This is a genomic window from Demequina sp., assembly GCF_016278775.1.
Taxonomy (GTDB): Bacteria; Actinomycetota; Actinomycetes; order Actinomycetales; family Demequinaceae; genus Demequina.
On the sequence record NZ_JADQBF010000013.1, the window covers coordinates 1 to 166,401 of the forward strand.

At 65.4% G+C, this 166,401-nt stretch carries 149 protein-coding genes and 2 tRNA genes; 64 read left to right on the plus strand and 87 right to left on the minus strand.

The window, feature by feature from the left end:
• Nucleotides 1-26: 26 nt before the first annotated feature.
• The 33 genes from carB to QZZ33_RS02245 all read left to right on the plus strand — a co-directional run bounded on the left by carB (nt 27) and on the right by QZZ33_RS02245 (nt 37,352).
• The gene (carB, locus tag QZZ33_RS02085) at nt 27-3,347 is read left to right on the plus strand and encodes a carbamoyl-phosphate synthase large subunit (RefSeq protein ID WP_291377818.1); all 3,321 of its coding nucleotides are present in this window, start codon (nt 27-29) and stop codon (nt 3,345-3,347) included.
• A gap of 51 nt (nt 3,348-3,398) precedes the next feature.
• A complete protein-coding gene (gene pyrF, locus QZZ33_RS02090) occupies nt 3,399-4,256 on the plus strand; it encodes an orotidine-5'-phosphate decarboxylase (RefSeq protein ID WP_291377819.1) in 858 nt (285 codons plus the stop codon).
• A 37-nt stretch (nt 4,257-4,293) separates the two neighbouring features.
• Nucleotides 4,294-4,608, plus strand: a complete 315-nt coding sequence (gene mihF / locus QZZ33_RS02095; protein WP_291377820.1) for an integration host factor, actinobacterial type — start codon at nt 4,294-4,296, stop codon at nt 4,606-4,608.
• Nucleotides 4,605-5,159, plus strand: coding sequence for a guanylate kinase (gmk, locus tag QZZ33_RS02100; protein WP_291377821.1), 555 nt, complete (start codon nt 4,605-4,607; stop codon nt 5,157-5,159). The genes mihF and gmk overlap by 4 nt, the downstream gene beginning before the upstream one ends.
• Before the next feature lie 53 nt (nt 5,160-5,212).
• Nucleotides 5,213-5,479 (plus strand): DNA-directed RNA polymerase subunit omega, encoded by a 267-nt coding sequence (gene rpoZ / locus QZZ33_RS02105; protein ID WP_291377822.1) that lies wholly within the window; start codon nt 5,213-5,215, stop codon nt 5,477-5,479.
• 6 nt (nt 5,480-5,485) lie between these two features.
• Entirely contained in the window at nt 5,486-6,718 is a 1,233-nt protein-coding gene (gene coaBC, locus QZZ33_RS02110) for a bifunctional phosphopantothenoylcysteine decarboxylase/phosphopantothenate--cysteine ligase CoaBC (protein WP_291377823.1), read from the plus strand.
• A gap of 48 nt (nt 6,719-6,766) precedes the next feature.
• Nucleotides 6,767-7,942, plus strand: coding sequence for a methionine adenosyltransferase (gene metK, locus QZZ33_RS02115; protein ID WP_291377824.1), 1,176 nt, complete (start codon nt 6,767-6,769; stop codon nt 7,940-7,942).
• Nucleotides 7,942-9,843 carry a hypothetical protein gene (locus tag QZZ33_RS02120; protein ID WP_291377825.1) on the plus strand — a complete coding sequence of 634 codons (1,902 nt, stop codon included), beginning with the start codon at nt 7,942-7,944 and terminating at the stop codon, nt 9,841-9,843. The genes metK and QZZ33_RS02120 overlap by 1 nt, the downstream gene beginning before the upstream one ends.
• A gap of 21 nt (nt 9,844-9,864) precedes the next feature.
• Nucleotides 9,865-10,797: a methionyl-tRNA formyltransferase gene (gene fmt / locus QZZ33_RS02125; RefSeq protein ID WP_291377826.1), complete on the plus strand. Its 933-nt coding sequence runs from the start codon at nt 9,865-9,867 to the stop codon at nt 10,795-10,797.
• Nucleotides 10,794-12,140, plus strand: a complete 1,347-nt coding sequence (locus QZZ33_RS02130; RefSeq protein WP_291377827.1) for a transcription antitermination factor NusB — start codon at nt 10,794-10,796, stop codon at nt 12,138-12,140. Before fmt ends, QZZ33_RS02130 begins: the two co-directional genes overlap by 4 nt.
• 187 nt (nt 12,141-12,327) lie before the next feature.
• On the plus strand, nt 12,328-13,365 hold the full coding sequence (locus QZZ33_RS02135) for a LacI family DNA-binding transcriptional regulator (protein WP_291377828.1): 1,038 nt from the start codon (nt 12,328-12,330) through the stop codon (nt 13,363-13,365).
• Nucleotides 13,366-13,524: 159 nt separating this feature from the next.
• A complete protein-coding gene (locus QZZ33_RS02140) occupies nt 13,525-14,847 on the plus strand; it encodes an ABC transporter substrate-binding protein (RefSeq protein WP_291377829.1) in 1,323 nt (440 codons plus the stop codon).
• A 94-nt stretch (nt 14,848-14,941) separates the two neighbouring features.
• Nucleotides 14,942-15,856, plus strand: coding sequence for a sugar ABC transporter permease (locus QZZ33_RS02145; RefSeq protein ID WP_291377830.1), 915 nt, complete (start codon nt 14,942-14,944; stop codon nt 15,854-15,856).
• Nucleotides 15,856-16,674 (plus strand): carbohydrate ABC transporter permease, encoded by an 819-nt coding sequence (locus tag QZZ33_RS02150; RefSeq protein WP_291377831.1) that lies wholly within the window; start codon nt 15,856-15,858, stop codon nt 16,672-16,674. The genes QZZ33_RS02145 and QZZ33_RS02150 overlap by 1 nt, the downstream gene beginning before the upstream one ends.
• Nucleotides 16,671-19,181, plus strand: coding sequence for a hypothetical protein (locus tag QZZ33_RS02155; RefSeq protein WP_291377832.1), 2,511 nt, complete (start codon nt 16,671-16,673; stop codon nt 19,179-19,181). Before QZZ33_RS02150 ends, QZZ33_RS02155 begins: the two co-directional genes overlap by 4 nt.
• A complete protein-coding gene (locus QZZ33_RS02160) occupies nt 19,181-20,170 on the plus strand; it encodes an acetylxylan esterase (protein WP_291377833.1) in 990 nt (329 codons plus the stop codon). The genes QZZ33_RS02155 and QZZ33_RS02160 overlap by 1 nt, the downstream gene beginning before the upstream one ends.
• Nucleotides 20,124-21,404: an AGE family epimerase/isomerase gene (locus QZZ33_RS02165; protein WP_291377834.1), complete on the plus strand. Its 1,281-nt coding sequence runs from the start codon at nt 20,124-20,126 to the stop codon at nt 21,402-21,404. Before QZZ33_RS02160 ends, QZZ33_RS02165 begins: the two co-directional genes overlap by 47 nt.
• A 57-nt stretch (nt 21,405-21,461) precedes the next feature.
• Entirely contained in the window at nt 21,462-23,237 is a 1,776-nt protein-coding gene (locus QZZ33_RS02170; RefSeq protein ID WP_291377835.1) for an ABC transporter ATP-binding protein, read from the plus strand.
• A 36-nt stretch (nt 23,238-23,273) separates the two neighbouring features.
• Nucleotides 23,274-23,927 (plus strand): ribulose-phosphate 3-epimerase, encoded by a 654-nt coding sequence (gene rpe / locus QZZ33_RS02175; RefSeq protein ID WP_291377836.1) that lies wholly within the window; start codon nt 23,274-23,276, stop codon nt 23,925-23,927.
• 2 nt (nt 23,928-23,929) lie between these two features.
• Nucleotides 23,930-24,949: a bifunctional diaminohydroxyphosphoribosylaminopyrimidine deaminase/5-amino-6-(5-phosphoribosylamino)uracil reductase RibD gene (ribD, locus tag QZZ33_RS02180; protein WP_291377837.1), complete on the plus strand. Its 1,020-nt coding sequence runs from the start codon at nt 23,930-23,932 to the stop codon at nt 24,947-24,949.
• A complete protein-coding gene (locus QZZ33_RS02185; protein ID WP_291377838.1) occupies nt 24,949-25,542 on the plus strand; it encodes a riboflavin synthase in 594 nt (197 codons plus the stop codon). The genes ribD and QZZ33_RS02185 overlap by 1 nt, the downstream gene beginning before the upstream one ends.
• Nucleotides 25,539-26,780, plus strand: a complete 1,242-nt coding sequence (gene ribA / locus QZZ33_RS02190) for a GTP cyclohydrolase II (RefSeq protein WP_291377839.1) — start codon at nt 25,539-25,541, stop codon at nt 26,778-26,780. The genes QZZ33_RS02185 and ribA overlap by 4 nt, the downstream gene beginning before the upstream one ends.
• Complete coding sequence (ribH, locus tag QZZ33_RS02195) at nt 26,777-27,247, plus strand: 6,7-dimethyl-8-ribityllumazine synthase (protein ID WP_291377840.1); 471 nt, start codon at nt 26,777-26,779, stop codon at nt 27,245-27,247. The genes ribA and ribH overlap by 4 nt, the downstream gene beginning before the upstream one ends.
• Before the next feature lie 76 nt (nt 27,248-27,323).
• The gene (locus QZZ33_RS02200; RefSeq protein WP_291377841.1) at nt 27,324-27,587 is read left to right on the plus strand and encodes a phosphoribosyl-ATP diphosphatase; all 264 of its coding nucleotides are present in this window, start codon (nt 27,324-27,326) and stop codon (nt 27,585-27,587) included.
• Nucleotides 27,588-27,596: 9 nt separating this feature from the next.
• Nucleotides 27,597-28,439 carry an ATP phosphoribosyltransferase gene (gene hisG / locus QZZ33_RS02205; RefSeq protein WP_291377842.1) on the plus strand — a complete coding sequence of 281 codons (843 nt, stop codon included), beginning with the start codon at nt 27,597-27,599 and terminating at the stop codon, nt 28,437-28,439.
• Nucleotides 28,440-29,450: a WYL domain-containing protein gene (locus QZZ33_RS02210; RefSeq protein ID WP_291377843.1), complete on the plus strand. Its 1,011-nt coding sequence runs from the start codon at nt 28,440-28,442 to the stop codon at nt 29,448-29,450. It abuts the gene before it with no gap.
• Nucleotides 29,443-30,360, plus strand: a complete 918-nt coding sequence (locus QZZ33_RS02215; RefSeq protein ID WP_291377844.1) for a WYL domain-containing protein — start codon at nt 29,443-29,445, stop codon at nt 30,358-30,360. Before QZZ33_RS02210 ends, QZZ33_RS02215 begins: the two co-directional genes overlap by 8 nt.
• Nucleotides 30,361-30,395: 35 nt before the next feature.
• Nucleotides 30,396-30,620, plus strand: a complete 225-nt coding sequence (tatA, locus tag QZZ33_RS02220; RefSeq protein ID WP_291377845.1) for a Sec-independent protein translocase subunit TatA — start codon at nt 30,396-30,398, stop codon at nt 30,618-30,620.
• Nucleotides 30,621-30,648: 28 nt separating this feature from the next.
• Nucleotides 30,649-31,377 carry a twin-arginine translocase subunit TatC gene (gene tatC / locus QZZ33_RS02225; protein WP_291377846.1) on the plus strand — a complete coding sequence of 243 codons (729 nt, stop codon included), beginning with the start codon at nt 30,649-30,651 and terminating at the stop codon, nt 31,375-31,377.
• Nucleotides 31,374-32,303, plus strand: a complete 930-nt coding sequence (locus QZZ33_RS02230) for a diacylglycerol kinase family protein (protein ID WP_291377847.1) — start codon at nt 31,374-31,376, stop codon at nt 32,301-32,303. The genes tatC and QZZ33_RS02230 overlap by 4 nt, the downstream gene beginning before the upstream one ends.
• A 9-nt stretch (nt 32,304-32,312) precedes the next feature.
• The gene (locus tag QZZ33_RS02235) at nt 32,313-35,057 is read left to right on the plus strand and encodes a DEAD/DEAH box helicase (RefSeq protein ID WP_291377848.1); all 2,745 of its coding nucleotides are present in this window, start codon (nt 32,313-32,315) and stop codon (nt 35,055-35,057) included.
• 22 nt (nt 35,058-35,079) lie between these two features.
• Nucleotides 35,080-36,618, plus strand: coding sequence for an apolipoprotein N-acyltransferase (lnt, locus tag QZZ33_RS02240; RefSeq protein ID WP_291377849.1), 1,539 nt, complete (start codon nt 35,080-35,082; stop codon nt 36,616-36,618).
• Nucleotides 36,615-37,352, plus strand: coding sequence for a polyprenol monophosphomannose synthase (locus tag QZZ33_RS02245; RefSeq protein WP_291377850.1), 738 nt, complete (start codon nt 36,615-36,617; stop codon nt 37,350-37,352). The genes lnt and QZZ33_RS02245 overlap by 4 nt, the downstream gene beginning before the upstream one ends.
• Here QZZ33_RS02245 and QZZ33_RS02250 read toward each other — a convergent pair.
• From QZZ33_RS02250 to QZZ33_RS02295, 10 genes are all read right to left on the minus strand, one after another.
• Nucleotides 37,349-37,684 carry an RNA polymerase-binding protein RbpA gene (locus QZZ33_RS02250; RefSeq protein ID WP_291377851.1) on the minus strand — a complete coding sequence of 112 codons (336 nt, stop codon included), beginning with the start codon at nt 37,682-37,684 and terminating at the stop codon, nt 37,349-37,351. The genes QZZ33_RS02245 and QZZ33_RS02250 overlap by 4 nt on opposite strands.
• 305 nt (nt 37,685-37,989) lie before the next feature.
• Nucleotides 37,990-38,487 (minus strand): flavodoxin domain-containing protein, encoded by a 498-nt coding sequence (locus QZZ33_RS02255; protein WP_291377852.1) that lies wholly within the window; start codon nt 38,485-38,487, stop codon nt 37,990-37,992.
• A 99-nt stretch (nt 38,488-38,586) separates the two neighbouring features.
• On the minus strand, nt 38,587-42,015 hold the full coding sequence (locus QZZ33_RS02260) for a pyruvate carboxylase (protein ID WP_291377853.1): 3,429 nt from the start codon (nt 42,013-42,015) through the stop codon (nt 38,587-38,589).
• 188 nt (nt 42,016-42,203) lie between these two features.
• Entirely contained in the window at nt 42,204-42,767 is a 564-nt protein-coding gene (locus tag QZZ33_RS02265; RefSeq protein ID WP_291377854.1) for a MerR family transcriptional regulator, read from the minus strand.
• A 101-nt stretch (nt 42,768-42,868) separates the two neighbouring features.
• Entirely contained in the window at nt 42,869-43,591 is a 723-nt protein-coding gene (locus QZZ33_RS02270) for a MerR family transcriptional regulator (protein WP_291377855.1), read from the minus strand.
• A gap of 8 nt (nt 43,592-43,599) precedes the next feature.
• Entirely contained in the window at nt 43,600-43,989 is a 390-nt protein-coding gene (locus QZZ33_RS02275; protein ID WP_291377992.1) for an FHA domain-containing protein, read from the minus strand.
• A 57-nt stretch (nt 43,990-44,046) separates the two neighbouring features.
• Nucleotides 44,047-44,631 (minus strand): CDP-alcohol phosphatidyltransferase family protein, encoded by a 585-nt coding sequence (locus tag QZZ33_RS02280; protein WP_291377856.1) that lies wholly within the window; start codon nt 44,629-44,631, stop codon nt 44,047-44,049.
• Nucleotides 44,632-44,667: 36 nt separating this feature from the next.
• Entirely contained in the window at nt 44,668-44,814 is a 147-nt protein-coding gene (locus QZZ33_RS02285; RefSeq protein WP_291377857.1) for a hypothetical protein, read from the minus strand.
• Between the two features lie 112 nt (nt 44,815-44,926).
• On the minus strand, nt 44,927-45,526 hold the full coding sequence (locus QZZ33_RS02290; RefSeq protein ID WP_291377858.1) for a class I SAM-dependent methyltransferase: 600 nt from the start codon (nt 45,524-45,526) through the stop codon (nt 44,927-44,929).
• Nucleotides 45,523-46,944 carry an RNB domain-containing ribonuclease gene (locus QZZ33_RS02295; protein WP_291377859.1) on the minus strand — a complete coding sequence of 474 codons (1,422 nt, stop codon included), beginning with the start codon at nt 46,942-46,944 and terminating at the stop codon, nt 45,523-45,525. The genes QZZ33_RS02290 and QZZ33_RS02295 overlap by 4 nt, the downstream gene beginning before the upstream one ends.
• Nucleotides 46,945-47,022: 78 nt before the next feature.
• Here QZZ33_RS02295 and QZZ33_RS02300 point away from each other — a divergent pair, with 78 nt between their 5' ends.
• Entirely contained in the window at nt 47,023-47,532 is a 510-nt protein-coding gene (locus QZZ33_RS02300) for a MarR family winged helix-turn-helix transcriptional regulator (RefSeq protein ID WP_291377860.1), read from the plus strand.
• Here the strand turns inward: QZZ33_RS02300 and QZZ33_RS02305 are convergent.
• The 4 genes from QZZ33_RS02305 to QZZ33_RS02320 all read right to left on the minus strand — a co-directional run bounded on the left by QZZ33_RS02305 (nt 47,529) and on the right by QZZ33_RS02320 (nt 50,742).
• The gene (locus QZZ33_RS02305) at nt 47,529-48,299 is read right to left on the minus strand and encodes an EI24 domain-containing protein (RefSeq protein WP_291377861.1); all 771 of its coding nucleotides are present in this window, start codon (nt 48,297-48,299) and stop codon (nt 47,529-47,531) included. The genes QZZ33_RS02300 and QZZ33_RS02305 overlap by 4 nt on opposite strands.
• 27 nt (nt 48,300-48,326) lie before the next feature.
• Nucleotides 48,327-48,809, minus strand: a complete 483-nt coding sequence (locus QZZ33_RS02310) for a hypothetical protein (RefSeq protein WP_291377862.1) — start codon at nt 48,807-48,809, stop codon at nt 48,327-48,329.
• Between the two features lie 32 nt (nt 48,810-48,841).
• Nucleotides 48,842-49,270, minus strand: coding sequence for an OsmC family peroxiredoxin (locus tag QZZ33_RS02315; protein ID WP_291377863.1), 429 nt, complete (start codon nt 49,268-49,270; stop codon nt 48,842-48,844).
• Between the two features lie 71 nt (nt 49,271-49,341).
• Nucleotides 49,342-50,742 carry an MFS transporter gene (locus tag QZZ33_RS02320; protein ID WP_291377864.1) on the minus strand — a complete coding sequence of 467 codons (1,401 nt, stop codon included), beginning with the start codon at nt 50,740-50,742 and terminating at the stop codon, nt 49,342-49,344.
• A gap of 81 nt (nt 50,743-50,823) precedes the next feature.
• Here QZZ33_RS02320 and QZZ33_RS02325 point away from each other — a divergent pair, with 81 nt between their 5' ends.
• Both QZZ33_RS02325 and QZZ33_RS02330 read left to right on the plus strand, forming a co-directional pair.
• A complete protein-coding gene (locus QZZ33_RS02325) occupies nt 50,824-51,753 on the plus strand; it encodes an alpha/beta hydrolase (protein ID WP_291377865.1) in 930 nt (309 codons plus the stop codon).
• Nucleotides 51,750-52,517 (plus strand): glycerophosphodiester phosphodiesterase, encoded by a 768-nt coding sequence (locus QZZ33_RS02330; protein WP_291377866.1) that lies wholly within the window; start codon nt 51,750-51,752, stop codon nt 52,515-52,517. The genes QZZ33_RS02325 and QZZ33_RS02330 overlap by 4 nt, the downstream gene beginning before the upstream one ends.
• A gap of 14 nt (nt 52,518-52,531) precedes the next feature.
• Here the strand turns inward: QZZ33_RS02330 and QZZ33_RS02335 are convergent, their stop codons facing one another.
• Nucleotides 52,532-55,942, minus strand: a complete 3,411-nt coding sequence (locus QZZ33_RS02335) for a bifunctional proline dehydrogenase/L-glutamate gamma-semialdehyde dehydrogenase (RefSeq protein WP_291377867.1) — start codon at nt 55,940-55,942, stop codon at nt 52,532-52,534.
• A 101-nt stretch (nt 55,943-56,043) separates the two neighbouring features.
• On the opposite strand from QZZ33_RS02335, the gene QZZ33_RS02340 reads away from it, so the two are divergent.
• Complete coding sequence (locus QZZ33_RS02340; RefSeq protein WP_291377868.1) at nt 56,044-56,973, plus strand: LysR family transcriptional regulator; 930 nt, start codon at nt 56,044-56,046, stop codon at nt 56,971-56,973.
• A 63-nt stretch (nt 56,974-57,036) separates the two neighbouring features.
• Nucleotides 57,037-58,602: an SDR family NAD(P)-dependent oxidoreductase gene (locus QZZ33_RS02345; protein ID WP_291377869.1), complete on the plus strand. Its 1,566-nt coding sequence runs from the start codon at nt 57,037-57,039 to the stop codon at nt 58,600-58,602.
• On the opposite strand, the gene QZZ33_RS02350 is transcribed toward QZZ33_RS02345, so the two are convergent.
• Nucleotides 58,581-60,554, minus strand: coding sequence for an acyl-CoA dehydrogenase (locus QZZ33_RS02350; RefSeq protein WP_291377870.1), 1,974 nt, complete (start codon nt 60,552-60,554; stop codon nt 58,581-58,583). The genes QZZ33_RS02345 and QZZ33_RS02350 overlap by 22 nt on opposite strands.
• Before the next feature lie 36 nt (nt 60,555-60,590).
• Nucleotides 60,591-61,217 carry a TetR/AcrR family transcriptional regulator gene (locus tag QZZ33_RS02355; protein ID WP_291377871.1) on the minus strand — a complete coding sequence of 209 codons (627 nt, stop codon included), beginning with the start codon at nt 61,215-61,217 and terminating at the stop codon, nt 60,591-60,593.
• A gap of 74 nt (nt 61,218-61,291) precedes the next feature.
• Here QZZ33_RS02355 and QZZ33_RS02360 point away from each other — a divergent pair, with 74 nt between their 5' ends.
• The 4 genes from QZZ33_RS02360 (at nt 61,292) to QZZ33_RS02375 (ending at nt 66,565) form a co-directional block, all read left to right on the plus strand.
• On the plus strand, nt 61,292-62,560 hold the full coding sequence (locus QZZ33_RS02360) for an acetyl-CoA C-acetyltransferase (RefSeq protein WP_291377872.1): 1,269 nt from the start codon (nt 61,292-61,294) through the stop codon (nt 62,558-62,560).
• Nucleotides 62,560-63,906: a 3-oxoacyl-ACP reductase gene (locus tag QZZ33_RS02365; protein ID WP_291377873.1), complete on the plus strand. Its 1,347-nt coding sequence runs from the start codon at nt 62,560-62,562 to the stop codon at nt 63,904-63,906. Before QZZ33_RS02360 ends, QZZ33_RS02365 begins: the two co-directional genes overlap by 1 nt.
• Nucleotides 63,906-64,775 carry a MaoC/PaaZ C-terminal domain-containing protein gene (locus tag QZZ33_RS02370; RefSeq protein WP_291377993.1) on the plus strand — a complete coding sequence of 290 codons (870 nt, stop codon included), beginning with the start codon at nt 63,906-63,908 and terminating at the stop codon, nt 64,773-64,775. Before QZZ33_RS02365 ends, QZZ33_RS02370 begins: the two co-directional genes overlap by 1 nt.
• 62 nt (nt 64,776-64,837) lie before the next feature.
• On the plus strand, nt 64,838-66,565 hold the full coding sequence (locus QZZ33_RS02375; protein ID WP_291377874.1) for an AMP-binding protein: 1,728 nt from the start codon (nt 64,838-64,840) through the stop codon (nt 66,563-66,565).
• A 29-nt stretch (nt 66,566-66,594) separates the two neighbouring features.
• Here QZZ33_RS02375 and nrdG read toward each other — a convergent pair whose 3' ends face one another.
• From nrdG to QZZ33_RS02395, 4 genes are all read right to left on the minus strand, one after another.
• Nucleotides 66,595-67,146 (minus strand): anaerobic ribonucleoside-triphosphate reductase activating protein, encoded by a 552-nt coding sequence (gene nrdG / locus QZZ33_RS02380; RefSeq protein WP_291377875.1) that lies wholly within the window; start codon nt 67,144-67,146, stop codon nt 66,595-66,597.
• Between the two features lie 11 nt (nt 67,147-67,157).
• Nucleotides 67,158-69,386 carry an anaerobic ribonucleoside-triphosphate reductase gene (nrdD, locus tag QZZ33_RS02385; protein ID WP_291377876.1) on the minus strand — a complete coding sequence of 743 codons (2,229 nt, stop codon included), beginning with the start codon at nt 69,384-69,386 and terminating at the stop codon, nt 67,158-67,160.
• A gap of 154 nt (nt 69,387-69,540) precedes the next feature.
• Complete coding sequence (locus QZZ33_RS02390; protein ID WP_291377877.1) at nt 69,541-70,629, minus strand: hypothetical protein; 1,089 nt, start codon at nt 70,627-70,629, stop codon at nt 69,541-69,543.
• A gap of 11 nt (nt 70,630-70,640) precedes the next feature.
• On the minus strand, nt 70,641-71,888 hold the full coding sequence (locus tag QZZ33_RS02395; protein WP_291377878.1) for a GGDEF domain-containing protein: 1,248 nt from the start codon (nt 71,886-71,888) through the stop codon (nt 70,641-70,643).
• A gap of 127 nt (nt 71,889-72,015) precedes the next feature.
• Here QZZ33_RS02395 and QZZ33_RS02400 point away from each other — a divergent pair, with 127 nt between their 5' ends.
• Complete coding sequence (locus QZZ33_RS02400; protein ID WP_291377879.1) at nt 72,016-73,755, plus strand: DEAD/DEAH box helicase; 1,740 nt, start codon at nt 72,016-72,018, stop codon at nt 73,753-73,755.
• A 37-nt stretch (nt 73,756-73,792) separates the two neighbouring features.
• Here the strand turns inward: QZZ33_RS02400 and QZZ33_RS02405 are convergent, their stop codons facing one another.
• The 3 genes from QZZ33_RS02405 to QZZ33_RS02415 are packed head-to-tail and all read right to left on the minus strand — an operon-like array spanning nt 73,793 to nt 76,519.
• Complete coding sequence (locus tag QZZ33_RS02405; protein WP_291377880.1) at nt 73,793-75,028, minus strand: MFS transporter; 1,236 nt, start codon at nt 75,026-75,028, stop codon at nt 73,793-73,795.
• A gap of 51 nt (nt 75,029-75,079) precedes the next feature.
• A complete protein-coding gene (locus QZZ33_RS02410; RefSeq protein WP_291377881.1) occupies nt 75,080-75,316 on the minus strand; it encodes a hypothetical protein in 237 nt (78 codons plus the stop codon).
• Between the two features lie 6 nt (nt 75,317-75,322).
• Complete coding sequence (locus QZZ33_RS02415; protein WP_291377882.1) at nt 75,323-76,519, minus strand: inorganic phosphate transporter; 1,197 nt, start codon at nt 76,517-76,519, stop codon at nt 75,323-75,325.
• A gap of 247 nt (nt 76,520-76,766) precedes the next feature.
• Between QZZ33_RS02415 and QZZ33_RS02420 the strand changes: the two genes are divergently transcribed.
• Nucleotides 76,767-77,516, plus strand: coding sequence for a hypothetical protein (locus QZZ33_RS02420; protein ID WP_291377883.1), 750 nt, complete (start codon nt 76,767-76,769; stop codon nt 77,514-77,516).
• A 10-nt stretch (nt 77,517-77,526) separates the two neighbouring features.
• Nucleotides 77,527-78,324 (plus strand): DUF1295 domain-containing protein, encoded by a 798-nt coding sequence (locus tag QZZ33_RS02425; RefSeq protein WP_291377884.1) that lies wholly within the window; start codon nt 77,527-77,529, stop codon nt 78,322-78,324.
• On the opposite strand, the gene arr is transcribed toward QZZ33_RS02425, so the two are convergent.
• The 4 genes from arr to QZZ33_RS02445 all read right to left on the minus strand — a co-directional run bounded on the left by arr (nt 78,321) and on the right by QZZ33_RS02445 (nt 83,298).
• On the minus strand, nt 78,321-78,749 hold the full coding sequence (arr, locus tag QZZ33_RS02430) for an NAD(+)--rifampin ADP-ribosyltransferase (protein WP_291377885.1): 429 nt from the start codon (nt 78,747-78,749) through the stop codon (nt 78,321-78,323). The two genes, QZZ33_RS02425 and arr, sit on opposite strands and share 4 nt — an antisense overlap.
• Before the next feature lie 20 nt (nt 78,750-78,769).
• Nucleotides 78,770-79,564 (minus strand): transglutaminase family protein, encoded by a 795-nt coding sequence (locus QZZ33_RS02435; protein WP_291377886.1) that lies wholly within the window; start codon nt 79,562-79,564, stop codon nt 78,770-78,772.
• An 87-nt stretch (nt 79,565-79,651) separates the two neighbouring features.
• Nucleotides 79,652-82,303 (minus strand): pyruvate, phosphate dikinase, encoded by a 2,652-nt coding sequence (gene ppdK / locus QZZ33_RS02440; protein ID WP_291377887.1) that lies wholly within the window; start codon nt 82,301-82,303, stop codon nt 79,652-79,654.
• A 119-nt stretch (nt 82,304-82,422) separates the two neighbouring features.
• Nucleotides 82,423-83,298, minus strand: a complete 876-nt coding sequence (locus QZZ33_RS02445) for a pyruvate, water dikinase regulatory protein (protein ID WP_291377888.1) — start codon at nt 83,296-83,298, stop codon at nt 82,423-82,425.
• A 163-nt stretch (nt 83,299-83,461) separates the two neighbouring features.
• Here QZZ33_RS02445 and QZZ33_RS02450 point away from each other — a divergent pair, with 163 nt between their 5' ends.
• The 4 genes from QZZ33_RS02450 to QZZ33_RS02465 all read left to right on the plus strand — a co-directional run bounded on the left by QZZ33_RS02450 (nt 83,462) and on the right by QZZ33_RS02465 (nt 87,508).
• Nucleotides 83,462-84,406: an aldo/keto reductase gene (locus tag QZZ33_RS02450; protein ID WP_291377889.1), complete on the plus strand. Its 945-nt coding sequence runs from the start codon at nt 83,462-83,464 to the stop codon at nt 84,404-84,406.
• A 45-nt stretch (nt 84,407-84,451) separates the two neighbouring features.
• Nucleotides 84,452-85,285 (plus strand): UbiA family prenyltransferase, encoded by an 834-nt coding sequence (locus QZZ33_RS02455; RefSeq protein ID WP_291377890.1) that lies wholly within the window; start codon nt 84,452-84,454, stop codon nt 85,283-85,285.
• A 114-nt stretch (nt 85,286-85,399) separates the two neighbouring features.
• A complete protein-coding gene (locus QZZ33_RS02460; protein ID WP_291377891.1) occupies nt 85,400-86,188 on the plus strand; it encodes a 2-oxo acid dehydrogenase subunit E2 in 789 nt (262 codons plus the stop codon).
• A 141-nt stretch (nt 86,189-86,329) separates the two neighbouring features.
• On the plus strand, nt 86,330-87,508 hold the full coding sequence (locus tag QZZ33_RS02465; RefSeq protein ID WP_291377893.1) for a hypothetical protein: 1,179 nt from the start codon (nt 86,330-86,332) through the stop codon (nt 87,506-87,508).
• 128 nt (nt 87,509-87,636) lie between these two features.
• Here the strand turns inward: QZZ33_RS02465 and QZZ33_RS02470 are convergent.
• From QZZ33_RS02470 to QZZ33_RS02525, 12 genes are all read right to left on the minus strand, one after another.
• Nucleotides 87,637-87,713, minus strand: a tRNA-Pro gene (locus tag QZZ33_RS02470).
• 119 nt (nt 87,714-87,832) lie between these two features.
• Entirely contained in the window at nt 87,833-88,051 is a 219-nt protein-coding gene (locus QZZ33_RS02475) for a YgaP-like transmembrane domain (protein WP_291377895.1), read from the minus strand.
• Nucleotides 88,052-88,118: 67 nt separating this feature from the next.
• The gene (gene der, locus QZZ33_RS02480) at nt 88,119-89,597 is read right to left on the minus strand and encodes a ribosome biogenesis GTPase Der (RefSeq protein WP_291377897.1); all 1,479 of its coding nucleotides are present in this window, start codon (nt 89,595-89,597) and stop codon (nt 88,119-88,121) included.
• Nucleotides 89,594-90,253: a (d)CMP kinase gene (gene cmk, locus QZZ33_RS02485; protein WP_291377899.1), complete on the minus strand. Its 660-nt coding sequence runs from the start codon at nt 90,251-90,253 to the stop codon at nt 89,594-89,596. The genes der and cmk overlap by 4 nt, the downstream gene beginning before the upstream one ends.
• Complete coding sequence (locus QZZ33_RS02490; RefSeq protein WP_291377900.1) at nt 90,250-91,302, minus strand: prephenate dehydrogenase; 1,053 nt, start codon at nt 91,300-91,302, stop codon at nt 90,250-90,252. Before QZZ33_RS02490 ends, cmk begins: the two co-directional genes overlap by 4 nt.
• Nucleotides 91,302-91,664: a chorismate mutase gene (gene aroH / locus QZZ33_RS02495; RefSeq protein ID WP_291377901.1), complete on the minus strand. Its 363-nt coding sequence runs from the start codon at nt 91,662-91,664 to the stop codon at nt 91,302-91,304. Before aroH ends, QZZ33_RS02490 begins: the two co-directional genes overlap by 1 nt.
• A gap of 50 nt (nt 91,665-91,714) precedes the next feature.
• The gene (locus tag QZZ33_RS02500; protein ID WP_291377902.1) at nt 91,715-92,464 is read right to left on the minus strand and encodes a pseudouridine synthase; all 750 of its coding nucleotides are present in this window, start codon (nt 92,462-92,464) and stop codon (nt 91,715-91,717) included.
• Nucleotides 92,464-93,003, minus strand: coding sequence for an SMC-Scp complex subunit ScpB (gene scpB, locus QZZ33_RS02505; RefSeq protein WP_291377903.1), 540 nt, complete (start codon nt 93,001-93,003; stop codon nt 92,464-92,466). Before scpB ends, QZZ33_RS02500 begins: the two co-directional genes overlap by 1 nt.
• Nucleotides 93,000-93,815, minus strand: a complete 816-nt coding sequence (locus QZZ33_RS02510) for a ScpA family protein (protein WP_291377904.1) — start codon at nt 93,813-93,815, stop codon at nt 93,000-93,002. The genes scpB and QZZ33_RS02510 overlap by 4 nt, the downstream gene beginning before the upstream one ends.
• Before the next feature lies 1 nt (nt 93,816).
• Nucleotides 93,817-94,632 (minus strand): AAA family ATPase, encoded by an 816-nt coding sequence (locus QZZ33_RS02515; protein ID WP_291377905.1) that lies wholly within the window; start codon nt 94,630-94,632, stop codon nt 93,817-93,819.
• Nucleotides 94,633-94,642: 10 nt separating this feature from the next.
• Nucleotides 94,643-95,596: a site-specific tyrosine recombinase XerD gene (locus QZZ33_RS02520; protein WP_291377906.1), complete on the minus strand. Its 954-nt coding sequence runs from the start codon at nt 95,594-95,596 to the stop codon at nt 94,643-94,645.
• Nucleotides 95,584-96,546, minus strand: a complete 963-nt coding sequence (locus QZZ33_RS02525) for a heme o synthase (protein WP_291377907.1) — start codon at nt 96,544-96,546, stop codon at nt 95,584-95,586. The genes QZZ33_RS02520 and QZZ33_RS02525 overlap by 13 nt, the downstream gene beginning before the upstream one ends.
• Nucleotides 96,547-96,656: 110 nt before the next feature.
• On the opposite strand from QZZ33_RS02525, the gene tkt reads away from it, so the two are divergent.
• Genes tkt through pgl form a run of 5 tightly spaced genes read left to right on the plus strand, consistent with a single transcriptional unit; the run spans nt 96,657 to nt 103,479 of the window.
• A complete protein-coding gene (gene tkt / locus QZZ33_RS02530) occupies nt 96,657-98,717 on the plus strand; it encodes a transketolase (protein WP_291377908.1) in 2,061 nt (686 codons plus the stop codon).
• Nucleotides 98,714-100,342, plus strand: coding sequence for a glucose-6-phosphate isomerase (locus QZZ33_RS02535; RefSeq protein ID WP_291377909.1), 1,629 nt, complete (start codon nt 98,714-98,716; stop codon nt 100,340-100,342). The genes tkt and QZZ33_RS02535 overlap by 4 nt, the downstream gene beginning before the upstream one ends.
• Before the next feature lie 4 nt (nt 100,343-100,346).
• Nucleotides 100,347-101,864 (plus strand): glucose-6-phosphate dehydrogenase, encoded by a 1,518-nt coding sequence (gene zwf / locus QZZ33_RS02540; protein WP_291377910.1) that lies wholly within the window; start codon nt 100,347-100,349, stop codon nt 101,862-101,864.
• Entirely contained in the window at nt 101,861-102,763 is a 903-nt protein-coding gene (locus QZZ33_RS02545) for a glucose-6-phosphate dehydrogenase assembly protein OpcA (protein ID WP_291377911.1), read from the plus strand. The genes zwf and QZZ33_RS02545 overlap by 4 nt, the downstream gene beginning before the upstream one ends.
• Nucleotides 102,763-103,479, plus strand: coding sequence for a 6-phosphogluconolactonase (gene pgl, locus QZZ33_RS02550; RefSeq protein ID WP_291377912.1), 717 nt, complete (start codon nt 102,763-102,765; stop codon nt 103,477-103,479). Before QZZ33_RS02545 ends, pgl begins: the two co-directional genes overlap by 1 nt.
• Nucleotides 103,480-103,498: 19 nt before the next feature.
• On the opposite strand, the gene QZZ33_RS02555 is transcribed toward pgl, so the two are convergent.
• The 11 genes from QZZ33_RS02555 to uvrA all read right to left on the minus strand — a co-directional run bounded on the left by QZZ33_RS02555 (nt 103,499) and on the right by uvrA (nt 115,444).
• Complete coding sequence (locus QZZ33_RS02555) at nt 103,499-103,780, minus strand: Rdx family protein (RefSeq protein ID WP_291377913.1); 282 nt, start codon at nt 103,778-103,780, stop codon at nt 103,499-103,501.
• Between the two features lie 81 nt (nt 103,781-103,861).
• Complete coding sequence (locus QZZ33_RS02560; protein ID WP_291377914.1) at nt 103,862-104,221, minus strand: RNA polymerase-binding protein RbpA; 360 nt, start codon at nt 104,219-104,221, stop codon at nt 103,862-103,864.
• A gap of 29 nt (nt 104,222-104,250) precedes the next feature.
• Nucleotides 104,251-104,496 carry a preprotein translocase subunit SecG gene (gene secG / locus QZZ33_RS02565; RefSeq protein WP_291377915.1) on the minus strand — a complete coding sequence of 82 codons (246 nt, stop codon included), beginning with the start codon at nt 104,494-104,496 and terminating at the stop codon, nt 104,251-104,253.
• 115 nt (nt 104,497-104,611) lie between these two features.
• A complete protein-coding gene (gene tpiA, locus QZZ33_RS02570; protein WP_291377916.1) occupies nt 104,612-105,400 on the minus strand; it encodes a triose-phosphate isomerase in 789 nt (262 codons plus the stop codon).
• Between the two features lie 3 nt (nt 105,401-105,403).
• Nucleotides 105,404-106,594, minus strand: a complete 1,191-nt coding sequence (locus tag QZZ33_RS02575; protein ID WP_291377994.1) for a phosphoglycerate kinase — start codon at nt 106,592-106,594, stop codon at nt 105,404-105,406.
• Between the two features lie 76 nt (nt 106,595-106,670).
• On the minus strand, nt 106,671-107,675 hold the full coding sequence (gene gap / locus QZZ33_RS02580) for a type I glyceraldehyde-3-phosphate dehydrogenase (protein WP_291377917.1): 1,005 nt from the start codon (nt 107,673-107,675) through the stop codon (nt 106,671-106,673).
• 167 nt (nt 107,676-107,842) lie between these two features.
• On the minus strand, nt 107,843-108,826 hold the full coding sequence (gene whiA / locus QZZ33_RS02585; RefSeq protein ID WP_291377918.1) for a DNA-binding protein WhiA: 984 nt from the start codon (nt 108,824-108,826) through the stop codon (nt 107,843-107,845).
• A gap of 32 nt (nt 108,827-108,858) precedes the next feature.
• A complete protein-coding gene (gene yvcK, locus QZZ33_RS02590; RefSeq protein WP_291377919.1) occupies nt 108,859-109,791 on the minus strand; it encodes a uridine diphosphate-N-acetylglucosamine-binding protein YvcK in 933 nt (310 codons plus the stop codon).
• Entirely contained in the window at nt 109,788-110,708 is a 921-nt protein-coding gene (rapZ, locus tag QZZ33_RS02595; RefSeq protein ID WP_291377921.1) for an RNase adapter RapZ, read from the minus strand. The genes yvcK and rapZ overlap by 4 nt, the downstream gene beginning before the upstream one ends.
• On the minus strand, nt 110,705-112,582 hold the full coding sequence (gene uvrC / locus QZZ33_RS02600) for an excinuclease ABC subunit UvrC (RefSeq protein WP_291377923.1): 1,878 nt from the start codon (nt 112,580-112,582) through the stop codon (nt 110,705-110,707). Before uvrC ends, rapZ begins: the two co-directional genes overlap by 4 nt.
• Nucleotides 112,583-112,591: 9 nt before the next feature.
• Nucleotides 112,592-115,444 carry an excinuclease ABC subunit UvrA gene (gene uvrA / locus QZZ33_RS02605; RefSeq protein WP_291377925.1) on the minus strand — a complete coding sequence of 951 codons (2,853 nt, stop codon included), beginning with the start codon at nt 115,442-115,444 and terminating at the stop codon, nt 112,592-112,594.
• A 110-nt stretch (nt 115,445-115,554) separates the two neighbouring features.
• Here uvrA and QZZ33_RS02610 point away from each other — a divergent pair, with 110 nt between their 5' ends.
• Complete coding sequence (locus QZZ33_RS02610) at nt 115,555-115,917, plus strand: YciI family protein (RefSeq protein WP_291377927.1); 363 nt, start codon at nt 115,555-115,557, stop codon at nt 115,915-115,917.
• On the opposite strand, the gene uvrB is transcribed toward QZZ33_RS02610, so the two are convergent.
• The 5 genes from uvrB to polA form a co-directional block, all read right to left on the minus strand.
• Complete coding sequence (uvrB, locus tag QZZ33_RS02615) at nt 115,914-117,974, minus strand: excinuclease ABC subunit UvrB (protein ID WP_291377928.1); 2,061 nt, start codon at nt 117,972-117,974, stop codon at nt 115,914-115,916. The genes QZZ33_RS02610 and uvrB overlap by 4 nt on opposite strands.
• 38 nt (nt 117,975-118,012) lie before the next feature.
• Nucleotides 118,013-118,603, minus strand: coding sequence for a dephospho-CoA kinase (gene coaE / locus QZZ33_RS02620; RefSeq protein ID WP_291377930.1), 591 nt, complete (start codon nt 118,601-118,603; stop codon nt 118,013-118,015).
• Between the two features lie 116 nt (nt 118,604-118,719).
• Nucleotides 118,720-120,213, minus strand: coding sequence for a 30S ribosomal protein S1 (gene rpsA / locus QZZ33_RS02625; protein ID WP_291377932.1), 1,494 nt, complete (start codon nt 120,211-120,213; stop codon nt 118,720-118,722).
• A 159-nt stretch (nt 120,214-120,372) separates the two neighbouring features.
• Complete coding sequence (locus tag QZZ33_RS02630; RefSeq protein ID WP_291377933.1) at nt 120,373-121,395, minus strand: ATP-dependent 6-phosphofructokinase; 1,023 nt, start codon at nt 121,393-121,395, stop codon at nt 120,373-120,375.
• 19 nt (nt 121,396-121,414) lie between these two features.
• Nucleotides 121,415-124,063 (minus strand): DNA polymerase I, encoded by a 2,649-nt coding sequence (gene polA / locus QZZ33_RS02635; RefSeq protein ID WP_291377934.1) that lies wholly within the window; start codon nt 124,061-124,063, stop codon nt 121,415-121,417.
• A 19-nt stretch (nt 124,064-124,082) separates the two neighbouring features.
• On the opposite strand from polA, the gene QZZ33_RS02640 reads away from it, so the two are divergent.
• From QZZ33_RS02640 to QZZ33_RS02660, 5 genes are read left to right on the plus strand one after another with little or no spacing between them, the layout of a single operon-like run.
• Nucleotides 124,083-124,490: a hotdog fold thioesterase gene (locus QZZ33_RS02640; RefSeq protein WP_291377936.1), complete on the plus strand. Its 408-nt coding sequence runs from the start codon at nt 124,083-124,085 to the stop codon at nt 124,488-124,490.
• A gap of 50 nt (nt 124,491-124,540) precedes the next feature.
• Nucleotides 124,541-125,704 carry a branched-chain amino acid ABC transporter permease gene (locus QZZ33_RS02645; protein WP_291377937.1) on the plus strand — a complete coding sequence of 388 codons (1,164 nt, stop codon included), beginning with the start codon at nt 124,541-124,543 and terminating at the stop codon, nt 125,702-125,704.
• Nucleotides 125,705-125,707: 3 nt separating this feature from the next.
• A complete protein-coding gene (locus QZZ33_RS02650; protein ID WP_291377940.1) occupies nt 125,708-126,685 on the plus strand; it encodes a branched-chain amino acid ABC transporter permease in 978 nt (325 codons plus the stop codon).
• On the plus strand, nt 126,678-127,523 hold the full coding sequence (locus QZZ33_RS02655; protein ID WP_291377941.1) for an ABC transporter ATP-binding protein: 846 nt from the start codon (nt 126,678-126,680) through the stop codon (nt 127,521-127,523). The genes QZZ33_RS02650 and QZZ33_RS02655 overlap by 8 nt, the downstream gene beginning before the upstream one ends.
• Entirely contained in the window at nt 127,520-128,248 is a 729-nt protein-coding gene (locus QZZ33_RS02660; protein ID WP_291377942.1) for an ABC transporter ATP-binding protein, read from the plus strand. Before QZZ33_RS02655 ends, QZZ33_RS02660 begins: the two co-directional genes overlap by 4 nt.
• A gap of 183 nt (nt 128,249-128,431) precedes the next feature.
• Here QZZ33_RS02660 and QZZ33_RS02665 read toward each other — a convergent pair whose 3' ends face one another.
• Nucleotides 128,432-129,706 (minus strand): ABC transporter substrate-binding protein, encoded by a 1,275-nt coding sequence (locus QZZ33_RS02665; protein ID WP_291377943.1) that lies wholly within the window; start codon nt 129,704-129,706, stop codon nt 128,432-128,434.
• Between the two features lie 187 nt (nt 129,707-129,893).
• Complete coding sequence (locus QZZ33_RS02670; RefSeq protein ID WP_291377946.1) at nt 129,894-130,505, minus strand: response regulator; 612 nt, start codon at nt 130,503-130,505, stop codon at nt 129,894-129,896.
• A gap of 21 nt (nt 130,506-130,526) precedes the next feature.
• Between QZZ33_RS02670 and QZZ33_RS02675 the strand changes: the two genes are divergently transcribed.
• Nucleotides 130,527-130,600 (plus strand) — tRNA-Leu (locus QZZ33_RS02675).
• Between the two features lie 62 nt (nt 130,601-130,662).
• On the opposite strand, the gene QZZ33_RS02680 is transcribed toward QZZ33_RS02675, so the two are convergent.
• The 5 genes from QZZ33_RS02680 to QZZ33_RS02700 all read right to left on the minus strand — a co-directional run bounded on the left by QZZ33_RS02680 (nt 130,663) and on the right by QZZ33_RS02700 (nt 135,017).
• On the minus strand, nt 130,663-131,055 hold the full coding sequence (locus tag QZZ33_RS02680) for a DUF302 domain-containing protein (protein ID WP_291377948.1): 393 nt from the start codon (nt 131,053-131,055) through the stop codon (nt 130,663-130,665).
• Nucleotides 131,056-131,261: 206 nt separating this feature from the next.
• Complete coding sequence (locus tag QZZ33_RS02685) at nt 131,262-131,936, minus strand: response regulator transcription factor (protein ID WP_291377950.1); 675 nt, start codon at nt 131,934-131,936, stop codon at nt 131,262-131,264.
• Nucleotides 131,933-133,177, minus strand: a complete 1,245-nt coding sequence (locus tag QZZ33_RS02690; protein ID WP_291377951.1) for a histidine kinase — start codon at nt 133,175-133,177, stop codon at nt 131,933-131,935. The genes QZZ33_RS02685 and QZZ33_RS02690 overlap by 4 nt, the downstream gene beginning before the upstream one ends.
• A 35-nt stretch (nt 133,178-133,212) precedes the next feature.
• Nucleotides 133,213-133,932, minus strand: a complete 720-nt coding sequence (locus QZZ33_RS02695) for an ABC transporter permease subunit (RefSeq protein ID WP_291377953.1) — start codon at nt 133,930-133,932, stop codon at nt 133,213-133,215.
• Nucleotides 133,933-134,057: 125 nt separating this feature from the next.
• The gene (locus tag QZZ33_RS02700; protein ID WP_291377955.1) at nt 134,058-135,017 is read right to left on the minus strand and encodes an ATP-binding cassette domain-containing protein; all 960 of its coding nucleotides are present in this window, start codon (nt 135,015-135,017) and stop codon (nt 134,058-134,060) included.
• 215 nt (nt 135,018-135,232) lie between these two features.
• Here QZZ33_RS02700 and QZZ33_RS02705 point away from each other — a divergent pair, with 215 nt between their 5' ends.
• A complete protein-coding gene (locus QZZ33_RS02705; RefSeq protein ID WP_291377957.1) occupies nt 135,233-135,706 on the plus strand; it encodes a methylglyoxal synthase in 474 nt (157 codons plus the stop codon).
• Between the two features lie 41 nt (nt 135,707-135,747).
• On the opposite strand, the gene gtfA is transcribed toward QZZ33_RS02705, so the two are convergent.
• From gtfA to QZZ33_RS02800, 19 genes are all read right to left on the minus strand, one after another.
• Nucleotides 135,748-137,244 carry a sucrose phosphorylase gene (gene gtfA / locus QZZ33_RS02710; protein ID WP_291377959.1) on the minus strand — a complete coding sequence of 499 codons (1,497 nt, stop codon included), beginning with the start codon at nt 137,242-137,244 and terminating at the stop codon, nt 135,748-135,750.
• Nucleotides 137,245-137,397: 153 nt separating this feature from the next.
• A complete protein-coding gene (pyk, locus tag QZZ33_RS02715; protein ID WP_291377960.1) occupies nt 137,398-138,816 on the minus strand; it encodes a pyruvate kinase in 1,419 nt (472 codons plus the stop codon).
• Between the two features lie 21 nt (nt 138,817-138,837).
• Nucleotides 138,838-140,307, minus strand: a complete 1,470-nt coding sequence (locus tag QZZ33_RS02720; protein ID WP_291377961.1) for a glutamate synthase subunit beta — start codon at nt 140,305-140,307, stop codon at nt 138,838-138,840.
• Complete coding sequence (gene gltB / locus QZZ33_RS02725) at nt 140,300-144,832, minus strand: glutamate synthase large subunit (RefSeq protein ID WP_291377962.1); 4,533 nt, start codon at nt 144,830-144,832, stop codon at nt 140,300-140,302. The genes QZZ33_RS02720 and gltB overlap by 8 nt, the downstream gene beginning before the upstream one ends.
• Nucleotides 144,833-144,950: 118 nt before the next feature.
• Entirely contained in the window at nt 144,951-145,817 is an 867-nt protein-coding gene (gene lgt, locus QZZ33_RS02730) for a prolipoprotein diacylglyceryl transferase (RefSeq protein WP_291377964.1), read from the minus strand.
• On the minus strand, nt 145,814-146,614 hold the full coding sequence (gene trpA / locus QZZ33_RS02735) for a tryptophan synthase subunit alpha (protein WP_291377965.1): 801 nt from the start codon (nt 146,612-146,614) through the stop codon (nt 145,814-145,816). Before trpA ends, lgt begins: the two co-directional genes overlap by 4 nt.
• A complete protein-coding gene (gene trpB, locus QZZ33_RS02740) occupies nt 146,611-147,822 on the minus strand; it encodes a tryptophan synthase subunit beta (protein ID WP_291377966.1) in 1,212 nt (403 codons plus the stop codon). Before trpB ends, trpA begins: the two co-directional genes overlap by 4 nt.
• Complete coding sequence (gene trpC, locus QZZ33_RS02745; RefSeq protein WP_291377967.1) at nt 147,819-148,628, minus strand: indole-3-glycerol phosphate synthase TrpC; 810 nt, start codon at nt 148,626-148,628, stop codon at nt 147,819-147,821. The genes trpB and trpC overlap by 4 nt, the downstream gene beginning before the upstream one ends.
• Nucleotides 148,629-148,706: 78 nt before the next feature.
• Complete coding sequence (locus QZZ33_RS02750; RefSeq protein ID WP_291377968.1) at nt 148,707-149,093, minus strand: DUF2752 domain-containing protein; 387 nt, start codon at nt 149,091-149,093, stop codon at nt 148,707-148,709.
• 68 nt (nt 149,094-149,161) lie between these two features.
• Entirely contained in the window at nt 149,162-149,512 is a 351-nt protein-coding gene (locus QZZ33_RS02755) for a DUF4190 domain-containing protein (RefSeq protein WP_291377969.1), read from the minus strand.
• 44 nt (nt 149,513-149,556) lie between these two features.
• A complete protein-coding gene (locus QZZ33_RS02760; protein WP_291377970.1) occupies nt 149,557-149,790 on the minus strand; it encodes an HGxxPAAW family protein in 234 nt (77 codons plus the stop codon).
• 33 nt (nt 149,791-149,823) lie between these two features.
• Nucleotides 149,824-151,383, minus strand: a complete 1,560-nt coding sequence (locus QZZ33_RS02765; protein WP_291377971.1) for an anthranilate synthase component I — start codon at nt 151,381-151,383, stop codon at nt 149,824-149,826.
• Nucleotides 151,380-151,739, minus strand: a complete 360-nt coding sequence (gene hisI / locus QZZ33_RS02770) for a phosphoribosyl-AMP cyclohydrolase (RefSeq protein WP_291377973.1) — start codon at nt 151,737-151,739, stop codon at nt 151,380-151,382. The genes QZZ33_RS02765 and hisI overlap by 4 nt, the downstream gene beginning before the upstream one ends.
• 36 nt (nt 151,740-151,775) lie before the next feature.
• On the minus strand, nt 151,776-153,587 hold the full coding sequence (locus QZZ33_RS02775) for an ABC transporter ATP-binding protein (RefSeq protein WP_291377975.1): 1,812 nt from the start codon (nt 153,585-153,587) through the stop codon (nt 151,776-151,778).
• Nucleotides 153,584-155,446, minus strand: a complete 1,863-nt coding sequence (locus tag QZZ33_RS02780; RefSeq protein WP_291377978.1) for an ABC transporter ATP-binding protein — start codon at nt 155,444-155,446, stop codon at nt 153,584-153,586. The genes QZZ33_RS02775 and QZZ33_RS02780 overlap by 4 nt, the downstream gene beginning before the upstream one ends.
• Nucleotides 155,443-156,213: an imidazole glycerol phosphate synthase subunit HisF gene (gene hisF / locus QZZ33_RS02785; protein WP_291377996.1), complete on the minus strand. Its 771-nt coding sequence runs from the start codon at nt 156,211-156,213 to the stop codon at nt 155,443-155,445. The genes QZZ33_RS02780 and hisF overlap by 4 nt, the downstream gene beginning before the upstream one ends.
• Entirely contained in the window at nt 156,213-157,127 is a 915-nt protein-coding gene (locus tag QZZ33_RS02790; RefSeq protein WP_291377979.1) for a hypothetical protein, read from the minus strand. The genes hisF and QZZ33_RS02790 overlap by 1 nt, the downstream gene beginning before the upstream one ends.
• A 40-nt stretch (nt 157,128-157,167) precedes the next feature.
• Nucleotides 157,168-158,574: a Pup--protein ligase gene (gene pafA / locus QZZ33_RS02795; protein WP_291377981.1), complete on the minus strand. Its 1,407-nt coding sequence runs from the start codon at nt 158,572-158,574 to the stop codon at nt 157,168-157,170.
• Between the two features lie 6 nt (nt 158,575-158,580).
• Nucleotides 158,581-158,766 (minus strand): ubiquitin-like protein Pup, encoded by a 186-nt coding sequence (locus tag QZZ33_RS02800; protein WP_291377982.1) that lies wholly within the window; start codon nt 158,764-158,766, stop codon nt 158,581-158,583.
• A 154-nt stretch (nt 158,767-158,920) separates the two neighbouring features.
• On the opposite strand from QZZ33_RS02800, the gene QZZ33_RS02805 reads away from it, so the two are divergent.
• A complete protein-coding gene (locus QZZ33_RS02805; protein ID WP_291377983.1) occupies nt 158,921-159,616 on the plus strand; it encodes a DUF4332 domain-containing protein in 696 nt (231 codons plus the stop codon).
• Here the strand turns inward: QZZ33_RS02805 and dop are convergent.
• Genes dop through QZZ33_RS02825 form a run of 4 tightly spaced genes read right to left on the minus strand, consistent with a single transcriptional unit; the run spans nt 159,597 to nt 164,655 of the window.
• Nucleotides 159,597-161,135: a depupylase/deamidase Dop gene (gene dop, locus QZZ33_RS02810; protein ID WP_291377984.1), complete on the minus strand. Its 1,539-nt coding sequence runs from the start codon at nt 161,133-161,135 to the stop codon at nt 159,597-159,599. The two genes, QZZ33_RS02805 and dop, sit on opposite strands and share 20 nt — an antisense overlap.
• Complete coding sequence (gene arc, locus QZZ33_RS02815; RefSeq protein WP_291377986.1) at nt 161,135-162,547, minus strand: proteasome ATPase; 1,413 nt, start codon at nt 162,545-162,547, stop codon at nt 161,135-161,137. The genes dop and arc overlap by 1 nt, the downstream gene beginning before the upstream one ends.
• Nucleotides 162,544-163,533 carry a tRNA (adenine-N1)-methyltransferase gene (locus tag QZZ33_RS02820; protein ID WP_291377988.1) on the minus strand — a complete coding sequence of 330 codons (990 nt, stop codon included), beginning with the start codon at nt 163,531-163,533 and terminating at the stop codon, nt 162,544-162,546. Before QZZ33_RS02820 ends, arc begins: the two co-directional genes overlap by 4 nt.
• Nucleotides 163,534-163,551: 18 nt before the next feature.
• Nucleotides 163,552-164,655 carry a site-2 protease family protein gene (locus QZZ33_RS02825; RefSeq protein WP_291377989.1) on the minus strand — a complete coding sequence of 368 codons (1,104 nt, stop codon included), beginning with the start codon at nt 164,653-164,655 and terminating at the stop codon, nt 163,552-163,554.
• 54 nt (nt 164,656-164,709) lie between these two features.
• On the opposite strand from QZZ33_RS02825, the gene QZZ33_RS02830 reads away from it, so the two are divergent.
• Nucleotides 164,710-165,549, plus strand: a complete 840-nt coding sequence (locus tag QZZ33_RS02830) for a PD-(D/E)XK nuclease family protein (RefSeq protein ID WP_291377990.1) — start codon at nt 164,710-164,712, stop codon at nt 165,547-165,549.
• Between the two features lie 10 nt (nt 165,550-165,559).
• On the opposite strand, the gene QZZ33_RS02835 is transcribed toward QZZ33_RS02830, so the two are convergent.
• Nucleotides 165,560-166,243 (minus strand): HAD family phosphatase, encoded by a 684-nt coding sequence (locus QZZ33_RS02835; protein ID WP_291377991.1) that lies wholly within the window; start codon nt 166,241-166,243, stop codon nt 165,560-165,562.
• Nucleotides 166,244-166,401 lie beyond the last annotated feature (158 nt).

Here is a 166,401-nt window from a genome sequence, read left to right on the forward strand (position 1 = left end):
CGACGCACCTTGGAAGGGACCCGCTAGTGCCCCGCCGCGACGATATCCACACCGTGATGGTGATCGGCTCCGGCCCGATCGTCATCGGCCAAGCCTGCGAGTTTGACTACTCGGGGACTCAGGCGTGCCGGGTGCTGAAGGCGGAGGGGCTGCGCGTCGTGTTGCTCAACTCGAACCCCGCCACGATCATGACGGACCCTGAGTTCGCCGACGCCACGTACGTCGAGCCGATCACCACAGAGGTCATCGAGCGGATCATCGAAAAGGAACGCCCCGACGCGCTACTGCCGACGCTTGGCGGCCAGACGGCGCTCAACGCGGCCATTTCGGCCGCGGAGGCGGGGATCCTCGACCGCTACAACGTCGAACTCATTGGCGCCAACCTCGAGGCCATCAACCTTGGGGAGAACCGCGAACTCTTCAAGGGAGTGGTGGAGCGTTGCGGTGCGGAGAGCGCCCGCTCGCACATCTGTCACACGATGGACGAGCTGATCGCGGCTGCGGAGGACCTCAAGTACCCCGTCGTGGTGCGCCCCTCCTTCACGATGGGCGGCCTGGGCTCGGGCTTCGCCTACGACGAGGAGGACCTGCGTCGCATCGGGGGCGCTGGCCTGCACTACTCACCGTCGACAGAGGTGTTGCTCGAGGAGTCGATCCTCGGGTGGAAGGAATACGAGCTCGAGCTCATGCGCGACAAGCACGACAACGTCGTGGTGGTCTGTTCGATCGAGAATGTCGATCCCGTTGGCGTGCACACAGGAGACTCGGTGACGGTGGCCCCCGCGCTCACCCTCACGGACCGCGAGTACCAGAAGCTCCGCGACGTGGGCATTGCTGTGATCCGCGAAGTCGGCGTCGACACCGGCGGCTGCAACATCCAGTTCGCGGTGCAGCCGGACACGGGGCGCATCATCGTGATCGAGATGAACCCGCGCGTGTCGCGTTCATCGGCGCTCGCTTCGAAGGCGACAGGCTTCCCGATCGCGAAGATTGCCGCCCGGTTGGCCATCGGGTACACGCTCGACGAGATCCCCAATGACATCACGGGTTCCACGCCCGCAAGCTTCGAGCCGACCCTCGACTACGTCGTCGTGAAGGTGCCGCGCTTTGCCTTCGAGAAGTTCCCTGCGGCGGACCCGGTGCTCACGACCACCATGAAGTCGGTGGGGGAGGCCATGAGCATCGGCCGCAACTTCACAGAGGCGCTCGGCAAGGCGATGCGGTCGATCGACAAGAAGGGACTGGTGTTTCACTGGGAAGGCGAGCCTCCCACTGGCGACACCCTCGACGCGTTGCTCGCGCAGTGCGCTATCCCCACGGAGCAACGGCTGATTCAGGTGCAACAGGCCCTGCGGGCGGCGATCGACGACCCAGCGGTGCTCGACCGCGTGTTCGAGGCGACGGGAATCGACCCGTGGTTCCTCGATCAGATTTTGCTCATGAATGAGATTGCGCTCGAGGTGACGGGCGCTCCGCGTCTCGACGGCGAGATACTGCGCCGCGCCAAGAGCCACGGCTTCTCTGACGTCCAACTGGCGAAACTGCGGCACATCGACGAGTCCGCCGTCGCCGCGGCAAGGGTCTCTGCCGGGGTGCTGCCCGTGTTCAAGACGGTAGATACGTGTGCCGCAGAGTTCGAGGCGCACACGCCATACCACTACAGCTCATACGACGACGAGAACGAGGTGCAGCCCCGCGAGCGCGAGGCCGTCCTCATCCTTGGATCCGGCCCCAACCGCATCGGCCAGGGAATCGAGTTCGACTACTCGTGCGTGCACGCGGCGCTCACGCTCAAGGACACGTACGAGACCATCATGATCAATTGCAACCCTGAGACGGTGTCGACGGACTATGACACGTCCGATCGCCTCTATTTCGAGCCACTCACGTTCGAGGACGTGATGGCGGTGTACGAGGCGGAGAGGGCCGCAGGTCCCATCAAGGGCATGCTGGTGCAATTGGGCGGCCAAACCCCGCTCAGCCTCGCTCAGCGGCTCGCAGACGCTGGTGTACCCATCCTGGGGACCTCGCCCGAAGCGATCGACAAGGCGGAGGACCGCCGCGAGTTTGGCGTCGTGCTCGAAACGGCAGGACTGCCAGCGCCCCAGTACGGCACGGCGCACGGCATCGACGAGGCCGTTGAAATTGCGGAGCGGATCGGATTCCCTGTGCTCGTGAGGCCGTCCTACGTCTTGGGCGGGCGCGGCATGGAGATCGTCTACTCGCGCGAGCAACTTTTGGACTACGGCACCCGCATGGCTGACGTGGGCGACCACGTCACGGACGCGCCGCTGCTCATTGACAAGTTTCTCGATGACGCCATTGAGATTGACGTGGACGCCCTGTTCGACGGCGAGCAGATGTTCTTGGGTGGAGTCATGGAGCACATCGAGGAGGCGGGGATCCACTCGGGTGACTCTGCGTGCGTGCTTCCTCCCGTCACCCTGTCGTCGGCGGACCTGGACCGCATTCGGGTGTCAACGGAAGCCCTCGCGCGAGGCATCGGCGTCCGCGGACTCATGAACGTGCAGTTCGCCCTCGCCAGCGACGTCCTGTACGTGCTCGAAGCGAACCCCAGGGCCTCGCGCACCGTCCCGTTCGTTGCCAAAGCCACCGGCGTCCCGATCGCCAAGGCGGCCGCACGCGTCATGTTGGGCGCCACCATCGCCGAACTGAAGGCGGAGGGACTGCTGCCTGAACTCGATGCGAGCGTCTACAACGACCACGCACGGATTGCCGTGAAGGAGGCGGTGCTGCCCTTCAAGCGCTTCCGTACACACGAGGGCTTGGCCGTCGACTCCGTGCTCGGGCCGGAGATGCGGTCGACCGGCGAAGTGATGGGCTTTGACAAGACCTTCCCGCTTGCTTTTGCGAAGTCCCAGGCTGGCGCGATTGGTGGTCTGCCCATGTCCGGCACCGTCTTCGTCTCGATGGCCGACCGCGACAAGCGCGCGATCACCTTTCCTGTGGCGCGCCTGCACCAACTGGGCTTCACGATTCTTGCCACAGAGGGAACGCGCCGGGTGCTGTTGCGCCACGGCATCCCCTCAGAAGTGGTGCGCAAGAAGTCTCAAGGCAGGGGACCTCACGGCGAGCCGACCATTGTCGACCTGATCAACGACGGGAAGATTGCGATGGTGGTCAACACCCCGTCTGGCGAGGGAGCTCGCGCGGACGGATACGAGATCCGGGCGGCTGCTACGGCCGGTGACGTGGCGATCATCACCACCACCCAGCAACTGGCGGCCGCAGTGCAGGCCATCGAGGCCCTTCAAGGAGGCCGATTCGAAGTGATGAGTTTGCAGGATGTGGCGCGCTCCTTAGCGCCGACGAGAACGCCCAGGTAGAGTGGCTCGTATTACATGACCAAGGACGGCGATGCAAGGAACGGAGGTCCCATGGCATTCGGCGCCAGGCTCGATGCGGCCATTCAGCAGTGGGGACCCCTGTGCGTGGGGATTGACCCCCACCCGGAGCTCCTTGCGCGATGGGGACTGACCGACACCGCAGAGTCGCTCGTGGCCTTCTCTGATGCGGTGCTCGAGGCGTCGGTGAGGTCCGTCGCCGCCGTGAAGCCAAATGCTGCGTTCTTTGAGCGCCACGGAGCCAGGGGAGTAGCCGCACTGGAGCACACTCTGGGGCGCGCCAAGGAACTGGACATTCTGACGATTCTTGACGTGAAGCGCGGAGACATCGGGTCGACGATGGAGGGCTACGCCGACGCGTATCTCGCCGCAGGCGTCCCGCTCGAAGCCGACGCCATCACGGTGTCCCCCTACCTGGGCTTCGGTTCTCTTCGGCCCGCCTTCGACCTAGCGGAACACACGGGGAAAGGCATCTTCGTGCTGGCGCTCACCTCAAACCCGGAGGGCGCATCCGTGCAACACGCGACGGACGCGAACGGAATCTCCGTGGCGCGGGCGATCGCAGAAGGTGCCGCCGAAATGAACGCAGGCGCCACCCCGATGGGTTCCATCGGTTTGGTGGTGGGAGCCACCGTTGGCGACGCCGTGCGCAGACTCGGCATCGATCTTGCCGCTGTCAACGGACCGCTTTTGTCCCCTGGGGTTGGTGCGCAAGGCGCCAGTCCCGCTGAGGTGGCCGACGTGTTCGGGCCAGTCCGATCGCGTGTGCTCGTCAGTCAATCACGGGGAATTTTGATGGCTGGACCATTTGTGGAAAAGCTAAGAGGCGCCATTCAGGCCGCCGCCGGTGCAGCCCAGTACGCTCTGGGCACGGTGGAGGCAGGCGAGTAACGCCGCGAGTCCCACGGCGTTTCAATAAGGAGGTCGCATGGCTACACCGGAACTCAGTGACGAGCAACGCGCACAGGCGCTCGTCAAGGCTACGGCGGTGCGCAGCGCGCGCCGCGTCTTCAAGGAGAACCTGTCCCAAGGTCAGATGACACTCAGCGTCGCGATTGCCCGCGCGAAGGCAGATGAAGCCCTCGCCGGCATTCGAGTGCACGACCTGTTGCAGTGCCTTCCCGGCATCGGCCCCAAACGAGCCTCCGGCGTGATGGAGGACATCGGTATCTCGCCTGCTCGCCGCGTGCGCGGGCTGGGGAGCCACCAAGTCGACGCCCTGGTGGCGCGCGAGCGCGGATGAGCCGACTCGTCGTCGTGGCCGGTCCCTCTGCAGTGGGCAAGGGCACCTTGGTCACAGCGCTCAAAGAGCGGATGCCGGACGTATGGGTATCGGTCTCGGCGACGACGCGGCCAGCGCGGCCAACGGAACGCGACGGCGTGCACTACTTCTTTGTGACGCCGGACGAGTTCAGCAGAATGGCCGAGCGCGGCCAGCTACTGGAGTGGGCGGTGGTTCACGGCACCCACCGTTACGGAACCCCAAGGGCCGCAGTGGAGGAGCGGCTGGCGCGCGACATCCCGGTGGTGTTGGAGATCGATTTGCAAGGCGCGAGGCAGGTCAAGGAGGCCATGCCGGAGGCACTCTTCGTGTTCGTGGCGCCGCCATCGTTCGAGGCGCTCGTCGAACGCCTCGAGATTCGCGGCACCGAGGACAATGAGGAAAGGGAGCGGCGTTTGGCCACTGCCCGCGAGGAGTTGGCGGCCGCAAGCGAGTTCGATGTGACGCTCGTGAACGACCGGTTGGACTACGCCGTGGCTGAGCTGCAGTCGATCGTGGCCGGGGCAGGCTAGGATAGATAGCGCTGTCTGCCTTCAGGCAGGCGCGAGCGAGGAGAGGATTGACGTTGTCTGGAACCGTTGCACACCCCGAGGGCATCACGAACCCGCCCATCGACGAGTTGCTTGCAAAGGTCGACTCGAAGTACGCGCTCGTGATCTACAGCTCCAAGCGTGCCCGCCAGATCAATGCGTACTACGAGGCGCTTGGCGAGGGCCACTTTGAGAACGTTGGCCCGCTGGTTGAGGCCGACTCCACCGACAAGCCGCTCTCGGTCGCTCTGCGTGAGATCAACAACGGCAGCCTTCTCGTGCTCGGCGAGACCGAGGTCTAGCCCGCGATGCGGGTGCTGCTGGGCGTTACCGGCGGCATTGCGGCGTACAAGGTTGCCTTGGTGGCACGCCGCCTCAAGGAGGACGGCCACTCCGTTCGGGTGGTGCCCACAGAGGCCTCCCTCAAATTTGTGGGCCGCGCCACGTGGGAGGCGCTGACGGGCGAGCCCGCCCGGTCGGACACCTTCGAGAACGTGCCCTCTGTCGAACACATCTCGCTCGGGCAACGCGCCGACATCGTCCTGGTGGCCCCTGCCACTGCCGATTTCCTGGCGTCGATGGTGTCTGGCGAGGCTCGCGACTTGCTCGGCAACGCCCTGCTGGCCACCCATGCCCCCGTTGTCGTGGCTCCGGCGATGCACACCGAGATGTGGCGCCACCCCGCCACCACGGCAAACGTCGCCACTCTGCTGGCGCGCGGTGTTCACGTGATCGAGCCAGCATCGGGCCGCCTCACCGGTTCCGACTCCGGCCCTGGCAGGCTTCCCGAGCCAGAGGACCTGGTGGCAGCGCTGTACGCCATCGCACAGAGCTCTCAACTCGATGTCGGCGCCTCCAACCCGGCGGAACACGGCTGGGGAGACCTTGGTGGTTGCCGCATCGTGATCTCGGCAGGCGGAACAAGGGAACCGGTTGACGCCGTCCGCTTCCTCGGCAATCGATCTTCCGGCCATCAGGGCTTTGCGTTGGCGGAGGCCGCCAGGGAGCGCGGCGCGGACGTCACCGTGGTGGCCGCCAACGTCGTGCTGCCGTTGGGGGAGGGCATCGCACGCATCGATGTGGAGACCTCCGCGCAGTTAGCCGATGCCATGGGTGGCATCGCTGGCGACGCCGACGTGGTCATCATGGCCGCCGCGGTGGCGGACTACCGTCCCGCCTCGGCCAGTACCACCAAGATCAAGAAGGACGGCAAGGCGCTCACACTCGAGTTGGTGGAGACGGAAGACATCCTCGCGTCACTCGTCACCTCGAAGAGGCCCGGCCAGGTGGTCGTCGGGTTCGCCGCAGAGACGGGCGACGACGCGGGCAGCGTCTTGGAGTACGGCCGTGCCAAGGCGCTGCAAAAGGGTGCTGACCTGCTGGTACTGAACGCCGTGGGCGAGACAGTCGGATTCGGCAATGTCCCCAACTCCGTCACGATTCTGGACGGGGCCGGTGACGTTGTTGCCACGGGCTCGGGGTCCAAGTTGGCGGTCGCCCACCTGGTGCTCGATCAGGCGGTGGCGCGCCTGAAGCGCTAGCAGTCGACGGCGTCTCGCAGCACGGCCCGAATGTCGGATGTGACAAGTATGCTGAACGCCATGTCGCTGCGCCTGTTTACGTCCGAGTCCGTGACCGAGGGACACCCGGACAAGGTGTGTGACCAGGTCTCAGACGCCATCCTGGACGAGATGCTGCGCCAGGACCCCAAGTCGCGAGTCGCGGTAGAGACGATGGTGACCACTGGTCTCGTCCACGTCGCAGGCGAGGTGACGACGGAGGCGTACGTGGATATCCCCTCGACGATCCGTCGGGTGGTCAGGGATATCGGCTACACCTCCTCGCGCGTGGGTTTCGACGCCGACTCTTGCGGCGTGTCCGTGTCCATTGGCGAGCAGAGTCCCGACATCTGGCTAGGCGTAGGGAACGCGACCGACACCGACCGCACTGAGTTGGGCGCGGGCGACCAAGGCCTCATGTTCGGCTATGCCTGCAAGGACACCGCAGAGTTGATGCCGCTGCCCATCGCGATCGCTCACGCGCTCACCGCGCGGCTGGCGAAGGTGCGTAAGGAAGAGATCATCGAGGGCCTGCGCCCAGACGGCAAGGCTCAGGTCACCATCGGATACGACGGCGACGTTCCCGTCTCTGTCGACACCGTCGTGGTGTCCACACAGCACCGAGAGGGAGCCCAAATTGACGCCCTCAGGGAGGCAGTCGAGGCTGAAGTCATCGGCCCCGTGCTCGCCCGGTATCAACTGGATGCCTCCGGACATCGCTCGCTCATCAACCCCACTGGTCGGTTCGAAATCGGCGGCCCCATGGGCGACGCGGGACTGACCGGGCGCAAAATCATCGTCGACACGTACGGCGGAATGGCGCGCCACGGGGGTGGCGCATTCTCAGGCAAGGATCCCTCGAAGGTGGATCGCTCGGCCGCGTACGCCATGAGATGGGTGGCCAAGAACATCGTTGCCGCCGGTCTCGCGGAGCGTTGCGAACTGCAGGTCGCCTATGCGATTGGTACAGCCTCGCCCGTTGGCTTGTATGTCGAGACCTTCGACACCCACACGGTCGACCCCGACCGCATCGTGAGGGCGGTGCGCGAGGTGTTCGACTTGCGCCCCTCGGCCCTCATCGCACAGCTTGACTTGCGCCGGCCGATCTTCCGCGCCACCGCAAGCTACGGCCACTTTGGGCGAGAGTTGCCAGACTTCACGTGGGAGCGCACGGACCGCGCCGACGCTCTCGCCGCGGCGGTCTAGTGTTAGCGCGGGTCGTCGTCGACAGCCCGCTGCCGCACCTGGACAGGCCCTTCGACTACGCGATCGGCGAGTCGCTCGAGGGCAGGGTGGGCGTGGGGAGCCGGGTGCGCGTTCCTTTTGCGGGCCGTCTGAGTTCCGCCGTGGTGGTCGGCATGTCCGAGGAGGAGTCTCCTCACGCTCTCAAGTCGATCAAGTCGGCGAGCGCCATACCTTCGTTCACCCAAGAGGCGCTTGATCTTGCCGGGGCGATTGCGCGTCGCTACGGGGGGTCGTTGTGGGACGTGTTGCGGCTCATGGCACCCGCGCGTGTGGCCTCCGTGGAGAAACTCGACTGGGAAGGCATGACCGTCTCAGGCCTGGACCTGGGGTTGGTTGCGGTGCTGGCGGAGCGCGCGGCTGCCGAAGGACTGCCAAAGGTGGCCGGGAGCCGAGCCGTCTGGGTCGCGCCGCCCGCTCTGTCTGCACCGATACCGGTGGAGACGGTCCTGGGTTGGGCGCTCGCCGCGATCGCGGATGGCGGCTCGGCCGTCGTCGTCGTTCCTGACGCCCGCGCAGCTCACGCTGTGGCGGAAGGTGCCGTCGCGTCGGGCTTACGCCGCTGGACCGCGCGGTCGGGAGGGGACTTCGCACTGCTGGACGCCGACGAGGGACCCTCGGTTCGGTTTGGCTCGTATGTCGCGGCGATGCGAGGGGTCGCCAGGCTCGTCATCGGCACCAGGTCCTCCGCTTGGCAACCCGTGCCCAGTCTCAAGGCCATGTGCGTGTGGGACGAGGGGTCGACCACCTTTGCCGAGCCCCGAGCGCCCTATCCGCATGCCCGGACAGTGGCCGCCATGCGAGCGCAAGAGACGGGGGCATCGCTCCTAGTGGGGGGTTACGCCTTGTCGGCCGATGCGGTCGCGTTGGTGGAGCACGGCTTTGCCAAGCGAGTGGGCACCGTGCAAGAACGGGACGCGCTGCCGCGCGTGGACGTGGTGGGGCCAGAACGCAGGGAACGCGAGGGGGGCCAGGGTCGTCACTGGATGCCCGGCTCGGTGTGGGGATCGCTCGTTGACTCGGCTCGCGAACGCGTCGCCGCCATCTTGGTGCCGCAGACCGGCTACGCAAGCGGACTCAGGTGTGCACGGTGCGCACAGTGGGCGGAGTGCGCCGAATGCGGCGGAGACCTGCAGCGCGCCTCTGGTGAAGGAGTGCCACGGTGTCGAGAGTGCGAAAGGGAGGCGCCGCAGTGGCACTGCCCCGAGTGCAGCGGCTACCGGCTGACGCCCGCTGGTCTTGGGGTGGAGCGGCTCGCGGCCCAGGTGGGACGCATGGCTGCCGACACGACCGTAGTGGTGTCTTCCTCCGGAACGGGCACCGTCGCTGACGGGACCGTCAGCTCAGGGTTCGTGGTCGCGACGCCCGCGGCGCTGCCAGCGGTGGCGGGAGGCTACGGACACCTTGCCATCGTGGGAGCACGGATCAACGTGGGCGAGGGTCTCGGCGCAGAGCACGCGACCGTGAGGCGATGGATGAACGCGGCTGCGCTCGTGGCGCCCCGCTCCGCAGGCGGCGTCGTCAGCGTGGTGGGCGATCTCCCAGAGTCGGTGCGGCGAGCCCTGGTGACGTGGGACGGCTGGGACATTGGCGCTGGGGACCTGGCACAACGCCAGCAACTCGGCCTACCGCCGCACCGCAGGGCCGCGCGTCTGGAAGGACCCCCTGAGGCGATCGACGCTTTCGCTGCGGCGGCAGAAAACCTGACCTTCGACCTCTCTCGCGATGCCGAGGGCGCCTGGGTGCTCGCCAGTAGGGGGGCGATGCCGGGCGTGGTCTCGGTCGCGCGGGCCATCGCCGTCGAACGCTCCGCAGTCTCCGCGGCGCCCCTGTTCGTGCGAGTAGATGCGGTGCCTGGTAGCTAGCGGGCACCTACGATGGAGCCCATGCGCCTCATCTTTGCCGGAACGCCAGACGTCGCGCTGCCCTCCCTTCAAGCGCTCGTGGACGCGGGCCACCAGATCGTGCTCGTCGTGACTCAGCCAGACGCGCGCGGCAAGCGGGGACGTGCACTCCACCCCAGCCCAGTGAAGGTGAGGGCTCAAGAACTGGGTCTCGCGGTGGCGACGCCAGAGAAGGCCTCCGACCCTGCGTTTGTTGACCATGTGCGCTCGCTCGAAGCCGACGCCGCAGCCGTCGTTGCCTACGGGCAGATCCTGCGCCCTGCGCTGCTCGAGGCGACGCGGCTCGGCTGGGTGAATCTCCACTTCTCGGTGTTGCCCGCATGGCGCGGCGCGGCGCCAGTGCAGAGGGCCATTCAGGCCGGAGACGATGTCACGGGCGCCTCGACGTTCCTGATCGAGGCGGGCCTGGACACGGGCCCCGTGATTGGCCAAGCGACCGAACGCATCCGCCCCACGGATACCGCTGGTGACCTCCTGGCGCGGCTGGCCGAGGTGGGCGCACCGCTTCTCAAGGACTCTCTCGAGGCGCTCGACGGGGGGTACGCGGCGCCGATGCCACAGACGGAAGACGGCGTAAGCCATGCGGCCAAACTCACCCGCGAGGACGCCTCAATCAGGTGGGACTTGCCCGCCCTCGTTGTCGACCGCGCCATCAGGGCGTGCACACCGGCTCCTGGCGCATGGACGACGCTTCCCGACGGGTCCACGGCCAAGGTGGGTCCGGTGACGCTCGAAGACGGGCCGGGGACGACCCCTGGCCTACTGCGAGGCGACGGCGACGGCGTCACCGTAGGCACCGGAACCTCTCCAGTGAGGCTGAGTTGGATCCAGCCAGCAGGCAAGAGCGCGATGGACGCGAGCGATTGGTGGCGAGGAGCCCGGTGGGGCGAATCGGCGCAATTGGGCGAGGCATGAACGACCCTGCGCGGCGCGCCGCTCTCGACTGCGTGCTCGCCGTCGAGGTCGACGGCGCCTACGCAAACTTGGTGATGCCCGCAATCCTCCGCCAGGCGCGGCTAGGCGGACGGGAGGCGGCGTTTGCGACGGAGTTGGCATATGGCACGCTCCGGATGAGCGGACTCTATGACGCGGTCATCGCCCACGCCGCGAACCGCAGGCCAGACTCGCTTGAGGTGCCCGTGCGGGCGATCCTGTGGCTCGGGGCCCACCAGGCCCTGTCGATGAGCACCGCACCGCACGCGGCGGTATCAGAGACGGTCGACCTTGCGAAGGATTCCGGGGCCGGCCGAGCCAGCGGGCTCGTCAACGCGGTCATGCGCAGGATCGTGGAGAGGGACCGTGAGGCGTGGCTCGCTGTGGTGGCATCGGGAAATGGCCGGGCTGCGGTGGCCACGAGGCACTCTCATCCGGAGTGGATCGTCGCTGAGCTGGAACGATCACTTGCCGCGAGGGGCCGTTCAGGCGAGATCGAGTCGCTCCTGGCGGCCCACAACGTGCCGGCCGCCGTCACACTCGCGGCGCGGCCAGGGCTGACCGACCGCGATGCATTGGCTCAAGCGACAGGGGGAGATCGGACCACTCTGTCGCCGTATGGGGTCGCCCTCCACGGTGGCTCACCGCGTGGGATCGCCGACGTCGAGGCCGGACTTGCGGGAGTGCAGGACGAGGGCAGCCAGGTGGTCGCTGCCGCGCTGGCTTCGGAGCGTGCCAGGGCCTTCACGGCGGGGGAGCGCTGGCTCGACGCGTGTGCTGGCCCTGGTGGCAAGACGGCGCTGCTTGGCGCGCTGGCGGCGGGTCGCGGCGCACATCTCGACGCGGTCGAGCTACACGAGCATCGCGTGCGCCTGGTGGAGCAGAACGTGCGCGCCCTGCCCGGCGGCACTGTGGATGTCTTCACCGGCGACTCGACCACGTGGAACGGCGGACCGTACGACCGCATCCTGATCGATGCCCCCTGCACCGGAATCGGCGCCTTGAGACGGCGCCCGGAATCGCGGTGGCGGCGTTCAGCCGAGGTTCTCGGCGAGCTCACCTCGCTCCAGGCCGCGCTGGTGGGCCACGCGGCAGAGATCCTCGCACCTGGTGGCGTCATCGCGTACGTCACGTGTTCGCCAGTGGTGGCAGAGACCACGGACATCGTCGCCGCGTCCGGACTGCAGCTGCTTGACGCTCGCGCGGCGGTCGCGGAGGTGACCGGCACCGAGAACGACGCGTGGGGCACCGGACCAGATGTACAGATGTGGACGCACGTCCACGGCACTGACTCGATGTATCTGGCGCTATTGGTTCATGCCTAGACCCCGGGGAGCGGGGGCGTGGGGAGGGGTTCCGCAAACTCGAGGGGCGGGGCGTGGGTGGAAAGTCGCGTGGCCCGACCAAAGCGTTTGAGTTTGCGGTCGCAAACGCCCAAGAGTGGACCGCCGGGCCGCTAGGGTGGTGGAGATGGAACGGGGGAGATTCTTACCGAGTAGTGGAGGAACCACGGTGACAGCGCCCGCAAGACATGGGCGGCGTCCAACGATTGCCGAGATCGCGTCGAGGTCAGGAGTCTCGTCTGGCGCGGTCTCGTACGCTCTCAATGGCCGTCCAGGCGTTTCGGATGAGACGCGAGCGCGCATCATCGCTATTGCAGAAGAGATTGGCTGGGTTCCGAGCAACGCCGCTCGTGCGTTGCGGGGTGGGGCGGCGTCGGCCATTGGCTTGGTGATTGCCAGGGAACCGTCGGATCTTGGCGTGGAACCGTTCTTCATGGCGTTCATCGCCGGAATCGAGCAAGTGCTATCAGAGCACGGCTTCGCGCTCATGCTTCAGGTGACTGCTCGTAAGGAGCAGGAGTTGGCCACCTACCGCAACTGGTGGTCAGCACGTCGGGTCGACGGGATCATTCTGACCGACCTGAAGGTCGATGACGAGCGTCTTGCCTTGCTTGCCGGCATTGGCCTTCCTGCAGTGGTCGTGGGGGATCCCGCCTATGCGAATGGTGCCACTACGGTGTGGAGCGACGACGCCCACGCCGCGCAGGCGGCTGTCGAAAGACTGTCTCGATTGGGTCATACACGCATCGCGCACGTCGCCGGGCCCGCGCAGTTTGCGCATACCCGTGTGCGTAGCGAGGCGATGAGGCGAGAGTGCCATGAGCGCGGAATGGCGATGCTGGGCGAAATCAACACGGACTACAGCCTCGCCGCAGGAACGCAAGCGTGCGAAGATCTGCTCTCTCTCCCTGAACCTCCCACCGCGATCGTGTTCGACAATGACGTAACGGCGCTCGCCGGCTTGCGGGTGGCGCGGTCCGCTGGCCTGAGGGTGCCCGACGATCTTTCGATCCTGGCGTGGGACGACTCTCCCTTGTGTGAGATTTCGGAGCCGCCGCTGAGCGCGTTGAGACGGGATGTGCCGTCGTACGGCGCAAGTGCCGCCACCGTGCTTCTTCATCTGATTCAGCACGGCGAGGCGGTGTCGGTGCGCGCCGACTCCGCACAGCTGGTGGAGCGCGGCAGTCTCGCGCAAGCACGCCCGTAGGAAGCGCCTCCCGCTCGCAAGTCACAATTCGGCAACGATCAACCTCCCAAGACTTAATCGATTGACCAGGACCGTCTTAATCGTTAAAGTCCTGAGTGTCGCACTCGCGACCCGCCGCAGCGTCGCTGCGGGCGTCGAGCACGTAACAGAGGAAGATCAATGAGGATTCGCACAGTCACCGCCATGGCGGCAATGACCGGACTCACTCTCGCGATCGCTGGCTGCAGTGGCAGCGACGACGGGACCAACACCCCAGCGCCCGACTCCACGGGCGGCCAAGCGTCGGAAATCACCGGTGACATCACCGTGCTGACCCAACGCACCGACATCGTCGACACGATATTCGCCGACTACAAGACGCAGTTCGAAGAGCTCTATCCAGGCGTCAACGTCACGTTTGAAGCGATCACCGACTACGAGGGTGAAGTGACCACCCGCATGAGCACGGACGACTACGGCGACGTCCTGCTGATCCCCAACTCCGTCAAGGCGAGCGACCTTCCCGACTTCTTTGAGCCGCTGGGAACAGTGGAGGAACTGTCACAGACCTACCGGTTCATTACGACCGAACAGAACTACGACGGTCTGTCGTACGGAATCGCCATCACCGGCAACGCGAGCGGGCTCGTTTACAACAAGAGGGTGTGGGACGAAGCCGGTGTGTCCGAACTGCCGACCACGCCAGAAGAGTTCATCGCGGCATTGCAAATGATCAAGGACAACACCGATGCAATTCCGCTATACACCAACTACGCCGACGGGTGGCCGCTCACGCAGTGGGAATCCAACCGGTGTGAGATCACTGCGAACCCCAACTGCGTCAACGAGCTCGCCGAGACCGACGCCCCATGGACAGAGGGCAGCGATCACTACGTGATCGATTCGCTCATCTACGACGCGGTCGCTGCCGGACTCACCGAGCCGGACCCGACCACCACCAACTGGGAACAGTCAAAGGGTGACCTCGGCGACGGCACCATCGCGACGATGGCGCTTGGCTCGTGGGCAATCGTGCAGATGCAGGACGCTGCGACGGACGCCGCCGACATTGGGTACTTGCCGTTTCCCGTCCAGGTCGATGGCGCTTTCCACTCCGTCATCTCGGGAGACTACAAGAACGCGATCAATGTGAACTCGGACAATAAGGCCGCTGCGAGGGCATGGATTGACTGGTTCGCGGACGAGTCCGGCTATGCCACCGACCAGGGAGGAATCGCTCCTCGTATCGACGGTCCAACGCCTGATACGTTGGCCGACTTTGCAGCCGCCGACGTCCAGTACATCGAACTCACTCCCGCTCCCGAAGGCAAAGAAAGCCTCGTGAACGACATCGATCAGGCGGGCGAGATCGGCCTGTGGGCCCCCGACTACCGCCAACGCATCGTGGACGCTGCGCGCGGCGCCAGGGACGAGTCCAAACAGGACATCTTCGATGACCTGAACTCGCGTTGGGCCTCGGCCCGAGCTCAGGTAGCCGGCTAGTTCGACCAGGGCCGTCCCGCTCCTCCTTACATCGGAGGAGCGGGACGGCTCCGACCGCTCGAGACAACGTCCACCGGCCCACCTCGGAGTCGCCATGCCCACTTCACTGAAGACCGCACCGCGCTCGGCGAAGCGCCGCATCAGCGTGCCGCGGTCCATCGTTCCTTGGCTGTTTCTCGCCGTGCCCCTTGCCCTGCTCATCACGTTCACCTTCATCCCGGTGGCGAACATGTTCTGGTACTCGTTCACATCGTGGAACGGCATCAGCAAAGACAAAGACGTCGTGGGCCTCAGCAACTACATCGATCTCTTCACGCGACCGGAACTGTTCAGGGTCTTCTTCGTCAGCCTCTACTACTTCGCTGCGTCATTTGTACAGATGGCATTGGCGCTGTACTTCGCGACCATCCTGTCGTTCAGCACCAGGTTCAGGAACCTCTTCAAAGGCATTCTGTTTTTCCCGTACCTCATCAATGGTGTCGCCATCGGCTTCACCTTTCTCTACTTCTTCCGTCCGGGGGGAACCCTTGACGCTGGTTTGGAGCTGCTCGGCTTGGGAGACCACCAACAGTTCTGGCTGGGCAATCCCGACATCATCAACTTCTCGCTGGCAGGCACGTCCGTATGGCGCTACATGGGCCTCAACTTCGTGCTGTTTCTTGGTGCCATCCAGTCCGTGAGCCCTTCGCTGTACGAAGCGGCGGAGCTTGACGGAGCGGGGAGGTGGGCCCAATTCCGCTACATCATCTTGCCGAGCATCAAGCCCATCGTGAGCCTGTCCTTCATCCTGGCGATCTCCGGCAGCCTTGCGGTCTTTGAGATCCCGTACATCATGACGGGCGGCGCCAATGGCTCCAAGACCTTCGTGATTCAGACCATTGACATGGCCTTCGAGTATCGCAAGGTGGGGCTCGCGTCTGCCATGGCCGTGGTGCTGCTCTTCATCGTCCTGCTCATCACCTGGATCCAACGCCGCATCGTGCCCGACGAGAAAGTGAACCTGACCTGATGCGCTACGTCTACGACACCGCAAAGTACGTCACGCTCGTCGTTGCCTCGATCGTGACCCTGATGCCGTTGGTCACGATTGTCATGGCGTCCTTCAAGACGGCGCGAGAGTTTCAGACGACCGGCCCGTTCACCCTTCCTGAGAACTTCGACTTCGAAAACTACGTGACCGCGTTCACCAGTGGCCGGATGGCCCAGGGGTTCATGAACACGATGATCATCCTGCTGGTCTCCATCACGGGCACGGTGATCATTGGCGCCATGACCGCCTACGCGCTTGATCGCTTCGATTTTCGACTGAAGAAGGTCGTCGTCGGAGCGTTCCTCCTCGCCGTGCTGGTGCCGGCTGTGACCACGCAGGTGGCGACGTTCCAAGTAGTCAACTACCTCGGCTTGTACAACTCCCGGTGGGCGGCGATCGTGCTATTCCTGGGCACAGACATCGTGTCGATCTACATCTTCCTCCAGTTCATCCGAGCCATTCCGCGGGAACTGGACGAGGCGGCCACGCTGGAGGGAGCGGGACATCTGCGGATCTTCTGGCAGATCATCTTTCCGCTGCTCAAGCCGGCGATAGCCACCGTCGTCATTATCAAGGGGTTCGCCGCCTACAACGAGTTCTACATTCCGTTTCTGTACATGCCGTCCAGTGACCTGGGGGTCATCTCCACGTCGCTATTCAGGTTCACGGGTCCGTTTGGTGCGCACTGGGAGGTGATCGCAGCCGGCGTCATGATCGTGATTGTGCCGACGCTCCTGATCTTCCTGCTGCTACAGCGGTACATCTACAACGGCTTTACCCAAGGAGCAGCGAAGTGACCCACAGCCCCGTCCTGTCCACGCGTGCAGAGAACTCCGGCACCCGCACTCCACTCTCGGCCTGGACGCTGTCTCTTGGCGCTCAGAGGGACGCCGCTCCCCCCGCCGTCCTCTCTGCGCTAGCCGACGGCATCGTCGTCGTCGTGCCAGGCAGTGTGCTTGGCGCGCTCGTGGAGCGCTCACTGGTGCGGGACGTCACCCTCGATGGGACCGAAGAAGAGTTGGCGTGGCATTCCGAGTGCTCGTGGCACTACACCGCGTCAGTTCCGAGACAGCGAGACGGGACGCACGTGCGACTGGTGTTCGACGGCGTCGACACTGTGGCCACGATTCGCGTGGACGGTCAGGTGCGCGCGAAGACCGATGACATGTTCCATCGGTGGGTGATTGACCTCGGTGCGGATGACAGGGACGGTGCGTGGGAAGTTGACGTCGAGTTCATCCCCGCCCTTGCCGTGGCGCAACAGGCCGAGGCCGCACATCCGCTTCCGCGCGCAGACATGTATGAGCTGCCGTACAACCAGGTACGCAAGATGGCCTGTTCCTTCGGATGGGATTGGGGACCCACCACCATCACGTGCGGACTGTGGCGCGACGTCGTCGTCGAGCGTCACGGCGCCGCGCGGATCGACAAGTGCTTCCTCGATGGAGGCTGGTCCGAAACCGGAATGCTCCACGGGTCGGTTCAGATCGACGGTCCCGCTTCGTACCTGACCGTCACCGTTGCCGACAATCACGGCGCCACCGTCGCAGAGGCGCGGGTCGACGTGGCGGGGAGCAGCGCCGACTTCGTGCTCTCCGTGCCCCAAGCTGTCCCGTGGAATGTCAGGGGAAGGGGCGATCAGCCGCTCTACAGCGTCGGCGTCGTGTTGGTTGATGGCTCGGGGGGCGTCGTGGATCGTCTTGAGCGTCGCGTCGGTTTTCGCGACATCACGGTTGCGCAAGCAGCTGATCCACATGGCAACGAATTTGCGGTGCGGGTCAATGGCCAGCGTGTGTGGGCGCGCGGCTTCAACTGGATTCCTGCCGATGTGTTGCCGGAGCGAGTCACTCGCGAGCGTGTGAGGTCGCTGCTTGCGGACGTCGTAGCCACGGGAGCAAACATGCTGAGGGTCTGGGGAGGCGGAGTGGTGGAGTCCGACGACTTCTACGACGCTTGCGATGAGTTCGGCCTGCTGGTGTGGCAAGACTTCTCCTTCGCGTGTGCTGCCTATGCGGAAGACGACGCCCAAGCCGCGCGGGTCACGCGCGAGGTAGAAGACGCCGTGCGCCGCGTCGGGCATCATCCGGCGCTTGCCCTTTGGTGCGGTTGCAACGAGAACCTGTGGGGCTACGAAGACTGGGGCTGGAAGGAGAAGCTTGGCGAAGGCGGCGCTTGGGGCGCCCGTCTCTACCACGACGTGATTCCTGCGGCGCTGGCGGCCATCGACCCGCGTCGGCCCTATATTCCAGGGTCCCCTTTTTCGCCAGATATGGCAGACCATCCCAACGACCCACGATCGGGCACCACTCACCACTGGGACATGTGGAACGAGCTTGACTACGGCGAGTTCGAAAAGAAGAAATCACGCTTTGCTTCAGAATTCGGCTGGCAGGCTCCTTGTGCGTGGCCGACGCTTCTCGAGGCGTTGGGCGGCCCGCCGACGGGAGGAGACGACCCCCGAATCGTGCGTCTCCAGAAGGCGTTCCAGGGGACGGAAAGCCTCCAGCGAGGAGTCGAGGCGCATCTGGGTCACTTGCCTACTCATGGGCCGCACTGGCACGCCGCGGCGCAGATCGTGCAAGCGCGCGCCTTGCGCACCTCGATCGGGCACTTCAGGAGCATGCATGACAGTTGTTCTGGTGCGCTGTGGTGGCAGTTCGATGACTGTTGGCCCGCCCTGTCTTGGTCCGTTGTCGACGTCGCCGGACGTCGCAAGCTCGCGTGGTACGCGGCTGCCGAGGTCATGGCGGACAGAGTGATTCTCCCTACGGCGGTGGGGTCGCCAGAAGGGTTCACGCTCGTCAATGACACCGCACACCCGTGGGAAACCGAGATTGTCTGGCGCGCAGTCGATGAGTCCGGGATCGTGCTAAGTGAGTTGCACAGCAATGCCCGCGTTCCAGCGGACGGCCACCTCGTTCTTGACGGCCCGACGCCGGAGGCTGCGATTGCCGTCGTCGCCGACGCGGCTGGTTTGCGTGCCGTCAAGTGGCTTCGCGACGATGCGGAGTTGCCGGTGGCACCCACGCGCGTTGACGTCAGCGTGGACGCAACGCAATCCCCAGAAGGCCGCGTCGTCGTCAAGGTCGAAGCAGGCGACATGGTCAGGGATCTCTCGCTCCTCGCGGAGAGGCTGCCTGCTCTCACGGATGCCGTGGTGGACCGGCAACTGCGAACGCTGCTACCGGGTGAGGTCGCGGCTTTCTGCGTTTCTGGTAGCGGGGTCGCAGATATCTCGGCGCTTGAGTGGAGTTCAGTGCTTGCCGCATCCACGGTGCTGAACAGCACGGTGGAAGACTGCTGATGCCGTATTGGGACATGAACCTCGAGCACCTCGAGTCGTTCAGGCCCGGTCTCGAAGCCCCTTCGGACTTCGATGAGCGCTGGTACCAGACGCTCACGGAAGCGCGACAGCACGATCCAGACGTGCAACTGCACCGCAGTCCCGCACCGATGACCTTGATTGACGTCTACGACGTCACGTTCAGTGGATTTGGCGGAGACCCGGTGCGGGCTTGGTTATTGCGACCTCACGGCGTCACCGCCGATCTTCCGCTCGTCATCGAATACAACGGTTACGGCGGCGGTCGCGGTCTCGCTCACGAGCGGCTCCTCTGGGCGGCCGCCGGATACGCGTACCTCCTAATGGATTCACGAGGACAGGGTTCTGCATGGGGCAGTGGGGGAGACACGGCTGACGCTTCGGGTGGAGGCGATGCAGGAGCGCCTGCTCTGCCCGGATTCATGACCCGCGGCATTCTCGACTTCGACACCTACTATTTCCGGCGCCTGATTACCGATGCGGTTCGGGCGATTGATGCCGCAGCCCACATCCCTGGCATCGATCAGAGCCGGATCGCGGTGACTGGCGCTAGCCAAGGAGGTGGTCTTGCCATCGCCGCTGCGGGACTCGCTCCCGGAGTATCCGCCGCGTTGGTAGACGTGCCGTTCCTCTGTCACATCGAACGAGGTATCGCCATCGCCGACCAGGACCCCTATCAGGAGGTCGCCCGCTACCTGGCGGTGCACCGCCTGCACCACGCTGCCATCATGCGCACCCTGTCCTATGTCGATGGAGTCCACCATGCGAAGCGGGCGCACATGCCCGCGCTGTTTTCCGCCGGGCTGCGCGACGACGTATGCCCTCCTTCGACGGTCTACGCCGCATATCACTCGTGGATTGGACCCGCCCGCATGGTGCCCTACCCCTACAATTCCCATGAGGGGGGCCAGGCCTATCAGCAACGTGAGCAGGCCAGTTTTCTACGAGAGGTTTGGGGTGGACGTGAATAGGCCAGGCAACGCAGAGTTTCGTGCCCACCAACGTGCGGATCTCTTGCGTTTCGCCGCCGCGTCGGCCGTACCAGACGGCTTCGGCTGGCTTGACAACGGGGGTCGCGTCGACCCGAAACGTCCCACCCACCTGTGGATTACTTGCCGCATGACTCACGTGGCCGCCTTGGGCGCCCTCGCTAACGAGAACCCGCTCCCTGACGGCCCGGAAGTGGCCCGGTTGGCGGAGTTGGCCGCACATGGCGTGGAGTCCCTGCGATCAGGAGCCTTGCACGACACGTTGCACGGAGGATGGCGGGCCGCCGTCAAGGACGGAACGGTGGTGGATGGCACCAAGCAGGCGTACGGTCACGCGTTCGTCATTCTCGCAGCCTCCTCCGCGGTGGCGGCAGGCGTTGCCGGCGCAGGGGAGTTGCTAGAAGAGGCACTTGCCGTATCGGGTGCTCGGTTCTGGGATGAGGTCCAAGGACTCTCGGTCGACGTGTGGGACGAGTCGTGGGCACAGTGCGACGTCTACCGCGGAATCAACGCAAACATGCACACCGTCGAGGCGTACTTGGCGGCGGGTGACATCACGGGCGACGCGCTTTGGCACGCCAGGGCCGGTCGCATCGCGGGGCGAGTTGCCGCGTGGGCCAGCCAACACGACTGGCGCATCCCGGAACACTTCACACGCACATGGGTTCCTATGCTCGAACACAACGTCGATCGCCCAGCAGATCCCTTCCAGCCATACGGCGCCACCGTCGGTCACGGGCTTGAGTGGGCACGCCTACTGATTGCCACAGAAGCGACCCTTGGTAGTTCAGGCGCTTCGGGGCTCCGCGAAGCTGCTGTCGCCTTGTACGAACGTGCGGTGTCCGACGGCTGGGAGGCGGATGGCGCCGAGGGTTTCGTGTACACGACCGACTGGCATGGGGCGCCCGTCGTCACCGAAAGAATGCACTGGGTACTTGCCGAGGCCATCAACACATCCGTGGCGTTGGGCCGGGTGACGGGAGAGGACCGGTATACACGCGATCTCGAGCGCTGGTGGGCCTACGCCAACGCTTACCTAATCGATTCTGTCGGCGGCTCGTGGCGTCACGAACTCGACTCAAGCAATCTGCCGAGCGCCACTGTGTGGCACGGCAAACCGGATGTCTACCACGCGTACCAAGCGGCGCTCATGGAGGACGTGCCGCTCACGCCCTCATTCGCACGCGCTCTTGCCGACAAGGGTGGCGTCGTGTGACCGCCTTTGCCTTCCTGAGCGACCAGGCAACCCGCGCGGGCGGCCACCGATTGCGCTGTGAGTAACGCTCGCCAAGACGCCGCAGGCCCTGACGGTGCGATCACCGAGATCAACCCGCAGCGGCCCCTGAAGTCGCTCCTGCGTCTGTATCGAGGAGAGCGCACCAACCTAGGTATCGCCACGGTTGCCTTTGCGGTCAAGCATTCGCCCGTCTGGATTACGCCGTTCATGACAGCGATCATCATTGATGCCGTCGTCACTCATGACACGCTGTTCAACCTGCTGTGGCCCGCAGGAGTGATGGTTCTCGCGATCGGTCAGAATTATCCGGCATCGCTGGTCTACGTGAAGCGACAAAGTGTGGCGGTGCGCAACGTCGAAGCGGCGCTCAGGAGGTCTCTCACCAGAAGGTTGCAGGAACTGTCGATTGGCTTTCATCGGCGCACCAGCGCTGGCGTCCTCCAGGCCAAGGTCATCCGCGACGTCGAAACCACCGTGGAGGCGTCGCGGCAGTCGCTCGATACCGGACTCGGTGCCGCGACAACGTTGGTGGGAGCCGTCGTCTTGACCGCCGTCAGGGTGCCGGAGTTTCTGCCCGTCTATGCGCTTGCCGTGCCCGCGGCCGCGGCGCTATTGGCGCTGAGCAGGAAACGCATGCAACAGCGCAACGCGGATTTCCGATCGCACATGGAGCACATGTCCGTCCGAGTCGCCGAGATGGCGCACCTGATACCTATCACGAGGGCGCACGCGTCTGAGGACATCCAGACGGCCAGGGTGGATGACGCCGTGGTGGGAGTCCGCTCGGCTGGCATGAGGCTCGACATGGTGAACGGTCGCTTCGGTGCGCTGTCATGGGTTGGCTTTCAGTCACTCACGATCGGCTGCCTCATCGGCGCCGCATGGCTGTCATGGAGTGGCATGTGGGGCGTGACGGCAGGAGACGTCGTCATGCTCTCCAGCTACTTCGTGCAGTTGACGGGGTCGGTCACGGCCCTCCTGCTCATCGCGCCAATCTTGGCCCGCGGAATCGAATCCGTGCGATCTATCGGCGAGGTGCTGGTTGCCGACGATATCGAGCGCAATGCGGGCAAGCCGGTCGTTCAGTCGATCACGGGTCAAATCGACCTTGAGGGCCTCAGGATCGAGTATCCCGACGCGGACGACGAAGTGGCTCTCGACCACGTGAGTCTCAGTATTGCCCCTGGCCAAACCGTCGCATTTGTGGGTCCATCAGGTTCGGGGAAATCCACCCTGTTGAACGCCGTGATCGGTTTTGTGACGCCTGCCAGTGGTCGGGTGTTGGTGGATCACCACGATCTGCAGTCTGTGGACATGCGTTCCATTCGCAAGCACGTGGCCGTGGTGCCTCAAGAGGCCCTGCTGTTCGAAGGGAGCGTTCGGGACAACGTGACCTACGGGAGTTCCGCACTCACTGACAGCGACGTGGTTGACGCCCTCAAGGGAGCCCAGGCATGGGAATTTGTCTCTTCGATAGGCGGGCTTGACGCGACGATTGGCGAGAGAGGCGCACGACTTTCAGGGGGGCAGCGGCAGAGAATCACGATTGCACGCGCCCTCGTGCGGGACCCCAAGATCCTTCTGCTCGACGAGGCGACATCCGCCCTCGATAGTGAGTCTGAGCGGCTCGTTCAATTGGCGTTGCAGCGTCTGATGGAGGGCCGCACAACGCTTGTTGTCGCCCATCGACTGTCGACCATCCGCGCCGCGCATCGCATTGTGGTGCTCGATAAGGGGCGGATCCTCGAAACCGGTACTCACACAGAACTCCTCGACGCGAACGGTTGGTACGCGGCAATGCACCGAGCCTAGCCACGCCAACAAGCCCCGCCGCGATAGTGTCGAGGTATGAGCGTTCGGATTGCGCCGTCGATTCTGGCAGCAGACTTTGCCAACTTGGAGCGCGACATCCGCGAGGTTGTCAGCGCAGACCTGCTCCACGTCGATGTCATGGACGGGCATTTTGTGCCTAACCTGACCATCGGCGTGCCCGTGGTGAGGCGCCTTGCCGAGGTGTCCCCACTCCCGCTCGACGTCCACCTGATGATCGAGGATCCCGACCACTGGGCGCCGCGCTACGCCGAGTTGGGTGCCACGTCTGTGACGTTCCACAGCGAGGCCGCCAAGAAGCCGCGCCAGATCGCGACCGACATCAAGTCGAGCGGCGCGAGGGCATCTGTGGCAATCAAGCCGGACACCCCGGCCGAAGCTGTGATGGAGTTGCTCGGCGTGGTGGACATGGTGCTGGTCATGACTGTCGAGCCTGGGTTTGGCGGCCAGTCCTTCATGCCGGAGACGCTGGCGAAACTCACGGCGTTGAGGGCCGCGGCAGTCGAAGCAGGCACCGAACTGTGGCTCCAGGTCGACGGGGGAATCACCACCGACACCGCTCCTGCGGCTGTGGCTGCCGGCGCCGATACCCTTGTGGCTGGCTCCGCAGTCTTTGGCGCCTCGGATCGGGCACGCGCGGTGCAAGCTCTACGCGACGTGTGTCAGCTGTAACGATGACTGGACCTGTGGACGATGCGCAGGCGATGGACCTCGCGGTCTCGCTCGCGTCATTGGGGCCCGCCCACGGGCCCAACCCCAGAGTCGGCGCGGTGATCACCCGTCCAGACGGTCGCATCATCGGCGAGGGTTTTCACCGCGGCGCAGGCACCGCACATGCGGAGGTTGCCGCGATGGAGACCGCCAGGGGAGCGGGGGAGGACCTCACCGGGGCCACGGCGTACGTCACGCTCGAGCCGTGCAACCATACGGGCCGCACTGGGCCCTGTGCCGATGCGTTGACCAATGCTGGAGTGGCGAGGGTGGTGTACGCCGTCGCGGATCCGAATCCAGAGGCTGGTGGCGGGGCGACCACGCTGCGCCAGCGGGGCATCGACGTAGAGCTCGTGCCGCACCAGGGGGCGACAGACCTCAACGCTCGCTGGTTTGCTTCGATACACCTGGGCAGGCCCTACGTGATCGCCAAGTGGGCGCAAACGCTCGATGGCAGGATCGCCGCGGCCGATGGCTCAAGCCTCTGGATCACCGGTGAGGAGGCGCGCGACCATGCCCACCACACCCGTGCCGACGTCGACGCGGTGCTTGTCGGCACCGGAACTGTCATCGCCGATAACCCGAGACTGTCGGCACGGCCCGCTGGGGTGCCGACGGCCCACCAGCCCCTTCGCGCGGTCATGGGGCTCACCGAAACCCCTCACGCGAAGGTGTGGCGCGACGACAATGCCATTCACCTTGCGACGCGGAGCCCTCAAGAGGCGTTGGATGCGCTGGCCTCTCGCGAGGTGCGCACCGTCGTGGTCGAGGGTGGTGCACAAGTGTTGACCGCGTTCTTGCGCGCCGGGTTGGTAGACGAACTGAACGTGTACATCGCACCAGCCTTGCTCGGTTCAGGAGCGGCCGCTATCGGCGACGTGGGAATCGGGACCATGGCCGACGCGTTGAGGGGTGAGGACGTGACCGTCACCGGTCTCGGTGTAGATTGCCTGGTCACGGCCAAGGTCACGAAGGGAATGTGATGTTCACCGGCATCGTTGAGTCGGTCGGCACCGTCACCTCGGTCGAGGATGGCGGCGCGACAGCGCGACTCACCATCGTCTCACCAGGTCTCGGCAACGACCTTGTCCATGGCGAGTCCATCGCGGTCAATGGCGTGTGCCTCACGGTCGCCCACGTCGATGACGGCGGGTGGACAGCCGACATGATGCGGATCACCTTGGAGACCTCCGGTTTGGGCAGCCTCACCGCAGGTGCCCGGGTCAATCTCGAGCGCGCCATGCAGGCCACCGGGCGCCTGGGCGGTCACATCATGCAGGGGCATGTGGACGGCGTAGCGACCTTGGTAGCGCGCGACTCGCAACCTCAGTGGGATGACCTCACCTTCGCCATGCCGCAGGAACTGCTCCGTTACGTCGTTCGCAAGGGGTCGATCGCGCTGAACGGTGTCTCGCTGACTGTCGCTGAATTGGTCGATGACCGGGTCACCGTGTCGCTCATCCCCACGACTCTCACGGATACCACGTTTGGTGAATTTGCAGTGGGCGACGTTGCCAATGTCGAGGTCGACGTCATCGCGAAGTATGTGGAGCGGATGATGGGCGTTCAGCCGTGACGGACGCCGCGATCGACCTGGTGGAAAGGGCGCTCGCCGACCTCAAGCTGGGAAAGCCAGTGCTCGTCTGCGACTCGCATGATCGTGAGGACGAGGCGGACTTCATCATGTCGGCGCAGCGCGTGACAGCCGAGTGGGTTGCCTGGGGGATCAGGCACTCGAGCGGGTACCTGTGCGCTCCCATGCCGAGTTCCAAGGCAGACGATCTCAACCTGCCGTTGATGGTTCCCAACAGCCAAGACCCCCGTCGTACGGCCTACACCGTTTCTGTTGACGCCGCGTCGGGCGTCAGTACTGGTATCTCTGCCGTCGACAGGCACCACACTCTGCAGGTGTTGGCCAGCGCGAACGCCAGCCCGGAAGACTTCATTCGCCCCGGGCATGTCTTGCCCCTACGCGCCGTGGCAGGCGGAGTCCTGCATCGCCCCGGGCACACAGAGGCTGCCGTGGACCTCTGCCGTCTCGCCGGTCTCGAGCCCGTCGCGGCGATCGCGGAACTTGTCAACGACGACGGCACGATGATGCGTCAGGGAGATGCTTCCGCCCTCGCCTCCAAAGAGGGGCTCACCCTCATGACCATCGCCGACCTCATCCACTATCGGCGTACCAAGAAGGACCTCCCCCTCACGATCGAGCCGCAACCGCATCGCGTGCTCTTCGAAGGCGAGGCCCGGCTCCCCACCGCTCACGGCGAGTTCACTGTGAAGGCCTACCGTGATGCCCGCACGGGTCACGAGCACGTGGCGCTGTACAAAGAGCCGACCGGCGCGGAGCTGCCCATTGTGCGTGTTCACTCCGAATGTCTGACGGGCGACGCCTTCTCCTCGCACCGCTGCGATTGTGGACCTCAACTCGATGCTGCACTTGACCGCGTGGGTGCGGAGGGCGGCGCTGTGGTGTACCTCACCGGCCACGAGGGCCGGGGCATCGGCATCGTCTCCAAGATCCAGGCCTATGCGCTTCAAGACGCGGGCCGGGACACGGTCGACGCGAATGTCGAACTGGGCCTGCCCGTCGACCGGCGCGAGTACGGGGCGGCGGCAGCCATCCTCACGGACCTGGGGCTGCATCAGGTGCGGCTGCTGACGAACAATCCCGCGAAGGTCGAGGGCCTGCGGGCCTCCGGCATCGACGTCGCCGAGCGCGTACCTCACCAGGTGGGCGAGCACCCGGAGAACGAGAAGTACCGGCGCACTAAGGTGGAGCGCATGGGACACCTGACAGGAGAGACCGCGTGAGCGGTCACGGTGCACCGATCATCGACGTGGACGGAGCCGGCAAGACCGTCGACATCGTGGCGTCTTTGTGGCACACCGAGGTCATGGACGGCCTCGTCGGGGGCGCACTTCGCGCTGTCGAGGCCGCGGGAGCAACGGCGCGCGTCGTGCGAGTTCCCGGCGCCTTTGAGCTGCCTGTCGTTGCCGAGAAGCTGGCGCGCTCCGGCTCCGACGTGATTGTCTGTCTTGGCGTGGTCGTGCGTGGCGACACTCCGCACTTTGACTACGTGTGCGACGCGGTGACCAGGGGTCTGACGGATGTGGCGCGCACTCACGCAGTCGCCGTCGGGTTCGGTGTGTTGACCACGGACGACGACGCACAGGCGCTTGCCCGCGCAGGCCTGGAGGGCTCTCGCGAGGACAAGGGAGGCGAGGCGGTCGAGGCCGCGCTTGCGACCGCGGCGGTCCTGGCTTCGATTGAGGGGTAGCGGGAACCCGCCATGTGAGCGGAGTCCTCGCCGTGTTCAGCAGCGTGCGTCGCGCCAGTCCTACTAGGCTTGCCGCGTGACTTCCTTCAACGAACTCTTCGACACCCTTTCAGCACGTGCGATCCAACGCCCAGACGGCTCAGGGACCGTCGCCCTGCTCGACAAGGGAGTGCACGCCATCGGAAAGAAGCTGGTTGAGGAGGCGGCGGAATCCTGGATGGCCGCCGAGTTCCAGTCCGATGCCGAGACGGCAGAGGAAATCTCGCAGTTGCTGTATCACGCACAAGTCATGATGATCGCCAAGGGTCTGACCCTTGCCGACATTGAGAAGTATCTGTAGGGGGCGGCCATGCTACGTATCGCGGTTCCCAACAAGGGCTCCTTGTCAGAACCGGCAGTGTCGCTCCTGGTCGAGGCCGGCTACAAGCAGCGGCGTGACCCTCGTGAGCTGGTGCTGACCGACGCGCGCAACGACGTCGAATTCTTCTTCCTCAGGCCAAGGGACGTGGCCGTGTACGTCGGTTCTGGCACGGTCGAGGCTGGAATCACCGGCAGGGACCTGCTCCTGGACTCAGGTGCGGCGGCCACCGAGATCCTTGAGTTGGGCTTCGGCGCGTCCACCTTCCGCTATGCCGCGCCCTCCGGTGAGATCACGAACATCTCGCAACTGGCGGGCAAGCGTGTCGCCACGTCATACGAGCACTTGGTCGATACCCACTTGCGGTCCTTTGGCGTCGAGGCGGACGTGGTACGCCTCGACGGAGCGGTCGAATCGTCAGTGCGCTTGGGAGTGGCCGATGCCGTTGCTGACGTGGTGTCGACAGGCACCACGCTCAAGGCCGCAGGGCTTGAGGTCTTTGGCGAGCCGCTGCTGAAGTCAGAGGCGATCCTGGTGCGCGCCAACTCGGTCCCTGACGCCGACGTCGCGGTCTTGGCCGCGCGACTGCGGGGCGTCCTCATGGCACGCCAGTACGTCTTGATGGACTACGACGTGCCTGCCGACAAGCTCGAAGAGGCCGTGAAGATCACACCCGGCTTCGAGGCTCCCACCGTCACGCCGTTGCACGGTTCCGATTGGCTGGCGGTGCGCGTCATGGTGCCCCGCACGGAGATGAACCACGTGATGGACGCCCTCTACGCCGCGGGCGCGAGGGCGATTCTCACCACGGAACTGTTGGCGGTCAGGGTGTAGATGGCGATCGATCCGGCCGAGCGGCTGCTCAACCTGATCATCGCCCTGACACACGCCAGGGTGCGTATGACGCGCGCCCAGATTCGCGCGACCGTGGTGGGCTACGAGGCCTCAGACGCTCACCTCGCACCGGACGAGGCGCGACGCCGCGAGGCGGCCTTCGAGCGGATGTTCGAGCGCGACAAGGACGAGCTCAGGCGCATGGGCATCCCCTTGCGCACCGTTGTCGATCCCACCCACGGCGACGAGATTGGGTACAAGATCGACGCGTCAGACGCGGCAATGCCGGGGATCGACTTCACCTCGGCGGAGGCCGCCGCCCTCGCCCTCGCTGCCGAGTACTGGCAAGGCGCGACGCTGGGACCAGATGCAAACCAGGGCCTCACCAAGATCGCGTCGGCGACCTCGGCCGCGCCGCGCACGCCTCTTACGCTCGGGGCGCGCGCGTCGTCAACGTCAGACGCCACCGCCACCATCGTGGAGGCCCGCGCCCGGCGCCTTGCCGTCACCTTTGACTACACGTCAGCGAGCGCTGGGCTCAGCACCAGGACAGTGGAGCCTTGGCAGATCATCCTGCGTGCAGGGGCGGAGTATCTGTATGCGTACGACCGCGACAGAGCGCAGCCGCGCACCTTTCGCCTGGGCCGCATTCACGGCAAGGTCACCACGGTGGGCAAGGAGGGGGACTACACGATCCCTCAGCCGCTACCCGAGCCGTCGTGGGGTGACACCGGTACAGCCCAGACCGCCGTCGTCGGGCTGCGCCCCGAGGCCGGCCACACCATCAGGCGCAGGGGCAACGTCGTGGGAACGGAGGGCGACTGGGACCTCGTCGAGGTGCAATACCGACACGCAGACGCCATCAAGGACGAGGTGCTCGCGCTGGCCGGTCGGGCGCGCGTCGTGGAGCCTCGACCTCTTGCACAGTCCGTCTCTCAGGAGGCCGAGGCGGCGCTTCGCGTCGCGGAACTGTCCAGTACCGAGACGGGCGGGGGAGGGGATCGTGGCTGAACGCACTGCGCCCCGCGTGACGCGACTGCTCGGCATCGTGACGTATCTCGAGCGCCAAGGCGAGGCGACCGTAGAAGAACTGGCCGAGCACTTCGGTGTGACGCCCACCCAAGTGCGCCGCGACATCGAACTTCTCTGGGTCTCCGGGGTGCCCGGTCACGCGCCTCAAGACCTCATCGACTTTGACGGCTGGGCGTTCGACGAGGGCGTGATCAGGCTGACCAATTCCCAGGGCGTCGGTCAGGTGCGGCTGTCGCCCCGTGAGGGAGTCGCGCTCATTGGCGCACTGTCGGCAGTAGTGGCAGGGGGCGTGGCTCCAGAGGCTGCTCACACGGCGCTGTCCAAGCTCGTGGAGGCCGTGGGCGACAAGGACGCCGTGCGCTCGGTGACCACAGGGAGTGTTGACCCTGACGTTGCCTCCACGCTCCGCGACGCCATCGACGCGCACGTCGTGGTCGAACTGGGATACGCCGATGCCAACGACAACCGCACGTCTCGTGTGATCGAACCGCACCGGATCGTGGTCATCGACGGCACTCCGTACGTCGAGTGCTACTGCAGAAGAGCGGAGGACTACCGCACGTTGCGGGTGGACCGGATCATCTCCGCCGCGATAGGCACTGACCCTGTCAGCGCCCCAGCGAGCGAAACATCCGGCTTCTCGCTCGTTCCTCACTTTGAGGCCGTGGTCGTTGCCGACGCGCACGCCCGCTGGCTGCTTGAGTCGTTCCCAGGGGTTGCAATTGAAGAGGCGGCCGGAGCCGTGACGGCTCGGTTTGGAGTGGCGGACGTGGCGGCGATCGCTGGCCGGTTGTTGACGATCGGCTCGGCGCTCACCTCCGTCGACCCGCAACCCCTGGCAAGCGAACTCGCGCGGCAAGCGAGGGCCGTGCTGGCGGCGCAGGGATAGACTGGTCCTCACCCGAGTCTGAAGAGGTACTTTTCATGGGCGCATTGCGCGGATGGCACATCGTCGTCCTGTTGATTGTGGTGTTGTTGCTGTTTGGCGCGCCGCGGCTTCCTGAACTGGCACGCAGCATCGGCAAGTCGCTGCGCATCCTGAAGGACGAGACGAAGGCGTTGACGTCAGACGACGATCCCAAGGACGCCACAGCGGCGGACGGGGACGCGGACGAGCCCCCCGCCAAGGATGAGTCGAACGACAAGTAGGAGGGCGCGCCGCACCCCCGATGCGCGCATGCCCCTACGAGACCACTTGGTTGAGCTCCGCAACCGCATCATCTATTCGGTCATCGGCGTCGCCGTGGCGGCAATCGGCGGCTGGTTCCTCTTCGATCCCGCCTTCGAGGCGCTTCAGCGGCCACTCATCGAGGCCGCGTCCGACGCAGACGCGATCGTCTCCGTCAACTTCGCCGGACTCGCAACGGCGCTCGACATGCACTTCAAGGTTGCCTTCTTTCTGGGGCTCATCCTGAGCTCTCCGTGGTGGCTGTACCAAGTGTGGGCGTATGTGGCGCCGGGGCTGACGGGCAAGGAGCGGCGCTACACCGTCGGCTTCCTTGCGGCCGCCGTGCCGCTGTTTCTTACCGGCGTCGTCGCCGCATGGTTCGTTTTCCCGCACGCCGTGACAATCCTCACCGACTTCCGCCCGGACGGCACTCAGCAACTGCTCGACGCCGAGCTCTATCTCACGTTCGCCATGCGCCTCCTCATCGCCTTTGGGCTCGCCTTCGTCTTTCCCGTCGTGATGGTGGCGCTCACATGGGTAGGTATCGTTCCGTGGAGGGTGTGGCTCAAGGGGTGGCGATGGGCAGTCCTCCTCATCTTCACGTTCGCCGCCGCGATGACGCCCACGCCGGACGCCATCACGATGATCGCTATGGCAATTCCGATGGTTGGCCTGTACTTTGGCGCCATCGGCATCGGCGCCCTCAGGGCTCGACAACGCGCAAAGGAGCGTGAGTGAGCAAGGTAGGAGTCATCACGAATCCGACCTCCGGATCCGGCAGGGGGCGGGCCTGGGGCCAAGAGACACTCGCGTTGCTCGCGGCCAAGGGCCATCAGGTCAACGATCTGTCGCGAGGGTCCTGGCCTGCGTCCTATGAGGCCGCCATGAGGGCCAGGCGACACCTTGACGCCCTCGTGGTGGTCGGCGGCGACGGCATGGTCCACCTGGGTCTCCAGGTCTGCGCCGAGAGGAAACTTCCCCTCGGCATCGTGGCGGCTGGCTCGGGCAACGACGCCGCGATCACCCTTGACCTGCCCATCCACCACATTCCTGAAGCGGTGGAGCGCATCGAGCGAGGTCTCCAAGGTGAGGTCGCCACGATCGACTTGGGAAAGCTCTCCGGCGGCCGTGTTGAACTGCCAGCCTCACCACGCTACTTCGTTGCAGTGCTGTCTGCTGGCATCGATGCGGCCATCGCGGGTTACGCACGCCGGATCACGTTCCCGCGTGGCCCGGCCAAGTACAAGCTGGCAACGTTGCGCGAACTGCCCCGCTACAGCCCTTACGGCGTGACGGTCACGGTGGACGGCACCACGTGGACTCAGCCGTGCACGCTCGTGGCGGTCGCAAACTCGCCCGTCTTTGGGGGAGGGCTGAAGATCTCGCCCATGTCATCAGTGACGGACGGCATGCTCGAGTTCGTGATCACCGAAGCCCTCAGCAGGCGGGACATCCTGCGCATGTTCCCGCAGCTCTACGACGGATCGCACATTCACGATCCGCGCGTGCGCGTCATGCAGGCGCGCAAGGTCACCATCTCTCAAGCGGTCGATGGAGCGCCGATGCCGCCCGCCTTCGCCGACGGTGAACTGGTCGGCGGCGAGCCGCTCACGATCGAGGTGGCGCCCAAGGCGCTGCACGTCCTTGGAGCGCGTCCGCGTTAGATTGGCGAGGTGACAAGCCCAGCCGAACGCTACGCAGCCTCACGGCGCAAGCGACGCACCCCCGAGGTTCTTGCCTTTGAGGAGTCCTTGCCGTTCCCGCTCGACGACTTTCAGCGGGAGGGTTGCGAGGCGGTGGCGGAGGGCCACTCGGTGCTGGTGGCAGCACCCACCGGCGCTGGCAAGACGGTGGTGGGGGAGTTCGCTGTCGCGCACGCCCAGCAGCGGGGGCTCAAGGCCTACTACACGACGCCGATCAAGGCGCTCAGCAACCAGAAGTTCGGCGATCTGCGCGCTGCCTACGGCCCCGACAAGGTGGGACTACTCACGGGCGACACCTCGATCAACCCCCACGCCGACATCGTCGTGATGACCACCGAGGTGCTCCGCAACATGATCTACGCGGACTCCCGTGACCTCGACAACCTCGGCGTGGTGGTGCTCGACGAGGTGCACTACCTCGCGGACCGCTTTCGCGGCTCCGTGTGGGAAGAGGTGATCGTCCATGCGGGCGCCGCCACCGCCCTGGTGGCGCTGTCTGCCACCGTGTCAAACGCAGAGGAGTTTGGGGCTTGGCTGACAGAGGTGAGAGGCGACACCAGGGTCATCGTCTCCGAGACGCGACCCGTGCCCCTGTGGCCTCACGTCCTGTTGCGCGAGGGCATGTTCGATCTGTACGCGCCAGGGACTGACCCCACGGACCCCGCCACTGCGGCCCAACTCAATCCGGAGATCGACGCCATCGTCAAGAGATCTCGCCAACTTGAACACTTCGGGACGCCCGGCAGGAGCGGTTACCGCGGCAGGGGAAGGCCCGGCGGCAAACCGCGCCGTAGCCCGCCCCGCTTCGCCGTGGTCGATCAACTGGATGCCCAGGGGCTGTTGCCCGCGATCGTCTTCGTGTTCTCGAGGGCCGGTTGCGAGGACGCCGTTGAGCAGGTGCGCCATGGCGGCATCGTGCTCACCACGGAGGAGCAACGCGAGCGCATCCGCCAGATTGTTGACACGCGTTGCGCAGGGCTCGCCCCTGAGGATCTTGGCGCGCTCGGCTTTGCGGCGTGGCGCGACCATCTCGAGGCTGGGCTCGCGGCGCACCACGCGGGACTCATCCCACTGTTCAAGGAAGTGGTGGAGGAGCTCTTCGCCGCCGGTCTCATCAAGGTGGTGTATGCCACCGAGACGCTCGCGCTTGGCATCAACATGCCAGCCCGGTCTGTGGTGCTCGAGAAGCTCGTGAAGTGGGACGGCCAGGGCCATAAGGACCTGACGGCGGGGGAGTACACCCAACTCACGGGACGTGCTGGACGACGGGGAATCGATATTGAGGGGCACGCCGTCGTGATCGAGCACCCCGGCTTCGATGCCCACCAGTTGGGACGGTTGGCTTCCCGGCGTACGTACCCGCTGATCTCCTCCTTCCAGCCCAACTACAACATGACCATCAACCTGGTGGCCACCTCAGGCGTTGAGCGAGCCCGCCAGGTGCTCGAGATGTCCTTCGCCCAATTCCAGGCGGATCAGTCGGTAGTGGGTTCCGCAAGACGAGTTCGCGAACTCGATGCGTCGTTGCAGGGCTTCCGGGAGGCCATGGAGTGCGACAAGGGCGACTTCCACGAGTACGCGGCCTTGCGCGAACGCCTCAATAGGGCGGAGAAGAAGACGGCGAAGGCGGCTAGCGCCGCCCGAAAGCAGGCGACCGCCGCCCAGCTGAGTTCGCTGGCTCGAGGGGACCTGGTGCGCATCGGCGGGGGCCGGCGCAGCGGATACGGCGTGGTGGTCCAGACCGATGATGACGTGCGCGCGCCACGACCGAGCGTGGTAAGCGACGGGGGCAGGCTCCTGAGGCTGTCCCTGGCCGATCTCCACGCCGGGCTCGACGTCGTCGGCAAGATGTCGCTGCCACGCAACTTCCAGCCGAAAGACCCTCGCGCCCGCAAGGAGCTCGGTTTCCGCGTGGCCGACGAGGGTCGCAGCATGCACAAGGCCGCACGGGCAGCGCGCGCCCCTGCGGAGCAGCCCCGCACGGAGCTCGACGGCGTCCGCCATGCGATGCGCTCGCACCCGTGCCATCACTGCCAGGATCGGGAGGACCACGCTCGCTGGGCCGAGCGCTACTTTCGTACGTTGCGAGACAAGGATCGCCTGACAGGCGAGATTTCGCGGGCAACAGGCTCCATCGCCGCAGTCTTTGACCGCCGTTGCGACGTGCTCAAGGAGTTGGGGTACCTCGAGGGCGGGGGAGAGGACCTCAGCGTGAGCCCCGCAGGGGGGATGCTGCGCACCCTGTACGCCGAGAACGACCTGGTGATCGCCGAGTGCCTGCGCCTTGGCGCGTGGGACGCGCTGCACCCCCCGGCACTTGCCGCCGCCGTGTCTACGCTGCTGTACTCGGCTCGCCGTGACGATGGCGAGTACACCCCACGCATTCCAGGCGGGTCCCAAGGGGTGCTCGGGCAGGCGTTGCGCGAGACCCAGCGCATCTGGACCCGGTTGGACGACATGCATACCGACCACCGTTTGCCCGCTCTGCCGCCACCGCATTGGGGGCTCGTGCGTTCGATACACGGATGGGCTCAAGGCAAGGGGCTGGATGCGGTACTCGACGGCACCGCGATAGCGCCAGGTGACATGGTGCGGTGGTGCAAGCAGGTCATCGACGCGCTCGATCAGATAGCGCAAGTCGCACCGTCATCGACCACAAGCGAGCGGGCCGCCACCGCCATCCGGGCCATGCGTCGGGGTGTCGTGGCGTACTGAGGCGAACACGTACGATAGTTCGGTGTCCACAGCGCGCCGAGTGACTCTTGCAGGTGCTGGTGGCGTGGCTCTCTTTCTGGCCTTCCCCGACGTTGGTTTGTGGATCCTCGCTCCCGTTGCCATGGGCATGCTCTACGTGGCGCTGCGAGATGCCCCCACGCGCGTCGGCTTTGGCGTGGGATGGGTCTTCGGCATGGCGTTCTTCTTGCCGCACCTGTGGTGGGCGTTCGTGGCCGTCTCCTGGATACCTTGGGTGGCACTTGCCGCAGCCCAAGCGCTGGCGAGCGCTCTGGTCGGCGCCCTCACGGCGCGCATGACGCGCAATCGCATCTGGGAACGTTTCCTGTGGATCGAGCCCATCGCCTTCGCACTGCTGTGGGTCGGGGCAGAGCAGTTGCGCTCTTCTCAGCCTTTTGGGGGGTTTCCATGGGGTCGGCTGGCGTTTGGCGTGGCCGATTCTCCCTTGGCTCGGGTGGCCTGGCTTGGGGGAGCGCCGCTGGTCTCTCTGGCGGTGGCGCTCCTGGGCGCCATCCTCGGCGTGGGATTCTTCGCGCTCAGGGAACGACGCATCGTCCAGGGCCTTGCCGCGCCCGTCGCGGTGATTGCCCTCACACTGCTGCCCTTCGGCTTGCCGCTCGACGGTCGCGCGCAGACCGGCGAGCTCACCGTGGCGTGGGCCCAGGGAAACCTTGCGAACGAGGGCCTTGACTCGTTTGCGCGTGCGCGCGAGGTCGCCACGAATCACCGCGATGCAACCCTCGCGCTAGCGGGCGAGTACCCCGACGCCGCTGTCGACCTCATCATCTGGCCCGAGAGCGCCTCAGACATTGACCCTCGCTTCGACGCGCAGACCGGCGCCGCTGTTACGGAGGCAGCCAGGGCGTTCGACGCGCCATTGCTGCTCGGCACCAACGACTACAGCCCGGACGATGGGCGATACAACACGTCGCTCGTGTGGCTTCCCAGCGGCGAGGCTCTCCCTGGAGCCGAGTATCACAAGCAACGGCCGGCCGCGTTCGCCGAATACATCCCCTTGAGGTCCTTCGCCAGGATGGTCTCCAAGGAGGTCGACCGCGTACAAACTGAGGTCATCCCGGGGGAGGGCCCCGCGAGGATCGACGTGCCCATCGAGTCCCTTGACCGCGATGTGATTGTCGGCCCCATCATTTGTTTCGAGGTCGCGTACGACTGGCTCCCGCGACAGGCCGTGCGGGAAGGCGCAGAGTTTCTCGCGGTGCAGACGAACAACGCGACCTTCGGCGTCACGGCCGAGAGCACCCAGCAGCTCGCCATGTCACGCTTGAGGGCGATCGAGATGGGGCGTTCCACGTTCCAGGTATCGACGGTCGGCGTGAGCGCCGTCATCTCGCCGACGGGCCGCGTGATCGACAGGGCCGAACTCTTCACGAGGGATGCGGGCATCGCCACTGTCCCGCTGAGAACAAGTCTGACCCCAGCGGCGCACTGGGGTGGCCCCATCGCCCTAGCGCTCGAGCTTCTCGCGGGAGTGGTCGCCTTGGGGGCGCTCTTGACAGGATCTGCCAGGAGGGACGATAGATGAGGACCGTTATCATCATTCCCACCTACAATGAGATCGAGTCATTGCCGCGCCAGGTGGATGGCGTTCGCGCGATCGCGCCCGACGTCGACATCGTCGTGGTCGACGACGGCTCTCCCGACGGAACGGGGGAGTGGGCAGACGCGCGCGCCGCCACGGACGATCGCGTCTTTGTCATCCATCGCACGGCGAAACAGGGCCTGGGTGCCGCTTACCTCGCCGCCTTTTCATGGGCACTGGAGCGCGGCTACGACGTGGTAGTCGAGATGGACGCCGACGGCTCCCACCGGCCGGAAGACCTGCCAGGCATTCTTGAGCGGTCCGACGCGTACGACCTGGTCATTGGCTCACGATGGGTACCGGGCGGCAGGGTCGTGAATTGGCCGTCGCATCGCAAGCTCCTGTCCACGAGCGCGAACCGTTATGTCAGGTTGGCGCTTGGCGTGCCCATCCAGGACGCGACGGCTGGCTTTCGCAGCTACCGCACCGCGTTGCTCCGGCAACTGGCGCTCGACCAGGTCGAGTCGCAAGGGTATTGCTTCCAGGTGGACATGGCGTGGCGCGTGCTGCGTGCGGGCGGAACCGTCAATGAGGTCCCCATCACGTTCGTCGAACGCGATGCAGGCGCGTCGAAAATGAGCGGCGCCATCGTGCGCGAAGCGCTCGTCAAGGTGACGTGGTGGGGCATTCAAAGGCTGTGGGGCGGTCGACGGACCGCCCACCACGACGGAGACTAGCCCCGGCGGCTTGCCCGCAGGACGTCAAGGCGCTCCTGGAGGAGTTCTTCAAGCTCTGCGATGGTGCGGCGCTCAAGAAGCATGTCCCAGTGGGTGCGCTGGTGACGCACCTCTCGCGGCTCGGGACTTTCGCCGTCACGAAGCAACGCGAGGGAACCGCAATGGCATTCCCAGGACAATGGCACGTCCGCCTCTGCGGCGAAGGGAAAGACAAGCACGTGCCCTTGAGGACAGTCGTAGTGGACCTCGTGGCGTTCCGCGAGATCCATGCCGGTGGTGCGTTCCATGCTCTGGGTTCCCAGACGCATGCCGCGCAATGCACGATCGGCCATGTTGAGCCTCCTTCAGGCGGGTTTGTGACCCGTACCTCAAGGAACGTCCGATGTGGCTCGAATGTTCCATGCCAATCCGGTGCGCCTGACGGACAGCGCCGGGTCGCGACGACGAGGAGGTGCACCGGCAGTTTTCGGCCTCTTCCAGGTCACAGGGTCAAACGCCGATAATGTACATTATGTCAGATACGGTTCTGAGGGTCTGAGACGGGCGCTCCCCCTCTGCGGAGTTGCGTGTGCGGCCGCGTCTATCAATCTGTCGACAGATTTGCCATGGCGACAGTGTCGGACAGCAGCGAGACCGTCTAGCTGACTGCGGCCTCGCGCAGCAACGCGCCGACGCTCTCCGCCCACATGCGCACATCGTCAAAGTCCCGAAAGTCACCCAACGGCGGGTCGAGCGCGCGGATGAGCGCGCGTTCACCAATGTTGAGTTTTTCTTGGTCGAGCGCCCCGGTGAACCGGCGGTGTTCGTGCGCGCCGATCGCCTCTGCGATACCGTACGCCTCATCCTTCGGCTGCCCTTCAACCACCACGGTTTCGATGCCCACGGAGAAGGTCCACACGTCGCGCGCCTTGAGCGCGTCGCGGTGCTCCTTGGCCATCGCGGACGCGTCGCGCCTCCACAGTCCCCCATAGACGGCCGAGCCTAGGATGACGGCGTCGTAGGGAGTGACGGTGCGAACATCGGCCGCATCCGAAAACTCCGCGTCGAAGCCTTGGTTCTCCAGGGTGCCGCAAATGGCCCTGGCAACCTCTCGCGAGGATCCATATTTGGACCCCACTGCAACGAGAACCTTCATGACGCACCTCCTGCCTGACATGGTCTCTCGTGTGTCTCGCACAGGCACATGCCAAAGGTCCTGTGGTCCCAGATCAACGTGGTCTACCAGGGATGATGATCAAGAAAGTCCCTGGTCCTGCACCCCATCAATGACGACGACGAGATCGCCTCCCTGGAGGGGCTCCGTGCCGTCCACCACCACGCGGGTCACCTTGCCGCCCACCGGTGTGGTGATCGATGCCTCCATCTTCATTGCCTCAATGGTGGCTACTGAGCCGCCTGCCTCCACGGTATCGCCAACTTCCACCGAGGGCGTGACGGAACCTGCGAAAGGCGCCGCCACCTGGCCGGGAACAGAGGAATCGGCCTTCTCACGTGCATGCACGCTGACCTCGGCCGACAGATCAAGCACCTGCACCGGACGGATGGAGCCGTTGTAGTTGAACATGACCCAACGCAGCCCGTGATCGTCAGGCTCGCCAATTGCCTCCAGCGTCACCAACATCGTGACGCCCTTCTCCATGTGGATGTTGACCTCTTCCCCACTGCCGGGCGACATTCCGTACAGGTAGTGGTAGGTGTCGATAACGGAGATGTCACCGTACAGTTCCACCGCCTTGTCGAAGTCGTCGGCAGGCGTGGGAAACAGCAAGTGGTTGAGACGACGCTGGCGAGGTACGCCTGCTTCAGCAAGCAACGCCTTGTCATCGTCACTGAGCGCGACCTTGGCCTTGGTCTCTCCCCTACCCGTGAGTGCCTTCTCGCGGAAAGGCTCCGGCCATCCCCCTGGCGGGTCCCCTAGTTCGCCGCGAAGGAAGCCGATGACGGAGTCGGGAACATCGTAGGACCCAGGGTTCTGGGCGAAGTCCTTCGGGTCAGCACCCAGTCCTACCAGGTGCAATGCCAAGTCTCCGACTACCTTGGATGACGGCGTCACCTTGACCAGTCGGCCCAGAATGCGGTCTGCAGCGGCGTACATGTTCTCGATGTCCTCGAAACGCTCCCCCAGTCCCAACGACAGCGCTTGCTGGCGCAGATTTGACAGCTGCCCGCCGGGAATCTCGTGACGATAGACACGCCCTGTCGGCCCTGGCAGGCCGGACTCGAACGGCGCGTATAGGCGCCGCACAGCCTCCCAGTAGGGCTCGAAGTCCGTCACCGCCTCCAAAGACAATCCCGTATCGCGCTCCGTGTGCTCAAGCGCGGCGACGAGCGCCGACATTGAGGGCTGCGAGGTGGTTCCGGCCATCGCGGCGTTTGCGACGTCGACGGCATCCACTCCGGCCTCCGAGGCGGCCAAGAGTGTAGCGAGTTGTCCACCTGCTGTGTCATGGGTATGCAGGTGAACAGGCAAATCGAAGTTCTTCCGTAGAGCCGTCACGAGCGTGCGCGCCGCTGGGGGCCTCAGCAAACCTGCCATGTCCTTGATGGCGAGCATGTGGACGCCGGCGTCCACGAGCTTCTCCGCCAGGCCCAGGTAGTAATCAAGCGTGTAGAGCTTCTCGCCTGGATTGGTGAGGTCGGCCGTGTAGCACAACGTGCCTTCCGCAACGGCAGTCCCAGTCTCGAGCACGGCGTCAATCGCGGGGCGCATCTGCTCGATGTCGTTCAACGCATCAAAGATCCGGAAGATGTCGACGCCTGTCGCTGCGGCTTCGTGCACAAAGGCATGTGCCACCTCGTCAGGGTAGGGCGTGTAGCCGACGGTGTTGCGGCCGCGTAGCAGCATCTGGATCGGAAGGTTGGGCATGGCCTCTCTGAGGGCCGCCAGTCGCTTCCACGGGTCCTCGCTGAGGAACCGCATGGCTACGTCATACGTCGCGCCACCCCACGCCTCGACCGAGAGCAACTGCGGCGTGAGGCGTGCGACGTGCTCGGCCGACTGCAGCATGTCGAACGTCCGAAGACGAGTGGCCAGCAGGCTCTGGTGGGCGTCTCGCAGCGTGGTTTCCGTCACGGCGAGCGCGGTTTGGGCCCGCAGGTCGGCGCTGAATTGCGCGGGGCCCACCCTGCGCAGGTGCTGTAACGCTCCGTCGGGCATCTCGGCGTCGGTATCCAGCACGGGAAGCTTGGTGGCCGTGCGAATCATCTTAGGTGGCTCGCCTTGAGGCCTGTTGATGGACACATGGCCCAGGTACGCGAGCAGTTTGGTGGAGCGCTCCTGTGACTGCGATACCGCGACGAGGTCTGGACGCTCCTCGATGAAGCGCGTGGAGAAGTCCCCCGCCAAGAACTCTGGGTCCTCCAGCACGGCCCGCAAGAACGGCACGTTGTTGGCGACTCCCCTGATGCGGAACTCAGCCAGCGCCCGCCGGGCTCGGCTCACCGCCGTCGGGAAGTCTCTGCCGCGGCACGTGAGCTTCACCAGCATCGAGTCGAAGTGACCCGTGATGCGACCGCCAGCGAGGCCCGTCGCACCGTCAAGTCGCACGCCAGCGCCGCCAGGGCTGCGATAGGCGACGATTCGCCCCGTGTCCGGCTGGAAGCCATTGGCGGGGTCTTCCGTGGTGATGCGCGTCTGAATGGCGAACCCGTTGGTGCGGATCTCTTCCTGGCGAATGCCAATCTGCTCCAGGGTTTCGCCAGACGCGATGCGCAACTGGGCGCTTACCAAGTCGATGTCGGTGACCTCTTCCGTCACGGTGTGTTCGACCTGAATGCGCGGGTTCATCTCGATGAACACATGCTGACCTGCGCGCTCCCCCTCGGTGTCCAACAGGAACTCGACGGTTCCGGCGTTGACATAACCGATCGACTTCGCAAACGCCACGGCGTCGCGGCACAGCGCCTCCCTCACCTTCGGGTCAAGGTTCGGCGCTGGTGCGATCTCGACGACCTTCTGGTGCCGACGTTGCAACGAGCAGTCGCGCTCGTACAGGTGAACGACGTTGCCTTCAGCGTCTGCCAGAATCTGCACCTCAATGTGGCGCGGCCGAATGACGGCCTGCTCAAGGAATACGGTGGCATCGCCAAAGGCTGCCTCCGCCTCGCGCATGGCTGCTTTGAGCGCGTCCTTGAGATCCTCTTTGCGTTCGACGCGACGCATGCCGCGGCCGCCACCGCCAGCCACGGCTTTCACAAAGATCGGAAAGCCCACCTCGTCTGCCTCGGCCATCAGAGCCTTGATGTCAGTGCTTGGATCGGTTGACGCGAGCACGGGGATGCCTGCGTTCTTGGCCGAGTCGATGGCGGTCTTCTTGTTGCCAGCCATCTCAAGAACCTTGGCGGGCGGCCCCACAAACGTGATGCCGTTGTCGGCGCACGCACGCGCCAGTTCGGGGTTCTCACTCAGGAATCCATAGCCGGGATACACCGCGTCAGCACCTGACAACTTCGCCACACGGATCATCTCATTGACGTCGAGATATGCCCTCACGGGATGGTCGATCTCACCGATCTGGTACGCCTCGTCGGCCTTCAGGCGGTGCTCCGACATGCGGTCCTCATAAGGGAAGACCGCGACCGTCTTCGCTCCGTTCTCGAAGGAGGCACGGAAGGCACGGACGGCGATCTCGGCGCGGTTGGCAACGAGGACCTTAGAAAACATTGGTATCCCTTCGACGTTGGCCTTATCTTGCCAGTTTTCTGAAGGCCACGCCTTCACCCGTGTCGACAGACCTTGGGCCTACGACGACGCTGCGCGGGGGTGCAGATCGAACCGTCTGATGACGACGCCGTGGGGCAGCGCAGCGCGGGCGATTTCCACGCGCCGCGGCGGTTCGGCTCTACCGTTCCTCAGCTAGCCGTCGCCTTGCGAGCCCTGCGCTGCGCCAACTCGTCCACCATCTCCGCGGCGGCGTGGTGTGCATGACCGAGGTCGGCAGGGAGGCTCGCGAGGGAGCCCTCGAGTTCCCTCCATACCTTGCCCAACGCGATGCCAAATACGCCTTGACCGCCCTGTACCAGGTCAATCACCTGGTCGTCAGATGTGCATTCGTATACCGAGGCGCCGTCCGACATGAGCGTGATCCGCGACAGGTCATCAACGCCCCGCTCGCGCAGGTGCTCTACGGCGCTGCGGATTTGCTGGAGCGACACTCCCGAGTCAAGCAGCCGCTTGACTACGCGCAGAACCAGGATGTCGGTGAAACCATAGAGGCGTTGTGTGCCTGAGCCTGTTGCCGGTCGCACGGTGGGTTCGACGAGACCCGTGCGCGCCCAGTAGTCGAGCTGACGGTACGTGATGCCTGCCGCCTTGCACGCGGCTGGCCCGCGATATCCCGCGTGTTCATCGAAGGAGGACAGGCCGTCGTCAAAGAGCACGCCTTGGTCCCGTGCGGGGATATCAGCGTCTGCCATGACCCCTCCTTCACCTTCGACCTCAACGTTAGGGTTTCGAGCCCTCCGATACAACGACCTCGGCACTTCACGCTACCGCGTGTCGCGTCTGAAAGGGCGCGCTAATCGCCGTCAGCGTCAGATTGGTGCAGCAAAGCCGCGAAGAGCGCGCCAGCGGCCTCCACCCTGACGGCGCTAGCGGCGCGCTCAGAGCCGCGATCGTCGCGCCGACGCAGCGGCGCTGCGGCCGCCGTTGCCGCATCCACCTCACGTCGAGCAGCGCGCGCGAGCGAACGCAACTCGCGTACGTCGGCGCCTGCCTCGAGATAGCGCACACTCGCCGCGAGGAGCGGGAGCATGTCTCGCGCGAACACTCCGGGTGAGACCGGTTCCACGAGTCCCTCTGCTACCAACGTAAGGACGATCTCCGGTTGCGTATCGGTCAGGCGCGCGGCTTCGGCGATGGATACCAGGCCGTCGGAGCCGTCGCCGGCCGCCGCCAACGACAGCGGTTCATGGGCCAGGCCGGAATCGAGCGCCTCGAGCCGGTCCTTGATGACGCTCAGCGGGGCGTATGCGTCCCGCTGTTGGCGAAGAACGTACCGAACACGCTCCACATCGGCATTCGAGTATTGCCGGTAGCCGGACGGCGCGCGTCCGGGCGCGACCAGTCCCTGAGCGTCGAGGAAACGGAGCTTGGACGTGCTGAGTGAGGGGAACTCCATGCGGAGCGCGGCAAGCACGTCGCCCACGCGCAAGATGCGGTCGTGTGACAACTGGTGGGGCCACGTGGTGCGCGGCGGCTCCACCCTCGCCGACGGTAGCGGGGACGCCGGTTCACTCATGACGGTGCCTAGTGCCGGTGTCCTGGATAGAACGTCAAGCGATACTTGCCGATCTGGACCTCATCGCCCTCGTGCAACTCCGCCTCCGCTACCCGTTCTCGGTTCACGTAGGTGCCGTTCAGAGAGCCAGCGTCGCGCACCAAGAACTCGTTGCCCGCGCGCACAAAGTGGGCGTGCTCCCTGCTGACGGTGACGTCGTCGAGGAAGATATCGCACGATACCGACCTGCCCGCGGACGTCAGATCGACGTCCAGGAGGAATCGCGCACCCGCGTTCGGGCCGTGATGAACAACCAGCAGGGCGTGGTCTTCCGACAGCGCATCCACTGCAACCTGGTCTTGGTTGCTGAGGCGCGCGGGAGTTGCCTCATCAGCTGGCAAATGCGAGCCGAGCGACATCGTCCTCTCGACCGGCGACTCGTCGTATGTCATGGCGCCTCCCTTCCGTGAACCATTCTAGGGTGTTGAGGCGGTTACTGAACCAGCGCGGCGTGCCTGTGACAGGTATTGCACGGCGGAGCCCCAGTAGACGACGGCGGCCACGGTCGCACCGACGAGCGCCACAGTGTGCACCGTATCCCAGCGCCCGAATGCCAGGTAAGACAGGGGCAGGAACACATAGAGCGCCGCGGTCGCCGACTTGCCCAGAAAGGTCACGGTGGGTGTTTGCAGGCGCCGCCGCGCTAGCCACAGCAACGCCACCACCATCACTGCGTCCCTGGCAAGCAGTGCCACCACCAGCCACCACGGGATAATCTCGCGCCACGCGAGTCCGACCACCACGGCGACCGTGAGTAGCCGATCTGCGGCCGGGTCGAGCATGCGTCCCAGGTCGGAAACCTGGCCAAGACGCCTCGCAAGGTACCCGTCGACGAAGTCGCTCAATCCGGCCACGGCAAGAGCGGTGATGGCCCACGCGTCTTGGTGGCGCACCAACAACACGACAAAGACGCCAATGAGCACGATGCGCACCACCGTGATGGCGTTGGGCAAAGTGGCGTTCAGCCGCCACCACGATTCTGAAGGCTGGGCTGGCGGCATGCAGTCATCGTATAGATGTCGGTCAGCCCCGCGTCGCTACTCGGCCTTCTTGATCTCCATCACCTGGTCGACCTTCTCGGCGGCGACGCGGGCCGCATCGTCCTCTGAAGCACCTCGCGCTAGCTCACTAGCGCGGATCTGCTCGAAAACTTCGTGCCGACTGAGAGTGGTGTCCTCGGCCATGACGCCTCCTTTCGTGGGTACTTCGAACCTACCCCGCGAGGGCCCCGGCCGCTACACCTAGCGGCCACGTTCGCGCATCGCGAGATTGCTTGCAGCATCGACCGTCAGCCCGCTAGCGGGTCAAGGACATCACCACGTCGGTCACCGCGTGGCCAGCGTGGTGACCTGTTCCTACTCTGCGCACCTCACGCACCTCTGCGCGCCAGGGCTCACCGAGGACTGCAAGCACCTCATCCACCGTGAAGCGGGTGTCAGTTGGGGGCCCCGGCGCTCCATCGACGTCGGGCGCGTGGCCGGTCACGAGAAGCGTCCCCGGGTCAGCGACGGCCCGCGCTGCGGCACGCCAGACAGCGGCGCGTATGTGCTCAGGCTCGTGCACAAACGAGACCGTCACCAGATCCGCTCGATGATGGGGAGCCCACTCGGTGAGATCTGCCACCACCCACGTGACGTCGAGTCCTTTGGCACGCGCCGCAACGCGGGCGCGGTCGATCGCGGCTTGTGCAAAATCCACGCCGGTGACCCGCCAGCCAAGCGACGCCAGCCAGATGGCGTCGCCGCCCTCCCCGCAGCCCAGGTCGATGGCGGTGCCCGGTCTCACCTGTGGGGGGCCTCCAAGCCAATCGGTGAGGTGCGCGTTGACTTTGCCGGTCCACACCGTCGACGCCCGGTAGCGCTCTTCCCAGACGTCGCGGGGCTTTGTGTCGCTCACGCCTTCACCACAAATCTCACGCCCTCGCGGATGTCAGCCTCCACCAACGTGGCCTGGAGCCGCTCCCCTACGGGAATCTCGCCGGAGCAGCGTGCCACCACGGCGGGGTGCGCCAGTTGAACGGTGTCGTGGTCAAGCCCTACCGCGTCGAAGTCTTCGCCCAGGTGTGCGTCGAGCACGGCCGCCTCCACGGCGTCGATGCAGGCCCTGTCTACCGTGCCGCCCCGCCTGACCCCCGCAAGCATCGTCTGTCCCAGTTGCGGAAGGGCCGTCGTCACCCATGACGGAATGGGCACGCCAGCCGCGTGCGCGAGGCACACCTCCGTGCCGTAGCGGTCCACAAGACGGCGCAACGGAGCCGTGACGTGTGCATACGGGGCGGCGAGGGCTCCGTGGGTCGCGGTGTCTGGCACTGGCATCCTCCCGTGGGTGTCGAACGGTTCCCAGGAGGCGCCCCTGAAGAGGGTGACCGCCGCGGTGAGGAATGCGGCTCCGGTGGCTGATGCCGGGTCAATGGTGTCGAGCACGTCCGCATAGGTGGCAGTTCTAGGCCAGTCGACGCCCAAGGCGAGCGCCTGGCGCCTGAGCCGCCGGACAGCGTCGTCCGTTGCCGGGGGCATCGTCCGCAGTATCCCCACCCCGGCGTCGAGCATGAGGTGCGCCGCCGCCATGCCCGTCAGCAGAGACACTTGAGCGTTGTCGTCCTCGATGCCGCGCGCCGCACGAAACTCAAGGTGGAGGCCGTCCTGGTCGCGCGCCACCTCTTGGCTCGGCTTGGGAAGCGAAACCGCGCCCGCCTCGCGCAAGACGCTCCGCCGCGCCGCACCCAACTCGGCCATGAGCGCCACCAACTCGACGGCCTCGGTCGGCGGGGAGTCCACCAACTCCGTGTACGAATACTGCCGCACGGAGGTAACCCACGCGCGCCCCACCTCGGTGGAACTCAAGGTGCCATCTCGCGAGACGACCAGGTCCCACACCACGGCCTTGGTGCGTTGGCCCGCGAGGAGCGAGGCAAAGCCCTCGGACATGCTCGGGGGATGGAGCCCCACGCGCATGTCAGGGCAGTACACCGTCTCGACGCGATCCCACGTATCCGCGTCCAGCGCGCCCGATGGTGTCACGTGCGCGGCGACATCCGCGATTGCGTAGCGCACGCGCCAGCCGTCTCCCGCGCGCTCCACGTGAATAGCCTGATCGAGGTCCCGAGAGCCTTCGGGATCGATCGTCACGAAGGGCACGTCGGTCATGTCGGCACGTCCGCCGACGATGTGGTCGGGATCCTCGTCTCGTTCCACCGCCTCCGATGCCACGGCGTCGCTACGCGTGACCCGAACGCCCGCTTCTTGGCGGATCTCGGTGAAGCGGGGCACCAGTTCGTCGAGCGGCACGCGGGCTATCAGGCGGGGCTTTGGCATGGCAACACCCTATGCGGGCCCGTCGTGTGCGACCTCGCCACCCTTTGACGCGGCACCCTCCCCCGCTAATCTTGCAGGGTGAGCGCGACGCCCGGTATCGACGTGACGCTCTTTCGCGCCCTCCACCTGGCGACCAGGCAGGTCACGGCAGGAGTGGAGCAGCGGCTACAGGATGCCGCAGGGGTGTCTCTGCCCGAGTATGAGATCCTCAGCGCGCTTGCGACCTCCCCATTGCAGCGCGCAAGGCCCCGAGAGATCGGCGAGATGCTCGCCTGGGAGAAGTCTCGTACCTCCCACCAGATCACGCGGATGGAGAAGCGCGGGTTGCTCAAGCGCGTCGATTGCGATGCCGACATGCGTGGCACGTGGGTGACGTTGACCACGGTGGGCGCTCGGGCCGTGCGCGCCGCGCAGCCCGCCTACGTCTCAGCAGTTGCCGCGCAGTTGAGTCACATGGTGTCCGTCGATGAGCGCACATCGTTGGCGCAACAACTGGTGGCGATCGGCCGCGCGGCGGGCCCGGCCACTTGTCTGAATGAGGTTGCGGCTCTGGAGGCCTCGCTCGACTCCTCACCGGCCGCTCTCTAGGCTCGCGGCCGAGCCGCCGCGGACTCGTCGATCGCTAGCCTTGCCAAGATCGTCCCGCCAGCGACGGCCGATGGCATCGTGAGAACGGCGACCGGCGGCACCGCCGACATGATGAAGGCCATCGCGCCGAAGCCGAGGGTTCGCGCTCGTCGCACCGCTAGCAGGCGTCTGCGATCGCGCAACACCATGCCCCTGCGCTCGAAAGGGATGGCCGTGAATTCGAGGGCCACGAACCAGCCACCGACGAGCGCTCCAAGAATCCATGATGCGGCCGTGCCCGCCACGGGTACCAGGCCCAGCAGCAGCAAGGACAGCGAGAGTGGAACCGTGAGCAGCAACAGGCGCGCCCCCTCCCCCACTCCGCGCCACGCGTTGCGCCACCATGGCCACTCAGGCGCCTCAGGAACGGGGCCAAGGCGCGCGTCGACGCGGTGGGAAATGTGCTCGAAGAAGGGCTGGCCGACTACCGAGGTCACGGTCACGAAGGCGTAGACGAACAGAAGCAACCCGACGCCGATAAGCGCGAGGGCCGCCGCCAACTGGACGATGCCGTGGAGGCCGCTCTCGCCGCCCACGATGCTGTCGGCAATCCAGTCCGTCGCGCCGTCAAGGCCCCAGCCCAGACCCAGAAACCCCGCAATGAAGAGCGCCATCGTGATCAGACCGGGCAGCAACCCGATGGCCATCAGCGCGGGGTCTGCACTCCACGTACGCACGCCTCGCCAATACAGGCCGACCCCTTGGGCGAAATCGCGTAGTGCGCGCATGGACTGCACGCTACCGGCACCCGCCGGCTACGCGTCGGCAGACTCCATGGTCCGATTCGGGATCCGACAGGAGTTCTCCCGGCGCACCCTCGCCACGAAGGCCCATCCGAGCAGCGCGATTGCTCCGATTGCCAGGTAGGGCTGGATGGGCGCAAAGTACTGAATCGCTCCCGTGTAGCCGAGCGCGACGAGCACAAGCTTGTTGCACACGGGGCATCCCACCGCAAAGAACGTCACGAGGCCGCCAGCCCAGCCGAGCCGCCCCTCGCGCTTTCTGGGCGCCGTATCGGGGCCCGCCACGTAGGTGGCAGCGACCAGCCCCGCGAGGATGGAACTCACCACGAGCGCGCCGCCAGCCCACCACGTCGGCTCTATCTCCCGGCCAAAGATCGGGTTGTCAATGAGCGCGGTGGGCAAGGCGATGAAGAGGTAGGTCGCGACTGCCGTGGCAAGGGCGAACCACCATCGCTTCGCGGTCCAACGGCTGAGCTCGGTGAGGAAGAGACGCATCCGAGCACTATACCCCGGGTGGTATGCGCTCTCTACGCGAGCGAGACCTCTTCCAACTCGATCGTCGTGCCAGCAAGCGCCTGTGACACGGGGCAGGCACCCTTGACCTCTTCTGCCAGGGTCGCGAACTCTGAGGCATCAAGGCCTGGGATGTCTGCGGACACGCTCAAGCGGATGAGCGTGATGCCCTCGCCAGGCACGAACGTCACCTTCGCGTGCACGTAGATCGAGTGTGCGACCAAGTCCTTGTCGCCGAGTGCGTGCGACATCGCCATCGAGTAGCAGGTCGACAGTGCCGCGCCGATGAGTTCCTCCGGCGTGGTCGTGGAGCCGGAGCCCTCGGACCGTGCCTTCCACGAGGTGCCGAAGGTGCCGAGGCCAGACGACACCAGCGTGGTGGTGCCCGAGCCCTCAGGCAGTGTTCCGGACCAGTGTGCCTTTGCTGTGCTGACGACGCTCATGGTGCTCCTCACTCTGGGACGAACCCCCTCGAGTGGTGCAACGCGCGCTGGCTCGGCTCGCTTCCCCGGCGTCAGGCGTGAGTAGACGCACCCTTGTCTGCCGGGGTGTGCACCTGGGTGAGCAGCACGAGGCCAACGAGCACCACAAAGATGACGCCAAGGGTGCCCCAGATGGTGGCGCCGGTGATGTCAATGGTCAGGGCCCACATCGCGGGGGCGAGGAACGACGCCGCGCGGCCAGTAGTGGCGTACAGGCCAAAGATCTCGGCCTCCCTTCCCTTGGGACTGACACGAGCGAGCAGGGACCGGGATGCTGCCTGGGCCGGGCCTACGCATGCGCTGAGCACGAGGCCAAGCACCCAGAAGGCCACTGCGCCGACCGCCTGCAGCGCCACCACGAGCACGCCGGACGCGACAATCACCGTCAGTGCCGCAAGGATGACTGTGCGCGGCCCCACCCTGTCATCGAATCTTCCAGCGATCACGGTCGATGCGCCCGCGATGAGGTTTGCGGCAATCCCGAACATCATCACCTGCTCGTTCGAGAAGCCAAACGACTTCGCCGCAATGATCGCACCGAAGGTGAAGACTCCCGCCAAACCGTCCCGGTACACCGCCGACGCGAGCAGGAACCATAGCGTTGATCGCGCGTGGCGCCACAGGTCCTTGAGATCGTTCCACAGCACCACGTACCCCTGAAACAGCCCGACCGTGGGGCGGTCCGCGCGGGGAGCTTCGGGGACGAACACGAACACGGCCCAGCCGAAGAGGATCGTCCAGATGGCACAACCGACGGCGATCACACGGAATGCCATGCCGTTGGAGGTATCCATGCCCCACCAGTCGGCGCCCGTAGCCACCACCACAATGATCAGCGCCACGATGCCACCCATGTAGCCGAGACCCCACCCGAGCCCGGAGACCCGGCCGACGGTCTTTGGCGTCGACACCTGGACCAGCATCGCGTTGTAGTTGACGCCCGCGATCTCGCTCATCACGCTACCGGCGGCGATGAGGCCAACCCCAAGCCAGAAGTACGAAGGCGCTGCCTGTACAAAGAACAGTCCGAACATGCTGGCCACCAGGAGTGCCGTGCTGACGCCGAGCCACGCCTTGCGCCGACCAGAAGCGTCGGCTCGCTGCCCCAAGACGGGAGCGAGGAGTGCGACGAACACGCCCGCAGCGGTGATGCCCCACCCCAGGCTGCTGGTCAGGTGCGCGATCGCGGCATCATAATCCTCGTTGCCCTCCCCCAGGGGCACCAGCTCCGGATCAATGAAGCTGTCAGACGTCAAATAGAGGGCTGTGAAGACGAAGGTGATGATGACGGAGTTGAACGGTTGCGTGGCCCAGTCCCACATCGCCCACGCGACCACCCTGGACCGCGGAATCGGTGCCGAGGCATCGTCCCCTTCGAGAGGCATCGCGTCGCGGACGGAGGGCAGGTCTGAAGGATCGGCGCCTTTGCTCATGCACACAGTGTGCCCGTTTCTCGTGAACAAACGGTTGCGAAGCGTCGGCATGTGGCCACTCGGGCCCGATAGCCTGCCGCTATGGGCGATTTCCTTCACAACTGGGCGGCGGACATCTTGCCTGGTTATGAGCAGTCGGCGATCGACCCCATCACCTTGGTGCGCCCCGTTGACCAATCCCCTGCACCTCGCAGCGTGGTGCTTCATGTGCACGGCTACAACGACTACTTCTTCCAAGCCCACCTGGCGAGGGCATTCGCCGATGCGGGCCACGCGTTCTACGCCGCAGACCTGGCGCGGGCCGGGCGGTCGCTCAAGACGGGTGACGTGCCGCATTACATGGATGACATCTCCGAGCAGGGGGACGACATCGCGCTCGCCACCCAGGCCGTCGCGGCCGCACACCCCGGCCTGCCGCTCGTCGTTCATGCCCACTCGACCGGCGGACTCGCGGCCGCCATCTGGGCCGCGGAGCGTCCCCATCCAGCGCTCGCCGGGCTCATCCTCGACTCACCCTTGTTCGGAACGCTGCTCACGCGTTGGCAGCGCACTCGCGCACTCGCACTCCCAGTGGTCGCCGCGAGAAGCCCCTTAGCCATCGTGTCCTCAGGGCCGTCGTTGTACGCCCAACGTCAACACGTTTCCGGCGGCGGCCGCTGGCAGTTCGACTTCGAGCTCAAGCGCCCGGAAGGGGTGCCGATCCGGGCGGCGTGGCTCGCGGCCGCGCGCCGCGCACGCGCGCGGGTCGCTCGGGGTTTGCACGTACAGGTGCCCGTACTGGTCGCCAGGTCCGACTCGTGCGGCCCCGACACTCCTGACAACCCGCTCCTTGACCACCAAGACACCGTGATCGACGTCGGCCAGATTGCTCGGCTGGCGCCTCGCATCGGGGACCGGGTGCAAGAACTCGTCATCCCCGGCGGGGTGCACGAGCTCTCCCTATCAAGGGACGAGCCTCGCGAACTCTATCTCGGGTCAGTGATGCGCTGGATGGATAGTGTGGTCGTATGACTGCGCATCCCTACTTTGACAAGAGTGGCTCCTTCGCCGCGCTCGCCCACAGGGGATTCTCGCTCGACGGGCTCGAGAACTCGATGCTCGCGTTCCAGGCGGCGGTGGACATGGGCTACCGCTACGTCGAGACGGACGCTCACGGCACCGCCGACGGAGTAGCCGTCGCTCTGCACGACGAGTCCCTCGACCGCACGACGGACGGCAAGGGCTTCGTGGCCGACCTGCCGTGGGCGCGGGTGAAGTTGGCACGGATTGGCGGCAAGGAGCCGGTGCCGATGCTCGAGGACATCCTCGGCACCTGGCCGACGCTACGCGTCAACATCGATGTGAAGGCGGAGTCTGGCATCGTCCCCATCGCCGACGCTATCGAGAAGACCGGCGCCCACGATCGGGTGTGCATCGCCTCGTTTTCCACCGCCAGGCGGGCGGCGACTGTCGCGCGGCTCAGCCGCCCTGTGGCAACCTCGGCTGGCACGAGGGAGGCCGCGGCATTCTTTGTCGGGGGTCTTGCGGGCGCCAACGTTGCGGGGGCGCTGCGTTCCGTCGACGCCCTGCAGATACCCACCTCCGCTGGACCGGTGGCCCTGCTCACGGAGCGGCACCTGAGCGCAGCACACGCGGCCGGCAAGCTCGTGCACGTGTGGACGATCAACGATCCTGAACAGATGGCTCGGCTGCTCGACCTCGGCGTCGACGGCATGGTGACCGACCGCGCGGACCTGCTCAAGGAGCTGCTCGTATCCCGCGGAAAGTGGGAGTGACGGCTGCGCGTCAGCTACAACGTCCGCGCCACCTCGCGCGCCGCCTCGAACGGCGTTCCAAAGCGGTGCGTCGTGATTGACACGGCTTGCTCCCTCAGGAACGGCATCAACTCAAGCGTCGGATTGCCGGTCGCGCGGTGAGCGAAAACGGCGGCCCTGGCCGTGCCATTTGACGCGCCGTCGCCCTCAGCCACGAGCCTGATGCGTCCGCCAAGGTGCTGCTCTGCGCGGCGAAGGCACGCGTCCCACGGCTCGACGCGCATCGTCACGCCCTCTGCGTCCAACGCTTCGGCCAGCCCCGCCGGTAGCGGCCCAGGAGCTGACACCACGCCACGGCCTCCCGCCCGAACCCTGGCGGCACACACCCTGACGAGCGCGTCTGCGGAGGCGGAGCCGTCCCACCGAATGTCCGTGTCGGCTGGCGCGTAGCGCAGGGCGTTGACCTCCGACGTCAGCCCGGTGCGATCGATGGCCGTGCCGTACTGCCTGATCCATTCCTGGGCGTCGTCCACGGCAGCAGCGTGAACCCACGCGGGGGCTTCTACTCGCGCGAGGAACGATGTCAGGCGGTCTCCCACGGGCAGTTCGCGACTCGTAGCCGTTTCCTGCGGCTCCCAGTCGGTGAGCGCCTGAAGATAGTGCGGCCCCCCAGCCTTGTGCGTGGGACCGACCACAGACCGCTTCCAGCCACCAAAGGGCTGGCGTTGCACGATGGCCCCGGTGATGCCCCGATTGACGTAGGCATTGCCCGCCTCGACGGCGGCAAGCCACGCCTCGATCTCCGCCTTATCGAGCGAGTGGATCCCGGCGGTCAGGCCGTAGTCCACGGCGTTCTGCAGGGCGATCGCCTCCTCGAGGTTTGCCGCCACCATCATGCCGAGCACGGGGCCGAAGCACTCTGTGGTGTGGAAGAAGGACCCTGGCGCGACGCCCTTCTTGAGCCCTGGCGTCCACGCGGTTCCCGTGCTGTCGAGGGCGCGCGGCTCGACCATCCAGCTTTCGCCGGGCTCGAGGGTTGTCAAGGCACGCTCCAACTTGCCGTGCACCGGCTCGATCACGGGTCCCATTTGGGTGGTGGGATCGTGAGCCGGCCCCGCCACGAGCGACGTCACGGCGTCCTCGAGTTGGGTCAAGAAGCGTCGCGACGTCGCGACGGATCCCACCGCGATCACGAGCGATGCGGCGGAACACTTCTGCCCGGCATGTCCGAAGGCGGAGGCAACGACGTCCCTCACGGCCAGGTCGACGTCGGCCGAAGGCGTCACAATGATGGAGTTCTTGCCGCTCGTCTCCGCGAACAGCCGCAGACCTGGGCGCAGGCTCAAGAAGCGCTCGGCGGTCTCATAGGCGCCGGTCAGGATCACCTGATCGATGCGCTCGTCAGTGATGAGCGGCTCGCCCATCACCTCTGCATCGATGTCGATGAGCCGGAGCGCGTCGTGGGGAATTCCCGCGGCCCACAGCACCTCGGCAAGAACGGCGCCGCACCGCGCCGACTGCCCGGCGGGCTTGAGCACTACCGCCGACCCTGCCGCGAGGGCGGCCAACGTGGACCCTGCCGGAATCGCGACGGGGAAGTTCCACGGCGGCGTGACAAGTGTGACCCGGCGGGGTAACGGCGCGGCGCCAGGCATCGTCCATAGTTCGAGCGACCGCTCCGCGTAGTAGTGAGCGAAGTCGATCGCCTCCGAGACCTCCGGGTCCGCTTGGTCGATCGTCTTGCCAGCCTCGGACATCATCACCTCGATGAGTTCGGCCCGGCAGGACTCCAGGACGTCGCCGACGCGGTGAAGCAGTGCCGCGCGAGCGTGCGGTGTCAGCGCCTGCCACGCTCCGGCGCCGGCATACGCTGCGGACACCTCCTCGTCGAGTCTGTCCGCGGTGTCGACCCGCGCGGCGTCGAGCGTCGCCTTGCCGGCCTGCGAAGACGACGCTTTCGCGAAGATGTCCGTTGCCCATGCCCGGTTCGCGGCGACGGAAGGGTCCGCGTCAGACGCGTTGGCGAACTCCTCCACCTTGTCCCGGGTGTCAGGGCGCGTTGCCGCGCGATGGGTGGGCGCCGCGGGATGGTCGACCACGTTCCAGGACTCGACGAATCGGCCTCGCTCGAGCTCGAATGCCTCTGGGTCGGCGGCCATGTCGTACAGCGATGACATGAAATTCTGCTTGCTTGCCACCTCCTCGAGGCGGCGCACGAGGTAAGCGAGAGCCACATCGAACTCGCGAGGGTGCACTACGGGCGTATAGAGGCGCAACGGCCCCACGTCGTCCGCGACCGCTCGCGCCACATGCTCGCCCATGCCCAGCAGCATCTCGAAATCGACGGCTTCACTCACGCCCCGCTCGGCAGCGGTGAGATGCGCGTGGGCGATGTCAAAGAGATTGTGCCCTGCGATCCCGATGTGCACGGCACGCGTGCGCTCTGGAGTGAGCGCGTAGTCGACGAGGCGCTTGTAGTGGGCGTCTGACTCGACCTTCGAGTGCCACGTGGCGAGCGGCCAGCCGTGAAGCTCCGCATCGACCCTTTCCATCGACAGGTTGGCCCCCTTGACCAACCGCACCTTGATGGGGGCTCCCCCACGGCCGACGCGCGCGGCGGCCCACTCCTGCAGGCGCACCATCGCGCCCATGGAGTCCGGCAGGTAGGCCTGCAGCACGATCCCAGCGGTCAGAGACGCGAACTCGTCCTCATCAAGCAAGGCCGTGAACACGGCCACGGTGAGATCGAGATCCCTGTACTCCTCCATGTCGAGGTTGATGAAGGCGCCGGTCGCCTCCACTGCCGTGCGGAACAGCGGCCTCAACGTATCGACGATCTGCGCCACGTTCTGCTCGAAGGCCCACGGGTTGTGCGGCGCCACGGCGGCCGACACTTTGAGGGACATGTAGTCAACGTCCGGCCTCTTGAGCAGCGCGGCGGTGCGCTCGAGACGCCGCGCGGCTTCTGCCTGGCCCAGCACTGCCTCACCCAACAGGTTGATGTTGAGGCGGTGTCCGTCTGCCCGCAATCGTCCAAGGGCGGGGCCGAGTCGCTTGGGAGTGGCATCGACCACCAGGTGAGACACCATGAGCCGCACGGTGCGTCTGGCCACCGCCACGACCACGGTGGGCACGACGCGGGACGCCCATGATCCCAGTCGGAGTAACACGCGCTGGTAGGCGGGGAGGAACCCGGCGTCGCGATCGGCCATCGCACGGAAGCTCCTAGCGGCCACGCGCGTGTCCTCCGGACGAATCACCCCGTCAACGAACTGTGTGAGAAACGAGAGGCCGCCCTCCTCGCGAAGCATTCGCGCTAGCAGCGTCGCGGAGCCCTTGACCGGATGCGCCCTTGACCTGGCCAGCCACTCGCGCACCACGGCGGTGACCTCGTCAGGACCGTGCACGTGTGCCACACGGTGATTCGCCTCGGACGTCGGCTGCATCGAGTCTCCCTTCGAACCCTGTGGCCAGTGTGCGCCGCCATCTTGATCAGCACCAGTTCACATTCATCACCACAACCATGCAGACCTGCTTAACTATCACCATGCTCGATCTCACGGGACTTGCCATGTTGCGAGAGTTTGCGGTGCGCGGCACCCTCGCGGCCACCGCCGAGGCGATGGGCTACTCGCCCTCGGCCATCTCACAGCAGCTGGCGGCACTTGAGCGACAGGCGGGAGTGCCGCTTACCGTAAGAACTGGTCGACGTTTGCGGCTCACGCCCGCCGGGGAGCGCCTTGTGACCCACGCCGACGCCGTGCTCGCGACCCTCGAAGAGGCACAGGCCGAGTTGCGGTTGAACCGGGAGTCCGTCAGGGGAACGGTCAAACTTGCCGTCTTTCAGTCCGCCGCTCTCGCGCTCGTACCGCCCGCCTTGCGAGCGATCCGGGCCGCTCATCCGAAATTGCGAGTGCTCGTGACGCAATCCGAGCCCGGCGCCGCTCTCGCGGACACGTGGGCGCGCGACTTCGATCTCGTCGTGGCGGAGGAGTATCCACATCATTCCGCGCCTCACTACCCCCAAGTTGACCGTCGGCCGCTCGTCACCGACGAGCTCAGACTGTGTGTCGGTGGGCCGTGGGCGGATGCGACCACTCTTGCCGACGTCGCTGATGCGTCCTGGGTGATGGAGCCCCGAGGCACGGCGACCAGGCACTTCGCCGAGCAGGCGTGCCGCACCGCAGGCTTCGAACCGGACGTGCGGTTCGAGACGGCCGACCTTCAAGCCCACGTGCGTTTCATCGAGTCTGGACTGGCCGTCGGACTCCTCCCAGGGCTCATGTGGGGGCGAGGAGACATGGCGGCGCTTGCCCATCCCCTGCGGCCCGCCGCATACCGCACCGTTTTCACGGCGGCGCGTCGCTCATCCCGACACGACTCGGCCATCGCAGCGGTGAGGACCGCTCTTGAACGCGCCGCCCAGGAGCTCAGCACCATGGCTGGCACGGCACCGTCCGTCGCCCCCTCGCTGTAATGGCAGCGCGGCTTCACATGCGTCGCAACCGATGCGTGCCCGCGCTTGGGTAGGCTCCTACGCGTGTCAGACGAAGCCGCGCCGCCCTCCCCCACGCCTAGCGGCATCGACCCAGAGGACCTCGAAACCGCGTTGCGCGTCCTCGCGACGCTCCACGAAGTGGGCGAAGACCATCCCGACTTTGTCGCGGTACGCCACGCCACGTCCCGGATGGTCAAGGCCGTCAAGCAGGCCCGGCGGCGCGACAAGCGCTCGGCCATCGCTCGAGCCGACGGCGCCGTTGTGGCCGCGACCGCCACAGGTGCCGCCGACAGGATTGACGACGAGACGCGCGGCCTCGCCCTGACAGCCAGCGTGTCCGCCCCCATCGCCGGCACGTTCGTCAAGCCCCGCCCGTGCTACATCTGCAAGCAGAAGTACACCGAGGTGGACGCGTTCTACCACCAGTTGTGCCCCGAGTGCGCGGCCCTGAGCCACGCCAAGCGACATGCCCGCACCGACCTGTCAGGCAAGCGAGCGCTACTCACGGGAGGTCGCGCGAAGATCGGCATGCACATCGCCTTGAGGCTGCTTCGCGACGGCGCCCACACCACGATCACGACGCGATTCCCTCATGATGCCGTGCGGCGCTTCGCCGCCATGGACGACGCTGGCACGTGGCTCCATCGCCTCACGGTGGTTGGCATCGATCTGCGTGACCCTTCCCAGGTGGTTTCCCTCGCGGAGACGGTCGCGTCCGAGGGCCCACTCGACATTCTCATCAACAATGCCGCGCAGACGGTGCGTCGCTCTGCGGGCGCGTACGAGCCGCTCGCCGATGCCGAGTCGGTTCCCGTTCCGGCTGGCCTGTGGCCGGCCGGGCGCGGCCCTCGCATGGTCACGCTGGGTCGCACGGCTGATCAGCATCCCCACGCGCTGCAGGAGTCGGTGGAGACTCACCCCCTCCTTGCCTCGGCGCACACGGCGGAAATGGGCACGCAAGCCAGCCCCAACGGCCCTGCGGGAGTGGCTGGCGTCAATGCGCAGCGCCTCACTGACCTGGCCCTCGCACCCGGATCGTCGTCGCTCGCCAAGTTGGCTGACGGAAGCGCGATCGATGCCGGTGGCCTGATCCCCGACCTTCACGACACCAACTCGTGGGTGCAGGCGGTGGGAGACGTGGACGCGCTCGAGCTTCTCGAAGTGCAGTTGTGCAACTCGACGGCTCCGTTCATTCTCATCAACCACTTGCGGCCACAACTGGCCGCCGCGGCCGCATCGTCTGCGAGCCGCAGTGGGCGCGCCTACATCGTCAACGTATCCGCCATGGAGGGCGTCTTTAGCAGGGGTTACAAAGGCCCTGGCCACCCGCATACCAACATGGCGAAGGCTGCGGTCAACATGCTGACCAGGACGAGCGCTGGCGAGTTGTTTGAGGCCGACGGCATCCTGATGACGAGCGTGGACACGGGCTGGATCACCGATGAGCGGCCCCATCCCACCAAGGTGCGGCTAGCAGAGGAGGGCTTTCATGCCCCACTTGACCTCATCGACGGCGCCGCAAGGGTCTACGACCCGATCGTGCGCGGCGAGGCGGGCGAAGACCTCTACGGCGTCTTCTTGAAGGACTACTCGCCCTCCGGTTGGTAAGAGCCGGAATCGACGACGGTGGCCGAGAGCCACGGAGCCGGAATCCCCATGCCCTCCACCAGAGCCAGCGCGTGAGGGCGCAACTGACCGGATAGTGCGTCGATCTGCTCCCCCACCGCCTTCGCCCTTGCCGCGCTGATGCGATGGTGCTCAAGGAACCACGCGCGGTCTCCGTTGATGCTGTCAAGGGCGTACAGGCTGCAGAGGGTCTCGAGCACCTTGGACGCCTCGTCATCCTCGCATTGCGCAATTCCCTCCATGAATGACGCGAGGGTCACCTGCTCCATGTGGGCGCGGGCTACGAACTGCACGTGGGGGCCCAAGCGGTTGAAGGCCTCGAAGCCGTCGCCAGATTCCTTTCGGGCAGCCCTCATGCGGCGCGCGAGCGACTCGAGCGAATGCCTGGCCCGCTCCTCGAACATGAGAGCGTGCCAGGCCCTGTCAACCATCGTGGTCTGCTCCGGCCGCCGTCTCACCGAGTTGGCGAGTCGCTCGAAGGCAAGGTTGGCCGCGGTGCGTTCCAGCAGAGTCTCTCCCACCGCTCGGGTGGTCTCTTGGACCACTCCCGTGCGGTCGAGCGCGCTCCATGCCTGCGCGTAGTTGGTGAGCAGGGCCTTCGTCACCAGCTGCATGAGCACGGTGTTGTCGCCCTCGAACGTCGCGAAGATGTCGATGTCCTGACGTAGCGCCGTAAGCCGATTCTCGCTCAGGTACCCGGCCCCTCCGCACGCCTCTCGCGCCTCCTGGACCGCATCGTTCGCAAACCACGTGGTCATTGCCTTGATTCCGGCCGCCCTCGTTTCCAGCTCACGCTGGTCGCGCTCGGTGTGGACGTCGTCGCCTTGGACGTGCACCAACGCGGCGGTGAGGTCGTTCTGTGCGAAGCCGAGCGCGTAGGACCTGGCCACCTTCGGCAGTAGCCGACGCCGGTGCGTGACGTAGTCCAAGAGCAGGACGCCGTCTGGGCGCCCCGCGGCGGGAAACTGACGCCTGGTAAGCCCGTGGCGCATCGCAATGGATAGGCTTCGCCGCGCCCCGATCCCTCCTGCCGCGGCGATACACACCCTGCCGCGCACAAGCGTGCCTAGCATCGTGAAGAACCTGCGGTTCGGGTCGGCAATCGGTGACCGATACGTGCCGTGCTCGTCAACACCCCCGTAGCGGTTGAGTAGCATGCGGCGAGGTACGCGCACGTGGTCGAAGCTGATGGTGCCGTTGTCCACACCCAGCAGTCCGCCCTTGTGTCCCTGGTCGCCGGTGGTGACGCCGGGGAGGTCGCGACCCTCATCGTCGCGAATGGGGACGAGGATCGTGTGAACCCCGTGGCCTTCGCCATTGACCGTGAGTTGCCCAAAGACGGCCGCCATGGTCCCGTCCACCGCAGCGTTGCCGATGTAGGCCTTGGCCGCGCCTGGAGTCGGCGAGTTCACGATGTATTCGTCGGCCTCGGCGTCGTAGACAATCTCCGTCTCGAGGCTTGCGACGTCGGAGCCGTGTCCCAACTCCGTCATGGCGAAGCCGCCCAGGATCTTCATCGATGTGATGCCCGGCAGGAACGCGTCGTGATGCCACTCGGTGCCCAGGTTGGTGACCGCGCCGCCGAACAACCCGAACTGCACGCCCGACTTGATCGTCACCGACATGTCCCCGTGCGCGAGCATCTCGAACGTCACGACGGCAGAGAGCGGATCGGCAGGGGCTCCCGCGTGCGCGGGCACGCCCGCCGAACCAAAGCCAGACTCGGAGAGCTCGCGCAGTCGGGCGAGCGTCCAGGCCCGCGCGCCATGCACGTCGAGCGTAGGGTCCATCAACAAATTCGCTGACGGGAACGCGTCTCTCGCGGCGGCACGCTCGGCGGCATAGGGGCCGTCGAGCGCCCGCCTCAGTGCGCCGCCTAGCGTCGTGAGGTGCTCCGCGCGTTCAAGTGCGGTGGCTTCATCGGTCAACGTCATTGTTGCTCCTGAGGTCAGGGGTGGGTGAGGTGAGGGCTACTCGAGCGGGAGGGCTCCCACGAAGGCTGGCGTGAAGAGTCTGGTGATGCGCTCCAGTACGACGTCGCGGGGAGTGTCTGGCTCCGATGCCATCCAATGGTCGGCGGCCGCACGCACGAAGCCCGCCAGGCCGTGACCCCACGTCGACGCGACCGCTGAGTCAATTCCGCGACCGTCAAGGTGCTCGGCGATCGCCTGCGCGACGTGCGCACCAATGACGTCGGGCAGCGCGCCAGCGGGATCGATGACTCCGGCGGGCCCAGGGGCTGGACGCACCAGAACGAACCGATAGATCTCGGGGTCTCGCTCGACCAGGCGCAGATATGCGTCGGCAATATCGGTGGCGAGCCGGCCCATGTCGGCCGCATCCGTCAACTGGAGAGCCGCCGTCATCCCCTCGTGGATGTTCGCGTGCACCTTGTCTACGACGGCCGCGTACAAGCCCGCGCGGTCGCCAAAGTGTCGGTAGAGCACGGTCTTGCTGACGCCCGCCTGGGCCGCGATGTCGTCCATCCCCACGTCGGCCCCGTGGGCCCGAATCGCGCGCAGCGCGTCCGCCACAAGTTCACGGCGCCTAGTGACGCGGTGCTCGTCCCAGCGAGTGGCCCTGCCATCGGTGCTCATGCCTCCACAGTACCCGTGTCGCTCGGTATCTGCTACCTTGCGTTATAGATAGTTCTCAACGACGAGGAGAGGTTATGTCCCACGAGGCCGTCATCGTTGGCGGAAATCGCATCCCCTTTGCGAAGGCCGGAGGGCGTTACGCGGAAGCCTCCAACCACGACATGCTGACGGCTGCGCTTGACGGTCTCATCGCGCGCTTCGGCCTCAGTGGGCAGCGCGTGGGAGAGGTAGCGGGAGGCGCGGTGCTGAAGCACGCCCGTGATTTCAACCTCACTCGAGAGGCGGTGCTGAGTTCCGCGTTGTCCCCCGATACTCCTGCCTGCGACCTACAGCAGGCATGCGGCACCAGCCTCGAGGCCACCGTCTACATCGCCAACAAGATCAGGTTGGGCCAGATTGACTCGGGGATCGCTGCAGGCGTCGACTCGGCCTCCGACGCCCCCATCGCGGTGAGCGATCCGTTGCGCCGCATTCTGCTGAAGGCGAGCGCTGCGAGGTCCACGAAGGATCGCGTCGCGGCGCTGGCACGCATCCGACCCTCGCACCTGGCGCCCGCGGCACCCAGTGTCCGGGAGCCACGCACCGGCTTGTCGATGGGAGAACACCAGGCGCTCACGACGAAGTCATGGGGCATCAGCCGCGAGGATCAGGATGCCCTGGCTGCCGCGTCCCACGGAAACCTTGCCGCCGCGTGGGACGAGGGCTTCTTCGATGACCTCGTCACGCCGTATCAAGGCGTCACGAAGGACGCGTTGTTGCGCCCCGACACGTCGATCGAGAAGCTCGCGGCGCTCAAGGCGGCATTTGGCGGGCCAGACGGCACCATGACGGCAGGAAACTCGACCGCCCTTTCCGACGGAGCCGCGACCGTCTTTCTCGCCGACGCTCAGTGGGCCAAGCGCCACCACCTGTCCGCGCTCGCACGCGTGGTCGACGCCGAGGTTGCGGCCGTCGACCACCCTTCAGGCGCCGACCTGTTGCTGGCCCCGGTGGCGGCGGCAGGGCGACTCATGGCACGCCAGGGCCTGTCGCTCGATGACTTCGACCTGGTAGAGATCCACGAGGCCTTCGCCTCAACCGTGCTCGCCACGCTCGCGGCATGGGAGTCAGAGGACTACTGCCGCGGCGTCGGTCTCGACGGCCCGATCGGCACGCTCGACCGGAAGCGGCTCAATGTGACGGGCTCTTCGCTCGCCGTGGGGCACCCCTTCGCCGCGACGGGAGCGCGCATCGTGCCCACCCTTGCCAAGTTGCTCCATCGCAAGGGAGCAGGATCGCGGGGGCTCATCTCCGTGTGCGCAGCGGGCGGTCTCGGCGTCGTCGCCGTCTTGGAGGCAGTGTGATGGCCGCTCTCGAAAGGGTCTTCTACTCCCCTGCTGGCCAGTCACTCGCGAAGCGAGCCGGAGTGCCGCAGGCCCAGCAGCTTCGCCGTGGCCGCACCTGGCCATCCGGGCCGATCGTGCTAGCGCCCCTGGGCTCCCCCACGCTGGTGCGCGATGCACTCATCGCGCTGGGACGCGAGTTCCACCATCCCGTGATCGACACCCCAGGAGAAACGCCACCCGGCTACGGCGCGCGCATTGGAGCGATCGTCGTGGACGCGACGGACGTGTCGACTCTTGATGCCCTGGAAGGGTTGCGCGCGGTGCTCCGGCCCGCGTTGAGGTCTGTCGAGGCGTCTGGGCGAGTGATCATCGTCGCCCGGCCAGCCGACGGCGACTGGGAGGCTCACGCTGTCGCGAGGAGCCTCGACGGCATCAACCGCACCGTGGGCAAGGAGCTGCGCAAGGGCGCCACCGCGAACCTGGTCTACGTTGACAAGTCGGCTAGTAGCGCCGACGTGCAATCCACTCTTGACTTCCTCCTTCAGGGCCGGTCCGCTTTTGTCGACGGCCAGTCGTGGTACGTCGGAACGAGCGGCACGGGCCCTCAGCCAACGGACCCTCCCCTCGAGGGCAGGGTCATCGTCGTGACGGGTGCGGCGCGCGGCATCGGGGCCTCCATCTCCCGCATTCTTTCCCGCGACGGCGCCACGATCGTGGCGGTCGACATCCCGGCGGCTGGTGAGTCGCTCGCCGCAGTCGCCAACGAGGTGGGGGGCACCGCGCTCCACCTTGACGTCACCGCGGCCGACGCCGGCGAGCGCATCGCCGCTCACGTTGCTCAGCGCGGTCTGCGGCTCTACGGCATCGTCCACAACGCCGGCATCACGCGAGACAAGATGCTCGTGAACACCGACGCCGACAGGTGGTCCTCCGTATTGCAGGTCAACCTCGCGGCTCAGTTGCGCATCAACGAGGTGCTGCTCAAGAAGGGCACCGCAGGCGGACTGCAAGACGGCGGGCGCATCGTCGGCATCGCGTCCACGTCTGGCCTGGCGGGCAACAAGGGCCAGACCAACTACGCGGCCTCCAAGGCCGGCGTCGCTGGCCTTGTCGCGGCCATGGCGCCCGATCTCGCGGAGCGGGGCATCACGGTCAACGCCGTCGCCCCCGGCTTCATCGAGACCGACATGACCGCCCGCATCCCCTTTGTGCAGCGCGAGGTGTTCAGGCGCACCAACAGCTTGGCTCAAGGCGGCAGCCCAGACGACGTCGCGGAGACGATCGGCTACCTCCTTGACCCAGCGTCGGCCGGGGTTTCTGGGCAGGTCATCAGGGTGTGCGGCCAGAACCTGGTGGGCGCGTGATGAAGCGCGACACCGAGGTCCTATCGAGGCCGCCGCGTCTCGCACCGGCGTTCGCGCGTTCACTGATCCCCCGCTCCCGCGGCGGGTCGCCGCGCATCCCCACCCGCTCGGCCGTCATCGAGAACCTCACCCAGGACCGCGAACGCCTCGCCGCCTACGACAGGCTCACAGGGTTCACGCTGCGTGACGACGTGCCGCCGACGTGGCTGCACGTCCTGACCTTCCCGCTGCACATTCACCTGCTGTCCGATCCGGAGTCGAGCATTCGGCTACTTGGCGCGGTGCACGTGAGCAACCGCATGACGCTACACCGGCCCGTGGGCGCAGACGAGCGGCTCACCCTCGACGTGCACCTGGACGCGCTCAGACCCCACGCGCGCGGCGCCTTGGTGGACCTCATCGGGCAGGTGCGTGTCGACGGAGAGCCCGTGTGGGACGGGGTGAGCACCTACCTGGCTCAAGGCGTGTCCGTCGAGGGCGAGCCTCACGCCGTGGAACGCCAGCTGCACGAGCCCTCTACGCCGCACTCCCTGTGGCGACTGCCCGTCGGCCTTGGACGTGACTACCGCTCCGTATCGGGAGACCCGAATCCGATCCACACCAGCCGCATTGCGGCCCGAGTGTTTGGTTTCCCCCGACCCATCATTCACGGCATGTGGACGCACGCGCGGGCGCTCGCCGCGATCGAACCGCGCCTGCCGCCCACCTACACGGTAGACGTGGCGTTCACCAAGCCGATCCTGTTGCCAGCCACCGTGGGGCTCACCTCCACGCCCACCGCCACCGGACACGCCGCAGCCGTCACTGATCGCACAGGCACTAAACCGCACCTGCTCATGAGCGTCGTCGGCGAGCCTCCCAACAAGTGAAGTACCGAGTACTCGACAATCCCCCTACCCCCATAGATCCATCAACGAGGATGGTGAAGAGCATGACCACCGCACACGCACTCCCCAGCAACAACCCCGTCGGCGACCAAGAGCGCCCCTGGTACGACTTCTACCCGCCGGAGGTTTCGCGCCGCATCCCTGACCTGACTGAGTTGTCCCTCTCGGACATGGTGCGGGATACCGCGCAGCGTCACGGCGATGCGATCGCCTTCTCCAACCTGGGAGGCACCCTCAGTTTCGACGAGGTCGATCAGCTCGCAAGCGACTTCGCCAGCTTCCTCCAGGCGGACCTGGGCCTGGTCAAGGGGGACCGCATCGTCATCCAGATGCCGAACCTGCTCCAGTACCCCGTGGCGCTCTTCGGCGCGTTGCGCGCCGGGCTGATCGTGGTCAACGCCAATCCTCTTTACACGTATCACGAGCTATCCCGCGTCGTCTCCGACGCGCGCCCCCGCGCGATCGTGGTGCTCGCAAACTTCGCGGACAAGGTGGAGCTCGTGCTTCCCGGCAGCACCATCGAGCACGTGATCGTCACCCAAGTGGCCGATCTGTTGTCCCAACCGCGCCGCAGCCTCATCAACTTCGCCGCGGCAAAGATCAAGAAGATGGTTCCCGACTACAACATCCCCCAAGCGGTGACGTTCCGCGATGCGCTCGCACTTGGTAGGGAGGCCCCCTTCTCAGACCCTGGCGTGGTGCCAGGCGACGTCGCCTTCTTGCAATACACCGGAGGAACGACGGGAGGAGCAAAGGCCGCGGTCCTCACCCACTGGAACCTGCTGAACAATCAGGAACAGTTCATGGGCCAGGTGCGCAATACGTTGGGCGAGGAGCGGCAATCGACCGTGATCGCAGCGCTGCCGCTCTATCACGTGTTCGCCCTCACCGTGAACTGCTTGGGCTTCTTCCGGTTTGGCGCTCACAACGTGCTTGTCACCAATCCGCGCGACATGCCGGGATTCGTGAAGACGCTCAAGCAGACGCGTCCTGATGGCCTGATTCTTGTCAGTACGCTGGCGGGCGCGCTGCTCGATACGCCCGGCTTCGCGGACGTAGACCTGAGCGATTGCCGCATCACGGTGGCGGGAGGCATGGCCGTGCGCTCCTCGGTGGCGGAGCGCTGGAGGGCCGCCACTGGAGCCGACATCATTGAGGGCTATGGCCTCACGGAGGCCTCCCCTGTGGTCAGCGTCAACCCCACCCACATGCCGCCCCGCGTCGGGACCATCGGGGTGCCGCTTCCATCGACGGACGTCATGATCTTGGACGACGACCGCAAGCCCGTGCCCGCCGGTTCGCCCGGCGAGCTCGCTGTCAGGGGCCCACAAGTGATGCAGGGGTACTGGAACCGCCCGGAAGAGACGGCTGAGGCTCTCACCGACGACGGCTGGCTCCTCACAGGCGACATCGCTGTCATGTCGGAGGATGGCTTCCTCACCATCGTGGATCGCAAGAAGGAGATGATCCTGGTGTCGGGGTTCAACGTGTATCCCGCGGAGATTGAGGAGGCCGCGATGCTCCATCCTGGAGTGGCAGAGGCGGGCGCCATTGCCGTGCCAGATGAGCACACCGGGGAGCTGCCCAAACTGTTCGTGTCCCGCCGCGATCCTGACCTGACCGAAGAGGAGCTGCAGCGTCACCTCAAGGAGCACCTGGCGGGGTACAAGCGCCCCAGGTACATCGTGTTTCTCGAGGAGCTTCCTAAGACCAACGTGGGCAAGGTGCTCCGACGAGCCCTCGTGGAGGCGGACGACGCTGGGGCCAGGTAGTCACCGACGCGGCGGACACTATGGGGGCGCTACGGCCGTATGCAGGCGACGCCCTTGGCGAGTGACTCCTGCGCGTTCAGCACTCGCTGATTGCGGCTGCCACGGAACGCCAACGAAAGGTCCCGCTGCGACTCCTCAAAGCGACCCTCGCACAATACGTCGACCTCGGCCAGTAGCGCGCGCTTGTCATCCGAGTCGGCGATCAACTCCTCGAACGTGTAGCCACTCCAGCACCACACGTCCTTGGTGTGACCGAACTCGGCGCGCAGCCTGCCCACCACCTCAAGGCACACTTGAGTGTTGAGGAACGGCTCGCCTCCCAGGATGGACAGCCCCTGCACTGACTCGTGAGCGAGGTCGGCCATGATGCGGTCTCCCAGTTGGTCCGTGTAGGGCTGCCCCAGCCGGAAACTCCACGCCTCCTCGTTGAAGCACCCCTCGCACTTGAACAGGCACCCGGCCACGTAGAGGCTGCAGCGCACGCCCTCACCGTCGACAAAGGAGAAGGGCTTGTAGTCGGCCACATAGCTATGGCTGACCTTCTCGGCCTTCCATAGCCTCGGAATCGGTGTGAGCGGCATGACGCTCGGCCCTACTCGAGTGCTGACAGCGGCACTCGCACGTCGCCAGACATGTGCTTGACGCGTGCCGCGATCTCCGTGTGCCTGCCGTGAACCATGGGCCGCTGCTGGGGGTTACCCAGGTAGCCGCAGGTGCGCTTGACCACGTCACACGTGCGCGGGTCCTCGTTGCCGCACGACGGGCACGCGAAGCCGCGCGCCGTCGGATCGAAGTCGCCAGCGTAGCCGCACTCGTAGCAACGGTCGATGGGCGTGTTCGTGCCCAGGTAGCCGACGCGGTCGTACGAGTAGTCCCACACGGCCTCAAGTGCCTTGGGGTTCTGCTGCAGCACCGGGTACTCGCAGTAGTGAATGAACCCTCCGGAGGTGTACGGGGCGTACTCCGCCTCGAAGTCGAGCTTCTCGAAGGGCGTGGGGCTCTTGCGCACGTCGTAGTGGAAGCTGTTCGTGTAGTAGTCCTTGTCCGTGATGTCAGCGACCGATCCGAAGCGTTCCTTGTCGAGGCGGCAGAACCGGTCCGTGAGGCTCTCGCTCGGTGTCGAGTACACACTCACCCGATAGCCCGAGTCCGCTGTCCACTCCTTGGCGTGAGACTGGAGTGAATCCAGCACACTCAGCGTGAGTTGCTTGGCCTCGGGGTTGCTCTCCCACTCCGGCCCGAAGAAGGCCGTCGCGACCTCGTACAGGCCGATGTAGCCGAGCGAAACCGTGGCACGCCCATCCTTGAAGAGGGTGTCGACCTTGTCCAGCGGGCCGAGCCGCTTGCCGAACGCGCCGTGCACATAGAGGATCGGCGCGTTTCCTGGCACGGCCTCCTTACACCGCTGCACGCGGAACATGATGGCATCGTGCATCGTCGCCAGACGCTCCTCGAGCAACGCCCAGAACACGCCCACGTCTCCCTCTGACTCGAGAGCGATGCGAGGGAGGTTGAGGGTCACGACGCCAAGATTCATTCGACCCTCGACCCTGTCGTCACCGTCCTCGTCCTCCCAACCCTGCAGGAACGAGCGGCAGCCCATCGGCGCCTTGAACGAGCCCGTGAGTTCGACGATCTTGTCGTAGTTGAGCACGTCTGGGTACATGCGCTTGGTGGCGCACTCGACCGCGAGCTCCTTGATGTCGTAGTTCGGGTCCCCCGCCTTGCGGTTGAGGCCCTCCTTGATGGTGAACAGCAACTTGGGGAAGATCGCGGTGCGGCCCTCCTTGCCGAGCCCGCGCAAGCGGTTCTGCAGGATGGCTCGCTGAATCTCCTTCTCGTACCAACCGGTGCCCAGGCCGAATCCGAGCGACGTGAACGGCGTCTGTCCGTTTGACGTGAAGAGCGTGTTGATCTCGTATTCGAGCGACTGCATCGCGTCGTAAATGTCCTTGCGCGTCTTCGCCTTGGCGTACTCGCGTTGGCGCTCCTCGCCTTCTATCCACTCGTGGGCGTCGGCCTCGTGCTTCGCATAGTTCATGGCCGCGTAGGGAGCGAGCAGTTCGTCGATGCGGTTGACGGTGCAGCCGCCGTACTGGCTGGAGGACACGTTCGCGATGATCTGGGAGATCTGGGCGGTCGCCGTACCAATCGACCGAGGAGTGTCCACCTGAGCGTTGCCGATCCTGAAACCCTTGGAGAGCATCGACTCGAAGTCGATGAGGCAGCAGTTGGTCATCGGCGCATAGGGGTGGTAGTCGAGGTCGTGGTAGTGGATGTCGCCCTTTTGGTGGGCGTTCGCCACGTGCGCGGGGAGCATGCGCAGGCCGATGGCCTTGCCCACCGTGCCTGCAGTCAGGTCGCGCTGGGTGTTGAACACCTCGGCATCCTTGTTGGCGTTCTCGTTGACGACGCTCGAGTCCTTGTCCAGCAACTTGATGATCGAGTGATTGAGGTCCGTTGCCTTACTGCGCGCGAAGTCGCGCTGCACGCGGTAGTCGATGTACGCCTGGGCGACCTCGTACTCTCGGGCCTCGAGCAGCACGTGTTCCACGACCGACTGGATCTCGTAGATCTTGACCTCGCCGATGTAGCGCTCGGCGAGCTCCTGGTCGACGCGCTTCACGAGCTGAGAGATCGACCGCTTGTGCATCGCGCCTAGCTCACCGTGGACCGCCTCGAACGCCTTCGTCAGTGCGGCGCCGATGCGGCCGTCCTCAAAGCGCAGCGTGCGCCCGTCACGCTTGACCACGGACAGGGTAGGTTGCCCGCTCGCGGCAGCAGCTCGTGAGGTCGTGTTGTCCAGGTCCGTGATGCTCATCGCTCTCCTCCGTCGTTCGAATCCGCCCCGGGGGTTTGCCTCCGCGTGCAGCCTGTGCGTCCGCAGAACCACTACATCTAGTGCGGCAGGCGGAAATCACACACTAGATCTGGTATCTCACGGTGGCTGGGACCTTGGTCCCTGGACCGCCTCGTCAGCGCAACCGAGCGCGCTCCGCTACGCCCTGGATCCTCAGGCCAAGCAGCGGATCGAACATCGCACCGGTCGCGCTCATCACCACGTCTGCACCGGCGTGTCGCATTGCCGCGTAGTCCTCTTGGGTGCGCACACCGCCCACGCCGACGATCGTGAAGTCATCGCTGCCGCGGTCACGGAGCGTCGCCAAGCGCCCGGCCATCTCGAGGCCCGCCCATGCGATCGCCGCACCACACACGCCACCCACGTCACGGCCCTGACCTGGAAGCGCCTGGCGGCCGTCACGACCCACCAGATGGGCGGACATCGTGTTGACGGCCGCATACCCTTGGACGATTCCTCTTGTGGCGGCCACCAACCGTGCCAAGGGCGGGTCGTCACGAAAGTAGGCCAACTTGAGGAGCAACGGCAGTTCGCCCACTGCCGTCTTCACCGCATCGACAATCTTGACCACCGTCGGCGTGTCGAAACACAACAGGTCGGTGGCGCCCTCATTGGGGCAGCTGATGTTGAGCTCGAGGACGCGCACACCCGTCTCTGCAACCAGGGTTGCCGCGCGTACGTGGTCGGCAATGTAGGCCTTCTCGCGATCGGTGGCGCCTGAGTCGGGGCGCGTCCCCTGGAACGAACCGACGAGCACCTGACCCGTCCCGGCCGACCTCACCGCGGCCGCCATGTCTGGCTGCCACTCGTCTGGGTCTCGCGACGGCACCCCGAAGGAGTTGGTCACGCTCGTCACGTGCCGGAAGTCGTCGTCCGCCAATACCGGATGCTCGGCCCGCTCGACGGTCAATTGACCGTCGACATGCACCGCGAGCGTGTTGGGGAACGGATGAGCAGGATGGGCTCTGGTTCGGACCGTCTTGTAGACGTTGATGTCGTATCCGTGCCGGAAGGCCGCCGCACAGAATGCGGCATTGAGCAGCGGCCCTGCGGGTATGCCGAAGGGACGACCCACGGAGTGCCCCAGAAAGGTCGCCTGCGCATTCCCTGCATACACGTACGGGGAAGGCTCGCAGAACACCCCAAAGGGGCCATGCGCGTAATTGTCCTCGTACGTGCGCAACGGATCATAGAAGGGGATCATTTCCCCCGACGCTATGCGCAATCGGTAGGGGCGTTCCGGGACGTACGGTCCCCACTCCCCCCGGAGCCATCGTCATCCAGATTGCCACCGTGCCCATGGGCGGCTGCTTGAGCACGGCCGGCTCGCTTCGCACGGTACAAGGCCCCATCCGCCAACTGGATCGCGCTCTCGAGAGTCATCCCTTCTACGAGGCTCGCCACGCCGTAGCTGACCGTGGGAAGCTCTCGATCGGGTTCTGCCGTGCTCTCGAACGCCCCGTTGATCGCAACGGTTGCCGCGAGAGCCGTGTCGACGTCGGCGTCTGCAATGAACAACACGAACTCCTCCCCCCCGAACCGCGCCGCAAGATCGTGCTCCCCCAGCGTCGAACGCAACGCCTTGGCGAAGGAGGTCAGCACCCGGTCACCATACGGATGCCCGTGCAGGTCGTTGACCGACTTGAAGTGGTCGATGTCCGCCACGATCACCGCGTGGCCTACCTTCTCTCCCCCACGCGTCTGCATCACCTCGCGAACGTGATCGATGAAGGCGGAGCGATTCATGAGCCCTGTGAGGTCGTCGGTGAGGGCCCGAATCCGCCAGCCGCGTTGCTCTTCGTAGTGGCTCAGAGCGGTGACCGTGTACGAGACAACCACCAGGAGCAGCAAGACCAAGAAGGTCGTGGTGCGCGGGCCAACCCATCTGACGTAGAACTCCGCATCGGGACCCACGGCCAGGTACGTCGCGATCCTGACCGCGTAGAACACGGCTGCCAGCGCCGATGCGATGGCCAGGGAGGCTATCGCAGTGCGTGCCTCTCCGTCGTGCCGCCGATCCACGCGCTGTGCGTTCGCCTGGTAAACAGCGAACAACTCCCTCGCCGCCAGACCGAGCATGACGCCCATGCCGACCAAGAGGGAGAGCCCTCCGGGCCACGAACCTCCTTCAGGACGCTCCCACCACGTGGCGAGGGCGGACACGCCCGCCACGCCGATGGGAAGCCACCATCGGGGTGCGAGACCCCGCAGGGAGCGTGCAGCCAGCCATGCGAGCGCTGCGCTCAGCACCGAGACGCCATTGCCCAGCGCGGCCGCCAGCGTCGATTCGGAGGCTCCGCCCAGGACATAAAGGCCCGTGCCGATGGCGGAGCCCGCGACGACGCCTGCCCACCAACACGCAAAGTGCGAACGTGTGGCTCGATAGGTCCCAAAGAACACGAGAACAAAGACGCATGCACCCACGGCGGCTTGCGCGGCCCTGAGCGTTTCGATATCCCCCATGCTATGAGCGTAGACCCCTGCTACCCCGCCTTACCAGCGGCTGTGGACGGGCCTGCACGCTGGCGCCGCAACCTCTTGCGAAGGGGACGCGCCCTCCATCATCCCGCAAAGGGCCTACCGTTGTGTCATGCCTTCGTCTTCCTTGCCGGACACTGCGCCCGATTCTGGCCCCACTTTCTCCGACCTCGGACTCGACTCCGGCGTGCTCAAGTCCCTCAAGGACGTCGGCTACGAGACTCCATCAGCCATTCAGGCCGCCACCATTCCGCCCCTCCTGGCGGGTCGGGACGTCATCGGGCTCGCCCAAACAGGCACCGGCAAGACTGCTGCGTTTGCGCTTCCAATTCTGTCGCGACTCGACCACGCCCAGAAGAACCCCCAAGCCCTTGTGCTGGCGCCCACCCGCGAGCTTGCGCTTCAGGTGTGCGAGGCCTTCGAGAGGTACGCGTCGCACACCAAGGGCGTGCACGTGCTGCCCGTCTATGGCGGCCAGGGATACGGCACCCAGTTGTCGGCCCTGCGGCGCGGCGTCCACGTGGTGGTCGGCACGCCCGGTCGGATCATGGACCACCTTGAAAAGGGAACTCTCGACCTCTCAGAGCTCAAGTACCTGGTGCTCGACGAGGCCGACGAGATGCTCAAGATGGGCTTCGCTGAGGACGTGGAGACCATCCTCGCGCAAACTCCCAAGACCAAGCAGGTGGCGCTGTTTTCCGCGACGATGCCTGCCCAGATCCGCCGCCTGTCCGCGAAGTACCTCAACGATCCTGAAGAGATCACGGTCAAAGAGAAGACGACGACGTCGATCAACCTCACCCAGCGGTACTTGGTGGTGTCATATCCACAGAAGGTCGATGCCCTGACCCGCATCCTCGAGGTCGAGAACTTCGAGGCGATGATCGTGTTCACACGCACCAAGAACGAGACGGAGACGCTCGCGGAGAAGCTGCGGGCGCGCGGCTACGCGGCCGCCGCCATCAGCGGCGACGTGGTGCAGGCCCAGCGGGAGCGCACCATCAAGCAACTGCGCGACGGCAAGCTCGACATCCTGGTGGCCACCGATGTGGCGGCGCGCGGGCTTGATGTCGACCGCATTAGCCACGTGTTCAACTTTGACATCCCGATTGACACCGAGTCCTACATCCACCGCGTGGGGCGCACGGGGCGCGCCGGACGTACAGGGGATGCGATCAGTTTCGTCACTCCGCGCGAACGCCGCCTGCTCACCTCTATTGAGCGCGCCACTCGCCAGCCGCTGACGCAAATGCACCTTCCCAGCGTGGACGACGTCAACGCCACACGCCTCACCCGATTCGACGACCGCATCACAGAGGCGCTCGGGCAGGTGGATCGCATTCAGGCCTTCCGCGACATCGTGGGCCACTATGTCGAGCATCACGACGTTCCAGAGGCGGACGTTGCGGCCGCGCTGGCAGTGGTCGCCCAAGGCGACACGCCCTTGCTTCTGGACCCCGCCCATGAGGTGCGATCTCCGCACTTCGCTCCTGAGAGGGACCAGTCCACGCACTCCCGATCTCACGACGCGCCCAAGGGCGAGCGCTTCCGCCGAGAGGCCTCCGGCCCGATGGCGACCTACCGCATCGCCGTAGGCAAGCGACACAAGGTCGAGCCGCGTCAAATTGTGGGTGCCATCGCCAACGAAGGTGGGCTGAGTCGCGGCGACTTTGGGGCGATCAAGATCCACCCAGACTTCTCTCTGGTGGAACTCCCTGCGCAACTTCCTCAAGAGACGCTGCGCAAACTCTCGGGCACGCGCATCAGCGGCAAGCTCATCGAGATTCGGCCGGATCAAGGGCCGATGCAGGGCCGCAGCGCAAAGCCAGCGCGCAAGCCACGCCGGTCGTAGCCTCGATCCTTGTCGACTCGTCGAACGCGCGCCTGAGTCAGGCGGCTTCCGTGGCGGCGACGGGCGCGGACTGGTCATCCGCGTGCCTGGTGACTGCCCACCCGCCAAGGGCGAAGAGCACGCCAGGCACACACAGCACCAGGCCAAGCCACGTGGGCGCCACGTAGCCGAGCCCCGCCGAGATCACTGCACCGCCGAGCGCAGCGCCCAAAGAGTTGCCGATGTTGAGAGCGGAGTGGTTGACGGCTGCGGCAAGCGTCTGACTGTCGCCAGCGACATCCATGAGCCGCGTCTGAATGGCGGGCGCGAGAGCCTGAGCTGATCCGCCAACGAGGAATACCCCGATCAGCAGGCCAGCTACGGTGTGCGCCGTGAGCCCCAGGATCGTGAGCGACACCGCCAGCGCGGCAAAGAGCAAGAAGATCGCACGAACGGCCCCGCGGTCGGCGAGCCGCCCACCGCCCAAGATGCCGATCGTGGTGCCGACGCCCAAGACCATGAGCACTATGGGCACAAAGCCGCTCGACGTGCCTGCCACCTCTGTTGATAGTGGCGCCACGTAGCTGTAGACAGCGAAGAACCCTCCAAAACCCAGGGAGCCCGTCAGGAGCGCGAACCACACAGCCGGGCGTCGGAACGCGCCCAGTTCCCGACGAATGGTGGCCTGGGGATCGCCCCCCGTGCGCGGCACGAAGGCCGCGATGGCCAGCGTGGTGAGTCCGAACAACCCCGCCACCACCACGTAAGCCCAGCGCCAGCCTGCGTGTTGGCCAAGGAAGGTGATGGCGGGCACCCCCACCACACTCGCGATGGTGAGCCCGACCAGCACGGAGGCCACGGCCTGGCCGCGCTTCTCAGGTCCCATCAGGCGCGCGGCGACGAGTGCAGCCACGCCGAAGAACGCGCCGTGGCCGAGGCCAGACACAAAGCGCGCGGTGACCACCAGTTCGAACGTCGGCGCCACTGCCGAGGCAATCGAACCCACGGTGAAGCCGAGAGCCAACCCAATGAGGAGAGTCCGGCGGGGGAAGCGCGCGGACGCTGCGGCGATGGTGGGCGCGCCGACGACGACGCCAATCGCGTAGGCGGTGATGAGCCAGCCCGCCCTCGCGATAGCCGCAGGGGAGTCTGTCGCGTACAGGTCTGGGAGGAGATCGCTCGCGATTTCTGGCAAGAGTCCCATCGCGATGAATTCGGTGGCACCAATCGAGAAGCCACCTAGGGCGAGGGCAAGAATCGCAAGGCGCGCGCGGCGCGGTGTGAGTTCAGTCATGGTTCGCAGATCCTTGGTCCGTCCAGGCGCGGTCGCCTCCAACGCCTCCCACTAGTGACCGCCAGAGACGATCAGCACGACCCCGACCGCGATAGCGGCCACCACCGCTCCAAAACTGCCCACTGCGATGACGATGTGCGCGGACTGCCTGCGCCCGGCGTCGTCGCGGGATCCCGGACCTGCCAACGCGCGCACTCCCACGGCGAACAATGCAGGAAGCCCGGCACCGACGATGAGCCCCACCACGACGACGTTCAGCAACGCACCTACGTTGATGTACTCAGACATGCCCGGTTACCTCTCTTGAACCTGGGTGGGTTGCGCGGAGTCGAGCAACGCTGGATCGTGCTGAGTCAACGACTCAGCGATTCGCGACTCGGCGGCACCTTCCCAGTCATCATTCACGTTCAGATGGTTGACCGGCTTCAACTTCGACCACGCCACGATCGCGCCGGACACGACAATCAGCAATGCGAGCACCGCGTACGGGCTCGCGACTTGGCTCAACCCGTAGCACACCGCGCCCACAAAGGCGGCGGCCGGTACGGTCACGAGCCACGCAAGGAACATGCGCCCCGCCACGGACCAACGCACGGAGGCGCCCTGCATTCCCACTCCCGACCCGAGAATCGAGCCGGTGGCCACGTGGGTAGTGGACAGGGAGAAGCCGAAGTGGCTCGAAAGGAGAATGACTGCGGCGGACGACGTCTCAGCGGCCATTCCTTGCCGCGGCTCCAACTCGACCAGACCCTTGCCGAGCGTGCGAATGACACGCCACCCGCCGGTGTAGGTGCCGAGCGCCATGGCCAAAGCACAACTCACGATCACCCACAGCGGAACCGAGGAGTCCTGGGGAACTGTCCCTGACGCGATGAGCGCCAACAGAATGATGCCCATCGACTTCTGCGCGTCATTGGTGCCGTGCGCGAGTGACACGAGCGACGCGGAGCCAATCTGTCCCCATCTGAACATGCGGTCGTTGTCTGCTTGCGCGACATCCTTGGTGGTGCGGACTACCAACCAGGTGGCGGCCGCGCCAACGCCAATGGCCAACACTGGCGCGAGTAGCGCTGGGATCATCACCTTCGCGATGAGTCCCGTCCACAACACTCCGGAGGAGCCGATGGCGGCGATCACGGCGCCCACCACCCCGCCCACGAGCGCGTGCGAGGAACTCGAGGGTATCCCGAGCACCCACGTCACCAGGTTCCAGACGATGCCGCCGACCAAGCCAGCCAAAACGACATCCAGGGTGACGACACCAGAGTCGACGATTCCCTTGGCGATGGTGGCGGCAACGCTCAACGACAGGAAGGCCCCCACCATGTTGAGGCAAGCGGAGAGCAGGACGGCTGTGCGCGGCTTGAGAGCCCGGGTTGCGATGGAGGTTGCCATGGCATTGCCCGTGTCGTGGAAGCCGTTGGTGAAGTCAAAAGCCAATGCGGTCGCCACCACGGCGACAAGCAGGACCGGTTCGGGCACGACTCCCATTGTCGTCCCATCGTCACCCGTGGAGGACCCCGCTAAGGTCCCGGACCCCGCGCGGTGGCAGACCTTCAGCCATCGATACGGCACAATGAGGACCAAGGTCCCTACGGACCGATGGTTTTGGGGCAGATTCACAGTCCGCGGTCGTCTCACAGTCGATGCGCCTGGCGCCTCCTTCGGCCAGCTCGCGCCGTCACTGAGGCAGCCTCGGCCAAGGACAACGACGTCCACACTCTCCATGGAGGAGCACATGTTACGGACACTGAGGGTTCGGGCCGCGGCACTCGCTATTGCGGCGGTGTTGCCACTCGCTGCGTGTTCCCCTGGCCCGGCGGGTGACGCCGGACCCGAGGGGCCCGTCGGCGAGCAGGGCGCCCAAGGCCCGCAGGGCGAGCAGGGGCCCGAGGGCGAACAGGGTGAACAGGGCCTTCAGGGGCCCGCTGGCCCTGCCGGGCAACGCGGCGCTGACGGTTCTCGAGGAGCCACCGGCCCCGCTGGAGCGACCGGCGCAACCGGGCCAGCAGGGCCCGCTGGAGTCGCAGGTCCGCCGGGCGCCCAAGGCGATCCAGGAGCGAGCGACTCAGCCCTGTTCTTTGCCCTCATGCCCCCGGACAATGCTGCCACCGTCGCCCCCGGCACAGACGTTGACTTCCCCCAAGACGGCCCGTCAACGAGCAGCGTGACCACGCGATCCTCCGCTAGCGCTTTCGTGTTGGCGACGCCCGGCGTATACCGCGTGACCTTCAGCGTTTCGGTCGACGAGCCTGGCCAACTCATCCTCACGCTCGACGGAACGGACCTCACCCATACGGTTGCTGGGCGTGCCACGGGGACGAGTCTGCTCGGCATGACCACGCTGGTGGAGACCACCTCCGCCAACCAGGTACTCACGGTGCGCAACCCGACGGGAAACTCCACCGCGCTGACAGTCACCCCGATCGCTGGCGGGACACGGCCCGTAGCTGCAACGTTGCTCATCGAACTGGTGGAGGCAAGCTAGTCTCGACTCCATGACGTCGCTCGTGCTCAACCTGTGGATTTGCGGCGGCGTCACCGTCGCCTGCTGGCTCGCCTCGGTCATTGTCCGCGAGTACTCGTGGGTGGATCGTCTGTGGTCCATCGTTCCCGTGGTGTACGTCTGGGTGTTCGCGGCGCGCGCCGACTCCCTGCGCGCCGTCATGGTGGCGGTGCTGGTGACCGCGTGGGGCGCACGACTGACGTTCAACTTTGCCCGACGGGGAGGCTACGCGCCAGGCGGCGAGGACTATCGCTGGGGCATCATTCGATCGCGCATCCCCGGATGGGCGTACGCGCTGTTCAACCTCGTCTTCATCGCGATCTATCAAAACGCGCTCCTGCTCGCCATCACCCTGCCCGTGTGGACCGTCTCGCAGAACGACGCGCCGCTCGGCGCGTACGACGTCGTGGCGGCGGGTCTCTTCGTGGCCTTCCTTGTGGGCGAGACGGTGGCCGATCAGCAGCGGTGGAACTTCTACCGCCGGAACCCCGACGGCGGCGTGTTGCGAACCGGGCTGTTCCGCTACTCTCGCCACCCCAACTACTTCTTCGAGATTGCCCAATGGTGGGTGGTTTTCGCGTTCGCCGTCATTGCGACCGGCACTCCCCTGCTGTGGACCGGTGTTGGCGCGGTGCTGCTCACGCTGCTGTTCCTTGGCTCGACGGCATTCACGGAGTGGATCTCAAAGTCGCGGCATCCGGACTTTGAGGACTACCGACGCGCCACGTCGATGCTCATTCCGTGGCGGCCGCGTCCGGTCCTGCTCGAGGCGTCTGGCAAGGGCGCCTAGTCGTAGATCACGTCCTCGCCTCTGCGCCTCAACTCATCGAGGCCGTCTCGCATGGCCCGCAGTTGCACCGCAGAGTGCCCCGTCCAGTCCACGAGTTCGCCGATGACCCGCACCGGATCCTTGGTCCGGTACGACAACGTGGGATTGCCTGGAAACCGCTTGTCGGTCACGTTCGGGTCGTCCTCGAGCTGACCCTGCGGTTCCACCATGTAGATGCGGCCTCTCCCCTCTCCCGCAGCAAGTTCGGCGCCCCACGTCGCGGCGTCGAGGGTCCGGGTCACGTAGATGTGGTTCGCGATGCGTCCCTCCTCAAAGTTCGAGGCATGCCCAGGCACCAGCGTGTCACCCACGGCAAGATCGGCCTTCGTACCGTGCAGATAGGCGCCGGACTCGTGTTCCTCGAACGGAACGGGAACCTTGCTCATGAACACATCCTCTCGCGCCGCTACCCCAATTGCATCGGCACCGTGAGGTCGTCGTCAGGCAACTCGTCGGCCGTGGCAGTGACGTCCAGCGTCTGGAGGTCCGCCTGACCCTCCACCGTGGTCAAGAACGCCGTGTCTGCGGCATCCCTGCCGGTGGCGATCCTCAGCATCGTGGCGCGCGGTGCCAGTGTGGTGGGGTCAACCACCCACCACAGCCCGTCAATGTACGCCTCGCACACCGCGTGGAAGTCCATGGGTACCAGCCCGGGGGCGTACACCGACACGAGGCGCGCGGGCACTCCTCGGGCGCGCAAGAGCGCGACGCAGAGGTGTGCGTAGTCCCTGCAGACGCCCTGCCGGGCGAGGAACGTCTGTGACGCGCCGTCAGTCGGCTCGCTGGATCCCGGCACATATGCGAGATGGGTACCCACCCACGAGCTGATTCCGGTCAGCAGGCCCATGGCTTCGAGCCCCTCAAACTCGGCGAAGGCCGTGGCGGCAAGCTCGTCTGACTCCGCGTAGCGGCTTGGTCTCAAGTAGCGGACCTCGTGGCGCGGACTCGCAGGCACCGGAGCACCGCGGCCCTCGACCGTAGCCTCATACGCGACGTCGAGCTTTCCCACACCCACGGTGACACGGTGCAGACGCGTGCCATGGGAGTCGTCGATCTCGTCGGCGAACACTGGCTCGCCGTCGAGCATGATCGAGAGCGTCTCGGACACGTCAGCACCGGTACGCGCCACAGCGATGGCGAACACGAGATCGCTCGGAACAGGGACATCCAGGCTCATGGAGGCGGTGACATGACGGCGCATGGCCTCATCGTGTCATGGCTACGCCGCATGGCACCCACCACCATCCCCCTCGCGCTCGCGAGGGGTACTCACATCAGCGTCGTGCCGCTACTTCTTCGCGTTAAGCACCGCCTTGGCCGCGGCGAAGCGCGCGATCGGGACGCGGAACGGAGAGCAAGAGACGTAGTCCAGGCCAGCACCGTGGAAGAACTCAATCGAGTCCGGGTCGCCGCCGTGCTCACCACAGACGCCCGTCTTGAGCCCCTTCTTGGCACTGCGCCCGCGCTCCACGCCGATCTCGACCAGCTTGCCAACACCGTCCACGTCGATCGACTCGAACGGGTTGCGTTCGAGCACTCGATCCATGACGTAATGGGTGAGGAAGCCGTTTTCGGCGTCGTCACGGGAGATGCCGATGGCCATCTGCGTGAGGTCGTTGGTGCCGAAGGAGAAGAAGTCGGCGTGCTCGGCGATCTTGTCGGCAATGAGGGCGGCACGTGGGATCTCGATCATGGTCCCGATCGTGTACTCCAACTCGGCGCCAGCGGCGGCGAGCTCCTCCTTGACTGCCTTGTCGACGATGCCGCGCTGCACTTCGAGTTCCTTGCTGAGCGCCACCAACGGAATCATGATCTCGACGCCGACCGTCTCACCTTCACGCTCCTTGACGGCGAGGGCTGCACGAATGATCGCCCGGGTCTGCATCTCAGGAATCTCTGGATACAGCATGGCCAGACGACAGCCTCTGGTGCCGAGCATGGGGTTCTGCTCGTGCAGCCGCTTGACCTGCGAGAGGATCTCGCGGGCCTTAGCCAGCTCGGTCTCGTCGCCATGCTGCAGCTCGAGGCGTTGCACCAGTAGTGCCTGCTCCACAAGGTTCGGCAAGAACTCGTGAAGTGGTGGGTCGAGCAACCGGACGGTGACGGGCAGGCCCTTCATCGCGGTGAAGACACCCTCGAAGTCCGCCTGCTGCATGGGCAGGATCTCCTCGAGCGCGTCGGCCCTGGCGTCCGCGGATTCCGCGAGGATCATCCTCCGCACGGCCGGCAACCGGTCTTGCGCCATGAACATGTGCTCCGTCCGGCACAGGCCGATCCCCTCGGCGCCCAACTCACGTGCCTTGGTGGCGTCCTCGAAGTTGTCCGCGTTGGCGCGCACCCCGAGGGTGCGCACCTCATCAGCCCACTTCACCACACGCTCGAAGTCCTCGTTGATTTGCGGCGGGATCAGCGCCAACGCCTCGCCGTACACCTCGCCGGCCGTTCCGTCGAGCGTGATGACGTCCCCTTCGCGCAAGACTCGCTCGCCGATGGTGAGCATCTTGCCCGCCACGTCAATCTTGATGCCGGCGGCGCCAGCGACGCAGGGTTTGCCCATGCCGCGTGCGACGACGGCCGCGTGCGACGTCATGCCGCCGTGAGCCGTCAGAATGCCCTGGGCCACGATCACGCCGTGGATGTCGTCAGGCGTGGTCTCGTAGCGCACCAGCACCACTGCCTCGCCTTTGCCACCCCGCTCGGCAGCGGTGTCGGCGTCGAACACGATCTCGCCGACGGCTGCTCCAGGAGAGGCTGGCAGGCCCTTTGCGATGGGCTTGCGCCCGTGCGTGGGGTCGATCGCCGGGTGCAATAGTTGGTCGAGTTGAGCGGGCTCGATGCGCATCAAGGCAGTCTCTTGGTCGATGACGCCTTCGTCCACGAGGTCGGAGGCGACCTTCAACGCCGCTGCTGCGGTGCGCTTGCCGTTGCGGGTCTGCAGCAAGAAGAGCTTCCCATTCTCGATGGTGAACTCCATGTCCTGCATGTCGCGGTAGTGCTGCTCCATCTTGTGCATGGTCTCGATGAGTTGGTCGTATGCCTCCGGCAGGACGTCCTTCATCTCCTCCAGCGAGCGCGGAGTACGGATACCGGCGACCACGTCCTCGCCTTGGGCGTTGACCAGGAACTCGCCGTAAAGGGCCTTCTCACCGGTCGAGGGGTTGCGGGTGAAGCAGACACCGGTGGCGGAGGTGTCACCCCGGTTTCCGAACACCATCTGCATCACGTTCACCGCAGTGCCGAGCTCGGCAGGGATGTTGTTGGCGCGGCGGTAGACATCGGCGCGGGGGTTGCCCCACGACTTGAAGACGGCGTTCACGGCGCGGTGCAGCTGCTCGTGCGGGTCAGTAGTCCAATCACCGCCAAGGTGCTCGCTCGAGATCTCCTTGAAGGTCGCGACGAGCTCCTTGAGGTCGTCTGCGGACAAGTCGGTGTCGTTCTCTACACCACGATCGGACTTGAGACCGGAGAGGGCATCCTCATACGCGTGCCCTGGCACTCCCTCGACAACCTCTCCATACATCTGGATGAACCGGCGGTAGCAGTCCCACGCAAAGCGCTCGTTGCCTGACTCTTCTGCGACTGCAACTACCGACTCGTCGGAGATACCCAAGTTCAAGATGGTGTCCATCATGCCTGGCATGGAGTGGACTGCGCCGGAGCGAACGGAGACGAGCAGGGGGTTTTCACGCCCGCCGAGCTTCTTGCCTGTGCGCTCCTCGAGACGCTCCAGCGCCGCGTCTATCTGGTCACCGAGGCCTTCCGGCCATTCGCCTGACCGCTTCATGGTCTCGACGCACGCCGTGGTCGTCACGGTGAATGCATCAGGCACAGGGACCCCAACTCGGGCCATCTCTGCAACGCCAGCGCCCTTGCCTCCCAGCAAGTTCCGCATCGAGGCGTCGCCCTCGGAGAGATCGTAGATGTAGTGCTTCTCGGTCATATTCGCCTTCAATCTCGCGCAAATGCGACTACACGGGACCTCGTTGTCCCGTCTGTGCCCACCCTAGCGTTGGCGAGTTGGTAACGACTGGGACCAGTAGCCCAAGTGCGCCGCGGCCCCTACCGTTTGCAGACCACTCCAGGCAACAGCCGTAAGGTCTCGCCATAGCGTTCGCCCCGCTTGACTACCAGATCCAGAATTCGCGACGCCAGTTCCTCGAGCGCCACGCCGGTCGTGTCCACCACCGGACAACCCAGCTTGCGCTGGGTCGCAGTCACCTCATCGAGCTCGTCGTAGATCTTCGCCAGGTCTGCGTAGCCGTCCCTCGTTCCGAAGCCGCCCATACCGCGCACTCGCTGGTTGCGAATCACCTGCAGTTGCTCGGCCTTCATCGTCAGGCCCACGATGCGCCAGCGATCGACGGTGAATAACTCCTCCGGTGGCGCGATGCCCGGCACGAGCGGCACGTTGGCGGTCTTGTACCCGAGGTAGCCGAGGTACATCGATAACGGCGTCTTTCCCGACCGCGAGGCGCCGACCAACACCATGTCGGCTTCGCGCAGCGCCCCCGGCGCGGAGCCGTCATCGTTGCGCACTGCAAAGTCGATCGCAGAGACGCGGGTGAAGTAGTCCGTCTCCACGCCGACGGGACGGCGAGCCACAGCGTCTGCCTCGTCTCCCGTGGCGTGCTCGAGCGCCTCGATCGTGTTGGTCATCAGGTCCGCGTACGGGATGCCGAGGTCGCGGCAGACGTCTTCGACGATGGTCACCATTTGCTGGTCGACGAGTGTGTACAGCACCGCGGTGGGGTGGCCTGGACGATCCTTGAGTGTCTCCAGTGCCTTGTAGACGTGCTCATGCGTGTCCATGCGGCGGTGTCGCACAAAACTGAACTCGCGTCCAGGGAACTGGGTGATGGCGGCGCGCGCGATCCTGGTCGCCGACTCGCCCGTGGAATCGGCGAAGATGTGGATCTCCAGCGGCTCTGCTGCCATGCCCCCAATGTAGACCCGCCTCGTCCGACCCCACTGACCCCAAGTACCCAGACGCGGACGGCGAACGCCACAGGACAGCGCCGTACTGTGCTCAGCGGACCGTGCCACAATGAATCGCGCTCGCCAGAAGAAACGGCGACGCGCGCCAACACGAGGAGTAGACGTGAAGACGCGAGCCTTCGGCACCACCGGTATCGAAGTCAGCGAGATCGGGCTTGGGTCATGGCAGTTGGGTCGGTCCGCTCACTGGCCGGAAGGTCCCGACAGGGACGAGGCCGTCCGCCTTGTTCACGCCGCGCTTGATGCGGGAGTCACGTTCATCGACACTGCCCCTGGATACGCCGATGGTCGCAGCGAGCTGAACATCGGTTCGGCCCTTCGCGACGGGCGCCGCGACAACGTCGTGATCTGCACCAAATTCGGGCACCGTGCAGACGGCACCACCGACTGGGACGCGGCGAGTATTGAAAGCTCGATCCTGCGAAGCGCGGAACGCATGGGCACGGACCACCTCGACATCGTGGTGTTGCACAGCCCTCCGCCAGAGGTTCTCGACGGCACTCGCAGCGAGCACTACGAGGTGCTCGAGCGGCTCAAACTCAAGGGCCTCATCCGGGCATACGGGGCGTCGGTCGACTGGGGCACCGACGTCGACACCGTTCTGCGCACGAGCAAGAGCCAGGCCCTCGAGGTGCGCATGTCCGCACTGTTCCAAGAGACGTGGCCCTCCCTCGAACGCGCCCACGACCACGGCGTCGGCACGATCATCAAGGTTCCGCTGGAGTCCGGCTGGCTGTCGGGCCGCTACGCCGCCGACACGGTCTTCGCCGGCGTGCGGTCGCGGTGGTCGCGCGCCGACATCGCCGTGCGTGCCAGCCTCGTTGACGAGTTCCGCTCCCTGCTGCCAGCTGGCGTCTCCGTGCCGCACGGAGCCCTGCGCTTCCTCTTGGCGCACACCGGGGTCTCGACCGTGATCCCCGGCGCCCGGACCATCGAATTGCTGAGCAACTCCATTGCCGCGGCAGCGGAGCCGTTGCCGGTGGCTACGGTCGCCACGATCCGTGACTTCTACGCACGTCGGTTGGCCCAGGCCCCACTGGATTGGTGAGCGGTTACTCGGCCACCAGAGGCCGGGCAGCCCTAGCATGGCGTCATGCCGTCGCTTCGTGTGATCCGAGCGCTGGCGCTGTCCTGTCACCTCCTCCCCACGGCGGCCGTCACGGCCGTCAGTGCCGCGCTGGCCGCGCTCGCCGGCCTCCCCATCGGTCAAGGTGCGCTGGTGGTGGCCACGGTCTTCACCGGCCAATTGTCGATTGGGTGGTCCAACGACTACCTCGACGCCGATCGTGACCGGGCAGTACAGCGGCCGGACAAACCCATCGTGACCGGCGCTGTACAACGCCGCAGCGTTGGAATTGCCGCCGGCGTCGCGCTACTCACCACCAGCGCACTGTCGGTGGCGCTCGGCTGGCCAGGCGGCGCTGTCGCTCTCGCGACCGTGCTAGCCGCCTGGACCTACAACCTGCGACTCAAGGCGACCCCGTGGTCCTGGCTGCCGTACGCCGTCGCGTTCGGTTTGGCCCCGGCTATCGTGACGCTGTCGGCCTCGCCTGCACACTGGCCAGCGGTGTGGGTGCTGGCCGCGTTTGCTCTTCTTGGCGTGGCTGCCCACCTGGCCAACGTCTTGCCCGACCTGAGCGATGACATTGCGCACGGCATCCGTGGACTGCCACATCGAATCGGCGCGAGGCCCACCGCGCTGATCACGGCCGCCATCTTGCTGGCCGCGTCGGCGGTGATCCTGTTCGGCCCGCCGGGGCAACTGGGGCCATGGAGCTGGGCCGGTTTCGTAGCGGCACTGCTCGTCGCTGGCGCCGCCACCGGATTCGCCTACAGAGACCCTTCCTCGCGGAGGTTCTTCTTGGCGATCATCCTGATCGCGGCGATCGACCTGGTCTCCTTTGGCCTCTCGGGCATCCGCCTCTGATGCACACAGAGACAGTGCCGGACCAAGCACAGTCGGAACCGGATGCGACCGTGTGCAATGCGCCTCACTCGCACCGAGTGGCATGGCCATTGCGTAGCCGGGCATCATGGCACTATGACGCGACGCGGGCCCGCTCACCAAGTCAAGCCGTTCCCTGCGGTGCGCCGCCTGGTAGCCGACGTGGGTTGGATGTCGCGCCGCAAGAACAGCGTTCGTGGCCTACTCGAGATTGACGTCACCGTACCGCGGCAGTTCATGCGAGCGCACAAGGAGTCAACTGGCGAATCGCTCTCTTTCACGTCCTATCTTGCCTACTGCACGGGGCATGCCGTCGCGGCCAACAAGTACCTGCACGCCTACCGCGATTGGCGGGGCCGCCTGATCCTGTTTGACGATGTGGACATCACCACCATGATCGAGGTGCGACAGGACGGCAAGGAGTATCCCGTCGGCCACATCATTCGTGCCGCCAACACGAAGACGTTCCGCCAAATCCACGACGAGATACGAACGGTCCAAGCGCGGGCCGCGGTGAGCGACGACGTCAAGAGGCTGAACGTTCTCCTGACGCTGCCTGGTTTCGTGCGCCGGTCGTTCTTCTTGCTCATGAGCCGTCAACCCCGCATGGTCAAGAAGGTCCAGGGCACCGTGGTCCTGAGCGCCGTGGGCATGTTCGGTAGCGGCGGAGGCTGGGGGCTGGCCCTCCCCAGCCACACGCTCGGAATCACCGTCGGCGGCATCACGGAGAAACCAGGTGTGCACCGCGGCGAGATTGCGATCCGTGAATACCTGAACGTCACCCTCGATTTCGACCACGACATCGTGGACGGTGCGCCAGCATCCCGCTTCGCTCAGCGGTTCCGTGATCTGGTCGAGGGAGGGAGCGGGCTGCAATCCGTCTGACGCAGAGCAGCAACGGCGGGGCGAGCACCTCGACCCCGCTCACTTGGCGCAAGACGGCTCGAGCTAGCGGCAATTCCGGTCTCATCTGCAACACTCTGAGGTAATCCGTAGGCAACGACGCACACGCGAGGAGGCGCAGCGATGGCTGCATTCGACGACGTCGACTTGCGGATCGGTTCGGGCGGCGGAGCGCTCGTCGAACTCAAGGCGGCGCTCGCAGATTCGGCACTTGAGTGCAGCATCGACGGGCGCGGTGACGTGGTGCTTCCGGCGCGCGGACATGTGGCCATCGTGCGCGGAGTCGACTGCAGCGACGACGACTCCGCAAGAGCGGCGGCGCGAGAACTGACGGAAGGCGCTCTGGGGTACTGGGCTCCCGAGCAGGACGCGCAAGCGCTCATCGTCAGCAGCGATAGCCCCCGCGTTGCCTGGTGGGTGGACGGCGCCGGACCCACGATCCGCATCACGGGGGCCGCAACCTGGACGCCAATCTCGCCCGCCTGGGGCGACAAGCGCCGTTCCGCGTTCGAGTTGCTCAATCCCTATCCAGCAGTCGGCACGTTGTGGCACAAGGCGCTCCACCATTACCGGTCATCGGAGATGGCCAAAGACGTCAAGGACGCCGCGGGCGATCTGTACCTTGCTCTCGCGACCGCGCTGAGCGCGCGAGTAGGCAGGCTTCTCAAAGAGAGTGAGCGGCACTGGCTACTTCGAGCCCTCCGCGTCGTCGACCGCGAAGTGGACCTCTCGCCCTTTGCGCCGCGCGACAACAGCAAGGCAGTACCAGAGGCGATCCGTGGCGAGTTGTATCGGGTCCTCCGAAGGACCAACGAGGGGGCCGTGTGGGGGCCTTTGACCAGTCTTCGGACCTCCCGCGCCGACGCCGTTGCGGCCCGCGCGCGTTATGCCAGGATGTTCAGGCAGTTGGCCCGGGCCTATGTGGGCATCACCTTTCCGTCACTCGACCCGACCGAATCGACGTTCGATGCGACGGTGCGCTCAAGGCTGGAGCGCTCCGTGGTGTGGATTGGCGACGAGCACGCGCAGGGTCTCGATACCTCACGCGGTCGCGTCGGTGACTGGCATCCGGGCGGAGTGAGGCTGAGATTGCCGACGCGTGACGAGGGCGGCATCACCGCTGACGGACACTTCGCGGTCATGGGCCGGGCATCCTCGGGTGCGGTCGAAGCCGGTGTCGGCGTGATCCGATCGTTTGGAACGCTGGAGGAAGAGCGAGTGACGAGCGTTGCGAACCTGACCGGTGCATTGGATGTCGGGGATGCCGCAGCGGTAGAAGTCGTGGTGTTCGAACCCCGCTAGGGGTGCCCGTCTGTCCTGTGTAGGACGCATCACGACGTCGGCCCTCCCCGTCGGCCTCTCCGCGATCGACCATTTCCTGACATGACAAAGGGCCCCCACCAGCGTTTCCACTGGTAGAAGGCCCTCGTTGGTCGGGCTGACAGGATTTGAACCTGCGACCCCTTGACCCCCAGTCAAGTGCGCTACCAAACTGCGCCACAGCCCGTACGACCCCCTTTGGCGGCGCTTTCGCACCTGCAGGAGGCCGTCGACAAGTTTACACAGACGCGCGCCCTCGCGGCACCACGCTCGGGTGCCGTGAGGGCCGCGCAGAAGGTAGGCGCTCTAAAGGCGGGCGCGCACTGCCTTGCCGGAGAACGGTTGCTTGAACAACGGGGCCAGCAGGCAGATGTCGAACACGCCAACAGCGATGAACACGACGCCGACGCCGACCAATGCCAGCCATGCGCCACCCAACACGAAACCGACCGCGACGAGCGCAAGACCTGCGACCCCCCTCAAAGCTCGGCCTGCCGTCGAACTCATGAATGCTACGAATCCCATGGAGGACTCCTTTCGTCCTCCACACCATATACCCCCCACCGTATCCCGAGAGATATCGCGGTGGAAGTTAGCGCCGACCGCGCTTCTCCCGTACCCGCACTGAGATGTGAATCGGAGTGCCCTCGAAGTCGAAGGTCTCACGTAGCCTGCGCTCGATGTAGCGCCGGTACTGGGGGTCAAGGAACCCGGAGGTGAAGAGCACGAACGTGGGTGGGCGTGTCGACGCTTGCGTCGCAAACAGGATCTTGGGCTGCTTGCCGCCCCGCACCGGGTGCGGGTGCGCGGACACCAGCTCGCCAAGGAACGTGTTGAGCTTCCCGGTAGAGATGCGGCGGTCCCAGTTGGTGAGCGCCTCGTCCATGGCCCGCTTGAGACGGTTGGTGTGCCAACCAGTCAGTGCCGACAGGTTGACGCGCGCGGCCCACGTGAGGTGGGTGAGGTCCTTCTCGAAGGACCGCTCGAACATGAAGCGTTCCTCCTCCCCCACCAGGTCCCACTTGTTGACCACCATGACGATCGCGCGCCCTGCGTCCACCACTTCCGACAGGATCCGCAGATCCTGTTCCGTCAACGGCACGGAGCCGTCGAGCAACACCAGCGCGAGCTCCGCCCGCTGAATCGCGGCAGACGTGCGCAGCGACGCATAATAGTCAGCGCCCTGACTCAGGTGAACCCGGCGCCGTATGCCCGCCGTATCGATGAACGTGAACAGCTCTCCGTCCACCTCAATCAGCTCGTCTACTGGGTCGCGAGTCGTGCCTGCCAGCTCGTTGACCACCGCCCGCTCCGAATCGGCGAGCTTGTTGAGTAGCGAAGACTTGCCGACGTTGGGGCGTCCCACCAACGCGATCCGGCGCGGCGAGCCCTCGTCGTCGACCATGCGGGCCTCGGTCGGGAGCGCCCCGACCGCAACGTCCAGCAGGTCCCCCACTCCCCTGCCGTGCAGGGCGGACACGGGGTACGGCTCCCCCAGTCCAAGGTTCCACAGTGCGGCGGCCTCGAGTTCGCCTTGGGGTCCGTCCACCTTGTTGGCCACGAGCACCACAGGCTTCTTGGTCTTACGCAGCAACTTGACGACCTTCTCGTCCGTCGCGGTGGGCCCCACCGTCGCGTCGACCACAAACAACATGGCGTCCGCGAGTTCCATCGCCGCCTCTGCCGATTGCGCCACCGACAAGTCGATGCCGGTCACGCCGGACTCCCAGCCGCCCGTGTCCATGAGCAGAAAGTCGCGACCGGCCCACTCCGCCTCGTACGTCACGCGGTCACGCGTCACCCCTGGCGTGTCCTCGACCACGGCAAGCCGTCGCCCGATGATCCGGTTGATGAGCGTCGACTTGCCGACGTTCGGGCGGCCCACGATCGCAAGAATCGGCAGCGCCTCCCGCTGCTCGACCGGCTCGCCCTCGAGGGTGGCCAGGTCACCCTCGTCCAGCTCGTAAGCCTCCAGCCCAGCGCGAAGCGCGGCCTCGCGCACCTCGTCGAGACTCTCCTGGGGGTCGGAGGGTGCGGGGGGCGTGTAGTCGTCTTCGTAGTCGTCGGTCATGCGCCTGCCTCCTTGGCGAGGGCCAGCACGGCGCCCACCACCTCGTCGAGCGCGAGGTGGGTCGTGTCGATCTCCACTACGCCGTCGGCAGCGGTGTGAAACTGCACCACGGTGGAGTCCTTCTGGTCGCGACCCAGCACCGATTCGCGCACCGTGGCGGGGTCTGCACCGTCGCCGGTTCGCCGCGCTATGCGCACGTCCTCGTCCGCCGTCAATAGCACCCGCACCTCGGCGTCAGGCGCGACGACCGACGTGATGTCGCGCCCTTCGACCACCACGCCCGCGCGCTCGCGCGATCCGTCAATCAACTTGCGTTGCACGTCCCGTAGCACCGCCCTGGCGCTCAGGTTCGTCGCCACAGAAGACACCACCAGAGAGATCGTGTCGGTGTGTAGCAAGGGCGTGACGTCTTCTCCGTCGAGAATGACGTGCGGATTGTCGGGGTCCAGACGCATCTGGACGTTCATGGTCGCGACCATCGCCGTCACGTCGTCCTGATGAGACAGGTTGACGCCCTCTCGCAGGCAATACAAGGCGCCCACCCGGTAGGTCGCTCCGGTATCCAGGTACTCCAACCCCAAGCGACGCGCCACCTCACGCGACACCGTCGACTTGCCGGTACCTGCGGGCCCATCAATCGCGATCACGATACTCATCCGCCTGCCACCGTCCATCCACCGTCTTCAAGAGCAGCGACCAGACCGGCAGCATGCTGGGGAAGCACCCATAACGTCGTCAAACCAACGGGTTGACGAGGCGAGTGCTCGATGGACAAGTCTTCCACGTTGACGCCCACTGCCGCCGCATCGGACAGCAGCCTGACCAAGCGGCCCGGTTCGTCTGGCACGATGACGGTGACGGCCTCCCACTCCCGCTTGGCTCCGCCGTGCTTGCCGGGAATGCGCGCCACCTCCTGACGGCCCTTGTCGATCAGCCTGGTCATCGCCGCGCCAATGTCCTCTGAGGAGCGCACCTCGTCGAGTTCTTCCACGATGTGGTCGATGGTCTCGACGAGCGCAGTCCGGTTGAGTCGGGCGATGTCCGCCCACATCTGGGGGTGAGACGCCGCAATGCGGGTGACGTCTCGCAGTCCTTGACCGGCGAGAGCAACATCGTCCACGCCGAGCGGCGCCAAGGCCGCGGCAACGGCCGACGCGGCGGCTTGGGGGGCGTGCGACACCCTCGCCACGGCGCGGTCGTGGGCGCGTGCGTCCATCTCGATGACGTCGCATTGCAGGGCGTCGGCGACTTGCATCACCAATGCCACCGCCGCCGCGCTCGCCTGCCCCGCACACAGCACCCAGGGGCGGGCCCTGAACAGGTCGCCTTGCGCCGCCATGGCGCCAGAGACCTCACGGCCGGCCATCGGATGCGAGCCGACATAGCGGTGTGCTTGGCCAGTACGTTCGGCCACCTCGGCAATCGGCGCCTTCACGCTCGCAACATCCACCACCACCGCATGCGGCCACGTGTTGAGGGCGTCCACCACCACCTCGGCTGTCACACCCGGCGGCGTCGCCACGATCACCAAGTCGGGATGTTCGCGGCCTCTCGCGCCGCCAGCGCCGATGCTCCTCGCCAAGAGTTGGGTCTCTTCGTCCGCATCGGCAATGGTGACGCGCCAACCCTCGGTGGTCAGGCCGATGCCTATCGACGCACCAATGAGGCCCGCGCCGATGATGTGGGTGGTGGGTGTTGTCGCCATTACTGGGCGAGATCCCGGCGCAACGACACGGCCTCGTGAAGGTACACGTGGGACACCGTGTCTCGCGGCCGGTCCATCTCGGCATGCACCATGACGCGCACCACCATGGGCAAGGCTCCTGGCACCGCCATCTCTTGAGCGCACATCAGCGGCACCGCCCCGAACCCGAGCGTGCGCGCGGCCGCCGCAGGGAAATCGCTGACGATGTCGCGGGTGCACGTGAAGAACACAGAGATGACGTCGCGCGTGTCCAGTTCGTTCTCGCGAAGTATCCCCTCGACGAGTTCGCGCGTGCGCTCGTGCAGGTGCTCCCGCTCATCGCGTTCGAGCGTTGTTGCGCCCCTAATCGCCCGTACAGCCATGCGGACATGCTACCGGCCCGTCGGGCCGCGGCGCTTCGCGGAGGAGCGCGCTACAGGCCCGCCTCCTGCTGCAGCAATCCCACCTCGTTGTTGTTCAGGCGCCGCTGCTCGCCTGCCTGAAGAGTGCCGAGGCCGATGGGGCCGAACTTGGTGCGCACCAGATCGATGACGGGGTGTCCCACGGCGTCGAACATGCGGCGCACGATCCGGTTGCGGCCCTCGTGCATGACCACCTCCACGAGCGAGTGGTCGTCGGTCGCGTCGAGTATCCGGCACTCGGTTGCACGCACGGGCCCGTCGTCCAACTCGAGCCCCTGGCGAAGCGTAGTGGCGATGCCCTTGTTGACCCGACCCTTGACCTTGGCGACGTACACCTTGTTGACGCCGTAGGTGGGGTGGGCGAGCTTGTTGGCCAAGTCGCCGTCGTTGGTGAGAAGGAGTACGCCTGTGGTGTCGGCGTCGAGCCTTCCCACATGGAACAGTCGCTCCTCGTAGTCCGTGACGTATTGTCCCAGCGAGGGCCTTCCGTCTGGGTCGCTCATGGTGCTGACGACGCCCTTGGGCTTGTTGAGCACCACCGTGATGAGGCGGGCGTCCACCGAGACCCGCTTGCCCTCCACCTTGATCACGCACTCGTCGGGATCGATGCGCACGCCGAGCTGGTCAACCACCTCACCGTTGACCATGACCTTTCCCGCCTCGATGAGGTCTTCGCACTTGCGGCGCGATCCCACTCCCGCTTGCGCGAGCACCTTCTGGAGCCGCACGCCCTCAGGGCGGTAGATCTCAAGGTCACCCATCAGTTCGCCTCATCCACGTCGTCGAGGTCGGGAAGGTACGGCGCCAGTGCCGGCAAGTCATCCAGCGAACTGAGGCCTATCCGCTCAAGGAACTCGGTAGTGGTGCCGTACTGCACGGCTCCGCCCACCTCGCCCACTTCCGTCACGAGGCCGCGCGCAAGCAGAGTCTTCATCACTGAATCCACGTTAACCCCACGGATCTGCGACACCTGACCACGCGTGGCTGGCTGACGGTAGGCGACCACGGCCAGAGTCTCCAAAGCCGCCTGCGACAGCCGCGCCGACCGGCCCTCGACCACGAAGGCTCCCGCGGCATCGGCGAAGAGCGGCGAGGAGTAGATTCGCCAGCCTCCGCCCACGTTGCGCAACTCGAAGCCTCTGGGGTTGTCAGGATCCGCGTACTCATCCCTGAGCGCGTGCAAGGCATCGAGCACCTGCGGCTCCGGGACGTCAAGCGCTGTGGCGAGGTCGACAGGCGTGGCGGGCTCGTCGATCACCATCAGAATTGCCTCGAGGGCCGGGCGCACCTGAACGCTCATGGGGCCATCTCCTCCTCGACACCGTCGAACTCGCCGCTTACCTGAACATCATCGCGAGCACCCGTCCAGCGCACGGTGAGCTCGCCGAGCGAGCGTACCTGTTCGAAGGCGACCGCCGATTCACGGAACAGTTCCAGGAGCGCGAGGAACCGCGCCACGACCATGCCGACGTGGTCGGCGTCCGCCACGAGCGAGCGAAAAGTCATGGCGCCCGCCCGCTGAAGCCTGCTCGAAATCAGGGCCGCCTGCTCACGCACGCTGACCTTGGGGTTGTGCAGGTGGGTCAGGGAGACGCCCAGATCCTGAGGCTTAGGCTGCAGGGCGTGAGCCGCCAACCGTGCGAGGTCGTCCGGAGTGGCTCGCCACACCAACTCGGGTAGCAGCATCGCGAAGTGCGGCTCAAGCGACACATCCCGCGGCATCCTGCGCGGCGCGTCCATGAGTTTCTCTATGGCGCCAGCGACTTGCTTGAACGCGCGATACTGGAGCAGACGCGCGAACAGCAGGTCGCGAGCCTCGAGCAGGGCCAGGTCCTCGGCGTCGTCCACCTCTCCTTGCGGCAGCAGTCGCGCGGCCTTGAGGTCGAGCAACGTCGCGGCCACCACCAGGAACTCTGAAGCTTGCGACAGGTCCCAATCGCCCTCGCGCGCACGCACCGCCATCAGGAACTCGTCAGTCACGATTGCCAGCGCCACGTCTGTGATCTCCATCTCGTGCTTGGAGATCAGGCTCAAGAGCAGGTCGAACGGACCTTCAAAGTTGGGCAGATGCACCTCGAAGGCGCTGCGTGCCCCTTGTGCGGCGGCAGTCACTTCAGGCCGCGACCCCGCGCGTCACCAGTTCGCGGGCAAGCTGACGGTAAGACTCGGCCCCCGCGTGCTTGGGCGCAAAGGTGAGGATCGACTCGGATGCCACGGATGAATCAGGGAACTTCACAGTGCGGCCGATCATGGTCTCCGTGACGCGGTCCCCGAAGGCGTCGCGCACGCGGTCCACCACTTCTTGGGCGTGAAGCGTGCGGGGGTCGTACATCGTGGGCACGATAGCGTCCATCGTGAGCTTCGGGTTGAGGCGGTCCTGCACCTTGCTCACGGTGTCCACCAACAGAGCCACCCCGCGCAGGGCAAAATACTCGCAGGCAAGCGGGATCACGACCCCGTGCGCGGCCACCAAGGCGTTCACTGTCAAGAGCCCGAGCGAAGGCTGACAGTCGATCAGGATGAGGTCGTAGTCATCTTCGACTGGTCGCAGAGCGCGCGCCAAGGCGCTCTCTCGCGCAACCTCGCCCACGAGTTGCACCTCTGCGGCGGACAGGTCGATGTTGGCTGGGAGGACGTCGAGCCGGTCAATGCCACTCGGAACGATGACACTGGAGGTGTCCCGCCTAGGGCCCATGAGGAGGTCGTAGACGGTCGTGTCCAGCTCGTGGGAGTTCACGCCGAGACCCGCAGACGCGGCGCCTTGGGGGTCGAAATCGACCAACAGCACCTTTCGGCCGTACTCAGCGAAAGCGGCCGCAAGGTTCACCGACGTGGTGGTCTTGCCGACGCCGCCCTTTTGGTTACACAACGCCACGATCCTGGCCGGACCTGTGCCGTCGAGAGCGGGGGGGTCTGGGAACTCGGTCACGTCGCTCACCTTACTCTGGGCGCGGGGTGGCGCTACCGCGGGCACGCGGGTGCGCGCTCTGGTAGACGTCGCGCAGGGCGTCCCGCGTGACGAGCGTGTAGACCTGGGTCGTGGTCACAGAGGCGTGACCGAGCAACTCCTGCACCACCCTGATGTCGGCGCCCCCTCGCAGCAGGTGGGTCGCGAAGGAGTGTCGCAAGGTGTGAGGGGACACGTTCTCCATGCCCGCTCGCGCTGCCGCAGCCTTGATGATGGTCCAACCGCTTTGGCGACTCAATCTGCCTCCGCGCGTGTTGAGAAACAGCGCTGGCGTCCCTTTGCCCGACGAGGCCAGCGCGGGCCGCGCCCTCACCATGTAGGCGTTCACGGCGTCGGCCGCGAAGTGCCCCATCGGCACAATCCGCTCCTTGCGCCCCTTCCCTCGCAGCAAGACCGCCTCCGCTCCCGGCTCGAGCGAGACGTCATCGACGTCCAGACCAATGGCCTCTGACACCCGCGCGCCTGAGGCGTACAAGACCTCAAGCAGCGCCTTGTCCCTGAGCGGTCCCAGTCCCTCCCCCGTTGCCGCGGCCTCCAGCAGGCCCTCCACGGCCTCGGTGCTGAGCGCCTTGGGGAGTCGCGCGGGAGTCGTGCGCGGCTTCACGTCGATCGCGGCATCGTCAATGGTCCAGCCCTCTGCCACGGCAAAGCGGTGCCAGCCGCGCACGGCGACCACGGTGCGCGCGGCCGACGCTGGGGCAAGCGCCGAACGCCCGTCGCCCCCCGAAGAGACCGCCTGGGCGAAGTCCGAGACGTGCGCGGGGCGAGCGTCGGCGACCGAGGCCACATCCCGCGCCACCAGGTACTCAACGTAGCGGCCAAGGTCGCGGCGATACGCGGCGACCGTATTGCGCGACAAGCCCCGCTCTACCGTGACGTGAGCGAGATAGGTGGCGAGCTCGCGCTCGAGCCCTAGCCCCGCCACACCGTGAGCGAATCCGGCCAGAACGGGTCGGCCAAGACGGCACCAAAGACCACGGACAGGTACATGATCGAGTCGCGGAACAGGCGCATCGAACGCAGCTTGGAACCGTCAATGGTCCGCTTGTAAAGCGCGACGCACCCACCCACAAACCACACGCCGAACCCGAGCGCCAACACGGCGTAGATCCACGTCATCGAGGCAAGGGGAACGAGCACAAGGGACACCACCACCATGGCGGCGGCGTACGCCACCATCTGCTTGGCCACCTTCACTGGGGTGGCGACCACGGGAAGCATCGGCACCTCCGCGTGTTCGTAGTCCTTGCGAAACTTGAGCGCTAGGGGCCAGTAGTGGGGCGGAGTCCACAGGAACACGATGAGGAACAGCACCACTGGCGTCCAGGACAGGGACTCCGTGACAGCGGCCCAACCGATCAACACTGGCATGCAACCGGCGGCGCCTCCCCACACAATGTTTTGCGAAGTGCGACGCTTCAGCAGCATGGTGTAACCGACCGTATACAGCACGATGGCGACCACCGACAGGGCGGTTGCAAGCGGGGAACCGACCAGCCACCAGAACCACGCGGTGGAGATGGCGGCGAGCACCCAAGCAAACGTGAGCCCTGCTCGCGGCGACACCGCCCCCGTGACGAGCGGCCTGCTCTGGGTGCGTCTCATCACGGCGTCGATATCGCGATCGAGATAGCTATTGAAGGCATTGGCCGACCCTGCGGACAGGGTGCCCCCGATCATGGTCGCCGTCATCAGCCATCCGCCTGGCCACCCATCGGCCGCAAGCACCATCGTGGGAAGCGTGGTGACCAGCAGAAGCTCGATGATGCGCGGTTTGGTGAGAGACACGTACGCCTTGAGCACTCGCGTCGCCAGGATCACTCGACCCACCGAGGGGGCTGGGACGTCTGTGGGCGTCGTCGAGGCTGACGGCATATGTCGATTGTACGTGGGCTCCATGCCAGCAACTGCCCCCGAGCGCGCCCGGGCGACCGCGAGCGCCGGTAGGCTGGGATGGCCGCCCTACAACGCTACAAGGGAGAACCGTGGCCACTGGATGGACTGACCTCGACACCCGCGCGATCGACACCCTCCGTGTCCTCGCCGCCGACGCCGTGGAGAAGGTGGGCAACGGCCACCCCGGCACGGCCATCTCGCTGGCGCCAGCCGGCTACCTGCTGTTTCAGAACGTGATCAACCACGACCCATCTGACCCCACATGGCTTGGCCGAGACCGCTTCGTGTTGTCGTGCGGCCACTCGTCGCTCACGCTGTACCTTCAACTCTTCGCCTCCGGCTACCCCATGAGTCTCGACGACCTCAAGCAGCTGCGCACCGAGGGCTCACAGACGCCTGGCCACCCCGAGTACGGGCACACGCCTGGTGTGGAAATCACGACCGGCCCGCTCGGCTCCGGCCTGGCATCGTCCGTCGGCATGGCCATGGCCTCTCGCCGTGAGCGCGGACTGCTTGACCCAGACGCCGCGCCAGGCGAGTCGGTGTTCGACCACCACATCTACGTCATCGCCTCTGACGGCGACCTCCAAGAGGGCGTCTCCTCTGAGGCCTCTGCGCTCGCAGGCGTTCAAGAGCTCGGCAACCTGATCGTGATCTGGGACGACAACAAGATCTCCATCGAGCACGAGACGGACATCGCCTTTGGCGAGGACGTCTTGAAGCGCTACGAGGCGTACGGCTGGCACACGCAGCGCGTCGACTGGGTCACCCCCGACGGCTACGAAGAGGACACCGACGCCCTCCTTGACGCCATCGAGAACGCCAAGGCGGAGACGGGCAAGCCGTCGATCATCGCGTTGTCGACCATCATCGGTTGGCCCTCGCCCTCGAAGCAGAACACGGGCGGGGTACACGGTTCCGCGCTGGGCGCCGAAGAGGTCGCGGGCCTCAAGAAGGTGCTTGACTTCGATCCCGAGCAGCATTTCGCTGTCGAGCCAGAGGTGCTGTCACACATGCAGTCCGTGCGCGACCGCGGCCAGGCCGCACACTCGGAGTGGAACAGTCGCTTCGCCAAGTGGCAGGCAGAGCAGCCCGAGCGCTCGGCACTTCTTGACCGCCTCGTCGCGAAGGAGCTTCCCCAGAACTGGGCAGATGCCTTGCCGACGTTCGAGGTGGGCAAGTCGGTGGCGACCCGTGCCGCTTCCGGAGAGGTGCTGACCGCCCTCGCACCCGTGCTGCCCGAACTGTGGGGCGGCTCTGCCGACCTCGCAGGCTCCAACAACACCACCATGAAGGGCGAACTGTCGTTCCTGCCCCCGCACCGCTCGGTGAAGTCGTGGGAGGGCACTTGGTACGGCCGCACGTTGCACTTCGGCATCCGCGAGTTCGGCATGGGCACCATCCTCAACGGCATCACCCTTCACGGCCTGACACGCGCATACGGCGGCACCTTCTTGGTGTTCTCGGACTACATGCGCGGCTCGGTGCGACTGGCGGCCATCATGGGCATTCCCACCACGTTCGTGTGGACCCACGACTCTGTGGGCCTCGGTGAAGACGGCCCCACGCATCAGCCGGTCGAGCACATCGCCACGTTGCGCGCCATCCCAGGGATTGACATCGTCCGTCCCGCAGACGCCAACGAGACGGCCTGGGCGTGGAAGCACGCCCTGGAAACCAAGGATCGCCCATGTGGGCTGATCCTGACGCGTCAGAATGTGCCTACTCTCGAAGGGACGTCCGCCAAAGGCTTCGCCAAGGGCGCCTACGTGCTTGCGGGCGCAGACGAGGACGCAGACGTGCTGCTCATCGCGACCGGATCCGAGGTCCAGGTGGCCGTTTCAGCTCGCGAAGAACTAGCGAAGGACGGTATCAAGGCGCGCGTCATCTCGATGCCGTGCCGGGAACTGTTCGAACGCCAGAGCGACAAGTACCGCGAGTCCGTGCTGCCCAAGGCCGTCAAGGCACGAGTCTCCATCGAGGCTGGCTCGCCTCTTGGCTGGCGCGAGCTCGTGGGAGACGCCGGACGCATCGTCGGCCTCGACCACTTCGGCGAGTCAGCGCAGGGCGACAAGCTGCTCAGGAAGTACGGCTTCACCGCCGAAAACGTCGTCTCCAAGGCCAAGGAGTCCGTGGAGGCCTCTGCGTGAGCACCTTCCTGTCCACGTGGGTGGGCCTCGGTGACGAGGCCCACCTCGCGGTCACGGTAGCGGGAGACGCCGCTGAGGCAGCCTCCGGGCTCACGGAAGGCCTCGTGAGAGACCAGGTGGCCTCCCGCATCGCCGTGGGCGACCCCACCCTGTGGGGGCCGGAGTCTGTCGCGGAAGCGAGCATTCGGCTGGGTTGGGTCAACCTCCCCCAGTCCTCGCGTGCGCTCGTCGCCGAACTCGAGGATCTCTATGCGGACACGCGGGGCGAGGGCATGAATCGGATCGTGCTCGCGGGCATGGGAGGTTCCTCCCTCGGTCCAGAAGTCATCTGCGCCACGTACGGCGTGCCGCTGGTGACTCTCGACTCGACCGACCCCGACCAGGTGCGCGCGGCGCTCACCGGCGACCTTGAGCGCACCCTCCTGGTGGTGTCGTCAAAGTCGGGCAGCACTGTGGAGACGGACTCTCAGCGCAGAGTTTTCGAATCTGCCTTCGAGGAGTCGGGGCTGGACCCGCGAAAGCACATCGTGGTGGTGACGGACCCCGAGTCCCCCTTGCACCACGCCGCGAAACAGGCTGGCTATCGCGCCGTGTTCCTGGCTGACCCTCACGTGGGCGGCAGGTTCTCGGTGTTGAGCGCCTACGGCCTGGTGCCGTCTGCACTTGCCGGGGTTCCGGTGGCAGAACTTCTCGACGAAGCAGACGCCGTGGCCGATTCGCTCGCAGAGGACCACGCGGCCAACCCCGCCATCGTGCTCGGCGCCGCGATGGCGGGCTCCTCCCGCAGCTATCTCGTGTTCTCTGACCACAACTCGGGGCTGGTCGGCCTTGCCGACTGGGCTGAGCAACTGATTGCTGAGTCGACAGGCAAGGACGGCGTCGGTGTCGTACCCGTGGTGGCAGAGGCGGACGCCCCCGACGCGACCGTGGCGGGCGCGATCGACACCAGGCTCGTCCCCCTCGACTTCGACGGCGAGCCGGAGGGCCACTCCATCTGGGTCGCAGGAACCCTCGGTGGCCAGTTCTTGCTGTGGGAGTACGCCACGTGCATCGCGGGACGTGTGCTCGACATCAACCCCTTCGACCAGCCCGACGTGGAAGCCGCGAAGGTGGCCGCCCGGGGGCTGCTCGACTCGCTTCCGGAGCCCGAGCGGCCAGCGCTCGTTGACGACGGCATCGAGATGTGGGGCTCAGAGGGCCTGCTGGACGGTTCGACGAACCTCGAGGACGCCCTCGGCGCCATCAAGGCCGCCGTGCCAGCAGACGGCTACCTTGCGGTGATGGCTTACCTCAACCGAGAGAGCCTCCCGGACCTACCCGCGATCCGTCGCGCTCTGGCCGCAGACGTAGCCAGGCCGGTGACGTTTGGATGGGGCCCCCGATTCCTTCACTCGACCGGGCAGCTTCACAAGGGTGGCGCCCCCGTCGGCGCGTTCCTGCAGATCACGGGGACCTTCGCTGACGACATGGAAATTCCTGGGCAACCGTTCACGTTCGGCCAGTTGGTGAACGCTCAAGCAGTGGGCGACGCACTTGTGCTCATGAACCACCATCGTCCCGTGTTGCGCCTCAATGCCTCGTCGCCGTCAGACGTGACCCGCATGATCTCAGCCCTGGGAGGCTAATCCAGTGGTCAACCCTCTGCGCGATCCCCGCGACCGCCGCCTACCCCGCATTGCCGGGTCGTGTGGCCTGGTGATGTTCGGTGTCACCGGCGACCTCGCGCGCAAGAAGCTCATGCCCGCCGTTTATGACCTCGCCAACCGTGGTCTGCTTCCGCCCGCATTCGCCCTCACGGGGTTCGCGCGCAGGGAGTGGGATAAGCAGGACTTCACGCAAGTGGTCTACGACTCCGTCAAGAAGTACGCGCGCACGCCGTGGCGCGAAGAGACGTGGGAGCAACTTTCGGCCGGAATCCGCTTTGTACAGGGGACTTTTGACGACCCGGAGGCCTTCGCAGAACTGCGTCGCACGGTCGAGGAACTCGATGCGGAGCGCGGCACGGGCGGGAATCACGCCTTCTACCTGTCCATCCCGCCGTCGGCGTTCCCACAAGTCATCACGCAGTTGCGGGACTCCGGCCTGTCTGACCCCAAAGAAAACACTTGGCGTCGCGTCGTCATCGAGAAGCCGTTTGGCGACAACCTCGAGACCGCGAACGAACTCAATGAAGTCGTCAGTGAGGTCTTTCCCCCCGACGCCGTGTTCCGCATCGACCACTACCTCGGCAAAGAGACGGTGCAGAACCTGCTTGCCTTGCGCTTCGCCAACCAGCTCTTCGAGCCGATCTGGAATTCGCAATACGTCGACCACGTGCAGATCACGATGGCAGAAGACATCGGCATCGGTGGCAGGGCCGGCTACTACGACGGAATCGGCGCTGCGCGCGACGTCATCCAGAACCACTTGCTGCAACTGCTCGCACTGACCGCCATGGAGGAGCCTGCTTCCTTCGGTGCCGCGGACTTGCGGGCCGAGAAGGAGAAGGTGCTCAGGGCGGTCACGCTTCCTGCCGACTTGGCACAAGGGACGGCGCGCGGGCAATACTCCGCGGGATGGCGCGGAGGCGAGCGGGTGGGCGGGTACCTCGAAGAAGACGGAATCGCTGGGGACTCGACGACCGAGACGTACGCGGCCATCAAGGTGGACATCCCCAACCGGCGCTGGAACGGCACGCCCTTCTACCTGCGTGCCGGAAAGCGTCTCGGACGTCGGGTGACCGAGATCGCGCTGGTCTTCAAGAAGGCGCCCTCTCCGTACTTCCAGCAGATCGAGGGCTCCGACGTGGGCACGAACGCCTTGGTCGTTCGCGTCCAACCGGACGAGGGCGTCACGCTCAAGTTTGGCTCCAAGGTGCCAGGAACCGCGATGGAGGTACGCGACGTCACGATGGACTTCGCCTACGGCAACGCGTTCACCGACGAGTCCCCTGAGGCATACGAGCGTCTCATCCTCGACGTGCTACTGGGCGACCCTCCCCTCTTCCCCCGACACGAGGAGGTCGCGCTATCGTGGCAGATTCTCGACCCCATCATCGAGTTCTGGGCGACTCAGGGTCAGCCAGAGCAGTACCGCTCGGGCACGTGGGGTCCTGGCGAAGCTGACCAGATGATGGCGCGCGATGGGCGCGTGTGGAGGCGGCCATGATTCTCGATCTTCCTGGGACGACCACGGTCGACATCAACGCGGAGTTGTTGCGGTTGCGCAAAGAAGGCGGCGTGATCACCCTCGGGCGCGTCATGACCCTCGTCATCGATGCCACAGACGCCGACGCCGAAGAGGCAATCAGCACGGCCAACGTGGCGTCGAGAGAGCACCCTTGCCGGATCGTCGTCCTGGCCCCCCAAGACGAGTCCGATGTGCTCGACGCTCAGATCAGGGTTGGCGGAGACGCGGGCGCCTCCGAGGTGGTCGTCTTGCGTCCACCGGTGACCGCCATGAAGCACGCCGACACCCTCATCACTCCCCTGTTGCTTCCCGACGCGCCAATTGTCGCCTGGTGGCCGGCCATCGTCCCTCTCGTGCCCTCAGCGGACGGGCTCGGAGCCATGGCCCAGCGCCGTATCACGGACACCAAGGGCTCGACCAACCCCGCAGCCGTGCTGTGTGCTCTGTCGGACGGCTACCGTGCGGGAGACACCGACCTAGCATGGACGCGTCTCACCCGCTGGCGCGCCCTGCTGGCCTCCGCGCTCGATCAGGTGAGCGACAGGCGCGTCACCAAGGCCCATCTGCACGGCGACGTCAATTCTCCCTCAATCTTGCTCTTTGGAGCCTGGCTACGTCGCACGCTGGGTTGCGACTTCGAGGCCACGTATGACCCTGAGGCCACCGGACTGGTGTCGGTGTGTCTCGACACCCCCGCCGGAGAGATTGGCATCCGCCGCCCGGACGGCCTCAACGCCACGCTGAGCCAGCCGGGCCAGCCAGACCACGTCATCACACTGCCGTCGCGCTCCCTCAGCGATTGCCTCGCGGAGGAACTGCGCCGCATGGACGACGACCCCGTCTATGGCGAGGCCTTGCACGAGATTGTGCACTGCTGATGCGCCACGTCGTCATCTATCCTGACCAGCAGGCAGTCGCCGATGCCACGGCGGCTCGCCTGGGCGTGGTGCTCACCGACACGATCGCCACGCGAGGCGTGGCGCACGTCGTGCTCACTGGCGGTAGCGTCGGCATCGGCCTGCTTGCCTCGCTCGGCGCTTCCCCGCTGTCCGGGATCATCGACTGGACGAGCGTCCACGTGTGGTGGGGCGACGAACGCTTCGTTGCCGCAGGCGATCCCGACCGCAACGAGGGTCAGGCCCAAGAGGCGCTGCTAAGGCACCTGCCGCTGCCGGAGGACAACATTCACCGCATGGGCAGTTCAGACGACTTCGCGACAGCGGAACAGGCGGCGGATGCGTACGCGCGGGAGATGGTGAGCCTGGGAAGCCCCGTGTGGGACGTGCTACTGCTCGGCATGGGGCCGGACGGGCACGTCGCGTCCCTGTTCCCCGGGCATCCGGTCTATGCCGCAGGAGCCTCGGCCGACGCGGTTGCGGTGCACGACTCCCCCAAGCCGCCGCTCACCCGAGTAAGCCTGAGCCTCGCGTCGATCAACCGCGCACGTGAGGTGTGGATCGTGGCAGCAGGCGCCTCCAAGGCCGACGCCGTCGCGCGCGGGCTCACAGGGGACCTTGACGTACCGGTTGCCGCCGTCGCGGGCACGGAGCGCACGATGTGGCTGCTCGATGCAGCGGCGTCAACCTCCGTCTAGCGGTTCCCGCGTCGACGCCCTAGTGCTTCTTTCCCATGAGCAAGTCACGACCCTCTGCCTGGACCGCCTCGGTGGCTGGCAGCTTGGCGCGAATGGTGCCGACGATCGCCTCGATGTCGAACTCATCCGGCTTCGAGTAGATCTGCTCGCCGTCCGCCGTGAACGTGAACACGCCCTTGCGGCCCGTCTTGAGCGTCACACCCTCGATGGCGTTGCCAAACTCTTCCAGCAGACGGGTCTGGGCTTCCGTGGCCCGCGGCAGATAGCCGCACGGCACGCAGTACTCAATCTCGATCAGCATGGTGAACCTCCGCTGGGGACAGCAACTCCCGACGCCAATCCATTCCCCCGCAACCGAGGCGCGGGGCGGAGACCCGAGAGACTACTCCGCGGCAACGAAGGCGCGGCGCGCGCGCAAAGCCTCGAGCGCCTCCTGCAAGAGCGCCTCGCCTTCTGCATCGCTGCGCCGTTCCTTCACGTACGCCAAGTGAGTCTTGTACGGCTCGTTGCGCAACGGCTCCGGCGGGTTGTCGGGGTCGAGCCCGCCCGGCAGTCCGCAACGGGGACAATCCCATTCGGCGGGAATCTCGCGGTCCTCGCCCGTCGCGAAACTCGGACGGGTGACGTGCCCGTTCGCGCAGTAGTAGGAGAAGATCTCGCGGGGCGCAGACTCGCCGCGCTCCGCCTCACCCAAAGGACCAGCACCGACGCGCGAGCCCCGAATTGCGTTACCACCTGCCATGGTGTCCTACCCCCTGCTTCTTTGCGTGGCTAGTTGGCGTACTTGGCGATCAGGCCAAGCAAGATGATCGACATTGCCCAAGTGATCGCCACGCCCCACGTGATGCGGGACAGATTGCGCTCACCCACCGCGGAGCTCTGAATCCCGGACGCGATCCCACCGCCAAACACATCGGTGATGCCGCCGCCGCGTCCGCGATGTATCAGCACCAGGCCGATCAACAGCACGTTGGTGGCAACAAGAATCACCCACAGGGACGTTGTCAAAATCTGCACAGTTCTCCTCGAACTTTCAAGTCGTTGGGACCAGGATACGCGACGCGGCAAGCCTTGAAGGGCGTCGGGCGCTGTGGACCCCGCCGCACGGCAACGCACGGCGGGGTATCAGGCGCTATCCGGTCACGTGCTCCTGGAAGCGCGCGATCTTTGCGAACTCCTCTGGGTCGAGGCTCGCACCGCCCACCAGGGCTCCGTCCACGTCCACCTCGGCCATGAGCTGGGCGATGGAACCGGACTTCACTGAACCGCCGTACAGCACCCGCACGCCATCGGCGAGCTCTGCGTCGTACAACTCGGCAAGACGGCCGCGGATCGCTCCACAGACCTCTTGAGCGTCTGCTGGGGTGGCAACTTCGCCTGTGCCGATGGCCCACACGGGCTCGTAGGCGATGACGACGTCCTTGGCCTTGTCTGCGGGCAGGTCCTTAAGGGCCCCGTCGACCTGCGCCAGCGTGTACGACACCTGGTCGCCTGCCTTGCGGATGTCCAGACCCTCTCCCACGCACACGATCGGGACGATGCCGTTGTCGAAGGCCGCCTTGGTCTTGGCGGCGACGACCTCATCGGTTTCTGCGTGGTACTGGCGGCGCTCGGAGTGTCCTACCGCGACAAAGTCGCAGCCGAGCTTGGCGAGCTGGCTGCCAGCCACCTCGCCCGTGTAGGCGCCTGAGACGTGCTCAGACACGTCCTGTGCGCCGTACTTGAGTTCCAGCTTGTCGGCGTCCACGAGCGTCTGCACTGAGCGCAGAGACGTGAAGGAAGCGAGCACTGCCACCTCAACGGCGGAGAAGTCGTGCTTGGCGTCGCGCAGCAGCCACGCGAGCTTCTGCACCGTGTGCGTCGCCTCAAGGTGGTCGAGGTTCAGCTTCCAGTTGCCTGCAATGAGCGGTGTGCGTGTCATGTATTAGCCCTCCAGCACGGCCAGACCCGGAAGGGTCTTGCCTTCGAGAAGTTCGAGCGACGCGCCGCCACCCGTAGAAATGTGTCCAAAGCCGGCCTCGTCAAAGCCGAGGATCCGGACCGCGGCGGCGGAGTCGCCACCGCCGACAACGGAGAAGCCGTCGGAGTCGATCATGGCCTGCGCGACCGCCTTGGTGCCGCCAGCGAACGCGTCGAACTCGAACACGCCCATGGGGCCGTTCCAGACGATCGTCTTGGCGTCCACAATCTTCGAGGCGAACAGCGTGGCTGAGTCGGGGCCGATGTCGAGACCCATGCGGTCGGCAGGAATGGCGTCGGCCGCGACTACGTCGTGCTCGGCGTCGGCGGCGAAACCGGCGGCCGCGACGATGTCGGTCGGCAAGACGATCTCGACTCCGTTCTCCTTGGCGGTGGCGAGGTAACCCTTCACGGTGTCGAGCTGGTCCTCTTCGAGAAGCGAACTGCCCACCTCGTAGCCCTGAGCCTTGAGGAAGGTAAACACCATGCCGCCGCCGATCAGCAGCCGGTCCGCCTTGGTGAGCAGATTGGCGATGACGCCCAACTTGTCCGACACCTTTGAACCGCCCAGCACCACGGCGTAGGGACGCGCGGGGTCGGTCACGGCCTTGCTGAGCGACTCGACCTCCTTCTGGACCAGCAACCCGGCGGCTGCGGGAAGCATCTTGGCGATGTCGTACACCGAAGCCTGCTTGCGGTGCACCACGCCGAATCCATCGGAGACAAACACGTCGGCGAGCGCGGCGAGTTCCCCGGCAAGGGCCTCGCGCTCGTCGTCGACCTTCGAGGTCTCACGGGCATCGAAGCGCACGTTCTCGAGCATGGCAACCTGGCCGGGCTCAAGCGCCGCTGCAGTGGCCTTGGCTGACTCGCCCACCAGGTCGGAGGCGAGAGACACGGGCTTGCCGAGCAACTCGGACAGTCGGGCAGCGGCGGGGGCAAGGGAGTACTTGTCCTCAGGAGCCCCCTTGGGACGGCCCAGGTGCGCCGTCACGATGACAGCGGCACCCGCCGCCAACAACTTCTCGATGGTGGGGACAGAGGCGCGCACGCGGCCGTCGTCCGTGATGGTGGTGCCGTCGAGCGGCACGTTGAGGTCAGAGCGGACCAACACCTTCTTGCCGGTGAGGTCGCCCAAGCTGTCAATCGTCTTCAGCATGTCTGTTCCTTACTGGTGACAGAAAAACGTCCGCACACGCATGTCGCGTGCACGGACGTTTCTCACGGGAATGTTAGAGGCGCTCGCCGACGTAAGACGTCAGCTTCACGAGGCTAGTGGAGTAGCCCCACTCGTTGTCGTACCAGGCGACGATCTTCACCATGTCGCCAGAAACCCTGGTCAACTTGGCGTCGAAGATGCTCTGGTTCGGGTTGCCCACGATGTCAGAGGAGACGATCTCGTCTTCTGTGTACTCGAGGGTGCCCGCCATGTCGCCTTCTGCTGCGGCCTTGACCGCGGCGTTGACCTCTTCAACGGTGACCTCGCGTGAGGCCGTGAAGGTCAGGTCGGTCGCGGATCCGGTGATGGTCGGAACGCGCATCGCGAAGCCGTCCAGCTTGCCCTTGAGCTCGGGGAGCACCAAGGCGACAGCCTTGGCGGCACCGGTCGAGGTGGGGACGATGTTCTGCGCGGCGGCACGTGCACGGCGCAGGTCCTTGTGGGGACCGTCCTGCAGGTTCTGGTCGCCGGTGTAGGCGTGGATCGTCGTCATCAGACCCTTTTCGATGCCGACGGCGTCGTTGAGGGCCTTGGCGACGGGCGCGAGGCAGTTGGTGGTGCAGGAGGCGTTCGAGATGATGTGCTGCGTGGTCGGGTCGTAGTCCGCGTGGTTCACGCCGACGACGAACGTGCCGTCTTCGTTCTTCGCGGGGGCCGAAATGATGACCTTCTTGGCACCCGCGTCGATGTGGGCCTTCGCCTTGGTCGCGTCGGTGAAGAATCCGGTGGACTCGATCACGATGTCTGCGCCGAGGTCTGCCCAAGGCAGGTTTGCTGGGTCGCGCTCTGCGAGGGCGCGGATGGCCTTGCCGTCAACGATGATGTTCTCGTCGTCGTACGTCACCGTGGCCGGGAGAACACCCAGAACGGTGTCGTACTTGAGCAGGTGTGCAAGCGTCTTGATGTCGGTGAGGTCATTGACGCCCACGATCTCGATGTCAGCGCCCGACGCCACGACGGCGCGGTAGAAGTTTCGTCCAATGCGGCCGAAGCCGTTGATTCCGACCTTGATGGTCACTTTCTCTCCTCGGTTCGCGCATCGTGGCGCGTTTGGGGATCTGGGGCTGCGCACTGTTGCGCGGGGCGCCGCCAGGGCGGGCCACTACAGCCAGCCTACTACCAACGATGCGCCAATTGCGCGCGACAAAGGTCCCTCACAGGGGCTTGTCCGACGTGCGCGGCGCACTACTCGTAGCGCAGCAATTCTTGGTTGATTCCCGCCTCTGTGTCGGGAATGCCGAGATCCTTTGCCTTCTTGTCCGCGGTCGCCAGTAGTCGCCGAATCCTGCCTGCTACGGCATCCTTCGTCAACGGCGGAGTCGCGAGGCGACCAAGCTCCTCGAGCGACGCGTCTCGGTGTGCCATCCGCAACGTGCCCGCCTCCCGAAGGTGCTCTGGAACCTCGTCGGCGAGAATCTCAAACGCCCTTTCGACTCGCGCCGATGCCGCCACAGCGGCCTGGGCGGAGCGGCGCAGGTTGGCGTCGTCAAAGTTGGCGAGTCGATTCGCCGTGCCGCGCACCTCACGCCGGGTGCGCTTGTTCTCCCACTCCAACACCGAGTCATGCGCTCCGAGTCGTGCCAGCAGCCCAGAGATGGCGTCGCCATCTCGAATGACGACCCTGTCCACACCGCGCACCTCGCGAGACTTCGCAGTGATGCCAAGCCTCCTGGCTGCGCCCACGAGCGCCAGAGCCGCCTCTGGCCCTGGCGACGTCACTTCGAGGCTCGCCGACCGGCCGGGCTCCGTGAGCGATCCATGCGCAAGGAAGGCACCCCTCCACGCCGCGACCGTGTCCTCGACCGAACCGCCCACCACCTGCGGGGGAAGTCCCCGCACGGGCCGTCCCCTGTGGTCGAGGAGTCCTGTTTGGCGGGCGAGCGACTCACCCTCCTTCACTACGCGGACCACGTAGCGATTCCCCCTCTTCAGGGCGCCGCCTGACACCACGATGATCTCTGAACCGAGGTTGTACACCTCGTGGATGAACGTCCGCAAGCGCCGCGCGGACGCGGCAGTGTCCAACTCCGCCTCGATGACAATGCGGCCGGACACAATGTGCAGTCCGCCAGCAAATCTGAGGGTGGTGGCGATCTCCGCCTTGCGAGACGAGATCCGCTCGACGGCGACACGCGCCAGTTCGTCCTTCACCTGTGCCGTGAGCGCCATGTCGCCTATCCTGCCATCTCGACGCCACCGACTCAGGCCGAAAGGCCTCCAAGAGCATGAGAATAGGCCTGCGTGAGCCTGGCGACATCGTGACGATCGAGCGCATCGTCGCGCTTCATGTCGTGTACGACGAGCCGCGATCCCCAGTTCTCGATCTCCGCCACAAGCTCTCCGTCGCGCCCGTGCGACGTATCGGCGAGGACCACGGCGGGTCTGAATGCGGGTTCAAGCCGCCTCAGAGCCCGAATGTCGTCGACACGGTAGGAACCCTCGGTTTCTGCATCGACGTACGCGATGTTGAGCGTCAGCACCGTGCGGGGGCCAGCCTCGACGAGTGCCCGTGCCACCGGCCCCACCAAGAAGTGCACCAGGACCGACGTGTACCAGGAGCCGGGTCCAAGGACGACGCCGGCGGCACCGGCGATCGCGTCAAGCGTGACCTGCGGTACTCGGGGTTGCGCTGGCTCGATGCTCAGTCCTGAGACGCGGCCTGCCGCCGTCGCCACCGCGACTTGCCCGCGCGCCACCGAACTCACGTGCCCGCCGTCCACGCGAGCTGAGATCTGCAGCGGCTCCTCGGCAAGGGGTAACACCCTTCCTTGCGCGTGGAGCAGTCTTGCCACCCAGTCCAGTCCCTCCACCACATCGCCTGTGCGCTCCCACAACGCCGCGATCAGCAGATTCCCCAACGCGTGCCCATCGAGCGGGCCCGCCGTGGAGAACCGCGTCTGCAAGACGTCGCGCCACGTCCGCCCCCACTCTCCGTCCTCACACAGGGCGCTCAACGCCATGCGCAAGTCTCCCGGTGGCACGATGCCCATCTCTTCGCGCAGCCTCCCAGACGAGCCGCCGTCGTCCGCGACGGTGACGATCGCGGTCAGGTCGTCCGTCACGTGGCGCAAAGCGCTGAGGCTCGCGTGCAGTCCGTGCCCGCCGCCCAGTGCGACGACCGATGCAGGCCTCACTCCGTTGGCCGATCCCTGTGCGTGACCCTGACCTCGCTACGGTTCACGCGCAAGCGCTTGCCGATCTCCTCTGCGATGGCTACCGAGCGATGCTTGCCACCCGTACAACCGATCGCGACTGTGACCGAGTGTTTGTCGTGCGCCCTGTACAAGGACAGCACTGACTCGAGCATCCCGGTGTAATTGTCGAGAAACTGTGCGGCCCCGTCCGACTTCAAGACGTGATCCCTGACGGCATCGTCCAGTCCCGTCAGGGCACGCAACGCGGGCACCCAGTGTGGATTCGGCAGGAACCTGACGTCCGCGACAAAGTCCGCATCCGACGGCAAGCCGTTGCGGAACCCAAACGACACAATGTTGACGGACAGTGGCTGGTCCGTGTGGCCCACCTCGATTGTGATGGCGTCGCGGAGTTCGTGGACATTGAGATCGCTCGTGTCGATGACCACATCGGCGCGGTCCCTGAGGGCCTCGACAAGCACTCGCTCCCGCCCGATCCCCTCTAGCAGGGTGCCGTCACGCTGCAGGGGGTGGGGACGGCGCGCCTCCTCGAAACGTCGCACAAGCGCGTTGTCGGACGCGTCCAAGAAGATGAGCCGCACATCGATCCCGCGCGTCGCGAGGTCGTCGAGCACCGCCTCCACGTCTTGAAAGAAGTTTCCGCCCCTCACGTCAACCACCACGGCGAGGCGATCCTGGGGATCCCGACCCACCATCGTCACGAGACCACCCAGCAATTGGGGAGGCAGGTTGTCAACGACGTACCAGCCGAGGTCTCCCAGTGCTGCGGCCGCGCGCGTGCGGCCAGCACCTGACATCCCCGTCAGAATCATTACCTCAGGGGCTACCGCAGGGGCGTCGAACTCTGGCTTGGGGATGCCTGAGGGGTACGTGACCGGTTCAGCCTCTTCCGTCATGGCTCCAGAATGCCACTGTCTCCCCGCAGACTCGCGTGAATCGCGCGGGCCGTCGCGTCTCCGATTCCGGGAACGCGCGCGATCTGTTCGACCGAGGCCTCCTTGAGAGCCGGCACCGAGCCAAAATGCCTGATGACCGCCTTTGCCCGGGTGGGGCCGACGCCCGCCACGTCGTCAAGTGCCGACGCCTTCATGGCTTTGCCTCTCTTGGCCCGGTGGTGCCGAATCGCGAACCTATGCGCCTCATCGCGCACCCGTTGCAACAGGTAGAGGGCCTCGGAACCGCGCGGCAAGATGGCTGGGAATTCCTCACCCGAGATCCACACCTCTTCGAGTCTCTTGGCCAACCCCACCACGGGAATGTGCGCCACGCCCACCTCGTCCATGGCGCGACGCGCGGCCGCCACTTGAGGAGGCCCACCGTCGACCACCACAAGTTGAGGCGGGTACGCGAACCGCGCGCTCTCGCGCTCCTGCGGAGGCAACTGCACCTCTTCGAGGTAGCGTGCGAACCGCCGTGTCAGCACCTGACTCATGGCCGCGGTGTCGTCCAAGGTATCGGCAACAGAGAACTGCCGATACTCCTTCTTGCGCGGCAGGGCGTCCTCGAACACCACCATTGACCCCACCTGGTTGGTGCCCTGAGTGTGCGAGATGTCGTAGCACTCGATGCGCAAGGGCGCCTCGTCCAGCCCGAGGTGCTCCTGAAGGTCGCGCAAGGCCTCCGAGCGCGTCGTGAGGTCCGACGCCCTCTTGAGACGATGCTGGTCGAGCACCTGCTGGGCATTCCGCTTGCCGGACTCGGCAAGTTCGGCCTTCTTGCCACGCGACGGCACCTTGATGCTTACCCCACTGCCGCGCACCCCGCGCAAGTACTCGCGAAGCGCGTCCGCCTCTGATGGCTCCGCCGGAACCAAGATCTCTGGAGGCACGGAGTCAGCCCTGGTGTAGGCCTCCTGAAGCAACGCCGCCACCATCTGTTCCACCGCAAGCGGCTCCGGCTTGTCGACCACCCACCCCCGCTCACCGGTGATACGTCCGTCGCGCACGTAGAACACGTGCGCCGCGGCCTCCCACTCGTCGTCAATCAGACTGAAGACGTCAACATCCACGCCTTGGGACAGCACCATGGCGTTGCGCTCAAGCACGCTCGTTAGCGCACGCAGCCGGTCTCTGGCTCTCGCTGCCACCTCGAAGTCCTCGCGATCCGCGGCGCCCTCCATCGTGCGCGTCAGCTCTCTGATGAGGGGTTTTGCGTCGCCCGCAAGGACTTGGCACACCTTGTCGGCCAGCTCCCGGTGCTCTTGCTCGCTCACCTTGCCCACGCACGGCGCCGCGCACTTGTCGATGTAGCCGAGCAGGCAGGGGCGCCCTTGCCGCTCCGCCTTGCGTAGCACAGCTGGCGCGCACGTTCTCACGGGCAGAACTGTGAGGAGTGTGTCAACCGTCTCGCGGATCGCCCAAGCCCTTGCGTAGGGACCGAAGTACCGGACCCCCTTCTTCCGGTCCCCTCGCATGACCTGCATGCGCGGGTACTTCTCGTTCATGGTCACTGCCAGGAACGGGTAGGACTTGTCGTCCTTGAAGACCACGTTGAAACGCGGGTCAAACTCCTTGATCCAGGTGTGTTCAAGGACCAGCGCCTCGACCTCGTTGCGCACGATGGTCCACTCAACCGACGCTGCAGTCGTCACCATGAGGCGCGTACGGGGATGGAGCGCGTTCAGCGGCTGAAAGTAGTTGCTCAGACGGGATCGCAGGTTCTTCGCCTTGCCGACATACACGACCCGGCCGTGGGGGTCGCGGAATCGGTACACGCCTGGCGCCGTGGGGATGGAGCCAGGCGCAGGGCGGTATTCGGAGGGGTCCGGCACGATGACAGCCTAGGCGGGCGCGGCCACCTGGGCGTGGACGCCCAGCACATCGGCCAGGAATCTGCCCGTGTGTGAGTCGGGGTGCTCGGCAACCTCTTCTGGAGTTCCCTCGGCCACCACTCCCCCGCCGCCCGAGCCTCCCTCTGGGCCCATATCGAGAATCCAGTCCGCGGACTTGATGACATCGAGATTGTGTTCGATCACGATGACGGTATTGCCCTTATCCACGAGGCCCTGGAGCACGCTCATAAGCTTCTTGACGTCTTCGAAGTGCAGGCCAGTGGTGGGCTCGTCGAGCACGTAGATGGTGCGACCAGTGGAGCGGCGCTGCAACTCCGAAGCAAGCTTCACGCGTTGCGCCTCCCCACCTGACAACGTGGGTGCTGGCTGCCCGAGTCGTACGTATCCCAAGCCCACGTCGACGAGCGTCGACAGGTGTCGGGAGATGGCCGGGATCGCCTCGAAAAACCCTGCGGCCTCCTCGATCGGCATGTGGAGCACGTCGGCGACATTCTTACCCTTGAAGTGCACTTCGAGAGTCTCTCTGTTGTACCGCGCTCCCTTGCACACCTCGCACATGACGTACACGTCTGGCAAGAAATTCATCTCGATCTTCAGCGTGCCGTCACCGGAGCAGGACTCGCACCTGCCGCCCTTGACGTTGAACGAGAAGCGGCCGGGACCATACCCCCTCATCTTGGCCTCTTGGGTTTCCGCGAAGAGTTTGCGGACCTTGTCCCACACGCCGGTGTAGGTGGCGGGGTTGGATCGCGGAGTGCGCCCGATGGGCCCCTGGTCGACGTGGACGATCTTGTCCAACTGATCCGTGCCCTCGATGCGGGTATGCCTTCCGGGTACTTGCCGAGCACCGTTCAGTTCGTTGGCTAGTGCCGTGTACAGGATGGTGTTGACCAGCGTCGACTTGCCTGACCCTGACACTCCCGTCACCGCCGTGAGGACACCCAAGGGGATCGACACGTCGATGTCGTGGAGGTTGTGTTCCCTGGCGCCCACCACGGTGATCTTGCGGGTGAAGTCGGCGATGCGACGATGCCCTGGCACGGGGATGCTCCGCCGTCCAGAGACGTATGCCCCCGTGATTGACTGCTCGTTGGTCAAGAGGTCGGCGTAGGTGCCAGAGTGCACGACTTCACCGCCGTGTTCGCCTGCCCCCGGCCCGATGTCGACCACCCAGTCGGCCGTGCGAATCGTGTCTTCGTCATGCTCGACCACAATGAGGGTGTTGCCCAGGTCACGCAACCGGGTCAGGGTCTCGATGAGTCTCCTGTTGTCGCGCTGGTGCAAACCGATGCTGGGCTCGTCAAGCACGTAGAGCACGCCCACCAACCCCGAACCGATCTGGGTTGCGAGCCGAATGCGTTGCGCCTCACCCCCCGACAGCGTGCCGGCGGCCCGCGCCAAGGTGAGGTAATCCAATCCCACGTCAAGCAAGAAGCCGAGCCGGGCGTCGATCTCCTTGAGAACCTGCGTCGCGATGTGCAGCGCCCGTTCATCCCATGCCACGTCCCCCAGGAAGCCTCTCGCGTCGCGAATCGAGAGCTCACACACTTCGGCGATCGACTTGTCGCCGATCGTGACTGCGAGCACCTCCGGCTTGAGCCGCGCGCCATGGCACACATGGCACGGCACCTCGCGCATGTACTGCTCGTACTTCTCACGGGAGTAATCGGACTCCGTTTGGCTGTGAAGCCTCTCGAGCCAGGTGATAGCGCCCTCAAACCCGGTGGTGTACTGGCGTTCGCGCCCGTAGCGGTTGCGGAAGCGCACGTGGACCTCATAGTCCTTGCCCACCAGCAAGGAGTCTCGCGTCGCCTGCGGAAGGCTTTCGAAGGGCGTGTTCATGGAGAAGCCCATGTCGTCGGCGAGCGCTCGCACCATGCGGCCGAAGTAGTCGGACGCCATCGACTCCCACGGCGCGATTGCTCCCTGCGCGAGCGACTTGCTCGGGTCGGGAACCACAAGATCGGGGTCGACCTCTAGTCGCACGCCGATGCCAGTGCACTCCGGGCACGCGCCGTACGGAGCGTTGAACGAGAAGGTGCGCGGTTCCATCTCTTCGAGGGTGAGAACGTGGTCATTGGGGCAGGCACGCTTCTCTGAGTACCGACGCGCGGGAGCGTCGCCGTCGACGGGATCGATGATCACGAGGCCGTCTGCAAGCTTCAGTGCCGTTTCCACGGAGTCTGCGAGCCGTTGACGCACGCCCTCCCGAGCCACGAGGCGGTCAATGACCACCTCGATGGTGTGCTTGAGCTTCTTCTCCAGAACTGGCGGGTCGCTCAACTGAACCGACTCGCCGTCGACCCTGGCGCGTGCGAAGCCTTGCTGTTGCAGGTCCGCAAAGAGGTCGGCGTACTCGCCCTTGCGGCCCCTGACCATGGGAGCGAGCACCTGGTACCGCGTGCCCTCTGGTAGCGCGAGAACCGAATCAACAATCTGCTGAGCCGTTTGGGACTTCACCTCCTCACCGCACACGGGACAGTGGGCCACTCCCACGCGTGCGAAGAGGAGTCGCAAGTAGTCATAGACCTCTGTGATGGTGCCGACGGTGGACCTGGGGTTCCTATTGGTCGACTTCTGATCGATCGAGACCGCCGGGGACAGGCCCTCGATGAAGTCCACATCCGGCTTGTCCATCTGGCCCAGGAACTGGCGCGCATAGGCGCTCAACGACTCCACGTAGCGGCGTTGGCCTTCCGCGAAGATCGTGTCGAATGCGAGCGATGACTTGCCGGAACCGGAGAGCCCTGAGAACACGATGAGGGCATCGCGCGGAAGTTCGACGTCCACTCCCTTGAGGTTGTGTTCGCGCGCCCCACGCACTATGAGTTTGTCGTTCACAACGCCACCCTACGTGAAGTCTGTCGAACATGTGTTCGAATCGCCGTCAATGCCCGAACTGGGACAACAGTCACGAGCCGCGTCCTGTTCCAACCGACCAGAATGGTCTCATGTCTTTGTGGATCATCCATTACACGTATGACACGCGGGACTCGTTGCGCGCCGAGACCCTTGACGAGCACTTGTGGTACCTCGCTGGGCTCGCCGACGCTGGCGCGATGATCGCATACGGCAAGTACGACGACGAGGCCGAGCCGGGCGCGCTCCTCATCGCTTCGGCGCCCACCAAACACCACGCAAGAGACCTGGTAGCGGAGGATCCGTTTGTCATCGTGGGAGCCGTCGCAGACATCAGTATTCGTCCGTGGGACGGGCACCTGGGACCGTGGTGGAAGAACAGGAAGTCGCCTCCGATTGAACGGTCCAAGCGTGGAGACCTAGACGCGAGGTCGCGCGCACGACGAGCGCCCTAACCCGCCTGCATCATCTGGCGCAGTTCCTTCTTGAGTTCAGCGATTTCGTCGCGAAGTCGCGCCGCCAACTCAAAGTGCAACTCCGCTGCGGCGCCCCGCATCTGCGCTGACAATTCCTCGACGAGGGCCGCGAGGTCTTGCGCCGGTCGGCCAGCGCTCGCCGCGGCCTTCGCCGCTGCCGCCCCTTTGGTGTCCTTGTCGACCTGACGCAACGTGGCTACAGTGTCGGCCTCCTCGCGCGCGAGCATCTCCGTGATGTCGCTGATCTTCTTGCGCAATGGAGTTGGATCGATCCCTCTCTCGGTGTTGTACGCCACCTGCTTCTCGCGGCGGCGGTTGGTCTCGTCGATAGCTGCTGCCATCGAGTCCGTCACCGTGTCGGCGTACATGTGAACTTCGCCTGATACGTTGCGTGCAGCGCGGCCGATGGTCTGGATGAGCGACGTTCCTGACCTGAGGAAGCCTTCCTTGTCCGCGTCCAGGATGCTCACCAGCGAGACTTCAGGGAGGTCGAGACCCTCGCGAAGCAGGTTGATGCCGACCAGCACATCGAACCTGCCCATGCGCAGGTCTCTCAGCAGTTCCACTCGCCGCAGAGTGTCCACATCCGAGTGCAAGTACTCCACCCGCACGTCCCTCTCCGAGATGTACTCGGTGAGGTCTTCCGCCATCTTCTTGGTCAGTGTTGTCACGAGGATGCGCTCGTTTTTCTCGACGCGCGCGCGGATCTCGTGAAGAAGATCGTCGATCTGGCCCTCTGTCGGCTTGACGACGATCTGCGGGTCCACCAGCCCGGTGGGTCGAATGATCTGCTCGACCACACCGTCGGCCTTGCCCAGCTCATACTTGCCAGGCGTGGCCGAGAGGTACACCGTCTGCTTGATGCGCTCCTGGAACTCGTCCCACCGCAGTGGCCGGTTGTCGAGGGCGGAGGGCAGGCGGAATCCGTGGTCCACGAGCGTGCGCTTGCGGGAGGCGTCGCCCTCGTACATGGCACCGATCTGCGACACCGTCACGTGGCTCTCGTCGATGACCAGCAGGAAGTCGTCTGGAAAGTAGTCCAACAACGTGTGCGGAGGCGTGCCTGGCTCGCGTTGTTCGATGTGCCGCGAGTAGTTCTCGATGCCGCTGCAGGTGCCCACTGAACGCATCATCTCCAGGTCAAACGTGGTGCGCATCTTGAGTCGTTGCGCCTCGAGCAACTTGTTCTGGCGCTCCAGCTCCTCGAGACGCTCGCCCAACTCCTGCTCAATGGTCGAGATGGCCTTGTTCATGCGCTGTTCGCTCGCCACATAGTGCGACGCAGGGAAGATGTGAACTTGATCCCGACTGGCGACCACCTGTCCTGTGAGGGGATGCAGGGTGTACAGCGCCTCAACCTCGTCGCCAAACATCTCGATGCGGATGGCGAGTTCTTCGTACACGGGGATGATCTCGACAGTGTCGCCGCGCACCCTGAAGGTGCCGCGCGTGAACGCCAGGTCGTTGCGCGCGTACTGCATCTGTACAAACTCCCGTAGCAGCGCGTCGCGCGGCAGCACGTCTCCTACCTGCAGGCTGACCATCCCCTGGATGTACTCCTCTGGGGTTCCCAGTCCATAGATGCACGACACGGAGGACACGACAATCACGTCGCGCCTGGTTAGCAAGGAGTTGGTCGCGGAGTATCGCAGCCTCTCCACCTCCTCGTTGATCGAGGAGTCCTTCTCAATGAAGGTGTCGGTCTGCGGAACGTACGCCTCTGGCTGGTAGTAGTCGTAGTAGCTCACAAAGTACTCGACCGCGTTGTGCGGCATGAGGTCCCTGAACTCGTTCGCCAACTGGGCCGCGAGGGTCTTGTTGTGGGCCATCACCAAGGTAGGCCGCTGCAGGCGCTCGATGAGCCAAGCCGTGGTGGCCGACTTTCCGGTTCCGGTAGCGCCCAGCAGCACAACGTCCGGCTCCCCCGCCTGGATTCTCGTGGCCAGATCCTCAATCGCCGCAGGCTGGTCGCCGGAAGGCTTGTACTCAGAAACCACCTGGAACGGGTTCTGCGCGCGGCGCAAGTCTGACGTCATGCCTCAACGGTAACGCCGCGGTCTGACAAGCAGCCCAGTCACGGCAAGTGGCTCGACCAGAACTCGTCCACCTGGTCCCGCAAGTGCTCCACGCTTCCCGAACCGTCCAAGGCCACATCGCACGCGGCCGCGCGCTCGTCATCGGAAGCCTGCGCCAGAATGCGGTCCATCGCCTGCTCGTGGGTCAGCCCGCGAAGCTGCTGAAGGCGTCCGACGCGCACGCTGAGCGGCGCCGTCACGCACACGACAATGTCAAAGTCTCCACCTTGGCCGGTCTCGACCAACAACGGGATATCGTGCACCACGACCTCGACACCCTCACCGCGTGCCTGACGGTCAGCCGCGCTCGCCGCCGCACGGACATAAGGATGGATGATCTCTTCGAGGCGCACTCGCGCCTGATCGTCAGCGAAGACGATGTCGGCCAAGAGCGTTCGGTCGAGCACCCCACCCTTGACGACGCGGTCGCCAAACTCACCCACAATGTCGACGAGAGCAGCAGACCCTGGCTCCACGACGCGACGCGCGAGGTGGTCGTGATCAATGACGCGTGCCCCGAGTTCAGCGAATCGCTCCGCCGCCGTGGACTTACCTGCAGCGATTCCGCCCGTCAACCCAATGCGTAGCACTGGCAAAGGCTGTCACGGAACGACAGCCCGCGCAAGACAGAGATCGCCAAGCGCCCGCTCAACGACGTGGGGCCCCTGACCTTGCGGTCAGGGGCCCCACGATCGTGATGTGTTGGCTAGTTGCCTGTGAGCTTCTCGCGAAGCGCGGCCAAGCGCTCGTCAGAGGCAAGCGTGCCAGCGTCGGGCGTCTCTTCGTCATGAGACGAGTAGGACGTTGCTCCGCCACTCTCGTCCCCACGAGCGCGCTTGCGGGGCGCGACCGCCTCCGTGACCTCGGCCTCGGCCGCCTGAGCGTCCTGCTTGGCCACAAACGCCTTGTGAGCCTCCCAGCGCTCGTGCGCCTTCGCGTACTCGGCCTCCCAGGCCTCGCGCTGCGCGTCGAAGCCCTCTTGCCACTCCTGAGTCTCTGCGTCGAAGCCCTCTGGGTACTTGTAGTTGCCTGCCTCGTCGTACTCGGCGGTCATGCCATACAGCGCGGGATCGAAGTCCTCGCCCGCGGGGTCGACACCCTCGTTGGCCTGCTTGATGGACAGCGAGATGCGACGGCGCTCGAGGTCGATGTCAATGATCTTGACGAACACCTCTTCTTCCGCCTGAACGACCTGCTCTGGCAGTTCGACGTGACGTACCGCGAGTTCCGAGATGTGAACCAAGCCCTCGATACCGTCATACACACGCACGAATGCGCCGAACGGGACGAGCTTGGTGACCTTGCCAGGCACAATCTGGCCGATGGCGTGGGTGCGGGCGTAGACGGCCCACGGGTCCTCCTGCGTGGCCTTGAGCGACAGCGAGACACGCTCGCGGTCCATGTCGATGTCGAGCACCTCGACCTCGACCTCTTGACCAACGGTGACGACCTCGTTCGGGTGGTCGATGTGCTTCCACGACAGTTCTGAGACGTGCACGAGGCCGTCCACTCCGCCCAGGTCGACAAAGGCACCGAAGTTGACGATCGAGGACACGACGCCCTTGCGGACCTGTCCGGAAGCGAGCGCGGTGAGGAACGACGAACGCACCTCGGACTGCGTCTGCTCAAGGAAGGCGCGGCGAGACAGGACCACGTTGTTGCGGTTCTTGTCGAGTTCGATGATCTTGGCCTCGATCTGCTGGCCGATGTACGGGCCGAGGTCGCGCACACGACGCATCTCAACGAGCGAAGCGGGCAGGAAGCCGCGCAGGCCGATGTCCACGATGAGGCCACCCTTGACGACCTCGATGACCGAGCCGGTGACGACGCCGTCCTCTTCCTTGATCTTCTCGATCGAACCCCACGCCCGCTCGTACTGCGCGCGCTTCTTCGACAGGATCAGGCGGCCTTCTTTGTCCTCTTTGGTGAGGACAAGGGCCTCGACGGTGTCGCCGACGTTGACCACCTCGTCGGGGTCGGCATCGTGACGAATGGAGAGCTCGCGGGCGGGAATCACGCCTTCGGTCTTGTAGCCGATGTCGAGGAGAACCTCGTCACGGTCGACCTTGACGATGACGCCTTCTACAAGATCGCCGTCGTCGAAGTTCTTGATAGTCGCGTCTACAGCGGCGAGGAAGTCTTCGCTCGAGCCGATGTCATTGACTGCGATCTGGGTGGTCTCGGGGGTGGATACGGACATAGAAGGAGTGACTCCGGTGGTCAGTGATTCGTTGATGGGTGGGCAGGCCAATACGCAGGGCGCACTGAGCCACCGATCAGCCTACCGCCCGCCTGTCACCTGCACAAACGCGCGAAGGGACCGACGAGACACAATTCTGCAACGATCTGCTGCACCCTGCTACAAACCCCAAGCGGCCTCGAGCAGCTCCTTGGGAACCCACTTGGTCTTGCCCATCATCACACTGAAGTCTTCCAGCACGATGTGCTCGCCCTGAAGTGCCGTGAACTTGCCCGTCTCGCCCGCCACGATGGCGTCGATCGCCGCGATGCCGAACCGGGTGCCCAGCAGCCGGTCGGCGGCCGTGGGAATGCCACCGCGTTGCGTGTAGCCCAGCACGGTGAGGCGCGTCGGGAAGCCGGTGAGTTCCTCGATTGCCTTGGTCACTTCGTGCCCCATCGAGCCCGCGATGGGGTTTCCCTTCGCGTCGATGGTGGGGTTGCCATTCCAGTTCGAGCCTTCTGCAGGAATGGCGCCCTCGGCAACAGCGACGATGGAGAAGTTCTTGTAGCGATGGCGGTGGCGGATCTTCTTGGCGATCGTCTCGATGTCAAAAGGCTCCTCCGGAGCCAGGATGATGTCGGCGCCGCCCGCCATGCCGGCCGTCACTGCGATCCAACCGGAATGGCGCCCCATCAGTTCGACGACCATGACGCGGTTGTGCGACTCCGCGGTGGAGTGCAGCCGGTCGATAGCCTCGGTAGCCACCGTCACTGCCGTGTCGAAACCTATCGAGGAATCGGTGCCCACCACGTCGTTGTCGATCGTCTTGGGAATGCCGATAACGGGTACGCCCGTCGCCTGCGACACCTTCCCTGCGGCCTTGAGAGTTCCGTCGCCGCCGATGCAGATCAGCCCGTCGAGCTTCTCGTTCGTGACCGTCTCTTGCACGGCCTCCATGCCACCGTCGACCTTGTGGGGGTGGCAGCGGGCGGTGCCGAGCATCGTGCCTCCGACCACCAGGATCCCCGAGACATCATCGCGGGTGAGGGGCCGGGCGTCGCCGTCGATGACGCCTCGCCACCCGTTGCGGAAGCCGACGATGGAACACCCGTGCTCCGAGGTGCCTCGCTTGACCACAGCACGAATTGCTGCGTTGAGGCCGGGACAGTCGCCCCCACCGGTAAGGACTCCAATGCGCATGAGGCAACCCTAACGGGTGTCAGTGCCCCGCAACGCGCCAATTGGTCCCACGGCCCACGTTGACGTCGAGTGGTAGGGAAAGGGATCCTGCACCCGCCATCTCCTCGCGAAGAATGGCCTCCACGTCGTCGGCCTCGCCGGGGGCGGCCTCGATCACCAACTCGTCGTGCACCTGCAGAATCTGACGTGACCGGAGGCCCTCCGCCGCCAGCCGTTGGTCCACGGCCAGCATGGCGCGCTTGATGAGGTCTGCGGCGCTCCCCTGAATCGGCGCGTTGAGGGCCATGCGTTCGGCCATGTCCCGACGCTGCTTGTTCGGTGAAGTGAGGTCGGGCAGGTACCGGCGGCGGCCAAAAATCGTTTCGGTGTAGCCGTCGGCAGTGGCCTGCTTGACCACGCCGGTCAGGTAGGAGCGCACCGATCCGAACCGCGCGAAGTAGTCATCCATGAGGGCCTGTGCCTCGCCCACCGCGAGTCCCAACTGCCTCGCCAACCCAAACGCAGACAATCCGTATGCCAGCCCATACGACATGGCCTTGATCTGGGACCTCATCTCGGGCGTGACGCCCTCGGGGGGCACACCGAACACGCGGGAGCCCACGAAGCGGTGGAGGTCCTCCCCTGCCCTAAACGCGTCGATCAGGGCCTGGTCTCCGCTCAGGTGCGCCATGATCCGCATCTCGATCTGGCTGTAGTCGGCCGTCACCAGCGTCTCGTATCCATCGCCGACCACGAAGGCCTCGCGGATCCGGTGGCCTTCGTCAGTGCGGATCGGGATGTTCTGCAGGTTCGGATCGCGAGACGACAGCCGCCCGGTGGAGGCGACCGTCTGGGAAAACGTGGTGTGGATGCGCCCATCCTCGCGCACGGCGTCCCTCAAGGTCTGGATGATCTGAGCGAGCTTGGTCGCATCACGGTGCGCCAGCAGTGCCTCGAGGAACGGATGGGGGTACTTCTCGTAGAGATCGGCGAGCGATGCCGCGTCTGTGGTGTACCCGGTCTTGATCTTCTTGGTCTTTGGCATGCCGAGTTGATCGAAAAGCACCTCTTGGAGCTGCTTGGGGGAACCGAGATTCACGGTCGAGCCGATGGAGCTATGCGCGTTGTCCGCGGCGAGTTCCGCGCGCTTCAGCGCCGCGGAGGAAAGCTCCTCAAGGTGACCGCCATCGACGGCGACCCCCGCGGATTCCATGCCCCACAGTGTCTGAACCAAAGGGATTTCCATGTCGCGGTACAGGCCGGTCATGTGCCGATCTTCGACGTCAGCCCGCAAGACGGGGGCCAGGCGCGCCACCAGCAGGGCCTGCCTGGCCGACTCTTCTACCTCCGATGAGCCGAGCCCCAACTCGAGTTGGCCGGAGGCCGCCTCCACTGGACGCACACCGAGATACCGCTCCGCCACGTCGGCCAGCTCGAGTCTGCCCTGTGCGGGGTTGGCCAGATACGCGGCCAACTGAGTGTCGTCGGCGACGCCGCTCAGAGTGAAACCCCGCGACGCCAAGGCGTGGAGCGCACTCTTCGCGCCGTGGAAGACCTTGGAGACCGAGGAGTCCGCCAACCACCGCCCGAGCGCCGCGTCTCCCGCCTCGTCGAGAGACCCGAGGTCGAGACCCCACGCCCCTGACTCCGTCGCGACGCCGAGCGCCCAGGCGTCACCCGTCCCACCCCACAGGTGCAGTGCCACCGTTCCGGTGAGTGCCACGACGTCCGCCACTGCGGCGGGCGCATGCACTGGCGTCTCGTCAGGCGCGGCCTGCTGGGACGCGTCATCCGAGTCGTTCGCCGGCGTCAGCGCAAGCAACCGGGCCCTCAATCCGCGGAACTGCAACGCGTCGCACACCTCGTGCACAGCTGCGGCATCGGCGCCCTTGAGGCGGAGCTCGTCGAGAGACTTCTCCACCTCAAGGTCGGTGAGCAAGTGGTTGAGTTCGCGGTTCAGACGCACCTGATCCAGATTCGCGCGCAGGCTCTCGCCTGCCTTGCCTGGCACGTCCTCTGCCGACGCGAGGATGCCGTCCAGGCCGTCGTACGTCGCGATCCACTTGGCTGCCGTCTTGGGGCCAACACCTGGCACGCCAGGCAGGTTGTCAGACGTCTCCCCCACCAGAGCCGCAAGTTCAGGGTAGCGATGTGGCGGAACTGCGTACTTTTCTTCAACTGAGGCTGGGGTGAACTCGACAAGATCACTCACACCCTTGCGCGGGTACAGCAGGGTGACGTCCTCCGTCACCAACTGAATGGTGTCCCTATCGCCTGACACGACGAGCACTTCCATGCCCGCCTCGCGGCCCATACGGGCGTACGTCGCCAAGAGGTCGTCCGCCTCGAAGTCCTCCTTGTCGACCGCCACCACCCCCAGCGCATCGAGCACCTCTCTCATGAGGGGTACCTGAGGCTCGAAGTCGGGAGGCGTCTCGTCCCGAGTGCCCTTGTACGAGGGAAGTCTTCTGGTTCGGAACGTCCCCCCTGGAAGGTCGAACGCCACCGCAACGTGCGTCGGCTTGCGGTCGTTCAAGAGCGTCGCAAGCATCGCCGTGAAGCCATAGACAGCGTTGGTCGGCGCGCCCGTCGATGTCGCGAAGTTCTCCACCGGCAACGCAAAGAATGCGCGGAATGCCATCGACAATCCGTCGACGAGCAGAAGTCTGTCCTTGGCCGATTCGCTCACAGATGCCAACCTATCCCCTATGACTGACAGCGCAGCAGCAGGCTATGCCAACCTTGGCGGGCTCATCGACCGCCTTCACATGACCGTCACCGAGGTCACGCCAAGCAGGGCGGTAGCGACGATGCCGGTGGAGGGCAACACGCAGCCATATGGATTGCTCCACGGCGGGGCTTCAGCGGCATTGGCGGAGACCGTCGCGTCGCTCGCCGCGGCCGCCCACGCCGGCCCCGGCCGAATGGCGGTGGGGGTCGACCTCAACATCACGCATCATCGTGCAAAGACCAGCGGTGATGTCCGTGCCGTGGCCACGTCGTTGCGCCTGGGAAGGAGCGCCGCCACCTACGACATCGCGGTCGTCGACGAGGACGGCGAACGCATCGCCACGGCACGCCTCACGTGCTTGATTCGCGACCGCCAGGCCACATAGCGGAAACATCCATGGGTTACATTGTTCCGCAACCACCTGGGAGGGCACCAGTGAAGAGATCACTTGACACCCGTGTTGTGTTGCGAGCGCTCGTCGTGTTTCTTGTCGCGGCCGTTGCGGTGACGTGGGTGCTTTCTGCCCAGTCTGCCGCCACCCCGGACCCCGTCACTGTGGCGAGCGCCGTGTCCGCCGACGCCGCCGCTGGTGATGCGGTCACTGGCCAAGCAGGCACGGCTGAGCCCAGTGTCTCCAGCGAGGTCGCACCAACACCCGAGCAGACGGCCGTCTCTGACTCGCAGTCGCGAGTGCTCCAAAACGTGTTCAACGGTGTCGTCTTTGGGCTCATGCTTGCCCTCGCATCCGTCGGCCTGTCCCTCATCTATGGGACAACCGGCCTCAGCAACTTCGCGCACGGTGAGCAGGTCTCCCTCGGCGCGATGCTCGCCTACTTCTTCGCCACCGATCAGCCCGTCGGCATTCCCCTGACGCCCCTCAAGTTTGTGATCGGGTGGCCGCTGTGGATGGCCGCCATCGCCGCGATCATCTTGGCCGGCGCTTCCGGCTGGGTCCAGGACCGATTCCTGTGGGGCAAGCTCCGCAAACGCGGAGTCGGCATCGTTCAACAGATGATCGTGTCGATCGGTCTCTCGCTTGCCTTGCTGAACTTCCTTCAGTGGTGGATCGGCCCGAATCGCATTCGGCTCAGCAAGTCGATCGAGGTCCGTCACCAAGTGGGGCCCATTCAGGTGGGCAACATCACGTTGATGTCGATCGCCATTGCGGCGATCGTCCTCATCGCCGTCGCCATATTCCTGCAGCGAACGCGCCTGGGTCGTGCGACGCGCGCGGTGTCGGACAACCGCGCACTCGCAGCGGCCTCCGGCATCAAGGTGGACTTCATCATTCGCTTGGTCTGGGTCATGGCCGTCAGCCTTGCCGCCCTCGGCGGAATCCTGATGGCGCTGTACGACAATGGCACCAAGTTCGATATCGGCGCCAAACTCCTGCTGCTGATGTTCGCTGCCGTCACGCTCGGGGGGTTGGGCCAGGCATATGGCGCCCTTGCGGGCTCGCTCGTGATCGGCGTCGTCGTGGAAACGTCGACGCTGTGGCTCGGTCCAGACCTCAAGTACGCGACGGCGCTCGCGATCCTTATCCTCGTGCTTCTCGTGAGACCGCAAGGAATACTCGGACGAGCGGAAAGGGTGGGCTAGACCATGGGAGACCTTTTCATTGACGTCGTGCGAGAAGCCTTCACTCCCACCACGGCGGCCTTTGCACTCGCGGCCGTCGGCCTCAACTTCCACTTCGGCCTGACCGGCCTGCTCAACATGGGCCAGGCGGGTTTCATGCTGCTCGGCATGTATGGCTTCGCCATCACCATCCGCGAAGGAGGGCCCATCTGGCTGGGCGTCATCGTGGCGCTTGTCCTTGCCATGGTCTTCGGACTGCTCCTCGGCTGGCCCACCCTGAAGCTTCGGGGAGACTATCTCGCGATCGTGACGATTGCCGCCGCCGAGATGGTTCGCTATCTAGGACGCTCCCAGAACTTCAATGCTCTGACAGGCGCCTCGACTGGTATCCGCGGCAACGAGTTCAAGGAGCCCTTCGAACAACTCTCGCCCTTCCCTGACCGCATGGTGGACGTCGGCCCGTTCGCGCTCCATGGTGCCCGTTCAACGAGTTGGTGGCTCGTCGTTGTCGCCTGGGCTCTCGTTGCGATCCTGGTGGTCATCTTCTGGCGACTGTCCCGATCGCCGTGGGGGCGCGTTCTCAAGGGCATCAGGGAGGACGAGGACGCCGTGCGGTCGCTCGGCAAGAACGTCTACTCCTACAAGATGCAAGCTCTCGTGATCGGCGGCGCGGTAGGCGCTCTTGCTGGCGTCGTCTGGTCACTTGGCGCCTCTGTCCAACCCGACTCCATGGGGCGGCCCACGACCTTCTGGGTGTGGACCCTGCTCCTGCTTGGCGGGGCGGCCACCATCTTCGGCCCCGTGCTCGGGTCCATCATCTTCTGGTGCTCTCTGGTGCTCGTCAAGGGACTCGCAGCGATGTGGATTCCCGACTCCGTGCTCTCGCAACAACAACTCGAGCCCTTCTCGTTGGTGCTCGTGGGAGTCACTCTCATGTGCCTGGTGATCTTCAGACCACAAGGTGTGCTCGGCGACAAGAGGGAGTTGGCCTTCAATGACTGACACGAATCCGTTCGCGAACACCCTTCACGAGCCCGGGGCCGCCAAAGAGGACCCGATCATCATCGCGGATCACGTGTTGCGCCGCTTTGGTGGGCTCACTGCCGTGGACGTGGACCACTTCGAGGTCCAACGTCATGCGATCACCGCCCTCATCGGTCCCAACGGCGCCGGAAAGTCGACGTTCTTCAACCTGCTGACCGGTTTTGACAAGCCTCAGCGCGGCGAGTGGCTCTTCAACGGCACCTCGATGAAGGGCATCTCGCCCGCGAAAGTTGCCCGCGCTGGCAAAGTGCGCACCTTCCAGCTCACCAAGGCGCTCAACCGCATGACAGTCATTGAGAACATGCGGCTTGGTGCTGCAGGCCAGCGCGGCGAGAATCTCTTCGCCGCATTCCTGCCGTCCTTGTGGCGCCAGCGCGAGGCAGAGATCACCGAGAAGGCTCACGAGCTGCTTCACCGCTTCACGCTGTACGAGAAGAAGGACGACTTCGCGGGTTCGCTCTCTGGCGGCCAACGCAAGTTGCTCGAGATGGCTAGGGCTCTCATGTCAGAGCCAGAGATGGTCATGCTCGACGAGCCCATGGCCGGAGTGAACCCCGCCCTGACAGAGTCACTTCTTGATCACATCGTGAAGCTCAAGAACGAGGGCGTGTCCGTGCTGTTTGTGGAGCACGACATGCACATGGTGAGGCGCATCTCCGACTGGGTCGTGGTGATGGCCGAGGGCCGCATCATCGCGGAAGGCCCGCCGGACACTGTCATGAAGAACGCAGAAGTGCAGGAGGCCTACCTGGGTGTCCACCACGACACCGACTTGTCCGAGGAGTCCAGCTCATGACCGACGCCCCCACCATTCTTGAGGCGACTGACGTCATCGCCGGCTACCTTCCCGGCGTTGATATCCTCAACGGCTGCTCTATGACGGTCAAGCAAGGCGAGCTCATTGGAATCATCGGCCCCAACGGTGCTGGTAAGTCCACCTTCCTCAAGGCACTCTTCGGTCTCGTCCCCATCCGTGAAGGCTCCGTGATGCTTGAGGGTCAGGACATCACCAACACGAGAGCCGACGAACTCGTTCACCGCGGAGTGGGCTTCGTTCCGCAGAACAACAACGTCTTTCCGTCTCTGACCATCAAAGAGAACCTCGAGATGGGCGCCTATCAAGCGCACAAGAAGTTCGCTGAGCGATTCGAGCGCATCGTGGACCTGTTCCCGACACTTGGAGACCGTCGCAATCAGCGAGCCGGCTCGCTGTCTGGCGGCGAGCGACAGATGGTAGCGATGGCCAGGGCCTTGATGATGGACCCCCGGGTCCTGCTGCTCGACGAGCCTTCCGCTGGCCTGTCCCCCGTGCGCCAAGATGAGACCTTCGTGCGCACGCGCGAGATCAACCGCACCGGCGTCACCGTGATCATGGTCGAGCAGAATGCACGGCGCTGCTTGCAGATCTGCGACCGCGGCTACGTGCTCGATCAGGGAACGTCTGCGTACACGGCCACTGGCCAAGAACTCCTGAAGGACCCCAAGGTCATCGAGCTGTATCTGGGCACGCTCGGCGCCTAGCAGTCACGCGTCAGCGACGGGCCGCTGTCAGCGTGTGCTGTGGGTCAGCCGCGGCACGGACTGAGCCACCGGCGGTGCGGAGTAGGCGGGGCAGCCGCCCTACGCGGGACATCCTCGCCCGATTGGCGCGACACGCGAAAGGGCCCCGGCCGGAGCCGGGGCCCTTCGTCGTGTCTGCGGGGCCTAGACCTCGCCGAACACCGCTTTGGTCCACTGCGGGACGTTCGCGTCATCGAACACGTACACGCCCACGTAGGCGCTTTCGGGGTCGTTGTCCGCGTTAAACGGACCCACACCGGCCACGGCCTGGTAGATGATGTCCTCTCCAGCCATGATCAGCTCGGAGCACGCCACCCATCCAGTGCACTCGGTGCCGCCGTTCGCGCCGGAAACCGCCGCCAGGTTGTCACGAACGGTCTGACCATCCGCGCCATCGCCCTTCAGCGCGGCCAGCGCAACAAGCATCGTCGCGTCGTACGATTCTGCACCATAGGCGTAGGAGTCGAGCTCGCCACCGTTGACGTCATCAAGAAGTGTCTTGAAGTCGTCGGACGGGTTGGCACCAGGGATGGTGCCCTTCGCGCCAGTCATCACGCCCGCGTCGAAGTCGCCCGAGTAGTCGGCGGTGTTGCCGTCAGTGAAGTACAACTGGTCCGCCGGGTATCCAGCGCCCACGAGCGCGGGGATGATGTTCTTGGTCTGGTCGAAGGCGATCACGAGGATGCCGTCTGGCTCAGTCGCAAGAACGTCCTGAACGATCGACTCAAAGTTCGAGGCGTCGGTCTGGAACTCGTCACCGGAGGTACCGTACGTGAGCTCGCCGCCGCTTTCCTCGACGACGCCCTGGACCACGTCGCGCAGCGATGTGGCGTAGTCGTCTGCAAAGAGGAGGATGCCGAGCTTCTCGATGCCGTCTTCCACGATGAGGTTGCCGAGCGCGGAACCCTGGACGGTGTCCGGCGGGGCGGTGCGGAAGTAGAAGGGCGAGTAGCCCGACAACGCGGTCGACGTGTTGGCCGGCGAGATTTGGACGATGCCAGCGTTCGAGATGTCGTCCACGACGTTGAGCGAAACGGAGGAGGACGCGGCGCCAACGATCGCCGCTACCTCATCCGCGATCAGCGCCGACACTGAAGACGAGGCGATCTGCGGGTTGTCGGTGTCTGACGAGTCCTGGTGAATGATCTCCACGTCGGCCCCGAAGATGCCGCCCGCGTCGTTGATCTCCTTGGCGGCGAGTTCCACGCCCGCAACCTCTGGCGGGCCGAGGAAGGCCAGTGAGCCGGTCAACGGCAGCAACGAGCCAATCTTGAGCGCGTCGGTGTTGGTGCTGCCGCCGTCTCCGGTTGTGGTGGAGTCGGTCGGGTCGTCGTCGCCGCCAGAGGCGCACGCCGCCAACGCAAGGGACGCGACAGCCGCAAGAGCGGTGCCACGTGCGATGGTGTTCCATCGAGCCATGTTTGTTCCTCCATGTACGTGCGGCGGGAGGACCCGCCGGAGCCACCGCGAGGACGATCCCCGCTGGTAGTTCATTTCACGCTACCTGGGGCAAATTACGTCCGTGGGTCGCTAGGGTCACGATTTCGTGACCTAAGTCATGGGTCCCGTATTTCCACGGGGCTTCTCTACCAGGGGCGACGCGAGGCTACTTCGCGTCCATTTGGTCGATGACGGCCTCGGCGACTTCACGCATCGTGAGCCGACGGTCCATCGACGTCTTCTGGATCCAGCGGAAGGCCTCCGGCTCATTGAGCTGCATCTTCTCCATGAGCAGGCCCTTGGCGCGCTCGACGCGCTTGCGCGTTTCCATGCGCTCCGAGATATCTGCAATCTCGTTCTCAAGAGCCCTGACTTCCACGAAGCGGGACGCGGCGATCTCCACCGCAGGCAAGAGGTCCGCTGGGGTGAACGGCTTCACGACATACGCCATGGCACCCGCGTCGCGCGCACGCTCCACCAGCTCCGTCTGTGAGAACGCCGTCAGCAGCACGACGGGAGCCAGACGCTCCTTCGCAATGTGCTCCGCCGCGGTGATGCCGTCCATCACAGGCATCTTCACGTCCATGACCACGACGTCGGGCTTCAGTTCCCGCGACAGGTTGACGCACTCTTCGCCGTTGGAGGCCTCTCCCACGACGTCGTAGCCACCCTCGCGGAGCGTTTCGACGATATCCATGCGGATGAGCGCCTCGTCTTCGGCAACGACGGCACGGCGCTGAGCGGCAGACGCTCCTGATTGTTCAGTACTCTCGTTCACACGCGCTAGCCTAGTGGCCGCGCCCCGATAGCCCAACCGGCAGAGGCATACGGCTCAAACCCGTACCAGTGTGGGTTCGAATCCCACTCGGGGCACTTCTGTGATGTGTGGAGTTTCTGGTGGCGTCCTGGCCTGATGGCCGCAACGGGCGACCGCCTCAAGAGGACAAGTCGGCCAAGGCTCCTGCGAGGCGCGTTCCGGCATCCTCCGAGTAACCCGTGAGCGCCGAGATTCCGCTGACCGCGGGGATCAGATCGGGCTCGAACACGTGCACATCGCACTCTTGCGGGCCCGTCTTGCGGACGACGACGCTACACGGCAGCAGGACGCCAATCCTCGGGTCGGCGGCGATGGCACCTTCTGCCAGGGCTGGATTGCACGCGCCGAGGATCGTGTACGGCTCGATGTGTGAGCCTTGCTTTTCCAGGAGTGTCGCCTGCATGTCGATCTCTGTGAGAATGCCGAAGCCGTGGGCGGCCAGCGCCTCACGGGTGCGTGTCATCGCCTCGTCAAACGGCAGATCTAGGTGCACGGTGCGTTGGAATTGCATCGGTTCCTCCCTGATAGGGCCCTACCGGCTCCGACAAGCACTGCGGCGCCCAGATGGCGCGACGCCGGCAAGGATGACGACGCTCTTGAATCGTACTCTTGCCAAATTGAGCCGGGTTGGCATGGACGTGACGTCGATACCCACTTGCAGTCGAAGCGTCTTCTCCCCATACCCTACAGGGTATCCAGCCACGAGCCGGTCGGTCGCTAGCGCGCGACGAGACCCGACTCGTAGGCGACGATGACCGCCTGAACGCGATCACGGACCTCGAGTTTCGCAAGGATGTTTCCCACGTGGGTCTTGACCGTGGCCTCTGACAGAAAGAACTCGGCCGCAATCTCGACGTTGGAGAGCCCCCGTGCAACGGCGCGCAGCATTTCGAGTTCCCTCGGGGTGAGTGACGCCAACCGCGGGTCTCCAGCCTGGGGACCTGCGTCCGACTGCGTCGGCAGGTGAGGCGCGAAAATCTCGAGCATCCGGCGCGTGACCCGTGGCGCGACCACCGCGTCGCCGGAAGCGACCGTTCGAATCGCGGCGACAAGCGCGGCCGGTTCGGTGTCCTTGAGCAGAAACCCGCTCGCGCCTGCACGCAACGCCGCGAAGGCGTACTCGTCCAGGTCAAACGTCGTGAGGACGAGGACGCGCACGTCCGGGTGGTCGGCGACGATGCGCTGAGTCGCGTCGATGCCGTTCATGCCTGGCATGCGCACATCCATCAACACCACGTCGGGGTGCAAGGCACGCACTTGCGTCAGAGCTGCGGCGCCGTCTCCCGCCTCACCAACCACCTCGAGGTCCTGTTCGGCGTCGAGCACCATGGCAAAGCCCATGCGCATCAGGGCTTGGTCGTCCACCAGCAGTACACGGGTGGGTTCCGTCATGTGTGGGCCTCCTGATGAGGAATTGTCACGTGCACGCGCCAACCGTGCTCCCAAGGACCCGCGTCGACCGTGCCCCCGAAGAGCTCCACGCGCTCTCTCATGCCCACCAGGCCGAGGCCAGCGCCGTCCGACTCAGGAGCAGGCACCACGCCCCCCTGGTCGGAAATCGTCACTTCCCAGTGGTTCGGGTGGTGGTGGAGTTCCACGGCGACTCCGGCAGTGCCCGGCGCGTGGCGAAGCACGTTGGTGAGCGACTCTTGCACCACCCGATACAGCGCCAAGCGCAATCCGGTGTCGGCCGGGGGCTCGAGGCGCAGCCCTTCTGCCCGCACCGGCAGGCCCGCGGTACGGAAACGATCAATGAGGCCGACGAGGTCATCACCCTGGCCCGTCGGTTCGAGCGGAGCATCATCGTCGGCCAACGCCCCCAGCACTCGTCGCATGTCCCGCAGCGCCGCCCTACCGGTAGACGTCAACTCTGTGAGCGCAGCTCGCGACCGTTCCGGGGCGCGGTCAAGCGCGACGGACGCACCGTCGGCCAACGTGATCATCACCGACAGGCTGTGCGCGACCACGTCGTGCATCTCCCTGGCGATCCTGCTGCGCTCGGCCGCCCTGGCCAATTGCGCCTGCCGGTCGCGATCCTTGGCTAGCGCGTTCGCTCGTTCCATCAGGTCGGCAAGGTGTTCGCGCCTGCTGCGCACGCTGTTGCCAATCGCCATTGCGGCGAGGGTGAAGATCAGCACCTGAGCGGTCGTCCCCACCCGATCATCGGTGACCATGTAGGTGCCGTCGTCGCCTCGCACCATGACATCGGCGCTCTCCTGCTCCCATACCCATACCGCAGTCACCAGCACCGCAAAGGACACCGCCGCCGTCAGCCATGCAGTACCTGCACGACGCGAGGTCGCCACGGCATACAACGCGAACGCCAGGGCAAGTTCCAGACCGCCGAGCGACCCTGTGAGAGCGAGCGAGAGCACCCCCACACTCACCACAACGCTTGTCACGACAACAGGCCGTGGACGCCGCCACACCAGAGCCGTGGCGGCGGCAACAGCGAACCCCATACCGACGGCGACCGAGCGCGACGCGCCAGTGCCAACATCGGAGGTGCCCACCACCACCACGACGAGCGCCACCACCACAGCGTCCATCGCGCGGGGACGCGTCACAAAGAAGCGACGAACCGGGCCCAATCGCCGAGAGTTCAACTCGGTGAAGGGCCCGGTCTCGGTCACGATGTCACTCTCTCATACTGCCTGTTCACGACGCGTCAGGCGTCCCGGCGACGCAGCATGATGGCGGCGACGGCACCCAATACGAGCACCCACGCGACCAGCACGGCGTAGCCCTCCCACGGCGACAGGTGTGCGCCCTTGGTAATGGCATCGGTCGCCTCGAGCGTCTCCGCATCAAAGAGCAGCCTGCGCCCAGCGCTTGACGGAAGGAAGGGGCTGATCAGTTCGATGGCCCGCACCGGGATGAGCATGAGGACGTTCTCGATCACCAAGAGCAAGGCGATCACCGCGGTGAGCGCGGCGGCGCTGTGCCTCAGCAGAGCTCCGATGGCGAAGGCGAACGCCGCGATGGCCATGAGGTAGAGCGGGAGCCCGACGGTCATCCGCAGGGTCTCTCCATTCGTCAGGTCGAACGTCGCGCCCAGGTCCTCGTGCCACGGCATCGTCGCAACGTACGACAGCGCCATCGATACGAGTGAGATCCCCGCGACCACGCCGCTGAGCACGAATGCCTTGGCGGTGAGGACGGGCACGCGCCGCGGCACGGCCGCGAGCGTCGACCGGATCATTCCCGTCGAGTACTCGCCCGCAATCGTGAGGACCCCCAGCACCGCGATCGCGAGTTGAGCCATTTGGTAACCGGCACTCAGCAACTGTGCGGTGTTCATCGGACCTGAGCCCGCATCCACCGCCTCGATCGAGGAGCCCCACGCGGCGAGCATGCTGATTCCGACCATGACGCCTACGGTCGCCACGAGGGTCCAGATCGTAGAACGGACGGTCCAGAACTTGATCCACTCGGAGTGGACGGTCCTACCGAACGACTGAGGTCGGACGGCGACCGATGGTTGAAAACGGACGGGGGTTGCGGTTGCGGCGGTCATCGCGATGCTCCTTGGTTTGCCGGCTCGGCGCCGGAGATGGTTTCGGTGCCGAAGGCAGTCGAGTGGTACTCGACCTCGTCGGCTGTCAACTGCAGGTAGGCGTCCTCGAGGGAGCTGCTTACCGGCGTCAGTTCGTGCAGTGAGAGTCCCGCCGATGCGGCGGCATCTCCCACCTGTTCGGCCGACCTGCCCATGACCTCCAGCAGGCCGGGCTCGGTGGCGATGACGGCTGCCCCTGCATGGCGCAGCAGCTCCTCGAGTGCGTCGGCCTGCGGGCTGCGCACGCGCACCTTCGCCCCGGAGGCTCCGGCGACAACGTCCGCTACCGGCGCATCGGCCAGCACGCGGCCACGGCCCACCACGATGAGGTGGTCCGCAGTGAGGGCCATTTCACTCATCAAGTGGGAAGACAGGAAGACGGTGCGGCCCTGGCTCGCCAGGTACTTGGTGAGGTTGCGCACCCACAGCACGCCCTCTGGGTCCAGCCCGTTGACGGGCTCGTCGAGAATGAGCGTCTGCGGATCGCCCAACAGGGCCGATGCGATGCCAAGTCGCTGCCCCATCCCGAGCGAGAAGCCACCCACACGCTTGTTGGCGACAGAAGTGAGCCCGGTCATCTCGATGACCTCGTCGACGCGCTTGGTAGAGATGCCGTGCGTGGCGGCCATCGCGCGAAGGTGGTTGCGCGCTGTCCGGCCCGTGTGCACTGCCTTGGCGTCCAAGAGCACCCCTACTTCTTGCAAGGGAGCCCGGTGCTGCGAGTAGTGGCGGCCGTTCACTGTCACCGCGCCATCGCTGGGACGGTCAAGTCCCACCACCATGCGCATCGTCGTCGACTTGCCTGCGCCGTTGGGGCCTAAGAAGCCGGTTACGCGGCCTGGGTGGACGGTGAACGACATGTCGTCCACCGCAGTCGTGGGGCCATATCGCTTGGTGAGCCCTTGTGCCTCGATCATTGTTCCTCCCTAGATGTGTCCCCGAAGGGCGATACCTCCACGCTAGGGATGCTGGTATTCGTGCGGCACCGTCCCGCGGATGATCTTCACGCGGCGGCGGCGTACGACCTAAGGATGAGAACTCAGCCCTTGGTGGGACCCGGGGCACGGCGCGCGAGCAGTGCACTGAGTGGAAGCGCCTGGCACCTGAGAGTGCCGCGCGCAATACTGGGCGCATGGCCACATCCAGCGCGAAACGCACCAACAGAGCCCAGCGTCACATCGCGCTCGTGGCGCACGACAACAAGAAGGTCGAACTCCTTGAGTGGGCCAGCTTCAACGTCGCCACGCTCTCGAACCATCAGTTGTATGCGACAGGCACCACAGGGACGATGCTTCAGTACGAGTTGGGCCTCAAGGTCAACCTGTTTCTGTCGGGGCCGGTGGGCGGTGACCAACAGATCGGCGCCAAGATCGCCGAAGGCAGTATCGACACCCTCATCTTCTTTTGGGATCCGCTCGAGGCTCAGCCGCACGATCCAGACGTCAAGGCCTTGTTGCGCATCGGCGCCGTCTGGAACATCCCCATGGCCTCGAACGTGGCCACGGCGGACTTTCTCATCTCGTCACCGCTGTTCGCGCAGCCGTACGACCGTGCCGTGCCAGATCTGGGCGACCGCGATTGGGCGACGCTACGCGACTCCCACTAAGGCGGCGCGACGCCCTGGGGTTGGGAGCACCTCACCAGGCGCTACCGCAGCACCGGAGGGTTGGCGAGCAGATCATCTGAACGACCCTCGACACCCTCGTAGGACCAGGTGAGGGTGACAGAAGCGTCGCTGACATCGACAGTGAGTTCCGCCCAGTCTTCCCAATCCTTCCAGTGCAGGGTGAGCGTCGAGCCATCCTCTGACATCCCGAACACGTGGTCGCCGTCAAAGACCGCGAACGCACTTCGGAACGCACACAACGCCATCAGGGCCTTGACGACGGGCCTCTTGAGGTCGGAGGCGATCTCGTCCCACGCGTAGTAGTGGCGATTGATGTCGCGGCCGATGCCGGTGCGCTCCAGGAGTTCCACGTCGTTGCTGCCTGCCAGCGCCCCCACGTAGTACACCTGCGGGATTCCAGGAACGAAGAACTGGATGGCGCGGGCAGCAAGGTAGGCATGGTCGTCAGCACCGACGGCATCGTAGAAGGTGCAATTCACCTGGTAGAGGTCGAGATTCGAGGCGGCAGCCCCCGTCGCTGCGGCGCTCGAACCTCCCGACATGGCATGCATGGTGGTCACGAGTGCGTCGATAGCCTCCGGGGGCAACAGCCCAGGGCTTTCGGGGTCGGATTGATCAGCCCCCACGTCGATCACGCCGATGCCGTCGTGGGTGTCGAGCACCGTGACGGCGTTGTCGGGGCGCACCGTAAGCCACTCGTGGAGAGCGGTGGCGTCGCCCGTGTACAAGGCGTGGAGCACCAAAGGGGGCAAGGCGAAATCGTAGACGCGGTCCACGGCACGACCGATCTCGATCTGGCGGCGATAGTACGAGTGCACCTCCACGAGTACTTCGAGGTCTCTGGCGTGAGCCTTCGACGTGAAGTCGGCGATGAACCGGAACGTGTCCTCCGTCATGAAGCAGGAGGTTCCCCTGGTCTTGATGGCGTAGCCAACGGCATCGAGGCGCACCACGTTGGCCCCCGATGCGGCAGCGGCGTCAAGGATGGTGTCGAGGTAACGCAGCGTGACGGGATGGGTGACGTCGATGTCGATCTGCTGGGGTGTGAAAGTCGTCCAGACCAGCCTCAGTTCGCCGTCGACGCGATAGGGCGTGAAGGGAAGCCCAGGTCGGGGTCGGTAGATCTTGGTCAGCTCCTCCTCGCTGACGCCGTCAGGGAACACCGTCGACATCGTGAGAAACATGCCGTCGTGCTCCGACGCCGATCCCCGGTCGAGCCAACCGGTGAAAGCGGCTGAGGAACTCGACACGTGGTTGACAATGATGTCAACCATCACGTCGCCCCCATCGCTGAGCGCAACCAGGTCCTCCCACGTGCCCAACCTCGGATCCACCTGGGTGTGATCGACGGGGTCGAATCCAGCGTCGGCGCCGTCAAAGGGAGTGAAGAACGGCAAGACGTGCACGCCCCCGAATGCCCCCGCCCACGGTTCGCTCGCCATCACCTTCGCCAGGCCTTGGAGGTCACCCGCGAGTCTGTCGGCGTAGGTGATGAGTTGGACGGCATTGCGCGTCATGGCTACCACTCCCCTTGTGCCACCGACGCCCCGTTGCGGCGGTTCGCTGGCGCTCTCACGCCCTCACCTCCACTGTAGGACGCTGCCAGCCTCAATGCCCAAAAAAGCAGGCCCGCCGACGCGAGTCGGCGGGCCTTAGTACATGCGGCGGCGTTAGTTGCGCACCTCACCCACCTTGTGCACAAAGATGGAGTTCGTGGTGCCGGGAATGCCCACGGGGGTGCCACACACGACGATGATGTACTCGCCATCGACCGCGCGCCCAGTTTGCTTCAGCAGCGAGTCAACGTTCTCCACCATCTCGTCGGTGTTCTCGGCCTTCGCCACAATCTCCGACCTGACGCCCCACGACAACGCCAGTCGCTTGTGGGTCTTGGCGTTTGGCGTCAGCGCGATCATGGGCGTCTCTGGACGCAGGCGAGCCATGCGCTGCGCCGAGTCACCTGACTGCGTGAACGTCACGATGTACTTGATGTCGAGCTTTTCCGAGATGTCTGAGGCCGCGTGCGTGATCGCTCCGGCACGGGTCTTGGGCACGGCCGTGTAGGGCGCCATGCGGTGGCGGCCCTTCTGCTCCGTGTTCTCGATGATGCGGGCCATCGTCTCGACCGTGATGATCGGGAACTCGCCGATCGAGGTCTCTCCCGACAGCATGACGGCGTCCGCACCATCAAGGATGGCGTTCGCGCAGTCGGACGTCTCGGCACGGGTCGGGACGGGCGAGTACGTCATGGACTCGAGCACCTGCGTGGCCACGATGACGGGCTTGGCCTGCGCCCGGCACATGTCGATCGCCAGCTTCTGGACGAGCGGCACCTCTTCGAGCGGCAGTTCGACACCCAGGTCACCGCGAGCCACCATCACTCCGTCGAACGCATCGACGATCTCTTCGAGGTTGGCAACCGCTTGCGGCTTCTCCACCTTGGCGATGACCGGCAATGTGATGCCCTCCTCCGCCATGATGCGCGCCACGTCCGCGTAGTCGGCGGCCGAACGCACGAACGACAGCGCAATGAAGTCCGCACCAAGCTTGAGGGCCCAGCGCAGGTCTTCCTCGTCCTTGTCGGACAGCGCGGGGACCGACACGGCTACGCCAGGAAGGTTGATGCCCTTGTTGTTGGACACCGGTCCGGGGACGACGACTTTGGTGACCACATCGGTGTCGGTGACCTCGATCACTTCGAGGCGCACCTTGCCGTCGTCAATCAGCAGGGCATCGCCCACGTTGCAGTCACCAGGAAGGCCCTTGAACGTGGTACCGCAAATGTCCCTGGTGCCAACGACGTCACGGGTGGTGATCGTGAAAACGTCGCCCACGGCGAGTTCGTGAGGTCCGTCCGCGAACTTCTCCAACCGAATCTTGGGTCCCTGCAGATCCACGAGCACGGCGACGTTGCGGCCCGCTTCGTCGGCGGCCTTCCGGACATTGTCGTAGACGGCTTGGTGCTCTTCCGTGCTGCCATGTGAGCGATTGATGCGGGCGACGTCCATGCCAGCATCCACCAGCTTGCGCATGTTCTTCAGGGACGACGTCGCCGGGCCGATGGTGCAGACGATCTTGGCGTTTCGCATGTTCTCCAACCTAGGGGGTATTTAGGCCCGCAGCGCGAGGGTTCTCGCGGTCACGGGTGCTGGCAACTCGGTGTTGCCGGTGAGGTATGTATCGATAGCGGCCGCTGCGGCCCTGCCTTCGGCAATGGCCCACACCACGAGCGACTGGCCGCGGCCGGCGTCGCCAGCGACGAATACGCCGTCAACTGCGGTCGCGAACTGGTCATTGCGCGCGACGGTGCCGCGAGGGGTGAAGCCGATGTGTTCAAGTTGCCCGAGCGTGTCTCTGTGAGGCCCTGTGAAACCCATCGAGAGGAGCACGAGATCCGCGGGGATCTCCTCTTCCGTGCCAGGCGCAGGGCCGCGGGTGCCGTCAGGCATGATCTGGGTACGCGACAGGCGCAGGGTCGTCACGTGCTCGTCCTCATCTGCAAGGAACTCAACGCTGGAGGCGAGGAACTTGCGCTCGCCTCCCTCTTCGTGAGAGCTCGAGACGTCGAACAGCATGGGGTGGGTTGGCCAAGGTTGGGACTTCGGGTCCCTTTGCTCGGGAGGTTGCACACCGATGGCGAGCGTCGTGACCGACTTGGCTCCTTGCCTCAGCGCCGTGCCGAGGCAGTCCGAGCCGGTGTCGCCGCCGCCGATGATGATCACGTGCTTGTCCTTTGCGGTGATCTGACGCTCGACGGTATCGCCCGCTGCCACCTTGTTGCTCTGGGTGAGGTACGGCATCGCAAAGTGGATGCCCCGGTATCGTCTCCCAGGAATCGGCAGATCACGCGGGACGGTGGACCCAGTGCAAATCAGCACGGCGTCATAGCGGGCTCGAAGGTCGTCCCACCTGATGTCCTTGCCGATCTCGACGGAGGTACGGAAACGCGTCCCCTCGGCCTCCATCTGCTCGACGCGGCGGTCGATGTGGATCTTCTCCATCTTGAAGTCGGGCACGCCGTATCGCATGAGCCCGCCGATGCGGTCGTCCTTTTCGAAGACGGCGACGGTGTGGCCAGCCCTCGTGAGTTGTTGAGCTGCGGCCAGACCCGAGGGACCCGATCCCACGACGGCGACTGTTCTGCCAGTCTGACGGCCCGGCTCAAGTGGCTTGACCGTGCCGCGTTCGAACGCCTCGTCGATGATCGAGACCTCAATGTTCTTGATGGTCACGGCAGGCTGGTTGATGCCCAGTACGCAGCTTGTCTCACACGGGGCCGGGCAGATGCGGCCCGTGAACTCGGGAAAGTTGTTGGTCGCGTGAAGGCGGTCAATGGCGTCGTCCCATTGCCCGCGCCACACCAAGTCGTTCCACTCGGGAATGAGGTTGCCCAGGGGGCATCCTTGGTGGCAGAACGGGATGCCGCAGTCCATGCAACGGCTCGCCTGCCGGGTGAGCGCCTCGGGATCCTTGTCGAGTTCGTCCTTGACATACTTCCAGTCGAGAAGCCTCACAGGCACAGGACGGCTCTTAGGGAGCTCCCTTTCGCGATGCTTCAGAAATCCACGTGGGTCAGCCACCGGTTACCTCCAAGAACTCGTCCCAAGCACCAGGGGACTCGAGATCTTGCCCCTTGGCCTCAAGTTCAGCGAGAGCTTCACGCACTCGCGCATATTGCGCTGGCAAGACACGTGTGAAGCGCTCAAGCGATGTCTCCCAATTGTCGAGCAACTCACGGCCCCGCGGCGAATCTGTCTCTACCACGTGGGCCTCGATCAACGAGCGGACGATGATGACATCCTCCGGGTCCAGCGGGCTCAGCGTCAGCTCACCGGTCGCGAGGGCATCCTTGTTGACTCGCTCGGGACGCAGGTCAAGCACGTAGGCGGTCCCTCCTGACATTCCCGCTCCGAGATTTCGGCCAGTGCGGCCCAAAATCACAGCGGTGCCCCCTGTCATGTACTCAAGCCCGTGGTCGCCTACGCCCTCCACCACGGCCGACGCCCCAGAGTTGCGCACCAAGAAGCGCTCGCCTACCTGGCCGCGCATCAGGATCTGGCCGCTCGTCGCGCCGTAACCAATGACGTTTCCCGCAATCACGTCAAGAGCGTCATTGAGTGCCGCCGACGTGTCGGGGCGGACGATCACTCGGCCGCCTGACAGGCCCTTGGCCACGTAGTCGTTCGCGTCACCAAACAGTCGCAACGTGATGCCCTTTGGCACGAAAGCCCCGAACGACTGACCTGCCGAACCGGTCAGTTCCACGCTGATGGTGTCGTCAGGAAGACCCTCGCCGTGGTAGCGCGTCGTCACTTCGTAACCGAGCATCGTGCCGACGGTGCGGTGGGTGTTCCGCACCTTGTGGACGAGACGCACGGGCGTTCCCTTGTCGAGTGCGGCTTTCGACTCCTCGATGAGCGTGAGGTCCAAGGCCTTATCGAGCGCGTGGTCCTGAGCGGTGGACTGGTGAAGGTTGGCGCCCGCTGGCGGCGGCGCCAAGAGGGGTGCCAGATCCAGCCCTTGAGCCTTCCAGTGGTCGATCGCCGCGCGAGTGTCGAGCATCTCGACATGCCCCACGGCCTCTTCAATAGAGCGGAAGCCCAAGCGAGCGAGGAGCTCACGCACTTGCTGGGCGATGAACTCGAAGAAGGTCTCAACAAACTCCGGCTTGCCGCTGTAGCGCTCGCGAAGTTCGGGATTCTGGGTGGCCACACCCACGGGACACGTGTCCTTGTGGCACACGCGCATCATGATGCAGCCGGAGACCACGAGCGGAGCGGTGGCAAAACCAAACTCCTCTGCACCGAGCAGAGCCGCCATCACCACGTCGCGGCCCGTCTTGAGCTGGCCGTCGACTTGAACGACGATGCGGTCGCGCAGGTCGTTGCGCACGAGCGTCTGTTGGGTGTCGGCCAGGCCGATCTCCCACGGCGCTCCCGCGTGCTTGAGCGAGTTGAGCGGGCTGGCGCCCGTTCCGCCGTCCGCCCCCGAGATGAGCACCACGTCTGACTTGCACTTGGCCACGCCTGCGGCGATGGTGCCGACACCGATCTCGGACACGAGCTTGGTGTGAACGCGTGCCTTGGGGTTGGAGTTCTTCAGGTCGTGGATCAGTTGTTTGAGATCCTCGATCGAGTAGATGTCGTGGTGAGGTGGCGGCGAGATGAGGCCGACGCCTGGCGTGGAGTGCCGCGTCTCCGCGACCCACGGGTAGACCTTCGCCCCTGGGAGCTGACCGCCCTCCCCTGGCTTGGCGCCTTGCGCCAACTTGATCTGCAGGTCATCGGCGTTCACGAGGTACTCGCTCGTCACGCCAAACCGGCCGGAGGCCACTTGCTTGATGGCGCTGCGCCGCGTCGGGTCGTACAGCCGTTCGGGAGACTCGCCGCCCTCGCCAGTGTTCGACTTGCCGCCGAGCTTGTTCATCGCGATTGCGAGAGTCTCGTGGGCCTCCCGGGAGATCGACCCGTACGACATGGCACCCGTGGTGAAGCGCTTGACGATGTCGCGAATGTGTTCCACTTCTTCGATCGGGATGGGTTCCCTGTCCGAGGCGAAGTCGAGCATCCCGCGCAAGGTCATCAGCCGCTTGGACTGGTTGTTGACGCGCTCGGCGTACTCATTGAACACCGCGTACTGGCGCGTCCGCGTCGAGTGTTGGAGCTTGAAGACCGTCTCTGGGTCGAACAAGTGCTCCTCGCCGTCTCGGCGCCATTGGTACTCGCCGCCGGAGTTGAGGCGTCGGTGGGCGGGACGTTGGCCAGAAGCCGGGTACGCGTCGGCGTGGCGCTCGGCGACCTCTCGCGCGATCACATCGAGGCCCACTCCGTCGATCTGGCTGGGGGTGCCCGCGAAGTGCAGGTTCACCAACTCTCGCGACAGGCCGATCGCCTCAAAAACCTGTGCGCCTCGGTACGAAGCGATGGTCGAGATCCCCATCTTCGACATGATCTTCAAGACTCCCTTGCCGAGCGCCTTGATGAGGTTGTTGACGGCCTGCTCCGCAGTGATGTCGGTGATATACCCGCGGTTGACCAGGTCCTCAACTGTCTCCATGGCCAGGTACGGGTTCACGGCGCCGACGCCGTAGCCGACCAGCAGCGCCACGTGGTGCACCTCGCGCACATCGCCCGCCTCCACCACCAACGACAATTGCGTCCGGCTGTGGTGACGCACCAGGTGGTGGTGCACGGCGGAGGTCAACAACAGGGAGGGAATCGGCGCGTGATCGGCGTCAGAGTCGCGGTCCGACAGGATCAGGAAGCTGACGCCTTCCTCCAGCGCACGGTCGACCTCGGCGAAGATCTCCTCAAGACGAGACTCCAGCCCAGCGCCGCCGTCGTGCACGTTGTACAAGCCCCGAATGCGCCGCGACGAGAACACTCCTCGCAAAGAGGGGTCGGCGTCGATGTGAATGATCTTGGCGAGTTCATCGTTGTCGATCACAGGGAAGTCGAGGATGACCTTGCGCGCATGCTCTGGCAGTCCCTCCAGCAGGTTCGGCTCGGGACCGATCGCGCCGCCAATAGCCGTGACGATCTCTTCGCGAATGGCGTCAAGGGGCGGGTTCGTCACCTGAGCAAAAATCTGCGTGAAGTAGTCGAACAACAGCCTTGGCCGGTTCGAAAGAACGGCAATGGGAGTGTCAGACCCCATCGCGCCGATCGGCTCGGCCGCGAACCTCGCCATCGGCTCCAGGAGGATCTTCAGTTCCTCTTCTGTGTAGCCGAACGTCCGTTGGCGGCGCACCACGGAGGCACGTGAGTGGGTCACGTGTTCGCGCTCTGGCAGCTCGGCCAGTCTGACCGAGTTGTCGGCGATCCACTGGGCGTATGGCTGCTCCGCCGCGAGTGCCGACTTCACCTCGTCGTCCTCCACGATGCGACCTGCGGCAGTGTCGACAAGCAACATGCGGCCCGGCTGCAAACGACCCTTTCGCACCACGCGTGCGGGGTCGATGTCCAGCAATCCGGCCTCTGAACCGCACACCACCAGGCCGTCATCTGTCACCCAGAAGCGCCCGGGACGCAACCCGTTGCGGTCGAGGGTCGCGCCAACGAGCGTGCCGTCGGTGAAGTGGAGTGCCGCGGGGCCGTCCCAGGGTTCGACGAGCGCCGAGTGGTACTCATAGAACGCGCGCCGTGCGGGATCCATCTCTGTGTTGTTCTGCCACGCCTCTGGAATCATCATCAGCACCGCGTGGGGCAGCGGGCGTCCCGCAAGGTGCAACAACTCCAACACCTCGTCGAACGATGCGGTGTCGGACGCCGATGGCGAGCACACCGGCATCAGGTCCTTCATCTCACCGAGCAGGTCGGACTTCAAGCGACCTTCGCGCGCAGCGATCCAGTTGCGGTTGCCGCGCACCGTGTTGATCTCGCCGTTGTGGGCAATGAGGCGCAGCGGCTGGGCGAGCGGCCACGACGGGAACGTGTTGGTGGAGAACCGCGAGTGAACCAAGGCAAGTTCCGACGCGTACAGCGGGTCCAGCAGGTCGGGAAAGACCTGCTCAAGCTGGTACGTGGTGAGCATGCCCTTGTAGGTCAGGGTGCGTGCCGACAACGACGCAAAGAATGGTCCGCCGCTCTTCTCGGCACGCTTGCGCACCCGGTAGAGCCTGCGGTCCAAGTCGATTCCGGTCAACTGGTCGGCCGCAACAAAGACTTGGCGGAAGGTCGGTGCCGCAGCACGAGCAGAGGGGCCCAGCGGGTCGAGCACCACTGGCACGTCGCGCCACCCCAGAACTTCGGCATTCTCGACCGCCACAGCAGCCTCAAAGGCCGCAATCTCGTCGTCTTCCTGGCCGGGGGTCAAGAACGCGAGGCCGACGCCGTAAGACCCTTTCTCGGGAAGATCGAAGTGGGTATTGGCCACCAGAAACTCGTGCGGGATCTGTGTCAGGATGCCCGCGCCGTCGCCCGTCTCCGTCTCTGCGCCCACGGCACCGCGGTGTTCCAGGTTCTTGAGCGCGGTGAGGCCAAGATCGACGATGTCGCGCCCCGCGTGACCACGCAGTGTCGCCACGAAGGCCACTCCGCACGAGTCGTGCTCGTAGGCCGGGTCGTACAGACCCGACATGGGCTCGTCACCACCAAGCGTGGCCATCACACCGTCCTTTGCCGTCCCGGCCAGTGGCCGTGAACTTCTTCGTATCGGGGCGCCATCGACCCGGTGTACACACGGGTAGTCAGACTACCGCGTTCACCTGGCCCCACCCGAACCGTCAATCGGTGGAGCCAGCATCCTGCCCAGCGGCCGCAAGCTGGTTCCGCGGCAGTTGCGGATGTCTCGCCTGGCGCCTTCCCCACATGACGTACATGGCGGCGGCCAACAGCAGCACGCCGATGGACACCCACACGTTGATGCGCAGTCCCCCCACCTCAACGGCGGTATCGATCCGCACCGTCTCGATCCACAGGCGACCAGATACGTACACCATCACGTAGAGCCAGAAGACCCTGCCACCGCGCAAGTCGAGGCGTCGATCCAGGTAGATGATCAACGCCGCGCCAGCCAGGTTCCACAGGATCTCGTACAGAAACGTGGGGTGGAAGGTCGAGAACTGCTCGAAGCCCTCGGGACGAAATGCGGGGTCAATCCGCACGGCCCACGGAAGGTCGGTCGGCCTGCCAAACAACTCTTGGTTGAAGTAGTTGCCCATTCGGCCGATGGCTTGTGCCACGAGGATACCGGGCGCGGCGGCATCCATGAACGCAGTGAAGGTCACTCCGTGTCGGCGACACCCGATGTACGCGCCGAGCGCGCCGAATGCCACGGCACCCCAGATGCCGAGCCCGCCCTCCCAAATCTTGAAGGCGTCGATCGGATTGCCGCCGTCACCGAAGTACGGCCCCGGCGTCGAGATCACGTGATAGATCCTGCCGCCCACAATTCCGAACGGGATCGCCCAGAAGCCCACGTCGCCGACCACCTCTGCCGTGCCTCCGCGCGCCACCCAGCGCTTTGTGGTCAGCCACAAGGCGAAGAAGATGCCCGCCAGTATCCACAACGAGTAGGCACGCACCGTCAGCGGGCCAAGGTGGTAGACCGCCCACTCGGGTGGGGGGCTGGGAAAGGACAGGTGGATCATGACTCGCCCCTGACTCCGCGAGCAAGCTCCGCGGTCTTGGCGCGCAACGCATCGAGCGCCGCGTCTTCGTCTTCATGGTCGAGCAGACATCGGACGAGCGCGGAACCCACAATCACCCCGTCCGCGAAGCGCGCGACATCGGCCGCCTGCGCCCCGGTCGAGACACCCAGACCGACGCACACCCGTGCGGCGCCCGCCGCCCGAGTCGCCGCGACAAGTTGCTCGGCGCCTGCGCCCACTGATGCGCGCTCCCCCGTCACGCCCATCAGCGACGCTGCGTACACGAACCCGGTGGTCTCGGCCACCGTCATGTGCAGTCGCTCCTGAGTCGAACTGGGGGCCACAAGAAAGATGGTGTCGAGGTGGCGCGGCCGGGCTGCGGAGAGCCACAGGCCCGCGGCATCCGGGGTGAGGTCCGGCGTAATCGCGCCCGAGCCGCCAGCGGCCACGAGATCATCGGCGAAGCGCTCAAGACCGTACTGCAGCATGGGGTTGTAGTAGGACATGACGACGACGGGCGCACCTGCATCGGCCACCGCACGTACAGCGGTGAAGGCGTCGGCAATGTGGGTGCCGCCCTGCAATGCGCGCTCCGCGGCCACCTGGATCGTCGGACCGTCCATCACAGGATCTGAATACGGCAACCCCACTTCGACGACGTCGACCCCCGCGGCGACCATCGTCTCCATGGCCCGCACGGAGCGCTCCACGGAGGGAAAGCCCACCGGGAGGTACCCGATAAGGGCCGAGCGGCCCTCGCCGCGTATGGCATCGAGCCGATCGGTCAGTGCGCTCACTGCTGGGACTCCTCGTCGAGCAGGTTGAAGTAGGTGGCTGCCGTCTCCACGTCCTTGTCACCGCGACCAGAAAGGTTCACCAGCAAGGTGGCATCTGGCCCGAGCTCGCGGCCCAACTTCATGGCCCCCGCGAGGGCGTGCGCCGACTCAATAGCGGGAAGGATTCCCTCGGTGCGGGACAGGAGGCGGAAGGCCTCCATCGCCTCTGGGTCGGTCACCGGCCAGTACTCGGCGCGCCCCATGTCGGCGAGCCACGCGTGTTGCGGCCCCACCCCCGGGTAGTCGAGTCCAGCAGAGATGGAGTGAGAAGGCTGCGTCTGCCCGTCGCCGTCCTGCAGCACATATGACATCGCGCCGTGCAGCACGCCAGGACGACCTCCCGTGATGGACGAGGCGTGCTTGCCTGTCTGGACACCGTCGCCCGCTGCCTCGCAACCGACGAGCCGCACCCCGTCGTCGTCAAGGAAGGCGTCGAACACGCCAATCGCGTTCGACCCGCCGCCGACGCACGCCAAGACGGCGTCGGGAAGCCCGCCGAGCGCCATCATCTGCTCGCGGGCCTCTCGGCCGATGACGCGTTGGAAGTCGCGCACCATCTCGGGGAACGGGTGAGGGCCAGCGGCAGTGCCGAAGATGTAGTTGGTGGTCTCCACATTGGTCACCCAATCGCGGTACGCCTCGTTGATCGCGTCTCGCAACGTACGTGAGCCGGTCGTGACTGGCACCACCGTGGCGCCGAGTAGCCGCATGCGGGCCACGTTGAGAGCCTGGCGCTCGGTGTCCTCTTCTCCCATGTACACGGTGCACTCGAGGTCCATCAGTGCTGCGGCCGTTGCCGCAGCGACTCCGTGTTGGCCTGCGCCCGTCTCCGCGATGACGCGGGTCTTGCCGATGCGCTTGGTCAGGAGTGCCTGGCCGAGCACGTTGTTGATCTTGTGGGAGCCCGTGTGGTTGAGGTCTTCGCGCTTGAGGAAGACGCGCGCGCCGCCGCAATGCGCGGCGAAACGCGGCACCTCGGTCATGATCGATGGACGGCCCGTGTACTCCCGCGCCAGCCTGTCGAGCTCCTCGCCGAAGGCCGGGTCGTGCTTGGCCTTGTCGTAGGCGTCGGTCAGTTCGTCGAGGGCGGCTACAAGAGCCTCTGGAACGAACCGGCCCCCGAACGCGCCAAAGAAGGGCCCGGCAGCGCCGGAGAGAGACTGCGTCACGGACGCACCGATCGCAAGGCGGGATGTGCGCCTGCGGCTACCATCTCGGCCACTGCGGTGCGAGGGTCCTTGTCCTTCACTAGCGCCTCGCCGACGAGTACGGCATCGGCGCCCATGCGCGCATACTCGACCACGTCGTGGCTGCCCCTAATGCCGGACTCGGCGATCTTCACGATCCCGTCAGGAATGGTGGGAGCCACTCGCGAGAACGTGCCGCGGTCGACCTCGAGGGTCTTGAGGTTGCGGGCGTTGACGCCGATCACGCGGGCGCCTGCGTCCACCGCGCGCTTCACCTCTGATTCGTCGTGCACCTCGACCAGCGCGCACATGCCGAGCGAGTGAACTCGCTCCACCAGGCTTTCCAGCGCGTTCTGCTCGAGCGCTGCGACGATGAGGAGCACCATGTCTGCTCCGTGAGCCCTCGCCTCCCACACCTGATACGGCGTGACGATGAAGTCCTTGCGCAGAATCGGTACATCGACCTTGGAGCGCACGTTGTCGAGGTCCTCTAGCGAACCTCCGAACCGGCGCCGCTCTGTCAGAACAGAGATGACGCTCGCACCCCCGGCCTCGTACTCCGTGGCGAGCGCAGCGGGGTCCGTGATCTGCGCAATCGCACCCTTGGATGGGCTGGATCGCTTGACCTCGGCGATCACAGAAACCTCGGCGGTGCGGAGCTTTTGGAGCGCGTCTACTGCGCTCGGCCGCCGTGCGGCCCGAGCCTTCAACTCGTCCATCGAAGTGGCGAGTTCGCGCACTTCCAAATCGCTTCTGACACCTGCGACGATGCCGTCGAGAACGCTCATGCGTTGCCACCTCCCCGGGACCAATGGTACCGCCGTCCCGGGACCTTCAGGACCGGCGGTGCACCACACGCGGGCCCGCTACGGGGAGAGGAGTGGGGCGAGGGGCCCCACGTTGCGCAGAACAAAGAAGGCCGCGATGACGGCCGAGAGTGCGACGCCAGCCCATGTCGGGAACGGCCACTCACGCAACACCACTCCACGCAAACGCATCACCCATCTCAACCACAAGACTCCCAACAAGGGCACGGCGATGGTGAAGAGCGGGTTCATCGAAAGCGCGCCAGCAATGTCACCGTGCGCCAGGTCATACACGGCACGCGTGCCCCCGCAGCCAGGGCAGTACACCCCGGTCATCGCGAACAGTGGGCACACGAAGGTGCCGCCGGTGTCATGCGGGTTGTTCAGGGCGATGTAGGTGGTGCCTGCCGCAGTTGCAAGGGCAACCGCGGCGGGCCACGCCAACATCGCGTTCCGCGGCCGCGACCGTGTCGCCCGCTCCTGAGGAGCGGGCGACACTTCCGTAGTGGCAACCACTAGTAACCCTGTTGCTCGCAGTACGGGTTGTCGGGGTTGTCCTCACAGTAGTTGTCGAAGATTCCGCCGCCAGTGAAGACCGCGACGGCTACAACGAGACCAAGGACGGCGCCCAGGGCACCCGTGATGATGCCGGCGAGCGCCATGCCAGCGCCGACTCCACGACCACGAGCGATGACGCCGAGCACGATGGCGATGACGCCCGCGGGAATCGCGAGGAACCAGTACAGGCACATCGCCACGGAGACGATTCCGAGAATGAGGGACGCGATGGCCATGCCCTTGCCTTGGGGCTGCGGAGCACCGCCCATGGGGTCGCCCATCGGTGGGGGCGGAGGAACTTGCGTCATGTCTTATCTCCTTTGGTAAGGCGGTGTCGCAGGATGAGCGGCACCTAGCGGAGCGGTTGCCCGTGACCGAGCGCCCGCAGCACCGCACCCACTGCCAGTGCGGCGATAACTATCCCGGAGCCCACCCACACGAGGGCGAGCAGTGGAATCATCAGTCCCACCGCCGCGAACAACGCGCCAAGAACAATGAGGCCGTTGGTGGCCCATGCAGCCGGCGTCCGCCCGTGGTTATGGGGAGCCACTGGCGGAAGGTTCTCGGGGTCGATCTGGTGGGACATCGTGATCACTCCTTCGGGGACTTGGGCAAGAGTCTAGTCAGAACTGGACTCCACAAGGCGGTTAGCGCGCGCCACCGCCTTCAACATCGCTGCGGCCTTGTCGCGAGTCTCTTGTGCCTCGGTAGCAGGCACGGAGTCCGCCACGATACCGGCACCGGCCTGGACGTGCGCCACGCCCGCCTTGATCACCGCCGTGCGAATGGCAATTGCGAGGTCCATGTTTCCTGCAAAGTCGAAGTAGCCTACGGCGCCACCATAGAAGCCCCTGCGCACGGTCTCAAGCTCATCGATGAGCGCGATGGCCCTGGGCTTGGGTGCTCCCGAGAGGGTGCCAGCGGGAAACGTGGCAATGAAGGCATCGAAAGCGCTTGAGTGATGCTCGAGTTCGCCCACCACGGTGGAACAGATGTGCATGACATGGCTGTAGCGATTGACGGCCATGAACTCGACGACCTCGACCGAAGTGGGCACGCAGACCTTGACGAGGTCGTTGCGCGACAAGTCCACGAGCATGACGTGTTCGGCGACCTCCTTGGGGTCCGCCAGCAGCTCAATCTCCAGCGCCTTGTCCGCCTCCGGGGTGACCCCGCGCGGTCGGGACCCGGCGATCGGGTACGTCAGCACCGCCCGCTCCTTCACGGTCACCAGGGACTCGGGGCTGGCGCCGACGATCGCGAAGGACCTACCGTCGGCGTCCTCGCACTCCACGTAGTACATGTAGGGACTGGGGTTGAGCGTGCGGAGCACGCGATACACGTCGAGAGCCGAAGCCCCGCATTCGGCGTCGAAGCGTTGGGCTGGCACCACTTGGAAGACCTCGCCGTCGCGGATGGCCTCCTTCGCGTACTTGACCATCTTCTCGTACTCGCCCACCTGGGACCGAGACGTCACCTCGCCCTCTGGCGCGGACGCGTCGATTGCCATGGTGCGAAGCCGCGGGGCGGCAGCCAAGGCGGCCTCCATCGCGTCGATGCGGGCGATGGCGGACGCGTACGCCTCGTCGATGCCCGTCGGCCTGGCGTCGGTATTGACGGCGTTGGCCACCAACCACACCGAGCCATCGACGTGATCGAGGACCGCCAGATCGGTGGCGAGCAGCAGGTGCGCGTCAGGGAGATCGAGCTCTCGCACGGCGTCGGCTGGCAACGTGGGTTCCCACTGGCGCACGATGTCCCAACCGAGCGCACCGACAAGTCCGCCCGTCAGCGGCGGCAGGCCTGGTATCTGCTCAGAGGCGAGCACCTCAAGGGCTTGCCTGATGGTCTCCAGAGGGGCTCCATCGTCGAGGCCTGCGGGAACGTCTCCCGTCCACCGTGCGGTGTCTCCCATCACAGTGAGGGCCGCTTGGGAGCGCACGCCCACAAACGAGTACCGAGAACGCGAGCCGTCTGGCTGGGCCGATTCGAGAATGAAGGTGCCCGGCCGTGACGCTCCGAGTGCCGCGTAGACGGCGACAGGGGTCCAACCGTCCCCGAGCAGGCGGCGTGCCACCGGCACGACGCGGTGCGTCCGTCCGAGAGCCACGAACTCTTCGCGAGAGGGCCACGTGTCGCCCCAATCGAGCGCAGGGGCTGAAATGGGAGAAGGCGTCACTGCGTGGCCTCCTCACCGAGTTCGAGTGGTCCACCTTCGTCGAAACAGGAGTCCTTGCCGGTGTGGCACGCTCCCCCAGTCTGCTCAACCGTCAGCAATACGGCATCGCCGTCGCAATCCAGTTCGGCGCTGACCACGTGCTGAACGTTGCCAGAGGTCTCGCCCTTGCGCCAGATCTGTTGGCGGCTTCGGCTGAAGTACACGCCGCGCCGCGTGCGCAGCGTCTCCTCGAGCGCGTCGTCGTTCATCCACGCCACCATTAGGACTCGCCGCGTCGCGGCATCCTGCACCACGGCGCACACGAGGCCGGCCTCATCACGCTTGAGTCGCTTGGCGATCCGCTCGTCCATCGGCATGGCGCCTATCCTTCCACGCCGTCCGCCACCTGGACGTCAGTCGCGCGTCTGGGCCACCCACGCGCGGTGGAGGCGCGCGTAGGGACCGTCGGCGGCCACGAGTTCGTCGTGCGGTCCGAGTTCGACGAGTTCACCACTGTCCATCACGGCGACGATGTCTGCCCGTTCAGCGGTGGACAACCGGTGGGCGATGACGACGCTGGTGCGCCCCTTCATGAGCAGTTCAAGCGCGCGCGAGATTCGCAACTCTGTGGCTGGGTCTACGGCCGAAGTGGCCTCGTCGAGAATGAGCACATCCGGGTCGCGCAGGTACGCCCTCGCGATGCCGATGAGTTGCCGCTCGCCTGCGCTCAGGAGCTCTCCCCTCGCTCCCACCTGAGTGTCGAGCCCATGAGCGGTCGTCTCAAGCCAAGGCTCGAGTCCGAGCTCGACGAACGCGGCCCGCGCCGCCTCCCGCAGGCCGTCAGGGTCCGTGTCGGGACGCGCATACAGCAAGTTGTCGAGCACGCTCCCTTCAAACAGGAACCCTTCTTGAGGAACCACGGCGAGTCGCGAACGCAGTTGCTTGAAGCTGACGTCGCGCACGTCGACGCCTCCCACCCTGATCTCGCCAGACGTGGGGTCGAAGAACCGCGACAACAAGCGCGCGAGCGAGGTCTTGCCGGAGCCCGTCTGTCCGACGAGCGCGAGCCTCTTGCCTGCCGGGACGGTGAGCGAAATGCCCTTCAGGACCTCTTCGTCGTCGTCATACGTGAGCCGCACGGAGTCGACGGTGAGGTCCACCTCTCCGTCGGGAATCGGTGTGGGTGTCGTGGGCTCTGCAACGGTAGTGGGCGCGTCCACAAGTTCAATGACGCGTTGCCATCCGACCATGGCGCGCTGCATCTCGGCGAGCATCTCGATGATCCACATGAGGGGCCCTGAGAACATGTAGACGAGCAGCGCGAAGGCAGCGACCGTGCCCACCGACAGGTCGCCCCTGACGCCCAAGGCGGTGCCGACGACGAGCGCGGCCCCCGTCGCAAAGGACTGGCCGAAAGCGGTCATGGAGAAGCTCGCCGACGCCAGCCACGAGGCGCGGCGCTCTCGTTGCGCGATCCCGTCGATCTCGTCGCGAAGCTTCGTCCTCATCCGCTCCTGAACGCCGTAGGAACGGATCGTCGCGACACCCACGAGCTGCTCCGAGGTGCGGCCCAGCAGGTCAGCCATGCGGGCCCTGATGTCCGAGAATGCGCGCCGGATGACGGGCTGGATTCTCAGGGTCACGACCAGTAGCGGGACGTAGCAGCCGACCACCACGAGGGCAAGTTGCCACGAGTACAGGGCCATCACGACGAAGACCACGGTGGACTCCATGGCGGCCACCACCATGCCCGCACCCGTCCACTGCATCAGGTCGCGCATGGTGTCTACGTCGCCCGTCACGCGGGAGACGTAACGCCCGCGCTGCTCGGAGTTCTGGGTGAGCACCGACAGCCGGTGCACATTGTGGAAGGCGCGCTTGCGTAGCGTCGCCAGCCCCGCCTCGGCGGCGATCACCATGCGGCGGCGTACTCGCCATTCGACGAGCATCGAAATGACCACGACGACGGCCCCGCCTGCGACGAGCCAGTGCACCAGGTTGACGTTGACGCCAGCCTCTGCGAGGAGGCCATCGTCCGTGACGCGTTGGGTGAGGTACGGGATCGTGGCACGCGCCGACGCCGCCACCAGGGCAAGCAACAACGTCACCCCCAGGCCCTTGCGGAGTTCTGGGGAGATGGCGAAACCGCGCGAGAAGGTTTGGCGCACGCCCATGCGTGCCTCATCGTCCTGCGCGGCCGCCGCGCCTGGAGCGGTGGTGCTCATGACACCTCACCTGCCTCGTCTCGCCTTTGCTGCGAGTCGATCTCGTACGCGGTCACGAGTTCCCGGTAGCCCGGATCACGGGCCAGCAGTTCCCGGTGGGAACCGGCGTCAACGACGGTGCCGTCGTGCACGTGGATCACCCTGTCCGCCAGCACAATCGATGCCAGCCGGTAGGCGATGAGGAGCACGGTGGGTCCCGCGCCATCGGCTCGCAACGCGGCCAGGATCTGCTGCTCCACGCCTGGGTCGACCGCCGACGTCGCATCGTCGAGCACCAGCACGCGCGGTTCCCGCACCAGCGCCCTGGCGATCGCGATGCGCTGCCGTTGACCACCGGACAGGTTCATTCCCCGTTCCTCGAGGGTGGCGTCCAGACCGGTGCCGTGGTGGTTGAGACCGCTCACCAGGTCGTCCACTGCGGCACGACGCAAGGCCGTCCACACGTCGTCGTCAGAGAAATCCTCTCCCAAGGTGATGTTCTCGCGCACCGTGCCCGCAAACACGAAGGCCGTCTGTGGCACTAGCGCCACGTGACTGCCGAGCGCCTGGACCACCTGGATGTCAGTGTGGTCGATCAGTACCTCGCCGCCAACGGCGCGGGATAGCCGCGCTGCAGCGAGAGCGACCGTGGTCTTGCCAGCACCCGTCGCGCCCACCAAAGCGGTCACGGTCCCCGGGTGAAGTTCGAGCGAGACGTCCCGCACGATGATGACTGGCTCTCCGTCGCCGTCGTCCGCCGCGACGTGCGCCGACTTGAAGGCGATGTGCCCCGCACCCTCGCGCGGAACGGACACGTGACCCGGCTCGTCGACCTCTGTCGCGGCCGCAGAAATCCGCGCGATGCGCTGGAAGGACACCAGAGCGGAAGGCATCTGCCCGAGCACCCACCCCACACCGCGAATCGGGACGGCCATGAGCGCCAACAGGTAGATCGCGGTGACCACGTCTCCGACTGATACGGCACCAGCCGCGGCCCTGTGCGCCCCCACCACCATGATGGCGAGGGAACTGAGCGGCACCATGGCGTCCATGAGTGGCTCAAACCAGCTTGAGACGGCTCCGACCCGCGTGTCGGCGTCGCGGAGTCCATCGACCTTGGAGGCAAACCGACTCGACTCGCGCGCCTCGGCGCCCAACGCCTTCACGACGGTGCCGCCTTCGAAGGACTCGTGCGCGATGTTTGATACCTCGGCGCGCAGGCTCTGGCCCGCATCCCACAGCGGGCTGATGACCCTCTCGTACACGACGTTGATGACCAGGATCGCCGGAACGACGGTCATGGCGGTGAGTGCCATCCACTCGTCCATGATGACCAGCCGGTAGCCCGCCGCGATCATCATCGTAAAGGAGCCCACGGTGAAGGCCAACGGGTGCAAGGGGTTGGTCGCGGTCTCCGAGTCGGATGACATCGCCGACAGCATCCTGCCCGCAGGGTTCGCGCGATGCCAACCAAGTGGCAATGCCGCAATTGCGTCGGCGACGACGGTGCGGTGCCTGGCACCCACGGTGGCCACGGCGCCTCCTTGGACGCCGCGCCGAATCACGATGAGCACGGCGTTCATCAGGCCGATGCCCACAAACACGGCGCCCGCGATCATCACTGCGGTACCTGGGTCTTGGGTGCGCTCACCCCACCAACCTCGAATCGGCTCACCGCCGATGGCCGGAATGACAACCTGATCGACGATCAGGCCGAGTACCGACCCAAACACGACAGTCAGGACGCCAAACACTCCGGCGGCGCCGATGGAAAGGCCAAAACGACCGGGAGATGTGCGCAGGGCGTGACCGAGAACGTGCAGCGACTTAGCGGCGTAAGACCCGCTCAGTTCGTATTCGGCCCGCCGAGCCCCTTTCACCTGACCGCGATGCCGGCGGAGCGCATCGCATGCTTCACGTCATCTATCGAGAGCGTCCCAAAGTGGAACACGCTCGCGGCAAGAACGGCGTCGGCGCCCGCTTGCGCGGCCGCGACAAAGTCCTCCGGGCGGCCAGCGCCCCCGGAGGCAACCAGTGGTATGGAGACCACGTCACGCACTTCCTTGATCATCGAGATGTCGAATCCGCCCGTGGTGCCGTCGGCGTCCATCGAGTTGAGCAGGATTTCTCCCGCACCCCACTCGGCGCCCTGACGTGCCCACTCGACCGCGTCGATACCTGTGCCTCGGCGCCCGCCGTGAGTGGTGACCTCATATCCAGAAGCCGTCACGGTGTCGCCCTGACATCGTCGCGCGTCGACGGAGAGAACCAGAACCTGGTTACCAAACCTGCGCGCGATCTCGGAGATGAGCTCCGGCCGCGCGATAGCAGCCGTGTTAATGCCTACCTTGTCCGCGCCCGCACGCAAGAGAATATCAACATCGTCGGTAGTCCTGATACCGCCGCCAACTGTCAGCGGCACAAAGACTTGGTCAGCGGTCCTCTTCACCACGTCGTACATGGTCTCGCGTCCCCCTGACGAGGCGGTCACGTCGAGGAAGGTGACCTCGTCTGCCCCCTCGTTCCCATACCGAGCGGCCAGCTCGACCGGGTCGCCAGCGTCGCGAAGATTGGCGAAATTGACGCCCTTGACCACGCGGCCAGCATCGACGTCAAGGCACGGGATCACGCGCACCGCGACGCCCATCAGGTCTCCTGGTTCCACACGTCGAGGATGTCGATCACAAAGATGAGGGGCCCTTCGCCCGGGTACGCCCACACCTCCGGCGCCACCAGCAAGACTTGGGAGCCAGCGGTCTGGTCGATGAGACCCTCGTCGAGTGCGCGCAACAACTTGCCCACGCCCACTTGCCCCTCGAAGGGTGCCTGCTCAGGTAGCCACGACGTCTGGCGGACGTCACCTGCCTTCCACGACTTGGTGTCCTTCTTCCCATCCGCGCCATAGACCACTTTGATCTGGGCGACGATGAATGATCCAGGGACGACTTGCGGTCCATCCCCCTGGACGAGCGTCGCGATCTCCATCTCTGCCAGGTACTCCCCGTCGGGAACCGGGGTGATCTGTGGCTCGCCCGTCTGCGTCACCTCCACGCCTGGAAGCGTGTCGTCGACCGGAAGCCGCTCCCCGACAGCGTGGTCGGACAGCACGTCTATCACGATCACGATGGCGGGCTCGTCTTCAAACTCGCCCACGGGTGGTGCGACGGACAGCACGCGGGTCCCGACCCGTGCGGTCAACAGCACCTTGTAGAGGTTGTCGCCCAGCAGTTCCGGAGCCAGCAGGAACGACCTGGGAAGGCCGTCGTACGTGTTTTCGAGTACCTCGCCCGTCGCAAGCGACTGGACGTACATGTCGAGCAGCAACGACTGCCCGTCCACCAGCTTCTCGCCGTCTCCTTGCCACATCACCTTCTGTTGACTCTTGGTGAACTCGAGGTCGCCTGGCCAGGCGACCGACGGCGCAAGGGTGTCGGACGACCCCACGGTGATCATGGAGATATCGCCGACGGTAGGCGTCGCGGAGGGATCGGTATCGCCGCTGCTGGAGCATGCGGTCAGCAGGAGCGCGGCGGCGACCAGCGCGGCCATCAGACGACTCATGATTCCTCCCGACACAGATTCATCAGCATACTGACGAACGTCACCCGTCCAGCGACGCCAGGAGAACGTCGACGCGCTCGTCGAGGTTCCTGAACGGATCCTTCAGGAGGACTGTCCGCGGCTCCGTTCCCGACAACTTCAGGTGGACCCAATCAACCGTGTAGTCCCTGCCAGACGCCAGCGCCTCGCGCACAAAACGTCCGCGTAGCGCGGCCCGCGTGGTCGCCGGAGGCTCGGTCGTGGCTCGCACGATGTCCTCTTCTGCCACCACACGCGACACCAATCCATCCGCCTGCAGTCGGTTGAAAAGGCCCCTGGTGGGCGACACATCGTGGAAGGCCATCTCGAGCCGAGCCAGGCGCGGGTCGTCCAACGAGCAGTTCAACCGCTCGCGGTATCGCTCGATGAGCCTGAACTTCACGGCCCACTCAAGCTCCGTCGCAACCTGGGAGTCGTCGCCTGAACGCACCGCCGCGATTCCGCGCGCCCACAGGTCGAGCACCTGCTCGGTCTCGACGGTTCGCTCAATGACGTCGTCGAGGCGTTCGCGTACCGCAGTCAGGCACGCCTCCTGGAGGTCGGCACCCGTCATGTGACGCCCGTCGGCCAGCTCCACGGTGGCCGCACCCGTCACGTCGTGCGCGATCGTCCTGATCGCCTGCATCTCGTTGGCGAGCGCGAGTTCCGGCAACGTGAGTCGCGCCTCGAGGATGCGCAATAGCAGGTCGGTCGATCCCATCTTGAGCCGTGTGGTGGGTTCCACCATCGTGGAGTCGCCGACGATGACGTGCATCCGGCGGTACAGGTCTGCGTGCGCGTGTGGCTCGTCACGGGTGTTGATCATGGGGCGCGAGCGCGTGGTCGCGGAACTCATTCCCTCCCACATGTGGTCGGCACGCGGGGAGAAGCTGTAGTGCGCGCCTTGGGGCGTGCGGGTGATGCAGCCTGAGCCGGTGACGATCTGTCTCGACACGAAGAAGGGCAACAGCACAGAGGCGAAGGCCTTGAAATCCGCTCGCCTGCGCACCAAGTAGTTCTCGTGACAGCCGTAACTGTTTCCCGCGGAGTCTGTGTTGTTCTTGTACAGGTAGATCGAGCCCTCGAGCCCGGCCGCCGCGAGCCGGGCCTCGCCCTTCGCGACCAGGTCGTGGACGATCCGCTCCCCTGCCTTGTCATACGCAACGATGTCGGTGAGTGAATCGCACTCTGCCGTCGCATATTCGGGGTGCGCGCCCACGTCGATGTAGAGGCGCGAGCCGTTGGTGAGGAACACGTTGGAAGAACGCCCCCACTCGACCACCGAGTGGAACAGGTGTCCCGCGACCTCCTCGGGAGTCACGGCCCGCGACTGAGGCGCGTCGAAGTGCAGGCCAAACTCGGTCTCAAGCCCCATGATCCTGCGCGCCGGGTCAACCTCTTGGGCTGGCGGCACCTCGCCAAACATCATGCGCGGCTACTGCCCGCCCTTTTGCACGAACGACCTGACGAACTGCGAGGCGTTCGTCTGGATCGTGTCGTCGATCTCGTCAAGGAGCGAATCGAGCGCGTCGGTGCTCGCTTGAGCGGTGGGGGCGGCGGGGGCGTCTGGCTCTGGGGCGTCGTCCTCGAAAGGAGACGACGATGAGGTGGTCTGAGGCATGGGGCCAGCCTAACCCTACGCACGGGGGCCTGCGGTGGCGCAGTGGCGCCCTCCTACCCGGAAATCGCCCCTTGCGCCACACGCGAAACCGGGTACCGTCACCCTCATCACGGGGTGTGCGCTAGCGCCCCGCATCGTTCGCGGGAGGCCACACATGGCATACCACCTTGACGACACGACTATCTCTCTCGATCGCCTCAAGACGAGGCTGGCTCGCGCGGACCTCATTCCCAGTCAACTGCTCTTGCGTGATGATATCGACGCGCGTTTCGCCTCCCTGCAGAGCGAGGGCTATTCGAACTTGGCGTTGCTGCGTGACGCGCTACGCGGCTCCAAGGGGCCCGCCAGGGTGTCCGCTCAAACGTCGGTGCCTGTGGACTATCTGGTGGTACTGAGGCGCGTGATTGAGGGCATGCGCCCCGCACCGGTGGCGCTCGACTCATTTCCACGGCTGAGCCCCCTTCTCGTGTCATGCCTCGCCGACCACGGCATCCGCGACAGCAAATCGGCCTACGAGACCATGCTCGCCGACGACGGCATCGACAACCTCGCCTCGCGCACGGGCCGCGGCATCGACGAACTTCATCACGTGTGGTGCCTTGCCAACGTGTCCCGCATTCAGTGGGTCAGTCCTCGCGTCGCTACGGCCCTCGTCGCTGCAGGCTACGAGTCCGTCGCACGTGTAGCCGTTGCATCACCAGACAGCCTGTGCGCCGACGTCCAAGAAGCGAACGACTCAAACTCGCTCTACAGGGGCAAGGTGGGCGTCAGAGATATGGCGCGGCTGATCGAGTTCGCGGGCTGGCTTGTCGAACTGGAGGGCGCGAACGTCAAGGAAGCGGGGGCGTGACCTCTCCCAGCAAACTGTCCACGAGTTCGTGACTCGTGACGAACGGGTCCGGCAACGTGAGCACCTCAAGATGGCCGTGCTCCGTGTCCCTGTCGAGCACGATCGTCGACCAACTGGCCGCGTCCACAATGTCGCTGCGCTCGCTCACCATCCGGCCCCTGAGCCATGCACGGGTGGTCGACGGAGGGGCGGTCATCGCGTGCTCGATCTCGGCGTCAGTCGCGACGCGTTCCACGGCCCCCGCGGCGCTCATGCGTGCCGCGAGACCTGTCCCCAGTTCGCTCCATTGGAGGTCAGCGGCGCGCAGGCGATCGTCATCCCACGGGGGCAACTGGCGTTGGCCGTCGGCGCCTGCGGTCGCATACCGCTCACGCATTCGCCCGAGCAAGTGGAGCTTGGCCACCCACTCGACCTCTCGCTGCGCCGTCAGCGGGTCGCGCCCGAGCGGGTCGATCACGTTCTCCCACCGTTCGATCACGCGGTTGTCTTCCACATCGACGGTGTAGTCACGTGCAATCGTGATGAGCGCCCTTTGGATCTCGAGCGCCGTAGCTTCTTCACCGGATGCGAGCCGGAGTCGATGGCGCAACGCGAGGTCACGAGACACCGCGCTCACTTCCGCGACCGGATCGGCGAGTGCGAGAACATCGAGCCTCGCGTCGCCTGCCTCCACGGCCGCCAGGATCAACGACGTCGCTCCCACCTTCAGGTACGTGGGGACTTCCATCGAGTTAGCGTCGCCGATGATGATGTGGAGGCGTCGCCACTTGCGTCGATCAGCGTGGGGCTCGTCTCTCGTATTGACGATGGGGCGTCTCAGCGTGGTCTCCAGCCCCACCTCTGCCTCGATGTAGTCGGCGCGTTGAGACATCTGGAAGCCGGGAGTCTCGCCGTAGGCGCCAAGGCCGACACGACCGGCCCCCACCACGATCTGGCGGCTCACCAAGTGGGGCATGAGCCGACGTGCCAGGTCGTCAAAGTCGACCTCTCTGCTCACCAAGTAGTTTTCGTGGGTGCCGTAAGAGGCGCCCTTGCCGTCGACGTTGTTCTTGTACAACGCCACGTCGTCACCTTCAGCACGCATGTGGGCCGCTGCCGCCGCCGCGATGCGGTCCCCAGCGACGTCCCACACGACCGCGTCGTGGGCGCTCGTGACCTCGGGACCCGAGTATTCGGGATGAGCGTGGTCGACGTAGAAGCGCGCACCGTTGGCCAGCACGGCGTTGAGGTGGGCGGGGTCTTCCCACGAACCACGCCGCCTACGCAGCGTCACACCCCTGTTGGCGTCTGAGTACTCGGGGCTGTCGGTCAGGAGGTCCGCCGTCGCATAGCGACGCTCCCTGCGCATCCCTCTGAGGTCCATGAGTGGGTCCTCACCGCCATAGTCCCACCTGGTCTGCGAGTTGCCCGACCACACGCGGCATGCCGCCACCAGTTGAGAAGACAGCAGGATCGGGTTTGCTCCAGGGTTTCCAGGATCGGTGACGCCGTACTCCGTCTCGATGCCGACAACGCGCATCAGTACTCGCCGAACTCCCGAGCGGCAACTGATCGCGCCTCCCGCAGTTCTTGGTCAGCAGCGGCGAGCAGGTGCTCGGTGGACAGACCCTTACCGCCGCCGCCGATGTGGTGCTTGATGGCGCGGGTCTTCGCCCGGTCAACCACGTTGCGCAGCAAGGCGCCAGACATGTACTTCGCCGAGTCCGGGTCGTGGAACAGCCCGTCAACGGCCGCGGCGATCATGGCGGCAGTAGCGGCGCCACGGTCCCCGCCGTGAGCCGACACCTCACCGGGATCGAGCGGCAGCGCATCGGTCAGGTACTTGCTGAGAATGTCGATTGAAGCTGCGGGATCGGGTCGGGAGATCTCGATCTTGACGTCGAGGCGGCCGGGCCGCAAGATCGCCGGATCGATCATGTCTTCACGGTTCGATGCGCCGATCACGAGGACGTTGCCCAGGTCCTCGACGCCGTCCAGCTCGGTCAGCAACTGCGGCACGATTGTGGTCTCCATGTCAGAGCTCACTCCCGATCCGCGTGCGCGGAACAGCGCATCCATCTCGTCGAAGAACACGACGACTGGAGCGCCCGTGTGAGCCTTGGCTCGGGCCCTCTCGAAGATGGTGCGGATGTAGCGCTCCGTCTCACCCACGTACTTGTTCAGCAACTCTGGGCCCTTGACCGACAGGAAGTAGCTACGGTCAGCACCCGTCGCCTCGCCGAGCGAGTGCGCGACCGCCTTGGCGATGAGCGTCTTGCCGCAACCAGGAGGGCCGTAGAGCAGCATGCCCTTGGGTGGCTGAAGCGCGTGTTCGAGGTAAAGCTCCGGGTGACGCAAAGGCAATTCGATCGCGTCGCGGATTCTCTCGATCTGATCGCCCAGTCCGCCAATGACCGAATAGTCGACGTCCGGCACCTCCTCAAGCAGCAGCGCCTCGACCCCTGTACGTTCCACCTTCTGGGAGGCAAAACCAGTGCGTGGGTCAATGATGACGGTGTCGCCTTCGTGCACGCGGGCCGCCGCGTCGCCGCCCATGAGGATCACCACGCGCTCGTCCTCGCCGCGCGAGACCACCAGCACCCTGTCGTCGTCTATCACCTCGCGAACGATCGCCGCTTGACCGGCGCGCTCAGGCTCGGCGACTCCCACGATCACGCTCATGGCGTTCAGGAGTACCTCGTCGCCTGGCTTCAGGCCCTCGGCTGCTGAAGGAAGGACAGCCACTCGCATGCGTCGGCCATTCGCGACGATGTCGGCGTGCTTGTCAGCCCACTGGACAAACGTGGCGAACGTCTGCGGAGGAGCTGACACTTCGGCCAACTTGTTGCGCATCTCGCCCAATTGGTCGCGCGCCACCTCCAGCAGCCGCTGCAATTCGCCGTTGCGCTTCTCCAGCGCGGCGATGGTGTCCTGAGCGTCTACCACCGTCATCCCTCTCCCTCTCCTGTTCCTTCCACGAGCTTCGTGACGTCGCGTCTGACCTTGCGCACCTTCTTGTCAGAAACTGGCCGTTCCCCGAGGTCCTCTGGCGACCAGTCGTCCGTCGGGGCTGGCGTTCCCTGGGGCCTGCGGTGCCTGATCGGAGCCTCCACGCCAGGCGCCATCCGGCGCGACGTCAAGAGGAAACCTGTGTGACCTACCATGCGATGGTCCGGCCGGACCGCGAGTCCCTCGAGGTGCCACGTCCTTGCCATCGTCTCCCAGGCGCGCGGCTCTGTGAAATCGCCGGTGTTCTTCAGGTCTTCTGCCAGGCGCGACAACTGAGTGGTGGTGGCCACATAGGCAAGAAACACACCTCCGGGCGCGAGCGCGTGCGCCGCCGCCTCGAGGTTCTCCCACGGCGCCAACATGTCAAGCACCACCCGGTCGATGCTTCCCTCGTCAAGCGAGCGCGCGTGCTCGTCGAAGTCGCCGATCCGGACCTCCCACGCGGGGTGCGTCGCGCCAAAAAAGGAATGCACGTTTGCGCGCGCGATGTCGGCGAAGTCCTCGCGGCGCTCGATCGACAGCAGCGACCCTTGGTCGCCGACGGCTCTCAGCAGAGACATGCTCAGCGCCCCTGAACCCACTCCAGCCTCGAGCACCCGCGCGCCAGGGTAGACATCCGCGTACTGCACAATCTGGGCGGCGTCCTTGGGGTACACCACGGCGGCGCCGCGCGGCATCGACATCACGAAGTCGCTCAGCAGCGGCCGCAACACGACGTAGTCGATGCCAGCGGTGTTCCGAACCACCGTTCCTTCTGCGCAACCCAGGATGTCGTCGTGCTTGAAGTAGCCCCTGTGGGTGTGGAAGGTGGCGCCTTCGGCCAAGACGATCGTGTGATGCCTGCCCTTGGGGTCAGTCAACTGGACGCGGTCGCCGACGCGCAACGCGCCACGGCGCTCGGCAGCGCCCACAGGGGCAGGGAGGGTCATGCTCGCAAGTCTACGGGCCTACTTCAGGGCCGCGAGGACGTCAACTAGCCTCACAATTCCCACCACGGTCTCGCGGTCCCGCACCACCCAGACGTCCGTCTTGCCCCACCACTCGCGCAAGGCAGGGATCAGCACGTCAGATGCCGCGCCTGCGGGAATCTCGGCGCCGCGAGGAACCGGGGTCGTGACGGACTGGAGCGAGGTGGTGGGTCGAGCCTGCTCGGGAACCGCTTGCGCTTGATCGGTGGGGAACCGGCCCGCAGGGGCATCGTCGGCACCGAGCACGACGACCTCTTCCGCGCCGGCCCCCGCCGCAGCCGCGAGCGCCTCGTGAACAGAGACCGTATACGGCACTGCCACAGCGACACGCATGAGCCCTGCCGCGTTGACTCCGTCACGACGAAGCATCGTCGACGAGAAGGCGAGCGCCGCTGAAGCGGCAGGCCACAGGATCGAGAACACCACCACGGCAATGACGACGCTGGTCAGCGACGGCCGACCACCGCGAAGCAAGGGGCTCGCAATCGAGTACACGACAACACCAACCGCGACGACGCGTCCGCCCCACGCCGCCACCACCGTGCCCCGGTGCTGGCTGCCGGTAATGGCCCACACGATGGACTCGAGGACCCGCCCGCCATCCATGGGAATGCCGGGCAGCAAGTTGAAAGCAGCGAGCAACAGATTGGCCCAGGCGACGTACGAGACGACGGCGCCTCCCACTCCCCCAAGATCCGTCACAGCCATCGTCGTGCTCGCGAGACCTGCGATCGCCAGGTTCATCACGGGCCCCGCCGCGGCCGTCACTCCGTTCACTGTGGGCGTCATCTCGCTTGACTCGAAGCTGGTGTGACCTCCCCACAGGGTGAGCACGATTTCCTTGACTTGGCGGCCGAACGAGCGCGCGGCAATGGCGTGAGCGATCTCGTGCAGCAACACAGAGCCCATGAGCGCGACGGCGAGGAGTGCCCCGATCGATAGCGTGCGTGCGGTTGTCGCGCCAGACGCGGAGGCGAAGAGAAAGGAAAGCAGCGCAAGCATCACGAGTGTGCTGGGTTGCACGATGACCTGCGCCCCCAGTACGCGACCCACCAGGATCCCTCGCGTGCGTCTATCTTCCATGTGATCACGCTAGTCGCTCGCGGAGGTGTCGGGCGCCCGCCCTACGCTGGAGTCATGTCTCGCACACCAGGCCTGTCCCCCTCCCGAGCCAACGATTTCGCGCAGTGCGCCTACATGTATCGGCTGCGAGTGATCGACCGTGTCCCCGAGCCTCCTGGGCGTGCCACCAGTCTGGGCACCCTCGTGCACCTCGTGCTCGAGAGGCTGTTCGACCTTCCGGCTGACGAGCGCGATCCCGCTGCGGCGCGCGACCTGATTCGGCCCGCGTGGGACGACCTCGTGTCCGATCGCCCCGATTTGGCAGAGTTGGTGACTGACTCCGCTGAACGCGCGCAGTTCTTTGACGATGCTCGGTCGCGGCTCGGCACCTACTTCATCGTGGAGAATCCCACGCGCCTCGAACCCCACGGCCGCGAGGTGCGGCTCGAATCATCGCTTGAAGGCGGCCCCGCCATTCGGGGCGTGATCGACAGGATCGACAAGGCCCCCGACGGTGCGCTCCGCATCATCGACTACAAGTCGGGCAAGAGCCCTCGTCCAGGGTATGGGGACCAGGCCGACTTCCAAATGAAGTTCTACGCCTTGCTCGTGGAACGCATAGAGGGCGCACGGCCCGCGCTTATGAGACTGCTGTATCTGCGCGACGGTGGCGTGAAGGAGCTTGTGCCCACCGAGGCCGACGTGGCCTCCGCTGAGGCACGAGTGCGCTCCACGTGGACTGCCATCACCACGCACGCCGCCGCTGGCGTCTTCCCCACGTCGCCGTCACGGTTGTGCGCGTGGTGCGCCTTTCAGGGCCTCTGTCCAGAGTTTGGGGGAACACCGCCACCGCTGGATCCCGTTGCGGTCGAGCGCGCCACCGGAGTGCGCCCCCACGTGCCGCCGGTGTCGTGAGCCGGAGCGCTCAACCGGCTGAGAAGTCGTCTCGCACCTGACCTGCGAAGAACAGGGATATGCCCTCAAGCCCGATCCCCTCGAGACTGCTGAGGCGCGATACCCCAGGTAGGGAAGGGAGCGGGGCGTGGCGACGCACCGCAAGAGTGACCGCCCCCGAGTCATGCGCGCTACGCGCCCCCGCCGGGGAATCCTCGATGGCAACGCACTGGCCGGGGTCGACCCCCAGCCGCCGCGCCGCCGTGATGTACGCCTCCGGGTCGGGCTTGCCATGACGCACCTGGTCTCCCGTCACCACCGCCGCGAACACGTCGCCAGCGGCCTCCACGAAGGTGTCGACGAGCGACCCGATGGACATCGTCACGAGCGCGCATGGAACCCCTGCAGCAATCAGTTCATCGAGGAGCGAGCGCGAGTCCGCCAACCACGGCATGTGGGCACGGGCCTTGCCACTGACTTGCTCGATCATGGTCGAGATGATTTCTCCCGGTTCGAGGCGGACCCCGCGATCAATGAGAACTCGCGCGGAGGTATCGAGCGGGTTGCCCACCAAGCTGAGCCCGTCCTCGTCGGTCCACGCGATGCCGAATCGGTGCGCAAGGCTCGCCTCCGCCTCCATCCAGTACGGCTCGGTATCGATCAGTGTTCCGTCCATGTCCCACAGCACGGCGGCGGGAAGTGCAAATGAGCTCACGGGGTAGCAGTTTAGGCTGGGCAGATGAGCGATCAACCCCCCGTGTCCCCAGGGCCGCCACGCGAATCGATCATGGTCGCGGCCTTCGAGGGTTGGAACGATGCCGGAAGCGCCGCATCCCACGCGGTCGACCACGTCGCCGAGACGTGGGACGCGCA

Coding starts and splice junctions, on each gene's coding strand:
- pyrF (WP_291377819.1), top strand. CDS start 3,399: ATGGCATTCGGCGCCAGGCTCGATGCGGCCATTCAGCAGTGGGGACCC.
- mihF (WP_291377820.1), top strand. CDS start 4,294: ATGGCTACACCGGAACTCAGTGACGAGCAACGCGCACAGGCGCTCGTC.
- gmk (WP_291377821.1), top strand. CDS start 4,605: ATGAGCCGACTCGTCGTCGTGGCCGGTCCCTCTGCAGTGGGCAAGGGC.
- coaBC (WP_291377823.1), top strand. CDS start 5,486: ATGCGGGTGCTGCTGGGCGTTACCGGCGGCATTGCGGCGTACAAGGTT.
- metK (WP_291377824.1), top strand. CDS start 6,767: ATGCTGAACGCCATGTCGCTGCGCCTGTTTACGTCCGAGTCCGTGACC.
- fmt (WP_291377826.1), top strand. CDS start 9,865: ATGCGCCTCATCTTTGCCGGAACGCCAGACGTCGCGCTGCCCTCCCTT.
- QZZ33_RS02130 (WP_291377827.1), top strand. CDS start 10,794: ATGAACGACCCTGCGCGGCGCGCCGCTCTCGACTGCGTGCTCGCCGTC.
- QZZ33_RS02140 (WP_291377829.1), top strand. CDS start 13,525: ATGAGGATTCGCACAGTCACCGCCATGGCGGCAATGACCGGACTCACT.
- QZZ33_RS02145 (WP_291377830.1), top strand. CDS start 14,942: ATGCCCACTTCACTGAAGACCGCACCGCGCTCGGCGAAGCGCCGCATC.
- QZZ33_RS02150 (WP_291377831.1), top strand. CDS start 15,856: ATGCGCTACGTCTACGACACCGCAAAGTACGTCACGCTCGTCGTTGCC.
- QZZ33_RS02160 (WP_291377833.1), top strand. CDS start 19,181: ATGCCGTATTGGGACATGAACCTCGAGCACCTCGAGTCGTTCAGGCCC.
- rpe (WP_291377836.1), top strand. CDS start 23,274: ATGAGCGTTCGGATTGCGCCGTCGATTCTGGCAGCAGACTTTGCCAAC.
- ribD (WP_291377837.1), top strand. CDS start 23,930: ATGACTGGACCTGTGGACGATGCGCAGGCGATGGACCTCGCGGTCTCG.
- QZZ33_RS02185 (WP_291377838.1), top strand. CDS start 24,949: ATGTTCACCGGCATCGTTGAGTCGGTCGGCACCGTCACCTCGGTCGAG.
- hisG (WP_291377842.1), top strand. CDS start 27,597: ATGCTACGTATCGCGGTTCCCAACAAGGGCTCCTTGTCAGAACCGGCA.
- QZZ33_RS02210 (WP_291377843.1), top strand. CDS start 28,440: ATGGCGATCGATCCGGCCGAGCGGCTGCTCAACCTGATCATCGCCCTG.
- tatA (WP_291377845.1), top strand. CDS start 30,396: ATGGGCGCATTGCGCGGATGGCACATCGTCGTCCTGTTGATTGTGGTG.
- tatC (WP_291377846.1), top strand. CDS start 30,649: ATGCCCCTACGAGACCACTTGGTTGAGCTCCGCAACCGCATCATCTAT.
- QZZ33_RS02245 (WP_291377850.1), top strand. CDS start 36,615: ATGAGGACCGTTATCATCATTCCCACCTACAATGAGATCGAGTCATTG.
- QZZ33_RS02250 (WP_291377851.1), bottom strand. CDS start 37,684: ATGGCCGATCGTGCATTGCGCGGCATGCGTCTGGGAACCCAGAGCATG.
- QZZ33_RS02255 (WP_291377852.1), bottom strand. CDS start 38,487: ATGAAGGTTCTCGTTGCAGTGGGGTCCAAATATGGATCCTCGCGAGAG.
- QZZ33_RS02260 (WP_291377853.1), bottom strand. CDS start 42,015: ATGTTTTCTAAGGTCCTCGTTGCCAACCGCGCCGAGATCGCCGTCCGT.
- QZZ33_RS02265 (WP_291377854.1), bottom strand. CDS start 42,767: ATGGCAGACGCTGATATCCCCGCACGGGACCAAGGCGTGCTCTTTGAC.
- QZZ33_RS02270 (WP_291377855.1), bottom strand. CDS start 43,591: ATGAGTGAACCGGCGTCCCCGCTACCGTCGGCGAGGGTGGAGCCGCCG.
- QZZ33_RS02275 (WP_291377992.1), bottom strand. CDS start 43,989: ATGTCGCTCGGCTCGCATTTGCCAGCTGATGAGGCAACTCCCGCGCGC.
- QZZ33_RS02280 (WP_291377856.1), bottom strand. CDS start 44,631: ATGCCGCCAGCCCAGCCTTCAGAATCGTGGTGGCGGCTGAACGCCACT.
- QZZ33_RS02285 (WP_291377857.1), bottom strand. CDS start 44,814: ATGGCCGAGGACACCACTCTCAGTCGGCACGAAGTTTTCGAGCAGATC.
- QZZ33_RS02295 (WP_291377859.1), bottom strand. CDS start 46,944: ATGCCAAAGCCCCGCCTGATAGCCCGCGTGCCGCTCGACGAACTGGTG.
- QZZ33_RS02305 (WP_291377861.1), bottom strand. CDS start 48,299: ATGCGCGCACTACGCGATTTCGCCCAAGGGGTCGGCCTGTATTGGCGA.
- QZZ33_RS02310 (WP_291377862.1), bottom strand. CDS start 48,809: ATGCGTCTCTTCCTCACCGAGCTCAGCCGTTGGACCGCGAAGCGATGG.
- QZZ33_RS02315 (WP_291377863.1), bottom strand. CDS start 49,270: ATGAGCGTCGTCAGCACAGCAAAGGCACACTGGTCCGGAACACTGCCT.
- QZZ33_RS02320 (WP_291377864.1), bottom strand. CDS start 50,742: ATGAGCAAAGGCGCCGATCCTTCAGACCTGCCCTCCGTCCGCGACGCG.
- QZZ33_RS02325 (WP_291377865.1), top strand. CDS start 50,824: ATGGGCGATTTCCTTCACAACTGGGCGGCGGACATCTTGCCTGGTTAT.
- QZZ33_RS02330 (WP_291377866.1), top strand. CDS start 51,750: ATGACTGCGCATCCCTACTTTGACAAGAGTGGCTCCTTCGCCGCGCTC.
- QZZ33_RS02335 (WP_291377867.1), bottom strand. CDS start 55,942: ATGCAGCCGACGTCCGAGGCGAATCACCGTGTGGCACACGTGCACGGT.
- QZZ33_RS02340 (WP_291377868.1), top strand. CDS start 56,044: ATGCTCGATCTCACGGGACTTGCCATGTTGCGAGAGTTTGCGGTGCGC.
- QZZ33_RS02350 (WP_291377870.1), bottom strand. CDS start 60,554: ATGACGTTGACCGATGAAGCCACCGCACTTGAACGCGCGGAGCACCTC.
- QZZ33_RS02355 (WP_291377871.1), bottom strand. CDS start 61,217: ATGAGCACCGATGGCAGGGCCACTCGCTGGGACGAGCACCGCGTCACT.
- QZZ33_RS02360 (WP_291377872.1), top strand. CDS start 61,292: ATGTCCCACGAGGCCGTCATCGTTGGCGGAAATCGCATCCCCTTTGCG.
- QZZ33_RS02365 (WP_291377873.1), top strand. CDS start 62,560: ATGGCCGCTCTCGAAAGGGTCTTCTACTCCCCTGCTGGCCAGTCACTC.
- QZZ33_RS02370 (WP_291377993.1), top strand. CDS start 63,906: ATGAAGCGCGACACCGAGGTCCTATCGAGGCCGCCGCGTCTCGCACCG.
- QZZ33_RS02375 (WP_291377874.1), top strand. CDS start 64,838: ATGACCACCGCACACGCACTCCCCAGCAACAACCCCGTCGGCGACCAA.
- nrdG (WP_291377875.1), bottom strand. CDS start 67,146: ATGCCGCTCACACCGATTCCGAGGCTATGGAAGGCCGAGAAGGTCAGC.
- nrdD (WP_291377876.1), bottom strand. CDS start 69,386: ATGAGCATCACGGACCTGGACAACACGACCTCACGAGCTGCTGCCGCG.
- QZZ33_RS02390 (WP_291377877.1), bottom strand. CDS start 70,629: ATGATCCCCTTCTATGATCCGTTGCGCACGTACGAGGACAATTACGCG.
- QZZ33_RS02395 (WP_291377878.1), bottom strand. CDS start 71,888: ATGGGGGATATCGAAACGCTCAGGGCCGCGCAAGCCGCCGTGGGTGCA.
- QZZ33_RS02400 (WP_291377879.1), top strand. CDS start 72,016: ATGCCTTCGTCTTCCTTGCCGGACACTGCGCCCGATTCTGGCCCCACT.
- QZZ33_RS02405 (WP_291377880.1), bottom strand. CDS start 75,028: ATGACTGAACTCACACCGCGCCGCGCGCGCCTTGCGATTCTTGCCCTC.
- QZZ33_RS02410 (WP_291377881.1), bottom strand. CDS start 75,316: ATGTCTGAGTACATCAACGTAGGTGCGTTGCTGAACGTCGTCGTGGTG.
- QZZ33_RS02415 (WP_291377882.1), bottom strand. CDS start 76,519: ATGGGAGTCGTGCCCGAACCGGTCCTGCTTGTCGCCGTGGTGGCGACC.
- QZZ33_RS02420 (WP_291377883.1), top strand. CDS start 76,767: ATGTTACGGACACTGAGGGTTCGGGCCGCGGCACTCGCTATTGCGGCG.
- QZZ33_RS02425 (WP_291377884.1), top strand. CDS start 77,527: ATGACGTCGCTCGTGCTCAACCTGTGGATTTGCGGCGGCGTCACCGTC.
- arr (WP_291377885.1), bottom strand. CDS start 78,749: ATGAGCAAGGTTCCCGTTCCGTTCGAGGAACACGAGTCCGGCGCCTAT.
- QZZ33_RS02435 (WP_291377886.1), bottom strand. CDS start 79,564: ATGCGCCGTCATGTCACCGCCTCCATGAGCCTGGATGTCCCTGTTCCG.
- ppdK (WP_291377887.1), bottom strand. CDS start 82,303: ATGACCGAGAAGCACTACATCTACGATCTCTCCGAGGGCGACGCCTCG.
- QZZ33_RS02445 (WP_291377888.1), bottom strand. CDS start 83,298: ATGGCAGCAGAGCCGCTGGAGATCCACATCTTCGCCGATTCCACGGGC.
- QZZ33_RS02455 (WP_291377890.1), top strand. CDS start 84,452: ATGCCGTCGCTTCGTGTGATCCGAGCGCTGGCGCTGTCCTGTCACCTC.
- QZZ33_RS02460 (WP_291377891.1), top strand. CDS start 85,400: ATGACGCGACGCGGGCCCGCTCACCAAGTCAAGCCGTTCCCTGCGGTG.
- QZZ33_RS02465 (WP_291377893.1), top strand. CDS start 86,330: ATGGCTGCATTCGACGACGTCGACTTGCGGATCGGTTCGGGCGGCGGA.
- QZZ33_RS02475 (WP_291377895.1), bottom strand. CDS start 88,051: ATGGGATTCGTAGCATTCATGAGTTCGACGGCAGGCCGAGCTTTGAGG.
- der (WP_291377897.1), bottom strand. CDS start 89,597: ATGACCGACGACTACGAAGACGACTACACGCCCCCCGCACCCTCCGAC.
- cmk (WP_291377899.1), bottom strand. CDS start 90,253: ATGAGTATCGTGATCGCGATTGATGGGCCCGCAGGTACCGGCAAGTCG.
- QZZ33_RS02490 (WP_291377900.1), bottom strand. CDS start 91,302: ATGGCGACAACACCCACCACCCACATCATCGGCGCGGGCCTCATTGGT.
- aroH (WP_291377901.1), bottom strand. CDS start 91,664: ATGGCTGTACGGGCGATTAGGGGCGCAACAACGCTCGAACGCGATGAG.
- QZZ33_RS02500 (WP_291377902.1), bottom strand. CDS start 92,464: ATGGGTGACCTTGAGATCTACCGCCCTGAGGGCGTGCGGCTCCAGAAG.
- scpB (WP_291377903.1), bottom strand. CDS start 93,003: ATGAGCGTTCAGGTGCGCCCGGCCCTCGAGGCAATTCTGATGGTGATC.
- QZZ33_RS02525 (WP_291377907.1), bottom strand. CDS start 96,546: ATGCCGTCAGCCTCGACGACGCCCACAGACGTCCCAGCCCCCTCGGTG.
- QZZ33_RS02545 (WP_291377911.1), top strand. CDS start 101,861: ATGATTCTCGATCTTCCTGGGACGACCACGGTCGACATCAACGCGGAG.
- pgl (WP_291377912.1), top strand. CDS start 102,763: ATGCGCCACGTCGTCATCTATCCTGACCAGCAGGCAGTCGCCGATGCC.
- QZZ33_RS02555 (WP_291377913.1), bottom strand. CDS start 103,780: ATGCTGATCGAGATTGAGTACTGCGTGCCGTGCGGCTATCTGCCGCGG.
- QZZ33_RS02560 (WP_291377914.1), bottom strand. CDS start 104,221: ATGGCAGGTGGTAACGCAATTCGGGGCTCGCGCGTCGGTGCTGGTCCT.
- tpiA (WP_291377916.1), bottom strand. CDS start 105,400: ATGACACGCACACCGCTCATTGCAGGCAACTGGAAGCTGAACCTCGAC.
- whiA (WP_291377918.1), bottom strand. CDS start 108,826: ATGGCGCTCACGGCACAGGTGAAGGACGAACTGGCGCGTGTCGCCGTC.
- rapZ (WP_291377921.1), bottom strand. CDS start 110,708: ATGACGGAAGAGGCTGAACCGGTCACGTACCCCTCAGGCATCCCCAAG.
- QZZ33_RS02610 (WP_291377927.1), top strand. CDS start 115,555: ATGTCTTTGTGGATCATCCATTACACGTATGACACGCGGGACTCGTTG.
- uvrB (WP_291377928.1), bottom strand. CDS start 117,974: ATGACGTCAGACTTGCGCCGCGCGCAGAACCCGTTCCAGGTGGTTTCT.
- rpsA (WP_291377932.1), bottom strand. CDS start 120,213: ATGTCCGTATCCACCCCCGAGACCACCCAGATCGCAGTCAATGACATC.
- QZZ33_RS02630 (WP_291377933.1), bottom strand. CDS start 121,395: ATGCGCATTGGAGTCCTTACCGGTGGGGGCGACTGTCCCGGCCTCAAC.
- QZZ33_RS02640 (WP_291377936.1), top strand. CDS start 124,083: ATGACTGACAGCGCAGCAGCAGGCTATGCCAACCTTGGCGGGCTCATC.
- QZZ33_RS02650 (WP_291377940.1), top strand. CDS start 125,708: ATGGGAGACCTTTTCATTGACGTCGTGCGAGAAGCCTTCACTCCCACC.
- QZZ33_RS02655 (WP_291377941.1), top strand. CDS start 126,678: ATGACTGACACGAATCCGTTCGCGAACACCCTTCACGAGCCCGGGGCC.
- QZZ33_RS02660 (WP_291377942.1), top strand. CDS start 127,520: ATGACCGACGCCCCCACCATTCTTGAGGCGACTGACGTCATCGCCGGC.
- QZZ33_RS02665 (WP_291377943.1), bottom strand. CDS start 129,706: ATGGCTCGATGGAACACCATCGCACGTGGCACCGCTCTTGCGGCTGTC.
- QZZ33_RS02680 (WP_291377948.1), bottom strand. CDS start 131,055: ATGCAATTCCAACGCACCGTGCACCTAGATCTGCCGTTTGACGAGGCG.
- QZZ33_RS02685 (WP_291377950.1), bottom strand. CDS start 131,936: ATGACGGAACCCACCCGTGTACTGCTGGTGGACGACCAAGCCCTGATG.
- QZZ33_RS02700 (WP_291377955.1), bottom strand. CDS start 135,017: ATGATCGAGGCACAAGGGCTCACCAAGCGATATGGCCCCACGACTGCG.
- QZZ33_RS02705 (WP_291377957.1), top strand. CDS start 135,233: ATGGCCACATCCAGCGCGAAACGCACCAACAGAGCCCAGCGTCACATC.
- gtfA (WP_291377959.1), bottom strand. CDS start 137,244: ATGACGCGCAATGCCGTCCAACTCATCACCTACGCCGACAGACTCGCG.
- pyk (WP_291377960.1), bottom strand. CDS start 138,816: ATGCGAAACGCCAAGATCGTCTGCACCATCGGCCCGGCGACGTCGTCC.
- gltB (WP_291377962.1), bottom strand. CDS start 144,832: ATGGCCACGCTTGGTGGTGACGAGCCCATGTCGGGTCTGTACGACCCG.
- lgt (WP_291377964.1), bottom strand. CDS start 145,817: ATGATCCACCTGTCCTTTCCCAGCCCCCCACCCGAGTGGGCGGTCTAC.
- trpC (WP_291377967.1), bottom strand. CDS start 148,628: ATGAGCGTTCTCGACGGCATCGTCGCAGGTGTCAGAAGCGATTTGGAA.
- QZZ33_RS02750 (WP_291377968.1), bottom strand. CDS start 149,093: ATGTTGGCGTGGCCCGCCGCGGTTGCCCTTGCAACTGCGGCAGGCACC.
- QZZ33_RS02755 (WP_291377969.1), bottom strand. CDS start 149,512: ATGACGCAAGTTCCTCCGCCCCCACCGATGGGCGACCCCATGGGCGGT.
- QZZ33_RS02760 (WP_291377970.1), bottom strand. CDS start 149,790: ATGTCCCACCAGATCGACCCCGAGAACCTTCCGCCAGTGGCTCCCCAT.
- hisI (WP_291377973.1), bottom strand. CDS start 151,739: ATGCCGATGGACGAGCGGATCGCCAAGCGACTCAAGCGTGATGAGGCC.
- QZZ33_RS02775 (WP_291377975.1), bottom strand. CDS start 153,587: ATGAGCACCACCGCTCCAGGCGCGGCGGCCGCGCAGGACGATGAGGCA.
- hisF (WP_291377996.1), bottom strand. CDS start 156,213: ATGGGCGTCGCGGTGCGCGTGATCCCGTGCCTTGACGTCGATGCTGGC.
- QZZ33_RS02790 (WP_291377979.1), bottom strand. CDS start 157,127: ATGAGTCGTCTGATGGCCGCGCTGGTCGCCGCCGCGCTCCTGCTGACC.
- pafA (WP_291377981.1), bottom strand. CDS start 158,574: ATGATGTTTGGCGAGGTGCCGCCAGCCCAAGAGGTTGACCCGGCGCGC.
- QZZ33_RS02800 (WP_291377982.1), bottom strand. CDS start 158,766: ATGCCTCAGACCACCTCATCGTCGTCTCCTTTCGAGGACGACGCCCCA.
- QZZ33_RS02805 (WP_291377983.1), top strand. CDS start 158,921: ATGGCATACCACCTTGACGACACGACTATCTCTCTCGATCGCCTCAAG.
- dop (WP_291377984.1), bottom strand. CDS start 161,135: ATGCGCGTTGTCGGCATCGAGACGGAGTACGGCGTCACCGATCCTGGA.
- arc (WP_291377986.1), bottom strand. CDS start 162,547: ATGACGGTGGTAGACGCTCAGGACACCATCGCCGCGCTGGAGAAGCGC.
- QZZ33_RS02820 (WP_291377988.1), bottom strand. CDS start 163,533: ATGACCCTCCCTGCCCCTGTGGGCGCTGCCGAGCGCCGTGGCGCGTTG.
- QZZ33_RS02825 (WP_291377989.1), bottom strand. CDS start 164,655: ATGGAAGATAGACGCACGCGAGGGATCCTGGTGGGTCGCGTACTGGGG.
- QZZ33_RS02830 (WP_291377990.1), top strand. CDS start 164,710: ATGTCTCGCACACCAGGCCTGTCCCCCTCCCGAGCCAACGATTTCGCG.